Consider the following 230,354-nt stretch of genomic DNA (forward strand, 5'->3'; position numbering starts at 1 on the left):
GGGGGGGGGGGGGGGGGGGGCCGCGCCCCCCGGGGGGGCCGCGCCCACGACCGTGCGGTCACGAAGCGGTGAAGGCGGCCGCGTTCGTGGCCGCGCCTTCGGGGCTAGCCCAGGCCGTTGTGGATCGCGGCCGCGAGTTCGCCGTTGGTGGTGTCACCGCTGAACTCCCAGAAGAACGCGCCGCGCAGGTTCTGCGCCTTGGCCCAGTGCATCTTGGAGGCGACGGTGGCCGGGGTGTCGTAGCTCCACCAGTTGCTGCCGCACTTGGCGTAGGCGGTGCCGGCCACGAGGCCGGTGGTGGGGCAGCTGCTCTTGAGCACCTTGTAGTCCTCGATGCCGGCCTCGTAGGTGCCCGGGGCGGCGCCGGTGGCGGTGCCGCCGGGCGTGTCCTGGGTGACGCCGGTCCAGCCGCGGCCGTAGAAGCCGATGCCGAGGAGGAGCTTGTTCGCCGGTACGCCCTTGGTCTTGAGCTTGGCGATGGCGTCCGAGGAGTTGAAGCCGTCCTTGGGGATGCCGGTGTACGAGGTCAGCGGCGAGTGGGGGGCGGTGGGGCCCTTGGCGTCCCAGGCGCCGAAGAAGTCGTACGTCATCACGTTGTACCAGTCGACGGACGCGGAGGCGCCGCCGTAGTCGGCCGCGTCGATCTTGCCGGCCGAGGAGGCGTCGGCGGTGATCGCCGCGGTGACCAGGTTGTTGCCACCGAACTTGGCGCGGGTGGCCGCGAGCAGCGTCTTGATCGACGCGGCGCCGCTGGTGTCGCAGGTCAGGCCGCACGCGTTGGGGTATTCCCAGTCGAGGTCGATGCCGTCGAACACGTCGGCCCAGCGCGGGTCCTCGACCAGGTTGTAGCAGGACTCGGCGAACGCGGCGGGGTTGGCCGCGGCCTGGCCGAAGCCGCCGGACCAGGTCCAGCCGCCGAAGGACCACAGGACCTTGATGTTGGGGTACTTGGCCTTGAGCTGGCGCAGTTGGTTGAAGTTGCCGCGCAGCGGCTGCTCCCAGTTGTCGGCGACTCCGCTGACGCTTTGATCGGCCGTGAACGCCTTGTCGTAGTCGGCGTAGGAGTCGCCGATGGTGCACTTGCCGCCCTGGACGTTGCCGAAGGCGTAGTTGATGTGGGTGATCTTGGCGGCCGAGCCGGACGTGACGATGTTCTTCACGTTGTAGTTGCGGCCGTAGATGCCCCAGTTGGTGAAGTAGCCGAGCTTGACCGCGTTGCCACCGCCGCCGGGGTTGCCGCCGCCGGTGGTGTGCACGGTGACCGGGGAGCTGGCCGGGCCGGTCTGGTCGGCGTTGTCGCGGGCGACGACGGTGTAGGTGTAGTCGGTGCCCGCGGCGAGGCCGCCGTCGGTGTAGGTGGTCGTGGCGACCGTGGCGACCTTGGTGCCGCCGCGCAGCACGTCGTAGTTCTTGACGCCGTGGTCGTCGGTCGCCGCGGTCCAGGTGAGCGTGGCGCCGTTGTCGCCGACGTTGCTCGCCACGGGCGTTCCGGGTGCCGATGGCGGGTTGTCGCCGGGGTTCGTGGGTCCCCCGTCGCAGGAGGCGCCGTTGATCTTGCAGCCCGTGGGGTTGCCGGGACCGGTGCCGTTGAAGCCGAAGGTCACCGAGGCGCCGGGGGCGACGGTGCCGTTCCAGCCGACGTTCTTGGCGCTGTAGTGGTCGCCGGTGCGCGTGACGGTGGCGTCCCAGGACGAGCCGACGGCGGTGCCGGCGGGGAAGTCCCATTCCAGGGTCCACGAGCTGATCGCGGCGGTGCCGGTGTTCTTGACAGTCCAGCTTCCGCCGAAGCCGGAGCCCCAGTCGGAGGTCTTGACGAACGTTGCGGTGGTGCCGGCGGCCTGTGCGGGGGACGCGAGGCCGACCATCGCCGCGAGGGGAAGCAGCAGGGCGCTCATCATGGCGACGAGAGTGCGTCGGGACAAGGTGGTGCGTTGTTTGGTTCCTGTGCTCAAGGGTGCTCCTCGAGTGGGGCCAGACATGCGGGGACGTGCACCAGCCGGTGGGGAAACGATTCGACCACCACCCCACCGGGGTTCCCGTGAGCGTAGGAAAGGTCTGGACCAGAGGTCAATGGTCTGTACCAAAATGGTCTGGACCAACCACCGCGCCCGGCGCCGAAAACGCCGCACGCGGGCCCCGAAGGACCCGCGTGAGCTGGGGTTTCGACGAACTTGCCGGAATTTTCGGGCAGTTGCTCCGGTACGAAGTCAGCGACGGGCCGGTGCGTACGGCGCGCCGGGAGCCGGCGCGGTGCCGTCCACGGCGGCCCGCCAGCGGTCGTGCAGCCACATCTGGGTGCGCCGTCGGGCGGCCCGCTCGTCCCACTGCACGTCGCGCTCGTAGGTGAGCACGGACAGGTCCCCCGCGAGCACCGCCCACGTGTAGAGCCCGTTGATGTGACGCGCGTTGACCCTCATTCCGCTCACCGAACCCGCCCGACCGGAGGCGGTGGCGATGGTCTCGTCGTGCTGGGCGACCCACTGCACGGTCAGCCCCTCGGCGTGCAGCGGATCGACGTGGTGCCAAAACGCCTCGGCGGCGGCGTGCGCCTCCTCGGTGCCGGGCAGCGGCCCCGGGCGCGGGCCGTCCAGCCGGGTCCAGCCCAGCAGCGTGCCGTCGGCGCGGTCGACCACCACGCTGGCGTGCGCGCCGCCGGGGCGCGGATCACCGGCGGGTTGGTGGCGCAGGACCACGACGGGGCGCTCGTCGTGCCACGCGTAGTCGAGCGCGGTGAGTATCCACGTGCGGGGTATCGACAGTCGGCACTTCGCCAGCAGAGCGGCGACGGCGGTGGTGACGTCGGAGTCCCTGCCGGGGAACAGGGTCATGGTGCGTCCTCGCGGTCGTGCGGGATTCGAACGGGCTCGAAGCGGATCAGGTCGGTGCGGCCGCCTCGCCGCTGGGGCGCGGCGCCGCGAACTCGCGTACCGGATCGGGACCGAGCCGCCGGCAGGCGACCTCGATCACGCCGCGGTGCGCGGGCGCCGCCAGTTTGCCGCACACACGTTCGCCTTCGCCCGTGAGGGTGAGTCGACCGGGCGCGGCACGGGCGGGCGGTGCGGTCGCGGGGCTAACCCGGGGCGGGCCGTGGCGCCGAGGCCGGGCGCGACCGTGGTCCGCGCCCATCGCGATCGGCGCCGAAGGGCCGATCGTCGCGGCGGCGCGCAGGAGAACTCCATGGACGGGACCCTAACGATCGGCGAGCCGGATGAGAACAAGTTCCACGGTTTCCATACGCTCACGTATGGACTTTTGCCCACCGTTGGGCTACCTCGCGTGCGGTTGGTGCTTCCGTTCGTGTGACGCGGGGCACGAACTCGGGGAAGGCCGTGTGTCCTTGGGCTAGTGTCCGGGCAACCCCGCTCGGGAAGGAGCGCGTGTGTCCACCACCGTCGACACCGATCTGCTCGTCGTCGGCGCGGGCCCGACGGGCCTGTACGCCGCCTACTACGCGGGATTTCGGGGCCTGCGCACCGCGCTCGTCGACTCGCTGCCCGAACCCGGCGGGCAGATCTCCGCGATGTACCCGGAGAAGATGATCTACGACGTCGCGGGCTTCCCCGCGATCAAGGGCCAGGACCTGGTCGACGCGCTGGTCGAACAGGCCGCCCCGTTCGAGCCGAACTACCTCCTCGGGCACCGCGCCGAGCAGTTGGCGCAGGACGAGGAGGGCGTCACGATCACCTGCGCGAGCGGCCTGGTGGTGCGCACCAAGGTGGTGTTGATCAGCGGCGGCATCGGTACCTTCAGCCCGCGCCCGCTGCCGGCGGCCGACGCGTTCACCGGCGAGGGTGTGCGCTACTTCGTGCCGCGCCTGGCCGATCTGGCCGGACTCGACGTATTGATCGTGGGCGGCGGCGACTCGGCGTTCGACTGGGCGACCAGCCTGGAGCCGATCGCCAAGTCGATCACCCTGGTCCACCGGCGGGACAAGTTCCGCGCGCACGAGCACACCGTGCGGCGGGTGTTGGCCTCCACCACCGAGGTGATCACCTCCGCCGAGGTCACCGCGCTGCACGGCAACGGGCAGGTGCGGGCGGCGGATGTGGTCGGCAAGCTCGACGGCGCGGTACGCACGCTGCCGGTCCAGGCGGTGGTGGCCGCGCTCGGCTTCGTCGCGGACCTGGGCCCGATGACCCACTGGGGCCTGGAGCAGCGCAAGCGGCACATCGTGGTGAACCAGGCGATGCGCACGAACCTGGAGCGGGTGTTCGCCGCAGGCGACATCGTCGACTACGACGGCAAGGTCAAGCTGATCGCCACCGGCTTCGGCGAGGCGGCCACCGCGGTCAACAACGCGATGACCGTGATCGACCCCTCGGCGCACGTCTTCCCGGGCCACTCCTCCGACGTCCCGTAGGGCGCCGTCGGGCCGCGCCGGCGACCGCACGGTCGACCGCGCCGGTCGGCCCACCGGCGTCGGCGATATCGCCGGCGCCGGGCCTGCGGGTATTGCCGCCCGATGCGGGTTTTCGTACCCCCGCCACCGAAAAGCGGAATTACCACTTGTTGTCGCCACTACGGACTCGATAGGCTCTCGCCGGTACGGATATCGATCCATTGTTGTCGAAGGACGTCATGACGCTCGTGGTGCCGGTCACCGCCTCCACCCCCGGGGTCTCCTCGCGGCGTGTCGAGGCCGTCGCGCCCCTCGGCGCGGCCGTGCACCGCCCACGAACTCCCCTGTGCACGCGCAGGCATGTCGATTTCGGCCGGGTCCACAGCTCGGCCTGTCGAGCCCGCTGACCGCCGCGGACCGGACTGCTCCGCCGCCGGACCCCCCTCGTCGATCCCGCCGATCCCGGTGATCGCGAGGCGTCCGCCCGCCGTTCCACATTCCTCCCCTCGATTCGCCGCGTCCCGCGCCGGCCCGATTTCCGTCGGGTTTCACCCGCCGCGCGCGCGTGAATCGATGGATATCCCCTGCCCGAAATCACGCGCGCCGCCGCGTGAATTCGTCCTGCCCGGAGATATACATGCGCCTTTCGCGATTCGCCGCCGACCCCGCCTCCGCCGCCTTCCGAAGACTGCGCCGCGCCGCCGGCTCCGGCGCCGCCGCGACCGCCGCCCTGGCCCTGGTCGCCGCCTGCAACGGCGCCGGCGGCCCGGCGGCGAGTTCCGCCGAGGTCGGCCCGCCGAAGGCCGGCGGCACGCTCACCTTCGCGCTGGCCGCCGACCCCGTGTGCCTGGACCCGCAGCAGTTCGGCACCAACGCGAGCCTGAACGTGGGCCGCCAACTCGTCGACTCGCTGACCGACCAGGACGGGCGTACCGGCGAGATCAAGCCGTGGCTGGCCACCTCGTGGGAGGTGAACCCGCAGGCCACCGCGTTCACCTTCCACCTGCGCCCGGGGGTGACCTTCGCCGACGGCGCCCCGCTGGACGGCGCGGCGGTCAAGGCCAACCTGGACGCGGTGCTCGCGCTGGGCGCCAAGGCGACCGTGGCGAGCAGCTACCTCGCCGGCTACCGGGGCACCACGGTGCTCGACCCGACCACCGTGCGGATCGAATTCGCCGCGCCCAGCGCCCAGTTCCTCCAGGCCACCTCGACCATGTCGCTGGGCCTGCTCTCCCCCGCCACCCTCGCCAAGACCCCCGAACAGCGCTGCCAGGGCGACCTGGTCGGCTCGGGCCCGTTCACGCTGCGCTCGTACAAGCCGAACCAGAGCGTGGAGTTGGCCAAGCGCGCCGGGTACGGCTGGGGCTCGTCGCTGTTCGCCCACCCGGGCGAGGCGTACCTGGATCGGCTGGTGTTCAAGATCGTGCCCGAGTCCGGGGTGCGCGCCGGCAGCCTGGAGTCCGGTCAGGTGGACGCGATCAGCGACGTACAGCCGCAGGACGAGGCCCGCTTCGCCGCCGGCTACACCGTGTTGACCCGGCCCAACCCGGGCGTGGTCTTCGTCCTCCAGGCCAACGTCTCACGCCCGATCCTGGGCGAGGACGCGGTCCGGCGGGCCATCGCCAAGGCGGTGGACCGGCCCGAGGTGGCGCAGACCGTACTCACCCCGAAGTACAAGGCGGCCACCTCGCCGCTGGCCTCGGTCACGCCCGGCTACGTCGACCTGTCCGCGCAGCTGGGATACGACCCCGAGGGAGCGAAGCGGCTCCTGGAGGAGGCCGGTTGGCGGGCCGGCTCGGACGGCGTCCGGGTCAAGGACGGGCGCCGGCTGAGCGTGGATGTGATCTTCGCGCCGCTGTTCAACGCCAGCCAGTCCGTCCTGGAGCTGGTCCAGCAGCAGTTGCGCCGGGTCGGGGTGGACCTGCGGCTGCGCAAGTTGGCCGCCGGTGAGCAGAACCAGGTGCAAAACGCGGGCGACTACGACTTCGCCTACTACAACGTCACCCGCTCCGACCCGGACATCCTGCGCACCCTGTTCGGCACCAGGACGGTGAACCGGCTTCGGATCCCCTCCGGCGATCTGGACACCGTGCTCGACGACCAGGCGCAAAACCTCGACCCGGCGCAGCGCTTCGCGAAGGTCGCCGAGGCGCAGCGCATCGTCACCGATCGGGCCTATGTGGTGCCGCTGTTCGAGCTGGCGCAGGTGCACGGGCTCGGTCCGAAGGTGCACGGGCTGACCTTCGAGGCGTCCTCGCGCCTGCAGTTCCACGACACGTGGGTGGGCTGATGCGCGGATATCTGCTGCGCCGGCTGCTGCAGGCGGTGGTGGTGTTGTGGGCGGCGTTCACCGTCTCGTTCGTGGTGTTGTATCTGCTGCCCGGGGATTCGTTGTCGATCAAGCTGGGCGGCCTGGAGGGCACCGCGACACAGGCGCAGGTCGACGCGGTGCGCGCCGAGTACGGCCTGGACGATCCGCTGTATGTGCAGTACGCGCACGCCCTGGGTGACGCGCTGGGCGGGGATCTGGGGCGGTCGGCGCAGACGGGGGCGCCGGTGGTGCGCACGATCGCCGACGCGCTGCCGCAGACGTTGGCGCTGACCGGGTGCGCGATGGTGTTGGCGGTGCTCGGTGGTGGGGCGGTGGCGCTGGCGGCCACGTTCACCCGGGTGCGGGCGCTGCGTCAGGTGTTGTTGTCGTTGCCCGCGATCGGGATCTCGATGCCGGGCTTTTGGGTGGGTCTGCTGTTGGTCCAGGTGGTGTCGTTCCAGTGGGGGTTGCTGCCGGCGATGGGCAACGAGGGGTTCGAGAGCCTGGTGCTGCCGGCGATCACGATGGCGCTGCCGGCGGGTGCGATGATCGCGCAGGTGTTGGCGAAGAGCCTGACCACCGCGTTGGCCGAGCCGTATGTGGAGACCGCGCGGGCCAAGGGGGCGGGCCGGGTGCGGATCCATCTGCGGCACGCGCTGCGCAACGCGTCGTTGCCGGCGCTGACGCTGGCGGCGGTGGTGGCGGGGAATCTGCTGATGGAGTCGGTGGTGGTGGAGACGGTGTTCTCCCGGGCCGGGGTGGGCCGGTTGACGGCGGCGGCGGTGGACACCCAGGACCTGGCCGTGGTTCAGGGCGTGGTGTTGCTGGCGGCGGCAGTGTTCGTGGTGGTCGCGCTGGTGGTGGATCTGCTGTATCCGCTGCTGGATCCGCGGGTGGGGAGGACGGCGTGACGACGGCGACCGGATTCGGCGCGCGGGTGGGGCCCGCGGCGCGTGGGCATGCGTGGTTCGTGGTGCGCCGGCCCGGGTTGTTGCTCTCGCTGGTGGTGCTGGCGCTGGTGTTGCTCGCGGCGCTGGTCCCGACGCTGCTCGCGGACGGGGATCCCCTGGTGGGTACGCCGCGCGAGCGGTTGCAGGGGCCGAGCGCGGCGCACCTGTTCGGTACCGATCAGCTCGGGCGGGACCTGTTCACCCGGGTCGTGCACGGCAGTTCGCTCTCGCTGCGGGCGACGGTGGTCGCGGTGGCGGTGGCCCTGGTGGTGGGCGGCGGGCTCGGTCTGGTGGCCGGGTTCGTCGGCGGGTGGTTGGACGCGGTGTTGATGCGCACGGTGGACGTGGTGCAGGCGATTCCGCGGCTGTTGTTGTCGCTGGCGCTGGTGAGCGCGCTGGGTTTCGGCACCACGAAGGTGGCGATCGCGGTGGGGGTGGCCAGTGTCGCGTCCTTCGCCCGGGTGATGCGCGCCGAGGTGTTGCGGGTGCGTTCGTCGGTGTATGTGGAGGCGGCGCGGGCGAGCGGGGTGCGGTCGGGGGCGATCCTGGCGCGGCATGTGTTGCCGAACGCGTCCGGGCCGGTGTTCGTGCTGGCCGCGCTGGAGTTCGGGGTGGCGATCCTGTCCGTGTCGGCGCTGAGTTTCCTGGGGTTCGGCGCGCCGCCGCCGACGCCGGAGTGGGGCGTGTTGATCGCCGACGGGCGCGGGTTCGTGGCCACGGCGTGGTGGTTGACCACATTTCCCGGGCTGGTGATCGCGGCGACGGTGTTGTCGGCGAACCGCGTCTCGCGGGCCCTGGACGGAGAGCGGAGGCGGGAGCGATGAGCGGCGGCTTGGTGCGCGGTGGGCGGGCTCGGCGGGTGGAGGGGGCGGTGGCGGGCGTCGCGGGAGAAGCGGGGGTGGCGGGTGCGCTCGGTGCGTCCGGGGCGCCGGCTGCGCCGGGTGCGCTCGGTGCGGCGGGCGCGTCGGCTGTGGCTGCGTCCGAGGTGCCGTTGCTGGATGTTCGCGGGTTGCGGGTGTCGTATCGCACCTCGCATGGGTCGGTGGACGCGGTGACGGCCGCCGATGTGAGCGTGTTGCCGGGTGAAGTGGTGGCGGTGGTCGGCGAGTCGGGGTCGGGCAAGAGCACCACGGCGCACGCGATCGTGGGGTTGCTGCCGGCGGGCGGACGGGTCGGCGCGGGGCGGGTGTTGTTCGAGGATCGGGACCTGCTGGGGCTGCGCGAGCGGGATCTGCGTGCGGTGCGCGGCCGTTCGATCGGGCTGATCCCGCAGGACCCGATGGTTTCGCTCAATCCGGTGCGGCGGGTCGGCGACCAGGTCGCCGAGGCGCTGATCGTGCACGGGTTGGCGAGCGGGAAGGAGGCCGCCGAGCGGGCGGTGGCCGCGCTCGACGAAGCCGGCCTGCCCGAACCGGCGTTGCGGGCCCGGCAGTTCCCGCACGAGTTGTCCGGGGGCATGTGCCAGCGGGTGTTGATCGCCATCGCGCTGGCGTGCCGGCCGAAGCTGGTGATCGCCGACGAGCCGACCAGTGCGCTCGATGTCACCGTGCAGCGGCGCATCCTGGACCACATCGAGGAGCTGACCCACGCGCACGGCACCGCGATGTTGTTGATCACGCACGATCTGGGGGTGGCGGCCGACCGGGCCCGGCGGGTGGTGGTGATGTCGCGCGGCGAGGTGGTCGAACAGGGACCGGCGGAGCGGGTCCTGACCGATCCGGAACACCCGTACACCCGGGGGTTGATCGCCGCCGCGCCCAGTTTGACCCGGCGGCGGGCCCGGCCGCGTCCGGTCCGCGATCCGGTGCCGCGGACCGAGCCGCTGTTGACCGTGACCGCACTGGTCAAGGAGTTCGCGCTGCCGAGGACCAAGGAGGGGCCGCGCACGGTGCGCGCGGTGGACGACGTCTCGTTCACCGTGCGGCGCGGTGAGACGTTCGCGCTGGTCGGCGAGTCGGGTTCGGGCAAGTCGACCACGGTGCGGATGATCCTGGGCCTGGAGACGCCCACCGAGGGCCGTGTGCTGATCGAGGGCCGGGACGTCACCCGGCCCGGGCGCGGCGAGGCACGGGCGCTGCGCCGGCGTATGCAGTTGGTGTATCAGAACCCGTACGCGTCGCTGGATCCGCGCTTCACCGTGTCCGAGATCGTCGAGGAGCCGTTGCGCGCCTATCGGGTCGGCACCCGGGCGGAGCAGCGGGCCCGGGCGGCGGCGCTGATCGATCAGGTGGCGCTGCCGGCGGACGTGTTGCGCCGCAAACCGGCGGAGTTGTCGGGGGGACAGCGGCAACGGGTGGCGATCGCCCGGGCGTTGGCGCTGGAGCCGGAGCTGGTGGTGTGCGACGAGCCGGTGTCCGCGCTGGACGTGTCCGTTCAGGCGCAGATCCTGGATCTGCTCGCCCGGCTCCGGGAGGAGTTGGGGGTGAGCTATCTGTTCATTTCGCACGATCTGGCCGTGGTGCGGCAGATCGCCGACCGGGTGGGTGTGCTGCGCGCGGGTCGGCTGGTCGAGAAGGGCACCTGCGAGCAGGTGTTGGCGGCGCCGACCCATCCGTATACGCGCGAGTTGATCGCGGCCATTCCGGGGCGGCGGCGCCCGCGACCGCTGGGGGCGGTGTCATGAAGTTCGCGGTGTTCACCCTGGGCGCCAACGCGCCGCATCCGCTCACCGGCGAACAGGCGCCGGCGCACGCGCGGTTGCGGGAGTTGGTGGAGAGCGCGGCGCTGGCGGAGGAGTTGGGGTTCGACGCGTTCGGGGTGGGTGAGCGGCACGGCGAGCCGTTCCTGTCCTCGGCGCCGCCGGTGATCCTGGCGGCGGTGGCGCAACGCACGTCGCGGATCCGGCTGTTGACCACGCTGACGGTAATCAGTGTGCTGGATCCGGTGCGGGTGGCCGAGGACTACGCGACGGTCGACCAGTTGTCCGAGGGCCGGCTGGATCTGATGGTCGGCAAGGGCAACGACCCTCGGCACTTTCCGCTGTTCGGCCTCGACGAGGCGGATCAGTGGGAGTTGCAGGAGGAGAAGTTCGAGTTGTTGCGGCGGTTGTGGAGCGAGGAGAACGTGACGTGGTCGGGGCGTTTTCGCACCCCCCTGCACGAGGTCACCACCCAGCCGCGCCCGTTCCCGCGTGCGGACGGGCGGGCGCCGGTGATCTGGCACGGCAGCGCGACCAGCCGGGCGTCCACGGAGTTGGCCGCGAAGTGGGGGGATCCGCTGTTCACCGCGAACGGGTTCCATCCGATGGCCAAGTACGCGGATCTGATCGACCACTATCGCGAGCGCTGGGCGGCGTACGGGCGTGATCCGGCGGACGCGGTGGTCGGTTCGGGTGCGGGCGGCTGCTATGTGGCGCCGACCTCGCAGGAGGCGTTGGCGCGATATCGGCCGTACTACGACGCGTTCGCGAAGTCGGCGGCGGCGCAGCACAACCGTTCGCCGTTCACGTCGCTGGAGGACAACGTCGCCAACGGCCCCGCGCTGGTGGGCAGTCCGGCGCAGATCGTGGACAAGATCGGTCGCTACCACGCCGCGTACGGACATCAGGTGCAGGCGATCGGGACTGAGGGGCTGGATCGGACGGAACGGCGGGCGGTGTTGGAGCTGTTCGCGGACGAGGTGGCGCCGCAGTTGCGTCGTGCGTTGCCCTCGCGGGTGTGGGAGGGGGCGGGATCGGCGGGTTCGGGAATCGGTGCCGGGGATCGGTGAAGGCCCTTGCGGGGGCGGTCCACAGCGCGAATAATCCGAGCCATGGACGGCTGCGTGTGTCACGCGGGCCCCCGCCCGGTTCTGCCGAGGGCGCGGGTCCTGATCGCCGTTCACCTGTTGATCCGCCGCCACATCGACTTCCTGCGCGTGTGCAGCGCGAGTTGTCGCGCGGTCTGAGTTTCACGCCACCGGTCCGCCCGGATTTCGGGGTGGGGCCGCGCCGTGCCGTGCCGTCTCGACCGTTGCCACACTCAACGACCCGCGCGAGGGAGACCCGTATGTCCACGACATCCCCGAAGGCCGCCGGACCGATCGACTTCCGCACCCACGGGCGCTACCGTGCCCGCCACTCCGGGTCGCCGCTGCCGGGCCTGGAGACGATCCGCCCGCCGATGCAGCGCTTCCGCGGCCGGATCGGCGCCGGGTTCCGCGCCGAGCCGTACCGCTTCCACCTGTATCTGTGCCTGGCCTGCCCGAAGTCGCTGCGGGTGGCGATCACCCGGGATCTGAAGGGCCTGGGCGACGTGGTGGGCACGTCGCTGGTGGACCCGGTCCGCGACGGGCGCGGCTGGGCGTTTCGCGACGGGGACGGCCACGGCCTCGACCCGGTCGGCGGGTTCGCGTTCCTGCGCGAGGCATACGAGGCGACGGAGTACCACTACGACGGGCCGGTGAGCGTGCCGGTGTTGTGGGACCGGTGGAGCGGACGCATCGTCAGCAACCACGCGCCGCACGTGCTGCGCGACCTGGCCACCGCGTTCGGGGGCGGGCCGGATCTGTATCCGGCCGATCGGCGCGAGGAACTGTGCGCGCTGGACACCCTGTTCGAAGAGGACGTCACCGACGCGGCGCAGCGGGCCGGGCGGGCGCCGGCCGGGTCGCGGCGGGCGGAGGCGATGGACACCGTGCTGGCCACCCTGGCGGTGGCCGAACGGCGCCTCGCGGTGCGGCCGTTCCTGCTGGGCGATCGGCTGACCTCGGCGGACGTACACCTGTGGGTCACCCTCGTGCACCTGGACGCGGTGCACAAGCGGCACTTGGACGCCGCGGACGTGCACCGGCTCGCGGCGCACCCGCATCTGTGGGCGTACGCGCGGCGGTTGAACCTGATCCCGGCGTTCCGCGACAACCTGCGTCTGGACCACATCGCCCGAAACCACCGGAGCCACTGTCGTGGCCCGGCGGCTTCGGGGGTCTCGATCGCGCTCAACGACTGGAGCTGAGTCGGCGGGGCGGTGGGGGCCTCGGTTTCGGGCCGGGGCTCACACCGCCACGTCGTCGTGGCGGTGGGTGCCGGCCGCCGGGCCGGGGGCGGGCAGGTTCAGGTGTTCGCGCAGGGTGGTGCCCTCGTATTCGGCGCGGAAGACGCCGCGCTCCTGGAGGATGGGCACCACCTGGTCGACGAAATCGTCGAGGCCGGTCGGGGTCAGGTGCGGTACGAGGATGAAGCCGTCGCTCGCGCCGTCGCGTACGTGCACCTCCATCCGGTCCGCGATGTGCTCGGCGGTGCCGATGAACGTCTGGTGCGCGGCCACCTCGATCACCACCTCGCGCAGGCTCAAGCCGCCCTTGGCCGCCGCGAGTTCGCGCCAGGCGCGGGCGGTCTCCAGCGGGTCGGTGCCGGAGCGGACCCGGCCGCGGCTGATCGAGGCGGCGTCGGCGACGGGGTCGAAGTCCGGGAGCGGCCCGTCGGGGTCCAGGTCGGACAGGTCGCGGCCCCAGACCTGTTCGGCGCTGTGGATCGCGTTGCGTGGGCTGACCTGTTGCCGGCGGATCCAGGCGGCCTTTTCCTGTGCCTCCTCGGTGGTGGCGCCGACGACGGCGGTCACCGCGGGCAGGATCCTGATCTCGTCGGGGCCGCGCCCGTGTCGGGCGGCGCGGCCCTTCATGTCGGCGTAGAAGGCGCGTCCGGCGTCGTAGTGGCCGTGCCGGGAGAAGATCACGTCGGCGTACGCGGCGCCGAACTCGCGGCCGTCCTCGGAGTCGCCGGCCTGGATCAGCACCGGCCTGCCCTGCGGGCCGCGCGGCACGGTGAATCGGCCCTCGATGCCGAAGTGCCGTCCATGGTGCGCGAATCGGCCCGCGTCGGGGGTGGCGAACGTGCCCGTGTCGCGGTCGGCGAGGAGTGCCTCGGGGGCCCAGCTGTCCCACAGGGTGCGGGTGGCCTCGACGAACTCGGCGGCGCGTTCGTAGCGTTCCTCGCGGGGCAGGAAGCCGCCCCGGCGGAAGTTCTCCCCCGTCCAGGCGTCGGGCGAGGTGACCACGTTCCAGGCGGCGCGGCCGGCGCTGAGGTGGTCGAGCGAGGCGATCCTGCGGGCCAGTTCGTACGGCTCGTTGTAGGTGGCGGTGGCGGTCGCGGCCAGGCCGATCCGGTCGGTGACCGCGGCCAGGCCCGCCAGTACGGTGAGTGCGTCGGGGCGTCCGGCGACGTCGAGTTCGAGGATGCGGCCCTGGTGTTCGCGCAGCCGCTGGCCCTCGGCGAGGAAGAAGAAATCGAATCGGCCGCGTTCGGCGGTGCGGGCGAGGTGTTCGAACGAGTCGAAGTCGATCTGGCTGCCCGAGTGCGGGTCGCTCCACACGGTGGTGCTGTTCACGCCCGGGAAGTGCGCGGCGAGGTGGATGCGCGTGCGGTGGCGGGGGTGCTGGGAGTGGGGCATGCGTACCCTCCTCAGGTGTGGGCGTAGCGGTTGGCCGGGCGCGGCAGGTCCAGGTGGCCGCGCAGGGTGTCGGCGGTGTAGGCGGTGCGGGCGAGGCCGTGCTCGCGCAGGATCGGCACCAGGTCCTCGACGATGCGGTCCAGGTCGTACGGCAGCACGCCGGGGAGGAGGGTGAAGCCGTCGACGGCGTTGCCCGTGTACCAGGCGGCGAGGCGGTCGGCGAGGGCGGCGGCGGTGCCGACGAAGGCGAGTCCGTCGGGCACGGGGACGTCCGAGCGCGCGTCCAGCAGGGCGCGTTGCCGGCGGGCCTGGGGTTCGCTTTCGGCCAGGTGCACGGTGATGTCGGCGAGTACGCGCAGTTCGGCGGGGTCGCGGTCGTTGCCCTCGGCGATCGCGTGGGCACGTTCGCGCAACCGTCGGGCCTCGTCCGGGCCGGAGGCGTCGACGAACAGCACGTCGGCGAACCGGGCCGCGATCTCCAGCGTGTCCGGGCCGTCGACGGTGATCCCGATCACCGGCCGGCCCTGGGGCGGGCGGGGGGTGATGGAGGGGCCGCGGACGTCGAAGTAGGTGCCCTCGAAGTCGACGTAGTGCAACTTCTCCCGGTCCAGGAAACGGCTGGTGGCCACGTCGCGGATGATCGCGTCGTCCTCCCAGCTGTCCCACAGCCGGCCGACGACGTCGGTGAACTCGCCCTGCTCGTCCGTGAGTTCGCCGTCGGGGGCGACGGGTTTGCGGCCGAAGTGGCGGGCCTCGGCGGCGGTGCGCGAGGCCTTGGGCCACCACCCGGCCCGGCCCCGGCTGACGTGGTCGAGGGTGGCGATCGCGGTGGAGACGTGGAACGGCTCGGTGTGGGTGGTGGTGGCGGCCGGGATCAGGCCGATCGACGCGGTCGTCGGCGCCACGCGGGCGGCCACGGAGACCGCGTCGAGCCGGCCGGGAAGGCGGGCCGACGGTGGGCCGAGCGAGTCGTCGAGGCGGATGAAGTCGAGCAGGCCGCGTTCGGCGGTGCGGGCGAGCGCGACCCAGTAATTCGGGTCGAACAGGTCGGCGGGGCGGGCGTGCGGCGAGCGCCACGCGGCGGGGTGACGGCCCGCGCCGTCGAGGGCGACGCCGAGGTGGGGGTGGCCGGTGGTCATGCGAACTCCCTGGGGTGAGGGGTGGATCGGACCGGGCCGGTCGGCGGGGCGGGGCGCCGAGCGGCGCGGATCAGGCGACGGCGGCGGGGCGGCGCAGCCGGGCGGAGAACGCGTCGGCGAGTTCCTCCAGCGGCGCCACGCCCTCGGCTTCGATCCCACCGGCGGCGGTGACGAAACGTTCGTGTACGAACCAGCCCTGGGCGACGTGGTCGGCGCCGAGCGAGGTCAACACCGGGCGCAGCGCGTAGTCGAGGGCCAGGACGTGTGCGGGGGTGCCGCCGGTGAGGACCGGAAGGATCTCCTTGCCGCGCAGCGCGAATTGCGGAAGCACGTCGAGGAACGTCTTGAGGACGCCGCTGTAGGCGGCCTTGTAGACGGGGCTGGCGATGACGAGGGCGTCGGCGGCGGCGACCCGGGCGAGGGCCGCGCGCAGGTCGGGGTCGGCGAAGTCGGCGTACAGGAGGGCCTGGGCGGGCAGGTCGCGCACGGCGAGGGTGGACACGTCGTGCCCGTCGGCGGCCAGCCGGGCGGCGACGTGGCGGGCGACGGCGCCGGTGCGGGAGGTCGCGGAGGGGCTGCCCCATACGGTCAGGACGGTTGCCATGGGATTACCTCGGTTCGGGTGGTTCTGGGGTGGGGGGTGCGGGTGGGGGGTGCGGGTGGGGCGCCGGGCCGGGGGCACCGGGTTGTGCGGCGCCGGGGTGGGGCGTGCCGGGGTGGGGGCGGGGGGTGCGCGGTGCGGGTGCGCGGCGGGTGGTCGGGCCGTGGGCGGCCGTCCGTACCCGGGTGGCGACTCGTGCGCCATATCCGTCCGGCGGGGCGTTCGCCGCCGATCGGCCGCTGAAGCGGGGCCGTGGCGGGTCTACGGGTCTACCCGTGTGCCTCGACGGCGCGCCGGGCGTGGCGACGGTGGTGTGCGACGAGTCGATCGGGTGCGCCGATCCGGGACGATCGGGCGCCGGCCGCGCGGCCTCGGCCGCGTGCGCGTACCCCTGCTGCGGTCAGCGACAACAGGCGGCGCTGGTGACGCGCCCGAGGTCGATGTGGAGGCGGGCGGACAGCAGCCAACCGGCGGCGGACCTGACCGCCCCGTCGCTGCGTCGCGCGTGGTGCGCCACCGGGATCCCCTCGCTGGGCCGTGGCGGAATGCCACGGCGAGATGGTCCGGAACCTAACCCGCCGGGCGGTGCTCGGTCAATTGTCCGAAGCCGGCCGCGGTGGTCGGCGTCGGGCATGCGTCGGGTGGCCGGGCGGTGTCGGTGGGGTGCGGGGCGGCGTGTACCGGGCTGGGGGCCCGGGGCCTGCCGCGCCGTGGACCGGGCGCCTGCCCGGCTGCGGACTCGGGGGCTGCCGGGCTGCGGACCCACCGAATCCGATGTGGGGGCCGAGCGGTTCGCGGTCCCGCGGGCGTGGCCCCCTTCAGGTGCGCCGCCAAGTTGGCGACGCCGACCGTGTTCCGCGTCTACGACTACGTGTTCCGGGCACTCGAACTCGTCGCGCTCCCACGGCATTCGGTGATCGTCGAGGGCGCGGCGCGCAGGCGTTCACGGTCGTTCGGCGTTGACAACTCGTCGGACGGCTCCGTAGCGTCGACGTCGTGAGCCCCGACCTCTTCCTCGTGTCGTGCCGCCCCATCGACCTGTGTCGTGTGGCCGGCGGGCTGTGTCGTCCGCGCGGCTGACCTCGCCGCCGCGCTCCTCGGTATGACCGTGCGCCGCCGTTCGCGGTGCCGCCCCGAGGACTCCTGAGCTCCCGCCCGGGTTGCGCACCCGGCCTTGTGGCGCAAGGCCCCTCTCATCCGATTCCCGCCGGATTCCCACCCGATCGAACCGCCGCCACGTGGCGTCCCGTCGTCCGGACGCCGGCGCGCCGGTTCGTGTACTCCTGCTGTGCCCCACGAGGGGAGAGCCATGCCCGACCATCCGTCCGGCCGCCTCCGCCCCGTCGCCGTCTGCATCGTCGGCGCCGGTCCGGGCGGCGCGTCCGTGCTCGAACGCCTGTTGGCCAACGTGCCCGAACTCCTCGGCGACCGACCGCTGCACATACACGTCGTCGACCCCTACCCACCGGGTGCGGGTCGGGTGTGGCGGCGGGCCCAGTCGCCGCTGCTGTGGGCGAATTCGTTGGCCGCCGACATCACCCTGTTCACCGACGAGGCATCCACGATCGAGGGGCCGATCCGGCCGGGACCCTCGCTGGCCGAGTGGGCCGCGGACCGCGCCCGGGAGTTGGACGAGGGTCGCGGTTCCGACGAACTGGCGCCGTTTGCAGTCGAGTTGGCTGCCTGCACGCCGACGTCGTTTCCGTCCCGGCCGTTGCTGAGCGCCTACCTGGCCTGGTTCTTTCGGGCATCGGTGGCGGGGGCGCCGGCGAACGTACGGGTGTTGGTGCACCAGACGGTGGTGGTGGACGTCACCGACGGACCGCGTCGCCAGCGGGTGCACCTGGCCGGGCGCAGGCCGCCGCTCCAGGTGGACGCGGTGATAATGGCCCAGGGTCATCTGGACGTCGAACCCTCGCCGGACGAGCGCGAGCAAATCAGGTTCGCCCGCCGGCACGGGCTTGCCTACATTCCGACGGGCTACACCGCCGACCTCGACCTGGACGCGCTGCGCCCCGGCGAGCCGGTACTGGTGCGCGGGATCGGGTTGGCGTTCGTCGATCTGATGGTGCGGCTCAGCCACGGACGCGGCGGTGCGTTCGAGCGCGACGCGAAGGGTGTGTTGCACTACCGGCCGTCGGGGCGTGAGCCGCTGTTGCTGGCGGCGTCGCGGCGCGGGGTGCCGTACCGGTCCAAGACCGGCTATGCCTGGTCGGGCGAACGGCCGCCGCTCCCCCGGCACTTCACCGTGGCGGCGGCGCGGGAGGCGACGGACCTGTGGCCGTTGATCCTCCGGGAGTTGGCCGGCGCGCACTACCACCGACTGTTCACCGCGCACCGCGAGCGCACCACGATGGACTGGGCCGAGTTCGACGCGGAGTTCGAGGCGGCCGAGGATCCGGACGAGGTGGTCGCCCGCGCGGTGCCGGATCCGGCCGACCGGTTCGACCCGGAGCGGTTGGATCGGCCGGTACAGGGACGTCGGTTCGCCGACGAAGGCACGTTGCAGGATTGGATGTTCGGGCACATCGAGGGCGACTTGGCCCGCCGGCACGATTCCGGGTACAGCCAGGATCTGGCGGTGATACACGCGTTGTTGAGCGTGTACGGGGTGCTGCTGCGGCTCCAGGACGGGGGCGAGGGCGGTGCCCAGTCTTTGGCGCAACTGCCAAGGCTGCTCGGCTTTTTCAGCTATCTGGCCAGTGGTCCACCGGGGCCGCGTCTGGAGGAGATGTTGGCGTTGGCCCGGGCCGGCGTGGTGCGTTTCCTGGGCGAGGATGTGACGATCACCGCCGACGAGGAGGCGGGTGGGTGGTGGGCGTCGAGCCCGACCGTGCCGACGGCGCGGGTGCGGACCCGGGCGCTGGTGGAGGCCCGGTTGCCCGAGCCCTCGCTCGCCCGCACCCGGGACGCGCTGCTGCGCCGGCTGGCCACGCGCGGCGACGCGGCGGCGGATCCGAGCGGGCGACTGGCGACCCGGGCCGGCGACCGCAGGTTGGTCGACGCGCGGGGCGCGGTACACCCGGACCGGTTCGCGGTCGGGCACGGCGTGGCGGGCGGTGCCGGGAGCGCGGGGTTCTCCCGGCCGCGCTTCGACGCACCGTCGTTCCGGGTCAACGATGCCTTGGCCCGGAACGTATTGGATCATGTACGGACCGTCGATCCGACGGCGGAGCGGGCGGTCGACGGCGCCGCCGACCGGACCGGGGCCCGGACCGGGAGGCGACCCGGTGCGCCGAGCGGCGATCGGTTGGAACTCGTGACAGGAGCAAGTCAGTGACCACACAACTCGGTTATGCGAGTCCCGTCGACGTCGACCGCTACGGACCGTACAGCGTGACGAACCCGGAGTATCCGTTCGTCGGTGCGATCGGTGATGCCGAGTTCCCGGCGGAGGCCGGGCGATATCACGTGTACCTGGCGCATGGTTGCCCATGGGCGCACATCGTCGCGATCGTACGACATGCGCGCGGTCTCACCGGGATCGTCGGCGCGTCGTACGTGGACGAGGAACGCGACGCCCGGGGCTGGGCGTTCCGGGAGCGGTTCGGCCCGGATCCGGTGAACGGGTTCACCCTGCTGCGGGAGGCGTACGAGGCGACCGTGCCCGGGTACGCGGGGCACATCTCGGTGCCGACGTTGTGGGATCGCGAGACGCAGCGGATCGTGTCCAACGCCTACGACGTGATCCCGAACGATCTCGCCGTCGCCTTCCCGGAGTTGGTCGGCGAGCAGGCCGCGGACCTGTATCCGGAGGATCTGCGCGAGGCGATCGACATCACCGATACCGACTTCGCCACCGCCGCGCGCAAGGGCGGGCTGTGGACTTCGGAGGAGGGCGAGACGATCCACACCCTGGAGCGCTCGGACGCGCATCTGGCCGACAAGCGCTACCTGTTCGGGGATCGGCTGACCATCTCGGACGTCCGGTTCTGGGTGAAGCTGGTGCGCTTCACCGAGACGTACCGGGCGGCGATCGCCGAGGACGGGCGCACGCTGGTGGACTACCCCCACCTGTGGGGATACGCGCGTGACCTGTACAGCCGGCCGGAGTTCCGGGAGACCACGGATCTCGCGGTGCTGGCGGAGAGCCGGCGGCGGCGATTCCCCGAGTCGCCGGAGTCGCCGACCGCCGCGCAGTGGGCGTCGGCGCACGATCGGGCCGCGTTGGGGTGAGCCGGACGGTGAATGAAGGTGCGTCGAATGGTACGTCGAACTCGCTAGTTCGTGGAGTTCGTCGAGTTCACGGAGTTCGTGGAATTCACGGAGTTCGTGGGGTTCGCCGGGCCGGCTTCGGTCGGGTCGGTGTCGGTCCTGTGGGATCTGCGCACGTCGGGACGCGTGCGTGACGGGGATCCCGAGGTGCGGGACCGGTTCGAGGATGCGTCGCCGGACGGAGGGGGCCGGCGGCGCAGCCCCGTAGGGTCCGGGCGATCCGGTGCGGAGGACCGACGGATCGCCCGGCCGGGGGCAACGGTGGTGGGTGGCAACGAGGTTGGGGAGCAACAAAGGCTGAGAGAACAACGGCCCGGTGGAGTGGCCGAGAGGTTAGGCAGCGGCCTGCAAAGCCGTTCACGCGGGTTCGAATCCCGTCTCCACCTCGTAGTCCCGATGGAGTGGCCGAGAGGCAAGGCAGCGGTCCGCAAAACCGTGTACGCGGGTTCGAATCCCGCCTCCATCTCCGAAGCGGCGCGCGGGCGTCGCGCAGATGTCGATACGTGCCGGCTGCTGCTACACGCCGCGTGCTGCGCTGTGTGGTGCTTGGTGCTTGGCGCGTAGTGCATGGTGCGTCGTTGTGCGAAGGCCGACGGGCCCGAAGGGGTCGGGCGGAAAAGATTCGGGCGCCGGGTGAACCTTGGCCCTCTTCGGGCCGCCCAAACGATGGACGCCGTTCACCCTGAGTCCGGAGAATGTCCCGAACCTGTCCCTTTCCCACTTCGGAGGCTCTGGGTGACATTCCGTCAGCAATCGTCTCGACGACGATCCGCGTCGGGGTCGCGGCGCCGAATCGGTGTCGTGGCCACGACCGTGGCCGGCGCCCTCGCCGGCACCGCGCTCGTCGTCGCGCCCGCTCCGGCCGTCGCGGCGCCGGCCGTGGACGTACTGCTCGCCGAGGTGTACGGCGGTGGCGGCAACACCGGCGCGACCCTGACCAACGACTTCGTCGAGTTGGCCAACAAGGGTTCGGCCGCGGTCGCGGTCGACGGTTGGAGCGTGCAGTACCTCCCGGCCGCGCCCAAGCCGACCTCGGCCTGGCAGGTCACCGCGCTGACCGGCTCGGTGGCGCCGGGCGGCCGGTACCTGATCGGCGAGGCCAAGGGCGCAGGCGGCACCGTCGCGCTGCCCGCCCCGGACGCGGCGGGCTCGATCAACATGTCCGGGACCGCCGGCACCGTCGCCCTGGTCCGCGGCACCACCGCGCTCACCTGCCTGACCGCCGCGGACTGCCTCGCGGACGGCCGGGTCGTGGATGTGGTCGGCTACGGCGACGCGGTGGTCCGCGAGGGCACCCCGACGGCCCCCGCCACGAACTCGACGTCTGTGGCCCGCACTTCGGCGCTCGCGGACACCGACGACAACGGCGCCGACTTCGCGGCGGGCACGCCGACGCCGCTCAACGCGCACGGGCAGGGTCCGACCGACCCCGGCGGCGGCGAGCCGGAGCCGACCAGTGCGCGGATCCACGACATCCAGGGCACCACGCGGGTGTCGCCGAAGAAGGGCGCGCGGGTGACGAGCGTGCCCGGTGTGGTCACCGGTGTTCGCGGTTTCGGTTCCGCGCGCGGCTTTTGGTTCCAGGACACCCAGGCGGACGACGATCCCCGCACGTCCGAGGGGCTGTTCGTGTTCACCGGTTCGGTGACGCCGAAGGTCGCGGTCGGCGACGCGGTGAAGGTGACCGGTCGGGTCGACGAGTTCTACCCTGGCGGCGCGGACATCGGCGGCCAGTCGTTGACCCAACTCGCCGACGCCACCTGGGTGATCGACGCGTCGGGTCAGGCGCTGCCCGCCCCCGTGCTGCTCGACGCGGCCTCCGTACCGAATGCGTACGTGCCCGTCGGGGCGCCGTCGGTCGAGGCGCTGCCGCTGGAGCCGACGAAGTACGCGCTGGACCTGTACGAGTCGCTCGAAGGCCAATTGACGCGCGTAGCCGACTCGCGTGTGGTCGGCCCGAGCAACACGCACGGCGAGTTGTGGGTCACCGTCGAGCCGACACAGAACCCGACCGCGCAGGGCGGCACGCTGTACGCCGGCTACGACGCGCAGAACAGCGGTCGGATCAAGGTCTCCTCGCTGATCCCGTTCTCCCAGGAGCCGTTCCCGCAGGCGAACGTCGGCGACACGCTCTCCGGCGAGACCACGGGCCCGCTCACCTACGACCAGTTCGGCGGGTACACGCTGGCCGCGACGACCCTGGGCAAGGTGGCCAAGGGCACGTTGACGCCGGAGACCACGCGGGATCAGAAGAACTCCGAACTCGCGGTCGCCACCTACAACGTGGAGAACCTTTCCCCCAAGGACCCGCAGGCCAAGTTCGACCGCCTCGCCAAGGGCATCGTCACCAACCTCTCGACGCCCGACGTGGTGGCCCTGGAGGAGATCCAGGACAACAGCGGACCCACCAACGACGGTGTGGTGGCCGCGAATCAGACCCTGGACCAGTTGGTCACGGCGATCAAGGCCGCGGGCGGGCCCGCCTATTCGTGGCGTTCGATCGAGCCGGTCGACGGCAAGGACGGCGGCCAGCCGGGCGGGAACATCCGCACCGCGTTCCTCTTCGACGCTACGCGCGTGGAGTTCGTGGACCGTCCCGGCGGCGGCTCGACCAGCGCGGTGGGTGTGCGCAAGGACTGGCTCGGACGTACCCAACTGACCCAGTCTCCGGGCCGGGTGGCGCCGACGGACGCGGCGTGGGACAGCAGCCGCAAGCCGCTCGCGGGCGAGTTCCGCTTCCGCGGCAAGACCGTGTTCGTGATCGCGAACCACTTCGCCTCCAAGGGCGGCGACCAGGCGCTGGACAGCCGATTCCAGCCGCCGACGCGCGGTTCCGAGGTGCAGCGGGTGGCGCAGGCGAAGGTGCTGCGCGGCTTCGTGGACGAACTGCTCCGCTCAGACCCGCGGGCGAACCTGGTGCTCCTGGGCGACCTGAACGACTTCGCGTTCTCCCCGACGCTCAAGACGCTCACCGACGGCGGGGCGCTGCGCACGATGGTCGACACGCTGCCGGCGAACGAGCGGTGGGGGTACGTGTTCAACGGCAACAGCCAGATGCTCGACCACATTTTGACCAGCCCTCGGCTCAGCCGGTTCGAGTACGACATCGTGCACGTGAACGCGGCGTTCGCGGACCAGGCGAGCGATCACGATCCGCAGGTGCTGCGCGTGCATCCGAGTACGGGCAACGACTTCCTGGACCGGCTGGAGCGGTTGTGGGAGGAGTTGTTCGAGCGTTCGTAGCCGGAACTTCGAGGTGATGGTGCGTCGACTCGCGCCCGGTGTCGGTGGTTTCGGCATCGGGCGCGAGGCGTGTGTGTGGGGGGCGAGGCGGGTGTGTGGGGCGAGGCGTCTGCGTATGCGGGTCGGTGCCTATTCGGGCTGCTCCGGCGCCAGCGCCCGGGCGGCGGCTTCGGCCAGGGCGCAGGCGTCGGCGACGCAGTCGTAGTCGACGTGTTCGGGCAGGTCGGTGTGCAGGTGGTAGTGCGGGATCAGCTTCTGGTCGTCGATGGAGACCAGCGTCGCTGTGGGGTATCCGTGCCGGTTGGGCACCACGCCGTCGGTGGAGCTGCGTGAGCGCAGGCCGGTCAGGACCTTGATGTCGTTGCGGGTGGCGCACTCGGAGAGCAGGTTGTTGAACGGGACGTCGTAGGGCTCCATGCGCAACGGGCCCTCGGCTTCGAGGAGTACGAGGTTTCCGGAGCCGACGGTGTCGACGTTCAGGAACCAGGTGCGTTCGCGGTCCAGGTCGGGGAAGTGTCGGCGGGCGAAGCCGCGGATGCCTTCCTGCAGGGCCTCCTCGGCGCCGGCGGAGACGAGCAACACCCTGACGCCGTCGATGGGTTCGTCGCGCAGTGTGCGGGTGAGGGCGACCAGTACGGCCACCCCGGACAGGTTGTCGTTGGCGCCGGGGACCGCACGGCTGCGGCCGATCTGGGTGAACGCGGCGGTGGACAGGGCGGCGAGGCCGATGCCGGCGCGGCGCAGGCTCTTGGCGCCGGTGGCCGCGCCGAGCGCGATCAGGGCCGGACCGGCGACGACCGGCCACCACAGCGGCGGATTCTCGTTCACCCGGTCGAGCAGGTGCGGGTAGCGGGTGGCGAGCCGGCGTGCGGCTCGTTCGTCGAACACCGCGCCGGTGGGCGCCGCGTCGTGGTGCGCGGTCACCACGAGGGTGCGTGGCGCGTCCGGGTCGCCCACGGAGGCGACCACGTTGTGGGCGCTGCGCCGGCGACCGCCGAGGGCCCTGCGGGCGTATTGGCGCCGGTAGGAGATGTCGTCCGCGATGCCCACGGTGGCGGCGGTCGCGACCGCCGTCGCGGCGAGGCGGGAGCGGCCTGCGAGCAGGCCGGCGGCGGTGGCCAGGGCGGTGAGGGTGCCGATCGGGCGCGCGTAGGAGGTGTACGCCGGCTCCTCCTCGACCGCGGCGTCGGTCGCGCCCAGTGTGCGCAGCAGGTCGGCTATCCGGTGTGCGGCCTCCCGCTCGCCGGGCGAGGTGGGCAGCCGTTCGATCCGGGCCAACGGCTCGATCACGGCGCGCAGTTCGGCTTCGGTGGGCCGGCGTGAGCGGTGCCTTCGGCCGGTGCCGCTCGGGTGCGGATCCATTCCCCCATGGCTCGTCATCCCGCCACGATGCCACGCGGGGTCGGGCGGTGTCCGAGGGGAACGGGCGTTTGTTACCGATGGGTTGTGATGGGGCGAGGGCTTCCGGGGACGGGGGCAGGCGCGCCTTCCACCGACCGGGGGTCAGCTGCTCTGCTTCGAGGCGTCCATGGCTCCGGGCAGTTCGTCGGTCGTGGTCGTCGCCTCGGCCGCCTCGGCCGCCTCGGTCTCCCCGGCAACCGGCGCGGCATTCTTGCGGGTGGCCAGTACCGCCCCGCCCAGGATCAGGACGAACGATGCGCCGATCGCGAGGGTGAACGTCTCGTCCAGGATCAGCACGCCGGCCGCCACCGCGACCGCCGGGTTGACGTACGTGATGACCGTGGCGCGGGCCGCGCCGACCTCGCGGACCAGTTCGAAGAAGATCACCATCGCGATCGCCGTGCACACCAGGGCCAGTACGCCGATCGCCCCGAGCGCCTTGCCGCCCGGCACGTGCGCGGGCCACTGCACGGCGGCGAGCGGTGTGTACACCAGCGCGGTGAAGCCGAGGCAGACCACGGTCATCGGCAGGCTCGGCACGTCCTTGAGCCGGCGCTCGGCCACCAGCGCCGCGCCCGCGTAGCACAGGGCCGTGGCCAATACCTCGACCGCCGCCCAGGGGTCGCCGCCGCCCAGCGTCGGCCCGGCCAATACCGCGACCCCGCCGAACCCGATCGCGAGCCCGGCCCACCGCACCGGCCCCATGCGCTCGGTGCCGCCGGTCAGGTAGACCAGTACCGCCCCGAAGATCGGCACGGACGCGATCAGCAGCCCGGTGGTCGAGCTGGACAGCCGCCGCTCGGCGTCCGAGAGCATCCACCACGGCCCGACGAACTCGGTCACCGCGAAGACGAGCAGCGGCCACTTGTACGGGGCCAGCCCGCGCATCCCCCCGCCGCGCAGCGCGAACGGCAGCAGCAGCAGGGCGCCGAGCCCGGTACGCGCGAACACCAGCACGCCCGGCGACACCTCGTCCACCGCGACCTTGATCAGCAGGTACGGGATCCCCCAGATCACGCACATGCACGCGAACAACAACGCTCCACGACGACTCACGGCCGTGTCCCCTCAATCTCTGGATCGAAGAGGATGATCAACCACACGGGGCCGATCGGTCTAGAACGTTGTTGCACAGCACGCTGTCGCGCAGCACGCTGCTGCGGTAGCCGGCGGGCGTGACGCCGAGTACGCGGCGAAACCACCGGCCCAGATGCGCCTGGTCCGCGAAGCCGACGGCCAGGGCGGCCCCGGCGGGCGTCATCCCGCGGGCCAGGAGCTCCTGGGCGCGGGCGACGCGGTGCTGGGCGAGCCAGGCGTACGGGGGCAGGCCCGCCACGTCGCGGAAGGCGCGCAGGGTCTGGTAGCGGGACAGGCCGATCCCGGCCGCCAGCTCACTCAGCGACGGCGGCTCGACGAGCTGGTCGGCCAGCCGTTCCCGAACGGCGCGGGCCACCCGGGCGGCGTCCGGCGAGGTGCGGCGGCGCGCCTGTTCACGGACCGCGTGTCGGCCGACGAGGGCGCGCAGCACCTCCACGAGCCGGGACTCGCCCTCGAAGGCGTCACCGCCGGTGGTCAGGTGCACGTGTACGGCGACCATCTCGGCGGCGAGCGCCGGGTCGGCGACGATCAGCGACGGGAAGTGCGGCGCGGGGCCGGGCAGGTCCTCGCCGACCAGGGTGGTGGAGGGGTAGAAGACCCGGTAGGCGTACCCCTCGGGGACGCCCGGCCCACCGGTGTGCGTCTCGCCCGGCTCGGCGACAACCACCGCGCCGGGGCCGGAGCGGTGTACGGCGCCTCGGTAGTTGATCTGCTCGATGCCCTCGACGCAGACGCCGATCGCGTACTCCTCGTGCGCGTGGGGGGCGTAGCGGTGCCGCCGGAAGCGGGCGGTCATCAGGTCCAGGGGCGCGTCCTCGACGCCGTGTACGCGAGTCCACACGGCGCGGTCCACGGCGGCGGGGCCGAGGACGTCGCCGCCGCCCCGGCCCGCGCGTCGTGCCCCGGGGTCGGGCTCACCACTCATGTCGGTTCGCTCTCAGATATCCGTGGACGGCCCGTCCGGGCACGATGGGGTCGAACCACTCCTCCGGACCGGGGTCCGACAGGCGCGGCTCGACGGTCTCGGGGTCGTCGGAGGCCGCGTCGCTGAAGGTCACGAAGGCGGCCTCGACGTCGTCGTCGTACAGCCCTTGCCGCTCCAGCAGCGACGCCGCCTGATCCACCAGCAGCCGCAGCGCCATCTCCTCGGCGAAACAGCCGGGCGGCGCCCACTCGGTACCGGCGAGCCGCCCGGTGACGGTGACCGCGGCGACCACGAAGCGGCGGACGAACCCCTCCTCGGTCAGCGGCAACGCGTCGAGGACGAAGAACGAGGCGCCGTCCTCCTCGCGCAGATTGACGAGGTCGGTGAACAGGAGGTCGATCAGCACCCCGACGGAGGCGGCGACGGCGCCCGCCGCGAGTCGGGCCTTCTCCTCCGGCACGTCGGGCTGCGCGGTGTCGGGCTCACACCCGAACGCGTCGAGTCCGAACGCCCGCACCCCCGCGGCCTGCCGCTCGATCCGCAGCCGCTCCTCCGGCATCGGCCGCCGCGCCCGCATGGTCGGATCCTCCGCGGGCGCGTCCGGCCCCTCGGCGGCCAGCAAACTCTCGTACACGAGCTCGTCGTGCAGCTGCACCTCGCTCCGCACCACCCGCCAATCCGCGAGCAACACGCTGGCCTCCAACACCGCGAGCACGATCTGCCGAGCCGTCCGCTCGGCCGCCTCCAGTGTCGGCGCGTCCACCGACAACAACACCCCGGCCCCATCCGACCGTGGCGTGACCCGATGGTCCACCAGATCCACCCCGACCCCGTCCGCCTCCTCGAACCCCTCCACGGCATCGAGCCCGTCACTCAGCAACGCCCCGACCCCGAGCCGCTGGAGTTCATCCAGATCGGGATAGGTCTCGAGGGGCACGACATCGACATTCACCGGATAAGCCACCCGAAGATCTTCCCGGACCCACGCCCCTTCCCCACCCCCGACACCACCGAACAACCACGTGGCGGACCACCCCCCCAAGTGCGATATGGTTTCCGTGTTCGGCCAACCGAACACCGGGACGTGGCGCAGCTTGGTAGCGCACTTGACTGGGGGTCAAGGGGTCGCAGGTTCAAATCCTGTCGTCCCGACGGTGTTCAAGAGGCGCTGATCTAGGCGAAAGCCCAGGTCAGCGCCTCTTGCTGGTTTAGACCATTGGATAGGCCGGTGACGCGCTCCCGGGTCGACGTGGACCAGCTGTGGACCAAATGCGGCTGGAGGAGCCCCTCGGCCGGATTTCCGGCCGAAAGAATTGACTCTTTAGTCGGATTTGCCGCTCGATTCTGGCACGCAGCGTCAGGTTTTCATCACCTTGTGCCTTGGGAAAGGTGCTTCCGCGTAGGCCATTTGACCGCCAGTCAAGTGCGCTACAACCCGCAGCAGCCGCAGATCGGCGTCGGGCAAGGCCCTCCAGGCCACCGATGACCTGTGCCTGACGCGCCGAACTGCCGGATCGACATCAGCGCCCGCGACGCCATGAACTGTGGCCTCCCTTGCGGGGGTGCCCGGCCTCCCTTGGGAGGTGGCAGTCGCAACGGCGTTGATATGTAGGGTCATTCACGTGCCGAGGCGGCACACGAGATGGTACGACGGTCAGCCGGAGCGCACCTCGTACAACGCCGAGTTCGTGCCTGACACCCACGTAAAGGCACAGGTGGACAAGCTCACGGCGGCGACACGCGACGGACCCGTCCGACCCGACCCCGGGCACCGACGAGCGCGGCCGGGGCCGGGTCGCCGGCGGACCGTCACACCACGCCCGGCGCCGGGCCATCACCACATGCCCCGCCCCGCCACCCGCGCTTCTGCGAAACTGGATTCATGCCGACCGACTCCGACGCCAAGAACGCCCAGGAGTCCGCCCGGGCGGATACCCACACAACGCCCCTCCCCCGCGAGCGAAACGTCGCGCGTGCGCTTCGGCGGTTGCGTGGGATCGGGGTCCTTCTACTCGTCCTCGCCCTGCTGTTCGTGCTGCCCTGGTGGACGCTGTTCGGTTCCGGCACCGACTGGCCGCTTCCCGTGTTCGTGACCGGCACCGTCCTCTTCTTCGGCGCCTTGGCGGCCTTTCCGTTTCTGATGTTCACCGGCCACGCGCGGCGCGCGGACCGGGCGGCCCGCGTCGCCGACAGCATGCTCGGGATGGTCTGGGTCCTGTTCACCTGGTCCGTGCTCGGCGGCCTCGTGCATCTCCTGCTCATCGCGTTCGGCACCGGCGGCGCGCACCGGGCCAGGATCGTCGCCCTCGGCGTCGCCGCAGTGACGGCCGGGCTGTTGGCCTGGGGCCACTTCGAAGCGATGCGGGTACCCCGCGTGCGGCGGTTGGACGTTTCCCTTCCCCGGCTCGGCGCGGGCCTGGACGGGGTCCGCGTCGTCGTCCTGGCCGACACGCACTACGGGCCGATAGACCGCACCGTCTGGTCGGCGCGCGTGACCGAGGTGGTCAACCGACTGGACGCCGACATCGTGGTCCACGCCGGCGACATCGCCGATGGCACGCCCGACCAGCGCCGGAGGCAGTCCGCGCCGCTCGGGGTGGTCCGGGCGCGGCTGGCCCGGGTGTACGTCACGGGCAACCACGAGTACCTCGGCCAGGCGCAAGGCTGGCTCGACCGTATGACGGAACTCGGGTGGGAGGCGCTGCACAACCGCCACCTCGTCGTCGAGCGCGCCGGCGACCGTCTCGTTCTCGCCGGTGTGGACGACCTGACCGCCGAGCACTCCGGGCTGACCGGGCACCGCGCGAACCTGAGCGGCGCGCTGGCGGGCGCGGACCCGGAACTGCCGGTCGTGCTCGTCGCGCACCAGCCCAAGTACATCCCTCATGCCGCCGCCGCGGGCATCGACCTCCAGATCTCCGGGCACACTCACGGCGGCCAGATCTGGCCGTTCGGTCTGCTCGTGCGGATCGACCAGCCAGTGGTGCAGGGCCTGAGCCGGCACGGGGAACGAACCCTGCTCTACACGAGCAGGGGCACCGGCTTCTGGGGACCGCCGTTCCGCGTTTTCGCACCCAGCGAGATCACACTGCTCACGCTGCGCTCGGCAGCCGCAGGCTCCTGACGGAAGCGGTGTGGGTGGGGTTCACAGTCGCGGGCGAGGCATCGGTATCCAACTCCGAGGCAGTAAACCGCTCCTCCCCCCTCCCCGGCCACCGCGTACGCCCGGCCCGCCACGTCACCGTGACCCCACACACCCTCCGCATACGCCTCACCGCGGCCGTCGGGCAATCTCCTCGACCACGTCGTCGCCGACCACCCCGGTATCGAGCGCTAGTGGGTCCGCATGGAGTCGAGCATCAGTTGGCCGGCCGTCGTGGTGGCGAGCGCGGTCGGGATGGCAGCGGCCGGAATCCGGTACGGGCCGGCCTTCGTCGGCGTCTGGAGGGAACTGACGGGGGTAACCGAAGAGGACTCCAAGAAGAGCGGAAAGCGCCCGCTCGTAGTCCTCCTGGTGGCAATCCTCTTCACCGCGCTCGCGCTTGCCGCCGCGTGCTCCATGGCGTCGGACGCCTACGGCGGCGACCCGCTCTGGCTCGATCCGGCGGTCGGATTCGCGGCGTGGCTCGGGTTCTCGCTGACGACTCTGGTGCAGCACAACGCATTCGAGCGGAAGCCGACGCGCCTCACCGTGCTCAACACCGCGTATCAGCTGGTCCTCTTCTTGTGCATGTCGCTTGCCGTCGGGCCAGTGCAGTAGCACCCGAAGTCATGCCGGCGCCGGTGGCCTTCGCAGTGTCCTTCGGAGAAGGCCTCAGGAATCGAGCACGGCGGCTACGGCCTCGATCTCGACGAGTTGGTCCTCGCAACCGAGCACGGTGACGCCCATCAGGGTGCTGGGGACGTCGTGGTCGGCGAACATGTCCCGGACCACCTGCCAGGCGGCCACCAGGTCCTCCCGCCGGGTCGATGCGACGAGGACCCGGGTACTTATGACGTCCCGCAGTGACGCACCCGAGGCGGAGAGAGCGGCCTGCATGTTCTCCAGGGCCCTCGCTGCCTGGCCCGCGTAGTCTCCGATCGCCGCCGTGGAGCCGTCATCGTTCAGCGGACACGCCCCGGCAAGGAAGATCAGGCGTGACTCGGCGGGCGCCGTGGCCGCGTAGGCGTACTCGGCGACGTCGGACAGGCAGGCGGAACGGATCAAGGCAATCGCACGAGCCACGGTTGTCGGGGGCTTTCCCATCGGATGTCGAGCGGGGACATCCTGCCGGCGGCCGGTCGGCTTCCGCCTTCCGTTTTTCGCGCCGCCCCACGGCAACGCCACCATTTCCGCTCGGCCTTCCCGTATCGGATGATCACCGACCGGCCCCGGAACTCCAGCAAGAAACACTGTTTCCGGAGATCAACGTAGCCGGCGGCGGCTTCAGGCGCCGTTGTCCGCGAGCAGTGCGGGCAGTGCCGCCGTGACGCTCGCCGGTCCGACCGGAGGTGTGCCTGCGGCGTCGGCGCGCAGGCCGTCCAGCCAGAAGGCGACGGGGCGGCGCCACGCGTCCCGGGCGCCGCCCTCGGTGCCGCCGGTTCGACGGGTGAGTTGGGCGTTGAGCCAGAACAGTACGAACACGTCGTCGGGAGTCGGATCCGGGCGCAGTGAGCCGTCGGCCTGGGCCTCGGCGATGAGCCGGGTCCCGTAGGCGACCGATTCGGCGCAGATCGCGGACAGCCTGCCGCCGTCCTGGTACGCGCGGGCGATCAGGTCGTTGAGTGCTGTGTCGGCAGCCTGGAGGGCGCACATTCCACGACGTCACGGCGGCGCGGACGGAGGGCAGGGCATGGTGCCGGAACCGGAGGCATTGGCCGCCGTCGGGTCTGTGTACCGCCGTCGACGCACGTGCCCTGATCCGTCGGAGGCTATTGCGCGTGTCGCCCGACGGCCTGGTCGCCGCCATCGCATCGGCGGCGGCGTTGCGCTCGGGCGGTTTCGTCTGTGCGTGTTCGCGTTCCGGCGACACGCCTTGTCACATCGCGAAGTGAGTTCAGCTTTCGACGCGGCCTCGGACGGCGAGGGCCTGTGTGATGATCGCCTCGCCGGCCCGGTCTCGGGCGCCGCGCGCGTCGGCCGTCCACGTCGTGGCCGTCGGTTCGAGGGCGGGAGGTTCAAGGGCTCGCGGGTAGCGGCGCGACCCATGACAGTGTCGTCCCACCGCCCGGTCGCCGCTGCACCGTGAAGTCGCCGGACAGGGCGCGGGCGCGTTCGTGCATGTTGTCCAGGCCGCTGTGTCGCGTGGGTTTGTCGGGTATCCCGATCCCGTTGTCGGTGACGCGCAGGTGCAGCGCGTCGGCGACGATTTCCGCCGAGATCTCGACTCGACCGGCGGCTGCGTGTCGGGTGATGTTGGACAGGGCTTCGCGCAGTACGGCGATGGTGTTCTCGGCGACGTCGGCCGGTACGAGGGTGTCCAGCAGGCCGTCCAGGCGCAGGCTCGGGCCGAATCCCAGGGCGGTCGCGGCTCGATCCATCTCGTCGAGGATGCGCGCGCGCAGTCCCGGGCCGCCGGCGCGGTCGCGGACCTTGAGGGAGAAGATCGTCGTGCGGATGACCTTGATCGTCTCGTCGAGGTCGTCGACGGCGCGTTCGACGCGTCGGGACGCCTCGCTGTCGGTGATCAGTCGCGTCGCGCTCTGGAGCATCATGCCGGTGGCGAACAGGCGTTGGATGGCGAGGTCGTGCAGGTCCCTGGCGATCCGGTCGCGGTCCTGATAGACCGTCAGGAGTTCGGTCTCGCGTCGCCGTTCGGCGATCTCCAGGGCGAGGGCGGCGTGGTCGGCGAACCCGGCGACGGTACGCACCACGCTGTCGGCGAATTCCGTGCCGCCGGCGTCGTTCGCCACCTGGAGGATGCCCCGGATGTGTCCGGGGCCGCCGAGCGGCACCATGAAGGTGGGCCCGAGGCCGAGCGAGGCGATCATCGATCCCTCGGCCTGGGGATCCGCTCGGATGTCCGGACTGACGAAGACCTCGCCCGAGCCGTACATCTTCTTGGTGAGGGTCGACTTGGCGGGCAGCACCACGCCCATGACCTGCTCGACCCGGTCTCCGTCCGCGGCGGTGACGACGAGTTCGGCGGCGTCCGGCACCGGCGCGACGACCATGACCAGGTCCGCCGAGGCCATCGAGCGCACGGTTGCGGCGAACGTGCTCAGCACTTCGCGCGGATGGGTGCCGGCCAACAGGCTTCGGGTGAGTTCCGAGCCGGCCGACACCCATTGTTCGCGGTGTCGGGCCTCGGCGTGAAGGCGGGCGTTGTCGATGGCCACGCCCGCCGCGGCGGCCAACGTGCGCAGGAGGGCGTCGTCCTCGTCGGTGAAGTCGGCCCCACCGTGTTTCTCGGTGAGGTAGATGTTGCCGAAGACCTGCTTGCGGGTCCGGATCGGCACGCCGAGGAAGGTCCGCATCGGGGGATGTCCCGGCGGGAAGCCGTGCGCCTTCGGATGGGCGTTGAGATCGCGCAGGCGCAGCGGATGCGGTTCGCGGATGACGAGCCCCGGGATGCCCCGTCCGGAGGGGTGGTCTCCGATGCCCTCGATCGTAGGGTCGTCCATCCCGACGGTCAGGAACCGGGCGAGCTGTTCCTCGTCTCCGATGACGCCCAAGGCGCCGTACTCGACGTCGACGAGTATCACCGCGGACTCCACGATGCGCAGCAGCACGGTTTCGAGGTCGAGGTCGCCGCCGACCGAGAGCACGGCCTCCAGCAGGGTGTGCAGCCGATCCCGGGTCGCCCACGCGCCGTCGACCCCTGGCCGGGACTCGTCCGACCGCGGGTGGTGCGATCGGGGATGTGGCGTCGATGCCTCGGTCATGTCATCCCCTAACTGCCCGTGCTGCCCGAACACGCAGGACACTCCGGGCGGCGCCGGACCGGACGACTCCGCGTCACGCTGACTCGGACCGGCTGTGGCGTCATGGCCAGCCTGTCCAACGAATCGAATCTCAAGCGGCATGGGCCGGTAAATCGCGAAATCCCCGCGCCGGGAACGCCGTCGGGAATGCGCCGGACCGGCCGGCGGGCGCACACCGCACGCGGTGAGGAGCGCGAGCCGATGTGTCGGCGTACTCGCCGGTAGGAGGAACTACGGCCCTGTTGCGGCCCATCCGGTGCCCCGGCCGTCCGCCGATCACGGCCATGCGAAGGCAGGGCTCGCGAACGCCGTGCAGGGAACCACTCGGCACCGACGGGGGCCGAACGGCCCTGCCGGGTGGACGCGGTGGCGGTGAGGCTGTCGATGTCGATCGAGCCGGGGGGCGGGCTCGCCGCCGCCGCCCACGACGTTCGTCGCCCGTATACCGAGACGCTCCGGAGCGCGCCATGACTTTCACCGGCACCATTCCCGACCTCGGCATCCTGGTCGGCTACGACGGTTCCCCTGGTGGTGAACGTGCGCTTGCCTGGGCCGCACGCACCGCCGATGACGCCGACACACCGCTGTACATCGCCATGGCCATCCCGCGGGGAGTCCGAGCTACCGAAGGGACGCGATGTCCTTGCACGAGGCCGCCCGGCACCTGGTGGAGACGGCCGCGGCCCCACGGTGCGCAACACGTATCCGCGCCTGGTCGTGGAAACAATCCTCTCCGACGGGCCGGCCGCTGACGTCATCCTGGAAACCGGTCGCCGTGCCGGCATGATCGTGGTCGGCAGCCGAGGTCGCGGCGGCTTCGTCGGGCTGGTCCTGGGCTCGGTGTCACTGCGTGTGTGCGCGCGTGGACGCTGCCGCTCACCCCGTTCGGGCCCGGCCTGATCCCGCCCGTGATCGACGACGCCCGACAGATCGCCGATGGCGAGCGAACCAGGCTCGACGACATCCTGCGCCCCGTCCGCGCCCGAGCGCGGGACGTCGCGATCGAGTCGGTCGTCAGGACGGGCTCGGCGGCCTCGGAACTGATCGAACTCGCGGCCGGCGCCGCGCTGGTGGTCGTGTCGGCGCACCGCGGGCACGGCACCTTCCCGATGCGGATCGGCCCCACCACGCACGCCGTTCTCCACCACGCGCCCTGCCCGGTCGCGGTGGTTCCGGTCCCCCACGCGAGCCGAGGGGAGGCCGCGCCATCGCGCCGCAGGCGTCCACGGGAGCGGGCTGCCGACCAGTCGGCGACGAGCTCGATGGCGCCTGCCGGCGAACTGACCGCGGGGACGGTCCGAGCAGCCGGCAAGGTCGTGCCCGAGCGGGTGACCATCCCGGGCGACAACGGTGTCGGCACACGTGAACTCGTCGAGATGACCGACGAGGAGAGCTACGCGCACGTCGCGCTTCGGCAGGTGGGACGCGTCTCCATGATCAACGCCTCGGTCCCGTTCATCCTGCCCGTCAACTACCGGCTGGTCGGCGCCGACATCGAGTTCTCGACCTCGGCGGACTCGACGTTGGCGCGCACGTGCGGGCCTGTGCTCTTCGAGGTCGACGAGGTGATCGACATGGCCTCCATCGGCTGGAGCGTGTTCTTCTTCGGCATCGCCGAGCGGTTGAGGCCGTGTGAGGAGACCGGTGCCTCCGTCGCCTGGCCGCTGGACCACGGCGACATCCGCATCCGCATCGGGCCCGAGCGGATCACCGGTCGCCGGGTGCGCCCCGTCATGGCTCCGCGCCGATGAAGGCCGGATCACCCGTCCGGCATCATGTGCGCTCGTTCGCGGTGTTCGCGATCTCGACGATGGTGCTCACGGTGCTCACCTCGCCGATCGGGACTTCGCGATGCGTCCCGACGTCTCGATGGTCCGACCTGGGCCGCCGCAGGCGTACCCGGCCGGGCAGTTACGCCGGCGGCGGGCGCCGAGGAAGCCGAGCCCGCGCCGCACGGGCCGTGGGAAGGTCGGATTCGGCGTTCATGGTGAACATGCCGATCGTGGCTTCCGGTTGGGTCGCGGCCCGCCGGGCGGGGGGGTCGATGCGCCGGACGATGTCGACGGGTCAGAGCAGCCGGCGGTTGCGGTCGACGATGGTGATGCGGGCCCAGCGCGAGCCGAGGCCGAGACGGCTGCGGATCGCGAACGCGGCCAGGGCGATCAGAGCGAGGGCGTAGATCAGGTGGTAGTCGACGAACGGGTTCGTGGACGCGCTGGGGGCTCCGCTGTCGAGGTGCTTGGCCGGCGGCCACTCGGCGAGCCACATCAGGCCCATCATCGCGGTGCCGGCGACGGCGGCCAGGCGCATCCCGATGCCCAGGACCAGCGCGGTGCCGACCGCGAGCAGGCCGAGCATGAACATCCAGTCCGCCCAGCCGGCACCCGCCCAGCCGCGCAGGGTCGAGGCCATCGGGCCGACGTGTACGTGGGACAGGAAGCCCTTGGTGGGTGAGCCGCCGTCGACCCACCCCTTGCCGTTCGCGGTGGCGTACCCGAAGCCGAAGGTCTTGTCGAGGAACGCCCACAGGAATACGAACCCCAACCCGACGCGCAGCCCCGCAAGGGATAGCTCGGCGGGCCGAATTCGCGCGAACACGCCGGCGCCGGCGATTGTGGTCGTGCTCTCGGCCTCACCCGCCGACATGAGCGTCCCGCGCTGCGGACGGTGAGAGCGGGTCTTCGAACGATCCGCGTGCGACGTGGCCATCTCGGTTCCTTCCCCGGTAGAACGACCTCGGGCAGGCGCCCGGGGCTCGGCCCGCCGATGTCGTGCTCGGGCTGCGTCCCACGGTGTCGTGATCCACGCATCGCTCCCAGGGCCGACCGGCCCGAGCAACCAGGGCACCCGGCCGGTTGCCCGGCGTAACGGCCCGACGCTCCCCGAAGGAACAGGGCCGACCGGCTCTGGGCAGCGCGCGCCGACACGCGAAGGCTGATGGCATCCGCACCACCGAGGAGGAAACCATGACTCCGGGACACCCGAACCACGATGTTCCCTACGTGGTCGTCGGCATCGACGGGGATCCGAGAATGAACCGAGCCCCGGTGGTGTGGGCCGCACACGAGGCCGCGTTGCGAGGCACGGCCCTGTATCTCGTCCACGGGTGTGAGGCGGCAGGGAGCACTCTGGCCCCCTACGCGCCGCAGCCCGACCCGGCGCGGGCCGGCGAACAGCGCCGCGCGGTCCGGGAGATCATGGACGCCGCCGAACAGGACGCGCACCGCGAGCGCCCCGGCCTGACGGTCGTCAGGCAGTCGATCGAGGGTCGGGCCGTACCGGTCTTGTTGTCGGCCACGGTCGGCGCGGTCCTGTTGGTGCTCGGAACGCGCACCGAGCCCGGCCGGATGAGGCCGGTGGGCGCGGTCGGCAGGGAATGTTTGCGCTGCGCGCCGTGTCCGGTGGTGACCGTATCGGCGGCCGACGTATCGCACGCACAGCAGGTGAACCGATCCGAGTAGGCCCGCGGGGCCGGCCCGACGGAACGGGAAAGCGTTGCTTCGCCACCTCGCGCGCCGCCGGCCCGGGCCGGTGTGAAAGCCGCCGGACGGAAGCCGGGAGTTCCCCGACGGACCATGCCGCGCGGGGCGTTCGGCCCTGTCGGGTGTGCATCGGCGTGGCCACGCCGACTCCGAGACGAGGAGACGTCATGCGCCGCGAGAATCTGAAGATCGTGATCACCGAGGCGAGGAAGGGCGATTGCGAGGACGCCGCGGGCCGGCTCAGGGCGCGGAGTGCGCCCTCGTCGCGGGAGTCCCCCTGGTGGTGTGCGGGCCCGCCGACAGCGGCGGCCCCCTGCTTCGCGCCGACGTCCTGTGCGGTCCCACCGAACTCGTCGCGGCGTGCCCGGGCGCCCTCTCGCCGATCGGTGCGACGGCGCATCGGGTGGTCGCCCGCGCCGTCCGTACCGCTCTCACCGCCAGGGGAACGGGCCCCTCGGCCGGCATCGAAGTCCGGCTCGTCCTGCGTGACACCACCGTCGTCGCCGACATCACCCTCGACACCGTGCCGAGTCGCGCGACCCACAACCACGTACGGACCGCGGTCCGTACGTCCCTCGCGCCGTTCACCTCGGCCTGGGCGTACACACCGGTCACGCTCCACCGCCGAGCCCCGAACCGCGCGTGGTCGTGACCGGCCCCACAACATGCACGCCGGCCCCTGCGCGGCGGGGCCGGTGGGCGAGCCGCGCATGTGCGTGGGTGTCGTCTACCGCAGGTGCCGCAGGTAGGGGTCGGTGCGGGTGCGCGGCGCCAGGTGGATGCGGGTGTCGACGACGATGACGCCGTCGGGGCGGGCGATCAGCGGATTGAACTCGGCATCGGTGACCTGGGGGTGGTCGTCGGCGAGGTGCGACAGGCGTTGGAGGAGGTCGGCGACGGCGTCGGTGTCGGCGGGGGCGGAACCGCGGTGGCCGTACAGCAGGCGCGATGCCCGGGAGCCGGTGATCAGGGCGGCGGCGTCGAGGTCGGTCAGGGGGGTGAGTCGGGCGCCGTGGTCGTCCAGGACGTCGGTGGTGACGCCGCCGAGGCCGAACATGATCAGTGGGCCGAGGACTTCGTCCTGGGTGACGCCGGCGATGAGTTCGATACCCGGCGGTGCCATCGGCTGGACGACGGCACCGCGCATGGCTGTGCCGAGGTGGTCGGCCATGGTGGTGAACGCGTCGCCGATCTCCTCGTCGCCGAGCAGGCGCAGCCGCACGCCGCCCGCGTCGGTCTTGTGCACCAGGTCCGGTCCGTGGGCCTTGAGCGCGACCCGGCCCTCGTCGCCGAGCGGGCCCAGTTCCCGACCGGCCGCCACGGCTTCCTCGGCGGTGCGGACGTGGCGCCACGGGCTCTGCGGGATGCCGTACGCGGTGAGCACCCGGGCGCACGCCCGGGGCGGCAGCCAGCCGCCTTCGGGGTGTTCGCGCAGGAACTCGCGGATCAGGGTGCGTACCGTCGCCCGGTCGAGGTCGGCCGGTCGACGGACGGTACCGCGGGGGCGGGTGAGCCACATCGTGCGGTCCACGGCGTGCGCGAGCGCGACGGCCGCGGTTCGGGTGTCGTTGTACACCGGGGTGCCGCCGCCGTCGGCGCCGGTCCGCAGTTCGACCGACGCGGCGCGGTCGGGCGCGACCACCACGACGGGGTGCTCACGCACGGAGGGGCCACGCAGGACATCGGCCAGTGGGTCGCCGAGGGCGGTGGGCACGAGGGCCAGCACGACCGCGTCGACGTGGCCCGAGGCCAGGACGCGGTCGACGCACGCGTGGAGTTGCCCGGCGTCGACGACGGCGGTGGTGTCGACGGGATTGCCGCACGCCGCGCCCGGCGGGAGCAGGGCGCGCAGGTCGCTTTCGAGGTCGGCGTCGAAGCTCGGCACGGCCAGTCCCGCGTCGACACACGCGTCGGCGGCGAGTACGCCGGCGCCGCCGGCGTTGCCGACCACCGCGATCGAGGGGCCCTGCGGGAGCGGTTGGGCGTGCAGGAGCGCGGCGGTGGCGATCAGGTCGCCCAGGGACCGGGTCGCGGTGACGCCGGCCTGGGTGAACAGCGCGCCCCGGGCCACGGTCGGGGTGACGGCCGCCGCGGTGTGCGAGCCGGCGGCGCGGCGGCCGGCGGCCGAGCGGCCGGTGTCGACGGTGAGCACCGGCATGCCCCGCCCGACCCGACGCACGATCCGGGAGAACTTGCGCGGGTTGCCGAACGATTCCAGGTGCAGGACGGCCATCGTGGTGCGGTCGTCGGCGGCCCATACCTGGAGCATGTCGTTACCGCTGACGTCGTACTTGTCACCGAGTGACGCGAAGGTCGAGGTGCCGATGCCGAGTCGGTTCAACTGCCCGATCAACGCGATCCCGACCCCGCCGGACTGCACGGCGACCCCGATGCCGCCCGGTAGCGGTGCCAGCGGTGCGAACGTCGCGTTCAACGACGTGTCCGGATCCGTCCGGGCCAGCCCCAGGCAGTTCGGCCCGACCATGCGCATGCCGTGCCGCCGGCAGGAGGCGCGCAGCCGGGTGCCCTGTTCCGCGGTGAGCCCGGACGTCACGACCAGCAGGGCTCGCACGCCCGCGCGCCCACAGTCCTCCGCGAGGTCGGGGACGGCCGCCGCCGGCACCGCGACGATCACCAGGTCGGGGGCTTGCGGCAGGTCGGCCGGGCGCCGATGGGCCCGAATGCCTTCGACCGTGTGCGCGCTCGGATGCAGCACACTGACGGTGCCGCCGAATCCGCCGTCGCACACGTTGCGCAGCAGGGCGCGGCCGACCGAGTCGGCTCGCCGGCCGGCCCCGGCCACGGCGATCGAGCGGGGGCGGAACAGCGGGATCAGGCTCGCCACGTCGGCGATGCCCTCGCGGGCACCCATCGCCTCCAGGTAGGTGTCGTACCCCGGGTTCTCCGCGCCCACGTCCAGGGGGATCACCGAGCGCACGACATCGTCCTCGCGACTGCTGTGCACGGGCAGTCCCATATCGGCGAACACGCGCAACATCTGCCGGTTTCCGGTCAGCGTGTCGGCGACCAGTGCGCGGATGCCGTCTTCGCGGGCGAACGCCACCAGATGTTCGATCAGCAGCGTGCCGACGCCGCGTCCGTGCCACGAGTCGGCGACGGCGAGGGCGAGTTCGGCCTCACCGGATCCTTCGGCCGCACCGGATCCGGCGATGGCGATGTACTCGGCGACGCCGACGATCCGGTCCCCGGAGACCGCGACAAGCGAGCCGCACCCCGGGCGCGCGACCGCGCAGATCCGCCGCGCGGCCTGGGACACGGCGGTGTCGGAGATGCCGAAGAAACGCAGCCGCAGGTCTTCGACGGACATCGCGCGGTGCATGGCCAGGACGGCGTCCTCGTCGCGGGGTTCCGGGCGGCGCACGTGGATGGTGGCCCCGTCGGAGGTCAATACCCAGGTCCCGCCGGTGCTCTCGGTCCGCGTCATGGTCGGCTTCCTTGTCGAGGTGGGTGATTCCGGCTGTGCGGGCGCCCGACCGGGAGGTGCGGGCGGGGGCCGCCGGCCCCTCGCGTCCGGACGTCCCGGGCGTCGCGTCGCCGCGACGACAGTGCTGCGGTCAGTCGACCGGGACGAGCAGGACGGGTGCATGGCAGTGGTGGAGGAGGGCGTGGCTGACCCGGCCCAGGCGGGTGCCGAAGCGGGCGGTGCGGCGGTGGGCGGCCAGGACGACGACGTCGGCTCGGTGCGACGCGGTGATCAGTGCGTGCGCCGCCGTGTCGCGGGGGGTCTCGATGTCCACGTCGACGCCGGGGTGGTCGGGACGCACCTGGGCAATGACGGCCTCCAGCGCGCTGCGTCGCAGCGCGTCGGCGGCGGCGGAATCGCCGGCCGGCACCGGGATGGCCATGGGGAACGGGGGCGGATCCAACCACGCGGTCACCACGCGCAGGCGCGATCCGCGCACCCGGGCCTCCTCGAAGGCCGCTTCGACGGCGGGCAGGCAATCGGACCCGGCGACACCGAGTACGACCGTGCCCTCGTCGCCGTCTCCCGACGCCGCTGTCGCAACTCCCGGGCGAACCACGAGCACCGGACAGATCGTGTACGCGGCGACGGACAGGCTCACCGATCCGAGCAGGAGTTCCGCGACCGGTCCGCGTCCGCGACTGCCGAGCACCATGAGCGTGGCGCCCTCCCCCGCCACGAGCAACCGCTCGATCGTGTTGCCACGTGTCGCGCGCGCCGTCGGTTCGAGCTGCGGGTACAGCTCCCGGACGCGGAACGCGGCGTCCTGCGCGATGCGTTCGGCTTCCTTGCCCGCGTCCTCTGCGGGTATCGCCCATTCGCTGTATTGGACCGGGTCCCACACGGTGACGATCTCCAACGGGAGCCCGCGCAGGGCGGCTTCCCGTGCCGCGTGCTCGACCGCGAGATTCGCCCCTTCGGATCCGTCCACGCCGACGATCACGCGCGGTTCGGTATTGACTGCCATGTGCGTTCTCCTCTGGTCGTGCGGCCCACCATGCCTCCGCCCGCGACCGCGCGGCAGGGCTGACCGGCCCTTCGCCGGTGGGCCGGTCGGCCCTGGAACGCGTCGTGGGCCGGACGCACGCTGGGGGACGGGTCGTGGCGATGTGCCCGGCTGGCGACACCTGTTCCGTGTGCGATTCGCCCGAGGAGAAGCCCGATGACGCTGTCCCCGCCGATCGCGCCGCTCGGGACGGTCGGCGATGTCACCTCCGCCGCCGCGCTGTCGGTTTCCGATGTCCTGCGCGGGCTCGACACGGACGCCGCCTCGGGGTTATCGGACGGGGCGGCGGCGAAGCGGCGCATCCGCTTCGGCCCCGCCCTCGACGACACCGCCCTGGCCGCCGCGGTCGTCGACACCACCGTGTTCGCCCGCGTCGGCCCCGAACACAAGGCCCGTATCGTGCGGGTGCGTCGCAGCAGCGGTACCGGCGGCGGTGTCGCGTTCCTGGGCGACGGCGTCAACGACGCGCTCGCGCTGCACGCCGCCGACGTGGGCATCTCGGTCGAGTCCGCACACGATGTCGCCAAGGACGCGGCCGACGTGATCCTGCTGGAGAAGAACCTCGACGTGCTGGCCGACGGCGTCGCCGAAGGCCGCCGGATCTTCGCCAACACCATCAAGTACGTCCCGATGGGCACCTCCGGCAACTTCGGCAACATGGCCTCCGCCGCCGGCGCGTCGCTGTTCCTGTCCTTCCTGCCGATGCTGCCGTCGCAGATCCTGCTCAACAACCTGCTCTACGACACCGGCCAACTCGCCATCCCCACCGACAACGTCGACGACGAACAACTGCGCCGGCCCTCGCACTGGGACATCGCCTTCATCCGCCGCTTCATGCTGTGCTTCGGCCCGCTCAGCTCGGTGTTCGACTTCGCCACGTTCGCGGTCATGTTGTGGGTCTTCGACTCCGGACCGAGCAGTTCCGCAGCGGTTGGTTCGTCGAATCCCTGGCCACCCAGGCGCTGGTGATCTTCGCGATCCGCACCCGGCGCGTCCCGTTCCTCCGCAGCAGACCCAGCCTGCCGCTGACGCTGGCGACCCTGGGCGTCGTCGCCGTCGGGGTGCTCATCCCCGCCACCCCGTTCGCCCACGCCCTCGGCTTCCGCCCGCTGCCGGCGGCGTTCTTCGCGGCCTCGTGGGCATGGTCGTCGGCTACCTGGCCCTGATCGAAGTAGGGAAACACCTCTTCCACCGCGCAGCGGCGGTCGACCACCCGCACCGGCGAGCCGGCGACGAACTCCGGCACCTGCGTCGCCGCGCCGCGTACTTCAGCACCGGTCTGCGTCGTTCGCCGGCCGCTCCACGGTGACGCCGGCCACCCGCCCCGTCTCCGCGTGACCGGGTGCCCTCCGTTCGCTGCGCCGGGCGGCAAGGCAGGCGAGCAAACGGGGATCGGTGCTCGACGTGGTGTCGGTGTGGGAGCATCTCGCGGACACGAAGCCGGACTTCCCGGGCAGTGATGCGCCGGTGGAGGTGGCTCGTGAGCGCCTGCGACACGCCTTGTCCGAGTTGTTCCGCGACACGAACGCGCCGCCCCGAGTCCTGGCCGCCCCGATCGAGGGACCGCCCGGCGGACGTGGCGATCCTCGACGGGCGACTGCCCGACGGCAGCGGGATCGACGTGTGTCGTGACGTGCGCTCGCGGTTTCCCGAGATCAAGGCGTTGATCCCGACCTCGTACGACGACGAGGAAGCACTGTTCGCAGCGATCCTGGCAGGCGCGTCCGGCTACGTCCTCAAACAGATCAGGGGCCGGGATCTCGTCGCCGCGGTGCGCACTGTCGCGGCCGGGCAATCGTTGCTCGACCCGGCGGTGACCACCCGAGTTCTCGACCGGGTCCGCAGCGGGTCGGTCGCCGATCCGGGGACGGCGGGACCGAGCCATCGAGAGCAGCAGGTCCCGGCACACATCGCGGAGGGTCTGACGAACCGTGAGATTGCCGAGGCCCTGGGTCTCGCGGAGAAGACGGTCAAGAACTACGTCTGGGCCGTGCTCGACAAGCCGGGCGTCGAACGCCGCGTCCAAGCGGCCGTATACGAGACCGAACGACACCACGACCACGACGAGCACCGACCCTGACCCCGCACCCATTCGCCCGCTCACCTCGGCGAGGTCGGCCAGGGAATCGCGAGGACTGTGAGGGCCGGGGAGATGCCACGTCCGCGCTCCGCGACACCGGCCCCGCACCGTGGTGTAGCCCCTCCCGTTGAAAACGAGGACCGATTCGACATGCCCGCGCGAGACCTCCTCCCCGGCATCAGGCAACCACCATATTGTGGCAAGGTAATAATATTTAGAGCGAAAGTTCGACCAATACAGTATTCCGAGAAATATAATCACCCGATCGGGGCGGAACGCGATATTCCTGCCTAGGGTGGTTGTTTGTCGGCCGAGGAATTTCTTCGGCCGCGCAAATCGGAAGGTATTCCCATGCGCTTCATGCGCACTCCCGTCATGTCCCGGACCCTCGTGGTCGCCGCCATCGCCGTGGCCGGCCTGGCGACTCCGACCCTTGCCTCCGCCGCGGCCCTGGTCGACGCGGGCGGCTCCGGGTCCCGCGTCGCCATCGGCATCCTCGGCTTCCCCGGTGGCAACGGTGCCGACGGCGTGGGCACCAATGGCGGCCTCGGCGGCCTGGGCGGCACCGGTGGCGCGGCCGGTGCCAACGGCAACGGCGGTACCGGCGGAACCGGCGGCAACGCCGACGGCAGCGCCAGTGTCGGAGGTGCCGGCGGTACCGGCGGCGCGGGCGGTGCCAACGGCAACGGCGGCAACGGCGGCTTCGGCGGCGCGGCCACCCTCGGCGGGACCGGTGGCAAGGGCGGCGTGGGCGGCGTCGGCGACGCGGGCGCCGGGATCGCCGGCGGCAAGGGCGGCAACGGCGGGGCGTCCACGGCGGGCGGCGGCCACAAGGGCGGCCTCGGTGGCGCCGGCGGGGCAGCCAGTCCGGTCTGTCCCGGCATGCCCGGCGGCAACGGCACCGCCGCCACGTTCGGCGCGGACGGCACCACCGGCGCCACCGGCGCCTCAGGCCATACCACTCTCCCCTGCTGAGGCACCACGCGATCGGCGACCGCCCTCGCGCGGTGAGCGGAATTCGGGCAGGCGCTCCGTCGGGTCTCCCGGCGGAGCGCCTGCCCGTCCGTCGGCACCGTCGGGGAACCGGGCATCGGCCGACCATGACCGTGCGCCCGTCTCCCTCTCCGTCTCACGACGCCGGTATCGGCGTCCTCGGTCCGTGCTCGGGTTCAGTGCTCGAGTTCGGCCAGGGGTTCGGTGCCGTCGATGAAATCTCGGGCGACGTCGGAGAGTCGGCGGTTGTGCGAGCGGGCGTAGCCGCGTAGGGCGGTGAACGCCTGTTCCATGTCGAGGTCGTGGCGTTCGGCGAGTTTGCCTTTGGCCTGTTCGATCACGACGCGGCTGTTCAGTGCCGACTGCAGTTGTTCGTTGACGACGCTGCTGCGGTGAAAGGACCGTTGTTGGAGCAGGCTGATGGTCGCGACGTCGGCGAGGGCTTGGGCGATCCGGGTGTCGACGGGGTCGAAGGGTCCGGGGGTGACGCGGAAGAGATTGAGGGCGCCGATGACTTCGTTGCGCAGGCGCATGGGCAGCGCCTGGACGGCCGCGTAGCCGTTCGAGCGTGCTTCGGCGACGAAGTGTTGCCACCGGTCGGTTTCGGCGGCGAGGTCGGGGACGGACACCGCAGCGCCGGTGCGGTAGCACTCCAGGCAGGGGCCCTCGTCGTTCTGCAATTGGAAGAGTTCGAGCAGACGCACCCGTTCGTCGGAGGCGGCCATCACGCGAAGTTCGCCGTTCGGGTCCGCGAGGAGTACGCCGGCGGCTCCGACGCCAAACATGCCGACGCAACGATCGGTGAGCAGGCGCAGGAAGTCGATGAGGTCGAAGTCGGCGACGAGGTTGTCGGCGAGTTCGACGAACGTCTTGGCAAGGAGTTGTTCATCCATCAGCGTCACCCTCGGTCGAGACTGGTCCCGCGATAGGCGGACGAGTAAGCGCGGTGGGGCCGGCGCTGCCTCGCGGCGGGTCACGGGCCGGCGCGCGACTGCTCCCGAGGTTGAGGCGCGGTCGATGGGCGACCCCACGCGAGCCAGGCGTCGGTTGTGAGCGTAGCCGAACGCCTGGGCTTCGTGGGTGCGGAAGCCGACCACGCCATCCTCGACACGGCGCTCGACCGCGCACTCCTCGCGGGCCTGCCCGTCGAGCCGTACGAGGAACAACTCGGGCCCGACGGCCGGCTCCTGCTCTACACCGGCGGTGTCACAGAGGCGCGCATCCCGAAGCCGAGACCTCCGGACCCGACCGGTTCGTCGACTTCGCGACCGGCCGCATCGCCGATGCCCGCCGGCGCCCGAGACCCTGCGTCGTCCGATCCGCGCGATCCGGGAATATCACCGTCGCCGGAACCGACCTTCGCCGGTATCTCCCGTGAAGCACGAGGCACTCGGCGTGCGCCGGCGACATGTCCGGGACGGCGAACGGCCCTGAAGTACCGGGCCACGCGCACCCGGTGGACGGGTGCGTGGCCGGCGCTTCAGGGCCGGATGTCACGGGATGCCGATCAGGCTGCGGTGACCGCGCGGGGTGCGGGGCGGGTGCCGGGGCCGGATCGGCGGGCCTGGGCGGAGCCGCTGCGGCGTCCGCGTGAGGAGGAGCCGCCGGCGGTGCGGCGGGGGCGGTCCACCGCCGGCGCGGTGATGACGACCGGGATTCCGGAGGGTGCCTGGGCGCCGGTGATCCGGGTCAGTTCGGCCTCGCCGGAGCGGACCTGGGTGGTCTGCGGTGTGATGCCGGCGTCGGACATCAGGCGGGCCATTTGGCGGCGCTCGCCGGGCAGGACCAGGGTGACCACGCTGCCGGACTCGCCGGCGCGGGCGGTGCGGCCGCCGCGGTGCAGGTAGTCCTTGTGGTCGCCGGGCGGGTCGACGTTGACGACCAGGTCGAGGTTGTCCACGTGGATGCCGCGGGCGGCGACGTTCGTGGCGACCAGGACGGTGACGTGGCCGGACTTGAACTGGGTGAGCGTGCGGGTGCGTTCGGGCTGGGACTTGCCGCCGTGCAGCGCGGCGGCGCGGACCCCGCTCTCCAGCAGGTGCGCGGTGAGGCGGTCGACCGCGTGCTTGGTGTCGAGGAACATGATCACCCGGCCGTCGCGGGCGGCGATGTGCGTGGTGGCGGCGTTCTTGTCCGATCCCTGGACGTGCAGCACGTGGTGTTCCATCGTGGTGACCGCGCCGGCGGACGGGTCGACCGAGTGCACGACCGGGTCGTGGAGATACTTGCGCACCAGCAGGTCGACGTTGCGGTCCAGGGTGGCCGAGAACAACATCCGCTGCCCGTCGGGGCGTACCCGGTCCAGGAGTTCGGTGACCTGCGGCATGAAGCCCATGTCCGCCATCTGATCGGCCTCGTCCAGGACCGTGACACCGACCTCGGTCAGCACGCAGGCGCCGCGATCGAGGAGGTCCTTGAGCCGGCCGGGCGTGGCCACGACCACCTCGGCGCCGCCGCGCAGTGCGGTGATCTGGCGGCCGATCGGCGTGCCGCCGGTCACCGTGGCCGTCCGCAGTCGCAGCGAACGGGCGTACGGGGTCAGGGCGTCGGTGACCTGCTGGGCCAGCTCACGGGTGGGCACCAGCACCAGCGCGAGCGGATGCCGGGGTTCGGCGCGCCGGCCGGCGGTACGCGCGAGCAGTGCCAGGCCGAAGGCCAACGTCTTGCCGGATCCGGTCCGGCCCCGGCCCAGCACGTTGCGGCCGACCAGCGAGTTCGGCAGCGTCGCCGCCTGGATCGGGAACGGCTCGGTCACACCCAGGCCGGTCAAGGTCGCCAGCAGTTCGGACGGCATGTCCAACTCGGCGAAGGAGGCCACCGCGGGCAGCGCCGGGGTGGTGGTGACCGGAAGCGCGAATTCCCCCTGCGCCCCGGAGGAACGACGGCCGTAGCCGCCGGAACCGCCCGAACGGGCGTAGCCGCCGGAGCGACCCGAGGAGCCGGAGGTGCCGGAACGTCCGTAGCCGCTGCCGCCGGCGGCCGAGCGGCCGTAGCCGCCGGTGCCGCCGCTACGGCCGCGGGAGGAGGAACCGTACGAAGAGCTGTTGGAGCGGGCGTTCGGGTTCACGGGGAACCTTCCTCGACACGGCACGTACCGCGGAGACCCGGCAGCCGAAAGCCGCGCAAGGCATCACGAGAACGAGCCGAAATGAAAAGCGGAAACGAAGCGGGGCGAAGGAAATTCGCGCGAACACACTTCGAAAGGCGCGGCGTCGTCGGAAAAGACGGCCGGCTCGAACGGACTGCAAGGTCCGGGGGCGGCGGGCGGTGCGCGGTCGAAAGCCGTCGGCCGCCGCCTGCCGGGCGGGGATACTGCGTCGCCTGCCGTCGCCGTGACCTCGGGACGAGGAACGAGCGGCCGGCGGCGGAAACACGAACGCCGTGCGAGGACCCCGCGACCTCACGGTGGCGGGGTCCTCGCACGGAGGCGCCGAAAGGCGTCAGGCGGGAACGATGTTCTCGGCCTGCGGGCCCTTCTGGCCCTGGGTGACGTCGAAGGAGACCTTCTGGCCTTCCTGGAGCTCACGGAAGCCCTGGGCGGCGATGTTCGAGAAGTGGGCGAAGACGTCGGGGCCGCCGCCGTCCTGCTCGATGAAGCCGAAGCCCTTGTCCGCGTTGAACCACTTCACGGTACCGGTGGTCGCCATGTCGTTCTCCTTCATCGGGGGAGCAGTTCCGGAATCCAAGATGTGCGATTCCGCGTCGCCGCAAGGAGCCCATCCGGAGATGACCGGCCAAACAAAAAATGCACCTGCGGATCACGCCCGTCAGGTGCACACAAAGTTCATGGGTACCACAACTGCAACTGGAATCAACGTAGCACGGATACCGACGACTTCGGGTATTCCCGGCGCGGGCCCGCTGCGCCGCGGCACCGGTACGGTGGGAGTTGCTCGGTGGACTGCGGGTGATGTGCCGACGATACTGGGCGCGAGACACGGCAGGGCCGATCCCCGTGAGGTTCGCCTACGACCGTGGGGATCTGAGGCTGTGGTGTCCGTCCGACCGCGTGAGGAACTGTTGGCGGCGGCGTTCGTGGATCTGGCGAACACGCTGGTGCGGGATTTCGACGCCATCAACTTCCTGCACACCCTCGCCGAGCACTGCGTCGAACTGCTCGACGTCGCGGCGGCCGGGGTCATGCTGGCCACCCCCGAGGGCCGGGTCGTGGAGGCCGCGGCCTCGGACGAGCGCACCCGCAATCTGGAATTGGCGAGTATCGAGTGGGACGAAGGGCCGTGCCGCGACTGCTGTCACACCGGCGCCCCGGTCTCCGACGTCGCACTCGACACCGAGATGGCACGCCGACGATGGCCTCGATTCACCCCCCACGCATTGGACATGGGCTTCACCTCCGTCGTCGCGGCCCCGTTGCGCCTGCACGACACCACGATCGGTGCCCTCAACCTCTTCCGAGACCGCTCCGGCCCGCTCGACCCGGCGCACCTGCGCCTGGGGCAGGCGCTGGCGGACACCGCCACCATCGGCGTGCTGCAACACCGCGCCGTGCACGAGCAGATGACCGTGGCGGCCCAGTTGCAGGCCACCCTGGACAGCCGGATCGTGATCGAACAGGCCAACGGGTTCCTGGCACACCATCGCGAGATCGGCGTCGACCGGGCGTTCCGGCTCCTGCGCGCCCATGCCCACGCGCACGGTCTGCGCCTGACCGACGTCGCCCGGGCGATCCTGGACGGCAGCGTGGACCCGTCCTTGATCGGCCCCGGTGCCTGACACACCGCCGGGCGGTGCCACCGCCTCCAGGCCGGGGGATCCGCGATGACATCGGTGTCGCAGCGCGCGATGGCCCGGTACCTGCTCGCCCAACAGACCCGAGCCGGCCCCGCCCTGAGTCCGCTTCCGCTGTCCGAGTGCGCCGAGTCCCTGGGCCTGGACGGACTGGCCTTCCTCCTGGCCCCCGGCGGCCCGCCCCCCGAACTCCTCCAATCCTGCGGCGCTTTGACCGCCCCGTTGGAGGACCTGCAACTCACCCAGGGCCAAGGACCCAGCACCGACGCCGCCCACGGCACGCTCTTCCTCGCCGCCGACCTCCCGGCGATCCCGCCGACGCGCTGGCCCGGCCTGCTCCCCGAGATCATGGACCTGGGCGTGCACGCCATCTTCGCGTTCCCCCTGCGGCTCGGCGTCATCGTCCTGGGCGTCCTCACCGGCCACCGCACCACACCGGGCCCGATGACGCCCGGTCAACTCACCGACGCGTTCGTCCTGGCCGGAGCCCTCGGATCACTCCTCATCGGTGTCGCCGCACAACCCGACTCCCCCACCGCGTTCCTCGCCGAAGGGCAGGAACTGCACTTCGCCGAGGTCCATCAGGCCACCGGCATGCTCAGCGCACAACTGGGCATCACACCCGCCCATGCCCTGATACGCCTGCGGGCCCACGCCTTCGGGCACGACTCACCTCTGCTGGACACCGCCCGCGCCGTCCTCGACCACCGCCTGCACCTGCGCACCGAGGACGACGACGGGCCGACCCGCCCATGACAGGCCACCCGGCCGGCCCACAGCGCAGGACCCGGGTAGGCGCGTTCGGGTCCGACTCGCATCCACCGGAAAAGGGCCGCATGACGTCCATCGAAACGGCCCGAGAGCCGACCGGCTCGAACATCACCGCCCAACCGTCGGCCGCCGTGTGCGATCCGCGGCGGCTGGCCGCGGTCACCGCGAGCGGCCTGCTCGACAGCCCTCCGGAGGAGTTCTTCGACAACCTCGTCCGACTGGCCCTGACGATCACCGGCGCCCGCGCGGCGTTCCTCACGGTCGCGGACACGGAGCGGGTGTTCTGGAAGAGCGCGATCGGCGTCGATCCCGACGCGGCCACCCGCGAGAGCCGCCTCGCGGACAGTCCCTGCCACCTCCTGATCGCCACCCGCGCGCCGTTGATCGCCGAGGACGCCCGCTACGCCCCCCGCGTCGACGGCTTCGAGGTCCTGTCCGCCGCGCGGATCGGAGCCTGGGCCGGCTACCCGGTCCTCTCCGTCGACGGCCATGTCCTCGGCGGCTTCTACGTCGTCGACACCCGACCACGCCCCTTCACCACGGCCCATCTGCAGGCTCTGCAGACCGTGGCCCGCGCGGCCTCCTCCGAGATCGCCCTGCGCCAGGCACTCACCCGGGCCCGCGACGCCGGCCACGCCTCCGCCACCCTCGCCCGAACCCTCCAGGACAACCTCCTGCCGCCACGCCTGCCCACCGTCCCGGGCCTGGACGCCGCCGCGCTGTACCTGGCCGCCGACATCACCGGCACCGACGTCGTCGGGGACTTCTACGACCTCTTCCGCACCGGCGGCAAGAACTGGTGTGCGGTCATGGGCGACGTCTGCGGCAAAGGCATAGAGGCCGCCAAGATCACCGCACTGGCCCACTACACGATCCGCACCGAGGCCACCCAACACGCGGCGCCCGCCAAGATCCTGCACCGTCTGCACGAGGCACTGGTCGAGCAGCGCACCGACGACCGCTTCCTCAGCGCCGTCCTCGCCATCCTGCGCCCGGGCCCCGACGGCATCACCGGCCGCCTCTCCAGCGCCGGTCACCCACCCCCGCTGATTCGGCGCGCCGACGGCACCGTCGAGGAAGTCCACTGCCCCGGCACCCTCTCCGGCACCTTCATCGACGACGTGCGACTGACCGAGACCCACTTCCGCCTCGACCCCGGCGACGCCCTGCTGCTCTACACCGACGGCATCACCGAGGCCCGCGCCGGACGCGGACACCCCCTGTTCGGCGAAGAACGCCTCGCCGAAACCCTCGGCGAAACCCGCGGCCTGGACGCCGCCCGAACCGTGGACCACCTCTCCCACGCGGTCACCGACCACGCCCGAGGCCACGCCTCCGACGACACCGCCCTCATGCTCCTGCGGGCGCCACCCGCAAGCTGACCCCCGTCCCGCACCGATCACACCGCCTGTGTTCACTTTTCGGGCCCTACGCGGTCGTCGTCCGCGGGGTCCCGGCGAAACGGCACGGGCGTGCGGCATCGGGGAGTTCGGTGCGATGCGTCCCTGCCGCACCGGAGTCGACGAGCCGTCGAGGGTGGGGCTCGTCGCCGGCACCGTCCGGACGCGGTCCCCGGCGACGGAATACCTCGGCGGCGGGCCTGTTCAGGGAGGGATTGTGGTACTACGTTGCGTATAGCAGCCCGGGCCCCCGGCGGCGAGACGAACCGTCCGCTCCGAGGAGGCACGTGGTGCACGCGACTACCGGGATCCGTGTCATCGCCATCGGCGCCTGCCCGGTCTTCGGCCGGGTCTGGAGAGACGCGCGCCGGTCGGTACCGTCGCGCCGCTCCCCGCTCCCACCACCAGCGGCGGGCGACAAGTGGACCCATCCCGCTGCGTGCACGCGCCACGGTGCTGCCAACCCGGTGCTCGGTCGCGACCCACGTCGCGAATCCCGTCGGCCGGCCCGTCTCGGCCGGCTTCGCACGTCGTGAGACGCCGGGCCTGCCGCCGCTCGTACGCCGGTCGCTCGTAAGCCAGTCGATGTCCCGAGGAGGTGGCTTCGCGTGACGAAGCCGATCAACCACACACTGTCCAAGCCCGAACCGCAGGTGCAGACCCGGCCCGAGGTCGGCCAGGCGCCCCACGCCGAATCACTCGAACTCGACGTACGCGAGCCGGCCACGCGGATTACGCCCAGGGAGCCGCCCGCGACGCGGGGCAGGACCTCCATCGCCGACGGCGTCGTGGAGAAGATCGCCGGTATGGCCGCCCGGGAGATTCCCGGCATCCACGCGATGGGCGGTGGCTTCGCCCGCACCTACGGCGCGGTGCGCGACCGCGTACCCGGGACCGGCAGGGCCGCGGGCCGCGGCGTCAAGGTGAAGGTCGGGGAGAAGCAGACCGCCGTCGACCTGGCGGTCGTCGTCGACTACGGCATGGACATCGCCGATGTCGCCGCGCAGGTCCGCGCCAACGTCATCGACGCGATCGAGCGCATGACCGGCCTGGAGGTCGTCGAGGTGAACATCTCCGTCCACGACATCCACCTGCCCGACGACGACATCGCGGACGATACGCCCCGCGTGCGGTAACACCCTTCCTTGCCCGACCGGCTCGGTCCTTCGCTCGTTCCGCCGCCACCGCCACACGGAGGCGATCGCCGAGCGCAACCACGAGACCCGCCAAGGCGAATGCATCCCGCCACCCCGAGCTCACACGGCTCGGACGCACGGGCACACGATTCCGCCACCGGCCCGAACCCGGCGGCGGCAGCCGGTACACCACAACCGATCAGGAGCGCACGGTCATGGGCATCATCGCCTGGATCATCCTCGGACTCGTCGCCGGGATCATCGCCAAAATGCTCGTCCCCGGCCGGGACCCCGGCGGATTCGTCGTCACCATCGTCATCGGCATCGTCGGCGCACTGCTCGGCGGCTACCTCGCCGTGCACCTCTTCCACGTCCACGGCACCCAGGGCTTCTTCAACCTCTCCACCTGGGTCAGCGCCATCGCCGGCGCCGCGCTCCTCCTCGTCGGCTACCGCCTGTTCGAAGGGCAGCGCGGCGGCACCGGCCGCCGGACCGGCAGTCGGCGCCCGCACAGGAGCCGGGCTCGCCGATGACCGCATCGTCCGCGTCGGCGACCACGCACGGGACCTGCTCGCTCTCCGATTCCCCGCGAACGGCGTGCCGGAGCGGGCAGCGGGGCAGGCACCTCAGGCCCGGTACCCCCTTCACCGCGTGCGGGCGCTCCACGCGGGATGGCCCGCGGGTCCCCGGGGAGGCCCGCGCCCGGCACCTCTGCCGCGAGATTGTCAACGCGATGGATCACCGCACACGGACGTACCTCGCTCGGTGTCGGGCAACGCGCCCCTGCGATCGTCCGACAATCGAGAGGGATGCCCGGTGCACCCGATCACCGCGATGACAACCGACGCGACCACCGGCCGGCGGCACACGCCGCCCGCCACCCTGCCGACAGCGGGCGCCACGGACGAGACGACCACGGCCGATGCTCGGGTGATGTCGAGAGTTCTCTTCGACCGGTTGAGGGTGTTGCGGGAGGGCACGCACGAGTATCAGTACGTGCGCAACACGCTCATCGAGACGAACATCCCGCTCGTGCGCTACATCGCGGGCCGCTACCGGGCCCGCCACGAGAACATGGAGGAAATGGTCCAAGTCGGCACGATCGGCCTGATCAAGGCCATCGACCGCTTCGACCCGGCCCTGGGCTACGCGTTTCCCACCTTCGCGATCCCCACCATCTCCGGCGAGATCAAGCGCTTCTTTCGCGACACCTCCTGGGCCGTACACGTCCCGCGCCGACTACAGGAACTCCGCCTGGAGTTGGCCAAGGCTCGAGACGCGTTCACCGCCGAGCACGATCGCGAACCCTGCACCGCCGAATTCGCCGAACTCACCGGAAAAGGCATCGGGGAAGTCACCGAGGGACTGACCGCCTCCGCCGGTTTCACCGCGGTATCCCTGGACGCCCTCGCGGGCAACGGCCCGGCCGGCATGTTCAGCATCCGGGCCACGTTTGTGGACCCGGGTTTCGACAGGGTCGAGAACCTGCTCATCCTCAAGCCGGCCATCGCCTCGCTCCCACAGCGCGAGCGCGAGATCGTGTCCATGCGCTTCGGCCAAGAGATGACCCAGGCCCAGATAGGCGAACACCTGGGCCTGTCCCAGATGCACATCTCCCGCTTGCTCACCCGCATTCTCGACAAACTCCGCGCCGAACTCGTCACCGACTGACCCGCGCGGCGACAAGTCCTTCGAGCCGGGACGCACGAAACGCGCAAGCGCTCCGCCGGCGGCGTCGGCCCGTTCGTCGTCCGGCGCCGTTCGCCTCCATTTCGGCTCCCGAGGCACGGCACCGATTCGTATCGCCCACGAGGCACGAGATTTCACCCCGGCTCACCGGCATCAGTCCCAGAGGGCCCGGTTTCGCATGGCCGTTCGGCCCTTCACTCGGCACGCGGTAGGACACGAGCGTGGGAACGAGCGCAGTTCCGGTGACGCACGAGAGGAAAACCGATGACGACGGCAACCCCCGCAGAGCCCGACCTGACGGCGGTCGACGACGCCCACCTGAACCGGGCCATCCGCGAACGCGGTACACACGCCCTGCACGTCACCGGCCCCGGACACGGCGGGCCCTCCGCGCTGGCCGCTTCGTGGCTGGACGGCACGTACAGCGAGCGCTTCCCGGACGTGTCCCGGGACGCGGCCGGCATGCTCACCCTGTTCCGGCGGTTCTCCCAACCCGTCGGCGTGCCCAGCCACATCGCGCCCGGCGTGCCCGGCTCGATCCACGAGGGCGGCGAACTCGGCTACAGCCTCGCGCACGCCTTCGGCGCCGCCTTCGACAACCCGGACCTGGTCGTCGCGTGCGTGATCGGCGACGGCGAGGCGGAGACCGGCCCGCTCGCCGCCTCCTGGCACGGGAACAAGTTCCTCAGCCCGCGCACCGACGGCGCCGTACTGCCGATCCTGCACCTGAACGGCTGGAAGATCGCCAACCCGACACTCCTCGCGCGCATGCCACGTGGGGAGTTGGACGCGCTCCCTCAACTACCTGCTCACCTCCCACGTCTGGCGCCAGGACCAGAACGGCTTCTCGCACCAGGACCCCGGCTTCGTCGACAACGTCATCAACAAACGCCCCGAGGTCGTCCGCGTCTACCTGCCGCCGGACACCAACACCCTGCTGTCCGTAGGCGATCACGTCCTGCGCAGCCGCGGCCTGGTCAACGTGATCGTGGCCGGCAAGACGCCCACCCCCGACTGGCTCACCATGGACGAGGCGATCCTGCACTGCACGCGCGGCGCGGGGGTGTGGGAATGGGCCTCCAACGACGAGGGATACCCCGACGTGGTGTTGGCCTGCGCCGGTGACGTGCCGACCCTGGAGACCCTGGCCGCCGTCGACCTGATCCGCCGTCACCTACCCGAACTGCGCGTGCGCGTGGTCAACGTGGTCGACCTGATGCGACTGCTCCCCGAGAGCGAACACCCGCACGGCATGCCGGACGCGGCATACGACGCGCTGTTCGGCGTCGACGTCCCCGTGATCTTCGCCTACCACGGCTATCCCTGGTTGATCCACCGCCTCGCCTACCGCCGCCGCAACCACGCCCATCTGCACGTACGCGGATACAAGGAATACGGCACCACCACCACGCCGTTCGACATGGTCGTCCTCAACGACATGGACCGCTACCAACGCGTCGTCGACGTCATCGACCGCGTCCCCGGCCTCGGTTCGCGTGCCGCGACGGTACGCCAGACCATGCTCGACGCCCGCACCCGCCACCGCTCCTGGATCCTCGAACACGGTGAGGACATGTCCGAGGTCCGCGACTGGACCTGGTCGGCCGACTCGCCAGGTACCCGCTGACCCGAACCGGGGGCCCGCAAAGGTTCGCGACGCCCGAACCATGCCTTGTCGCCGCCCACTTCGCGAGCCCCGGCCACCCATGCCATGCTGCATGATCCCTCCCCGAGGCCACGTCACACCATGTCCCCTCCGCCGGGACCGGGATCGGGCCGAACGTCCGCCGATACACGGCTCGTTCGGACCGACGTGCAGCCGCCGCCGAACACCTCGCGCCGGGCCAGGCCCGGTGGCCCACGCCGTGGCGAGCCGGGCCTCATTTCACCGTCTCGCGGGTCTCGCGTGCGATCCACACGTCCTCACCGGCGGTGACGACCACGCTGCGCACCCGCGCGCCCGCCGCGCCGATCTCGGCGTCCGCTCGCGCCCGTGCGTTGGCCTCCGGGTCCAACCGCACGTCCAGGAAGCCCAGTTCGGCGACCATGTCGGCGCGCAAGGTGTCGTCGTTCTCACCCACTCCGCCGGTGAATGCCGGCCACCCGCCGATGAACACCTTCGTGGGGGTCCATCCGGATCCGCGACACCGTCTTCGGCAACCTGTACCCGACCGAGAAACGCGGCGGCGCGGACTTCGACGAGGACGACGAGGCGGTGCTGCGCACCCTCGCGGCGGCGGACGGCGTCGCCATCGACAACCTGACCCGCGGGCTGCCCACCGGCGACACCGCGACGACAGCGTGGGTCCGCCGCCGACCCTCACGCGCGACAGCGGCCTGGGCAACATCCCCAAGCGGGTCGAAACCCTCGGTGGCATCTGCTCGTTCGGACCCGCGCCCGACATCGGAGCCGTCCTGGAATGGCGCGTCCCGCTGGGTTGACGGCGGCGAACGCCCGCCGATCCTCGGCTCGGACAACGACTCGGCATCCCGCTCCGGTCACACAGGCTGGGCAGCCGGGCCGCGGCCGGGGCCAGTCGGGCCCGATCCGCCGGGCCCATCGGCCCCTGCGCGGTGCTGCCGGATATGCCGCCATGGACTCAACAGGCGGTCTCTGGCGAGCCGTTGCCGTCGAGAAGGGACGAACTCGGCGCGACGGGCCCGGGCCGAGTCCTTGCGCGTGGGGTCGAATCGATCCCCTCCGCAACGACAGAGGCCGAGGCAGGCGGACACCGCACCGCGACCCGAGGAACCCGATCCCGCACGACCCGCCGAACTGCCGACCAAAGCAACCGAGCCCGTGTCCGGCGGCCGCACGAATGAACCGCCGAGCCGATCCGGCGCCGGCTCGCACACACGGCGTCGTGCGGCGCACGGACCGAGGCGTCGGTCGAGTTGCGTGCGCACGGACGCATCCGGGTCGGCCGACGGTGGCGGCCGACCCCGCCGACATCCGGGATGTCGGTCAGGCCGCGAAGGTGGGATCGGGCAGTCGATCGAGGATGGTGAAGCACGGACACAGACCGGGAACGGCGAACAGGCGCAGCACAAACGGACGCACACAAATCAAACTGAGGCTGCCGCCGTGGGCCAGCAGTCGTTCGTGGGCACGCGCCAGCAGCCTGATGCCGCAGGAGCCGATAAAGGTCACCGGGCGCAGGTCGATCAGCAGCAGCGCCGGCCCGATCGCGGTAAAGCAATCGAGGTGGAACTCGATCTCCGGAGCGTTCGCCGCGTCGATCGCGCCTCGCAACACGATCACCAGGGCATTACCGTGCCGGCGGATTGACAACAGCGGATAGGCACCCGAAACGGACATGGCGATCCCCGATCGTGTCGATGTGCGATGACATCGACGGGGTCCGGGCCGATACGGGAAGCATAAGCACGTGGAACCTATTTCCTACTATTAAAGGCAATCACCGCCATCCGACCGGGTAACGGAGGATACTTGCCAGGCATCCGTCGGCAGACAGCCCACCGTCGAGCCTGCCGGGGCGGTGGCACGAGATGGTCGGCAGGAAGGCAGCCGGCGCCCCCCGGAAACCCGGCCGAAGGCGTTGCGCACATCGGCGGGCGGGTGAGGGGCGTGACGATGAGTGCCATCGAATCGGCATCAGGTTCGGACTGCGGCGGGGCGGTCGCGGCAGGGCGAGATTGTTCGCGGCATGCGGGCCGAAATCCCGCTGGGACGCGCACATCCCCGCGTATCTCGATCGGGCCTCAGTCGGCGAGAAGTTCGGTCCGCAGCCTGGCGAGTGTGCGGGCGAGCAGGCGCGAGACGTGCATCCGGGAGATGCCCAGGCGTTCGCCGATCTGGGACTGGGTGAGTTCCCGGCCGAAGCGCACCGACAGGATGTCGCGGTCGCGCGGTGGGAGAGCCGCGATCAGCGGCTTGAGGTCGTGCAGATTCTCCGCGAGGTCGTAGCCGGGGTCGACGAACGCGGCGCGCGAGGCATTGGCCTCGGCGGGACCGTCGCCGCCGACGGGGGCATCGAGGGAGGCAGCCGTGTAGCCCGCGGCGGCGGTGAGTCCCTCGACGACCTCCTCGACGGCGAGGCCGAGCCTGTTCGCGAGCTCCGCCGGGATGGGTTCGCGGTCGTGTTCGGTGGTGAAGGCGTCGCGGGCCTTGACCGGTTCCAGGCGCAGTTCCTGGAGCCGGCGGGGCACGTGGACGGACCAGGAGGTGTCGCGGAAGAACCGCTTGATCTCCCCCGAGATGGTGGGGACGGCGAAGGTGGGGAACTCGACGTCGAAGGAGGGGTCGAAGCGGTCGATGGCCTTGATCAGGCCGATCGTGCCGACCTGGACCATCTCCTCGGTGGTCTCCGGGCGCGAGCGGAAGCGCCCGGCGACGAACCGCACGAGGGGGATGTTGAGTTCGATCAGGGTGTTGCGCACGTACTGGTACTCGTGCGTGCCCTCCTCCAACACCCCCAGCCGATCGAACAAGACCTTGGACATCGCCCGCGCGTCAGCCGCCGTGAACGCCCACCGGGCCTCGCGCGGGAGTTACGGAGCCCCGCGCGTGCACGCGGTCCTGGTCCGCGGCGGTGCCCGGGTCGGGCGCCGCCGCATCGCGCGGCTGATGCGCGCAGCAGGCCTCGTCGGCGGACATCGCCGACGAGGACGGCGCACCACCGTCCCCGACCCGCACGCCTCCGGCCGCCCCGACCTGATCGGGCGCGACTTCACGCCCGGACCGGCACCGGTGACGCGATGGTGCGGCGACATCACCCACCTGCCCACCGAACAGGGATGGCTGTTCCTCGCCACCGTCATCGACATCGCCACCCGCAAGGTCGTCGGCTGGGCCTCCGCGGACCACCTGCGCACCGAGCCGGTCGCCGACGCGCTGCGCGACGCCGTTCGCAGACAGCGCCCGAACGCCGGAAAGGTGTTCCACTCGGATCGCGGCCGCCAGTACACCAGCCACGAATTCGCCCTGCTCGCAACAGGGTTCGGGATCCGTCTCTCGGTCGGACGCACCGGCCGGTGCCGGGACAACACACTCGCCGAGTCGTTCTTCGCCACCCTCAAGAACGACCTGGGACCGGGCCGGCCCTGGCCGACACGGGCCGCCGCCCGCGCCGAGGTATTCGAGTACATCGAGGCCTGGTACAATATCCGCAGGCTGCACAGCAGCCTCGGCTACCGCACACCCGTCGAATACGAGGCCGCCCTCACGGCGGCCTGAACAACACAACGAGGGTGTCCGTCAAAGCGGAGCAAGCTCACCCGCTCCGCCGCTCGCGGCCGAGGCACGATCGTCGGCCGCGCCGGGTTGTACTGCAGCCGATGCTGCCGCACCGCCTCCCCCAACGCACTCGACAACGTCGCCATGCACCGATGAACCGTCACCCGCCCCCGACCGGCCGCAAGCTGCCGCCGAGCGAACCCCACCAGATGACGACGACCGAGCTCGTCCAACCGGATCACACCGAGATGCGGCACCAGATCGTTGACCACATAGTCCCGATAGCGAGCCAACGTGGTCGGCTTCCACGTCAACGCCTTGGCCTGCAACCACTCCGACAGGTACTCGGCCACCGTCTGATTCGGATCCGCATCGAACCCACCGACCGCCCCCTCCAACAAACGCCGCAACGCCGCCGCAGCAGCCTCGTCACTGTCGAAGCCACCCCGCCGAACCGTCACCCGAGACCCGGACGGCGCAGGCAGATCCACCGCGAACGTCCACGTACCGTGCCCGGGATCAGCCACCAGCCCCGGACAACGAGCACCGATCTGCCTACGCCCTTCATCACGACAACCACACCGACGATGGACACGGCCTTTACAGGCTGAAGAACGCATCGTGATCGCTTCCCAAGAGCGAAGGGGCCCCTACCTCAACCCTGCACGCCCACCCCGCGACCACAACCCGGTACCAACCCATCCCGACCAGCAGATATCTCTTGTCGTGGCGACAAGTGCCCCGGGCCGATGTATCCGCGCGGCGCCATGGCGCGGCATCACACATCGTCAGCTGTCGTGTCGTTGATTCCCAGCAGCCGGCCTAGTTCGCGAGTTCGTCCAGGCGCGCGGCCAGGGTTCCACGCTCGTATAGGTGGGCCCATCGTCGGAGTTCCGTCCGATCGGTGTCCCCCAAGTCCAACTGTTCGGCAATACGCGCGAGACGTCGGTCCACATCGTCGCGGGTGGGACGACTGCGCGCGCCGAGGTATTCGTCCATACGCTCGACCAGAGCTCGGCGCCGGGTTCCCGGGTCCGCGCACCACAGTTGAAAGAGACATCCCGAATGGCGCATGAACGAGCCGACCTTGGTGAGCGTGAAGGGACCGTCCGGGCCGAAGGACTCGGAGGGCAGGGTCGCGCGCCAGCCGCCGCGGTCGAGGGCCTTCGGGCCCGTGGCCAAGGGGTGCTTCTCGCGCATCCATACCTGGGCGCGCTCGGGATCAGTCTGCTCCGACGCCAACGCGGACACGATCTCGACTGTTTCCTGCACCACCGTGCTCAGATCCGGGTCGGCCTCATCGCTCGCCTGCCCGTACGCAAGATGACGTAGCCGACCGCCCGGACCGCCCTCCCACCCGCGCACTATGTAGACCGGCAGGAACACCATCTCCTCGCCGAGACTTTGCGGATCGTCGATCCGGGCAGGCAGGTTGTAGCGGTCGCGTTCGGGGCTCGCGCTCAATCGGGCGAGCGCATCCCGGGCGAACCCGCGCGTGCTCACGAGCAGGGTGAAGCGCTGCCCGTTCCGGCCGGCGTGGGCGGCGTCGAGTCGGTCACCGGACAGCAGGGTCACCGGATCACCCGCGTAGTAGCGCCGAGTCAGCGGCCGCGACCCGAACGCGTCGAAGTACAGCCTGCGCCGATCCTCGCGCGTCACCACATATCGGGTGCCTGCGCGCACCGATCGGCGACCGAGTTCAGTGAGCTCCACCTCGTTCCCGGTGCGGACGACGTGATCGATCGCGACCAGCGGGCGCAGCGCCCGATCCACCAACACCGCGTCGAGGCCGAAGAATCGAGCCAGGCCGTCGACCGTGTTCAGGTGGCCTTCGTCGATGGCACGTTCAAGGTAGTGGTCGATCAGGTCGTACGGCTTCCCCTCGGTCACGGTGGCCCGGATTTCGACGGACCACACGGGGAGCAGTACCGGGAAGACACCGGTGGGCGCGATACCTTCGACGAACGCCGCATGCTCGACCGCGCGCGTCTCCGGGTATGGGATCAGCCACTTCGCTGAGCCCTGCGCCCGAGTTCGGGTACTCAAGCCCGCCTCCAGTCCGTGTCGAAGTCGGCCAATCTTTTCCGCACGTCGAGATACTGCAGGATCTCGCCCCGGTCCACGAGGTGTACGCGTAGCGCTTCCGCGAGCTTGCGAAACGCCGGGTCATCGGCGTTTCCGATGGTCTCGGCGTCGCCGACGAGGACGAGGAGTCGCTTAACCCGGGTGAACGCCACGTTGATCCGGCGCAGTTCCCGCAGAAAACCCACCCTGCCGTTCGGGTTGCTTCGGGTGAAGCCGTACAGGATCACGTCGCGTTCGCCGCCCTGAAACGAGTCGACGGTGCCGACATTGTGTCGGCAGACGTCGAGATCACCGATCAGGCCCGCCAAGGCGCGGGTGATCAGGTCCACTTGCGCGCGGTAGGGCACGATGACAGCCCATTCGGCGCCTCGACGATGGTAGAAACACGCCAATTCGACGAGGAGTTCGGCCTCGGCCGCGTTGCTGGTGCCAGGGACGTTCCCGTCCTCCGCGGTGCCACCCGACTTTTCGTACCGGCGGCGCGGCGGCAGCCGTGCGGTGTCCACGAACACCATGGGAGCGGCGAAGAGCGGGTCCCGATGTTCGCGCCGGGCCGTGGCGGTGTGCAGGTTGCCGCCGTAGAACCTCTCCGAGATGAAGCCGCAGAGCTCGGCCGGCATCCGGCGTTGGAGGGTGAGTTGCACGACGTGACTACGGGGCAGGCCGTCCAAGAGCAGTTCGAGGGCACTCTTCGCGAGCAGGTCCCGCGTCTCCTGGTCGGCGTCCGCGCCCCATTTCTCGACGTCCGTATCCAGGAAGGGCGGGAGTTGGCGCTGGTCGCCGACCAGGATCGCGCGCTTCGCCCGGACCAGGGGTACCAGCACGTCGGTGACTCCGATCTGCCCGGCCTCGTCGACGATCGCAAGATCGAAGTCGAGCTCGGCGAGTTCGGGTCGGGAGGCCACGCCGATACAAGTCGCGGCGATCACGTCCGCGTAACGGATCAGTTCCGGATGCAATTGATCGGTCTCGCCGCTGACTGCCTCGTGCCATTGCTCGCGCAGATGTGCCCGTGCGGCGATCAGCGGCAGGTACGTGTCGAGCCAATTGCGCAGTTCACCGACCCTGCGCCCGCTCGGGTCCGGGTCGGTGGAGTCATAGGGCGGAGCCAGTCCCTCCGCCGGGCCGAGTGCCACGCACGTCTCGCGGGCCGCGATCCGAGCGCCGTTGTGGGCCTCCTGCCACGCCTGCCGGGTGGCCGCGAGCACGGCTGCGGCAGCACGCACCGTCGGGTCGGCCTGGGCCTCGGCGAAGGCGGCGCGTTCGGCGGCATCGAGGTTGGCCCGGAGGCCGGCCACGGCCGCGTCGAGTTCCGCGGCCCGAACGAACAACGCGTCCAGCCGTGCCCGCAACGTGCGGGCTCGGCGCGCGTACAGGCCGCCGAGCACCGGCATGGCCGTGCGCGAGGCAATCTTGTCGTGTTGTCGGATCCGCACCTCGATGTTCCCGTGATGCCGCTGCGCCTGGTCGCCCGCCAGGGCAAGTCGCTCGGTCCACGCATCCGCGGCGGCGCGCGCCGGCCCGCGGACCGCACGGCGTTTGGCGTCGAGGTCCGCACGGGCTCGGGCCGCATGTTCGGTCATCACCGCCAGTTCGTCCACACGCAGCGAGAATTCCTCGGCCCAAGGGGCGACATTCTCGGGATGCGTGCACACGTCCGGCGCGTTCGCGGTGCGGCCGAGGATTTCGCCTCGCAGGTCGGCGATCTGGTGGTCGAGAAGATACGGCCTGCCCTCCGCGGTGACACTGTTCTCATGGCCCACTCGCACGATCACCAGGTCGCGAGGCAGCCGGGCCAGCACGTTGTCCACCGCACGGTGTGTATGCGAGGTGACCAGGATGCGCTGGGGTGGCTCCGCGACGGCGCTGGATCGCACGATCTCGCTGATCGTCCGGGTCTTGCCGGTCCCCGGTGGGCCGAGCACGACGAGCAGGTCGGGTACGGTCAGCGCCTTTTGGTAGGCCGTAAGTTGATCGGCGTCGAGCGGCTCCGCAGGCCATCTCTCGGCCGCCCGGAACGGTTGTACCCGGCGTTCGGTGAGCAGGGGCAGAAGGGCCGGATTGGCTTCCTGGCCGGTCCGCAGCCGGGCGACCGCTTCTCGCTGTTTGCGGTAGACGACATCGGTCGGGGTCGTCTCCAGTTCTCCCTGATGCGCAAGGTCGTCCCACGCGACGGGCTCGTCGAACCGTACGGTCGCGATTTCGTGTCCTCCCTCGGCGACGACCCGGATCACTTGGCCGCGCCGCTCGGACCCGCCGCGTAGTTGGACGAAGGCGCCCTCCTGGGGAGTCCACCCGCCGACAAGATGGAATCGGTACACCGCCCGGGTCCCCCGTCGTCGCTCACCGGTCGCGCTCACGGCACGGTACGGAAACGGCGGGGCGGTCCGCGTCTTCTCGCCGTCGATCCGCTGGGTGGCGTCGATCAACCGGTCGAGGGTTTCCAGTAGACCCGCCGACCGATCCGTCGGGGCGGGCACGCCGTGGGCGGTGGAGTGCGCCGCGAGCAGTCCGGTCCATGCCGCGTCGAGTCGGGGCCAGTACGCGTCGGAGCCGGCAGGTATCTCTCGAGGCTCGTGCACGAGTCGCCAACCCGGCGGACGCACCCGGAGGTAGCGCTCGGCGAGCCGGCTGTGGTCGGCGGGGCGCAGCGGGTGTATCCCGGCGATGGTGTATCCGTCGCGGTACCGGGTGGGGAACAGGCGTACGACGTAGGAGGGTCCGAACAGGAGCATGCTCCTGTCGGTGCTGCCGGACCTGGGTTCGTCGAGGGCGGTCGGCACACCGTCGGTGCGCTCGTTCAGGTAGTCGATCAGCACACCGAGGTCGTCGGGAACGTATGGATTGCTCGCCTGCCGACGCAGTTGTCCGTCCAGCGTCTTTCCCGGGACCAGCGTGACCGCGCCGGGTAGTTCGACGAGGTGGATCGGCATGTGTGCTCCTCTGCTCCTGCGTCGCGGCCAAGCGTGGTCAGGCGAGTTCGGCTCGGACGGCGGCCAGGGCTGCGGCGAACTCCTCGATGTCCGGACGCGATCTCGGGTCGGTTTCAAGGCCCTGCCTCAGCGCTCGACCCAGAGATGCCGGCAGGTCCGGCCGCGGGTTCGACCCGGGTATGGGAGCGGTCGGATGTGGTGCCCGGCCCGTCACCAGGTGGTAGGCGATCGCGGCGAGCCGGTACACGTCCGTGCGCGGTCCCGGAGTGCCCGAGCTGCGGCGCCGGCTCTGCTCGGGGGCCTGGGGTCCGTCCGGTGCTTCGCCCGATCGCGGCTCCCTCGCGGCGAGGCCCAAGTCACGAAGCACGAGTCGGCCGTCGTCGAGCGTGATGACGACGTTCGTGGCGAGCCGGCGATGACCGATCCCTCGACGGTGCAGCGGTGCCAATGTCGCGCAGAGTCCGGTCAGGCCGGTGAGCAGACGTGCGGTCCGCCAGGGGTCCGGCGGCACGGATCGTGCGCCCCACGCCTCGGCGAGTGTTTCGGCGGGGCCGCCGCCGGGGCGGGCCGGCGGCCACCCGAGCACCAGGGTCGACGTTCCGCGTCCACCGGTCACCGCGATCGACGGCGGCAGGCCCGGTAGGGGCCCGAGTTCGTCGATCAGGCGGTACTCGGCGGCGAGTTCGCCCAGTGCGGCGCGCGCTTCGGACCCGTCGGCGGCGGCGTCGACACGGTGCAGCCACACGTATCGCCCTGCTGTGGAACGTTCCTGGCCGCGAATAAGGCTCAGCCCTCGAGCCCGGCGCGAGTGCACCGAGCGAACGGCGCAGAACGTGTCGTGCAGGTGCTCGCTGTGCAGCAGATATCGACGCCCTTCCACCTCGACCTCCGCGCCGCCGTGCCAACCGGCGGACGATCTCGGGGCGGCGGCGTCGCTCGTGGCAACCACGATTCTCGCGGACGCCGGGGAGAGGCGCGGCGTTCGCCCGGGACCGGACGAAGCCCGTACCGATGGCAGCCGGCCGGGACGAAGGGAGGTGCCGAGTAGGTCTTCCAACGCCGGAACGCGCGCCGCGTCGACTCCTTCCGCCCACCGCTCAGCCGACACGGCGGCCAGCGTGCCCAACCCGTCCGAGCGATGGTGTCGGCTGACGATGCCGACGACGTGTCCGGCGATCCATACCGCCGCACCGGACATGCCTTCCCAGGGCGACACCTCGGGATCCGGGTCGCGGTCGGGCGGGGGTACGTGGATCGACAGGGTGCCCTCGCGACGATTCGAGAGCGGGGCGAGTGTGCCGAACGCGTCGCACGAGTCCCGGTACCGGGATCCGTCCCGCGGGTCCTCTCGCAGCTTGAACCAGGGGAAACCCACCATGCGGCATTCGTAGGGGAGTTCGTGCCCATCGAGGCGACCGAATCGCACCGGTGGCCGATTCTCGCCCGGCACGAGCAGTACGGCCACATCCGTCCGTTCGTCCACCCACGCCGGCTCTCCGGCCGACTCACGCGCGCCGGGCCGATCCGCGTCGAAGCGCACCCGCACCGCCGCCGCCCCTGCGATCACGTGAGCTGCCGTCAGCACCCGCCCGGGACCGATCAGATAGCCCGACCCACGCCGAACGCTCCCATTGCCCAAGGTCACGATGATCTCCGCGACCCGTCCGGGGGTGACTCCCGCCTGCACTGCCATCGCGTGGTCAGCGTTCGCCGTGGGCCTGCGTTCCGGAGATCAGCGGTGATGCGTTCGTACCCGCCAGTCTGGGCTGGAGGGTGAGCGAGATCTGTTGAGTGTGCTCGTGGCCCTTGCGCCCCTGGGTGTCACCCTCGACCACCCAGAAGCGCACCTTGGCACCGGCGCCGGCCTCGCGCGTGACCGTGACGGTGGCGCTGATCTCGACCGGCCCCAACTCGAACCGCAGGCGTTCGCCCGCGCCGTATTCCATCGCGTCGGTCAACTCGCGCCGTAGATCACGAATCATCTGCGCCAGCTCGATCATTTCGCATCCCCCTCGATGACGCCGTTGCCGCAGCGCGGGCCCCGGCCCCCAGCCGCCCGCCACAAGTGCATCGAAGAGACTACACATGGTGTCGGCACGAGTGCGCCGGGAAATGGGCAAGTCGTTCTTGGCGTCGGCCAGTTATTCACTCCTGCATCCGAAGCAGGCGCCACTCCTACCTCTGCGATGGGTCCCGCGTATCCGCACCGCCGCGAGCACATGCGTCGAGTCCGCCCGCTGCCGACCACCACGGCGCACCGGCCCGGCCTCGACCAACCACTCGACGAACAGCCCCAACAGCCGGTCCGCGCGGTCCCCTTCGGCAACCCGGTCGCGGAACTCGATCAGGACCGAGTGGTCGAACCCGGGATCGTCCAAGTCCAAGCCGAGCGCCTACTTCCAGCCGATGCGGCACCGCACCGCCTCCGCGGCCTGCCGGTCGGTCAGGTTCTCGGTGAATCGCAGCACCGACACCAACGCCACCCGCGCCGGTGACAGCCCCGGCGCCCGTCTCGCGGGAACCAATCGGCGAAATCCTCGTCGCGGAACACCTCGGACAACCGGTCTCGCACCCACATCGCCGCGGTACCACGAGGGTTCGCCGCCCGCGCGACCTGCAACGTCCGCACCGGAATACCAAGCCCTGAACTCGCTGCCATCGACACCGACGCCCCCTCACCACAGCCCCGTTCCAGGAAAACACCGGTACAGGAACGCGTCACCGTGGCGAATCAGGGCGAAAGATCGCCAACAGCATCCCGAATGTGAGACAGAGCCGTTGGTTTTGCAGTCCCGAGACCGGCACGGGCGTGGTGGTGCCGGAGCCGGCCGCGTGTCGATCGGTTCCGTTGCGGGCGCCCGGTAGTGGCGTCACAACCGGTTTCGACGAGTTGCCGTCGGTGTCGGTGCTGCGGGCCGTCACTCCGCATGGCCCACTGCGCCGCTTCCTCTCATGGCTGATCACGGCTCGAACGGGCCGCGTCCCATCTGGTCGCGGACGGCGACCACCGGGTGGTTGAGGAGGGCTCGGCGTTGCCAGTTGGCGCCGTCGACGACGAGGGTGTGGCCGGAGATGAAGCGGGCGTAGGGGGAGGTGAGGAACGTTGCGGCCCAGCCCAGTTCGCGTAGGCGCCCGGTGCGAAGCGCGGGTTGGAGGGGGTCTTTGGCGCGCGCGTGGTCGACGTTGCTGCGAATGTCGGCGGTCATGTCCTCGTGAGGGAACAGCCCGGGGACAAGGCCGTTGATCTGGATGCCGTAGGGACCCCATTCGACGGCGAGCGTTTCGACCATGTTCTTGACGCCCGCTTTGGCGGCGGCGCTGTGGGCGAAGCCCGGGCCGCCGGTCCAGGCGTAGGAGGCGCCGATGTTGACGATGGATCCGGGGCTGCCGGCCGCGAGGTGGCGGCGGGCGAACTCGCGGGCGCAGAAGTAGGTGCCGTTGAGGGTGATGTCGACGACCGTGCGCCACGCGTTGGGGGACATGTCCTCGGCGGGGATGGGGAAGTTCGCGGCGGCGTTGTTGATCAGGATGTGCGGTAGCCCGAAGTGCTGCTCGGCGGCGTCGAACGCCTCGGCGATCCGTTCCGGGTCGCGGATGTCGCAGGTCGCGGTGGCAACCCGGCCGCCGAGTCCTGCCAGGCCCTCGCGGGCGGCCTTGAGGTGGTCGTCCCTGCGTGAGGCGACGACGATGTCCGCGCCCAGGCGGGCGTACTCGGACGCGATGGCCTTGCCCAGGCCGGTGCCGCCGCCGGTGATGAACACGACGGTGCCCTGGTAGGCGTGCGCGGGGAGGGCGCTGGTGCCGAGGGGGGCGGGCTCGGGCAGGCCGGGATAGCGCCCGTGCGCGGGCAGGCCGTTGGGCTCCGCGGGCGGAGTGGTCGCTGCGTTGTGCGTCATGGCGGGCGGTCAGCTCCCGGTGTAGTGCGGCGGACGGCCTTCGGCGCGGGCGGCGCGAAACTCCGCCAGGTCGTCCGAACGGCTCAGGTACGTTTGGGCGATCAGCTCCTCGGCCATCGAGCTGCGGATCTCCGGCTCCGCGAGGTGCCGGACCACCCGGCGTGCGGTTTTGACGGTCGCGAAGGGTGCCGCGGCGATCTTCTCCGCCATCTCGCGCACCGTCGCGTCGAGCCGGTCGGCCGGCACCACGCGGGAGACGATGCCGTGCGCGTACGCCTCGTTCACGTCCATCGGACGACCGGTCAGCACGAGGTCCGAGGCCACTCCGTGACCGCATATCTGGAACAGGCGGCCGACACCGCCGGTGTCCGGGATCACGCCGTGCGTGGTCTCCGGCAGTACGAATTGCGCGCCCTCGGCGGCCACCCGGATGTCGGCCAGCAGCGCACGCTGGAACGACGCCCCGATCGACCAGCCTTTGCATGCCACCAGGATCGGCGCGTCCAGGTCGAACATCTGCTGGACGCCGCGGTGCCCGCGCGTCATCAGTTCGTGGTGGGTCATGGTGACTTGGCCGCCGCCGATGGCGCCCACGTCCCGGCCGGACGAGAACGACTTGCCCTCGGCACGCCAGATCACCGCCCGCACGTCGGTACGCGACCGCAACTCGGCCAGGATCCGCCACAACAGCTGGTCCATGTCGTCGTCGAACGCGTTGTGCTTGTCCGGGTTGTTGTTGGTGATCGTGGCGATCGGGCCGTCGTACTCAAGCAGCACTTTCTCGGGCACGGATTCGTCTCCAGGGGCCAAGGAGGGGCCGGCACGCCCGGGACGCGGGGCGCGTCGCGGGCGAGGGGGTGCCGGCGTCTGTGCGTTGCATGGGCGTCAGCCCGTCAGTCCGATGCGGTCCATGAGCACCGAACCGGAGTTGAACAGGGCGACGCCGGTGACGCGGTCGGTGAAGACGGGGCCTTGGGTGGATTCGCCGTATACCCACAGCGGCAGGTCGGCGGCCAAGACCCGTTGGAGGTCGTTGTAGGCGGCCTTGCGGCTGGCCGGGTCGGTTGCGGTCCGGCCGGCCCGGAGGGCGCGGTCGGCGTCGGGATTCTTCCAGCCGGCCGGGTTTTGCGGGCTGGTGGAGGAGAACGTGTTCCAGGTGCGGGGCTCGGGGTCGATGACCCAGTCCTGGGTGAGGGTGGCCTGGTAGTCCTTCTGCACGACCACCCGGGTGACGTATGCGGCGATGTCGAGGGATTCGATTTTCAGGGAGACGTGGCGGTACTGGTTGAGGCGGCTTTGCAGGTACTCGGCGACCTTGTCCGACACCGTTGATTTGGGGACGACGAACGTGAACTCGGTTTTGCGTCCCTGGGCGGCGAGTTCGTCGAAGAGCCGCTGTGCCTCGACCTTGTCGAAGGTCGGTTGGGCGGCTGCGGCGTCGAAGAACGGGGAGCCGGTGTTGAAGTAGCCGCGTGCCGGGACGGCGCCGACGCCGAGGGTCCTGGCCATGTCGGCGGGGTCGACGGCGAGGGCGAGGGCGCGGCGGGCCCGGACGTCGTCGAACGGTGCCTTGATGACGTTGAACTGCACGGCTTGGCCGCCGTTTGCACGTACCGGGCGGCTGTTCAGTCCGTTGCCGGCGCGGTCGAGGAGCGCTTCGGCGCCGATGACGATGTCGGCGCCGCGGGCGCGGAGGGTTTTGTACTGCTGCTCGATGTCGGAGACGACCTTGATGCTGACGCGGTCGAGGTAGGGCAGCCTCTTGTCCTTCTGCCAGTAGCCCGGGTTCTTCTCGTAGGTCTGTTCCGAGCCGCGGGTCCAGCGCGTGAGGGTGAACGGTCCGGCTCCCACCGGCCGGGTGCGGTAGACCTCGGGGCCCTTGGCGATCACGGACGGGGCTGCGATGAACGTCAGGTCGGCGGCGACTGTCCGGTCGAAGCTCGGGTTCGGTGCGGGCAGCGAGATCCGCAAGGTGAGGGCGTCGGCCACCGTCAAGGTCAGGCCGGTGGCGGCGGCGCGGTGCTGCGAACGCAGCTCGGGCCTGGCGTGCATCTCCCAGTTGAGGCGCACCGCTTCGGCGTCGAAGACCGTATGGTCGGAGAACGTCACGCCGGGGCGGAGCTTCAACGTCCATGTCGCGCCGCCGTCCGCCGTGGCGAGTGACTCCGCGAGTTGCGTCTTGACGGTGTTGGCCTCCGGGTCCAGGTAGACCAGGGTGTCGTAGAGCGCGGCCATCCGAGCGTTGTCGGCGGGCGCGCCGCCGTAGTTGGCGCCGAACGGGTCCAGGGAGTTCGACTCGCCCGTGGCCAGCATGGTCAGCGTGCCGCCCGCCCGCGGGGTCCCGGTGCCGGCGGTGCCCGACGCCGTGGTTCCGCCGTCCTTGTCACCGCCTCCGCATCCGGTGAGCGCGAGTAGCGAGGCGGCGATCAGTGCCACGGCGGCGGTTCTTGCACGGGCAGGGTTTCCGGCAGCGCGCATGGTAGTCCTCGTGTCGCGATCGGGGAAGGTCGATGGGGAGCGCCTTGCGGGGACACCGCAGCAGCAGTCGACGTGATCCGGGGTTGGTCCGGCCGGTCCGGCGGGGAGATCGAGCAGGTGCGCCGCGAGTACGGGGCGGGCGCGCGGCGGGCGTCGACCGGTCCGGCTCGCGTCGGGGCCCGATCCGTCCCGTTGGAGGTGCTCGGCGCTCGGGGTTCGGCCCGCGTCAGGGCCGGCGTTCAGCGGCGGAAGCGGCGGGCGAAGTGGGCGCGGCGGCGCGCCAGCGCGGCGGTGCGTTCGGCACGGGTGAGCCGCCGTGCTTCGGCCGGGACGACTCGGTCGAGGTTCGCGTGGGGCACCACGGTCGCCACCGGTGTCGGTGCAGAGCGGGCCCAGATCCACCGCCACGACACGTGTCCGGTTGAACGGCCTTCGGTGTCGAGCCAGTTCGGCAGGGCCGGGTCGCGGTGCGCGACGACGATCCGGCAGATTCCGTCGTCGTCGACGTGGATCTCCTGCCCGTTGAGGGCGTTCTGCCGGTTGTGAATGTCGAGGGACTCGAACCACGGCTTGCTGTAGAGCATGACGCTCCAGTAGTCGGCGTCCGGGACTTCGGTCTCGATCAGGAGCGCCTCGTCGGGGGCGAGTTCGTAGATGCCGCCGCCGTAGCGGATGCCGTCCGCGCCGCCGGGCACCGACATCGGCGGGCTGATCACGTTCGCGCCGCCGGTGCGCTCGTAGACGCTGTCCATGAACGGCCCCCAGTACTCCATGGTGGCACGCTGCCAGGTCATGGCCTCGCCCAGTTGGTCCGCCAACCGGGCGGGTGTGAGCCGGGCGGGGGCCTGCCCGGCGGAGCCGATGCGTTCGATCGCGAACTCGCCGACCCGGTCGGTGTCCAGGTCGCACACGTACACCCGGACCGACAGGTAGCGGGCCCGCCGGTCCAACGGCATCCACGGCCCGGAACACCCGCCGGGGCGCACCGCGGACACGACGAGTTCGAACGAGCCGTCCTCGGCGACATCGAGGCGGTCGATGTCGCACTCGGCGAAGACGCCGTACTGCTCCAGCTGCATGTCGCCCTCGACCACCGAGACGATGACGTTCCGTACGCCCGCAAGGTTCCCGGTGACCCGGTAGCCGTAGTCCGCGTCGACCCGGGCACGCAGGTACACATTGTCGACGTTCGGACCGCCCCACTTGACCACGTCGTCGTCGAACCGGTGGAACGTCGGGAATGCCGGATCGCCGTGCTCCACGGCCGACTGCAGCGCATGTATCGCCACCCGGCTCAGGTGCCGGACACCGTCCGCGGGATCCGGGTGGCCGCCGTCGTGTACCGCGCGGCCGAGGTCCGCCAGGTCGGCACAAAACCGCTCCCAGGCGGAAATGCACGTGCCGGCCCGCACCGCGGGTTCGAGGGCCTCGGGCATGGGCCTCCTGCCTTTCCTGTTACTTGTTCCAAGGTGTCGCCTTATATAAGGCGGCGCCTTAGTAAGACATGCCCGGCGTGCGCCGTCAAGGGCCACACCACCTGCGGCACAGCCGCCACCCGGACCCTTCCGCCACCACCGCTACGCTGGGCGAATGCCCCGAGACGCGACCATCACCCGCAACCTCCTCATCGACGCCGCCGAGCAGGTGTTCGCCGAACAGGGCATCGGCGAAGCCAACCTCCGGGACGTCCACCGCCTCGCCGGCCAAAGCAACAAATCCGCACTCCACTACCACTTCGGATCCCGCGACCGGCTCCTCGACGCGGTCATGGAACGCCACCGCGCCTGCGTCGACCCCCTGCGCGTGGCCATCGTGGAACGCCTCCGGGCCGCACAGGACCGGCCCGCGGTCGCCGCCGTCCTCGGCGCCCTCGTCGCCCCACTCGCGGCACAACTCGCAACACCGTCCGGTCGCAACCGGATCCGCATCGTCGACCAGATGCGCCACGACCGCGGCCTGTCGGCGGCCACGCTCATCCCCGAGGACTCACCCGAGGAACTGCACTGGCTCTTCGCCGAACTCAATGACCGCCTTGCCCATCTCCCGCCGAAGGTCAGGGAGTTCCGGGTGCTGTGCTGGTCCGCCATGACGACCACCGCACTCGCGGACTGGGCTCGCGGCAGCAGCGACACCACCGCCCCCCTCGGCTTCACCACCGACGAGCTCGTCGCCAACCTCGTCGCCATCGGCACCGCCGCCCTCACCGCGCCCTTGCCCGTCCCGGTGCCGTCCGCATAACAAGGTGGACAATCAGGGTCTGTAAATCGAACGGCTCTGCTCACCGGATGGATGCTGTCTCGGTGCTGAGCGAGTTCCGTGAACGGATGGCCGAAGGCGACCGTGCGGACCGGTTGCCGGCGATGATGGTGGATCGGCTGGCGGAGGCGGGGCTGGTCAGGCGACGCGGGCGCCGGCGCACCGACTCCACGCAGGTCTTGGCGGCGGTGCGGCCCCTGGACCGGATCGAGTTGGTGGGTGAGACCGTGAGAGCGGCCCTCGAGGAGCTGACCGCCCTCGACGAGAACCGGGTATCCGCCCTGGTCACGGATGAGTGGGCGCGCCGCTATGGCCGCCCGGTGCGTTACGACCGGTTGCCCAGGAAACGAGGGAGCGTGAGCGGTACGCGCTCACGGTCGGGGAGGACGGCATGCGCCTGCCCCGGCTCCTCCTCGCTCCCGCCACCCCGGCCCGGCTTCGGTGGCTGCCCAAGGTCGAGGCGCTGCGGCAGGTCTGGATCCAGCGGTACTGGTGCGACGATCACGGCGACCTGCGCCGGCGCGGACCCAAGCAGACCCGTGACCGGCTCAGCCGTCGCACCGCCCCTCGGAGATCCGCTTCCGCTACGGCCTCGGCCGGAAACCCCGATCCGGCCACCGCCTGCGTGCCGTGGTCGTCGGTGGAGATCGTCTCCCCACACGATGAGCACGCGCGCTTCAGCCACAAACCCGGGAAGGCCGAGTGGGTCGGCTACAAGGACCACCAGACCGAAACCTGTGATGCAGGTCTGTCGAACGTGATAGTGCATGTGGCCACCACGCCGGCACCCGAGCAGGACGTCGACGCCTTGGAGAGGATCCACGCCGACCTCGCGGCACGCGACCTCGCACCCGTCGATCACATGGTCGACGGCGGCTACACCACCCCCACCACCATCCATCGAGCCCGGACCGAGTACGGAGTCGACCTGGTCGGACCGGTTCGCCTCGCCCCCACCTCCCGAGCGCATCCGGGCTTCGACAAGGAGGACTTCCACCCCAACTGGGATGCGAAGACGCCTACTTGCCCAAACGGCGGGACGAGTCCACCCTGGCATCCGACACTCGCCGACGGACACGAGCGACTGTCCGTGCTCTTTCCCCGCGCCGGCTGCCGGGCCTGCGACAACCGCCTGAAATGCCCCGGGAACACCGCCGGCCGCGGTCGGCACATCCTCCTGGCCCAGCCTCTCCAAGAGGTCCAGAACCGGGTGCGGAGGGACCAGCAAACCCAACCCTGGCGCGAGCGATACGCCATCAGGGCCGGATGCGAGGCGACCGTCTCCGAAACCGTGCACGCCACGGCCTCCGCCACTCACGCTACCGAGGAATCGCCAAAACCCACGTCCAACATGTGCTCACCGCCGCCGGAACCAACATCGCTCGCCTACACCAGTACAAGCTGAGACCGACGCCGAACCAGCCCAACGACTCGCTTCACACGTCTCTGCCGGCGACGACCGACGGAACTCGAACCCGCATCGTGGTGTTGATGTCGTCGTGGCCGGCGATGACCTGTGCGACGTGCGGGGGCAGGCCGTTCATGATCGCGTCGGTGATGAACACCCTACCGTTCACACCGCGGTTGTGGTCATGGCCCGGCGCCGGTGACAGCGTCCAGCGCGTAAAGCGTCCCATCGTGTGCACCGACGTAGAGCATCCCGTGCGCTATTGCGAATGAGGAAGACGCGCTACCGGTCGGGTACGTCCACCGTTTGGCGGCCGTCACGACATCCAGCGCGTACACCGTGCCGTCGATGGTGCCTACGTACACCTTCGCATCTGTCACCACGGGCGACGTAGCGGTGCTGCCGGTCGGGTAGACCCACTTTTTGGTGCCGTCGGTGGAGTCGACAACGTGCACCGTGCCGTCCGTAGTACCGACATACACCACCGAATCCGCCACCGTCGGCGACGAAGTAACCGTGCTGCCGGTCGCGTAGGTCCACGTCTTCGTCCCGGTGGCGGCGTCGAAGGCGTACACCGTGCCGTCGGCGACGCCTACGTACACCACCGCGCCGGCCACGGCGGCCGTGCCGCCGCCGTCGGTGTTGGTGCCCGCCTGCAGGACGCGGTAGCGGAACATGCTCCGCGGCGGGTACTTCACCGAGCCGCCGGTCTCGGAGGCCCACCAGGAGGTCTCGGTCGCGCGCAGGGCCGCCGTGACGGGCTTGGCGTAGCCGGGCCACAGGTCGCCGTCGGGCTGGGCGAACTCGTTCTGGCCGAAGTACTCCTTCATGCCCTTGTCCAGGCCGTACAGGTTGCCGTAGTCGTTCTGGATGAGCACGGCGCGCGGATTGACCGCCTTGATCGTGGTGCGCAGTCGGGGGTAGTCCAGAACGGTCCGGCTGTCGCCCGCGGGGCTTGCCTCGTCCATGAACAGCGCGTCGATCCGCGCGCCGTAGCGTTGCATCAGCTCCCGGTAGACGTCGTCGACGAAGGTGTTCCATCGGGGGCGGTCGAAGTCCGCTCCCGGGTTCCAGCGTTGGCCCGGCGGGTGGGGTTGGGTGCCCCAGCCGGTCTTCTGCCGGTCGGCGGCGGTGAATTCCATGCCGTCGCGCGGGTGGGTGTAGAGGTAGACCCGGATGCCCTTGGCCTTGACCGCGGTGATCATGTCGCCGATGAGGTCGCGTTCGACGCGATGGTCGGGCAGGTCCCAGTCGAGCATCGTCCGGCTCGGGTACAGGGCCACCATCCCGGCGTGCCAGGCGGTGAAGACGACGTACTGCACCTTCGTGGCGGCCAGATCGTCGGCGAACCCGTTCGCGTCGAAGGCGTTTGCCAAAGCATTGGAGTCGTGGACGACGACGCCGCCGGGGGTGACTGTGCGGGCGGGCACGTAGTGGACGAACAGGCCGTACTTGTGATCGAGAATGTCGGTCAACCCGTCGTCCGCGTGGGCCCGTTGCGTCGGGAAGGGCCCCACCAGGAGGGCCGTCAGCAGGGACAGCGCGATGAACAGGCGCGTCGTCTTCCGCCTGCCGGATAAGTACACGCTCAGGTTCCTTTCGTGCGGTGGAGGGGCGTGCGGCCGTGGAGGACGCGGACCCGCCGGAGGTGTTCCTCGGGCACGTGCCGCGGGGGGTAGGTTCCCGACCATCAACATGAACACGTTGCCCGGCGCCGTCGATTGGCTCCCTTCGGCCGACCCGGTTGCGAGTGTCGCGGCGCGCATACGCTCGACCAGGACCGACGACGGGTACTACGTCGTGGCGTTCGTCGTCGCCGGCGACCGCGTGAACTCCTCGATCCGACAGCGGTGCGACAAGGAGCTGTTCCGGCTCTGGCGCGGCCTGTCGGAGTCCCTCGAACAGGCCGCGGACTCCCCCGCCGGTGAGCCGTTCGACGAGTGCCCTCTCGGGCCGTCCCGCCGCGCCTTCCCGGGGGCGGCCGGCGGGGCCGAGGAAACGATCTCGCCGTCCGGGATCGTCGACACGGCGCCCATGTCGCGTAGGCGTGCACGGGCCCGATCCGTCGGCTCCGCTACCACGGTTCGTGGTCGTAGATGTCGAGCCCGCCGGTGATGTCCGATCCGTCCACCCAGAACGTACCTGTGTTGCCGTACTTGTCACTCGCGACGATCTTCAGCGGCCAGTACGCCTTCAAGAGGGTTGTCGGCCCGTTCGGGATGTACCACCCGCTGCCGGTGGCGGTGGCGTGTACCCAGGTGAAGCACAGGTATCGCTCGGGGTGCTCCCGGTCGTAGATCGTCGCGTGGTCGCACCACGCGTTCACCGCGGGGAAGTTGACGATCTGCCCCCTGCCGTATCGGTCCTGCGGGGAGTGGTAGGCGGAGTCGTGCGGCTCGCGGTACCAGACATACGCGCCGTAGAAGTTGTCGCGCCCGCCGTCGGGGGTGATGTCGTAGGCGAAGAACCCGTCGTAACCGTCGTCGGTGAAGCAGCGACTCGCCGAGAAGGAGACGAAGTCGTTCTCGTCGGCCTTCAGGCACAGGCGGCCGAGGGATCGGATGTAGGTGCACGGGAAGTCGGTCGGTTCGCACCCGACCGGGGTGCGATGCCGACCGTGTGCGAGCCGTCAGTCGAGCAGATCCCGCCGGGTCGTGCGTGTCACGCGGCGTGTACACCGGTGCTTGCGCCGTTTGTGCTGTCTTTTTCGACACAGGCAGGCGCGAAAAACGTGATCGGACGTCATCTTGCCGCTCTCCTGTCACCGGTCCGCCCCCGATGCGTTCGTACGCCCTGTACCTGTTGCCTTCCTTGTTGTTTTCCTTGCAGGGCAGTCGGCTTTCGATCGATCTCGCCGTGTGGCGATGCATTCCAGGAGTAGCCGCGACCGAGCCGACCTCTTTGCGCGTCACGTGTGATACGAGGTGGAAGATGGACGGTGGAGCGACTCCGGTGCGTTCGGGCCACGAGATGCAAGTGGCCCTGACGGGCGGGATTCTCGAGATGCCTGCGGTGCTCGTGGTGACGGGGCCGGGCATACCGGAAAAGGTGTCCGTGGAATTCCGCAACGGCCGCGAGCACTACGAATACACAGGTGGCGTGGTGGAGTTGGACGGCGTGGACCTGCCGCTCTTCCGGTGGAGCTATTCCACGAGGATCGCCGAATAGCCCCGGGGTGATCGGCTGTTCGAGCTGCCGGGTGTCGCGCCACGCGCGATTTCGCCGCCGACGGGCCCGACGTTCCCGGGTTTGGGCAAGCTGTCGCCCCTAGGCCGCACTCCCCGAAACAGCCCCGTGTCCGGGAGTTCCAAAGACGGCAACTCACGTGTGTACCGGGCGCATGCGCCGGAGTGCAATCGCGAGCCGGTGACTCTCTGCAAGATGGGAGGTACCGTGAGTTGCGAGGGGTTCATTGGGGCTCGCCGAGACGTGGGCCGCTCTCGTCGGCGTCGGCCGACCACGATCGCCCTTCGCGTCCACGAACATCCGGACCATTCCGGGGCCATGGGTGCGCCATGCCGCGTTGCGGCGCATCTCGCCCGCGCATGGCCCCTCTCCACACGGGAGTCCCACATTGCAGTGCACGTCATCCGCCGACGGACACTCGTTCCCCAGCCTCGCGCAACATCTCGAGGCGGCCCGCAACCGTGCCTTCGTCGGAAGGGCTCGGGAGCTGGCCCTGTTCCGCCGCGCGCTCGACGGTGAACCCGGCTCGTTGGCCGTCCTGTTGGTCCATGGACTCGCAGGAGTGGGCAAATCATCCCTCTTAAGGCAGTTCGCCGTGGACGCACGCGCGGCTGGGCGGACCGTGATCGAAGTCAGCGGTCGCGTCGGCTCGTCGCCGGCGGCGTTCGAGATCGCGGCGGCGGAAATGTTCGCCCACGACAACGCCGTACTGCTGGTCGACGACTTCGAACGGTGTCAGGTCCTGGAGGACTGGCTGCGGGACCACTTCCTCCCCCGGTTGCCGGTCGGGGCGCTGACCGTCTTCGCCGGGCGCAGAGCCCCCGCGCCGGTGTGGGAGACCGACCCGGGCTGGGCCGAGGTGGTACGGGTGGTGCGGCTCGAAGACCTGTCGCCCGAGGACGCCGCGGCGCTGTTGGAGTCGCGTGGCGTCCCGCACGGACCGCTGCTCGCGTTCGCCGGCGGCCATCCGCTGGCACTCGCGCTCGCCGCCGAAGTCGCGCTCCAGGCCGCCACGTCCACCGGTGAACCACCAGCGCAGGAGGTGTACGCCAAGTTGGTGGAGCACCTGGTCGGCGACCTGCCGTCCGCGGCTCATCGGCAGGCGTTGGAGGTCTGCTGCCACGCTCGTGCCACGACGGAGGACTTGCTGCGAGCGGCGCTGCCGGGGGAGGACGCGGGGCGCCTTTTCGCCTGGCTCCGTCGGCTGCCGTCGGTGGAGGCGGGGGCCCTGGGCCTTTTCCCGCACGATGTCGTACGCAACGCGGTGGACGCGGACCTGCGATGGCGCGATCCCCAGTGCTACGCCGCCACGCACGGCCGGATCCGCGATCACCTGCTGAAGCGCGCCGTCGAGGCACGTTGCTCGGACCGGATCGCCGCCGTCGCCCCGATCATGTACCTGTACCGGGGTGGCGGCTTCCTGGGTGACCTCATGACGTGGCGGAGCCGAGGCGAGTTCCGCGAGGCAGAGCTACGACAACAGGACCACTCGGCTCTCATACGGATGACGGAGCGGGCGGAGGGGGCACGTTCCGCCGCGATCGTTCGGTACTGGCTCGCCCGTCAACCCGAGGCTTTTCGGGTGTATCGACGATCCGACACGGAGGAAATGGAGGGGTTTTCCGCCTGGTTGACGTTGCGGGATCCGGACGAGGACGAACTGCGCGCGGATCCGGTGGCGGCGGCGGTTTGGACACACGTCCGCGCGGCGGGCAACCTCCTACCGGAAGAGTCCGCGGGGATCGCGCGATTCATGGTCTTGTCCGACCCCGTGCGGCGTCGCTCACCCGTCCTGGACCTGATGTTGTTGAGGATCGCCGCGGAAGTGCTGCTCGTCCGAGGGGCAGCGTGGTCGTTCGTCGCTTCGGCTGATCGCAACCTCTGGGCATCGACAACGGCCCATGGTCCTTTCCACCCGATCGGAAGCGACGTTGCCGTCGAGGGAGACCCCCTTCGGATATTCGCACACGACTGGCGCGCCGAGCCCCTGGAATACGTCCTCGACCACATTGGTCCGCCCCGATCCCTGCGTACGACGGTGGAGTCGGCTGCCTGCGCGTACGAGCGGACCGCCATGGCGCGGCCCGAGTTCGACGATGCCGTCCGTGAGGCGTTGCGGTGTTGGCATCGGCCCGATGCCCTGGCTCGCAACCCCCTGTCGCGAAGCGGGGTGCTCGCCGAGGCGGGGGGTTCCCTTCGGGACGTGCTCGAACGTGCGATGGATACGCTCGGCGGCGACCCGAGGAGCGTGAAGGCACACCGCGCCCTGACCGCGACGTTCGTGGACGGGGCACCGACCCAGGAGGCGGCCGCCCGACGCGTGGAGTTGCCGTTCAGCACCTACCGCAGGCATCTCACCCTGGGGATCCGGTACGTCAGCGAACTCCTCTGGGACCAGGTAATGCGCGGTATGCCCCCAGCCACCTCGGTCGTCACCCGGTTCTGACCTCGGTCCGGGCGAGGATCGGAGGGTGGTGGCACCGCCTTCTCGGGTGGAGTCACCAGCCTCTGCGCCCGGCTCCCCCACCGAACTCGTCGGCCGGGCAGTCGGGTCGGAGCGAACACTGCGGTGAGCAGAACCGAGCAGCAGATGAGCAGAGGATGGTCTGGTCACCTGCGGGCGGCGAATCCGAGACTGATCTCGTTGTGGGGATGGCAACCCATTCCGGTGCGAGAGACAACTCCCCGAAGGATCGACAGCGCGGCAATTCACCGTCCCTTCAAAGGACGCGGCTTCATCGATAAGACCCGGGTGCGGCGAATCACCGAAAACGGCAGGCGACCACACCTGGCGTCCGAGACGACACAGTGCAGTTTCCCGCGCCCGCCGTTCGAATATCGCACGGCGAAATGCACTGCATGTCGTCGACCTTGTCACACCACCGTGGCGTTTCAGGACTCCCGCCGGCCGCGAGAAAACGCCGGCCGTCGGACGGAAATGAGGGTGACGTACGTGATGGATTCCGTCTTTGTCATGCCCGGTACGGTGCCCGCCCCGCGCGGAGGCATCCTGAGCGATTTCCATCAACGCTACGAGACCGTACGTGAGTCCTTGTCCCGGATCGACAAGGCGGCTCGGGAAATGGGGCTGCCCGAGATCAGTCCCCGGCTGATCGAGGACAACGGAACGAGCGACCGGCGCGGTCCCGAGGTGCAGTATCTGGAGATCTACGCGGTCAGCCTCGCGACCCACCACATGCTGGTCGCGGAGGGGGTTCGGCCCGTCGCGATCGTCGGGCAGAGCATCGGGGAGCTGTGGGCGCTGGCCGCGGCCGGGCATCTGGCCGTGGAGGATGCCGCACGTCTGGCCGTGGTCCGGTCCCAGGCGCTGACCCGACAGGGGTGGGGCGGCAAGATGCTCGCGGTCGGGGTCGACGGCCGCCGGGCGCAGGCGCTCGCCGGGTTGCTCGACCATCCCCACCTGGTACTGGCCTGCGAGAACGCGCCTCGGCAGAGCGTACTCAGCGGTCCCGAACCGTTGATCGAGTTCGTGGAGCGGGTGGCGGACACGCTGGGCTGGCCGAGTCTGCGGCTGGACGTCCCACATCCGACACACACGCCGGCGATGGTGCACGCGGCACGGGACCTGCGGGCGAGCGCGCCGCGCGTTCCGTACGGCACCGGGCGTTGGCGGGTGTGCTCCCCCTGGCTGGGCCGGGACGTCGGCGACGACGACCCGGTCGACCTGGTCGCCGGAGCGCTCACCGCGCGGGTCCGGATGTTGCAGACGATCCGTGACCTGCACGCGGCGGGTGTCGACGCCTTCGTGGAGTGCGGCGAATGGCCGGTGGTCACCAAGTTCGTCGAGGCTTCGGTCCCGGGGGTGCGGTGCGTGGTGCCGCTGAGCGAGGGCGATCCGTTCGCGGCGGTGCGGCCGTTGGTCGCCGACTCGTCCCACGGTGGGCTCTTCCGCGAGCGGGTGTCGGCTCCCCTGCCCGGGGGCGATGGCGGCATCACGCGGGTGAGCGCATCCGGTTCGACCGGGTCGGTCGCCACACTTGCCACACTCCCCGTCGCCCTCTCGTCGGCGCCGTCCCCGGCGATGTCTCCGTCCACGCCTCCCGTCGCCCATGTGAACCCCGTTGTCGACCCGGCGCCCACGATCCCGGCGCCCCCGGTGCGCGAGGCGGCACCTGCCGCCACCCCGACCGCCGCCGCGCCCGCCGGGCTCGACTACGAAACGGTCCTGGACGAACTGCGCGTACTCTACGGCGACTTCCTGGGCTATCCGCCGGATCTCCTCGGCGAGGACGACGGACTCGAATCCGAGCTGGGGGTGGAATCGCTCAAGCAGGTGGCCCTCCTCGGGCGGGTCTCCGACCGGTTCGACCTGCCCGACCTGCGAGCGAACACCTCCCTGTTGACGCTCGCCACCCTGCGCCGGATCGCGGAGACCGTGGTCCGGGCCCGGGCGGAAGTCGCCGCACGATGACCGCCACCGACCACCTGCGCGGCAGGGTCGCCCTGGTCACCGGGGCGGCGAGAAGTCTCGGTGCGGACATCGTCCGCCGACTGGCGAGCGACGGCGCCCACGTGATCGTCAACTACTTCCACTCCGTCGAACAGGCCGAGCGCCTTCGGGCGGAGCTGGAACAAGACGGTAGAAGCTGCGAGTTCATTCGTGCATCGGTGGCCAAGACCGGTGAGATCGACCGCATGTTCGACCTGGTGGGCGAACGACACGGTGGACTGGACATCCTGATCAACAACGCCGCCGGTGGGGCATTCCTCCCCCTCCTCGACATCGACGACACCTACTGGCAACGGGCCTGGTCCACCAACGTGATGGCGGCCTACCACTGTTCGCGCCGGGCGGCCGAGTTGATGACGGGACGGGAGAACACGAACATCGTGTGCCTGTCCAGCGTCGGGGCCCACCTGCCGATCCCCGGATACGGCCCCGGCGGTGTCACCAAGGCCGCCCTGGAGTCCCTGGTCCGCTACCTGGCGCTCGAACTCCTCGCCCAGGGAATCCGCGTCAACACCGTGCAACTAGGCACCGTGGCAAGTGAGTTCGTCGACAATCTGGACGACCCTCCGACGGCGCTCGGCGATCCGTCGGAAACGAGCGAACTGATGAGCCGCGCCCTCTCGACACCGGAGGCCGCCACGTTGATCGCCCACCTCCTCCACCCGGACTCCGCCTTCATCACCGGACAGACCATCGTCGCCGACGGCGGCATCGCCATCGGCGGGATGCAGGGCGCCCGCCTGCACAGCAAGCTGGCGAACCGGGTGGGCGTGCCCACCCGGGGCCGACCGAACGCGGGGACGGCAACGCAGACAACGCCCGAGGCGAACAAGCCCACCTCCGAACCACCCCCGGCCGCGCGCCCGGAGCCCGTCGCCGCGACGCCGCCCCCGACGCCGGCGGCCATTCCCACGTCCGACCGCACATCGCGCGCCGACCCCGAAGCAGTCGCGGTGGTCGGCCTCGGCCTGGTCCTGCCCGGCGCCAACTCCACGGAGGAGTTCTGGGATCGGCTGCGCGAGGGCACCCTGATCCGCAGCGAGCCCTCCGCTTTCGACCTGAAGCACTTCTGGGCGCCCACCCGGGAGGACACCGACGCCTTCTACGTCCGCGAGGCCGGCTACGTCCAAACCTTCGTCCCCGACCCCGCATCGATCGTCGAACCGCACGGCAACGTCGACCACCCCGGATGGCCGCGTACCAACCGGTGGTTGCGGCACTGCGCCGTCCGGGCCCTGGCGGGAGTACGCCGACACTCGACGGACCGCTGGTTCGTCGCGACCACCGGCATCCACGACCAGACGGGGCTCGGCCCTCAGGCCGTCGTGCTCGGCGACGAATACCGGCGCATGGTGCGCGAGGCGATTCCCGCCGACCAGGAGGGTGACTGGTTGGCCGAGTTGGCCGATCACGCCATCAACACGCATTACGCCGGTGACGGCGGAAGCCCGCAGGCGTACCTGCCCGCGTCCGTCTCGCGCAACGCGCTGCGCGGACTGATCCCGGACGACGCTCAACACCTGACCCTGGATTCGGCGTGCGCGAGCGGCCTGTTCGCCCTCGACGCGGCGCTCAAGGCGCTGCGCGACGGCTCGTGCGACGTGGCGTTCGCCGGGGGCACCGCGGTGGTGGAGCCGATCGGGTTCACCCTCTTCTGCCGAGCCCAGGGCATCTCGATGAGCGGCAACGTACGCCCGTTCGACCGGGCGGCCGACGGGACCGTGATCGGCGAGGGCGCGGTCATGCTCGCACTCAAGTCGTACGCGCGGGCCGTGGCGGACGGCGACCGGGTGCTCGGTGTGGTGCGCGGCAGCGGCCTGGCGGCCGACGGGCGGGGCAAGGGCATTCACGCCCCGGCCATGCGTGGCCAGGAATCGGCGATCGCCCGGGCCTGGGCCGACGCGGGCGTGGAGGCCGACGACGTGGACTGGATCGTGGCCCACGGCACCGGCACGCCGGTGGGCGACGAAATCGAACTGCGCTCGCTGCTCTCCCGGTTGGGTCCGCGGGAACGGGCGTGCCTGGTGACGTCGAACAAGCAGGTCTTCGGCCACACCGGGGTCCTGGCGGGCCTGGTCTCGGTGGCCCACGCGCTGGTCGCGTTCGAGCGCGAGGCGATTCCCGGGCAGTGCGTGGTCACCGACCCGCACCCCGTGCTGGGCGACGGCTCGCGCCTGACCGTACCGCTCGTGGACGCGCCATGGCCGACGGACCACGCACGACCGCGCGTGGTCGGCGTGTCGGCGTTCGGCCTCGGCGGCGCCGACGCGCACGTGGTGCTCTCCGATCGTGTACCGCAGGCCGCGCCCGCGACTCGGCGCGGCGGGGCGGACATCGCCGATATGGAGGACATGGTCGTCGTCGGCTGGAACGCCCACCTGCCCGGCCTGGATCCCGCCGACGTGCCGGCCTGGCTCACCGGCGGCACCTCGCGGCCGGACGCCGGCTTCGGGCTGCCGTATCCGCTGCCGTCCCCGCGCCAGGTGCGCATTCCACCGCTGACGATGCGGCACATGGACGCCGCGCACCTGATGACGCTTCAGGCCCTCGGTCCGCTTCTGGACCGGCTCGGCGAGCCCGGCACTCTCCTGCGACCCACGACGGCGGTCATCGTCGGATCCTCACTGCCGACCACCCACAACACCCGGGCCGCGCTGCGGGTGCACGCCGCCGAGTGCGCCACCGCGTTCGACATCCTGCCCGACCCCGCACAGGCAGGGCGGTTGAAGGAATACCTCGCGAAGGGGATGGCGGAGGCAGCGGGGGTGATTCCCGGCGACTTGAACGAGGACGACTTCACCGGCGCCGTCTCGTGCATCCTGTCCGGGCGGGCCGCGAACTACTACGACTTCCGGGGCATGGGCACCAGCGTCTACGCGCACCGGGACTCCGCGCACACCGGCGTCGACGTGGCCCTGCGTCAACTCCGGCACCGGGCCTGCGACCTGGCCCTGGTCGGCGCGGTGTGCCTGCGCCCGATCAGCGGCTGGGACCGCCATCTTGCCGGCTTGGTGCCGGACGGCCGATCCATCGCGGAGGGCGCCGCCGTGCTGGCGATCGCCAGGCGCTCCACGGCACACGAACACGACCTTCCGATCCTGGGCGTCCTGTCCACGGCGCTCTCCGGCGACGCCGCCACCGCGACTCCCGCGCACTCGCTGCCCGTGCTTGCCGACGCCGGACACACCTACCTCTCGCTCGACGCCGTGCTGGCGATCCTCGCGGCCGTCGTCACCGGATCCGGCACCGTCGTCGCGCCGGCCGCCCCCGGATCGCCGCCGATCCGATTCACCCCGCCGGCCGGCCCGGAGCGGGTCGTTCCGGCCCGGCAGGTCACGGGGGATCGGGCCGACCGCACTGAGCCGGAGCACCGTACGCCCACCCGGGTCGAGCCGAAAGGGCGCACCAAGCCGGCCCCGGGCGTACCGCGCGCGCACACCACTCCCGGCCCGATCGCACCGAACCGACACGCCACACCACCCGGCCCGGTCGCGCCGGTCGAACAGCGCTCCGAGGCATATCTCGGCCGCCGCCAAACCATCCGCCTCGTCCCCACCACGCCACCCCCCGCGGACGCGGCCACGCCGGCCGTTCCGCCGGGCACGGTCGTCATCACCGACTCCCCCGACCTCGCCGCAGCGGCGACCGGCGGTCCGGACGTCGCGGTGTGGGCGCCGAGGCCGGGTATCGGCGCCACCACCCACGTACCGCCCGAAGACGCGGCCGGCGCCCTGGCCGACCTGCCGTTCGTCCCCCGCCACATCCGGGTCCTGACCCGCCTGCCCCACGATGACGGCGGTCTCGACGGCGACGGCACCGACGACGCCGAGATGGGCCGGATGGAGGATCTGCAAGACCTCACGTTCACCACGGTCCAGGCCGCACTGCCCGCACTGCGCAACGGCGGCTCGCTGGCCGCCGTCCTGCTGGGCGCGATACCGGACGACCTGCCGTCCCCGTCGAGCGCGCTGATCGTCGGTCTCGTCCGCTCGGTGCGCGCCGAGATCCGCCAGTGCGGCGGCGTCGCCCTGCTCACCGACGCACCGGACGCCGCCACCGCCCTGTCCCGGCTGGCGCGGGCGGCCGGCGCCCAGGTGCCCACCCACACGCTCGCCTGCCGCGCGGGCACCTGGCTCACCATGGCGGTCGTCGACGACGACGACGCACCGACCCCGTCGGCGCGGGCCCCACTGCCGCCCGGCGCGGTCGTGGTCGCCTTCGGCGGAGCCCGCGGCATCACCCCCGAGATCATGCACGCGCTCGCCCGCACCGTCGACCGACCCCACGTGTACGTCGTCGGTCGCACCCCACCCCCGGAACCCGGCGAAACACTCCCGCCGCAGGCCGAGTTCATCGTCGCCGGACGCCGCGAACGCCCCGACGCGTCGGTGGGCGAGCTGCGCGCCCTGTACGACAAGGCCCAGGCGCGCCTGGAGGTGGGCCGCACCATGCGCCGGTTGGCCGACCTGTGCGGCGCCGACCGGGTGCACCACCGCGTGTGCGACGTCCTCGACGCCGAACGCACCACCGCCGTCCTGGGTGAGGTCCTGGACCGTCACGGGCACATCGACCTGCTCGTCAACACCGTGCTGGAACTGCGTTCGCGCGCGCTGCACGCCAAGACCCTGGCCGACTTCCGCGCGGTGCGGGCCACCAAGGCGACCGGATACCGCAACCTCAAACGTGCCCTGGCCGGGCATCCGCCCCGCACCTGGGTCAACTTCAGCACCCTCGCGGCACTCGCGCCCGCACCCGGCGACGTCGACTACTGCACCGCGAACGAATACCTCGCGTACGCGAGCGCCCGGGCCCGTCGCCATGCGCCGAACGACCGGCACGAGTTCGCGATCCTGTGGAGCGGCTGGCTCGAAGCCGGCGTGGCCAGCAGTGTCACCATGCGCGAAACGCTCAAACGCAACCGTATGGACGCCTACATCGACAACGCGCTGGGCTGCGCCCAGTTCCTCGCCGCCGTCACCCGGCCCCCGGCCGACGGAGTGACCTTCTTCGTCCGCGAGGACGAGCGCACCCTGCTGCACACACGCGGAATCGCCGCGCACGGCTCACCCGACGGCCTTCGTATGCCCACCCCCGACGTGCCGCCGCCCGCCGTACCGGATCCAGCCGTGCGCACGCCGCTGCTCGACGGCGTCCTCCATCGCGGCACGAAATGGATCGTCCTGACCAAGACCTGGGAGCCCCGCACCCTGGCCGAACGCGACGGCCGTTGGATGCGCCACCACCGGGTCAACGGCGAGTACACGCTGCCCGGCACGTTCACCCTCGAAGCCGCCGCCGGCGCGGCCTCGTTGTTGTGCCCCGATCTCGTGGTCACCGGATTCCGCGACCTGCGCTGCCACACCTCGATCACGGTCGGGCTCACCGGGCCGCGGCGCACCGTCGCGGTCGAGGCCCGGGTCACGAGCCGGCACCGGGACCACGCCGAGGTCGCCGTCCGTATGACGACCCACCGCGTCGGCCGCAACGACCGGGTCCTGCGCTTCAACGACCTGCTGTGCGAGACGAAGGTCAACCTGGCCCGGCGATATCCCACCCTCGCCCCACCCCCGGACTGCTCGGCGCACCACCCCGAACCCGACTTCGCGATGCCCGTCTACACCCCCGACCCGCCGATCTCGCTCACCGGCCCCTTCGCCGGCACCCGCGACCACGCCCGGGGCCCCGACGGGAACAGCGCCTCGTTCGGCTTCGACCACGTCACCTGGGCGCCGGCTCTGTCCGACGCGATCGTGCCCGCCATCCTGCTGGACGCGATGGTGCACCTGCTCCTGCTGCCACCCGCCGGCGAACTCCCGCCCCGGGTCGGCCCGATGGCCGGCCTCGGCGAGGTCGACTTCGGCGGGCCGGGCAACGACTGCCGACTCGGTGCGGCACACCCGACCATCCGGCTGCACTGCGACTTCTCCACCGGGATCCTGACCGCCGCCACCGCCGACGGCCACACGCTCGCCCGGATCGCCTCGGTCAGCGCACACGACCCCGACCACAGCGGCGAACTCGTCCGGCCCCTCGCCGACACCCGCCGATCGATCGATGCGTGACAGCCGATTCCCGAGAGCCGATTCGTGACAGTCGAGGAGACATCGATGTTGTGGCAGGACATCACGATCGCGGGCACCGGCGCCTGGATCCCACCCATCGTCCCCGTACCCGATCCACGCGACGCACCCGTCGTCGAGCCCCGTCCGGCCACGCTCAACGGATTCACCTCGGCCGCCATCGCGACCGATCACACGCCGACGCACATGGCCGCCCGCGCCGGCCTCAAGGCGCTGCGCCACGCCGACGTCGCGCCCGCCGACCTCAGCACGCTCGTGCACGCCAACTTCCAGGACGAGGACCACTACACACCCGGGACCTACCTGCTGCGCGTGCTCGGCGGAGCACACACCGTCGGCTACGAGTTGTGCGCCGCCAGCGACGGCGGGGCCGCCGCGCTGATCGCCGCCGCCGAGCACCTCACCGCCCGGCCCGCCGCGAAGGCTGCGCTGGTCACCGCCGGTGCCCGATTCCCGGAACAACGCTGGGGCGGCGCCCGGGAGATGGGCTACGTGGCCGGCGACACGGGCGCCGCCGCCGTGCTGACCCGAGGCACCGGCTTCGCCCGGCTGTCCGCGACCGCGCAAGCCGTGGAGCCGCGCCTGGAGGTGCTGACCCGGGCCGGGACGGGCCACGCCGGCGGCGGTCGGCCGTTCCCCATCGAGGACAGCGGGCTCATGCCGCACATGGACACGCTGCAACGCGCCACCCGGCGTTGCGTCGAGACCGTCCTCGACGAGACCGACACGAAGCCGGGCGACGTCACGCACGTGGTGGCCATCGCGATCGGGTCGATCGTGCTCGACCTGGTGCTCGCCGGGTCACCGCTGGATCTGCGCTGCGAGGACACCAGTTGGACATTCGGTCGGCACCTCGGCCATGCCGGGCCGTGCGACATCCTGCTCGGCCTCGACCGGCTGTTCCGCTCGGGGACCGCGCGGGCCGGCGACCGCGTCCTGGTGCTCAGCTTCGGGCTCGGCTTCCGCTGGACCACCGCCCTGATCGAGGTCACCCGCGACACCACCCCCGCGGCACCGGCCGCTCGGACACGCCCGGAATGAGGTCGTCCATGCCCACCACCGGTACCACCACCGTCGCGGCGATTCCGCTGGCCCCGCGTGCCCTGCCGCTGCTGGGTCACGCGCTACCGCTGCTGCGCGATCCGCTGGCTTTCATCACATCGCTGTCGGGCTACCGCCAGATGGTCCGCATCCGGCTCGGCCCCAGCTCCGCCGTGATGATCTGTGACCCGGGACTGACCCGGCAGGTCTTCCTCAACGACCGCGTCTTCGACAAGGGCGGCGCCATCTACGACCGCATCCGCGAGGTCATCGGCGACGGCCTGTCCACCTGCGCGTACCCCCTGCACCGGCGTCAGCGCCGACTGTGCCAGCCGTCCTTCCATCCCACCCGACTCACCGGGTACGGCGCGGTGTTCGCCCGCGCGGCCCAGACGAAGGCGGCGACCTGGCGCAACGGCGACGTCGTCGACATCACCCAGGAAATGATGACGCTGACCACACGCGCCACCATGGAGACGATGTTCAGCGGCGCCCTGCCGGAGGAGACCATGCGGCGGGCCCTGACCGACACCTCCACCGTGGTCAGCGCGTTCTTTCGCCGGATGATGACGCCCGCCCTGCTGCGCGGGCTGCCGACCCCCAAGAAGCGACGCTACGACGAGGCCCGACACCGACTGTCGGCCACCATCGAGGAGATCATCGCCGAGCGCCGCGCCGACCCCACCGACCACGCCGACCTGCTCTCCGCGCTGATCGGCGCGGTCGACGAGGAGAGCGAGGGCGGCGAGAAGCAACTCAGCGACACCGAACTGGCCGACGAGGCCTTGACGTTCTTCCTGGGCGGGATGGAGACCACGGCCATCACCCTGGCCTGGGCACTGCACCTGCTCGCCGACAACCCGCACGTACAGCGCCGCCTCCAGACCGAGACCGACGAGGTCCTGGCCGACAACGGCGGCACACTCCACGCCGGACACCTGCCCTCGCTCGGCCTGGCGAGCCGCGTCGTGACCGAGACGCTGCGGCTGTATCCGCCCGCCTGGATGATGACGCGCACCCTCCGCGAGGACGCCGAGCTCGGCGGAGTGCGCTTCAAGGGCGGCAGCACCATCGTGCTCAGCCCCTACCTCCTGCACCGCCGATCCGACCTGTACTCCGAGCCCGACCGGTTCGACCCGGACCGCTGGCTCGGGGCCCAGCCCGACCGGGCCACCTACATCCCCTTCGGTGCCGGCCCCCGCAAGTGCATCGGGGACCAGTTCGCCCTCACCGAGGCCATCCTCGCGCTGACCGCCATCGTCGCCCGCTGGCACCTCGTCCCGGTCGGCGACGAACCCTTCCGCCCCAAGGTGGAGACCAGTCTCAGCTCGCGCGGACTGCACCTGCGCCTCGACGCACGCCGCGCGAGCGACACCGTCACCGCCGAACCGCGCGCGCACGCGACGCGGTCCGCGGCCACCCCGCCCCCCACCACGCCGGGCACCGGCGGTTGCCCCATCGACCACTAGGAGCGATGCCATGAGGCCTCATGTGAAGCCACTGGTCAAGGGGCTTCTGCGGGCCCGCCGCGTCGGCACGTCCGGAGCGGCTCCGGCCGATACCCTGCACGCCCCAACCCGCCCGCACCCGAACGGCTGGTTCTGCCTGGCCTTCTCGGACGAGGTGCGCCCCGGCGCCATCACCACCCGGGCGCTCGCGGGTGCCGAAGTGGTCCTGTACCGCACCACCAAGGGCGTGCTCCGGGCCGTGCACCCGCGCTGCCCGCACCTGGGCGCGCACCTGGGGGTCGGCGGCTCGATCGAGGGCGAGGACATCGTCTGCCCCTTCCACCGCTTCGCGTTCGACCCTGCCGGCACCTGCGTGCGCACCGGCTACGGCCGGCTGCCCCCGAAGGCGTCGCTGACCCCGTACCCGGTGTGCGAGGCCAACGGCTCGATCTACGTGTGGCGGCATGCCCTCGGCCTGCCGCCGCAGTGGCGGGTGCCGGTGTTGCCCATGGACGACCGGCAGCCGTACAGCCACGACACGTTCGACATCGCCGGGCATCCGCAGGACGTCATCGAGAACGCCTTCGACTGGGGCCACCTGCCCGCACTGCACGGTCTTCAAGATCTCGACATCGACGGCAAGCCGATGCCCGGGGAGCCGGTCGCCACGGTCACCGCGACCGCGCGCGGCACCGTCATGCGCGGCTTCCGCCAGTCGTACACGCTCACCGTGATCGGCCTGGCCACCATCGCGGCCCGTACGGTCCTGCCGCGGGGCGCGGGCAACCTCCACGTGATGCTCCACGCGACGCCGACCACTCCCGGGCGCATCCACCTGCGCTTCGGCACGAAGCTGGAACTGGGCCGCGTGCCCGGCCTGCCCGAGAGCATCGCACGCGCGGCCACGATGCCCGTCGCGCGACTGGGCAGCTCGTTGATCCAGCGGCTGGCGAGCCTGGACACCGGAGCCGACCTGCTGATGTGGAACCACCAGGAACACGTCGAACAGCCGAAGCTCGCCAAGGGCGACGGGCCCATCGGCCGATACCGGTTGTGGGCACAGCAGTTCTACGCCGGCGTCGAGGGTGTCCGGATGGAGACCGAGGACCCCGAGGGTATCGACGCGAAGCTCGCGGGCGCGGACCCGAAGCCCGCGGACGGCCTCGTGTCCCCGTAACCGGCCCGGCCGGGACCGAAAGAGAGACGACATGGCAGCGGAGAACGGTACGCCGGAGATCGGGCGACGATTGGCCGTCGTCGGCGCGGGGGTGATGGGGTCGGGCATCGCCGCGCTGGCGATCGGGCACGGGGTCGCGGTGTCGCTCGTCGATCCGGACCGACGCCGACTGGACGAGGCCCCCGCGCGCATCGATCGCATGGTGCGCATGGCCCGACTGATGGACGCGCTGCCGGACGGCGCGGGCACGGGCGTTCTCCTCAGGGCAACCTCCTTCACCGAGGCGACGACGGCCGACGCCTCGGCCCCCGGGGCGGTGATCGAGGCGGTCACCGAGGACGCCGACGCCAAGGCCAAGGTCCTCGCGGAGGTGTCCGCACTGGTCCCTCCGGGCACCCCGATCATCTCCAACACGTCCGCGATCCCGATCGACGAACTGGCCCGGGCGGTGGCCCGCCCGGCGGATCTGATCGGCACGCACTTCATGAACCCACCGCACCTGATCCGCACGGTCGAGGTGATCCGGGGCACGCACACCGGCGAGGTCACCATGCACGCCCTTCGCACCCTGCTCGCCGCGCTGCGGCGGGAGCCGATCGTGGTCGAGGACGCGCCGGGGTTCGTGACCAGTCGCATCCTGCACCCCATGATCAACAGCGCGGTCCGGGTGGTGGCGGCGGGCACCGCGAGCGTCGAGTCGGTGGACCGGCTCATGCAGGGGTGCCTGGGCCACCCGACGGGCCCGCTGCGCACCGCGGATCTGATCGGACTGGACAACCTGGTCGACTCGCTGTGGGTGCTGCACGACCGGACCGGCGACGAGGGATGCCGCCCCTGCGAACTGCTCCTCGAGATGGTGCGCACCGGCCGACTCGGCCGCAAGAGCGGGCACGGCTTCTACCCATACGAGGGAGAACAGGCATGACTGTGTCGTCCGAATCGTTCGAGTCGCCCGATCCGGCGCCGCCGGAGCCCGGCGTCGACCCGGACGGCGTCGAGGCGGAACTGCTGCGCTTCCTGGCCCGGCACACGGGGCGGGCCTGGACCACCGACGCGGACGTCTTCGGCCCCGGGGGCCTGTCTTCGCTCTTCGCCATGGAGCTGGTGGTGTATCTGGAACGGACGTACGACATCGCCATCCGCGGCGCCGATCTGCGGATGGACAACTTTCGCACGGTAGTGCGCATGGCCGAACTCGTCGAACGACTGCGGCAGTCGGTCCCCGGAGGCCCCGGTGCGTGAAACCGTCGGCTCGGCGGCCTCGACCGTCACCGAACTGGTCGGTGACCGGGCGGGCGACTGGGACCGCGCGGGCCGACTCCCCGACGACGTCATCCGCAAACTCGGCGCGGCCGGCCTGCTCACGGTGCAGATTCCAAAGAAGTACGGCGGTTTGGGGTGGTCGAGCACGGACGGCGGCGAGTTCACCGCGCATGTCGGCAGTCTGTGCGGTTCGTTGCGCAGCGTGCTGACCTCGCAGGGCATGGCCGCGTGGACGATCGAACGGATGGGTGATCCGGCGCAGGCGGCGGAGATGTTGCCGCGGTTGGCCTCGGGTGACACGGCGGCGATGGCTTTCAGCGAAGTGCAGGCGGGCAGTGACCTGTCCGCCGTCGCGACCACCGTCGCCGTAGACGGCGACGGCGTGCTGCTCACCGGCCGCAAGAAGTGGGTGACCGCGGCCGACCACGCCGATGTGTTCCTGGTCGTTGCCCGGATGGGTGAAGGCGGAGCCGTGGTTGTGGTGCCCCGGAACACCCCCGGGGTCCGGATCTCCCGGGTGGCCGACCCGCTGGGTTGTCGGGCGGCCGGACACGCGGAAGTCCGGTTCGACCGGGTGCGGTTGCCACTGGAGAGTTTGCTGGGCGGTGGGTGTCAGCCGTTGTCCCTGCTGGTGACGACGGCTCTGGCCTATGGTCGCGTCTCGGTCGCCTGGGGGTGTGTGGGCATTCTGCGGGCCTGTGTGGCGGCGGCCGTCGGACACGCGCTGTCCCGGGAGCAGTTCGGTCGGCCGCTGGCGCAACATCAGTTGGTGGCACGGCACTTGGCCGAGTTGTGGACCGCCGAGCAGGTGGCGACCCGGGTCTGCGAGTACGCGAGTCGTTGCTGGGACGAGCACGCCTCCGACCTGGCCGCGGCCGTCGTACTGGCGAAATACGTCGGGGCGGAGAACGCGGTCAAGGGCGCGGCGGCGGCCGTCCAGGTGCTCGCGTCGGCCGGGGTACAGGACGGTCATGTCGTCGCGCGGGCGTACCGCGACGCCAAGCTCATGGAGATCATCGAGGGCAGCAACGAGATGTGTCAGTTGATGTTGGCCGACCACGTGCTGGGTCGGCGGTGATCCCGATCATGGCCGTCGACGAACCCGGCTCATTGGAACCGGACATGCCGCCCACGCTGGTCAAGTGCCTCGTCTGGGACCTCGACAACACGCTCTGGCACGGCACGTTGCTGGAGGACGAGCACGTCGTCCCGTTCCCGGCGATCCGCGAGGTGATCGCCGGCCTGGACGGGCGCGGCATCCTGCAGTCCGTGTGCAGCCGCAACGATCACGACCCGGCCTGGGCCCGGCTGCGGGCGCTGGGGATGGCCGACTGGTTCGTCGTGCCGGAGATCGGCTGGGGGCGCAAGTCGGAGGGTGTTCGGCGGATCGCCGAGCGGCTGGGGTTCGCGCCCTCCGCCATCGCCTTCATCGACGACCAGCCGGCCGAGCGGGCCGAGGTCGCCCACCAACTTCCGGACGTACGTTGCTACCGGGCAGAGGATGCCGCGACGCTGCTCGATCGGCCCGAGTTCAGCCCGAGGACGGTGACCGTCGACGCGCGCCGGCGCCGGACGATGTACCGGGCCGGGGTTCGGCGCACGGACGAACGCACACGATTCACCGGCTCGCACGACGACTTCCTGCGCTCGCTGGAGATGGTGATGCGCATCGGGCGGGCCACGGAGGAGGAGCTGTCCCGGGTCGAGGAGTTGACGCTGCGCACCAGCCAGATGAACGCGACGGGGGTGCACTACCCCGACGCGACGCTGCGCGCCCTCCTCGACGATGCCCACCACGAGGTTCTGGTCACCACGCTCACCGACCGCTTCGGGCCACACGGCGCGGTGGGCGTGGTGCTGTTGCGGAAGCATCCGCGTGTGTGGCGTCTCAGGCTGCTCGCCACCTCGTGTCGTGTGGTGGCGTTCGGTGCCGGCACGATCATCCTGAACTGGCTGGTCGACCAGGCGGCCCGGGCCGGTGTACACCTGCTGGCGGACTTCCGCGCCACGGACCGCAATCGCATGATGGAGGTCGCCTACCGGTTCGCCGGATTCGACGAGTCGCCGTGCGGGTGTGGGGACGGGGCGGTCGAGCGGGATTTCGCCGAGGGCGTTCAGGTGCTCCACCTGGTGGCCGGGGCGCGGCGTGCTCCCGAGACGCTTCGGCTGATCGCACCGAACCTCACCGAGAGGGCGGTCACCTCCGGCGGACCAGGGTGATGCCGTCGGCCATGGGAAGCATGCAGATGTCCACCCGCCGGTCGTCCCGAATCGTGGCGTTGACCTCCCGGACGCCGACGGTGTCCGGGTCCACGGCGAGGGGATCGACGACCCGACCGAAGAAGAGCGTATTGTCCAGCACCAACAATCCACCCGGCCGCACCAATTGCAGAGCGAGCTCGTAGTATCGCGAGTAATTCGACTTGTCGGCGTCGACGAAAACAAGGCCGAATTCGCCGGACCGGCCCTCGGCGATCAATTCCCGGAGAGTTTCGGTCGCCGCGCCGATACGAACCTCGATGCGTTCGAAAACACCGGCCCGCCGCCAGTATTCAGCGCCGATCTCGGGCCAGCGCGCACTGATGTCGCAGGTGACCAAGCGCCCATGCGAGGGCAGCGCACGGGCCATGCACAGGGTGCTGTACCCGGTGAAGGTACCGATCTCCAGCACCTCCGCGGCACCGGTCGCCGCGACCAGCATCGCGAGGAACTGCCCCTCCTCGGGCATGACCTGCATCGTTTTCCCGGCGGGTAGCTCAGCAGTCGTCCGTCGCAGGTCGCGGAGAATTTCGTCTTCCCTGAGGGAGAACTCCCGGACATATGTAAGAAGTTCCGGTCCGCCGGTAATCTGATCCGCCATACCGAAAACTCTAGATGACGCTCCGGTGATAATTCAATACGCCCTGCACATCCGAGATCGGACACCGTACGCGCTCGGGGCGTCCTTGACGTTGTCGCAACGTCATGGTTTTCACTGATGGCATGCGAATCGGCGAACTCGCCGCGCTCGTCGGTATCACACCGCGGGCCGTGCGGCACTATCACCATCTCGGGTTGCTTCCCGAGCCCGCGCGGCGCGCCAACGGGTATCGCGAGTACGGCCTCGGGGAGGCCGTGCTGCTCGCCCGAATCCGACGGCCGACCGAGCTCGGGCTCGGCCTCGACGAGGTGCGGGACGTCCTCGCGGACGATGCGGGCCGGGAGTTGGTGGAGGTCCTGGAGGAACCGGACGCCGACCTCTCACGTCAGGAGACCGTCATCCGGGAACGGCGCGCCCGGCTCGCCTCGCTCCTGGCCGAGGCGCGGGCCGGCCGGCTCCCCGCCGAGGGGCCGTTGTCCCCGGAACTCACCACGCTGCTGGCCGATCTCGGCGAGCTGCCCGACTCGCCCGTCGCCGCGAAGGACCGGGAGCATCTCGTGCTCTTCGACGTCGCCCTCCCCGAGGAGAAACGGGTCCGGCTGATGGCGGCGCTGGACGGGATGCGGGAGCACGCGGCGCAGGTGTACGGCCTGTTGGATGCCCTCACCGACGCTCCCCCGGACGACCCGCGCGTACCACCGGCCGCTGCGGCGCCGGCGGCCCTGCTGCCCGACGAGGTGGCGGCGGACGACACCGACACCCGGGCCAATGCCGTGGCGGACGCCTTCTTCGCGGATCTGGCCCCCGCCCAGGCGGCCGTCGTCCGAAGCGCGCTCGAACTCGTGAGGAAACGCCGGGAGGGAGCGACATGACCACTGCGAGGACCCCGGTAACCGTGTCCTCGTCGGCTGCTCCCGCCCGGGCGGCGCTCGGGCGGATCGTGCCCGGACCGGTCCTGCGGATCCTGACGCACGAGAGGCGGATCTGGGAAAGCCTGGTCCGCTGGGTCGCCCACCGACCGCACGGCGTCGCCGGCGCCGACGCGGTCTTCACCCACGCCCGCGATCAGGCCCTGACGGTGTACTGCCTCGCCTTCGGGTGCGTCGTCGAGACCGCCGCCGTCTCGTTCCTCCTCTCCGGACTGCCCGTCCTCCACTACGTCCTTCTGGCCCTGGACGTCTACACCGTCCTGTTCGTCCTCGGCGTGCAGGCCGCGGCCGTCACCCGACCGCACGTCCTCGCGGACGGAATCCTGCGCGTTCGGCAGGGCGCCCGAGTCGACATCCGCGTCCCTCTCGACCACGTCGCCGCCGTCCGCCTCGAGGCACGCTTCACCCACGACAAGAAGAGCGGCGAACTGAACCTCCCCGTCGCCTCGCAGACCTCCATCACCCTGGAGCTGACCACGCCGGTGGACGCACCCACGTTCTTGGGCGCATCCCGCCACGTCACCGTGATCAGACTCCACGCCGACGACCCCAAGGCCCTCCACACCGCCGTCACTCGAGCACGAACCCCGGGTACCCCCGTGTCGGTGCCGAAATCCTGAGTCCCGCCGGCCGATCCCCCGGACATGCGGGCCGAGGGGCGAGTGTCGGACGGCCTCGACGGCGACGCCGTTCCCGCGGCGAGCGGTGTCGGCCGAAAGGTCGGCTCGTCCCGCTGGTTCCGTTGCACGTGCACGACCGCGTCTCGGTGCTCGCCGGGGTCCTGCCGAGGACGGCCCCTGGTTCGACATGTCAACGCACCCTGCGTCCACGGGCTTTCGGGGCGGAGCGGTTCCCCATGGGTCGCCCCACCGAACGACCCGGGCGCCGTCGGGACCTCGCCCCTTCAGTGGCTGCGGACACCCTCGTTCATGAGTCGGATGACGTAGTGGCGGCGGGCACCGGGCCGGATACGTCATGTGCCGCAATCGGGATTCGGGGTCGTGCTCCTAGCGTTGCCGTCATCTCCCCCGTCGAGCCCGGGCGATGCTCCCGGCGAAGGAGGCACCGCGGTGAGCGAAGTGCGGAACATCGTGCTGGTCCACGGTGGGTTCGTCGACGGATCCGGTTGGCAGGGCGTCTACGACCACCTGACCGCGGACGGCTACCGGGTGGCCGTGGTGCAGAACACGACCGCGTCGCTGGCCGACGACGTGGTCGCCACCCACCGGGTCCTCGACGAGCTGGACGGACCGGCCCTGTTGGTGGGCCACTCCTATGGCGGCGTCGTAGTCACCGAGGCGGGCAGCCACCCGAACGTCGCAGGGCTCGCCTACATCGCGGCTTTCGCCCCCGACACGGGCGAGTCGGTCGCGTCGCTGACCGCCGACCCGGCGCCCGGTGCGCCCGTCCCACCGATCCTGCCGCCCCGGGACGGGTTCCTGTACCTGGACCGGGACAGGTTCGCCGAGTCGTTCGCCGCCGATCTGCCCGAGACACTCGCGGCGTTCATGGCGGATGCCCAGGTGCCGTGGGGCATCGACGCCCTCGACGGCGCGGTGTCCGAGCCGGCGTGGCGGACCAAGCCGTCGTGGTACCTCGTCGCCACCGACGACCGCATGATCCCGCCGGCCGCCCAACGGGCCATGTCCGAACGCGCCGGATCGGTCGTCACCGAATCCCCGGGGAGCCACGCCGTCTACGTGTCCAACCCCGCGGCCGTGGCGGCGGTCGTGAACCGGGCCGCCCACACGCTGTCCGTCCGCTAGCGCCACCGGCGGGCGACAGCCCCACACCGCCCGTCGGTGACGCAGGACGCCCGCCACGAAGCCCGGGGCACGCCGCACGCCCGGTACGGAGATCGGCACCTCGTACCCCAACTCGTCATCCTGCCGTGTGCCCACGTTCCGCGCCCGTGGTATGCCGATCGGACCGCAGGTACCGTGCAGCCTGTGACACCTGACGATGGTCCCCTCGGCCCGGGAAGCGCACCGCACCATGGCCTCCCGCCGACAACGGTCGGCCGGTTGGTCGGTCGCGAGCAGGAGTTGAAGGTCGTCGAGGAGTTCGTACTCGGGGCCGCATGTGACGGGGACGCCCTCGTGCTCCACGGAGAGGCCGGCGTCGGGAAGACGGTCCTGCTCGACGCCGCGGAACAGGCGGCCGACGCCGGCGGGGTCCCCGTGGTTCGTACCGTCGGCTTCGAGGTCGAAGCGGATCTGGCGTACGCGGCCCTGCTTCGGCTGTTGACCCCGATCCTGCCGCGACTGGACGCGTTGAGCCCGCCGCAGCGGCGCGTCCTGGCGACGGCACTCGGGCTCGACGAGGGACCGCCGCCCGACCGGCTGGCCGTGGCGAACGCGGTGTTGTCCCTCCTCGAACCCTCCGGTGACGACGGCCCACTCCTGGTCGTCGTGGACGATCTCCCCTGGCTGGACCGGATGAGCGCGGTCGTACTCGCCTTCGTCGCGCGACGACTCACCGGCACCAGGACCGGGTTCCTCGGAGCGTTCCGTACCGGTGAGTCGAGCTTCTTCGACGGTGGTGGGCTCGCCGCTCTCGAGGTGGTGCCCCTCGGCCGAACCGCCGCCGCCGACCTGGTCGACCGGCGCTTCCCGACCCTCGCGCCGAGAGTGCGTCGGCAGGTTCTGGACGAGGCCGCCGGAAATCCGCTGGCACTGCTGGAGTTGCCCGTACTCCTGGCCGATCGGCGCGACGCACGAGGACCCACTCCGGCCGTGCCGTTGAGCCGACGGCTGGAACAACTGTTCGCCGCCAGGGTCGATCCGCTCCCGGCCGCGACCAGGCGCGCCCTGTTGCTCGCCGCCCTCGACGCCACCGGTGATCCGGGCGTCCTCGTCGCCGCCTTCGGCCCGAGCGCCATCGACGACCTCGCACCGGCGGAGCGCGCCCGGTTGATCCGGGTCGACCGGCAGCGGCGGCGACTGGCGTTCGGTCACCCACTGATGCGATCCGCGGTCGTCGCGATGTCGACCGAAACCGAGCGGCGCGACCTCCACGCGGCGATCGCCGAGCAGATGGCGGACCAGCCCGACCGGCGTGCCTGGCACCTGGCCCAGGCCGCCGAGGTCGCGGACGAGTCGATCGCGGCACTCCTGGAGCAAACGGCCGATCGCAACCTGGCCCGAGGCGACGCGGTGGGCGCGGTCACCGCCCTGCTGCGCGCGGCCGACCTCACCCCCGTCGGCCGCGAGCGGGGCCGCAGACTGGCCCGCGCCGCGTACGTCGGAGCGGAGATCACCGGGGACATCGGCAGCGTGCCGCGACTGCTGGCCGACGCGCAGCACGCCGACCCGGGCGGCGCCGACGCACTCGCCGCAGCGGTCGCGGCGGCGGCGTACCTGCTCAACGGCGAGGGCGACGTCAACGCGGCACATCGCATGCTCTTCGGGGCGATCGCGATTCGCGACCTGCTGGACGGCGGCGACCACGGCCTGGCCGAGGCCCTGTGGTTCCTCGTCGCCATCTGTGTCTTCGGCGGCCGGGCCGAGTTGTGGCGGTCGATGGACGGCCTGATCGCCCGCTTCGCACCGCCGCCACCGCCGTACCTGACGGTCCTTGCCAAGACCTTCGGCGACCCGGCGCATCGAGCCCTCGCGGTGCTGGACGAACTCGACGACCTGATCGGCGAGTTGAGCCGAGAACCCGATCCGGCACTGGTGACGCGGGTCGCGATCGCCGGCGCCTACCTCGATCGACAACGCGCGTGCCGAGGCCCCCTACAGGCGGTTGTCGACCACGGCCGGGACGGCGGCGCCGTCACCTCGCAGATCCAGGCCGAGGTCCTGCTGGCCAACGACGACTGGTTCGCCGGCCAGTGGGACGAGGCGCTGGAACTGTGCGCGGAAGGGATCCGCCTGTGCGAATTGCACGGCTACCCGTTGTTGAGGTGGCTGTACGTCCATCAGGACGCGCTGGTCGCGGCGGCGCGCGGCCGGACCGAGCACGCGCGGGCCGCGGCCGACGCGATGACCCGCTGGGCGGCGCCGCGCGGAGTGGGACTCCTCCTCGCCTACGGGCACGGCATCGAGGCCCTCTCGTCCCTGGGACACGGGAAGTATCAGGACGCCTTCGCGCACGCCTCCTCGATTACGCCGCCCGGGGAATTGCGACGCTACGTCCCCTACACCCTGTGGACCGCCCTGGACCTCGTCGAGGCGGCGGTACGCGCCGGCCTGCGTACGGAGGCCGCTCGGCACGTCGCGGCGCTGCGGGACCTGCGCGTCCCCGCGCTTTCCTCGCGCCTGGCACTCGTCACCGCGGGAGCAGCCGGCATGGTGGCTCCCGACGGCCGGTTCGCGGAGCACTTCGAAGCGGCGCTCGCCGTGGCCGGAGCGGAGCGGTGGCCCTTCGAACAGGCCCGCATCCAACTGTCCTACGGGCAACGCCTGCGTCACGGGCGATCCGCGGTCGACGCGCGCAGACACCTCGGCAACGCCTTCGACACCTTCCAGCGGCTGAACGCGACGCCGTGGTCCGCCCACGCCGGCAGGGAATTGCGGGCGGCCGGCGGAGTACGGGGGAGGCTCCAGGCCGGTGGCATCGCCTCCTTGACGCCACAGCAGCGGGAGATAACCAAGCTGGCCGCGGCGGGCTTGACGAACAAGCAGATCGCCGAGCGCCTGTTTCTGTCGCCACGCACGGTCGGCACCCACCTCTACCAGATCTATCCCAAGCTCGGCGTGACCACCCGGGCCGGACTGCGAGATGCCCTGGGCACCGGGGAGCCCACCGCGGAGTAGGCCCGCGGCCACCGTCGGGCACCACGACTCGCCGCCGGGGCTCGCTCCCGCTCCTGCGATCCACGTCATTCGACTCAATCGGCGGGATCGTGAAGGGCCTAGTGTCGCGTCCGGCAGCGGCAAACGCTGCCGAACGCGACACCAGCGAGGCGGCACGACCCGGGAGGGGATGCGAATGAACACCGGCGATCGCCTCCGACGGATCTTCGCGGTGCACGGCAGCGCGAGTCACGCGGGAGGCGCGTCGTGAGGACCGGCGTCACCGCACCACCCGAACCGCGTCGAGTACTCCACGGTCGCGACGACGATCTCGCCGTCGTCGGCGCCTTCGTCGACCACACCGCAGGCAGGGCCGGCGGGGCCCTGCTGGTCACCGGGGACGTGGGCGTCGGCAAGAGCGCGCTCCTGCGTACCGCGGCCGAACGAGCCGTCGACGCGGGCGTCCGGGTGCTTCGGGCCGCCGGCGCGCAGTTCGAGGAGGACCTGCGTTTCGCCGGACTCCATCAGCTTCTCCATCCGCTGCTCGACGGGCTCGCCGAGCTTCCCGGTGCGCACCGCGACGCACTCACGGCGGCCCTCGGCTTCGCCTCCGGACCGACCCCCGCCCGGGACGTCGTCACCGACGCCACCATGGTGCTGCTCCGGCGCGCATCGCGAACCCACGCCCTGCTGCTGGCGATCGACGACCTGCCGCTGCTGGATCGAGACAGCGCGGCGGTGCTGCGGGCACTCGATCTCGCCGGGACCCGGATCGGGGTCCTGGCCGTCATGCGCGGCAACCACGGCGCACGGACCGAAGCCGCAACCGCATACGTCCACGAACTCGGGCCGCTGGACGAGCCGGCGGCGGCCTCGCTGTTGACGGAGCGCTTTCCCGCCCTGTCTCCGGCGGTACGCAGGCGCCTCCTGGCCGAGGCTCGCGGCAACCCGCTGACACTCCGCGAGTTGCCGGCCGCACTCGACGAAGCGCAACGGTCGGGAATCGCGCCGCTGCCGGACGTGCTGCCGCTCGGCCGCCGTCTCGGGGCGATCTATTCCGCGCGGTTGGCGGATCTCCCGGCCGCCGGTCTGCAACTGCTGTTGTTGGCGGCCCTGGACGGTACCGGTGATCTGCCGGCTCTGCGGTCGCTGCTGCCGGACCCCGTACCGACGACGGCTCTGCGCAGCGCCCGGGAAGCCGGACTGATCGACCTCGATCACGCCGGCACCCGCCTGACCTTCCGTCATCCGCTGATCCGCTCGGCGGTGATCGAGTCGTCCACCGCCGGCGAGCAGCGCAGAGCCCACGAGAGGCTGGCGCGGCGGAGCGGCCAGGGCGAGGAGCGCCGCATCTGGCACCTCGCGCACGCGGCGGTCGAGCGGGACGAACACGTCGCCGGGCTCCTGGAGCAACTGGCCGACCGGGCACGCGAGGGCGGCGACGTCGCCGGCGCGGTCGCCGCGCTCACCCGGGCGGCCACGCTCAGCCCGGACGGTCGCGACCGGAGCCGCCGTGCCGCGGTCGCCGCCTACCTGGGCACGGGCACCATCGGAAACCTGCTCGACGTCCCGGGCCTCCTGGGGCGGTGCAGGACCTCCGACGACACCGACGACGCATCGTTGGCGACGGCGCTCGCGGCGGCCCACCATCTGCTGCTCGGCGGCATCGGGGATGTCGACTCCGCGTACCGCATGTTGATCGCGGCGGTCGCCGCCGCGCCGAGGCACGCGGACACCCCGAACGACGTCCTTCGGGAGGCCCTGTACACGCTGACGTGGATCGCTTGCCACGGCGCCCGCACGGAACTCTGGGAGCCTCTCGCGGACGTCGTCGCACGTCTGGGACCGACTCCGCGGGTTCCGGAATCGTTGCCGTTGATGACGAGTTGCTTCGGCGATCCGGCACACGCCGCCCTCCCCGCCCTGTCCCGACTCGACCGCGCGGTCGCCGGCCTCGCGGACGCGGACCCGGTCGAGGTGATCCGGATCGGCATGGCCGCCGAGCACGTCGGCCGCCTGAAGCACTGCCGCCCGGCCTTGCGGCGACTGGTGGACGACGATCGCGACGGCGAACAGCTCACGCTCACGATCCACGCGCTGGCTCTGCTGAGCCGACACTGCTACGAGACCGGCGAATGGGATCGACTGGCCCTTCTCGGTGAGCAGGGCTTGCGGTTGGCCGACCGCCACGGCTACCACCTCCTCGCCCAGACCTTTCGCCACCGTCGGGCCCTGCTCGCGGCGACCCGCGGAGACGCCGACCATGCGGAGGACCTCGCCGACGAGATCACCCGCTTCGCGGCGTCCCGGGGGATCCGGCTCCTGCTCGACCTGGCCGCGGAGGTCAGGACGAGGGCGGCGCTCGCCCGCGGCGAGTACGAACAGGCGTTTCAGCGGGCGACCTCGGTCGGCCCGGCCGGTGTCCTTCCGCGCTTTCGGGCATCCGTCCTGTGGTTGATACCTGATCTCGTGGAGTCGGCCGTTCGCTCCGGTCGGCGCGCCGAGGCCGAGGCGCATGTCCAGGCACTGCGCCGGGCCCATGTGCCCGCGATATCCGACCGGTTGGCACTGGTGGCCCAGGGCGCGGCGGCCATGGTCGCCGACGACGACCGGTTCGCGGCGGAGTTCGAACGGGCGGTGGCGCTGCCCGGTGCCGACACCTGGCCGTTCGACGTGGCCCGCATCCGGCTCGTCTACGGCGAACGCCTCCGACGTGCCAAAGCCACGCAGGCCGCCCGTACGCAACTCGACGCCGCACTCACGACGTTCACGCGGCTGGGGGCATCGCCCTGGGCCGAACGCGCACGGAGCGAACTGCGCGCGTCGGGCCTCGCCACACCCGGAGCAGGCGCGTCACCCGACCCGCGCCTGTCCCCCCAGCAGTACGAAATCGCAAGCCTCGCCGCCGCCGGTCTGACGAACAAGCAGATCGCCCAACGGCTGCACCTCTCTCCGCGAACCGTCGGAACCCACCTGTACCAGGTCTTCCCCAAATTGGACATCACCTCCCGCGCCGCACTCCGCGACGCGCTGCGGGGGCGACGGCCGTGACGCGGCGATCTCCCGCCGCCCCAGCCGGCGCGTAATCGCCGGATGCGCACGCCGCCGAACCGGGCGGCACCGACGACGCAGTGGTCCCGGTGGCGTAGCGGACCCGTGTACGCCGACGGGGTGCGTCGGCCTACACGGGTCCTGCCGGGAAGAAGATCCGAGAATCAGCGAGTGTCGTCGGCGGCCTGCTCGATCAGGCGCTCGACGACATCGGGATTGCTGATCATCACGACGTGGGAGGCGCCCCTGACCTCCACGACCCTCTTCGCGCCGGCCCGCTGATACTCGAAGCGTTCCAGGGCCGGCGGGATCGCCTTGTCGGCGCCGGCGACCACTCCGTAGGACGGGATGGTGCGCCACGCGGCGGCGGTGGTCGCGTCGGTGAAGGAGGATGCGCTGAACGGCCGTTGCTCGGCGGCCATCAGTTGGGTCTCCTTCCGCGACAGGTCCGCGGCGAAGACCTCGCGCAGCCGGTCGGGCTGGAGGTAGAGGTCGGTTCCGGTGCTGCCGTCGGCATTGGTGAACGGCACGGGGGTCGTCGCGGGTTGGATGATGCTGCCGGGGTAGCGCTGGATCAGCTCCCCCAACTGTTCGCCGACGTCGGGCACGAACGCGGCGACGTAGACCAGGGCCTTGACGTTCGGGTTGCCCGCCGCCGCGTTGGTGATCACCGCGCCGCCGTAGGAGTGCCCGGCGAGCACGATCGGGCCCTTGATCGACTTCAGGACACTGGCGATGTAGGGGGCGTCGGTGGGCAGGCCGCGCAGCGGGTTGGCTGGGGCGACGACCGGGTAGCCGTCCTTCTGTAGCCGGGAGATGACGCCGTTCCAATTGGAGGCGTCGGCGAAGCCGCCGTGGACCAGGACGATGGTGGGCTTGGGCGGGCGAGGGCCGTGGCGGTCGCCGGCGGCGGCCGAGGCCGAGGGGGCCGAGGTGGCGAACGCGGCGGCACCGGCGAGGGTGAACGCCGCGGCGCCGAGGGCGAACTTCCGGCTTGTGCGTGGGTACTTCACGATGGTGTTCCTCCTGCGAGGGGTGATCGGCAACCGGCCCGGACACGGGTACGCGGTGCTTGCCGCCCTGCGAGGTCGGGGCGGGCGAGATGCGTCGTTCCGGTTCGGTCAGCCGGCGGCGGCCTGCTTGATCAGGTCGGCAACGGCGGCGGGCTGCGAAACGTAGATCGCGTGGCTGCCGCCTACCTCGACGGTCCGGGCGCCGATCCGCTCGGCCATCGCGTGCTGGGCGGGCGGGGGGATCATGCGGTCGTGGCCGGCTACCAGGTACCACGAGGGCTTCGTGCGCCACGCCGGTGAGGAAACCGCGCCGCCGGCCGCGTCCAAGCCCCACGGGACCTGCGAATCGGCCAGGAACTCGGCCTCGGCGGCGGGCAGATCACCGGCGAAGGACTCGGCGAACCGGTCCCGGTCCAGGAGCAGGTAGCCGTCGTCGGGCGGCAGGATGGGCGGTACGGGGGCGCCGGGCGGCGGGTCGGCGATCAGGGTGTTCACCGATTCGCTCTTGTCGGGGGCGAACGCGGCGATGTAGACGAGCGAGGTCACCTTCTCGTGGTTGCCGGCCTCGGTGATCACCACGCCGCCGTACGAGTGGCCGACCAGGGTCACCGGTCCCGGTGCCGCGTCGATGACCTTGTGCGTGGCGGCCACGTCGCCGTCCAGCGAGAGCGTGGGGTGCTGTACCACGGCCACCGGGTAGCCGTCCGCCTTGAGGATGTCGTACACCCCCTGCCATCCCGAGCCGTCCACGAAGCCTCCGTGGACGAGTACGACGCTCGCACGCGGTGCGTTGTCACTCATCGTTTCCTCCTGTGTCCGTCGGGCCGCCTACGACCCATGACCCGAAATGTAGAAACGCCGCAGGCCGCGCCGCCCCCGTCAAATGACTTGGTTGTGCGGGCCGTTGCGTCGGAAACTCGGTGGTTGTCACAGCGCGTGGCGCACGGGCACGGGAACAGTCGCTCGCGCGGTACGGCGCACAGGTTCACGGTCGTCGAATCCGCGCCGACGCGACGCACGGGGGACGGCCGATCGACTTCCGCGGTTGCGGGCGCGAAGGGGTCGACCGGGGGTCTGACGGAGGTGGTCCGAGCCGCGCGGACGGGCGCCGACGGGCCGGCCTTCGTGGACGCGCGAGGGCGGCGGCAGGCATCGGTCCGGGCGGACGGCTTCGACGCGGACGCCTTCGACGGGGACGGGCCGGTGCCCGGGATCGAGGTTCCGCGGGGTGCGCCGGTGGAGATTTCCACGACGCGACCGTTCTCGACCACCGCGAGCGGCACTTCGCCGCACACCGACCGGCGGTCGTGTCATCGACACCACATGGCGGACGTCGAACTCGCGCCCGGCGCGGGCGTCCTGTCGATTTCCGCGATGCTGCGCGCGACACTCACGATGCACACTGCCTGCGCGATCGGCCGCGATGTATATCGGTCGGGATCGCACGGATGTTCGGCACCGCACGCAACGGACTCCAGGAGGTGTCGTCATGGACGACCGCACCGGCGACCACGCCCTGTTCGGTGCCTCGACCGGCGGCCGGACGCCCGACGCGGGCTACGGCGCGGGCGACGGCGCGTTGATCGGCCGCGCGGCCGACCTGGCGCGGCTGGACGTCTTCTTGACCGATGTCGGCCACGGCGGTGGGTCGTTGGTGCTGCTCGGAGAGCCGGGCGTGGGGAAGACGACACTGCTCACGGCGTTCGCCCGGCGGGCCGAGGCGGCCGGGATGCGCGTACCGCACACCGTCGGCGTGCAGTACCGGGCGCGGACCGGATACGGCGCGCTGCGCCGACTGCTGACCTCCGCTCCCGACGTGCGGGCCGGGGTCGCCGGTATGCCCTTCCTCGCCGCGGCGTTGGACCTGGAACGGACCGCCGCTCCCGGGCCGGAGGCGGTCGCCGAAGCCGTGGTGTCGCTGGTCGCGGATCTCTCCCGCGACCGGCCCACCGTGCTCGTGCTGGACGACGCGCAGTGGCTGGACCCGGCCAGTGCCGTGGTACTCACACAGGTGGCACACCGCCTGGTGGGGGTCGGGGCGGGCATGGTGTGTGCGGTCCGAATCGGCGACGAGGGCTTCTTCGACCACGGCGGCCTGCCGCTCCACGAGTTGCGCCCGCTCACCGAGGCCGCGTCCGAGGAACTCCTCTCCCGCCACTTCCCCTCGCTCGCCCCACGAGTGCGCCGACGCCTGATGGCCGACGCCGAGGGCAACCCACTCGCGCTGCTCGAACTCCCGGCCGCCCTCACCGATTCCCAGCGCAACGCCGGCCGGGCCCTGCCGAGCCGCATCCCGCTCGGCTCGCGGCTTCGGTCGACCTTCGCCTCCCGGATCACCGTGCTGCCGGCGGCCACCCGGCATCTGCTGCTCGTGGCGGCGTTGGAGGGCAGCGGCAATCTCCTGGTGGTGCGCCGTGCGGTGGCCGGGCGGTGCGATCTCAAGCACCTCGCGCCCGCGGAGCGAGCCCGCCTCGTTCGCGTCGACGACCTGACCGGACGCCTCGAATTCCGGCACTCGCTCATTCGCTCCACCGTGGTGGACCTGTCCACCAGCGACCAGCGGCGCGGCGTGCACCGCGCGCTCGCCGAGGCGTGGGTCGGGGTGCCCGAGCAGCGTGTCTGGCATCTGGCGCAGGCGGCGGAGGAGCCCGACGAGCGGATCGCCGCGCTGCTGGAGGAGACCGCGGACATCAGCGCCCGCCGCGGCGACGGGCCGGGGTCGGTGGCCGCGCTGGTCCGCGCCGCCGATCTGAGCCCGGCAACGGCCGAGCAGGCTCGGCGGCTGGCCAAGGCCGCGTACGTCGGTGCGAACATCACCGGCGACCTGCACGACGTACCCCGTCTCCTGGAGCATGCGCGCCAGGCCGACCCGAACGCCGACTCGTTGGCCGCCACGGTGGCCGCCGCGATGTATCTGCTCAACAGCCACGGCGATGTCGACACCGCGCACCGCCTGCTGTCCGGCGCCATCGCGCTCCAACCCCAGCCCTACGACCCGGCCGACCCGACCCTGCTCGAAGCCCTGTCGACCCTGCTCATCGTCTGCGTCTACGGGGGCGGACCACGACTGTGGGCGGACTATGACGCGGTACTGGCCAAGTGCGCCTCGGTCCCGGACACCCTCCGCCTGCTGCGGGCCACCTTCGCCGACCCGGCCCGGGCACGCCCGGATGACTGGACCCGGCTCGACGCCGCCGTCGCGGCCCTGGCCGAAACCTCCGATCCGGTCCGCATCGTCCGGATCGGCACCGCCGGGGCCTACGCCGACCGCCTCGGCGCCATGCACGAACCGCTGTTGCGCACCGCGCGGGGTGGATACGGCGGCGAGAACAACTTCCCGGCCATCCAGGCCTCGTTCCTGTGGGGCAGCCACGCCTGGCTCACCGGCCGGTGGGCCGAACTGCGCGACGTGGTCGGCAACGGGCTGGCGCTGTGCGAGGAGTTCCACTACCCGCTGCGGTCGTGGACCGGGGAGTTCGTCCTCGCGTGTGTGTCCGCGGCCTGTGGCGACTACCCCACCGCCCGCGCCCTCGCCGATCGGATGGATCAGTGGGGCGCCTCCCGCCGCGCGCACGCCGTCACCTGCTACGCCGCGCACGCCAAGACGATGCTCGCGCTTTCGCAGGGCGACTTCGAGACGGCCTACCACCACGCGTGCCGGATCTCGCCCGCCGGGACGCTCGCCCCGTTCGTCGGACATGCGCTGTGGACGATCCTGGACACCGTCGAGGCGGCGGTGCGCACCGGCCGGCACGACAAGGCGCGCGATCACGTCGCGGCGGCCCGAACGGCGGGGCTCGACGCGGTCTCGCCGCGCCTGCGCATCGTCCTGCGCGCCTGCGCCGCCCTGGCGACGCGGAACGATCCAAGGGCTCTACGGTGGTTCGACGAGGCCCTGGCCGACGAGGATGCCCAACGGTGGCCCTTCGATCACGCCCGCATCCGGTTGTACTACGGTGAACGGCTGCGTGACGGCGGCGCGCTCACCCCGGCCCGGCCCCACCTGGCCGCGGCCGTGGAGATCTTCGAACGGCTCGGCGCGACACCCTGGGCGCGACGCGCCGAACGGGAACTGCGGGCCTGCGCCCACGATCACCTCGCGGGTCCGCGGGGCGGTGCACTCACCGCTCAGGAGTACCGGGTCGCGAGCCTGGCCGCGACCGGCCTGAGCAACAAGCAGATCGGCGAGCGGCTGTTCCTGTCCCCGCGTACGGTCTCCTCCCACCTTTACCGGGCGTTCCCCAAGCTGGGCGTGACCTCCCGGGCCGGACTGCGCGACGCGCTCGAGGGCACCGCAGTGCCGGGGTAGCCCTGGATTTGCGTCAAATGACGCAAGCGGCCGGGCGGTTCGCGTTCCTAGGGTCGGTACCACGGGCTGGGCCATCGGCGTCATCAGCCCCGCGAGGCTCGGACTCGGGAGGAACGAAACGATGAGCGACAACGCATCGCGTGGGAACGTCGTCCTCGTCCACGGCGGATTCGTGGACGGCGCCGGCTGGCAGGGGGTGTACGAGGCCCTGACCGAGGACGGGTACAACGTGGCCGTCGTGCAGAACCCCACGCTGTCGCTGGACGACGACGTGCTCGTCACCCGGCGGGTGATCGACGCGCAGCAGGGTCCGGTCACGCTGGTCGGTCACTCGTACGGCGGCGCGGTCATCACCGAGGCGGGCAACCACGACAAGGTGACGGCGCTGGTGTACATCGCCGCCTTCGCACCGGACAAGAGCGAGTCGGTGAACACCCTGATCGCCGACCCGCCGCCCGGCGCGCCGGTGCCGCCGATCCTGCCGCCGGTCGACGGCTTCCTGTTCCTGGACCGGGAGAAGTTCCCCGAGTCCTTCGCCGGCGACCTACCGCTCGTCCAAGCCCGGTTCCTGGCCGACTCGCAGGTCCCCTGGGGCCTGGAGGCGCTCGCCGGCGCGGTGGCCACCCCGGCGTGGCGGACGAAGCCGTCCTGGTACCTGATCGCGTCCGAGGATCGGATGATCCCGCCGCCCGCGCAACGCGCCATGGCCGAGCGGATCGGGGCCACGACGGTCGAGGCGGCCGGCAGCCACGCGATCTACGTCTCGCAACCCACCGCCGTCGCCGACCTGATCAAGCGGGCCGCCGACGCCTGATCGCACACATGCGCATCCCCGGCCGCCCGCCGTACCGGTCCGTCGCGGCCGACGCGGCGGGCGCCACACGTCCCCTTCACCAACCCCGACGGCACCACCGGAACCTACCTGTACATCCGGCCGGCCTCCCGTGAACGGGCCCGGTCGGCGTCTCGGTCCGGCTTGTGCGGACGAACCTTCATGACAACGTCGGCGAAAGGCGGGGAACGGGCGGATGAGGGTCTCCATCGTGGGTGGTGGGATCGCCGGGTTGACCTGCGCGCTGAGTCTGCACGCCGCCGGGTTTCGGCCACGGGTGAACGAGGCGGCGCGCACGATCGAGGCGGTGGGAGTGGGGATCAACCTGCTGCCCCACGCCGTTCGCGAGCTCGCCGAGCTCGGCCTGGCCGACGACTTGGCCGCCATCGCGCTGCCCCCGCACCGGTTGGGCTACCACGATCGGGCGGGTGAGCCGGTATGGACGGAGCCGCTCGGACTGGCGGCCGGCTACCGGTGGCCGCAGTACTCCGTACACCGGGGCCGCCTGCACCTGATGTTGTTGACGGCGGTACGCGAGCGCCTGGGGTCGGACTCCGTCCGCACCGGCCTGACGTTCCGAGGCTTCGAGCAAAAGCGGGGCGGTGTTCGGGCCCATTTCCTGGATCGGACGAGCGGCGCGCCGACGGTGGAGGACGCCGACGTGCTGGTCGGCTCCGACGGCATCGACTCGGTGGTCCGCGCCCGGCTCCACCCCGACGAGGGCGCCGCGCGCTGGAACGGCGTGCACATGTGGCGCGCGGTCGCCCGGTGTCCGCACCTCCTCGACGGCCGTTCGATCGTGGTGGCCGGCGGCACCCCCGGGGCGAAATTCGTCGCCTATCCGATCGAGGACCCGGCCGCCCCGGGCGGCGAGGCGCTGCTGAACTGGGTGCTGGAGGTACGGCACGGACGATCCGCCGAACCCCCGGACCGCTCGCACCGTCGCGTCCCGGCGGCGGAGGCTCGCGCCGGCCTGGCCGACTGGAGCCTGCCGTGGATCGACCCGACCACGCTGGTCGAAAGTTCCCCAACGATCCTCGAGTACCCGATGCTCGACCGCGACCCCCTGCCGCGCTGGAGTTTCGGACGCGTCACGCTGCTCGGCGACGCCGCACACCCGATGTTCCCGATGGGCATGAACGGCGGCTCCCAGTCCATCGTCGACGCCCGCGTCCTCGCCTGGTGCCTGGCCCGCGACCACGACCCCGCGGCCGCGCTGGACCGCTACGACCGCATGCGCCGACCGGCGGTCAACACGATCGTCCTGGCCAACCGAAACCTGGGACCGGAAGAGATCATCGCGCGCGCCGCGGAGCACGGCGGCCCCCTCCCCGCCGGCCGCGCGGATCGGATCGCCGACACGTACAAGGAACTCGCCGGCGCCACGGTCACACAGGTCAACACCCACCCGTCATGGACGATCCCGCACCACGCCCCGAACCCGACCGGCCCGGAAACAAGCGCATCCTCCACTACGAAGGCCGCCGAACTCCCCACCCCGGCACCGGGAACGAGGACGTAGGCAACCGGCCCGCGAAACCGGTCGTCGAAACGGGGAACGACCGGGGCGGCACCGCCGAATCCCGGTCGGGCGCAGCAGGCCCACGCAGCACCGGACTCGTTTCCTTGTCCGACGGCAGGCCCGGCAGCCGCTCTCGGCGGCCCTGGGCGAGCAGGTCGTGGATGCCCACGCAGGGCGCGCCCTTTCGGGATGGGTACGCAGACCGCAGACCTCCGTAACGGCCGACTGCCCGCGACACGCTCGGCACGACCCGCCACCGTCGGGTCCGGATCCGACCCGGGACCCGACGACGAACGGGCATCCGCCGGCGCATGCCGCCGAACCCCCAACCCCCACCCGGCCCTTCGCCCACGCCTCCATGACCGGCGGAGACATTGCCTTCAAGAGCACTCCGCCGAGGCCACAGGACCGTCCGTTCGACTTCCGCCGATGGGCAACAATCCCTCCTGATCGGACCCGGATGGGTAACGCACCTCTGGTCGCAGGATGCTCACAGTCCTCTCACGGACTGGCTGTCATAGGACATCGAAAATCCCCATGACAACCAGACAGAAACGCGTTCATCCCAAGGCCACTGCACCACCGGGCATAGCCAGAACGCCCTTTCGAGTACTGGGGGTCAAGGGGTCGCAGGTTCAAATCCTGTCGTCCCGACGGTGTTCAAGAGGCGCCGATCAGGGCAAAAGCCCAGGTCGGCGCCTCTTGTAGGTTTAGACCACTTACCGGTTGGCGGGACGCCTCCAAACCGTCTTGGGGACCATTTGGGGACCAGCCAGGGTTCAAATGCACCTGAAGCGCCTCCGAAGCACTGGTCACCAACCGCAGTTCAGGGTGCAAATACCGCTGCGTCGTCGACAGTGAGCCGTACCCGGCGATCTTCCGCAGCACGTGCACCGGGACCCCCGCGTCGGCCATCCACGTCAGGCCGGTGTGACGCAGCCCATGCCGCACCGGGAACTCGTAACCGAGTGCGGCGACAACCTCGTCCCAGTGCGTCCCATCCCGCAGAATCGCCGTCGTGATCCGCCCACCACGCGGGCCGGTGAACAACCGCGTCATCGGATCGGGATCAGGCTCGGCGAGCGCAACCCGGCGAAGCACCAGCGGGCGGACCTGGGGGATGATCGGCACCCATCTTCGACGCTTGCCCTTGGTCCCCTTGTCCACCAGACCGCCCGGCGAGGTCGTGGTCTGCCGACACAGGTCCCACATCCACGTCTTCGTGTCGATGTCCCTGATCCGCACCCCCGACACCTCACCGATACGCGCCGCCGTGCACCCGGCGAACCGCGCCGCGTCGCCCCACCCCCCATGGCAACCGTGCGAGCGGACCACCAGGGCCTTCGCCAACGCCCCCGCCCCGCGCGTGGTCAACGTGTCCTCGGCACTACACCGCACCGGCAGCATCAGCTGGACGAACTCCACCCGCTCGCGCGGCTACACGCGGGTCGCCGCGTACGCGCAGTCCAAGCTCGCGCTCACCATCTTCGCGCGCGCTTTCGCGGAGTACGGCCGAAGCAGGGCCACGTCCGTGGGCGTGCACCCCGGCGTCGTGTCCACCCGACTCCCGCCCTACTACGGCACCATCGGCCGCCCCGCGACGGAGGGCGCCGCAAGTCGTCACCCACCTGTGCTCGCCGGCCACCGCGATCGAACCGGGGGCCTATTGCGACCGCCTCGCCGTCACCGAACCGGGCCCCAAGGTCGGTGAGAGCCGCACCATGGGGCGCTTGTGGAAGCTCGGCACGCACCTGACCGGACAGTCGTGAACGCCACACACGTCGCTTGCCCCGGAGCGCTTTGGCGGACACCGAACGCCGGACCCGGCCAAGGCCCGACGGGGCGCGGACGATATCCCGAGCCCGGTGTTCCCCTCGACGGTTGAGCATCACGGTGTGGCGGGTAGGCCGACCCGCCCGCCACACCGTGCAGCGCCAACGCAAGAGCGAGGATCGACCGCCCTCGCCTGTGTGCGCGCTCGTCGGAAAGGCACTGCGCGCGGCGCACCCGCCGTGGGAGACGATCGACCGCGTCGTCCTGCACGTGGGCGACCACGAGGTCAACCGGCGGATTCGCCGGCACTTCCACGTACGACGGGACCAACTCGTCGACGTGGGCGCCTCGTTCGACCACCCCACGGGCGTCGGACTGCTGATCGGTCTCAAGGACGTTCTGGAGCGTGACCCGGAACCGGGGACGCGAGTGCTTCTGATCTCATTCGACTCCGATCACCACGGATCCGCCGGTGTCCTGGAGGTGTAGGGGCAACCTCCAACCTCGAAGCTCAACCTCCGCCGGCCTGATCACGGGCGGGCCGGCCGCCGGTCCGGATCCGTCGCCGACTCGGGCTCCGGTACCTCGTCGGCTTGGCCGAGGACGCGCGGAAGGAACGCGTACAGGCCGATACGAGCGGCGCCAAGATCACGTCAGGGCCGGTCTCCGACGGGTCGTGGGGGCCGACGCTGGGACCTCCGTTCGACCCAGTCCCGGAGAAAACCATGAACACGTCCGCCACTTCCAGCCGCCCCCGCGAGAAACGCGAGGACGGGGTCGAGCCCGAGGACGGCGATCGGCATCGGCTGACCGTCGTGGGCGGCCTGGCCGCGCTCTCGCTCGACGCGATGGCGTCGGTCGCCTACGGCCCCGAGGCGATCGTCCTGGTCCTGGCCCTCGCGGGCGGCGCCGGACTCGGCTTCACCCTCCCCGTCACCCTGGTCATCGCGGGCCTGCTGTTGGTCCTGACCATGTCCTACCGGCACGTGATCGCCGCGTTCCCCGACGGGGGCGGCGCCTACGGCGTCGCCAAGAAGCACCTCGGCCGACGCGCATCCCTGGTCGCCGCCGCCTCTCTGATCGTCGACTACGTGCTCAACGTCGCCGTCTCGGTCGCCGCCGGCGTCGCCGCGTTGACCTCCGCGGTACCCGGACTGCATCCGTACACCCTGTGGTTGTGCCTGGGCGTCCTGGCCCTGATCACCGCGATCAACCTCGGCGGCATCGCCTACAGCGCGAAGATGTTCATCATCCCCACCGTCGTGTATGTGCTCGCCATCCTCACCGTCGTGGTGGTCGGCCTTCTCCGCGGCGGCCCCGCCGCCGCTCCTCTCGCGCAACCCGTCGACAGCGGTGCACTGCACACCGTCGGCATCCTGCTGCTCCTCAAGGCCTTCGCCAACGGCTGCGCGGCGCTGACCGGGGTCGAGGCGATCGCCAACGCCGTCCCCTCGTTCAAGGCCCCGCGTGCCCGTCGCGCCCAACACGCCGAGATCGCGCTGGGCGTGCTGCTGGGCGTGATGCTCATCGGGATCGCCGGGCTCATCCAGAAGTACTCCGTCAAGCCCGCCGACGGCGTCACCGTTTTGGCCCAGATCACCAACGCCTCACTTGGCCACGGCATCGGCTTCTATGTCGTACAGTTCGCCACCGTGCTCCTGCTGGCGCTCGCCGCGAACACCTCCTTCGGCGGCATGCCGGTGCTCGCCGACCTGCTCGCCAAGGACGACTTCCTCCCGCACATATTCGGCATACGCAACCGCCGTCGGGTCTACCGGGCCAGTGTCGCGCTGCTGGCGGTGACCTCGGCGATCCTGCTGATCGCCTCCCGTGGCGACATGAACGTCCTGGTTCCACTGTTTGCCATCGGCGTCTTCGTCGGCTTCACCCTCTCCCAGGTCGGCATGGTCAAACACTGGTGGCTCCTGCGCCCGACCGGTTGGCACGGCAAACTCGCCCTCAACGCCTTCGGCGCGCTCCTCACCGCCACCGCCGCGATCGTGGTCACCGCCGCCAAGTTCACCGAGGGCGCCTGGCTCATTGCCCTGGTCATCCCGTGCCTGGTCGGGGCATTCGACTCCACCCACCGGATCTACGACCGTCTGGCCAAACCCCTCGTGGCCGGCCGCCCGTAGGCCCGCAGAACCTACGATGTCCGGACGAGTCTCGGCACAGCTTCAGGTGGCACCGCCCCCACCTGTCGCGACCTTGACGCCGCGTCGCCGCGACCATCCTCGGGGACGGACGTACCCTGGCAATGCACCGCGCGGTTGGTACCGATATCGGTGTCGAGCCAACGCGGCGACCGGCTTCGGCAAATCGGCGAACGACTCCGTGGAGGTGCCCGGTAACGCCTCGATATCCGCGTCGGGACCAAGCAGCCCTGATCGCGGCCGTGCCGGCCCCGGTGGCGGTCGCCGGAGCCCTGGCACCGTTCCGGGAGCGTTTCGCCGGCGCGAACGTGGCTCTGTGCATGGTGGTAGTCGTGGCCGCGGTGGCCGCGAACGGCCATCGACTCGCCGGCGCACTGGCTGCCCTGTCGTGCACCGTTTGGTTCGACTTCTTCTTCACGAAGCCATACGAAAGCTTCACCATCACCCGCTCGGCCGATGTTCAGATGGCGGTTCTGCTGCTCTTGGTCGGGCTCGTGGTCTCGGAGATCGCGGCCCGCGCCCGACGACTCCAAGTCGTCGCCATCACCGACGCCGACCACCTCGCCCGCATTCGCGACACCGCCGAGGCCGCACGCTCCTCCACATCGCCGGCGCCCGACCCTCCCTCCAAACCCGCCTGGTCGCGGTCACCCTCGCCGACCAGGCGGGCAGCGCCTTCGAGCACGCCGCGCACTGAACCCGGTTCGGCGGTAGATCACTTGCATGCGGGCGACTTCCCACGCTCGGCCGCTGTCGGTGATCCGGACCGAGGCGGCAGGGGCCGTGGCAGGACCACCGCGACGTCCACCGGACGCGAGCCGTTTGCCGCGCGGGCTCCGGATGCCGGCGCGAGGTGAACGGTCGGCCCGGCGGCCCGGCCGCAACCGCCGCCGGGCGGACGACCCACCCGGGCGGTACTCCGCCCATCGGGGACGCACTCCCGCCCACACCAAAGCCGCGGCTGCCAGGGCCAGGACGCCCTCGGCCGGCCCGCGGCCGGTCAGGCCGTCGAGGCCGGCCTTCGTCGCGGAGTCCATATGCGCGCGGTCGATCGCCGTCACCGCGCTCAGCGCCTTGGTGAGATGCTCGAAGGACCGGTTGGAGCCGTTCTCCTGATAGCTGGTTGTGAAATCGGCGGCGCTACGCATGTCCCCCCGCAACCATCGCCCGCATCTGCCGGTCGTAGGCGTCCCGGTGCCGGGCGACACCCTCCACGGCCGCTGCTCGTTCCCGAACCCGGCCAACTGCTCTCTGCCGCCCCGATATTCCCCCACATGGCCCGGACCCGAGGTAGCGCAACGGCCGCACCAGGACGCCAGTACGCGCCCCATACGCCTCATCCTCGATCCCGAACGCACCCTTGACGGCAACCGGCTGGTTTCGACGCCAGGATCGATGTGGTGGCGACCCGGTCCGCGAAACTTCGAACGAAATAGCAAAGGTGTCCTATAGGACTGACTGACCGGGTTCTCCATGATCGGCCCCATCCCAATCTTGATGCGATCCGAACACCTCGCCCGCCCGGCCGTGTCGAACGCTCATGGCAAAATCAGCGCGTGCACATCGAGGTACTGGGCCCATTCGCGGTTCGCACGACCGACGGCGGCTTGGTCGACGTGCCGGGAGCACGGCTGCGCGCTCTGCTGATCGCCCTCGCGCTCCGCCCGGGTCACGCGGTTCCAAAGGCTGCACTCGTCGACTGGATCTGGGGGGAACGCCCGCCGGCCGACGCGACGAACGCTCTCCATCGCCTGGTCTCCCGGCTGCGCAAGGCACTGCCGGGCGGCGTGATCGAGGGGAAGACGGACGGCTACCGGTTGACCGTGGAGCCCGATGCCGTCGATGCCGTGCGCTTCGAACGCCTCGTCGTCGCGGGCCGGGCCCGCACCGAGGACGCCTTCCGGCGGGTGCGGCTGCTGCGCGAGGCCCTCGAGCTGTGGCGCGGTACGGCGATGCAGGATGTCGGTCTGCACGACAGCTCCGCGTTCGACGCCGCGGTCCTCCGGCTCGACGGGTTACGCCTGTCCGCCACCGAGGATCGATTCGAAGCGGAGGTCACCCTAGGGCGCGGCACGGAGCTGATCACCGAGCTGACCGACCTGGTGACCGCGTACCCGCTCCGGGAACGGCTCGCCGTCGCGCTGATGCGCGCCCTTGCGGCAGCCGGTTGCGAGAGCGAGGCGCTGCTGGTGTACCAGCGCACGAGGGAAGCCCTGGCCGGCACGCTGGGCGTCGACCCATCCCCGGAGCTGGCGGCGGTGCACGTCGCGGTATTGCGGGGCGAGCTGGGGCGGCGGGAGGAGAGCCGCAGGACCAACCTGCGCGCCGAGTTGACTACTTTCGTCGGTAGGAACGCCGATGTCGCGGCGGTCCGCGAGCTCCTCGCCGAGCACCGGCTCACCACCGTGATCGGGCCGGGCGGCGCGGGGAAGACCAGGCTGGCCACGGAGACCGCGCGCACGCTGCTCGGCGACCTGCCGGACGGGGTCTGGCTGGTGGAGCTCGCCGCCATCGGCGCGGACGGTGACATCGCACAGTCGACGCTCGCCGGATTGGGCCTGCGGGACGCCCTGCTCGGCGGGGCCCCGAACGCGGAACCGACGGACCGACTCATCACGGCGATCCGCGAGCGGGAGACGCTGCTGATCCTGGACAACTGCGAGCATGTGATCGAGTCCGCGGCGGTGTTCGCCCACCGGATGCTCGGGGAGTGCCGGCGGCTGCGGATCCTGGCCACGAGCCGCGAGCCCCTCGGCATCACCGGGGAAGCCCTATGGCCGGTCGAGCCGCTGGCCCTGCCGGAGGCGGATGCGGGTCCGGCCGACATCGAGTCCTCACCCGCCGTGCAACTGCTGCGGGACCGGGCCCGGGCCGTGCGGCGGAATCTCGCGGTCGACGCACCCACGCTGGCGACCATGGCGCGGGTCTGCCGGGCGCTGGACGGGATGCCGCTGGCGATCGAACTGGCCGCGGCCCGATTGCGCACGATGCCCATCGACCAGCTCGCGAATCGGCTCGACGACCGGTTCCGCCTGCTGATCGACGGCAGCCGAACCGCACTCCCGCGGCACAAGACGCTGCGCGGGGTGATCGACTGGAGCTGGCAGCTGCTCACCGACGCCGAGCGGATGGTCCTGCGCAGGCTCGCGGTGTTCGCCGACGGGGCGAGCCTGGAGGCGGCCGAGCAGGTCTGCGCGGGCGCCGGTGTCGAGCGGGAGCAGGTGCTGGAATTGCTCACCGCGCTGACCGAGAAGTCGCTGCTGCTCCCCGAGGGCGGCGGCACCCCGCGCTACCGGATGATCGGCACGATAAAGGAGTACGCCGGGCACCGGCTCGCGGAGGCGGGGGAATCGGAGCACACGCGCCACGCACACCTGGCGTACTTCACCGAACTCACCGAGACCGCGGAGCCCCATCTGCGCCGCGCCGAGCAGTTGGACTGGCTGGCCACGCTCGGGGCCGAGCACGAGAACATAGGTTCCGCGATGCGCGGCGCACTCGCGGCGGGTGAGGCGCAGGCGGCAATGCGGCTCGCGGCGGGTGCCGGCTGGTACTGGTGGCTCAGTGGGCACAAGACCGAGGGGATGGAGTTACTCACCACGGCCGGCAGGATGCCCGGCGACGCGGCCGATGACGTCAGGGCCACCGTGTACGCCCTGGTCGTGTTGTTCGTGAGTTCCGGACGGGGCGACGAACACCAGGCCGCGGAGTGGATCCATATGGCATACCGGTTCAGCGTGCGCAGCCGGTGCCGCCATCCGCTGATGGGGTTCGTCGCCCCGCTGGAACGCATGTTGCGGGTACCCGACGCGTTCCTGACCGCGTTCGAACCGCTGCTGGACGACGAGGACCCCTGGGTGCGCGCGCTGGCCCGGCTGCACATGGGCAAGATGCGCATCATGCTCGGCCACGACGGGCGGGACGCGGACGCGTACCTGGAGACGGCGCTGGCCGAGTTTTTGGTGCTCGGCGAGCGATTCGGGATCTCCTTCGCCCTGAGCGAGCTGGCCGACCGGATCGCCGTGCGCGGCGAGTTCGCCGGTGCGTGCGAGCGCTACGAGCAGGCGATCGCGGTCGTCACCGAGATCGGTGACATCGAGGACGTCATCCGGATGCGGTCGCGGCAGGCCCAGTTGTACTGGCTGCGGGGCGACGAGGACGCCGCCGCGGCCGCCATTGCCGAGGCGCAGCGGTGCGCGGAGCGGGTCACCTGGCCGGACGCGCTGGCCGAGCTGGCCCTGTCGAAGGCGGAACTCGCCCGGTGGAGCGGGGACGCCGAGGAAGCGTACCGGCAACTCGCGGTCGCGACGGACGTATTGGGCGAAGAGGCGAAACAGGCGAGCGCGCGGGCGGTGTCCCACGACCTGCTCGGCTACCTCGCCGAGGATCTCGACCAGGTCCGGGCGCACCGCGCGGCGGCCTGCGCGGCGGCTGCCGAGGCGGGACACGCGCCGCTGATCGCGCAGGTACTCGTCGGGGTCGCGGACCTGGCTCTGCGCCGTGACAAGCCCGAGCAGGCCGCGTGGCTGCTCGCGGCGAGCGCCGGCGTGTGCGGGTTGTTGGACCGCTCCCGCCCGGACGTGGCGCGGATCGAGCAGGCCGCGCGCCGCAGCCTCGGCGACGCGCGGTTCGCAGAGGCGACTCGGGAGAGAGCGCGGTCCGACTGGGCTTGGTTGGTCGAGGTCGCGCTCGCTTCTTGAGCGTGGCGACCGACCACACATAGCCGAGGAGGGCGAGCCCGAGGCACCAGGCGATGCCCGCGAGCACGTCGCCGCGGTCATTGCGCCAGCTTGTGGTTGATGACCTCGAAGACTTCGGCCACGGGTGCGGGCATGTTCATTTCGTGGTGCGTGGCGCGCACGTCGTGTACCTCGATGGAGCCGAGGATGTACGGCCGCCACATGGGCGCGTACACCTCATCCTTGAGCGTTGCGCTGAAGAACAGCACATCGCCGCGGTAGACCGGGGATTCGAAGTCCATCATGCGGGTCGTATTGTTGGCCAGTACCTTCGACATGGTGTCCAGGAAGTGTTGTTGGTTGTCGGTACCTATGTACTGGCCGAAAAACTCTTCGAGTTCGTCCCGGTAGTTCGACGGTGTCTTGCCGGCGTGGATCTCGGTGAACCCGTGCCCGCCCGGGTGAGAATCCAGGATGGCCGCGAGGGCGATCCGGTGCCCGCGGCGGTCGAGCAATTCGGCGACGGCCTGCACGAGTGTGCCGCCGTAGGACCAGCCGATGAGGTGGAAGGGCCCTTCCGGTTGGATCTTCAGCATCTCGGTGACGTAGTCCTCGACCATTTCCTCCACGGACCCCGCGAGCTTGTCCACGCCGTCGGAACCGCGGGACTGCAGGGCGTAGGCCGGCCGCTCCCGCACGTGCGTCACGAAGCTGAAGTAGGCCCAGCCCAGGCCGCCTCCCCCGTGGAAGAACCACAGGGGCTCTTTTCCCGTGCCGGGATCGGTGTTCAACGGCAGCACGACTGCGAAAGGGTCGGCGTTGTCCAGGGGAATGCCGCCGATGAGCACCAGCGAGGCCAACTCGGCGACCGTGGGATATTTGATGATCGTCCTGAGCGGTATGTCCACGTCGAACTGCTTGCGGATGCGCGCACTGAGTCGAGTGGCCAGGAGCGAGTGTCCGCCGAGCGTGAAGAAGTCGTCGTGGATACCGACCTTTTCCCTCCCGAGCAACTCGCCGAAGAGGGCGCACAGCTTCTCTTCGTTGATGTCGCGTGGCCCTTGGCCGACGGCGGTGTCCGTGTTCTCGGACGGCAGTGCTCGTCGGTCGAGCTTCCCGTTCGGCGTCAGCGGGATCTCGGACATCGCAATGACCGCGGAAGGCACCATGTAGTCCGGGAGACGCCCACGCAGGTACTCGGACAGTTCGGCGAGCAGCGGGCCGGTCGGCACGTCGCTCGCCGGAGCACCGGCATCGGCCGGCACGGCACGAGATTGGGGCACCACATAGCCCACGATGCGCTTGTCGCCGTCCTCGTTCTCCCGCACCACGACCGCCGCCTGCGCCACCCCGGGATGTCCGGCCAGCACATACTCGATCTCCCCCAACTCGATCCGAAAGCCCCGGATCTTCACCTGGAGATCGGTACGCGCGATGTATTCGAGCCGACCGTTTCGGTTCCACCGCGCCAGGTCCCCGGTGCGATACATCCGCGCACCGGCTGGACCGAACGGGCACGCCACGAACCGCTCCGCGGTCAACTCCGGTCGGCCCTGGTATCCGCGGGCCACTCCGGCTCCGGCGATGTAGAGCTCGCCCTGCACTCCGCGCGGAACCGGGCGCAACCACGAATCGAGCAAGTACACCCGGGTGTTCCCGACCGGAGATCCGATCGACACACCCGCCCCGGCCTTCACCTTCACAGGTGCCATGGTCGACCACGTCGTCGTCTCCGTCGGGCCGTACCAGTTGCCTACTTCGGCGGCCTGATCCGCGAGCGCCTCGGCCAGCCGAACCGGCACCGCCTCCGCGCCGGTGATGATCCGCAGACCCTTCGCCGCGGTCGGCTCGTGCGTGAGCAACATCTGCCAGAACGCGGGCGTGGCCTGCACCACGGTGACCCCGTGCCGACGGATGAATGCCACCATGGCGGACGGATCGGTGACGGTGTCCTTCCGGGCCATCACCATGGTCGCGCCGGAGACGAACGGCAGGTACAGCTCGGTGTTCGCCATGTCGAACGACACCGTCGTGCTGAACAACATGCGGTCTGCGGACGACAGCGGGAACCGCCGCTGCGTCGTGGCGATGAAGTTCGCCACCGCGCCGCGCGGGATCGCCACGCCCTTCGGGGTCCCCGTCGACCCCGATGTGTAGATCACGTACTGGATGTTCTCGGGCCGCACAACCACATCGGGCGCCGAGTCCGGATAGCCGGTGCAGTCCACGCCGGCCAGCTTGTCCGTATCGATCACCAGCATCGGATCCGCCTGATCGAGGATGTCGTCGATCCGGGAACGCGGGTGGTCCGGGTCCACCGGAACATAGGCTCCGCCGGCCTTCAGCACCGCCAGCAGTGCGACCATCAGGTTCACCGTCCGGGGCAGGCAGACCGCGACCAGCGACTCGGCCCGCACGCCGCGCTCGACCAGCCAGTGCGCCAGCCGGTTCGACCGGACGTCCAGTTCGCGGTAGGTGAGCGTCTCGTCCTCGCCGATCACGGCGAGGGCCTGCGGAGTTGCCTGCACCTGCCGGTGGATCGCCGCCAACAACCCCTGTTCCAGGGTCGGTTCGGCGGTGTCGTTGACTCCGACGAGCAGTTGCTCCCGCTCGCCCGCGACCAGCACGTCGATGTCCCCGACGCGCACGCTCGGATCGGCCACCACCTGCTCCAGAACCCGCGCGAATCGAGTACCCATGGCCTCGATCGTGTCCCGGTCGAACAGCCGGGTCGCGTACTGGATGTCGGCCTGCAGCGTCCCCGTCGCGTCCATGGTCATGCTGAAGAACAGGTCGACCTGGGCCTGCGACGGGATGGCCTGTTGGAATTCCACCTCGAGTCCGGGGAGGTCGAGGCTGGGCTTCTCGTAGTTCTGCCAGCCACACATCACCTGGAACAGCGGCCGGTACGCGCTGGAGCGGTCGGGGTTGATCGCCTCGACCAGCACGTCGAACGGTAGGTCCTGGTGCTCGTAGGCCGCCAGTGCCTTGTTCCGCACCCGTGTGAGCACCTCGCCGAAGGCCGGGTCACCGGAGAGGTCTACCCGCAGCACCAGGTTGTTGACGAAGCAGCCGATCATGGGGTTCAGCGCCTCTTCCGTCCGCCCGGCGATCGGCATGGCGATCGGCAAATCCTCGCCACCACCGAGCTTGCACAGCAGCACCGCCAACGCCGCCTGCACAAGCATCGACATGCTGGTGCCCCGCTCGGCCGCCAGTTTCTCCAGTCCGGCCGCCACTTCCGGTTTCACCACGAAGCCGAGCGTGTCGCCCTCCGTGTCCGCGTCCAAGGACCGCGGTCGATCCAGCGGCAGGTTCAGTGGCTGCGGTGCCCCGTCCAACTCGTCGCGCCAGTACTCGACCTGCGCGGCGGCGAGAGAGTCGGGGTCGTTCACGTCACCCAGTAACTCGCGCTGCCACAGCGTGTAGTCCTTGTACTGCACGGGCAACGGCTCCCACTGCGGCGCCCGACCGGCCAGGCGGGCGGTGTACGCCGCGACCAGGTCCCGGGCCAGCGGCGCGCCGGAGCTGCCGTCCGTGGCGATGTGATGGATCACCACGACCAGCACGTGCTCTTCCGATGAGCAGCGGAACAGAGCTGTCCGCATGGGGATTTCGACCGCCAAGTCGAAGCAGTGCGCGATGGCCCCGTCGACCGCGCCGGACACGTTCTCGGGCGCCACCTCGACGACGGGCATCCGCGCCTGCGCGAACGCCTCCGCCACTGGCAGGATCCGTTGGTGGGACTCACCGTCGTCGTCGGTCACATAGACCGTGCGCAGGATCTCGTGCCGGTCGACCAAGTCGCGGATGGCCACGGCGAGGGCAACCTCGTCCAGCCGTCCGGTCAGCCGGAACGCCGCCGACATGTTCCAGGTCGCGCCTCCCTCGAGTTGGTGCAGAAACAAGGTCCGGCGTTGTGCGTAGGACAGCGGAATCATTGCCTTACTCCTCTACGGTCATCCTGCGCAGTCGGGGACGACCGTGAGGGGTCGGTTCCTCCGACCACGGTGCGAGCGCGGCCACCGTCGGCAGGTCGAAGATCTTGCGGATGGGAATCTCGATTCCCATTTCGTCGCGGGCGCGGCTGATCAGCCGCACGACGAGCAGGGAATGTCCGCCGAGCGCGAAGAAACTGTCGTCGATGCCGACCGAGTCCACGCCGAGTACCTCGGCGAAGAGCTTGGTCATGGCCTCCTCCCGCGGGTTGCGGGGCGCACGGTAGGCGGTGCCGGTGTATTCCGGCTCGGGCAACGCGGTCCGGTCCAGCTTGCCGTTGGGCATCAGCGGCAGCCGATCCAGGAGGACGAACGCGGCCGGTACCATGAACTCGGGCAGTTGCTCGGCCGCGAACCGGCGGATCTCCTCGACGGCGATCCCACCCGACGGCACCACGTACGCAACGAGTCGCCTGGCAATGCCGGTCCCCCGGACGATGACGGCGACCTGCGCAACGTCGGGGTGCGCGGCAAGCGCGGCCTCGATCTCGGCGGGTTCGATCCGGAAGCCGCGCACCTTGACCTGCGCGTCCCCGCGGCCCACGTACTCCAGTTGCCCCTCGCCGTTCCAGCGGGCCAGGTCCCCGGTGCGATACATCCGCGACCCGGACGGACCGAACGGGTCCGCGACGAAACGCTCGGCGGTCGGCGCGCCGCGGTCGTAATAGCCGCGACCCACGTTCCCACCGACGTACAACTCGCCGACCGCGCCCGGCGGCACCGGAGCCAGGCCGGGACCGAGAAGGTAGGTCCGCATGTTCCCCAGCGGCATGCCGATGGGCGCGCTGCCCGTCCAGTCCTGCTTGTCGCCGGAGACGGTGTAGGTGGTGGCGTAGAACGACTCGCTCTGCCCGTAGGCGTTGACGACCCGTACACCCGGGAAGGCCCGCCGTGTCCGCTCGACGAGGGACGAGGGCAGCGCCTCGCCGGCGAAGACGACCGTCTCCACGGCGGTGCGGCCGGAGATCTCGTCGAAGAGTCCGGCGAAGGCGGACGGCACGGTGGAGATCACGCTGCCGCTCCAACCCTTCCGGTCGCTCAGGGCCATCACGTCCTCGACGACTTCGACGATGCCGCCGCTCGCGAGGGTCGTGAAGATCTCGAACGCCGAGACGTCGAAGTTGATCGACGTGCCCGCCAGGAGCCGCTTGCCCGGCTCCATGCCCACGCGGGGGGCCAGGCGCAATACCCCGTTGACCACGTTCGCATGGGTGATGGCCACGCCTTTGGGCTTGCCCGTGGAGCCGGAGGTGTACATTACATACGCCAACTGCTCTGCGTGGATCGGCAGTTGGAGGCCAGTGTCGGGTCCGGACAGGTCGAGCTCGTCGACGAGGACATCCGGGGCGTCGTGCTCGGGCAGCACCGCGACCGTCGTGGAATGGGCCAAGACCAGATGCGGCCGTGCCTCCTCGAAGATTGCCGCGAGGCGGTGGCCGGGGTATCTGGGGTCGACCGGCAGGTACGCGCCGCCCGCCTTCAGCACCGCCAACAGGGCGATCACCAGGTCGGCCGACCGGGGCAGCGACACCGCCACCACCGACTCCGGGGCCACGCCGCGGCGGACCAGTTCGCGTGCCAGCCGGTCGGCCCGGGCGTTCATCTCGCGGTACGTCAGCGACTTGCCCCCGGCGACCACGGCGACCTCGACCGGAGTCCGCACCACCTGCGCCTCGACGAGCCCGGCGATCGTCACGTCCGGCGTGGGGACCGCCGTGTGGTTGAACTCCGTGAGCAATCGGTCGCGTTCCGCCGACTCCAGGATGTCGACTCGTGCGACCTTCAGCTCGGGGGTGGCCGCCAACTGCCGCAGGACGCGGACGAGGCGGGCCGCGCAGAGTTCCACCGCGTCCCGGTCGAAGACGCCCAGCGAGAACTGAAGGGTGAGCCGGAGGTGCGGGTCGACGGCCGCCATCAGGGTCAGCGGATAGTTGGTCGCCGTGGACGGGCGCAGGCCGGTGAAGGCGATGCCGTCCGCGGCCTCGGTGGCGGCGTCCAGGCCATCCCGGTCGATCGGGTAGGACTCGAAGACGACCAGCGTGTCGAAGAGGGTCTGCAGGCCGACGGTCTGCTGGATCTCCGTGAGCCCGTAGTGGTGGTGCTCCTGAAGGGCGGTCTGCCGGCTCTGCAGCCGAGTGAGGATCTCGGAGAGGGTGTCGCCGGGTGCGTACTCCAACCGTACCGGCAGGGTGTTGATGAACATCCCCACCATCGACTCGACGCCCGTCATCTCGGCCGGACGTCCCGAGACGGTGGCACCGAACACCACGTCCCGGCGGCCGGTGAGCTGAGCCAACAACAGCCCCCAGGCACCCTGGACCAGCGTGTTGACGGTGACGCCCGACTCGGCCGCGCGCCTGACCAGTTCGCGCGCCTCGTCGAGCGGCAGTACGACGTCGACCTGGTCGACGCCCCGCGCACCCACACCTTCGGAGCCGGGAGCAAGCAGGGTCGGCTCCTCGAACCCCTCGAGTTCGACACCCCACACCCGTGCCGACTCCTCGTCGTCCTGCCGGGCGCGCCAGGCCAGGAACTCGCCGAAATCGCGGATCCCGGGCAACCCGGCCGGGTCGCCGTCGGATGCGTAGAGCAGCAGCAGGTCCCGCATCAGCAACGGTGTGGACCAGCCGTCGAGCAACACGTGGTGAGCGGTCAGCACGAGTTCGGCCCCGCCGGACTCGAGAGCGACGAACGCGAACCGGATCAGCGGTGCCGTGCCCACGTCGAAGTGCGTGGCCCGGTCCTGGGCGAGGAACCGCTCGAACGCCTCGGTGCGCTCCTCCTCGCCGCGCCCGGTCAGATCGAGGTACTGCCACGGCAGGGACACCGTCTCCGGCACCACCTGCACCACATCGCCGGCCGCCCGGTTGACGAACGCCGCACGGAGGCCGGCGTAACGCCCCAACAGCGCCTGCCCGGCCCGGCGCATGCGCTCCGGGTCGACCGCGCCGGACAGGTGGAACGCCAGTTGCATGTGATAGGCGTCGAACGAGGGTCCGGCCAGCATCGTGTGGAACAACATGCCGGACTGCACCGGGGTCACCGGCCATACCTGGGTGAGCTTGCCGAACCGGGTCTCCCAGGTGTCGATCTCCTCCTGGCCGACCTCGACCAGCGGCGCGTCCGTCGGTGTCAGTCCGCCGGCGTCGGGTGAGACCGCGTGCCGAGCCAGTGCGGTCAGTGCCTCGACCCACAGCCCGGCCAGTTCGGTCACCTCCTCGCGGGAGAGCACACCGGTCGGGAAGGTGAACCACGCGGTCAACTCCTCACCGCCGAGGGTGTTGACGGCCACCGCGTTGATCTCCAGCGCCGACAACACCGGCATGTCCGCGTCCGGAACGGCAATCAGGTCCTGCACGGTGGTATCCGGTGCCCAGCCCAGGTCCCGCAGTTCCGCGGGAATGTCCGCGCCGGTGGTCCGGCCGAGGTAGTTGAAGCCGATCTGCGGTTCCCGCTCGGCGGCCAGTACGGCGGCGGTCTCCGGATTCAGCCGGCGCAGCAGACCGAAACCGATCCCGCTGTCCGGAACGGCCCGCACCTGCTCCTTGACCGCCTTGATCGCCCGTCCCGCGGCCGGGCCACCGGCGAACGCGTCGGCCACGTCGACGCCCGCCAGATCCAGCCGCACCGGGAACATCGCGGTGAACCACCCGATCGTGCCCGACAGATCCGCCCCGGGTACCACCTGCTCCTCCCGACCGTGCCCCTCCAACCGGACCAGAACCGAGGACCCCGTCACGCCGCGCGTCTTTCGGAAACGTGCCAACGCCAACGCCAACGCCGCCAGCAAAGCGTCGTCCGCACTGCCCCGGAAGACCGAGGGCACCGTGTTCAACACGGTTTGCGTGATATCCGCCGGCACCCGAACGCGCACGGTGTCCGCGGTGGCAGCGACATCGCGCACCGGGTCCAACGTCCGCGCTCCAAGTACCGGCTCGTCTCCACACAACATCCGCTGCCACAGCGGCAGTTCCGCCGCCCGTCGCGGTTTGACCGCCTCCTCGACCAGAGCATGCGCCCACCGGCGCAACGAAGTACCCGCCTCGGCCCGTACCGTGCCGTGGCCGTCCCGGACCTGTTGCCAGGCGGAGATCAGGTCCGGGAGCAGGATCCGCCAGGACACCCCGTCGACGACCAGGTGGTGTAGCACGATCAACAACCGACCCGCGCCCGAGGAGGTGAGCCACACGAACTGCGCCATCACACCCGCGTCCGGATCCAACCGCCCCGCCGCCGCGTCCAACTCGGCGAGCACACCGGTGTCGTCGTAGGGGGCTTCCCGCACCAGTGCGCCCGCATGCACGCTACCGGGCGGTCCGATCCACAGGCCCGACTGCGCCCGAACCAGTCGGGAACGCAACACGTCGTGCCCGTCCAGCACGGCCTGCACAGTCGCGACCAGTTCCGCACGGTCGATGCCCTCGGGCAGGGTCAGCATCGCGGACATGCAGAACCGGCCGATACCACCACCAGGCGCGAGAACGTGCGCGGCGGTCGGCGGCAGCGGAGCCCAGCCGATGCCGCCACCCGGCAGCTCGGCCAACGTCACGCGTGGCTCTTCTCCCCGTCCCTCGACCAGTTCCGCGAGCCGGGCGACGGTGCGGTGCTCGAAGATGTCCCGTGTGCCGACCACGATGCCGCGCTTCTTGGCCCGCGCGACGACCTGGATGGAGCGGATGCTGTCCCCGCCGCCGGTGAAGAAGTCGTCGTCGATGCCGACCTGTCGGGCGTCGAGCACGTCGGCGTACACCTCGGCCAACACCCGTTCCGCGGCACTGCGCGGTGCTCGGTAGCCGGCGCCGGAGAACTCCGGCTCGGGCAGTGCGGCCCGATCCAGCTTTCCGGTCGCGGTCAACGGCAGACGCTCCAGCACCACGAGCAAGGCGGGCACCATGTAGTCCGGCAACCGCTTGGCCGCGAACCGCCGCAGATCCGTCACGAAAACGCCGGGGCGCGCGTCGGCAGCGTCGCTTCCTGCATCCGCCGGCACCACGTAGCCGACGAGCCGCGTGTTGCCGGCGGGGTCCACGCATGCCGTGACCGCGGCCTGGCCGATCGCGGGATGCCGAGCGAGGACCGTCTCGATCTCGGTCGGCTCGACACGAATGCCGTTGACCTTTATTTGGGTGTCGGCGCGTCCCGCGTAATTCAGTCGGCCCTTGTGGTCCCAGCGGGCCAGGTCACCGGTTCGGTACATACGTGCACCGGCCGGACCGAACGGGCAGGCGACGAATCGCTCCGCGGTCGCCCCGCCGCTTCGGTGATATCCACGGGCAAGCAATCCGGCGACGTACAGTTCGCCGACCACACCGGGCGAAACCGGCGTCAGCTCCGGTCCCAGAATGTAGGCACGCATGTTGGCGAGCGGCTGTCCGACCGGTATCGCTCCGGTTCCGGCCCACTGCTGTGGAAGCGTGAAGGTGGAGGCATAGAAGCTTTCGGTCTGCCCGTACGCGTTGACGACACGGACATCGGGGAACCTGTGGTGGACCCTGCGCACGAGATCGGCCGAGAGCGCTTCACCGGCGAACACGATGGTTTCCACGTCGAGTCGAAGACTGCCCGGATCCTCGGTGGCGATCTGATCGAGGAGGGCTGAGAACACCGCGGGCACGGCACTGATGGTGCTGCCCGCCCATCTGTCGCGTTCGGCGAGTTCGAGCACGTCGCGGACGACTTCGACGCAGGCGCCGGCGGAGAGCGCGGTGAATATCTCGAACACGGAGACGTCGAAGTTCACCGAGGTCGCGGCGAGCATCCGCGAGCCCGGCCCGACGTGCGTGATCCGCCGCAGATCCCGCACACCGTTGACCACGCAGGCGTGGGTGACGGCAACGCCTTTGGGAGTCCCGGTCGATCCGGACGTGAACATCACATAGGCCGGATTGTCCGCGCCGATACGGACATCCGGGGCCGGCGGCACGGGTCCGTCGAGGTTCAGGTCGTCCAGGTGGAGCACCGGTGCTCGGCGCTTGGCCACGGCGGCCGTTTCGTAATCGGTCAGCAGCAGAGCCGGATCGGCCGCGTCGAGCAGGAGATCGACTCGTGCCGCCGGGTACCCGGGATCGATCGGCAGGTACGCACCGCCCGCCTTGAGCACGCCCAGCAGCGCGACCACCAGGTCCGCGGATCGTGGCAACGCCACGGCTACCAGCGCATCCGGCCGCACACCATGCGCGTGCAACACCGCGGCCAATCGGTCTGCGCGAGCGTTCAACTCCCGATACGACAACGTGGTTTGCCCACAGACGACCGCTGTCGCGTCCGGTGTCCGTATCACTTGAGCGGTGACGAGTTCCGCCACCGTCGCCTCTCGCACCGGTACGGTCGTCTCGTTCAGCCGTGTCAGCCGAACCCGTTCGGCGTCGGTGAGCACGTCCACTCCGCCGAGACGCTTCCCCGGATCGGCGACCACCTGCCGCAACACGCGAAGATAGCGGTCGACGAAACTCTCGGCCGTAGAGTGCTCGAATAGTTCCGTCGCGTACTCCAACCGCGCGTACGCGCCTTTGGACGGGTTCGGGACGATGTTGAAGAACAGGTCGAACTTGGCGGTCCCGGTGCTCACCGGAAGCGGGGTGACCCGCAGTCCCGGCATGTCGATCTCGGACCACGCGGACTGCCAGGCCAGCATCACCTGGAACAGCGGTTGGTACGAGGTAGTGCGGCCCGGAGCGAGCAGTTCCACCAGCCGCTCGAAGGGAACGTCCTGGTTGTCGTACGCGGCAAGAGCCCTCTCGCGCACCTGCGCCAACAAGTCGCGGAAGGACGGGTTCTCGGACAGGTCGGCGCGCAACACCCAGGTGTTGGCGAAGAACCCGATCAGCTCGTCGAGTTGTTCATCGGCACGTCCCTCGATCGGACTGCCGATGGTCAGGTCGTTGCCGGCGCCCAGGTGATGCAGGAGCACCGCCAGCGCGGCCTGGGCGAGCATCGGCGCCGTGGCGCCGTTATCCGCGGCCAGCTTCCCGATCCGCGCGAGCAGTTCCGGCTCCAGCTGGAAGTCGACATGACCGCCGCAGTGCGCGGCCGACGTCGGACGCGGCCGGTCCAGCGGCAATTGCACCGGCTGCGGTGCACCGGACAATTCCTCTCGCCAGTGATCCAGTTGCACCGCGGTGATACTCTCCGGGTCCCCTTCGTCGCCCAACAGCTGTCGCTGCCACAGCGTGTAGTCCTTGTACTGCACCACGAGCGGCGTCCACCCCGGCGGTCTTCCCTGGCGACGCGCCGCGTACGCCGCCAGCAGATCCCGCAGGAACGGCGCCATCGACGCTCCGTCCGCGGCTATGTGGTGGAACACGAACACCAGCACGTGCTCCTGCGGGCGGACCCGGAAAACGGTGGTTCGCAGCGGGAGTTCCGTGCCCAGGTCGAATCCCTCACACACGTTCTCACGCGTCGCGGCGTCCACCGCTTCCGCAGCCGTGTCAACCACCCGGAACGGCACGGTCGCCTCCTGCGCCGGCAGGATCCGCTGCTCCGGCGTGCCGTCCTCGTTCTCGACGACCAGGGTGCGCAGGCTCTCGTGCCGGGTGACCACGTCCGTCACCGCGACGGCCAGGGCCGCCGTGTCCAGTGGCCCTTCCAGGCGTAGCACGAACGGAATGTTGTAGGTCGCAGAGGGGCCTTCCAGCCGGTGCAGGAACCACAGGCGCCGCTGGGCGAAGGACAACGGGATCATCGACGCTTCTCCTATGTGGTCGTGGGGCGCAGCGAGGGGTGGTGGTACGCGGCGGCTCCCCGAGCCGAACCGCCGACTGTGCATCGGTCGGATCACCGAGCTCGACGCGGAGCTCGTAGACCTCGATCCGAAATTCGGACCGCACCATGTCATCGACCCCGCCGTCCCGGTTCCACCACACGGGATCGCCGTAGTGGTGGAACGGGCTCACGGCGCGCCGTGAGGTCACGCGACGGACCGCTCCGCGGTCCGTCGGGCCGGCGCAACCGGGAACGCCTCCGCCGGGACGGTACGAAGTCCGCGCCGGCCACCCTCTTCCGCCACGTCGGCTCGGTCGGGCGCCGGCACTTCGAGGGCGCCGATCGGCGCCGTCGAGTCGACGAACACTTGCTCAAGCACCCAAACGAACCGGGCCGCGATCACCTGGATCGCGTCGCGGTGACAGGTGTCGCCCTCGCCCCATCCGGGCCGAGCATCGAGAAAACCGATCCCGCAACGTCCTCGAAGCCGATGCCGTCGGGCACGACTTTGCCGCCATATGTCCTGCCCAGCCCACAAACTGCAAGTGCCGAACATGTCATGACGTCACTGTCCTCACGCCGTCTGACACCGATCTGTCACGCCTGTGACACGGCCAGGGATATGTCAGCGTCTGGTCCGGACAGCTCTGTTTGGCGACCATCCGCAGGACACGGACGACCGCCGGCACGTGCCGGAACGGCGTTCCGTCGCCGACCTGTCCGGGATGACCACGCGGGCGGTCATGACCCACCATCCGTCGTGCGCGGGGGCACCGGAGCGTGCGGATCGCGGCAGACGGCGAACTCGCCCTTCGTTTCCGAGCCTTGACGATCATCGGTCAGTGGATGTGCCGCCTTCTCCGGCTCGTGCCGCAGCCGCCTCCACTGCCTGGGCGTACACGTCGCACCGCATCGCGGTCAGGCAGCCGGTGGGTCAGGGGTGCAGTAGGACCTTGATCGTGCCGTCCTGCTTCTTCTGGAACCGTTCGTACGCCTGCGGCGCTTCGGCGAGCGGGATGCGGTGGGTGGCGAAGTCCTCGGTGCCCAGCGGGTCGTCGTCCTCCAGCAGCGGCAGGATCTCGGGCACCCATCGGTGGACGTTGGCCTGGCCCATGCGCAGTTGGAGCTGCTTGTCGAACATGGTGAGCAGCGGGAGGGGGTCGGCCATCCCGCCGTACACGCCGGCGAGCGAGATGGTGCCGCCGCGGCGGACCATGTCGATCGCGGTGTACAGGGCACCGAGTCGGTCCACGCCCGCCTTGCGCATCATCTTCTCGGCGATCGTGTCCGGCAGCAGGCCCGTGATCTGCTGGGCGAGTTTGCCCACCGGTGCGCCGTGCGCCTCCATGCCGACCGCGTCGATCACCGCGTCCGGGCCGCGGCCGTCGGTGAGGTCGCGGATCGTGTCGGAGATGTCGTGTTGGGCCGTGAGGTCGAACGCCTCGACGCCGCGCTCCCGGGCCCGGGCCACGCGCTCGGGCACCAGGTCGACGCCGAACACCCGTTCCGCGCCCCGATGCAGCGCGATGCGACACGCCATGTCGCCGATGGGGCCCAGTCCGAGCACGGCGACGGTGCCGCCGCGGGGCACGGCGGCGTACTCGACCGCCTGCCACGCGGTCGGCAGCACGTCCGAGAGGTAGACGTAGCGGTCGTCCGGCGGGCCCTGGGCGACTTTGATCGGCAGTTTGTTGCCGAAGGGGACCCGCAGATACTCGGCCTGGCCGCCGGGGACCTGTCCGTAGAGCTTGGTGTAGCCGAACAGCGCCCCGCCCATGCCCTGTTCACGCACTCGCGAGGTCTCGCATTGCGAGTGCAAGCCCTCTGCGCACATGTAGCACACCCCGCACGAGACGTTGAACGGGATCACCACTCGATCGCCGGGTCGTACGTGGGTGACCTCGGCACCGACCTCCTCGACGACGCCCATCGGTTCGTGGCCCAGGATGTCGCCCTCGCTCAGGAACGGGCCGAGGACCTCGTAGAGGTGCAGGTCCGAGCCGCAGATCCCGGAGGAGGTGACCTTGACGATCACATCGTCCGGATCCTTCAGCGTCGGGTCCGGGACGGTGTCCACGCGTACGTCGCGCCTGCCGTGCCAGGTGAGTGCCTTCATCGTGATCATCTCCAGAAGCGACTGCTCGATGCGCCGGCCGGCCCCGGCGGAGCCGCCGTGCGCCGGGAGGCCACGACCGTGGCCGGTCGGGAACGGGGGACGTCCCTACCCCTCCGGCTGACCGGTCGACGCGCGATCAAACACCGAAGGGTTGGACCGAGTGGATGTGGGGGTGGTCCTCACGCCGTGAGCAGTCGCGCCGCCGTGTGGTTCCAGGTATGCGGCAAGGGTCGGCCGGGGTCGAGGAGGCCGGGGACGGCGAGATCGAGGTTCGTGGTGCGGCGCAGCACCGTGTCCAGCAGCGCGGTCACGGTGAACAGCACCAGGTTGCGTCCGGGGCAGGCGGCGGGTCCGGCGCTGAAGGGCACGATGCCTCGGGCGGGGTCCGCGCGACCGTCGAGCCACACGTCCGGGGCGAAGCGGTCGGCGAAGTCCAGTGTCCGCGCGTCGCGGTGGAAGAAGGAGCTGACCACGGCGACGGCGGCGCCCACGGGGGCCAACGGGTCCCGGCGGGTGGCGTCACGCAGGATCACCAGCGTGGTCGGCCACAGGCGCAGGGACTCCAGGACGCAGGCGCGCAGGTGGCTCGCCTCGGCGATACCGGCCGGGTCCTCCACGTCCCGGAAAGCCTGGTCGTCGCGGGCCCGCTCGGCGTGCTCGGGATGCGCGGCGAGCAGGGTCAGCGTGTTGAAGGCCGCGATCGCCGCCGCGTCGTAGGCGAACAGCCAATGGGGCGCCGACGTCCGGTCGCAGAGCCGCCGCTTGCGGAGCCGGGTCATCAGGGAGGCGGAGTACAGGCGGAAAGCCAGGTGCCGATCGGCACCTGTACGAGCAGCGGGTGCACGGGGTGCCCCAAGGGCACCCCGTGCAACGTGTCCCGGACGGTGCCCTGCGGCAGTCGACCCACCGCCGTGCGCATCCACGCCGCAGGACGGTCCAGGCTCCGAGCCTGCTCCGGGCGACGTACCGCAGTCATGATCCTCATGGGATGCCGCTTCCCACGAACCGCTCCGACATGCCGGCGGGGCACGGCGCGCGACCGACACGATTCCGCGCCCACCCGCGCGTCGCCACGGACGGAGCGGCGACACCCCGATGCGGTCGGCGCGGCAGGTAGACCGTGGTCCCCATCGGGCATCGCCCAGTCCACGTCACCCTCGACCGACGCCGAACGGGTTCACGTACGGCCGAAGCGCGCTACCAGCGGTACCAGCGGCCCCGACCACCGCCCGTGCCGGCGGAGCGGAAGACGAAGCCAAGGAGCCACACGACCAGGACGGCGATCGCGACCCACCACAGCACCTTGAGCGCGAATCCCGCGCCGAAGAGGATCAAAGCCAGGAGCAGAACGATCAGAAGGGGAATCATGGTTTGTACCTCCATGTGGCGCGTGCCCGGGAGCCCCGAAAGCATTCCTGTATGAACCGTTGCTATTCCGCCGTGCCCGTCTTGTTCATTCCAGCTTCCTGTGGGTGGCCCGGATGTTCGATACAGCCTCTGTTGAGACTCGGGCTTTCGACTGAATGCCGGTCAAGCGTGTGCTCGCCATCCGCAGCGGCAAACCACCGGGCAGTCCCTCGCGTGTGACCAGCGGCTCTGTGGGTAGGCAACCGGCGTGACGCCGCCGTGCAAAAGGAAAAGTCGCGCCATCCCCCGGGACGATATGCATTCGTGATCGGTGACGGCAGGCCGAGAGCCACTCGGCGGTGAAGCAGGGAATCGGCCCCGAAGATCGCTCGGTCGCTCGGTCGCTCCGGGAACTCGAACGAACACCGTCCGGAAAGGAGCCCCGCATGTCGGACGATATCCGCGGCGACGACGTGTACCAGCCGGCCAACGCCGATATCGACAACGGTCCCGATGACGAACTCGATCTGGAGAACGCGGTCGACGAACCCGACCTCGACGAACTCTTGGATGCGGGCTACTCGCCGCCGGAACGACCCTTCGGCGTCGAAGAGTTCGGTACGACAACCCGGGAGCAGACGACGGGTGAATCGTTGGATCGGCGGCTGACCCGGGAACGGCCGGACGTCGAGCCGGAGCCCGGCGACGGCATCGGCGACCTGCCGGGTGCCACCGGGGAGGTCGTCGACGGCCAAGCCGGAGGGCCACGAACGGGTCGTCTCACGCAGGACGGCAACCCGAATCGGGACCACGTCGCCCTCGCCGAGGACGTGGGAATCGACGGCGGTGCGGCCTCGGCGGAAGAGGCGGCCGTGCACACCGTCCCGGACGACCCGGACGAGGCGTAGCCCGCCCGCAAGGCGCATGCCCGTCCGTGCGGGTTTCAGGCGCGCCGACGATGGCGGAAGCTGTGGACGACGTGGGTCAGGTGGCGGCAAGCATGCCTGCGTGCAGGAGCGGCCTCCACGGCCGCGCGCCCGCCCCCCCCAGATCCCGGGCCGGGGCGGCGGGAGGTTCCGATCCCCGGAACGGAGGATCAGCCATGCACCCCGTGGACTCCACCGGCCTCAACCTCCTCCTCAAACTGCGTGAACGCGCAGGCACCGAAGGCGAAACGCTGGAATTGCACGGCGTCAGTGAGCGGGTGCAATTCGTGCTCGACCTCACCGGCACGCGCAACCTGTTCGCCCTGCGACCGAATACCAGAGCGGCGTGCTACGAGGCGTATATCGCGCACTGAAACGTCGCGCGGTAGTCGGTGCTGCCGCCGATGCCGTGTGCGGTCTTCGTCGGGACGAGTTCGGGATGAGGCTGCCGACACACGAGGGCTCAGGGGCGAGCGGGGTGTGATCGTGCTGCTCGCGCGGCGGACGGGCTATCCGTGCCGGTGGGGGTCCCCGTTCGGAGCGGTTGCCCGTACGAAGGCGGCGATGTCCGGGATGGCCGGGGTGTAGCCGTTGGAGGTGTCCACCGTGAGCGTGGGAACGTCGAGCGAGATGGGTACGAAGGACTCCAGGGAGTGCTCTCCGGCCGCGATCGCGTCGAGCAGGTCCCGGTCGCCGTGCGCGGCTCGGTGTGCGTTCTCCTCGACGCGCCGGACGATGCGATCGTGCGCGATCGCGGCAGGCGTGACGCAGCGGATGACGCGGATGTGGGCGACGTTGGTCAACGGCTCCAGGTTCGGGCGCCAGAGTCGGTCCTGGAAGGCGGCCTCGGCGACGGTCGTCACTCCGGCTCGGAGGAGCACCTTCAGTACGCCGAAGAACGCGTCCAGCGTCGGGCGGTTGAGCGGATCGTCGCCGCCGCTCCGGTGGCCGGGGGTGGACATGACCAGGCCCTGCTTGATCTCGTCTCGGATGATCGCGGGGCACCCGAGTTCCTGGGCGAGGGCGTGGGCCAAGGTGGTCTTGCCGGTGCCGGGGCCGCCGCTCACGACGGCCAGGCTCGGTGAGGTCATCGCGTTCTCGCAAGTCGGCATCGTGGGCCGCCCATTCGTATCGGTTGTCGATCAGCAGGCGGACAGGGGTTCTCGGTGAGCCCGAAGGTGATGAACGCAGCCGAACTCGCGTCCAAGAACATTACCGACGGAGTCGAGCTCGGTTCGGTCGGATGAGGATGAGAATGAGGATGAGGATGACGTAAACGGCGCCGGTGAAGGCCACGGCATGGTCGACCGGTTCCAGGCGGATCTCGTTCTCGGCCTGTTGCCACGGCAGCGTGCCCGTGTCGATCCGCCCGGCGGCGACCGCCCTGGTCGTCGTGACCACGACGGCGACTCCGTCGGCGTTGGAGAGTCCCGACCCGGGCGTACCCGAAAGCGTCGGGCCGGTAGCCGGCGATCTGCCGGTGTCGGGTTCGTTCGGCGCCGCTCGTGACCGACCCGAGATCACCGCCCTCACCGCACTCCCCGTCCCGACGACCACACCCCCGGCCGCGACGGTGACAGGCACACCAGTGGCCACGGGTCGAGATGGGGAAACCGGCCGCGTCGGCGCTTGTGCGTCTGTGGCGGCAACGATCCGGTGGCGCCTTTCGTACGCGAGAGAGACGGTGGAAACGGGGCGGAAAGACAGGAGACCCCGGTGAGCACGAGCCCAAGGAACTCATCGCGCCGGCCGGCGCGGTGAGCACGGAATGCGACGGTTTGCGTCGCGGCACACGCGGACACGGCCGCGTTTCAGGGCGCCACGGTGCCGGAAACGGGCGACGCCTCGAAAGCCGTTGTTCGTTCGGAGCGCCGACGCGAAGCGGCGAAAGCCGCACGCCGATGGACATGGCCGACGCCGACGCCCCGGGCACACGCCTGTGTCGGCGCCCGAAAGGATGATCAGCGATGACCAATCACACAAGCACGCGACATCACAACCCACCATCCACCGCCGCAAGCGGATGGACGGTGTTCGCAGCGGTCATGATGATCGTCGGCGGGGTGTTGGCGGTATTCCAGGGGATCGCCGCCATCGCGAAAGACGACGTCATCCTCAGGACCCACAACTACACGTTCGGCTTCAGCGTCGCGGGTTGGGGCTGGATCCACCTGATCCTCGGGATCGTGGTCGCTCTCGCCGGCCTCGCGTTGTTCGCCAATGCGCTCTGGGCGCGCATGCTGGGCGTGTTGCTGGCGGGGCTGAGCATGCTCGCCAACTTCACCTGGCTGCCGCACTATCCGCTGTGGTCGACGATCCTCATCGCCATCGACATCGCCGTCATCTGGGCACTGTGCACGGGACCGGCCAGGGATCGGTATTGACGTTCGTGGCGACGCCGAGGCGGCAGGAGCCCGCGGCCCGACACCGGTCATCTGCCGTCTCCATCACACGAAGCCCGTGACGAGCGTCTTCGGCACGATCGGAAGACACCGTCACCCGGTCGGATGCGGTTCGACCGCCGCACGCCGACTCTTCCGTGGGCATCGGTCGGGCGGAGCAAGCCGGGAGGCACATCATGGGCCGGTACGCAACGGCCGCGTCACGGCGAGCGCACGTCGATGGAGGCGGGGCCGCACGCCTTTTGGCGCGTCTGGCATTGCTCGCCGTCGTCGGCGTGGTGGTCGTCCTCGTGGTCGCACTGCGCGAGGCCGGGTTCCTGATCGTGGGCGCGGCGTTTCTCGGCCTGGTGGCCTGCGCCGTCGGTCTGTGGTGGTTCCTCGCGCACCGGGGCGCGCTCCGGCTGGTCGGCGCACTGGTCGCGGTGTGCGCGCCGGTGGCCGTCCTCGTGCTCTTCGCCTTCAACAACCTGTGGCTCGACGCTCTGATCCTGGGCGCGTGTTGGGCCGCTACCCTGGCGTGCGCCCGGGCGGCCCTGCGCAGGTCGGACCCGGATCGTGTGCAACAGGCCGCGGCCGCGCTCCGGCCCGCGAGGCCGTTCCTGATCATGAACCCGAAGTCCGGGGGAGGCAAGGTCGACCGCTTCGGCCTCGTCGAACGGGCCGAGGAACTCGGCGCGCGGGTCGTTCTCCTGGACCCCTCCGCTCCCGCGGACGTCGCCGAACTGGCCCGGGAAGCCGTCGTCGAAGGCGCGGATTTGCTGGGCGTGGCCGGTGGTGACGGCACCCAGGCGCTGGTGGCAGCGGTCGCCGCCGAACACGACCTGCCCTTCCTCGTCGTCGCGGCCGGAACTCGCAACCACTTCGCGATGGACCTCGGGCTCGACCGCGCCGACCCGAGCCGGTGCCTGGACGCTCTCACCGATGGCGAGGAGTTGCGCGTCGACCTGGGCGACGTCGCGGGTCGCGCCTTCGTCAACACGGTGTCCTTCGGTGCGTACGCCGACGTCGTGCAGCGCCCCGAGTATCGCGACGACAAGACCGCGACGGCGCTCGGCCTCCTGCCGGACCTGTTGGTCGGTGATGGTGGCGTACGGCTCGACGCGCGCGTCGACGACACCGTCCTGACCGCGCAACAGGCCCTGCTGATCAGCAACAATCGGTACAACTCCCCCAGTGAGATGGCCGGCACCGGCCGACGCCCGCGCCTGGACGATGGCGAACTCGGCGTGCTGGGCATCCACGTCCGGGGCGCGGTCCGGGCCGCCGACCTGGTCGTACGCGGTGATCGCTCCGAGGCGTTGACCGTGACGAGCGCCCGCCGCGTCGAGGTCACCTCCGAGGCCGCCGAGATCCCCGTCGCGGTCGACGGCGAGGCGCTCCGAATGTGTACACCGGTCGTGTGCACCCTGCGTCCGGCCGCGCTGCGCGTTCTCGTCCCGCGCGATCGGCCGGGCGTTCCCCGACCCAGCCGCCCCGTGGACTGGCGTCGCGTACTCGCCTTGGCCCTCGCTCGCGACACGGCCTCGGGAGGCAATCGGGCACCGCACCGCCCCCAGGCTCCGCCGCGCACGGGTCCGGTCGACGAAGGCCCCGCCCGGCGGACACGGGCCCGTGAACGACGATACGTCGTTGCGGTGTCACTCTCGGTTGTGCACCCCGAGTTCCCCTATGCTCGCTTCGCCACGTATAACCCTTGATCACCGGAGGGCGGGACGGCGGAGAACAACCGCGAGCGGCTCATCAGGACGCTGACGTTTTGGTTGCGTCCGGCTTTCCTGCTGCGAGTCGTCAACCGGTTCCAAAGGATCGCGGGTTTCGATCGCTCCATGGCTCTGGCCTCCAGCGCACTGACCGCGCTGATCCCGCTCACGGTAATGAGCGGCACGTTCTTCGGCAGTGACGCCGCGGATCGCATCATCAATCGTTACGGGCTCACGGACGGCGGCGCCGATGCCGTCCGATCGCTGTTCTCCACCGAGACCACGACGACCGGCGTCGGCATCTTCGGAACAATGTTTCTGGCCATCTCGGCGCTGAGCTTCTCCCGAACCATGCAGCGGCTGTTCGAACAGACCTGGGAATTGAAGCCGCTCGGAGTTCGCAACACACGCAACGATTTGTGGTGGATCTGCATGCTCAGCTTCTACACCGCAGTCATCGGGTGGCTCTACGTGGTCCTGGGCGAGGCGCCCCTGGGACTGGCAGCCGCCGTCTGCGAGGTGCCGCTGACCACGGCGTTCCTCGTCTGGAGCGGCTGGATCATCTCCGCGAAGCGGCTCGCCCCGGCAACCCTGCTTCCGTTCGCCGTCGCCGCGGCCGTGCTGACCGCGGCCTACTCGGTGCTCGCCACCGTCTACCTGCCGCATCTGTTCGATTCCTACGCTTCCCGCCACGGCGCGGCCGGCGCGGTCTTCGGGATGGCCACGCTCCTCTTCGGTGCCATGCTCATCCTCGTCGTCTCGGCCGCACTCGGACGGGAGGTACGAGACGAACTCGTCCGCATTCGCCAGGGCCGACGCCCGTCCCCGGACGATGTCCGGCACCAGTGGGACGACATTGTCGAGCAGACACGATCACGTTGGCGTGCCATCCGCGGACATCACCCCACCGAGCACTCCCCGTGACGATCACGCGAACCGCTCGCACTCGTGTCGAGGGCGAGGTTTGCCCGCACACCGCAGCAGCGGCACCGGCGGCGACCGAGTGGTGACGGGGGCGCCCCACCGCAGGCGCGACGGTCATCGATCCCCCGCCGGCGAGGCGCCCCGGTCCACGTAGTCGGTCGAGCGCCCCCGCGAAGAGTCGGGCGTGGCTGCCTCGTCCTCGGCGTTGCAACGGAACAGTTCCGCAGCGGCACGGTGCCCACCGCCCGGGTGGAGACGGCCGGGCCGCGGGTTGCCGCACGCCCTCGCGAGAGCGAGTTCTACTGCCCAAAAATACCCCCGGGGGTACTCGTGGTACGCTCGAAATATACCCCCGGGGGTAAATCTCAGCCGAAAGGAGCAACCGCGTGTTCTTCATCGACACCATCGAGACCGAGGGCCTGGGCAACCGCAGCTACCTGGCGGGCGGTGCGCGCAGTGCGGTGGTGGTGGACCCGCCACGCGACGTCGACCGGGTCCTGACGGCGGCTGCGGCGCGGGGCGTGCGGATCTCGCACGTGGCGGAGACCCACGTCCACAACGACTACGTGAGCGGCGGCCTGGACCTCGCGCGCCTGACCGGCGCCGTCTACCTCGTGCCCACCGACGCCCAGGTCGCGTTCGCCCGCACTCCCGTCGCCGACGGCGACACCGTCGAAGTCGACGACGGCGTCACCTTGCGGGCGATGGCCACCCCCGGCCACACCCCCCACCACACGTCCTACATCCTCGAGGAGCGGGGTACGGTGGCGGCGGTGTTCACGGGCGGGTCGCTGCTGATCGGCTCGGTGGGCCGCCCCGACCTGGTCGAGCCTCGACTGACCGAGGCGCTGGCGCGCGCCCAGCACGCTTCCGCCCACCGGCTCGCGGCCCAACTCCCCGACGAGACGCCGGTCCTGCCCACGCACGGCTTCGGCAGTTTCTGCTCCTCCTCCCAATCCGAGGGCGACGCCACCACCATCGGCAAGGAAAAGAGCGGCAACGACGCCCTGGTCAAGGACGTCGACTCCTTCGTCGCCGAATTGCTCGTCGGTCTGGAGGACGTGCCCGCCTACTACACCCACATGGGCCCGGCCAACGCCGAGGGCCCTGCGCCGGTGGACCTGACCTCGCCGCCGGTGGCCGATCCCTCCGACATCGCCACACGTCTGGCAGCCGGGGAATGGGTGGTGGATCTGCGCAACCGGATCACGTTCGCCGAGGGCCACCTCGCGGGATCCTTCAACTTCGAGGCCGAGGGGAAGATCGCCACCTACCTCGCCTGGATGATCCCCTGGGGCAAGCCCGTCACCCTCCTCGCCGAATCCCCCGCACAGCTCGCTGCCGCCCAGCGCGAACTGGTCCGCGTCGGCATCGACCGCCCGGCCGCCGCCGCCACCGGTGGCCCCCGCGACTGGATACCCGACGGGGCGAGTCCGCGTTCCTTCCCCCGCGCCACCTTCGCCGACCTCGCCGCCCACGACCCCCGCCCCGACGTCGTACTCGACGTGCGCCGCGACTCCGAACGCGCCAAGGGCTGGATCACGGGCTCCGCGCACATCCCCATCCACCGGCTCCACCGGCGCCTGAACGAGGTCCCGCCCGGCACGGTGTGGGTGCACTGCGCCGGCGGGATGCGCGCGGCCATCGCGGCCTCCCTCCTGGACGCCGCCGGACGCGACGTCGTCGCCGTCGACGACACCTTCGACGCCGCCACGGAAGCCGGCCTCCCCCTCACCACCGGCACCGGCACCGGCACCGGCACCGGCACCGGCACCGGTCGCTGAACCGCCCACAGCCCCACCCCCGAAACTGGAAGGACGACGGAATGTTCCTCTTCCGTCGCGGCATGGCCCGCGTCACTCCCATTAAGGCCCACGAGCGCATCACGTCCGGTGACGCCGCGCTCTTGGACGTACGCGAGCGGGCCGAATGGAACGCCGGGCACGCCCCCGGCGCCGTCCACGTCGCGCTCTCCCGCCTCCTCACCGGCCAGGACCTGCCCCCGGCCGCGAAGGGCCGCCCGTTGGTGGTGATCTGCCGCTCGGGTCACCGCTCCCGGCAGGCCGCCAGGCTCCTCGCCGGGCGCGGGGCCGACGCCGTCGACGTCAAGGGCGGCATGAACGCCTGGGCATCGGCCGCACTGCCGGTCGTGGACGAGCACGGAAGCAGCGGCCGGATAGCGTGAGTGCCCTCCTCCTCGCCCTCGCCGCCGGGGCCGTCGTCGGCCTGGCCCTCGGCGCGCTCGGAGGCGGCGGCAGCGTCCTGGCCGTCCCCGCCCTGATCTACCTCCTCGGCTTCACCCCGGCCGCGGCCACCACCGCCTCGCTGATCATCGTCACCGCCACCTCCGCGACCGCCCTCTACACCCACGCGACCTGCGGCAACGTCCGCTGGAAGACCGGCACCCTGTTCGCGGCCGCCGGCATCGGGCCCGCCATCGCCGCCGGCCTCCTGGCCGCCCGCCTGCCCGAAGCCGCCCTGACCGCGGCCTTCGCCGCGATAGCCGCCCTCGCCGCCGCGGCCATGCTCAAACCCCCCGCCACCGACCCGCCGTCGCAACCCGTCCGCCCCGCCAGGGCGGCCGGCGCCGGGGCCGGACTCGGCACGGTCACCGGCTTCCTCGGCGTCGGCGGCGGCTTCCTCGCCGTCCCCGCACTCGTCTCCGTCCTGGGACTGCGCATGCGGGCCGCCGTGGGCACCAGCCTCCTGGTCATCACCGTCAACTCCCTCGCCGCGCTCACCGCCCGCGTCGGCACCCCCACATCCCTGCACTGGGCGGTCATCGCTCCCTTCACCGGCGCCGCGATCCTCGGAGCCTGGGACGGCAAGCGCCTCGCCGGGAAAGTCTCCGGCCCCGCTCTCCAGCGCGTCTTCGCCGTCGTGCTCCTGGCCGTCGCCGCCCTCATGCTCGCCGACGCCCTCCACTGACACCCCGCCACGACCACACCGCAAGCACCCCTGGGGCATCGCGCTGCCCATATCCAGGCACCATCCGAAAAGAAGGACGGATCCCGCATCATGACCAACCCCCGCACCCTGGACACCGACCAGGCCGGCAGCCCGCCTGCACGAACTCATCGTCCTTGACGTCCGCACCCCCGACGAATACGCCGGCGGCCACCTCCCCGGTGCCCTCACCGCCCTCCGCGATCACCGGCGCTCCGAACACTGATACCCCCTGGGGTACCATGAGGGAGAGCACACAAGGCCAGGAGGCACACCGGTGAAAGTCGATGACGACGCAGTCAACGCAGTCCTCAACCGCCTGCGGCGCGCCCAGGGGCAACTCGCCGGCGTCATCGCCATGATCGAAGCCGGCCGCGACTGCAAGGACGTCGTCACCCAACTCGCCGCCGTCTCCAAGGCCCTGGACCGCGCGGGCTTCAAAATCGTCGCCAGCGGCATGCGCCAGTGCATGAACAACGCCGACGAAAACCAGGCCCCCATGACCGAGGAAGAACTCGAAAAGCTCTTCCTCGCCCTCGCCTGACAACCATCACCAGGTCCACGAGGCCGTGCGAGCCGATCGGCTCGACGACCACCGGTACGGTCTGTCGGCCTGCCTTGGCACACTGCCGCCATGGAACACGCGCTCTGGGACGCGCTGTCGCGTCCGAACCATGCCGGGATCCCGTATATCGCCCTCCTCGTAGGCGACGAAGGCGAACCCGACAACACACGGGTCCGCATCGGCGCCCCCGAAGCGGGTCCGTCCGTCACGCTCACGCGCCTCAACGACTTCGTCGTCGCCGAGATCCGCGCCGGCGACGGCGTCCCGCTCACCGCGGACCAGGAAAGGCTGCTCGCCGCAGCGGAGTGGCACCACGGATGGAGCTCGGTCGTGCCGGTCCGGGAACCTGTCCGGTCGCTGTCCTGGCGGTGGTACAGCAACGCCCAGGTGCGCGGCGCGCGCGGACGTGCGGTCGTCGAAGCCCTCCGCGACGTCCTCCGCCTGCCTCCGGACGACGTGGTGATCCGCGGCGCGGACGACGACGGCCCGACCGAGCTCTACTCCGTGAAGAACTTCGGCGACCGTCCGAGCGCCGTCGGCAGCGCGCCGGTGTGCACCGAGTGGGACGACCTACAGCGCCGCCTCGACTGGGTACTGACCACGCTCGCCGTCGACTCGGCGGTCGTCATGGCCGGCCCGGACGGCGAGGTCGTGCAGTTCATGACCGGCCCGCACGGGGGTTCCCTCTACACCAGCGTCATGGACCCCGAACTCGACGCCGCCGAGCTGCCCGACGCGTCGAACCCGGGCTCCGAACGAGCCCGGCGCATGTTCGCGAGCGGCTGGCGGCCGCAAGAGTGCGCGCCCGGAATCGCGGAATGGACCCTCGGCGTACCGATCGTGCACTGGGGCGCCGGCACCGTCCCCGCCCAAGCCGTCGCCGCCGCACGCGCCCTGGGCATCCCCTCCCCGACCGCCCTGACCGTCCGCGCGTTCCGCAACGGCCCCCACACCGACCCCGCGTACGTACCCACCGAACTGGGCCTACGCGAAGACGTGTCATAACCGGGTTGAAGAACGAGTACTCGGCACCGGTCGGCTCGAAGTCGGCTGCAGCGCCTCGGCCACTCGGCGAACGCCACGAGGTCTGTGACGTCGGTGAACAGGTCGACGTCATCCGAGTGCGGCACGCAACGAGCGTGGTCAGGCGCCGGCTTCCTTGTGGGCGACGGCGAAGACGCGGCGGAATGTGAAGACCGTGCCGTATGGTCGGGCGGGGTATGCCTCGCCGAGGCGGGCACGGTAGGAGGCGAGGAACTCGCCGGCGGCTTCGGGGTCGTCCGCCAGCGCGTTCAGCACCGGACGCATGCCCGTTCCGTTGATCCAGCCCTGGAACGGATCCTCGCCCTGCAGAACGTGGGCGTAGCTGGTCTCCCAAGCGTTGACGGTGAAACCCAGCGGGGCGAGGTGGTCCACGTACTCGGCGGGGTCGTAGACCTCGAACGTGTGCCGCACCACCGCGCCGAGGCGGTCGCGCCAGCGCCGGCTCGTGCACAGTTCGCGGAACACGGCGTGGCTGGGTGAGGCCGCGTTGTCCGGGACTTGAAAGGCGAACACGCCCCCCGGAGAGAGTGTCCGTGTCCAGCCGGCGAAGTGGTCGGGTTGGTTCGGTACCCATTGGATCGCGGCGTTCGAGATGACGAGGTCGAAGCGCTCGGCCGGGGACCAGGTGTCGATGTCGGCATGGGCGAAGTCGATGTGTCCGCCACCCGCGGTCTCCCCGGCATGTGCCGCCGCCTCGTCCAGCCCTGCGACGGAGTTGTCGAGTCCGGTGATGTGTGCGTCGGGCCAACGCTCTGCCAGCACGGCCGTCAGTTCGCCGCTCCCGCAGCCGAGATCGACGATGCGCGCGGGGCCGGTGGGCAACTCCGGGATGTGGGCGAGCAGATCGTGGAACGGGCGGGTTCGTGGGCCGGAGCGACGCAGGTGCCGCTGCGGGTCCCAGGTGGTGGTGGCGTGCATGGTGCCTCCGGATCGGGGCCGGGCCCCGTGAACTCCGCTCGGGTCGCGGAGAGTTCGGCGACCCGCCGGTCTCTGCGGCGAGGAGTACGGGACCACGTGGTCGTGTGGCCGGGTCCAAAGCATGACGACTCGGACGAGGCGAGCAGAGCCGGGCCGGGCCGGGCCAACCCGAGCCGAGCCGGACGATCAAGCCTCGTCGATTTGTTCTGACTTGAGGGCATTCAAGGCGGAATCATACACCGATAGTCAGCATGATGTCGCTCATACAGGATTATCACGATTCGATCCACACGTTCCGCTACTGTGTAGTTGCTCGGCGTGGCGGCACGATCGGACGCGACGCGTCCGCGCTCGGTCCCCAGCCCCTTCGGCACCTCGAGAACGAGGCGCGTCTCGGCCGTGCATCCCTCATGCCCGAATCACGAGTGCAACCCCTGCCGGCAGCACGGTCCCACGACTGCTCGGCCGTCGTACCTGAGGAGCCAAATGACCACCAGTACCGAGCCGTTCGACGGGCCGTCGGTCGGGCGGTATCGCAGCGACACCGTCGTGTTCCCCGCACACGGATACGACGAACGTGTCGATACGGACCTTCGTGTGCTGGTCGACTGGCTGCAGGACGACGTCAGCCGGCCCCACCCGGATCTCAAACGCCCCGGCCCGCTGTGCCCGTTCGTGCCGGCCGCTCTGAACGCCGGCACCCTGCGCTTCGAGTTCCGCTACCAAGTCACCGGGGATGATCCGGGCGAACTTCGCGACGTGCTCGCGGATCGGCTGCGACGCTTCCCCCCGCCTGCCGCCGGCGCGCACAAGACGTCGCTCGAATGTCTCATCGTGGCCCTGCCCGATCTCGCCGAGGAGAACTGGACCGCGCTGGACGAGGCACACACCGACCTCAAGGATCTGGCCGTGGATCACGGCCTGATGATCGGCCAGTTTCACCCCGACTGCGACGAACGTTCGGTGCGCAACCACGTGTTGCGTGCGTCCCGGTCCCCCGTCCCGTTGCTCGCCGCACGGCACATGGCGCCCCACGACATCCTCTTTCTGCACGACTGCCCGCGCTGGTTCGACGCCTACCACAAGCAGTTCTCGGCGCAGTTCGTGGACGGACGAGTGAACGATCCTCTGATGCTCGGCCTCTTCGCGGCCGCCAAGCGCCGGTACCGACAGCGAGAGGCATCCTGATGCGCGCCGACGATGTCGAGAGTGCGGTGGCCGTGCGGGCCCTGCTGTACGGCCACTTGGTCTCACGAGCCCTGTGCAGTGTCACCGGGCTGGGCATTCCCGACCTGATGACGTCCGGCCCGCGGCCGGTCGCCGAACTCGCGGAGCTCACCGGTGCCCATGAGCCGAGCCTGCGGCAGGTGATGATCGCGCTGACCGCGTTCGACGTTTTCGAGGAACTCCCGGACGGCCGCTTCGCACTCGCCCGCCTCGGTGCGGCCCTGAGTACCGGCGCGCCCGGAAGCGCCCGGGCGAGCGCCTTGATGGCAGACAGGGTGACCGGCAGCGCCTGGCACGGAATCCCGCACACCGTACGCACCGGAATCCCCGCCTTCGAGAGCCGGTTCGGTGCCGAGTTCTTCGACTACCTGGAGAAGCAGCCCGGTCTGCGCGAACTGTTCGACCGTTCCCAAAGTGCCGACCTCGATCTGGAGATCGACGCCATCGAGCGCGCCCACGACTTCTCCGAGACGGGAATCCTGGTCGACGTCGGGGGCGGGAACGGCGAACTCATGGCCCGTCTGCTGAGCGTCCACCCGCAACTGCGCGGCGTGCTCGTCGACCGTCCGGCCGCCGTGGCCGACGCCCGGACGCGGCTGGACCAGGCGGGCCTGGCCGAACGCACCGACGTCCGGGCAGGCGACTTCTTCGCCGCCGTCCCCTCGGGCGGCGATGTGTACTTGCTGCGGGAAATCCTGCACGACTGGGACGACAATCGGTGCGTCACGCTGCTGCGCGCGTGTCGTCGGGCCATGTCCTCGCACAGCCGCCTCGTCCTGATCGAACTCGCCACGGACGGCGCCGCCACGGATGCGGACGCGAAGATGGCCGCGCTCATGTCGCTGTACATGTTGTCCGTACTCCCGGGAAGGGAACGCACCACGGACGAGTTCGAAGCGCTCCTCGCGGCTGCCGAACTGCGCCTCGACGCCGTCCACCACCTGACGGGCCGAAAAGTCCTCATCGAGGCGTCTCCGGAACGCTCCACCGCCGTCGGCCCGCCGGTCGACCGGAAGGTGGTGATCCGGAAGGACCTCGCGGAGCAGCCGTCATGCACTCGTTGACCCGGATGCGGTCCACGGCGGCGGACCCGACGGCGGTGCCCGGGATCAGGCGCGTCGCGGTCGTCGGCGCGGGGATCGCCGGCCTGGTGGCGGCCTACGAACTGGAGGCACTGGGACACCGCGTGACGGTCCTGGAGGGCAGCGAGCGGATCGGCGGTCGCATCTACACGCACAGGTTCGGTGCAGAGGCGGACGCTCCGCACGTCGAACTCGGCGCAATGCGCATCCCGTCCACCCACGAACTGACCATGCGCTATGTGGACAAGCTCGGTTTGCGGTCCGCGCTGCGCCCGTTCCGCACCATGTTGAGCGACGAGCACAACTACCTGATCACCGGGCGTGGGTTCGTGCAGGTGAAGCATGCTTCGGGAGCGCTCCTGGCGGATCTGCGCCGCGACGTGCCCACGATGTCCTGCACGCCGGCCGCCATGCTGTTCGGGGCCTGGCTGGCGGCGGTCATCCGGGCGATCGGTCCGGCCAGGCTGCGCGAGAACCTGGCGTGCGAACTGACCACGCTCCTCGGGCTCGCCGACCGTCTGGACCTGTCACCCCACATCCACGGTGCGCAAGCCGACCGGATCGACCTCGGGGCCGTCTTCCGGGCTCACCCCGAACTGCGCACGGGATGCAGCCCATGGCTGCACGGATTCCTCGACGACCTCCTGCTGGAGACCGGCCCCGGGCTGATGTACCTGGCCGGCGGCATGAGCCGACTCACCGACCGGCTCGTCGACCGCATCCGAGGGCCCGTCCTGCTCGGACGCGAAGTGGTCGGTCTGCACGCCGGCGAGGACCACGTCCGCCTCGGGTTGCGACACGGCCGGCTCGACCTGATGCAACGGTATCCGGCGGCACTGTGCACACTGCCCTTCTCCGTACTGCGCGACATACCTCTGACCGGCCTCGACCGCGACAAGCGGAACGTGATCGACAGCGTCACCTACGAATCGGCGACGAAGATCGGGCTGCACTGCCGGAAGGCGTTCTGGGAACGGAGCGGAATCCGCGGCGGAGCATCGGCCACAGGCGGGCGCACCCGGCAGACGTACTACCCACCCCAGGAGGGCGATCCGGCCAAGGGAGCGGCCCTGCTGGCCTCTTACGCGATCGCCGAGGACGGCAACCTTCTCGGCGCCTTCCCTCCCGAGGCACGGCACGCCGCCGTCATCGACGAACTTGCCCTCCTGCACCCGGAATTGAAGGAATCCGATGCCGTGCTCGGCGCAGCCGGCATCGCCTGGGGCACCCACCGGTGGAGCAAGGGGTGTACCTCGCATCACTGGGGTTGGGGCGATGACGCCGACCGCCGCGCCCGGGAGAGGCGGCGGGCCGCGCGTCCCCAGGGGCGGCTGTTCTTCGCGGGAGAGCACTGCTCGTCCACTCCGGCCTGGATCAACGGTGCCATCGAGTCCGCGCTCGGCGCGGTGACCGCCATCGACGCAGCGCTGCGGGAGTCCCCCTGAGCATCTTCGACGTACCTCGCCTGCATTTCGCCGGCACCGCGGTCACCCGCCTTCCCACCGGACCGCGCAGCGGGCTGTACGACCTCTCCCGCAACCGCGCCGTGACCTCCCAGGGGGTGCCGTTCCCGCTGGACCGTCCGCCCCGGGAGTACCACGACCATCTCGACGGACTCGGCCGGCGCTACGAACCGGACGGCCGGATCACCGCGGACGGGCGGTTCGGCACGGTCAAGGGGTGGAACTTCGGCGCCAATGGCCACTTTTGGGTGGACGCCCGGGTCAGCGGCTGGGAACGCGCGCCGGGTGACGTGGACACCTCCGACCCGGTGGTGGGCCGACACGTCGACATGTGGGGCCACTACAACGACTACCTGGCGACCACGTTCAACCGCGCCCGCGTCTTCGACGTCGATCCGGCGTCCGACTGGACCACGACGGTGATGGTCGGCCGGTTCGGCTTCGGCAGGCAGGGCCGCTCACACGAGGTCGGCTACATGGCCATGGGCGCGGTGACCGGCTTCCAACCCCCGCGCTGGCAGAACTCGCACCACATCCTCGACGTCGGCGACCACCCGCTGGCCGATCGGTTCCGACGCTCGGTGGTCCACCAGTTCGCCGTCGACGGCGCCCTCGGTTTGAACTGGTTTCCGGAGGCGGACGGCTCCGAGGCCGCACGGCTGCTCCGTACGCGCATCACGGACGAGGGCGCGGCGGGTCTCGTCGTACGGTTCGCGCTCACCAACATGGCCACCCCGACGGTCCACGACGCGCCGGACGTGTGGCAGGTGCGCGGCACCATCGCACCATGGCATCGCGAGGAGGAACGGACCTGCCCGGCCGGGCGGTTCCTCAGTGCCCGCCGTCCCCGCCGGAGCGGCGCACCGCCCCTGCTCCACAACGTCGCGGTGCGAGTGGGCGCGGAATACACCACCTTCGACCTCGTCACGGCCATTCCCGTCACCGCCCGGAGTGCCCGCCGGGGGCCCGGCCCCCTCCACGAACTCGGTCCGCGCCTCGATGTCGGGGACCTGCAGCTGCGCACGCGCGACTCGGGGCGACTGGTGGCCACCGTGCCGCGCGACGCCTATCTCGCGGACACCGACCGCACCGGCGGTCTCGTCACGGTTCCCACGCACCACGATCCGAGCGCCTGCCCGGCGGGAGATGCCGGCCCCGACGAGCCGCTGGTCCTCGTGGGCGCGCCGCGTGGACGCGAGCCCTCGGTGCTGCTGACCGAGGAGGAGATCGTGGTGCGGATCGACGATTCCGCCCTTTTCGTCGAACCGCCGGATGCGGATTCCCGCGACGACGGTGTCGCCGAGGTGGACGTCCGCACCTACCACCTCGGGCGCCCGGCGCCGGCGAGGGTGCACGTGACCCAGTTCTTCAACCCACGCGCGCTGCCCGGCGATCCCTGGGCCGGCAGCGGCGAACGCCGGTGCGGCGACGTGCGGATCGTGGACGTCCGTCCCGGCGGGACACGGGCCGACGACGACAAGTGGGACGAGTCCTGCACGCTGGAGACCGATGACGAAGGACGCGGACGGCTCGCCCTGCGGTGGGCGTCGGCGGGCAGCACGCGGTTGCTTGTGCTGCCGACCGGGGACGAGCCGCCCTGCGATCCCGCCGAGGCCGGGTCCGCCGCCCGCGCGTACGACAACGACGATCGCCTGGGGTACTGGCCGGCCGTGTGTGCCGTGGACGTTCGTGTGCTTCCCGACACGCGGCACCTCGACGACATTCCTCGGGACCAGGTAACGCCCCAGGTGCTCTACCGCGAGGTGTTCGCACCCTACGAACACCTGTACTCGTTCATGGGCGACGAGGTCTTCAGCCTGTCCGACGCATGCCGAGTGGCCTCGCACGCACGGCTCATCTGGCTGATGTGCGACCCCCGCCACAGGGACAAGACGTTCTACATGCCCCCCACCCGCGACATGACCGGACCGCAGACGCGGCTCCTGCTGGCCTACCTGCGGCAGGAGGAAGCGAGCCGGCGGCCACCGCCTCGACTGGTTCCCCGTCGGGCACGCAGCGGTGCCATCACCACGCGTGCCCGGCTCGGCGAGGCGCTCCGAGAGGCCGCCGCGGTCGAACTCGCCGTCATGATGCAGTACTTGTACGCCGCCTGGTCCATCCCCCTGCACGGCGCGGGTCGGGAGCTGGTGCGGCGCGGGGAATGGACCGAGGAGCAACTCCGCCTCGCGTGTGGGGAGGGCTCGGAGACCCTCGACAACGGCGTGCGAGGTGGTTTGATGAACGTGGCCCGGGAGGAGATGATGCACTTCCTGGTGATCAACAACATCATCACCGCCATGGGCATGGCCTTCCACCTGCCGCGGATCGACTTCGGGACCGTCAACAGCCGGCTGCGCCTACCCCTGGATCTGTGCCTGGAAGGGTTTGGGCTGGGCAGCGTACAGCGGTTCATCGCCCTGGAACGGCCGCACGGCTCCGGGCGGGACCTCGCGGAGGACCGGCTGCCGGGCCGCGACGAAGGACCGTCCTACGCCTACGAGTCGCTCAGCGATCTGTACGAGGCGATCCGCGAGGGCATCAAGACCGTGCCGGACCTCTTCCTCGTCGAACGAGGACGCGGCGGCGGGGAACACCACCTGTTCATGCGCGCGTCGGTCAACGCGGCCCACCCCGACTACCAGTTGGAGGTGGACGATGTCGCGAGCGCGCTGTTCGCCCTCGACTTCGTCACCGAACACGGCGAGGGCAACGTCCTCGACAGCGTCCAACACGACGAGGAGTCACATTTCGCGACCTTCACCCGGATCTCGGACCTGCTCATGGCAGAGCACCAAAAACACGGCCACCCGCGCGACGGCGGCCGACGGCGACCACCCTGGAGCCCCGCCTACCCGGTGCTCCGCAACCCCTCGCTGCACGCCGGGAACCCGGCCCGACAGCAGGTGACCGCGCCGGAGGCGCGCGCCGCACTGATGGTGTTCAACCGCTGCTACTTCCTGATGAACCAGCTCATGGTTCAGCACTTCAGCGGCACGCCGGACGCCGGCCTGCGCCGCTCGCCGCTCATGAACGCGGCGATCGACGTCATGGCGGGGATGATGAGGCCACTCGCCGAGCACCTGGTGACGCTTCCATCCGGCCAACCGGGGCGTACCGCAGGCCCTTCGTTCGAACTGGAGGCACGACCGGAGTTCATCGCCAGGCCGGATGTGGCGCTGCGGTCGATCAGCCGCACATTCGCTCATCTCGCCGACGCGGCGGCCCGGTTGCCCGGCCTTCCGGCACGGGTTCCGGAACTGATGTGCTTCTACGCCGACTACTTCCATGCGCCTGACCCGGTCGGCCCGTGAGACCCACCACTCGGCGCCGGCCGGGTCGGCAAGCGCGGGAGGCTCAACGGCGAACCGCGCGCAGATACCAGGCTGGGCCGCTGACCCTGCCCTTGTTGTCGACGGGTGCCCGATCCCTGTCGATCGTTGCGCCCAACTGCCTGAACCGGTCGATCTGTTCATCGGTGAGGGAGTCCCGGACAAGGCCCGTGGAAAGGGTCGTGGAACGGATCTCCCGGACGTCCCACAAGACGCCGACGGTAGTGCGCAAATTCGATTCGCTCACTCCCATGGGATGCCGGGCGGCGGCGGACGAACCCTCTGCCCAGCACACCAGATGCAGTTGTGCCTCCGGCTCGGTGACCCGGTGCAGTTCCGCGATGTACCGGTGTCGGTCTTCATCGCCGAGGCAGTGATACAGCGCGCTGTCCAGCACGGTGGCGAAACGCCGCCCGTCCAGTCCGGTGAGGCTGGTGGCGTCCGCTTGCACGAAGTCGACCCGGACCCCGGCGGCGGCGGCGCGTTCGCGCGCACTCTCGAGTGCGGTGGCCGAACAGTCGATCCCCGTCACCCGAAGGCCGCGACCCGCGAGCATGATCGCGTTGTCCCCCAACCCGCAGCCGGCATCCAAAACCTCGTCGCGAAACGCGACTTCTCGAACCAACTCGAGGACCATCGGCTGCGGTTCGCCCAGGTCCCAAGGGATGACGGGGAAGGCCACCTCCCCACCCGCCGCGAGCGGCTCACCCCGGTAGACGGCGTCGAAATCGATCGTGTCCTTGTCAAGGACTGGAGTCGGCTCTTCTGGCACCGCGATCCCCTTTCGTTGATTTACCACTCACCGGCCGCGCGGCATCCGCGATCGGTTCCGAACCGGGGCTGCTCGACTCAGGACGACCCGAACCGCAGCAGGACGATCGGCGGGCGCATCCGACGCACCAGCGGCAACCGGCCCGCGCGCGGCACGACATGCCGAAAGACGAAACCGCGCCCCGGTGGCATCGGCAGGTCACGGACCTCGCTGATGCCGGGGTGCGCCGTGCGCAACTTCTCGTGCTCGCCCGAGTCCATCGCCCAGTACATGGGCGGCTTCAAGCGGCTGCCCGGAGCACGCTGTCCGGACCTGGCGCGATCCCGGACCCAACGAGGCACGGCATCGAAGACCATGCTCCCTCCGGGGAAGCGCTCCGCACAGGCCGCCAGCAACTCCCGTACCTCGGCAGGCCGCAGGTACATCAGCAACCCCTGCGCCGTGATCATCACCTCGGAGGAGCCGGCTGCTTCCTCCAGCCACCGAGGCTCCCGGACGTCGCAGACCACGGTGCGCTGCCGCTCCGCGGACGGCAGGAACTTGCCGCGCAGGGCCGTCGGCTCCGCGAGGTCGACAGTGATCCAGCGCACATGGCCGTTGTCCACCCGCCAGAACTGCGTTTCCAAACCCTCGCCGAGCGCGACCACAGTGCCGTTCGGATGCCGGTCCAGGAAATCCCGCACGGCCGCGTCATAGCAACGAGCGCGCAACGCCACAGTCTGTGCAAGCCAGGGCGAGGCCACCCCGAACCGCTCCTGCCAGGGATAGTCGATCGAGCGCACGAGCTCGACCGCGAGCGGATCCGCCAGGACGGCGTCCGGGCGCCGGGCTTCGGTGGCACGGTGATAGAGGGCCCAAAGGGCGGTCTCCGGAATCTCCGTCAGCTGTGCGGTGAAGCTATCCGTCATGCCGATTCCACCCTCGTCTGCGTCACAGCCTGTACGGCAACCATCACACACAGTACCAAGGTGGTAATCCCCCGTGACACACGATCGCCGACCCGTGCGCCGGCATCCTTGTCGTTGCCGGCGGCGGCTTCGAGACCCTTGGTGAGCACCTGGCTCATGGTGTTGAGGCCGCTCATGTCGCGGAACAGGTTCGCGGTCGTGGTGGCCTGCGCCGCGTGCAGGGCGGCCGGGTCGGGCATCGCCACCAGCGGCGTGAACTTGGCCTGCGAAACCCCCATGCCGGCCGCCGTGGTGTCGACGTTCTGTGCGCGCGACGCGGTGGAGACCGGCGCGATGTCGGCCGGTGTGATCTGGAGCGGCGAGTCCTTCCGGTTCCAGAACCGGGTGAGGTCGCCACAGGCCCCGCGCACGGCGAGGCGGGTGACGTACGACCTGGCGCCATCCGGCACGAACAGGGCCCCGAAGCGATCGCGCATCACAACGCCTTTTCGTCCGAATCGAAGACCATCCCGGCCGACGCGGGCCACGGACCGCCGCTTTCGTTATGGCGAACGGACATCGCCGAGGCGACCTCGCCGGCGGCGGCGCGGCGGGCGCCGAATCCGACCGGGAACGGAGGTCCGGGGCGCCTGGGGTGCGCCGGCGTGGAGCAGATTGCCTGTTCTTTGGAGATCGTAAAATCTGTCGTGTCTGGAGTAGACATCACGTAGTGGCGTGGCTATGGTTTCTCTCGTAGCGCAGAGAGACCGAAGGGCCCGGAGGGAACGAACTGCCGGGCAGTCGTACAGGTTTTCGTAGTACGCAGGACGGTTCGGCGGTGGAGTTCCGAAGCCACGGTTGAAGGACAGGGCGACGGGACTGACGGCCGGGCCGGGTGGCTCGCAGTATCAGGGGCCACCGCAGGCAGTGCAGTGGTCAACGCAGTGGCAGTACCGGTAAGTGCAAGTCGCAGCATCCGGCAGTGGAGGTTGAGCAGTACCTCGGTGAAGGCGTCGGCTGCGGGCGCGCGCACCGGGAGGTTCGGCAGTGGGGTTCCAAGCCAAAGCAGGACGCAGGATGGGCGACGGGGCCGGCTGTCGAACGGTGGCGCTGCGAGAGGCCACCGGAGGTTCGCATCACCGGTAGTACGCAGTAGAGCAGGTCAAGCAGTCGATATTCGAGGGAAGAACGGAGGAGCCGAGCACCATCGGGATCGCCCGGGCGCAAGTCTTGGGCCCGGGTACCGCAGGACATCGATAGTGAGGTGGTCTCCGGTCGAGCAACCGCGATCCCCGCGCCCCCGACGGCAGTTCGGTCGGGCCCGCGGAAACATGAAGCCGGCGCAGTATCACGGCCGGCAGGTGGTGTAGCAGTTCCTTCGGGGCCCTGGTGCCGTACGGCACCGGGGCCCCTCTATGCGTTCCGGGCGCTCCCCGGGATCGGACGACGGGTCCGCCGCCCCGTCGCCGACGTCGCGCGGCAGGCCCCCGGGCGGCAGGCGTACACGTCGAGCGCAGCGGCCGAAGCGGCCCTTGGCCTGCCGGGCCCGGAGGGAACGACGAGGCGCGTCGACGGGATACGGGACCGGCAGTTTCCACATCCGACGATGCCGGAAAATCTGTCGTGCATGGAGTAGACATCAGAGGAGTCGATGGCTATGTTTTCTGTCGTAACCAAGCGAATCAGTGAGGCGCGACGGAGACGAACCGGCGCGCGTTGTTGAGGGTTCGACAGCAGAGTCCCGGGGCCGTTCGTTGTTGGGCAGGGGTTCCGGAGACTGGTTGTCGGGCCGAGGAGAAACCGAAGGCGGCCCACGGGGTCGCCACGCAGGACAGGCAGTACACGTTGCACAACGCAGGACAGGAGAGGAAGGAGCGAACGCCATCCGGATCGCCCGCTCGGCACGGTGAGACTTCGGCCGAGTGGGATCCGTGGAGACGCCGATACGAAAGGTCGTCCGCGGTCACGCAATTGCGATCCCCGCACCCCCACCCGTTGGGAAGCGTGCGGAACGGATAGGCCGGCACCTCGGTGTCGGTGGATGGTGTGGATTTCTTTCGGGGCCCTGGTGCCGTACGGCACCAGGGCCCCTCGACGCGTTCCCCGAACAGCTCCCACGGATGTGAACTCCAGAGAGGCGCCGATGGCACCCGAATCCGGCTCGACCCCGACCGGCACCGACAGGCTCGACGACGACGACTACCCCGCCTACACCATGGGCCGCGCGGCCGAACTGATCGGCGCCTCGCAGGGCTTCCTGCGCGCGATCGGCGACTACGGTCTGATCACCCCGCTGCGCTCCGAGGGCGGCCACCGCCGCTACTCCCGCTATCAACTGCGCATCGCCCAACGCGCCCGCGAACTCGTCGACCAGGGCACCGCCATCGACGCCGCCTGCCGCATCGTCATCCTCGAGGACCAACTCGAGGAGGCCCTGCGCCTGAACGCCGAACTGCGCGACGCCAACGAGAACCGGCCGCACGAGAGCCCCTGACCCCCCGAGAACGCCCGGCGCGGATCGACGCCGCCACCGAAACCGCCGGGCTCGATTCCCCCCGGGGACCCACCGGAGTCCTCGTCACGAGCGGCACCCCACCCGGATCGCGGCGGAGCCCGCGACCGGGACCCCCACCGGGGCCGAGGGCCCATTCGACGACAGGAGGCAGGCGATGGAACGAGACCCGGGGGACATGGCCGCCCTGGCGAAGCGGCTGGCCGCGGCGGCGGAGCAGCTTCTCCTGGTCGTCAAGGGCATGGACGACCTCGGCTGGTCGACCGACTCGTACAGCAGATCGCACCTGCGCGACATCGCGGACTGCCTCGCCGGCACCGCCACGCGCATCACCGCCCTCCACGGCCCTTCCGGAACCCGCGACAACGCGACCGGACACGCACACTGACGAACCCGACGACACCCGCCGCGGCGCGAGGGTGTCGGCGTGGCCCCCTCTCGGACGGCCGGCGTCTCCGGGGTGGTGGATGGCGCTCGGCCGGCTGCGGGGGTCTGAGTCGGCTATGGGCGTCGGATGAGCAGGGCGGTGTCGATGACCTCGGCGACGAGGGTGGCGCCGCGGCTGTTCGGAAGGTCCGGGTAGTCGACGCTGAACTGTGCCCGGGTGAGGCTGTCGCCGAGGCATACGATGCGTGTCGTCACGGCGTTTTTGGGTCGGGTGCCCCGGTATGTTCGCCCGGGTGGGTGTCGGTTCGAGAGTGGTGCTCGGTACCGAGGCCGGCGGTGATGGTCAGGATGGACGTCGGCTCGGCCATGTCGACGACGTGCCAGGCGCCGGCCGGGTTGATGGTGGCCTCACCCGGCCGCAGCCGCACGCGCTCGCGTACCCCGTCCATGTCGCGGATGACCGTCGCCGATCCGCTCAGGCAGACGACCAGTTCGTCGCCGGCGGGGTGGCACTCCCAGTGGTCGCCGGGGCCGTCGCCGTCGAAGATCATCACCATCCGGCCTTCGGCGCCGTCCGCCGCGACCGCGGCGCCGTATGCCCGAAGCACCTCCGGCTTCCAGGCGAAGCCCTCGATGGGCTTGGCGCGCGATCCCAGCCCGAGGTGCACGGGGGTGGTCCGCAGGTCGACGGCGTCGTGTTCGTCGTTGAGGAGTCTCATGCCGACGATAGTGCCGCGCCGGCGATCGGGTGGTCTTGAACGAAAGGGAACAGCGGCCCGGGCGGTCGGCGGCTATCCGGTCGCGAGGAGGACTTCGCCGCGACGCCAGGCTGTGGGTGATCGGCCCGTGAACTCGTTCCAGTCCCGGACGAGATGGGCCTGGTCGGCGTAGCCGGACACGGTCGCCACGTCGGCCCATGGGAGCGGGGCTCGCGACGTCGCCAGTTCGTGCGCGTGCTCGAAGCGCAGGACTCGGGCGAACATCTTCGGCGACAGCCCCAGTTCGTCGCGAAACCGGTCGGTGAGGTAGCGGCGGCTCCAGCCGAGTTCCGCGGCGACCGCCCCGACCTGGACGCGGCCCCGGGTGGCGACGAGCCGGCGCCACGCCTCGGCCACCTCGGGGCGCGCCCGGTGTGCCCGGTCGCCGCCGGCGCCGCGTTCGACGGCTCGAAGGAGCAGTTCGTCCAGCGCGGTGAACCGCGTCGCCCATGTCGCCGCCGTTCGCAGCCGCTCGACCAACTCGATGCCGAGCGAGCCGAGAAGTTCGTCGAGGGGGACGAGGTGGTGGGCGAGTCCGGCGGCGGGCATGCCGTAGACGGCCCGGGCGCCGAGTGGTGTCAGCGCGATCTGTACACCCTGCTGCCGTCCGTCGTGATGGATCGCGACGGAGCGGCTGCGCAGACCGCAGGCCACGCTGTCGTATCGGATGATCGGCGACCCGTCGTCGACGCCCGTCGCCACTTCCAGGGGGTCCGACAGGCTGATCACCGTGGTGAGCACGCGTCCCGGCGGGCCGCAGTGCACTCCCTCCGGGAACCCGCGGAGGTCGAAACCGACGTACGAGTCGACGTACGGCCGCAGGGCGGCCGTCGGTCGTGCCCCGGTCCCGGCGGTCGTACGATCCTCCACATTCGTCAGTGTACGAGCGGGCGGGCCCGGCAAGATCACCACCCGAATCGCGGAATCGACCGACCGGCCGCCCCGCGGCCTTCGACCGCGGATCAGTCGGCCAAGCCGAGTACGCGCGCCGCGTTGTCCTTGAGGATGAGCGGGCGTACTTCCTCCTTGATGTCGAGCTTCCCGAAGTCGGCGAGCCGGCGTTCCGGGGTGATGACCGGGTAGTCGGAGCCGAACATGACCTTGTTGCGGAGGAGGGTGTTGGCGGCGCGGACGAGCTGGGGCGGGAAGTACTTCGGGGACCGGCCGGACGGGTCGATGTGCACGTTGGCCCTGTGGGTGGCGATGGAGATGGCTTCGTCCTGCCAGGGGACCGACGGGTGGGCCATCACGATGGTGAGGTCGGGGAAGTCCGCGGCGACATCGTCGAGGAGCATGGGGTTCGAGTACCGCGGTTTGATGCCCCGACCACCGGGGAGTCCGGCGCCGATGCCGGTCTGGCCGGTTGCGCGCCACCGATCCCGCCCGATACGAACGCCTGACGACCACCGACCACCGACGTCGAGGACGGCAACGCATGAGCCGCCCTGCCCGGTACCGGAGCAAGGTCGTCCGTCGCCCGGAAGGCAGCACTTGCCCCCCTCCCCGCCGACCTCGCCGCCCGAAACCGGGCCGCGGATGGGCGGGCGCGTGCATGTGGGTGATCGGGCCGGCCCCCCGGGCTCCGCCCGGTCAGTCCCCGCGCAGGGTCGCGCGGCCGACGCGGCGCAGCCGGGCGGCGCGGTGGCGTCGGCCGTTCTCGGCGCGGTCCAGGGACAGCGTGGCGCGCCGCCCGCGCAGGGTGAGCGTCATCAGGTGGTTGCCGAACCACGGCCCGCCCAGCTTCGTCCACTCGACCGGCAGCGGCGTCAGCCGCGCGTGGGCGGCCAGGGCGCGCCCGATGCGGGTCGCCGTACGTCCCCACCCGAACCGGAAGCCGATCCGGATCGCCGGCGGGACCGAGTTGTGCACGGGCGAGCAGGTCAACTGGTAGACCCGGGCCGCGCCACCGGCGGCGTCGCCCGCCCGCGGCCCCTCCCCCGAGCCGAGCCAGTGCGCCTCCGCCGCGTACACATGGTGCACGTCCCCCGACAACACGCACACCGTGGCCGGCGCCGGCCCGCCCGCCCGAGGCCCGTGCAGCGCGATCCGCCCGATCAGCGCGGACAGCGCATCGAACGATTCGCGAAACGCCGCCCAGTGCTCCAGGTCGCCCGCCCGCCGCAACCACTCGCTCCAGCGCGCGAGGCGGGGCCCGCGAGCGCCCGCGCACAGCGCCTCGTTCCACGACTCCAGGTCGTGGATGCCCGACGGCAGCAGCCACGGCAGCGACGTGCCGATCAGCAGGTGGTCGTACCCGCCCTCGTCCGCCTGCTCGGTGATCCAGGCCAACTCGTCCGCGCCGATCATCGCCCGTCGGTCGGTGGTCAGCACCCGGCCGGCGCGCGAGTCGATCATCAGCAGCCGGGTCCGACCGAAGTCGCGCCGGAAGCTCCACCGCGTGCTCGTCTTGCCCTCGGCCTCCGCGTCGGCGCGCAGCGCGAACTCGTGCAGCAGCGGCCCCACATCCTCGCCCGGCGCCGCCGCGCGGACCGCCGCGAGCACCTCGTTGCGCGCCAGCGCGGCCGGATCGAGGTTGCCGACGTGCTGGTAGATCCAGTACGACGCGAGCGCGCCCGCGATCCGCTCGGACCACCAGTCGGTCGCGGCCATGTCGACGCGCCACGCGTGCGAGGTGTTCCAGTCGTCGATCACGTCGTGGTCGTCGAAGATCATCGCGCTGGGCACGGTCGACAGCAGCCAACGGATCTGCGGATCGGACCACGACTCGTGATAGAGCAGCGTGTACTCCTCGAAGTCGGCGATCTGGCCGCCCGGGGGTTCGTCCAGGTCGCGCCGCCGGGCCAGCCGGTTCTGCATCGCGCGCGAGGTCTCGTCCGCGTACACCTGATCGCCGAGCAGCAGCAGCGCGTCCGGCAGCGGTTCGTCGGGCGAGCGCATCAGCCGGCGGGCGAGCGTGTCCAGCGCGTCCGGATCGAGCCGGCGCTCCTCGCCGGCCTCGGTGCTGGGCGGGCTCGACCAGCGGCAGGACCCGAACACGAGGTTCAGGTCGCGCTCCTCGTCGTCGGCCGAGGGGGTGCGCAGCACGCTCGGCGGATAATTCGAGCGCTCGTCCGGCCAGCACGTCCGCTCGTCCAGCAACACCCGGTATTCCCGCGATCGCCCCGGCGTCAGTCCCTCGACCACCACCAGCACGTAGTGGTGGCCGAACACCGTCCACGTGGCCGCACTGGCCACGCCGTCCTCGCACGCCACGGTCACCACACAGGGTGAGTCGGTCTCCACCCACACCGTGGCACTCGTGCAATCCACGTGCCGCAACACGGGCCCGAGCAACAACTCGGCCATCGTCCCCGGCCTCCCACCTCGCCGACACCCTCGATCCCCAGTGCCTGCCCGCCCCGCCCGACCGCAATACCCCCACGCCGCACCAACCCTTCGGGCCGGTACGCGCCGAGCACCGCCGCGGCCCGGGCGGGCGCCGCCCCCGGACCGCCGGGCTACCGCCAAAGTTGAGGGCCGGTTCCACCCTGCGTTCGACGATCGGGGAGGTGGCCGGGTCCGGCTTCGGCTCAGGGTCCCGGAACGGATCCGACTCGGACCTCGGGTCCCCGACCGTCCGACTCTTGCGAGAACGGGGAATTCTCATGGCGAAAAAGCGCATCGTGTGGGCGTCGGTGGCCGTTGCGGCCGGACTGCTGGTCATGGGCGGCGGGACGCCGGCTCAGGCCGCCCGTGTGATGTCGGGCGGCGTCGGGGCCTACGGGACGAGGTCGTAGGTGTACTTGGCGGTGAAGTCGAGGGTCAGGCGCGGGGTGCCGCCCGGGGCGTTCGGGCCCAGGGGGGTGACGATCGGGTCGTCGATGCGGTGGCCGAGGAGGTCGGCGGAGGCTGTCATGGGTGGGGCGTAGGAGCGGCCGTGGTGGTGCATCCAGCCTTCCCAGAGCCGGTCCACGTTGCAGTGGTGCAGGTAGAAGATCGGGTCGTTCGGGGACGAAGCCGGGCCCATGTCGCCGCCCACCCAGCGGTGTACCTGGTTGTGCAGTCCGGTTCCGATGAATCCTTCGAGCCGGTTGCGGAATCCCTTCGACCCGGCGTCCCAGGGGGCGAAGTCGTAGGTGGCGAGGTCGGGATCGCCGCCGAGCATGGGCAGCGTGTTGAAGGCGGCGCCCACGTCGAGGGCGGTCGGGAGGGTGGTCGACGAGGCGGTGCCCTGCGGGGGAAGCTTTCCCAGGCCCCGGCGCAGGCCCCGGTTCGCCTGGACGAGTCGAAGGGAGCTGTCGGTTTCCACGCGGACCCGGAAACTCTTCGGGTCGGCGGCCTTGAAGACGAACGGCCCCGTGGAGATCGGACTGCCCGGACCGCCCATCCACTTCTCCGTCCAGATCGGTTGGCTCGCCGGGCCGGGCAGGGAGCCGTCGATGGACCAGTCCCAGTACGGGAGGGCGAAGCCGGGGTCGTTCAGGACCCGCTGCAGGTTGGCCTCCAGGTAGGCCAGCATGACGCGGTGCCACGGCAGGAACACCGGCCCGCGATGGGCGCCGTTGCGGACCATCCAGTCCCCGGTCGGCGGCACGGGGGTGGTCATGGCCCGGTGGTGCCAGATCACGAAGAGGTCGTATGTACGGACCGGCGCGGCGGGGCCGGGGATCCCGAACGCGGTCGTCTGCAGCGTCGTGTTCTCCTGTTTGAGGAGGTTGACGCCGCGGATGTACGCGTCGCGGGCGGACAGATCGGTGATGACGTTTCTGCGTACGATCGCCATCTCAGCCACCTCTGGGGTGATCCGGCCCGTGGCCGTGCTCGTGGTGGTGGTGCTCATGGTCCTGCCCCTCGTGCCCCTCGGGCCCCTCGGGCGCGCCTCCGCCGCCGGGCGGGAATTCGTCCGGGAAGTACTGGATGAGGGCCTTCACCGTGTCGACGGCGGACAGGAATTGGTACGCCGGCAGCGCGTGGCAGTGCACCTCCCCGTTGTTCGACACCATCAGGTGGGCGGTGACCGGCCGGTCGTCCACGGTGATCTCGTAACTGGTCCTGACCACGATCCAGTGGCCCTCGAATTCGTCCTCGCGAACGCTCTCCATCGAGCCCGGCATCAAGTCCGGCACGGGCAGATCCGCGATGTACTGTGCGAGGACGGCCGGTTCGGCGGTTGCTTCGATGTCCTGATGAGTCATCAGATCTTCTCCCAAAGCACACAAAACGCGCTGTCGCCTCATGTCCAGGAGACGCTCATCCGCCACTCGCTGCAACTCCTGCCGGCCGGGGCGGGCCGGCGCCGTCGCCCGCCGCGGGCCGCGGGCCGCGGCCGGGGTGTCCCGGCGGCTGGACACGGGCCCGGTGCGGCGGGGGGGTTCGAGCCGGCGATTCCGGGTGTCCGACGCGGTGTCGGCCGGTCGTTTCGTCATCGGGTGTCGTCTTGGCACGGGAAAGCCCCATGCGGCTCGGGGGTGATCTACGCTGCCGCCGACGGGTGCTCGGGAGCGGCACTGGGTGCGGCCGACGGGCAAGTGTGGACGACATTCGGGGGTACGGCGTGGTGGCGTGGAAGAGGGCGCGGGGCGGCGTGGTCGGGTTGGCGGTGATGGCGATGGTGGCCACCGTGTTCACCGGATCCGCGCGGGCTTCGGCGGACGAGGCGGACCGATCCGGGGGTCGGCATCAGGAGACGCGGCGGGCGATCGAGGCCGCCGTACGGGCCGGGGTTCCCGGGGTCACCGCCCAGGCGCGCGACGGCCGAGGAGTCTGGCGGGCGGCATCGGGAGTGGGCGACCTGAGGACGGGTGCGCCGCGCGGCCGGGACGATCGGTTCCGGGTCGGCAACGTCACCGACACGTTCGTGGCGACCGTGCTGCTCCAGCTGGAGGCGGAGGGGCGGCTGGGCCTCGACGACACCGTCGAGCGCCATCTGCCCGGCGTCGTCCGGGGCAACGGCAACGACGGACGGGCAATCACCGTACGGCAGTTGCTCAACCACACCAGCGGGCTGTTCGATTACGCCCTCGACCCGGAGTACGGAGCCACCTATCTCGCGGGCGACGGCTTCCTGCGGCACCGGTACGACACGCTGACCCCCGAGATGCGCGTACGCGTGGCGCTCTCCCACCAGGCGCCGTTCGGGCCCGGTGTCCGGCACTCGTTCTCCAACACCAACGACGTCCTGGCCGCGCTGATCGTGGAGCGCGTCGCCGGCAGGCGGTACGAGGACGAGGTGCACGATCGCATCATCGAACCCCTCGGGCTCGGGGCGACGTCCAACCCGGGCAACCGGGTCCGCCTGCCCCGGCCGAGCAGCCGCGGCTACGCCAAGCTCTTCGCGGCGCAGCCGGATCGCATCGACGACGTCACCGAGACGAACGGATCCCAGACCTGGGGCAACGGCGACATGATCTCCGACGCGGACGATCTGAACCGGTTCTACGCGGCCCTGATCCGCGGAAGGTTGTTGCCGCCACGGCAGTTGGCGGAGCTGAAGACGACCGTCGACAACCCCGATTTTCCGGGCGCGTCCTACGGCCTCGGCATCGAGCGGTTCACGCTGGGCTGCGGCGTCACGCTGTGGTACCACGACGGCGGCGCGCCGGGGTCGATCACCATGGTCGCGCTGACCGAGGACGGCCGGCATCAGCTCGCGTTCAACTACAACGGCAGTTGGGCGGCGGAGACCATCCTGCCCATCGTGAACGGCGAGTTCTGCCCGACGCCCGCGGACACGCCGTCGGACACGCCTTCCGGCACACGCTGAGGCGAGCATCGGGACGGGTGGCGCGACGCGGCGGCGCCCGTCCCGCGCCGCTCCCGCCCGTACCTCCGATGGCGCGGTGATGGCGCCAACCGTGGCGACAGGTCGACCGGATCGCGCCGGGCGCGGCGGTCCGGGCGGTGCCGTCGGCCGTGCCGACCACCGCGCCTCCACCTGGGCAAAGGGCTCGCGCCCCGGTATCGGGCCAGGTAGGCGCCGTGCGGCGCAATCGCTGTGCCATGATGGGGCCCATGGAACTACGGGAGTATGTCGAGGCGCTGCGCGACGAGCTGGTCGCAGCCTCCGCGGCCGGAGATGCCGAGACCCGCGCGGTGGCCGAGCGGCTCGTCGCCCCGCTGGAGTCGGCCGTCCGGCTCACGTTGCTCAAGGTTCTGTCGGCGGCGGCCGACGAGATCACCCGGGACCTGGCACCCGGCTCGGTGGACCTGCGCCTGCGCGGGATGGATCCCAGCTTCGTGGTGACCCCGCCCTCGGGCGATGACGGCCCCGCCCGAGACGCCCCGGAGGAGACCGACGACCCGGTGAGCGACTGGTCGACCGGCGAGTTCGGTGGCACCAGGGGTGGCGCCACGGCCCGGATCAACTTCCGGCCGCCGCAGGAGATGAAGGACGAGATCGAGAAGGCGGCGAGCCGACAGGGCGTCTCGGTCAACACGTGGATGGTCCGCGCCTCCGCCGCGGCGCTGTCCAACAGCAAGCGGTCCCATCGCGGCAAGCAGCAGTTCAACGGCTGGGTGCAGTAGCCGCCCCGTGCGCGGCGGGCCGCCCGGTGCGGTGGCCGGCCGTACGGTCGCCGGCCGGTCGCGCCGGGCCACGCCGGCCGTCGTGCCCGGGCACGACGGCCCGAGCCCGGCCGTACGGTGCGCCCGTCAGGCCCGGTGGATCGTGATGTCCCCGTAGGAGGTGTGCGCCCGCACCTCGATCCCCTCCCCGAGCGACTTGGCGACCTCCTCCAGGGTGTTGTTCACGCGTCCGTATCCGGTGTTCAGGTCCAGCTTCGCCGGGCTGTCCCCACCGATGCCGATCTCCAGGTCGCCGGACCCGGTCTTGAGCACGAGCGAGCCGCGGGTGACCTCCGTGACCCGGATGTTGCCGTTGGCGGTCTTGGCCTCGGTCGTGCCCCCCGAGGCGTGGCCGATGGTGATGTCACCGTTGGAGGTGCGCGCGCGCACGTCGCCGGTCACCCGGCCGATCTCGATGTCGCCGTTGGAGTTCTTGGCGTCGATCGCGCCGTCGACCTCCGTCAGTCGGATCCGCCCGGTGGCGGTGGCGACCTCGGCGTCACCGTCGACCCGGCCCACGCCGATGTGACCCGCCGTGCGCAGGTTCAACCGGCCGACGTGCTCGAGGCGAATGTCCGCGGTGGACGTCTTGTATGTGCAATCCCCGAGGCGTCCGGAGCCGCGCAGGTCCGCCATCGCCGCCTCGCCACGCACACGCGAGCCCGTGGGCAGCACGATCGACACGTCCACCGAGCGGGACTTCCGAGAGAAGTCCACCACCACGGGCACCCCGTGCTTGGGCCCCTTGATCAGCAGTACGCCGTTGCTGTATTCGACGCGGATCTGGTCGGCCGCCTTGACGTCCGAGGCGTCCTTCTCGTCGGTCGGCCGTACCTCGACGACGGTGTCGGTGCGATCCTCGGCGGTGATCTCCACGTCACCGACACCGAGTTCGAACTCGACGGAGATCGGCTTGGGGGTCTCGAAAACAGGCATGGTTTTCCTTCCTCGTCATTTCCGGCGGGTGTCGCGGGTGTCCCCCGTGGTGGGACGGCCAGGGTGTCGGCCCGGTCGGCTCAGCGCGCCCAGGCGGTGTAGCGCTGCCGGGCCCGTTTGCCGCGCCGGTTCGCGGCGCCGGGTATGTGCTCGTGCCGCACCGCGGCGGAGAGGACCTGCTCCAACCAGTCCTGCACCGAATGCCCTTCGCGGCCGGCGGCCTGCTCGACGGACTCCTTCAGGTGCCGGGAAACGCGCACGTCGACGCGTGCCGTGGCACCGTCCGCACCGGCCTCGGGCGCACTCTCCGGCGCACGTGGCAGCACGGCGAAGTACGGTTCGCCCTCGCGGAGCCGAAGCTCGACCGCGCCCGGGGCGAAGTCGCGATTGATCTCGTCCGCGGCGGCGGCCAGTGCGTCGAACAACATGCGTCGGATCACGGGCTCGAGCAGTCGTGCCTCCGGCACGACCGCGTCCCCACTGTCGGTCCGGGCGAGCGCGGCAAACTCGCGCCCGAACCTGTCTACGAACGGGCTCACATCCATGACGTCATCATGGCGCAACTATTGCGCCAACACAAGTCGCTGTGACCCGGATGGCGCCATCGGCGCCACGCCGGCTGGGCCCGGACGGGTATCCGGGCAGGTCACGGGGCCTGGGCGACACCCGTACGTCATCGCGAGCCGAACGCCTCGCCCGGGTCACGGTATCCGGATCGACACCTCGCCGAGTCGGTCGTAGTGCCCGGATGGCGCCCACCCGGTCACGAGCCGGCCCCCACGCCGCGCTTGACCCGATCCAATACATCCCGCAGATCCGCCAGCAGCATGTCCTCCTCGGCCCTGAGGTAGAAGTGCCCGCCGGGAAAGACCCGGATCCGAAATCCGGCGTTCGTCGTATCCGCCCAGCGGCGCATCAGTTCCGGGCTCACCTCGGAATCGTGGTCGCCCGTGTAGCCGTACACCGGACAGTCGAGCGGAGGCCGGTCGCCGGCGGGATAGTCGTCCACCATCCGGTAGTCCGCGCGGACGGCGGGGAGCAGGATCTCCCGCAGGTCGGGATCCGCGAACACCGGGGCACGGCTCTCGTCGAAGCGCACCACGTCCGCGATGATCTCCTCGTCCGTGCCGAAGTGGCGCCGCAGGCCTTCCAGCGCGTGCGACGGACGTCTGCCCGACACGCACAACGCGGCCGGCGGGCACCCGCGCTTGTGCAGGCGCAGTGCCACTTCGTGCGCCACCGAGGCCCCCATGCTGTGGCCGAACAACACCAGCCGATACCGCGTCAATCCGACGAGGGCATCGACGATGTCGTCGGCGAGGGCCTCCAACCCGGACGGGAACGGATCGCCGATCCGGTCCTCGCGGCCCGGATACCGGATGGCGAGCAGGCCGACATCCGAAGGCAGCCCCCGTGCCCAGGTGCGGTACGCGTTGGACCAGCCGCCGGCGTGGGGGAAGCAGACGAGCTTGGTTCCGCACCCGTCGTCGTCACGAAAGCGGCGGAGCCACCGCTCTTCCACCGGACTCGTCATTGTCGGGATTCCTCTCAGAGGGCCTTGCCATCCTTCGTCCGCCTGCGCAGAGCCGGCCGGCTCGACCGGGTGAGGTCTCCCCACATGTCCGACAGGCCGATGATGGTGCGCGCCGCGAACAGTGTGCGGATGGACACCTCGAGGTTCAGCTCCGCCCGGATCAGGCCGACCAGCCGGATCGCCCGCAGCGAGTTCCCACCGAGGTCGAAGAAGTCCTGGTCGATACCCACGCGGTCCAGTTCGAGCACGTCGGCGAACAGCGCGGCCAGGACCCGCTCGGTCCGGTTGCGCGGGCCCCGGTGGGAGCCGCCGTCGAACTCGGGCTTCGGCAGGGACGCCCGGTCCACCCGACCGCCCGCGGTCAGCGGCAGGCGTTCGAGGAGCACGAAGGCCGACGGCACCACGGACTCCGCCAGCCGCTCGGCGGCGAACCGGCGCAGTTCCTCGCCCGACGGGCCCGAAGAGCCGGCCTCCGAGGTGTCCGAGGAGCCCGAAGTGCCGGAGAGCACTGCGGAGTTCGTGGCACCCTCTCCTGCACCGCCGACCGGGACCACATAGGCCACCAGACGCGGCTGCCCCGACTCGTCCGCCCGGCCGACCACCACCGCCTGTGCCACGCCGGGGTGTTCGGACAGCACCTCCTCGGCCTCGGCCGGCTCGACCCGGACATCGCGCACGTCGAACCGGGCATCGGCCGCGCCGACGTACTCCAGCCCGCCGTCGCTTCCCCACCGCACCAGGTCCCCGGTCCGGTACATCCGACCGCCGGCCGGGTCGAACGGGCAGGGCACGAAGCGCTCCGCGGTCTGCCCGGGACGCCCGGGACGGCCGCGCGTCACACCGGGGCCGGCCACGTACAGCTCACCGGTCACCCCGACGGGGACCGGCGCCAGGCCGGGGCCCAGGACGTACACGGCGGTGTTGTCCATCGGGCCGCCGATCGAGCCCGCGTGGTGTGCCGCCCCGTCGTCGACCGAGCGGTCGCACGCGGCGAGTACGGTCGCCTCCGTCGGACCGTGGCCATGCACGATCGTCAGATCGGGGCAGGCCTCGCGTACCCGGCGCAGCGCGGCCGAGGACACCCGGTCGCCGCCGGTCCACACCTCGCGCAACCCGGCCAGGCGTTCGGGGTGTTGCGCCGCGATCGCCGAGAAGAGGCCGGCGGACAACCACGCCGCCGTGATCGACGTCGACGCGGCTAGCGCGTCCACCGCCGACTCCGCCGGCCCGGCCACCAGCACGCGGCCGCCGTTCAACAGCGGCACCCACAGTTCCAGGGCGAGCGCGTCGGCGGTGATCGGCGAGTGCCACAGCACGGTGCCTCGGCCGCCCTCGTGCCACCGGCGGTCCAGGACCAGGCGCTCCATGTTTCGGTGCGTCACCGCGACACCGGCGGCCTTGCCGTCCGGTCCGGAACCGTACATCACGGCCAACAGGTTGTCCGGTTGCGACGGGACGGGCGTCTTCGGCGCGTCGTCGCCGGTGTCGACGGCGGTCTCCGGGCGCACGTCGTCGAACAGGATCACCGCGACGTCCCGGGCGACGGCTGCCCCCTCGGCGGTCGCCGCGTCGGTGAGCAGCACCCGCACCGAGGAGTCGCGCACCACCGGCACGATGCGCTCCGCCCGGGACGTGGGGTCGATCGGGAGGTACGCTCCGCCCGCCTTCACCACCCCGAGCAGCGCGACGGCCAGGTCCACCGACCGGGGCAGCGCCACCGCCACGACCGTCTCCGGACCGACGCCCCGCCCGCGCAGCGTCTCGGCCAGGCGGCCGGATCGTGCGTGCAACTCGCGGTACGTGAGCGCCGATTCGCCGAACTGCACCGCGACGTCGTCGGGGGCCTGCGCCACCCGGCGGGCGAACAGTTCCGGGACCGTGGACCCCGGCAGGGGCACGGTCGTGTCGTTCGGCGCGGTCAGCACCCGGTCGCGTGTGTCGCCGCCGAGCACGTCCAGCGCGCCGACGCGCAGCTGTGGATCGGCCGTCACCGCATGGATGTATTCGATCAACTCGGCGCCGATGAAGCGCAGTTCGGCGCCGGTGTACAGGCCGGCGGGGGCGTCGAGGCGCACGAACAGGTCGCTGTCGGCGCTGCCGTCGGTGTAGACGCCGATGGACAGCTCGTCGAAGACCCCGTTCGTTCCGCCGAGGTAGCGCGCCGAGTGGTCGGCGAAGTGCAGTTGCTCCGCGAATTCGACGATGTTCAAGACCGCGCCGAAACTGCCGCGTCCGCTCAGGACGGTGCCGCTCGCACGCTGGATCTCCGAGTAGTGGCAGGCGGTTTGCCCGAAGATCTCGTAGGTCTCGTCCACGACCGCGTCGGCGATGTCGGCGAAAGTCGCGCCCAGCGGCACCTTCACCCGCATCGGCACCACGTTCACCGCCAGGCCGGGTGTGCGGCTCGCGTCGCCGGTCCGATTGGCCACGGCCAGCGAGAGCAGGAACTCCGGTCGGTCGCACCGGTGTCGGAAGTACACCGCCGAGGCCGCGGTCAGCAGCGACGACATCCACACGCCCATGGACTCGGCGGCGGCGATCCACCCGTCGGCCTCGGCGCGCGGCACGGTCAGCGTTCGACTGACCATGCCGATGGAGTCGGCCAACTGCGCCCAGCGGTCCACCCGGCTCATCGGCTCGGCGAGCGCGGCCCGCGCCGCGTCGGACAGCGGCACGCGCGGCACCTGCGCGGGCGCCGGCGCCTCGGCGAGGTAGTCGCGCCAGAACCCGGTGTCCTCGGCGAACTTCGGGGACTCCTGGTATCGCGCGGCGTCGGCGGCGAACGACTCGACATCCCACGGGTGTTCCGGCTCCGGTACGGCCGTGCCCCGGGCCAGCGCGGTGTACACCTCGGCGAGGCGCCGCGAGAGCAGGCCGCCCGCGCCGTACCCGTCCGAGACGAGGTGGTGGTAGGCGATCACCACGAGGGAGCGGGCGGGCCCGAGCCGGACCACGCCGAGCCGGAGCAGCAGATCGCGCTCCAGGTCGAACGGCTGCTTCATCATGTCGGCCAGCGCCTCGCGCGCGGCCTGCTCGGGATCCGGCTCGGCGCCGACGTCCAGGAAGAACGGCTGCCAGTCGGTCGATTCCCGGGGCACCAGGAGCAGATTGCCCTCGCCGTCGTCGACGAAATCGATCCGCAGCACTTCCGCTTCCGCCAGCACGTGCCGGAATGCGGATTCCATGACCGCCGTATCGATTTCACCGTCCACGTCCCACATGCTCAGCGCATGGTTGAGCATGTCCGGAGACATTTTCTGGGCCAGCCACAATCCTTTATGCGCCGACGACGCACCGAACGAACGCACAGGGATCATCCCCTCGGCAAACAGGCCAGGAACCTGAATGAATTCGCAGATCACCTCCACCTTCACGGAGGTGTGATCGGCCGGTCAAGACAACGGGTGCCGGAACGGGCCGGGCCGCGTCGAATCCGCGGTGTCCCGCCGGCGGGACACCCCCGGCGGGCGAGATCCCGTCCGTGACAGCAGGAGTACGCCGGACCCGCGCCCGCTTCGCGGCGTGGCGTCGCCACGCCGCGCGTACCCTTTCACGGTGGCGACGCTACGCCGCGCGCCCGCCCATCGACGACAGGATGTGCGCCGCGACCTGTCGCGGCGACGGGTGCCGCAGCGCCAGGTTGGCCCTGAGTTTGAGGCCGGTCGTCGCGGCGAGGCGTTTGCTCAGTTCCACCGAGAGCAGCGAGTCGAAGCCGAGCTCCCTGAACTCCCGGTCCGGGTCGACCGTCGTACCCGAGGCGTGCCCGAGCACCACGGCGACCCTGGTCAGGACGTGGTCCAGGACGAATGCCGCCGCTTCGTCGGCGGACAGAGTGGGCAGCACGTCCGCGAGCGCGACGGCCTGCTCCTCGTCCGAGGGGGCCTCGGTCGCGGGCAGCTCCGCCGTCGGCGCGGTGTGCGCGGAGTTGAGCCAGTAGCGCTGCCGCTGGAAGGCGTACGTGGGCAGGTCGACCCGGCGGCGCGCGCCGAACAGGGCGTCCCAGTCCACCGTGCCGCCGCGGGTGTGGAGGTGGGCCAGCGAGCCGAGCACAGCCTCCGCCTCGCCCCGGTCTCGGCGGGACGAGGACAGGACCACCGCGTCGTCCACGTCCTCGACGATCTCCTGGACGGGGACGGTCAATACGGGGTGCGGGCTCATCTCGATGAAGGTCCGGAATCCGTCGTCGACCGATCGCCGGATCGAGGATTCGAAGCGAACCTTCTCCCGAAGATTGGTGTACCAGTATTCGCCGTTCAGTTTCGCGGTGTCGATCGTCTCGCCGTACAGCGTCGAGTAGAAGGGCAGTGTCGAGGTTATCGGCTCCAGATCGGCGAGGGGTGCGATCACCTGTTCGCGGACTCGGGTCACCTGGTGGGAATGCGAGGCGTAGTCGACCGATATCCGCCGCGCCTGGGCGCCTTCCGCCTTCATCTTCTCGACGAATTCGTCGAGCGCGTCCGGTTCCCCGGAAACCACCACCGAGCGGGGTCCGTTGACTACGGCGATGCTCACCCGGTCCTGCCACGGGGTCAGCCGGGCCGCGACGAGATCCGCGGATTCCGCCACCGAGGCCATCCCGCCGTGACCGATCAGGTCCACCAGGGCCTTGCTGCGCAGTGCCACCACCTTGGCGGCGTCGCGCAACGACAGCGCGCCGCACACGTGGGCGGCGGCGATCTCACCCTGACTGTGCCCGACCACCGCGGCCGGCTCCACGCCCCAGGACCGCCACAGCGCCGCCATGGACACCATCACCGAGAACAGCGTCGGCTGGACCACGTCCACCCGGTCCAGCGTCGGCGCCCCGGGCGCGCCGCGCACCACGTCGAGCAGCGACCAGTCGGTCCACTCGGCCAGCGCCGCCCCACACTCGTCGAGGGTGCGCGCGAACACCGGGAAGGCGTCGTAGAGTTGCCGACCCATGCCGACCCACTGGGATCCCTGCCCGGGGAACATGAAGACGACCCCGCCGAGGTTCCCGGCGACACCGCGCACCACCTCGGCCGACTCGGTACCGTCGCGCAACGCCGCGAGCGCGGCGAGCAGTTCGTCCCGGTCGTGGCCCAGGACGACCGCACGATGGTCGAACCGCGACCGGCTCGACACCAGCGACCAGCCGAGATCGGCGACGTCCGCGTCCGGGTCGGCGGCGACGAACTCGTGCAGTCGGCCCGCCTGTCGCTCCACGGCCGCGGCGCTCTTGCCCGACAACACCCACGGCACCAACCCGCCGACGACGCCCGCGGCCGGGCCGGGCCGCTCGTCCTCCGGCTCCGGTACCTCCTCCAGGATCACGTGCGCGTTGGTCCCGCTGACGCCGAACGACGACACCGCGGCCCGCCGGGGGCCGCCCGCCCGGGGCCATTCGCGCCCCTCCGCCAGCAGTTCGATCGCGCCGGAGGACCAGTCGACGTGCCGTGAGGGGGTGTCCACGTGCAGCGTCCTGGGCAGGTAGCCGTGCCGCAGGGCCATCACCATCTTGATCACCCCGGCCACCCCGGCGGCGGCCTGCGCGTGCCCGATGTTGGACTTCATCGAGCCGAGGCGCAGCGGCCGGCCCTCGGCCCGGTCCCGCCCGTACGTCGCGAACAGCGCGCCCGCCTCGATCGGGTCCCCCAGCACGGTGCCCGTGCCGTGTGCCTCGACCGCGTCCACGTCGGCGGCCTCCACCCCGGCGTTGGCCAGCGCCTGCCGGATCACCCGCTCCTGGGCGCGGCCGTTGGGCGCGGTCAGCCCGTTGCTGGCCCCGTCCTGGTTGACCGCGGAGCCGCGCACGACGGCGAGCACCGGGTGGCCGTTGCGGCGGGCGTCGGACAACCGCTCCAGGAGCAGGACACCCGCGCCCTCCGCCCAGCCGGTCCCGTCGGCGGTGTCCGCGAACGACTTGCACCGGCCGTCTGCCGACAGGCCGCGCTGCCGGGAGAACTCCACGAAGATCGCGGGCGTGGCCATCACCGACACCCCGCCCGCCAGCGCCAGCGAGCACTCCCCCGAGCGCAACGACTGGATGGCCAGGTGCAGGGCCACCAGCGACGACGAGCACGCCGTGTCCACGGACACCGCCGCCCCGGTCAGCCCCAGTTCGTACGCCACCCGGCCGGACGCCACGCTCAGCGCGCTTCCGTGCAGCAGGTAGCCCTCCAGCTCGCCCGCGCTGCCCTCCAGGAAGCGCAGTCCGTACTCGGACGAGGCCACCCCGGTGAATACGCCGATGTCGCTGCCGCGCACGTCGGCGGGCACGATGCCGGCCCGCTCCAGGACCTCCCACGAGGTCTGTAGCAGCAGGCGCTGCTGCGGGTCGATCGCCAACGCCTCGCGCGGGCTGATCCCGAAGAACTCCGGATCGAAGTCGGCGGCGTCGGCGAGGAATCCGCCGTGCCGTACGTAGGAGCTGCCGAGCGTGTCGGGGTCCTCGTCGTACAGGTCCCGCCAGCCCCGGTCCGCCGGGAACTCGTCGATCGCGTCGACCCCGTCGCGGACCATGTCCCACAGCTGCTCGGGCGAGGACACCCCTCCGGGGTAGCGGCAGGCCATCGCCACCACGGCGATCGGTTCGACCCTGGCGGCCTTGAGCGCGTCGTTTTCCTGGCGCAGCCGGTCGCGCTCCTCCAGGAGGGTGCGGAGCGCCTGGGCGACCCGGTCCCCGCCGGCCGCCGGCCGTTCCGCGGCGTTGTTCGCGGAGGTGTTCATGGTCACTTGCCCTTCTCGGCCAGAGCCAGGTCGACGAGTGCTTCCAGGTCCAGCGCCGCCAGTTCGTCCGCGTCGGCGTCGGCGTCGGCGTCGGCGTCGGGCGATCCGGCGTCGGGTTGCGACGGCGCGGCGGCGCACGCCAGGATCTGCTCCAGCAGGCCCGCGTCGCGCAGTCGGTCGATCGGGATGCCGCGCAGCACCTCGCGGATCCGCGCGTCGTCGTCCCCGTCCGCACTCGTGCGCTCCGCGGGGCGCAGCAGGTCGAAGACGTGCTGCCCCAGCTCGCGGGGGGTCGGGTAGCTGAAGACGAGGGTGGATGCCAGGCGCAGCCCGGTCGAGGAGGCCAGGCGGTTGCACAGTTCGACCGAGGTGAGCGAGTCGAAGCCGAGGTGGGTGAACGCCTGGTCGGCGTCGACGGTCGTGCCGGCGGGGTGTCCGAGGACGACGGCGACCTGGTCGCGGACCCAGTCGAGCACGGCCGCCTCTCCCTCGCTCTCGGACAGCCCGGCCAGGCGGGCGGGCAGGCCGAGGGAGCCGGCGCCGGCGGCGGTGCTCGCGCGGGTGCGGGCGGGGCGGCCGGCGGTGACGAGGTCGCGCAGGAGCAGCGGGAGGTCGTCGGCGGCCCGGCTGCGCAGCGCGGTGAGGTCCAGTCGGGCCGGGATCAGGACGGGCTTGTCGATCGTGCACGCGGCGTCGAACAGGCCCAGTGCCTCGGCGCCGGGCATCTCGGCGATGCCGAGGCGGCGGATGCGCCGCAGGTCGACCTCGTCCAGGTTCTCGGTCATCCCGCTGCGCTGTTCCCACCAGCCCCAGCACAGGGACGTGCCGACCCGGCCGGACGCCCTGCGCTGCGCCGCGAGGCCGTCCAGGAAGCCGTTCGCGGCGGCGTAGTTGGCCTGGCCGCCGGTGCCGAGCGTGCCGGCGAGCGCGGAGAAGAGCACGAACGCGGACAGGGTGTGTTCGCGCGTCAGTTCGTGCAGGTTGATCGCACCGCCGGCCTTGGCCCGCAGGGCGCGGTCCAGGCTCTGTGCGGTCTGCGCTTCGAGAGTGCCGTCGGCGAGTACGCCCGCCGCGTGCACGACGGCGGTCAGCGGGTATCCGGGCGGCATCTCGGCGAGCAGGTCCGCTACGGCGGCCCGGTCCGCGACGTCGCAGGCCGTGACCCGGACGAGGGCGCCGGCCGCCTCCAGGTCCGCGACGAGTTCGGCGGCGCCGTCGGCAGCCGGGCCCCGCCGGCTCGCCAAGACCAGGCTGCGTACGCCGTGTTCGGCGACGAGGTGGCGTGCCACGAGCGAGCCGACGCCGCCGGTGGCGCCGGTGACCAGGACGGTTCCGCCGCCGAAGCCGCTGCCCATGTCGAAGATGATCTTGCCGATGTGTCGGCCCTGGCTCATCTCACGAAACGCCCCGCGCGCGTCGCGGATGTTGCGTACGGCGATCGGGTTCAGCTGCACGCGCCCGTCGGCGAACAGTTCCATGACCGCGCGGAACACCTCGTGGATGACCTCGGGGCCGGCCTCGTAGAGGTCGAACGCCGCGTAGTCGACGCCCGGTTGCCCGGCCGCCACGTGGTGCGGATCGCGGATGTCGGTCTTGCCCATCTCGACGAAGCTGCCGCCCTCGGGCAGCAGGCGCAGTGAGGCGTCGACGAAGTCGTGTGCCAGGGAGTTGAGCACGACGTCCACGCCGCGACCTCCGGAGGAGGCCAGGAAGGTGTCGGCGAACTCCAGGCTCCGCGACGAGGCCAGGTGCGCGTCGTCGAGCCCGAGGGCGCGCAGGGTGGGCCACTTGGCCGGACTCGCGGTGCCGTAGATCTCGGCGCCGACGTGCTTGGCCAGTTGTACGGCGGCCATCCCGACGCCGCCGGCCGCGGCGTGGATCAGGATCCGTTGGCCCTTTTCGAGATTGGTCACGTGGAACAGGGCGTAGTAGGCGGTGAGATAGGCGCCCGGTACGGATGCCGCCTCGGTGTAGGTCCACCCGTCGGGGATGGGCATGAGCAGGCGGTGGTCCGCCACCGCGATGCGGCCGAAGGCGCCGGAGAAGATGCCCATCACCCGGTCGCCCGGGGCGAGTTCGGTGACGTCGTCGGCCACCTCCAGGACGGTTCCGGCGCCCTCGCCGCCGATTCCGGCGTCCAGGGCGGTGCGCTCGACCAGTCCCAGGGCGATCGTGACGTCGCGGAAGTTGAGGCCGGCGGCCTGCACGGCGATCCGGACCTGACCGCTCGTCAGCGGCGCCTCCACCTCGGGGCAGGGAATCCAGGTCAGGTTCTCCAACGTGCCCTTGGTGGGGATGCCCAGCCGATACGCGCCGACCGCGGGCGGCTCGATCCGGTTGTCCGCGGGGGCGGCGGCGGTCAGGCGCGGCACCAGGTAGGCGTCGCCGCGCAGGGCCAGTTGCTCCTCGTCGAGGGTGAGCGCTTCGCGGATGCGGGGCCATGCGGCGGCCACGTCCTCGACGTCCACCAGTCGGAACCTGCCCGGGTGTTCGGTCTGGGCGGACCGGATCAGGCCCCAGACGGACGCGCCGGGCAGGCTGTCCACCCGCTCCCCGCCGCCGGTGTCCACGGCCAGCCGGGTGAGCACGACCAGCGTGGATTCGGTGAGCGTGTCCTCGGCGAGGAACCGTTGCACGCACTCCAGGACGCGGGTGTCCGTGTCGGCGACGGCGGCGAACAGGTCGGTCTCGGACGCGGCGACGTCGTCCGGGCACAGCACGATGTGTCGCGGCGCCTCCCCCGCGAGGAGTTCGTCGAGGCTCGCGTGGAACACGACGTCCTCGTCCGCCGGTTCGCCGAGTCGGGTGGGCGAGCCGAGCACGGCCCACCGCCCGGGGGGTGTCGCCGGCTCGACCGCGCGAACCGGGCGCCAGGCGAGTTCGTACAACGACCGCTCGCCGCGCGCCGCGCGCAGGTGTTCGGCGCTCGCCGGTCGGAACGTCAGCGCCCCGACGTGCGCGACCGGGCGGCCCCGCTCGTCGGCGATCGCCACCGACACGGCCCGGTCGCCGGCCGCCGGGTCGGCGGCCGGCGAGAGGCGGATCCGCACGGTCGAACCGCACTGCGCGAACCGCTCCACCCCGGACCACGAGAAGGGCATCCAGCCCTGGTCGGCGCCGATCTCGACGACCCCGCCGGCGACCACCGCGTGCAGCGCGGCATCCAACAGCGCCGGATGCAGGGCGAACCCGGCGGCCGAGCCGTCGTCATCCGTCGGCAGCGTGGCCGTGGCGAACAGGTCGTCGCCGAGCCGCCACACCTCGCGCAGCCCGCGGAACACCGGCCCGTAGTCGAAGCCCGCGTCCGCGAAGGAGTCGTACAGGGCACCGATGTCGACCTGTTCCGCCCCGGCCGGCGGCCACGCGACCGGCGCGGCCGCGTGCTCGGCTCGCGCGCCGCCCGGTGCCAGGCTCCCCGTCGCGTGCCGGGTCCACCCGCCGGCGGCGCGGTCCTCGTCGTCGTCGGGGCCGGAGTACACGTCCAGCGTGCGGCGTCCGCTCTCGTCCGCCGCACCGACCACGACCCGGATTCGCACCTCGCCCGTGTCGGGGACGATCAGGGGTACCTCCAGGGAGAGTTCCCCGATCGTGGTGCATCCGACGAAGTCGCCCACCCACAGGGCCAGATCCAGGTACGCGGTCGCCGGTACCACGACCGCGCCGAACACCGCATGGTCGGCGAGCCATTCGTGGGTGCGCAGCGACCATCGGTCGGTGAACACCACCTCGTCGGTACCGGGGTGCTCCACCACCGCGCCGAGCAGTGGGTGTTCGGCGGCCGAGAGACCGGCGGAGGCCACGTCCGCCGTGCCGGTCCCGGCCCGGAAGTCCAGCCAGTAGCGCCGCCGTTGGAACGCGTACGTCGGCAGGTCCACCGGCCGCCGTGCGGCGCCGAGCAGGGCCGCCCAGTCCACGGCGCCGCCGCGGACGTGCAGTTGGGCCAGCGAGCCGATCAGGGTGGACACCGGCCCGCGGTTGCGCCGCGACGCCGACAGGGCCACCGCGTCGGTCACGCCGACGGCGGCGAACGCCTCCTTGGCGATGCTCGTGAGGGCCGAACCCGGGCCCATTTCGTAGAAGACGCTCGTGCCGGCCGCCCGGGCGTTCTCCACGGCGGTGAAGAAACGAACGGGTTCGCGGACGTGCCGTACCCAGTGCGCGACGGACGTCAGTTCCTCCACCGTGCTCTCGCGGCCCGTCCTGGTCGAGACGATCGGGATCGCCAGGCGTCCCGTCGGGAGTTCGCCGATCGACGCGGCGAACTCGTCCAGGATCGGATCCATCAGCGGCGAGTGGAACGCGTGGTCGACGTCGAGCAGTTTGGCCGAACCGCCCTCGGCGACCAGCCGGTCCCGCAGTTCGACGACCTGCTCGCGGGCGCCGGAGACCACCACCGATTCCGGGCCGTTGACGGCCGCGATGCCGAGGTGGTCGTATCCGTCGAGCAGCGCGTCCACGGCGTCCTCCGAGGCGCGTACCGCCAGCATGGCGCCGCGCTCGGTGACCGTCTGCATGAGCCGGCCGCGCGCGGCCACGAGCCTGGTCGCGCCGTCCAGGTCCAGAACGCCGGACACGTGCGCGGCGGCGATCTCGCCGACGGAGTGGCCGATCAGGTGGTTCGGCTCCCCGCAGAACCCGGTCAGCAGCCGGTACAGCGCGACCTGGAGCGCGAACAGCGCGGGTTGCGCCACGTCGGTGCGCTGCGCTCGGGCCTCCTCGGGCGCCTCGGCGAGCAGCAGGGCCTTCAGCGCGAAGGGAAGGTGGGTGTCGAAGCGCGCGCAGACCTCGTCGAGGCTGCGTGCGAAGACCGGGAATGTGTCGTACAACTCCCGGGCCACACCGGCCCATGGAGAGCCCTGCCCCGGGAACATGAAGACCGTACCGCCGAGTTCACCGACTACGCCGCGCACCAATCGCGCGGAATCGGCGCCCTCGCCCAGCGCCGTCAGACCGCTCAGCAACTCGTCCCGGTCCCGGCCCAGCACCACCGCGCGGTGCTCGAACCGTGACCGGCTCGCCACCAACGACCGGGCGATGTCCAGGACATGCGCGTCCGGTTCGGCGTCCGCGAACTCGCGCAACCGCTCCGCCTGGGCCCGCAGCGCCGCCTCGGAGCGTGCGGACACCACCCACGGGATCACCTCGACGAGGTGATCCGCGCTCTCCGGCGCCCCCTCCTCGGACGCGACCTCCTCGGGCGCCTCCTCCAGGATCACGTGCGCATTGGTGCCGCTGGCCCCGAAGGCGGACACGGCCGCCCGCCGGGGTCGTCCGGGGGCGCTCGGCCAGGGCCTCGCCTCGGTGAGCAGTTCCACCGCCCCGGCCGACCAGTCCACGTGCGTCGACGGCCGATCCACGTGCAGTGTCCTGGGCATGAGCCCGTGCCGCATCGCCATGATCATCTTGATCATGCCGCCGACGCCCGCCGCCGCCTGCGTGTGGCTGATGTTCGACTTCAACGAGCCCAGCCACAACGGGTTCTCGGGGTCGCGGTCGCGGCCGTAGGTGGCCAGCAGTGCCTGTGCCTCGATCGGATCGCCCAGCGTGGTGCCGGTCCCGTGCGCCTCCATCACGTCCACGTCGCCCGCCTGCACCCGGGCGTTCGCCAACGCGGCTCGGATCACCCGCTGCTGGGCGGGACCGTTCGGCGCGGTCAGCCCGTTGGATGCACCGTCCTGGTTGATCGCCGAGCCCCGGATCACCGCCAGGATCCGCCGCCCGTTGCGTCGCGCGTCGGACAGCCGCTCCAACACCAGCACCCCGACGCCCTCGGCGAATCCGGTGCCGTCGGCGGCGTCCGCGAACGCCTTGCATCGGCCGTCCACGGCCAGTCCGCGCTGGCGCGCCATCTCCCGGAACACCTGTGTGGTCCCCATCACGGTGACGCCCCCGGCCAGGGCCAGCCCGCACTCGCCCTGCCGCAGCGACTGCACCGCCTGGTGCACCGCCACCAGGGACGACGAGCACGCGGTGTCGGTGGATATCGCCGGACCCTCCAGGCCCAGCGCGTACGCCACCCGCCCGGACGCCACGCTCAGCAGCGAACCGGTCTGCCCGTAGCCGGAGATGACCTCGGGGGTGGAGAAGTGGTTGCCGTAGCCGAAGTAGGCCAGACCGGCGAACACGCCGGTGGCGCTGCCGCGCAGGGTGTGCGGGTCGATGCCGGCCCGTTCCAGCGACTCCCACGCGGACTCCAGCAACAACCGGTGCTGCGGGTCGGCGGCCAACGCCTCGCGCGGGTTGATCCCGAAGAACTCCGCGTCGAAGTCGCCCGCGTCGTACAGGAATCCGCCCGCGCGCGTGTTGCAGGTGTTCGGCCGGTCCGGATCCGGGTTGTAGAGCCGGTCCAGGTCCCAGTGACGGTCGTCGGGGAAGTCCGACACCGCGTCCCGACCCTCCCGCACCAGGTCCCACAACGTCTCGGGCGAGTTCACCCCGCCCGGGTAGCGGCAGGCGATGCCCACGACGGCGACGGGCTCGGCGGCGGCCTCCGTCAGCTCGTTCAGACGCCGACGGGTGTCGAGCAGTTCGATCGACGTCCGCTTGAGGTAGTCGAGCACATCGGCGTTGTTGTCGTTTGTCATCGCTCTCCCCTAGCCGAGCTCTTTGTCCAGCAGCGAAAGCAGTTCGCCGGCCGATGCCGCACTGATCCGGTCGGCGATCCCGATCGGCGCTCCGTCGCCGGCCAGGGCCCGTGCGCGGCCCTGCAGTTCGCCGAGCAGCGTGGTGATGGTGGCCTTGTCCGCCGCGGCGAGGTCGCGGAACGCGTCCTCCAGCCGGGCCCCCAATCCCTCGATTTCCTGGGTCAGGCGATCGGTCGGGGACAACGGGTCGGCGACGGAGTCGGGGTTGATGCCCGCGTACAGGAATCCCGCGAGGGCGGCCGGGTTCGGGTAGTCGAACGCGAGCGTGGCGGACAACTTCAGCCCGGTCACCGCCGTCAGCCTGTTCCGCAACTCCAGCGCCATGAGCGAGTCGACCCCGAGGTCCTTGAACGCCGAGGCGGGGCCGACCCGCGCGGCGTCGGCAAGGCCGAGCACACTCGCGGTCTGCGTGCGCACGGCGTCGAGCAGCAGCGCCTGCGCGTCGGCCGCGGGCAGCGAGGCGATCCGCTGCGCGAGTGCGATGTCGGCGGTCTCCGCAGCGACAGGGCTCGAACCACCGGGACCGGCGGGCTCCGCGACCAGCGCGCGCAGGAGCGGCGACAACACCTGCCCGGCACTCGGCGCGCCCGGCGCCGGCAGGCCCAACCGCACCGGCACCAGCACCGGCTCGTCCCGCGCGATCGCCGCGTCGAACAGCGCCAGTCCCTCGTGTGTGGCCATCGGCCGCACCCCCTGTCGGCGCAGGCGCGCGATGTCCGACTCGCCGATGTCCGCTCCCGCCTCGGTGCGTTGCGCCCAGTAGCCCCAGCACAGCGAGCCGGCCGCGAGCCCCTGGGCCCGACGGGCCTCGGCCAGGCCGTTCAGGAACGCGTTCGCCGCCGCGTAGTTGGCCTGCCCCGCCGTACCGAGCACGCCCGCGATCGAGGAGAACAACACGAACGCGGACAGGTCCAGGTGCCTGGTCAGTTCGTGCAGATACCAGGCGCCGCGCACCTTCGGCGCGAGGACCGTGTCCACCCGCTCCTCGGTCAGCGATTCGACGACCCCGTCGGCCAGCACGGCCGCGCAGTGGATCACCGCCGTCAACGGGTGCTCCGCCGGCACGCCGGCGATCAGCGCCGCGACGGATTCGCGGCTCGTGACGTCGCAGGCGACGATCTCGACCTCGGCTCCCGCCTCGATCAACTCCTGCCGCAGTGCGGCGGCGGCCGGAGCCGTCGGCCCGCGCCTGCCGGCCAGCAACAACCGGCGCACCCCGTGCCGCTGCACGAGGTGCCGGGCCAACGTCGCGCCCAGGCCGCCGACCCCGCCCGTGATCAGCACCGTCCCGGAGCCCAGGCCGCGGGCCCGGTGCTCGGCGGAAAGGGCCGGCACGTGGACCAGTTGCGGGGTGGTCACCACGCCCGCCCGGATCCTGAGCTGGGCTTCCCCGGTCTCGGCCACCGCCGGCACGCGCGCCCACGAGTCGGGGCGGTCGTCCGTGTCCACGAGTGTGAAGCGGCCCGGGTTCTCGGTCTGCGCGGTGCGTACGAATCCCCAGATCGCGGCCGCGACGGGGTCGGTGTGGTCGGCCGGGCCGTCGGCGAGCGCATCCCGCGTCACGATGACCAAACGCGAGTCGGCGAACCGGTCCTCGGCGAGCCAGCGTTGGGTCCACCGCAGCACTCGGTGCAGGTTGCTCTCGACCAGGGCAGGGGTGTTGCCGACGCCCGCGTCGGTACGCTCGACGGTGGTCACCACGATCGGGGGAATCGGTCCTTCGGAGGCGGCGAGTTCGTCGAGGTCGGCGACGAGGGACCCGCGCGCCCCAAGGGACGCGGTGAGTTCGTCGGGCGGCCCCGCCACGGCGAACCGGCCCGCGGCCGGCCCGGACGGGGCCGTGAGCGGGACCCAGTCCACCCGGAACAGCGAGTCGCTTCGGTCGAAGCCCAGTTCGGTCAGTTCCGCGACGTCGACGGGTCGCAGCGTCAGCGACTCGACACCGCCGACGGGGGCTCCGTGGCGGTCCGCGACGGCCACGGACCGGGCGCCCTCGCCGGTGGGTGCCAGCCGTACGCGCAGCATGGTGGGCGCGGCGGAGGTCAGCCGGATGCCCGTCCAGCGATGCGGCAGCCGGCCCTCGTCGCCGTCCCCCGGGCCGATCGGCAGCAGCGCGGCGTGCAGCAGCGCCGGGTGGATCCGGAACCGGCCCGGGTCCGCACCGTCGGCTGCGGGCAACTCGACTTCGGCGAAGAGGACTTCACCGCTGCGCCAGACCCGCTTCAGGCCGCGGTACAGCGGCCCGTGGTCGAACCCGAGCGCGGCCGATCCGGCGTACGCGTCCTCGACGGACACCTCGACCGCGCCCGGCGGCGGCCACGCCGCGAGGTCGGGCTCGCGCCGGCCGGCTCCGGTGTCGCCTCCGACGGACCCGACGGCGTTGCGTGTCCACTCGGGCTCGCCCGGGCCCTTGGAGTGCACGGCGAGCATGCGCTTGCCGTCGATCACCACGCGGATCTCCCGCTCGGCCGTGCGGGACAACACCAGCGGTGTCTCCAGGGTGAGTTCGTCGACGACGTCGCAACCCACCTTGTGCGCCGCCCACGCCGCCAATTCGACCAGCGCCGTTCCCGGCACCAGTACCGCGCCGTGCACCACGTGGTCGGCCAGCCACGGCCGGCGACGCACGGACAACCGCCCGCTGCCCACCAGTCCGCCGCGTTCGCCGTCGTCGGGCAGGTCGATCACGGCGTCGAGCAGGGGGTGGTCCGAGCTGCTCGCGGAGGCACCCTCCACGGGCAGGTCCAGCCAGTAGCGCTCCCGTTGGAAGGCGTACGTGGGCAACTCGACCGCAGGCCCGTCGCCGCCCGGGAACACCGCCTCCCACGACACCGGAACGCCCGCCACGAACGCCTCGGCCATCGACCGGTACAACCGGGCCGGGCCTCCGTCGCCGCGGCGCAGCGAGCCCACCACCACCCCGCCGGCGCCGGGGGTGTTGTCGAGCATGTCGCGGATGTTGATCGTGAGCAGCGGGTGCGGACTCATCTCGATGAACGCGCCGTGCTCGGTGTCGAGGAGGCTGCGCATGGCGGCCTCGAACTGCACCGGCTCGCGCATGTTGCGGAACCAGTAGGCGCCGTCCAGTCCCGCCGTGTCGAGCGGCCCACCCGTGACCGTCGAGTGGAAGGCCACCGGCGAGGACACGGAGGTGACCCGGCCCAGGAGGTCCCGTAGCGGCCCCTCGAACCGGTCCACCAGGGGCGAGTGCCCGGGTACGCTCGCCGGGATCCACCGGGCGCGGGCGCCCTCGGCCTCGCAGAGTGCGACCACCTCCCGGACCGCCGCGGCCTCGCCCGCGATGGTGGTCGAGTAGGGGCCGTTGATGCCGGCGATCACCACTCCGGGGCCGACCCGCTCCAGCATTTCCCGGACCCGCTGTTCGGGCAGCACGATCCCGGCCATCCCGCCGTCCTGGTCGGCGGTGGCCAGCAGTTGCGAGCGCAGGGCCACGATCCTGGCCGCCTCCCGGAGGGTCAGCGCGCCGGCCGCGCAGGCGGCGGCGATCTCGCCCTGGGAGTGCCCGATCACCGCGTCGGGAATCACCCCGAAGGAACGCCACACCCGCGCCAGCGACACCATCACCGCGAACAACACGGGTTGCACGACCTCGATGCGCTCCAGGTCCGCGCCTTCCGGCTCGCCGCGCACGGTGTCGATCAGCGACCAGGGCACCCACGGCGCGAGGGCCTGGGCACACTCGTTCATCCGCTCGGCGAAGACCGGGGAGGTGTCGAGGAGTTCCCGGCCCATGCCGACCCACTGGGAGCCCTGGCCGGGGAAGACGAACACCGTCTTGCCGAGGGGCTCGACGGTGCCGGAGACCACGCCGGGCGGATTCCTGGTCGTACCGACGTCGGTGCCCAGGCGGGCGAGAAGTTCGTCGCGGTCGGCGCCGATCACCACCCGGCGGTGCTCGAACAACGACCGTGTCGTCACCAGCGCACGGCCCGCGGCCGCGAGCGGCAGGTCGGGGTCGGCGGCCAGGCGGTCCCGCAACCGCAGCGTCTGCTCCCGCAGTGCCTCGGCCGAGCGTGCCGACACCACCCACGGCACCGCCCCGGGACGCGGTTCCTGAACCGGCGCGGTCGCCGGCTCCGCCGCCTCGGGTGCCTCGGGCTCCTCGGGTGCCTCTTCGAGCACGACGTGCGCGTTCGTACCGCTGATCCCGAAGGACGACACGCCGGCGCGCCGGGGCCGTCCGGGCGTGGCGGGCCATTCCCGGGCCTCGGTCAGCAGTTCCACCGCGCCGGACGACCAGTCGACGTGCGGGGTCGGCCGGTCCACGTGCAGCGTCTTCGGCAACACCCCGTGGCGCATTGCCATGATCATCTTGATCATGCCGCCGACGCCCGCCGCGGCCTGCGTGTGGCCGATGTTCGACTTGAGCGAGCCGAGCCACAGCGGGCCGGCGGCGCCGCGGCCCTGTCCGTAGGTGGCGAGCAGCGCCTCCGCCTCGATGGGGTCGCCCAACCGGGTGCCGGTTCCGTGCGCCTCCACCGCGTCCACGTCGGCGGGCGAGAGCCCGGCGTCGGCCACGGCGGCGCGGATGACCCGCCGCTGCGCCAGTTCGTTCGGCGCGGTCAGCCCGTTGGAGGCCCCGTCCTGATTGATCGCCGAGCCCCGGATCACCGCCAGGACGCGCCGGCCGTTGCGCCGCGCGTCCGCCAGCCGCTCCAGGACGAGCACGCCCGCGCCCTCGCCCCAGCCGGTGCCGTCGGCCGTCTCGGCGAAGGACTTGCACCGCCCGTCGGCGGCCAGGCCGCGCTGCCGGGCTGCCTCCACCAACATCCCGGGGCTCGGCAGCGCCGACACCCCGCCGGCCAGCGCCAACGTGCACTCCCCCGCGCGCAGGGACCGCACGGCCTGGTGTACGGCGACGAGCGACGCCGAGCACGCGGTGTCGATCGAGATCGCCGGTCCCTCCAGGCCCAGTACGTACGCCACCCGGCCCGAGGCCACACTGGTGTACGTCCCGGTCATCGAGTGGCCCTCCACCTCGGCGGCGGCCCCGCCGCCCATCCGCGGGCCGTAGTCGACCGCGTAGATCCCGGTGAACACCCCGGTCGCCGAACCGCGCAGGCCCAACGGGTCGATCCCGGCCCGCTCCAGCGCCTCCCATGACGTCTCCAGGATCACCCGCTGCTGCGGATCCATCGCCGGCGCCTCGCGGGGGCTGATCCCGAAGAACGCCGCGTCGAACTCGGCGAGATCGGGGAGGAATCCGCCCGAGCGGGTGTACGTCCTGCCCTGCGCCGCGGGGTCCGGGTCGTACAGCGCCTCCAGGTCCCAGCCGCGGTCCGTCGGGAAGTCGCCCACCGCGTCGACCCCGCCGGAGACCACGTCCCACAACCCTTCGGGGGAGTTCGCCCCTCCCGGGAAACGACACCCCATGCCCACCACCGCGACCGGCTCGCGAGCGGACTCCTCCAACGCGCGCACCCGCTCACGCAACTCCTGCGCGTCGCCGACGGCACGGCGCAGGTAGGACCGGAGCTTGTCGACTTCCTCCACGGGAACTCCCCCAACGGTTACTCGGACGAACGGGTGGCGCTACACGTATCCGCGGTCGATCAATGCGTACAATTCGTCGTCGCTGCGGCTCGCCGAAGGTGTCTCCGGCACCGGGGTCGGGGCCGCTGCCGAGGTCGGCGTCGGCAGCGATTCCGGTGCCGTTTCCGGGACTTCGGGGGCTGTCGGTCCGAGCAGGGTGAAGATGTGCCGGGCGAGCGCCTGTGGGGTCGGGTAGGTGAACGCGACGGTGGCGGGCAGTCGTACACCGGCCGCCGTCGTGAGCCGGTTGCGCAGCCGTACCGCCATCGAGGACTCGAAGCCCAGGGCCTTGAAGGTCTCGGTCGACCTCGCGGCGAGTTCGGCGCCGGTGACGGGCGCGTCGGGCGTGCTCAGCAGCGCGGCCGTCTCGGCGCACACGAGCTTGCGCACCGCGGATTCCGAATCGAGCTCCCTCGTACGGGGGTTCGCATCCGCCGGGGTGGTGTCGGCGGGTGGTGTCAGCCAGTACCGCCGCCGCTGGAACGGGTAGGTCGGCAGGGCGATCCGGCGCGGCCGGGCCGCGGCGAAGCAGGCCGTCCAGTCCACCGGCACGCCGCGCACGTACAGTTCGGCCGACGCCGCCAGGACCCGGCCCATGCTCCCGTCGTCCCGGTGCAGGGTGCCCGACAACACCGGCGAGGCGGCCAGCGCGTCGGCGGTCTCGGCCATCGCCACCGCGAGTACCGGATGCGGGCTGACCTCCACGAACACGCTGCCGCGCACGCGCATCAGGTCTTCGATCACCTCGCCGAATCGCACCTTCGAGCGCAGGTTGTCGTACCAGTACGCGCCGTCGAGCCCGCGGGTGTCGAGCGGGCCGCCGGTGACCGTGGAGTGGAACGCCGCGGCCGACGCCCTGGGCGTGATGCCCTCGGCGGCGGCGAGCACGCGGTCCCGGATACGTTCGACCTGGTGCGAGTGCGACGCGTATTCGATCCTGACCCGGCGTACCCGGACACCGTCGCCGGCCGCCATCGCGGCGAACTCCGCCAGTGCCTCCAGGTCGCCGGAGATCACCACCGAGCCCGGCCCGTTGACCGCGCCCACGGACAACCGCCCGGCCCACGGCCGCAACCGCTGCTCGACCCAGTCCAGGGGCGCGAACACCGCGTTCAGCCCGCCCAGTCCGGCCAGTTCGGTCAGTGCCGTGCTGCGCAGCGCGACCACGCGGGCCGCGTCGTCGAGGGAGAGCGCGCCCGACGCGCAGGCCGCGGCGATCTCCCCCTGGGAGTGCCCCACCACCACGTCGGGGACCACGCCCAGCGAGTGCCAGACCCGGGCCAGGGACACCATCATCGCGAACAGCGCGGGCTGCACCACGTCGTCGCCGCGCTCCAGCAGCGCCGCCGAGTCCATCCCCGTGACCACGTCCGGCAACGACCAGTCCAGCCACGGTTCCAGGGCCCGCGCGCACTCGTCGATCGAGCGGGCGAAAACCTCCGACTCCGCGTACAACCGCCTGCCCATACCCGCCCACTGCGACCCCTGGCCGGGGAAGACGAAGACGATCGGGCCGGGCGGGTTCGCCGCGACCCCGCGCAGCACGCGGGCCGAATCGCCGCCCCCCGCAAGGAGATCGAGCCCGGTCAGGGCCTCCTCGCGGCCGGCGCCCAGGACCACCGCCCGGTGGGCGAAGGATGCTCGGGTGGAGACCAGCGAGTGGCCCACGTCGGCCGCCGACGGTGTCGCGTCCGCGCTCAGCCGGTCCCGCAGCCGTGCCGCCTGCTCGCGCAGGGCGGGCTCGGTGCGCGCCGACAGCACCCAGGGCATCGTCCCCGCGTCGACGACCCCGGGGCGACCCTGCTCCTCCGGTGCCTGTTCGAGGATCACGTGCGCGTTCGTCCCGCCCAGGCCGAACGCCGACACCCCCGCTCGTCGCGGCCGGTCGGCCGGGCTCGGCCAGGGCCGGGCGGCGCCCGGGACGTCGAAGTGCTCGTGGAAGTTCGTGATGGCGGGGTTGGGCGTTCGGAAGTTCGGGTGTGGCACCAATCGCGCACGGTCCAGGCACAGTGCGGCCTTGACGAAACCGACGATGCCGGCGGCCGGTTCCAGGTGCCCGACGTTGGCCTTGGCCGAGCCGATCACCAGGGGGCGATCCCGCCCGGTCGCCCGGAACACCTCGCGCAGCCCGGCCGCCTCGGCCGGATCGCCGACGCGGGTCCCGGTGCCGTGCGCCTCGACGTAGTCGACGGTGTCGAACGGCACGCCGGACCGCTCCAGCGCGGTGCGGATCGCCGCCGCCTGCCCGGCCGGGCTGGGATCGGGCATCCGGCTGGTCGCACCGCCGCTGCCCACCCCCCAGCCGCGCACCACCGCGTAGATGTGATCGCCGTCGGCCACGGCCAGGTCGAGCCGCTTGAGCAGGACGAAGGCCCCGCCCTCGCCCCGGACGAAGCCACCGGCGCGTTCGTCGAACGGGAAGCAGCGGCCCTCGGGCGACAACGCGCCCAGGTTCGCCAGGCCCAGGCCCGCCTCCGGGTCGGCGATCAGGTGTACACCGCCCGCGAGCGCCAGATCGACCGCGCCGGCGCGGATCCGGTCGCACGCGAGGGCCAACGACACGAGGGAGGAGGACTGGCCCGAGTCCGCGCACAGGCTCATCCCGCGCACGTCGAACAGGGTCGAGATCCGGTTCGCGATCCACGCGCCGCCGGTCCCGAGCGCGGCGTAGTGGTCGTCCCGGTCCCCGCCGGACAGCTTGCGCAGCACCTCGTAGCCGGAGGGCGCGCTGCCGACCACGACGTCGATCTCCCGGCCGGCCAGCGCGGCCGCCGGCATCCGGGCGTCCTCGACGGCCTCCCAGGCCAGTTCCAGGCCGAGCCGCTGCACGGGGTCCATCGCGGTGGCCTCCGCCGCGTCCGTGCCGAAGAACTCCGCGTCGAACCCGTCGATGGCGTCGAGGAAGGAACCCGCGTTGACCGTGGCGGCGTCCGGGTGGGTCGAGCGCCGCACGTCGGCGGCCCGCCGCTCGGGGAAGGTCCCGATGGTGGACCCGCCGTCGACCAGCAGGCGCCAGAACTCCTCCGGACCGCGCACCCCGGGGAAGCGGCACGACATCCCGACGACGGCAATATCGGTGGCTGCGCCACTCATACGAATTCCTTCCGATTCCCTCGCCGGCCGGCGCCCGCGGGCCGCCCCGCCTTCACCGCCGTTTGCCGTCACCGCCGTCACCGCCGGGTGGTCAACAGCTTCAGCAGCTCGTCCGGCGCGTTCATGAAGTCGTGGTGGCCGCCCTCGACGACCCGGATCTCGACCGAATCCGCGTACCGATGCCATCCCTCCAGTTGGTCCGGCGTCACGTCGGGGTCGTCGCGCCAGTGCAGGACGACGATGGGACAGCCCAGCCGAACCGGTTCGACCCTGCGGTAGGCGCGCGCGGCTGCGAGGTCCTCGAGCAGCACGCTCATCCCCACCTCGACCATGTCCGGCCGCGGCTCGATGCCCCGCCCGCGCACCACCGACACCAATTCGGCACGCAGTTCGGCCTCGGTCATGGTGAGCATGCGATCGCTCGCGGCGTCGTGCGGCGCGGGTTGGCCGGACACGAACAGGCAGTCCGGCCCCGGCAGATCCAGTTCGGCGAGCCGGACCACGGTCTCGAACGCGGGCAGCGCGCCCGCGCAGTGCCCGAAGAATGCGAACGGCCGGTCCAGGCGCGCCGCCAGCGGTTCCACCAGGGCGGCGGCCAGATCCTCGTAGGTGCCGTAGTGCGGTTCGGCCAGCCGGCTCTCCCGGCCGGGGAACTGCACGGGGCAGACCTCGACGTCGTCGATCGTGGCCGGCCAGGCGCTGAACGCGGAGGCGCCGGAGCCGGAGTAGGGGAAGCAGAACAGCCGGGCCGGGTGGTCGCCGGCCGGTGGCCGGACGAACCACGGCGACGAGGCGGGGGCGCTGCCGGATGTCATGGCGTCGTTCGTTTCTGGGCGACGATGGGGAGGTGGGTCATCCCGGCGATGAAGTACGACCGCAGGTGTTGCGGCTCGCCGTCGAGTTCGATCGAGCCGAAGCGGCCGAGCAGTTCCTCGAAGAAGATGCGCAGCGTCTGCCGGGCCAGCGGGCCGCCGATGCAGTAGTGCGGTCCGAACCCGAACGCGACGTGGCGGTTCTCGCGCCGGGTGACGTCGAATTGGTGCGGGTCGGTGAACTGCGACTCGTCCCGGTTGGCCGAGCCGATCCACGCGACGACCGCGCCGCGGGCGGGGATCGTACCGCCGCCGATCTCGGTGTCGTCGACCGCGTAGCGCATGAAGTTGCACGCGGCCGAGGTCCAGCGCAGTCCCTCCTCGACCAGGGACGGCACGAGCGAGGGGTCGGCCTGGACCTTGGCGAACTGCTCGGGCCGCTCGATCAGCGCGTGCACCGTGCCCGAAACGGTGTGCGGCGTGGTCACGTTGGCGCCGAGCAGGATGCTGTAGCCGTCGAGCGCGATCTCCTCGTCGGTCAGCGGCGCGTCGCCCGCTCGCACGGTCATGAGGTGGTCGAGCAGGCTGCCGTCCTCGCCTCCGGCGGCCCGCCGCCGTTTGACCCATTCGGTGACATAGGTGACGAGTTCGTGGTGGGAGATGGCCAGCGTCGCGGCCTCGCTGCCGTGCTTGAAGTGCGGGTCCGAGGGCGCGGTGACCATCGCGGTCAGCTGTACCAGCTCGTCCCAGTCCCGCTCGGGGATCCCGAGCAGCGGTCCCGCGACGATCATCGGAAGCCGGTGCGCCTTCTCGGCGAGGTCGAACGTGCCGCCGTCGAGGGCCGGTTCGAGAAAGCGCACGATCGCCTCCCGGATCCGGTCCTGCCACGAGGCCACCGCGCGCGCGGTGAGCCGCGCGCCGATCGCCCGGCGCACCTGGGTGTGCCGCGGCGGGTCGGTGGAGGTCATCAGCTTGCCCGCCGCGACGTCGTCCTCCCCGAGATGGGTGACCACCGTGCCGCGCTCGGAGGTGAACCTGCGGTGGTCGCCGAGTACGGCGCAGACGTCGTCGTAGCGGGTCACCGACCAGAACTCGCGGCCATCCGGCAGGACTTGGTGGTGCAGCGGGGCCTCGGCGCGCATCACGTCCCAGATCGGGTGCGGATCGCCCGAGGTGTACAGGTCCAGGTCGAACAGGTCGACACGGTCGAGGTCGATCTCGCGTGCGGCACCCGGCGTCAACCTCACGTTCGCGCCCTTTCCTGTTCGATCAGTTCGGCGACCCGGGCCGGCGTCTGGGCCAGGTAGAACCCGCGCACGGAGAGGGCGACGCCGTAGTCCTGGGCCACCCGATCGATGATCTTGATCCCGATCAGCGAATTGCCGCCGATCGCGAAGAAGTCGTCGTCCGGCCCGACCTCGCGTCCCGGGAGGAATTCCCCCCACAGCGCCGCAATTTCCGGTACGAGGGCGGTCGGCGCACCCGTCGGCGCCGCCTGCCCCTCCGATGTCTCGTCCTGTTCGCCTCGTTCGTGGATACGCGGCAACGATTCCATGGCCGGCCTCTCCTTCCTTCGCCGAACGGATCGGGAATGCGCCGGCGAACCGGCATGACAACGCCATCCGCAGGCGTTGTGCCCGCTGTTCGATGATTGGTTCGTGCCGGGGGCTCCGGGACCCCGAGGTGAAAGCGACCGCCTGTGCACGCCGACCGAAGAGCGTTACGGTGGGCGGCTGTCGGGGCAAACTCGCGTCGCCAACATAAATCGCCGGGGAAACCCGGTGCAAGGGACGGTGGTCCGCGCACACCGACGGACGCCGATGTCCCGCCGACAGGACAGTAATACGACACCGGCCGGCCAGGGACGCCACGGCCTCGACGAATGCCGTGGATCGCCCGGGCATTGATTCCGGCGCCGTCCGGTTTTTCGGCGGCAGCTGCCCATCGCCTCGAAATCGGTACCGAATTCCCGCGCGGTATCGACACGCGGACGCGCCATATCGCGATCGAGGTCCGTCAAGGTTTCGGGGTCCGGTCGGACGGTCCGAACAACCGTGGCAAAATCGGTGGGTGCAGATCGGGATGCTGGGTCCTTTCGAGGTTCGCACGGACGCCGGCGGTACGGCCGACGTGCCGGGCGCGCGGCTGCGCGCATTGCTGATCGCCCTCGCACTGAGAGCGGGCCACCCGGTTCCCAAGGCCGTGCTCGTGGACTGGATCTGGGGCGAACACCCGCCCGTCGACGCGACGAACGCACTGCAACGCCTGGTGTCCCGGCTGCGCAAGGTGCTGCCCGACGGGGTGATCGAGGGCCGGCCGGACGGTTACCGGCTGATCGTGGAACCCGACGCCGTCGACGCGGTGCGGTTCGAACGCCTCGTGGCCGCGGGCCGCCTGCGCACCGAGGACGCCTCCCGACGGGTGCGCCTGCTGCGCGAAGCCCTCGACCTGTGGCGCGGGGCGGCCATGCAGGACGTCGGTCTGGCGGACAGCGCCGCGTTCGACGCCGCGATCGTGCGCCTGGAAGGCTTACGCCTGACCGCCACCGAGGAGCGGTTCGACGCGGAGGTCACCCTCGGGCGCGGCGCCGAGGTGGTCACGGAGCTGACCGACCTGGTGGCCACACATCCGATGCGGGAACGGTTCGCCACCGCGCTGATGCGCGCCCTGGTCGCGACCGGTCGCGACAGCGACGCGCTGCTGGTGTATCAGCGCACCAGGGAGGCCCTGGCCGACGCGCTGGGCGTGGACCCATCTCCGGAGCTGGCCGCGTTGCATGGCGCGCTGCTGCGGGGCGAGTTGGGTCGACGGGAGGAGAACCGCAGGAGCAACCTGCGCGCCGAGTTGACGACCTTCGTCGGGCGCGACGCCGACACCGCCGCGGTTCGCGAACTCGTCGCCGAGCACCGGCTCACCACGGTGATCGGGCCGGCGGGGGCGGGCAAGACCAGGTTGGCCACGGAGACCGCCCGCACCCTGCTCGACGACCTGCCGGACGGGGCCTGGCTGGTGGAACTGGCCGCCATCGGCACCGACGGCGACGTGGCCCGCGCCACCCTCTCCGGCCTCGGTCTGCGTGACGCGCTGCTCGGCGCGGCGCCGAGCGTGGAGCCGACGGACCGGCTGATCGCCGCGATCCGCGAGCGGGAGGCGCTGCTGATCCTGGACAACTGCGAGCACGTGATCGAGTCCGCGGCGGTGTTCGCCCACCGGGTGCTCGGGGAGTGCCGGCGGCTGCGGATCCTGGCCACGAGCCGCGAGCCCCTCGGCATCACCGGGGAGGCGCTGTGGCTGGTCGAGCCGCTGGCCCTGCCGGACGCGGACGCGAGCCCCGACGAGATCGAGGCCGCGCCCGCCGTCCGGCTGCTGCGCGACCGAGCCGGGGCGGTGCGCCGGGACCTGTGGATCGAGGCCCCCGCGCCGGAGACGATGGCGCGCGTGTGCCGGGCGTTGGACGGGATGCCGCTGGCGATCGAACTGGCCGCGGCCCGGTTGCGCACCATGTCCATCTATCAGCTCGCCAACCGACTCGACGACCGGTTCCGTCTGCTGACCAGTGGCAGCCGGACCGCACTGCCTCGACACCGGACACTGCGCGCGGCCGTCGACTGGAGCTGGGAACTGCTCACCCACGTCGAGCGAGTGGTCCTGCGTCGGCTCTCGGTGTTCGCCGGTGGGGCAAGCCTGGAGGCGGCCGAACGGGTCTGCGCCGGCGACGCGGTCGAGCCGGAGCAGGTCCTCGAACTGCTCACCGCGCTGACCGAGAAGTCGCTGCTGCTCGCCGAGGGCGACCGCACCCAGCGTTACCGCATGATCGGCACGATCAAGGAGTATTCCCGGCACCGGCTCGCCGAGGCGGGGGAATCGGACCGGGCGCGCCACGCGCACCTGGCCTGGTTCACCGAACTCGCCGAGACCGCGGAGCCGCATCTGCGCCGCGCCGAACAGTTGGAATGGCTCGCCACGCTGGAGACCGAGCACGACAACATCAGCGCGGCGATGCGTGGCGCACTGGCGGCAGGCGAGGCGCAGGCGGCGATGCGACTGGCCGCGGGCACGGGTTGGTACTGGTGGCTCAGCGGCCACCGGACCGAGGGCATCGAGCTGATCATCGCGGCCACCCGCACGCCGGGCGAGGTGACCGACGAGACCCGGGCCATGGTGTACGCGCTGGTCGTGCTGTTCGTCAGTTCCGGGCGCGGCGACGAGCACCAGGCGGCGGTGTGGATCCGCGAGGCGCACCGGTTCAGCCTGCGCAGCCGACGCCGCTACCCGCTGCTCGGACTCGTCGCCGCGCTGGAGCGCCTGTTGCAGGCGCCCGACGCGTTCCTGCCCGCGTTCGAGCCGCTGCTCGACAACGAGGACCCGTGGGTACGCGCGCTTGCCCGGCTGCACCTGGGCAAGATGCGGATCATGCTCGGCCAGGGCGGGCGGGACGCGGACGCGTATCTGGAGATGGCGCTGGCCGAATTCCGGGAGATCGGCGAGCGGTTCGGGATCTCGTTCGCCCAGACGGAGTTGGCGGATCGCATCGCCGTGCGCGGCGAGTTCGCCGGCGCGTGCGAGCACTACGAGCAGGCGATCGCGGTGGTCACCGAGGTGGGTGCCCTGGAGGACGTGATCCGGATGCGCTCGCGGCAGGCGCAGTTGTACTGGTTGCTGGGCGACGAGGAGGCCGGCGCGGCCGCCCTGGCCGAGGCGGAGCGGCACGCGAAGCGGGTCACCTGGCCGGACGCGCTGGCCGAGTTGGCCTTCGCGCGTGCGGAACTCGCCCGGTGGAGCGGCGATACCGGGGAAGCGCATCGGCAACTCGGCGTCGCGACGGCCATGTTGGGCGAGGAGGCGCAGCAGGCGAACGTGCGGGCGGCCACGCACGACCTGCTCGGCTATCTCGCCGAGGACGTGGGCGAGGCGCGGGAGCACCGGGCGGCGGCCTGCCGGGCGGCGACCGAGGCGGGTCACGCGCCGGTGATCGCGCAGGTGCTCGTCGGGGTCGCGGACCTGGCGCTGCGTCGCGACGATCCGGTGCAGGCCGCGCGGTTGCTCGCGGCGAGCGCGGACGTACGCGGGTTGCCGGACCGCTCCCATCCGGACGCGGCGCGGATCGAGCAGAACGCGCGACGCCGCCTCGGCGACGGGGGTTTCGCCGAGGCGGCTCGGGAAGGGACTCAAACGCACTGGTCCCGGCTTGTCGCGGTCACGCTCGCTTCTTGAAGGTGGACACCGCCCACACGTACCCCACGAGAGCGAGCCCGATGCACCAGGCGATGCCCGCGAGCGCGTCGCCGGTCGACGGGTCGCCCGCCAACAACCCGCGCAGCGTCTCGATGATCGGGGTGAAGGGCTGGTATTCGGCGAACTGGCGCACTCCGGCGCCCATCGTGTCCGCGGGCACGATGGCGCTGCTCAGAAACGGGAGCATGATCAGCGGCACGGTGGCCAGGCCCGCCGATTCCGCCGACTTCGCGGCCAGCCCCAACGCCACGGTGAGCCAGCTGGCCGCGACGGTGAGCAGGACGACGAAGCCGAGCACGCCGAGCCAGTCGAGGGCGCTCGCGTCCGGGTCGAACCCCATCGCGAAGGCCACCGCGATGATCGCCGTGCAGGCCACCAGACAGCGCACCGTGGTGACGATGACCTGTCCGGTCAGCACGGCGCCGCGGGAGATGTCCATCGCCTTGAAGCGGTTGATGATGCCCTTGGTCATGTCGTCGTTGACGGCCGTCGCGGTGGACCCGAGCCCGTAGCTGACGGCCATCACGAGCATGCCCGGCGTCGCGTAGTCGATGTAGCTCTCGCCGACCTCGAAGGCACCGCCGAGCACCTTGACGAACATCAGCAGCAGCACGATGGGGAACAGGATCGCGTTGAACAGCACGAGGGGGTTGCGCATGGTGTGCTTGAGGTTGCGGCGCAACATGATCGTCGAGTCGGCCCACGCCGTGGCGACATTGCTCACGACGCGACCGCCTCCTCGCTCGGGTGCCCGGTCAGGGCGAGGAAGACGTCGTCGAGGTCCGGGGTGTGCACGGAGAACTCCTGTGCGTTGATCGAGTACTCGTCGAGCCGGTCCAGCAGGGCCCGCAGCGACTTCGACTGGCCGTCGCTGGGCACCCGCAGGAGCAGTTCCTGGTCGTCTCTCGTGCCGCCGCGCAACACGCGTGCCGCCGCATCGAGTTCGTCGAGGTCGGTGAAGCGGAGCCGGACGTGGGTGCCGGGGACCTGACGCTTGAGTTCGTCGGGGGTGCCCTCGGCGACCAACCTGCCCTGATCCAGGACCACGACCTGATCGGAGAGGTGGTCGGCTTCGTCGAGGTATTGGGTGGTGAGGAGAATGGTGGTGCCGTCGGCCACCAACTCGCGCACGATCCCCCACATCGTGCGCCTGCTCCGCGGGTCCAGGCCCGTCGTCGGCTCGTCCAGGAAGATGATCCGCGGGTCGCCGACCAGTGTCATCGCCAGGTCCAGCTTGCGAGTCATACCGCCCGAGTAGGTCGAGATGCGCTTGTCCGCCGCCTCGACCAGGTCGAAGCGCTCCAGCAGTCGTTCGACCACCCGTTCCCCGGAGCGCACCCGCTTGAGGTCCGCCATCAGCTGCAGGTTCTCCCGGCCCGACAACAGCTCGTCCACCGCGGCGAACTGGCCGGTGACCCCGATGGCCGCGCGTACCTGCCTGGTCGCGGTCAGCACGTCGTGCCCGGCGACGTGCACCGTTCCGGCATCGGCCTTCAGCAACGTCGCCAGCACGTTCACCGTCGTCGTCTTGCCCGCCCCGTTCGGGCCGAGCATGGAGAACACCGATCCCTCGGCGACCTCGAAGTCGATGCCGTCGAGCACCACCCGGTCGCCATATGCCTTGCGCAGCCCGGAAACTGCGATCGCCGAACTTCTCATGCATCCACCATTTCCACGGTGACTGTCACCCGACTGTCACACCCCTGACACGGCCGCTGCCATGGCATTTCGTCGTATCGCCCCGGGTCGGGACGCCGCCCCCGGGCAGGCGGCGGCTCGTCACCTCGCGGTGTCGCGGGCGGACTGCGCCTCGATCAGATCCAGGATCTCCCGGGCGTGATCGACCAGATACATGTGATCGCCCGGAAACTCGGCGTATTCGAACGTGCTCGTGGTGGCGTCCCGCCACTCCCGGGCCTGGTCCGCGCTGACCAGGCCGTCGGAGCCGCCGCGAATCGAACAAATCGGCACCGACACCGGGTCGTCGGTGCTGGGCAGGTAGTTCTCGTGCATCTCGCAGTCGGCCTGCAACACGGGCAGGATCAGCTCGCGCATCTCCGGATGATCCAGTGCCTCGTGCCGAAACCCGGCGAACTCCTCCACCCGGGCCAGGAACTCCTCGTCCGGAAGGCCCGTCGCCCGCCGCTCGCGCTGGGTCCAGGGACCGGGCGAGCCACTGACGATCAGCCGTTCGACGGGCACGTCGCGCGTACTGAGCAGATGCACCAACTCGTACGCGAGCACCGCGCCCAGGCTGTGCCCGAACAACACGGTCCGCGTCCCGCGGCCGAGGTTCGCGACGATCTCGTCGACCGAGTTCTTGGCCGCCTCGACGACATTGCGATACGGCGTCTCCAGGATCCGCCGCTCCCGGCCGGGCAGTTCGACCGAGAGCAGGCGCCACCGGTCGCCGGCCGGTGCCCGCCACGGGTGGAAGAACGACGGTCCCGCGCCGGCGAACGGCACGCACAGCAGCGCGGTTTGCCCTCGATCCGGCGTGGACATGCCGGGTGTGCTCACCCCGACCAACCCCAATCCTGCGTTCGATGGTTCATGGAAAACCCGCGACCCGGCGACCGGGGACGACCCGGCGACCGGCGGCCCCGCTACGGCCGTTCGATGGCCGATTGTTCCGCGTCCGCGAGTTTGCGGACGATGACCTCCATGACCTCGGCCACGGGTGCGGGCATGTTCATCTCGTGGTGCGTGGCGCGCACGTCGTGCACCTCGATGTCGCCCAGGACCAGCGGTCGCCACATGTGCGCGTACAGATCGTCCTTGAGTGTCGCGCTGAAGAACACCACGTCGCCGCGGTAGACCGGCGATTGGAAGGTCATGATGTGCCGGGTGTTATTGGCCAACACCTTCGACATGGTGTCCAGGAAGTCCTGTTGGTTGTCGGTGCCGATGTACTGGCCGAAGAACTCCTCGAGTTCGTCCCGGTAGTCCTCCAGCGTCTTGCCGGCGTGGATCTCCGAGAACCCTTCGCCGCCCGGCTGGGAGTCGAGGATCGCCACCAGGCCGACCTTGTGCCCGCGCCGGTCGAGCCCCTCCGCGACGGCCTGCACGACGGTGCCGCCGTAGGACCAGCCGATCAGGTAGAACGGGCCCTCCGGCTGGATCTTCAACATCTCGGCGATGTAGTCGTCGACCATCTCCTCGACGGAGCCCGCGAGCGCGTCCACGCCGTTGGAGCCGCGCGATTGCAGGGCGTAGGCCGGGCGGTCCGGCACGTGCATGACGAAGCTGAAGTAGGCCCAGCCCAGGCCACCTCCCCCGTGGAAGAACCACAGGGGTTCCTTGCCCGTGCCGGGGTCGTTGTTCAGCGGCAGCACGACCCCGAACGGGTCGACATTGTCGCCCACGGGGATGCCGCCGATGAGCACGAGCGAGGCCAACTCGGCCACCGTCGGGAACTTGATGATCGTCCTGAGGGGCACGTCGACGTGGAACATGGCGCGGATGCGCACGCTGAGCCGGGTGGCCATCAGCGAGTGGCCGCCGAGGGCGAAGAAGTCCTCGTGGATGCCGACGTTCTCCCGGCCGAGCAACTCGCCGAACAGCGCGCACAGCTTCTCTTCGGTGACGTCGCGGGGTCCTTCGCCGACCGCGGCGCTCGTCTGCTCCGCCGGCAGCGCCCGCCGGTCGAGCTTGCCGTTGGGCGTCAGCGGGATCCGCGAGAGCGCGATCACCGAGGCAGGCACCATGTACTCGGGCAGGCGCCCGCGCAGGTACTCGGTCAGTTCGGCGAGCAGCGCGACCGTCGCCTCGTCGTCGTACACGCGCGGCCCCTCGCCCGCCGGGGTACCGGAATCGCCCGGCGCGCCGACGGTGGAGGCGGGCACCACGTAACCCACGATCTGCCGGTCGTCCTCCCGGTCCTCGCGGACCACCACCGCCGCCTGCGCCACCGCGGGGTGCCCGGCCAGCGCGTGCTCGATCTCCCCCAACTCGATCCGGTAGCCCCGGATCTTCACCTGGTGGTCGGTACGGGCGATGTATTCCAGCAGGCCGTCGCGGTTCCACCGCGCCAGGTCCCCGGTGCGGTACATCCGCGCGCCGGCCGGGCCGAACGGGCAGGGCACGAACCGCTCCGCGGTCAGGTCGGGCCGGCCCTGGTAGCCGCGCGCCATACCGGTGCCGGCGATGTACAACTCGCCCTGCACGCCGCGCGGGACCGGGCGCAGCCGCGCGTCGAGCAGGTACACCTGCGTGTTCCCGACCGGAGTCCCGATCGCGACCCCCGCCCCGGCCTTCACCGGCGCCATGGTCGACCACGTCGTGGTCTCGGTGGGGCCGTACCAGTTGCCCACCTCGACGGCCTGGTCCGCCAGCGTCTCGGCCAGCCGTACCGGCACCGCCTCCGCGCCGGTGATGATCCGCAGGCCCTGCGCGGCGTTCGGCTCGTGGGTCAGCACCATCTGCCAGAAGGCGGGGGTGGCCTGCACCACGGTGACCCCGTGCCGGCGCAGGAACGCCACCATCCTCGACGGTTCGGTGACCGTGTCCCTCGTCGCCATCACCATCGTCGCGCCGCAAACGAACGGAAGGTACAGCTCGGTGTTGGCCATGTCGAACGACACCGTCGTGCTGAACAACATGCGGTCGTCGGGCGACAGCGGGAACCGTCGCCGCGTCGCGGCCACGAAGTTGGCCAGCGCCCCGCGCGAAATCGCCACCCCCTTCGGGGTTCCGGTCGAGCCCGACGTGTAGATCACGTACTGGGTGTTGTCCGGCCGTACGACCACCTCCGGCGCCGAGTCCGGGTATCCGGAACAATCCGCGCCGGCCAAGGTGTCGGCGTCGAGCACCAGGAGCGGATCCGCCTGCCCGAGGACGTGGTCGATCCGCGAGCGCGGGTGGTCCGGGTCGACCGGGACGTAGGCTCCGCCGGCCTTGAGCACCGCGAGGATCGCCACCATCAGGTTCACCGTGCGCGGCAGGCACACCGCGACCAGCGACTCGGCCCGCACGCCGCGCTCGACCAGCCAGTGCGCCAGCCGGTTCGACCGGACGTCCAGTTCCCGGTAAGTGAGCGTCTCCTCCTCGCCGATCACGGCGAGAGCCTGCGGCGTGGCCTCCACCTGCCGGTCGATCGCCGCCAACAGGCCCTGCTCCAGGGTCGGTTCCGCGGTGTCGTTGACCTCGACGAGCAGTTGCTCCCGCTCCCCCTCGACCAGCACGTCGATGTCCCCGACGCGCACGCCCGGATCGGCCACCACCTGCTCCAGGATCCGGACGAAGCGGGCGGCCATGTCCTCGACCGTGCCCCGGTCGAACAGCTTGCCCGAGTACTGGATGTCGCCGTGCAGCCGACCGGCCTCGTCCATGCCCATGCTGAAGAACAGGTCGACCATCGTCTTCTGGGTGAGCGCCTGCTGGAACTCCACTCTCAGTCCCGGCAGTTCAAAGCTGGGCCGGGCGTAGTTCTGCCAGCCGCACATCACCTGGAACAGCGGCCGGTACTCGGCCGAGCGGTCGGGGTTGAGCGTCTCCACCAGCACATCGAACGGCACGTCCTGCTGCTCGTAGGCGGACAGCGCCTTGTTCCGCGTCCGGGTGAGCAGGTCGACGAAGGACGGGTCGCCCGAGAGGTCGATCCGCAGCACCAGGTTGTTGACGAAGCAACCGATCAGGTCCGCGAGCGCGTCGTCGGTGCGGCCGGCGATCGGGGTGGCGATCGGTACGTCGTCGCCGGCGCCGAGCCGGCTCAGCAAAACCGCCACCGCGGACTGCACGACCATCGCCATGGTCGTGCCGCGCTCGGCGGCCAGCTTCTCCAGTCCGGCCGACACCTCCCGGGTCGTCGCGAGGGCGACCGCGTTGCCGGCGGTGTCCGTCTCCACCGACCGGGGGCGATCCAGCGGCAGGTTCAACGGCTCCGGTACACCTTCGAGTTCGTCGCGCCAGTACTCGATCTGCGTGGCGACCAGGCTGTCCGGGTCGTCCACGTCGCCGAGGACCTCGCGCTGCCACAGCGTGTAGTCCTTGTACTGCACGGGCAGCGGCTCCCACTCCGGTGCCCGACCGTCGCGGCGCGCGGTGTAGGCCACGCCCAGGTCCCGGGCCAGCGGCGCGCCCGAGCTGCCGTCGGTGGCGATGTGGTGGATCACCACGGCCAGCACGTGGTCCTCGGGCGAGCAGCGGAACAGGCTTGCCCGAAAGGGGATTTCGGTGGCCAGGTCGAACCCGTGCGCGACCGCCTCGTCGACCGCGCCGGCCACGTCCTCGGCCGCGAGCTCGACCACCGGCATCCGCGCCTGCGCAAGTGCCTCCGCCAAGGGCAGGATCCGCTGATGCGGCTCACCGCCCTCGTCGGTCACGTACGTGGTGCGCAGGACCTCGTGCCGCTCGACCACGTCCCGGACCGCCGCGGCGAGGGCGTCCCGGTCCAGCGCTCCGGTCAGTCGGAACGCCGCCGCCATGTTCCAGGTCTCCCCACCCTCCAGCTGGTGCAGGAACCAGTAGCGACGCTGTGCGAATGACAGCGGAATCATTGCCTCACTCCTCTACGGTCATCTTGCGCAAACCGGGGCGGCGGGGAGCCGTCGGTTCCTCCGACCACGGTGCGAGCGCGGCCACTGTCGGCAAGTCGAAGATCTTGCGGATGGGTATCTCGATCCCAAGGTCGGCGCGGGCCCGGCTGATCAGCCGGGTGGCGAGCAGGGAGTGCCCGCCGAGCGCGAAGAAGTTGTCGTCGATGCCGACCCGGTCGATGCCGAGCACCTCGGCAAACAGTCGGACCAGGGTCTCCTCGCGGGCATTGCGCGGCGCCCGATAGGCGGCCCCGCCGATCTCCGGCTCGGGCAGCGCGGCCCGGTCCAGCTTGCCGTTGGGCATCAGCGGCAGCCGGTCCAGGAACACCAGTGCCGACGGCACCATGTACTCGGGCAGTCGCTCGGCGAGGAATCCTCGAACGGTGTCGGCGTCGGCCTCGCCCGACGACACCAGGTACGCGACGAGCCGCGTACCGACGCCGGTGCCCCGGGTGAGCACGGCGGCGCGGGCGATGTCGGGGTGCGCGGTGAGCGCGGCCTCGACCTCGGCGGGCTCGATCCGGAAGCCGCGCAGCTTGACCTGCGCGTCCCCCCGCCCCACGTAACGGAGTTCGCCCTCGGCGTTCCAGCGGGCCAGGTCCCCGGTGCGGTACATGCGCGAGCCGGCCGGGCCGAACGGATCGGCGAGGAAGCGCTCCGCGGTCGATCCGGTGTTGCCGTGGTAGCCGCGTCCCACGTTCCCGCCGACGTACAACTCGCCGACCGCGCCCGGCGGCACCGGCGCGAGGTCGGGGCCGAGGAGGTAGGCCCGCATGTTGCCGAGCGGGGTGCCGACGGGCGCGCTGCCCGCCCAGTCCCGGGTGTCGCCGGAGACGGTACTGGTGGTGGCGTAGAACGTCTCGCTCTGCCCGTACGCGTTGACGATCCGAACGCCGGGGAAGGCCTCGCGCGTCTTGTCGACGAGCGACGGCGGCAGGGCCTCGCCGGCGAAGACCACCGTCTCCACCTCGACCCGGTCGCGGACGCGGTCGACGAGTTCGGCGAAGGCCGACGGCACGGTGGACACCACCGCGCCGCTCCAGCTCTTCCCCTCGTCCAGGACCAGGACGTCGCGGACCACGTCGACGACGCCGCCGGCGGCGAGAGTGGTGAAGATCTCGAACGCCGAGACGTCGAAGTTGATCGACGTGCCGGCGAGCATGCGCTTGCCGGACTCCATGCCCACCCGTGAGGCGAGCCGCAGTACGCCGTTGACCACGTTGGAGTGGGTGATCGCGACGCCCTTGGGCTTGCCGGTGGATCCGGAGGTGTACAGCACATACGCCAACTGCTCGGCGTACGGCGGCCGCTCGATGGCGACGCGCGCGGTGGTCGGGTCGAGCGCGTCGAGGAGCACGTCCGGGGCGTCGTGCTCCGGCAGCGCGGCGACAGTCGCGGAGTGGGTCAGCACCAGGTGCGGGCGTGCCTCCTCCAGGATGGCCCGCAGGCGTTGGCTTGGGTACTTGGGGTCGACCGGCAGATACGCGCCGCCGGCCTTCAGGACCGCGAGCAGGGCGACCACCAGGTCGGCCGAGCGCGGCAGCGACACCGCCACGGGCGACTCCGGACGCACCCCGAGTTCGACCAGTTCGCGCGCCAGCCGATCGACCCGGGCGTCCAGCTCGCGATACGTGAGCGATTCGCCCTCGGCGACCACGGCGACCGCGTCCGGGGTGCGCGCCGCCTGGGCCTCGACCAGTTCGGTGATGCTCATGTCCGGGGTCGGCACGGCCGTGTCGTTGAACGCGACGAGCAGGCGCTCGCGTTCCGCCGGATCCAGCGTCTCGACCCGAGCGACCGTGCGTGCCGGTTCGGCCACGAGTTGCCGCAGGATGCGCAGGAAGCGGGCCGCGATCGCCTCCACCGCGGCCCGGTCGAAGGCGCCCGGCGCGTACTGGAGGATGAACTCCAGGTGCGGGTCGGCGGCCACCATCAGGGCCAGCGGGTAGTGGGTGCCGTTGTTCGGGCGCAGGCCGGTGAAGGTGATCCCGTCCGCGGCGGCGCCGGCGGCGGTCAGGCCCTCGCGGTCGATGGGATACGACTCGAAGACCACCAGGGTGTCGAACAGGGACGGCAGGCCGACGGCCTGTTGGATCTCGGTGAGCCCGTGGTGGTGGTGCTCCATCAGGTCGGCCTGTCGGCTCTGCAACGCGGCCAGGACCTCGGCGAGGGTGTCGCCGGGGGCGTGGCGCACGCGGACGGGGACGGTGTTGATGAACATCCCGACCATCGACTCGACGCCCGCCACCGCGGGCGGGCGCCCGGAGACGGTGGCGCCGAAGACCACGTCCCGGCGGTTGGTGAGTCGGCCGAGCAGCAGCGCCCAGGCGCCCTGCACCAGGTTGTTGACGGTGATGCCCATCGCGGCGGCCCGACGGCTCAACGCGCGCGCCTCATCGACCGGGAGGGCGATCTCCAACTGGTCGAGACCGCCCTCGCCCACGCCGGCGGAGCCGGGCGCGAGCAGGGTCGGCTCCTCGACCCCGTCGAGTTCGACCGCCCATGCCCGTGCCGTCTCGTCCTCGTCCCGGCGGGCCCGCCAGGCCAGGAACTCGCCGTAGCTGCGGCTCTCGGGCAGGCCGGCGGGATCGCCTCCGGAGGCGTAGAGCAGGAGCAGGTCGCGCATCAACAACGGCATTGACCAGCCGTCGAACAGCACGTGGTGGGCGGTCATCACGAACTCCGCCCGCCCGGACTCCAGGGTGACCAGGGCCAGTCGCATCAGGGGAGGGGTGCGCACGTCGAAGTGGGCGGCCCGGTCCCGGACGAGGAATCGCTCGAACGTCTCGGTCCGCTCCGCCTCGCCGACCGAGGTCAGGTCGAGGTGTGTCCAGGGCACGGTCACCCCGCGCGCCGGCACCGCCTGTACGAGAGCGCCGTCGGCCCGCTCGACGAACGCCGCGCGCAGGTTGGTGTGCCGCTCCAACAGTGCCTGGCCGGCCCGATGCATGCGTTCCGGGTCGACCTCGCCGGAGAGCTGGAAGACCAGCTGCACGTGGTAGGCGTCGAAGGACGTGCCGGCCAGCATGCTGTGGAACAACATCCCCGATTGCGCGGGGGTGGTCGGCCAGATCTCGGCCAGCCGGCCGAGCCGGGCCTCCCAGCCGTCGATCTCCTCCTGACGCACCTCGACCAGCGGCGCGTCGGTCGGGGTCAACCCGCCCGCGTCGGGGGTCGCGGCGTGCCGGGCCAGCGCGGTCGATGCCTCGACCCACGCCTCGGCCAGCTCGGTCACGTCCTCGCGGGAGAGCACACCGGTGGGGAAGGCGAAGTGGGCGGTCAACTCGTCGCCGGCGGCGGTGGGCGTGGCCACCACGTCGATCTCCAGGGCCGAGAGCACCGGCATGTCCGCGTTTGGTGCGGCGATCAGGTCCGGGTGCGTGGTGTCCGGCGCCCAGCCCAGGCCGCGCAGCTCCGCGGGGATGTCCGTGCCGGAGGCGCGGCCGAGGTAGTTGAACCCGATCTGCGGCTCCCGCTCTGCGGCCAGTGCGCCGGCGGTGTCCTGGTTGAGCCGGCGCAGCAGTCCGTAGCCGATGCCGTTGTCGGGCACCGCGCGCAGCTGCTCCTTGACCGCTTTGATCGCCAGGCCGGCGGCCGGGCCGCCGGCGAACGCGTCCGCCACATCGATCCCGGCCAGGTCGAGCCGTACCGGGAACGAGGAGGTGAACCATCCGATCGTGCCCGACAGGTCGGCGCCGGGGATCACGTGCTCCTCCCGGCCATGCCGCTCCATCCGCACCAGCGCCGAGGACTCGTTCCCGCCTCGGGTACGACGCCGCCGCGTCAGCGCCAGCGCGAGCGCGGCCAGCAGCCCGTCTTCGGCCCCGCCACGGAACACCGCCGGGACGGTGGTCAGCAGGGCCTCGGTGACGTCGGCCGGCACCCGGACCCGCACCGTGTCCACGGTGGCCGCGACATCGCGGGTGCGGTCGAGTTCCCGGGCACCGAGCACGGGCTCGTCGCCGCTCACGATCCGCTGCCACACGGGCAGTTCCGCCACGCGCGCCGCGTCGGCGGCCTCCTCGGCCAGGGCATGCGTCCACCGGCGCAGCGAGGTTCCCACCGGCGCCGGTTCGGGGGCGCGGCCGGCGTGGATCCGTTGCCACGCGCAGATCAGGTCCGGTACCAGGATCCGCCACGACACCCCGTCGATCACCAGGTGGTGCAGCACGATCAACAACCGGCCCGCACCGGGGTCGGCGGCGAACCACACGAACTGCGCCACGACACCCGCGTCCGGATCCAACCGCCCCGCGGCCGCGTCCAGTTCGGCGGTGACGTCGGCATCGCCGCTGGGCACCTCCCGCAGCAGCGCGCCGGCGTCCACGCTGCCGGGCGGCTCGATCCACAGACCCGGCCGGAGCCGGTCGAGCCGCGAGCGCAACACGTCGTGCCGGTCCAGCACGGCCTGGAGCGCGCCGAGAAGTTCGGCGCGGTCGATGCGCTCGGGCAGGGTCAGCATCGCCGACATCGAGAACCGCCCGATGCCACCACCGAGTGCGAGAACGTGCGCCGCCATCGGCGTCAGCGGGACCGGGCCGACGCCGCCACCCGGCAACTCGGGCAGGATCGGCTCCTGTTCGGCGTCCCGCCCCGCGACCGACTCGGCGAGCCGGGCGACCGTGCGGTGCTCGAAGATCTCCCGGACGCCGACCGTGATGCCCCGGGCCTTGGCCCGGGCCACCACCTGGACCGAGCGGATACTGTCGCCGCCCAGCGCGAAGTAGTCGTCGCCGATCCCGACGCTCTCCAGACCGAGCACTTCGGCGAACACGGCGCACAGGATCTCCTCGCGCCGATTCCGCGGCGCCCGGCCGGTCGACACCTGTGCGTAGTCCGGCGCCGGCAGCGCCCGCCGGTCGAGTTTCCCGTTCGGCGTCAGCGGGATCGCGGAGAGCGGGACGATGGCGGCGGGCACCATGTAGTCGGGCAGCCTGGCGCGCAGGTGCTCGCGCAGGTCGGCGAGCAGGACAGCGTTCCGGGACGGCGCCGTGGCCTCGGCCTCGGCCTCGGTCGGCGCGATGTCCGACCCGGAGTCGGGTTCCGAGTCCGGCTCGGGGTTCGGCTCGGGTTCCGGAACCACATAGGCGACCAGCCGCTTGTCGTCCCCGTCCTCGCGCACCACGGCCACCACCTGCGTCACGCCGGGGTGTGCCGCCAATACATGCTCGATCTCGCCGAGTTCGATCCGGAATCCGCGGACCTTGACCTGGAAGTCGGTCCGACCGACGTAGTGCAGCCGTCCCTCCCGGCCCCAGCGCACGAGGTCCCCGGTGCGATACATCCGGGCGCCGGCGGGGCCGAACGGACACGCGACGAATCGTCCGACGGTCAGGTCGGGTCGCCCGTGATATCCGCGGGCCAGGCCGTCGCCGGCGATGTACAACTCGCCGTCGACCCCGCGCGGGACCGGCCGCAGCCGCGAATCCAGCACGTAGACCCGGGTATTGCCGATGGGTGTGCCGATCGCCGGGGCACCGGATCCGGGCGCGACGGTCGCGCTCGTCGACCAGATCGTCGTCTCGGTCGGGCCGTACACGTTGAGCACGTCGACGGCCCGGTCGGCCAACGTCTCGGCCAACCGCTGCGGCAGCGCCTCGCCGCCGACCAGGACCCGCAGGCCCGTCGCGGCGGTCGGCTCGTGGGTCAGCACCATCTGCCAGAACGCGGGCGTCGCCTGTACGACGGTGACCCCGTGCCGGCCGATCGTCGCCACGGCGGCGGCCGGATCGGACACGGTGTCCTTGTTCGCGAGCACCACCGCCGCACCGGAGATCAGCGGCAGATACAGCTCCAGCGCCGCGATGTCGAACGAGATCGTCGTCACCGCCAGCAGGCGATCCGCGGGCGACAGCGGGACCCGCCGACTCATCGTGGCCAGGAAGTTCGTCAGCGCGCCGCGCGGGACCGCCACACCCTTCGGGTTACCGGTCGAGCCGGAGGTGTAGATGACATACACGGTGTTGTCCGGCGACACGCGCACGGTCGGCGCCGAGTCCGGGCCCGTGGACAGATCCATGTCGGCCCATGTCCCGGTGTCGAGCACGAGCACAGGGCGGGAGTCCGCCAGGATGTGGTCGATCCGGGAACCCGGGTGCTCCGGGTCGATCGGGATGTAGGCGGCGCCGGCCTTCTGCACCGCGAGCAGTGCGACCACGAGGTCCGCGGAGCGGGGCAGGCGGACGGCGACCGGCGACTCCGGCCGCACCCCGCGCTCGATCAGCCGGTGCGCCAGCCGGTTGGCCCGGGTGTCCAGCTCCCGGTAGGTCAGCGATTGTTCCTCGCCGATGACGGCGAGCGCGTCGGGGGTGTCGCGCGCGTGCCGTGCCACCGTGTCCACGAGGTCGGCGGCGGGGATCGGCTCGACCGTGTCGTTCGCCGTGCGCAGCAGCCACGTCCGCTCGTGCTCACCGAGCACGTCGAGGTCACCGACACCCACGCCCGGATCGGCGACCACCAGTTCCAGGATGCGTACGAACCGCTCGACGATGTCGGCCGCCGTGGCCCGATCGAACAGTTCGGTCGCGTACTCGAGTCGCCCGTGCGCACGTCCGGTGGCGTCCGGGACCACGTTCAGGAACAGATCGACCTTGGCTGTGTCGGTGCCCACCGGCACGGGGGTGACCCGCAGACCCGGTATCTCGATCGGCGGCCACACGAACTGCCAGGCCAGCATCACCTGGAACAGCGGCTGGTACGCGGTGGAGCGCTCCAGGTCGAGCAGTTCCACCAACCGCTCGAACGGCACGTCCTGGTTGTCGTAGGCGGCCAGGGACTTGTCCCGTACCTGTTCGAGCAGTTCGCCGAACGAGGGGTTGCGGGACAGGTCGGCCCGCAACACCCAGGTGTTGACGAAGAACCCGATCAGATCGGCCAGGGCATCGTCGGTGCGCCCCTCGATCGGGCTGCCGATCGTCACGTCGTCACCGCCGCCGAGGGTGCGCAGCAGCACCGCCAACGCCGCCTGGGCCACCATCGGCGCCGTGGCGCCGCGGTCCGCGGCCAGTTTCCCGAGCCGGGTGAGCAGCTCGGGTTCCAACTCGAAGGAGACATGACCGCCGTCGTGGCCGGCCACCGTCGGCCGGGGCCGGTCGAGCGGCAGCTGCAACGGCTGCGGCACGTCGGCCAATTCACCTCGCCAGTAGTCGAGTTGCGTGGCGGCGAGGCTGTTCGGGTCGGCCTCGTCGCCGAGCAACTGCTGCTGCCACAGCGTGTAGTCCTTGTACTGCACCGGAAGTGGGGTCCACCGCGGCGCGCTCCCCTGCCGCCGGGCCGTGTACGCCGACACCAGATCCCGGAGGAACGGCGCCATCGACGATCCGTCGGCCGCGATGTGGTGGAACACGAACACCAGGACGTGCTCCTGCGGGGCGACCCGCAGGAGGGTCACCCGCAGGGGCAGGTCGGTGTGCAGTTCGAACCCCTCGCAGGCGACCTCCCGCGTCACGGCCTCGACCGCGTCCGCCGCCACGTCGACCACCCGGAATCGCGGAATGGCCTCCTCCGGGACCAGGATCCGCTGCTCCGGCGTCCCGTCGGCGTCCTCCACGATCAGGGTGCGCAGGCTCTCGTGCCGAGTGACGATGTCCGCCACCGCCGCGGCCAGGGCCGCCGTGTCCAGTGGCCCGTCCAGGCGGAGCACGAACGGAATGTTGTAGGTCGCGGACGAGCCTTCCAGACGGTGGAGGAACCACAGCCGACGCTGGGCGAAGGACAACGGGATCATCGACGCTTCTCCTATGTGGTCATCGGGCGCAGCTGCGGGCGGCTGGAGGCGGTCGATGCGCCGAGGCTCTCCGCCAGCTTGGCGACGGTGGGATTGCGGAATACCGTCGTGACTTTCACGTCCACGTCGAGTTCGTTGCGGATGCGACCGGTCAGCCGGGTGGCCAGCAGCGAGTGCCCGCCGTGCTCGAAGAAGTCGACGTCGATGCCGATCTCCTCCACACCGAGCAGTTCGGCGAACAACCGGCAGAGCACTTCCTCCCTCGGGTTGCGCGGCCCGCGTCCGACGGCGACCTCGGTCTGCTCGGGCGCGGGCAGGGCCTTGCGGTCGAGCTTTCCGCTCGCGTTCGTGGGGAACTCGGCGAGTGGGACGATGGCCGAGGGCACCATGTACTCCGGCAGCCGTTCCCGGGCCAGGTCGGTCAGCGCGGCGAGGTCGAGGTCGGCCGCCTGCGCGGTGCCCGGGTCCTTGCCCGGGACGACGTAGGCGACCAGCCGCTGGTCGCCGGCGCGCTCTTCGCGCACCACGACCACCGCGTGGTCGACGTCGGGGTGTGCGGTCAGCGCCGCCTCGATCTCGCCGAGTTCGATCCGGAAGCCGCGGACCTTGACCTGGAAGTCGGTGCGGCCGAGGTATTCGACCTGGCTGTCCTCGTTCCAGCGGACCAGGTCGCCGGTGCGGTACATCCGGCTTCCCGGGGCGCCGTACGGGCAGGCGACGAACCGGTGCGCGGTCAGGTCGGTGCGGCCGAGGTAGCCCCGGGCGAGGCCGGCGCCGGCCAGGTACAGCTCCCCCGCGACGCCGGGCGCGACCGGGCGCAGCGCCGCGTCCAGCACGTACACCTGCGTGTTCCACACCGGCGCGCCGATCGGGACCCGCTCCGCGCCGGGTACGTGTTGCCAGGCGGTGACCTCGACGGCCGCCTCGGTGGGCCCGTAGAGGTTGTGCACCCCGCAGTCGGGCAGCAGGTCGACCGTCTTGTTCGCGAGCGTGGCCGGGAACGCCTCGCCGGCGACCTCGATCCAGCGCAGGCTCGTGCACGCCGCGGCCGAGGGTTCGGCGACGAACGCCTCCAGGAGGGAGGGCACGAAGTCGGCGCCGGTCACCTTCTCGCGCCGGATCAGCTCGGCCAGGTAGGCCGGGTCCCGGCGCCCGTCGGGCCGGGCGATCACCACGGCGGCGCCGACCTGGAGGGGGGCGAACAGTTCGGGTACCGACACGTCGAAGCTCGCCGAGGTACTGAGCAGCACCCGGTCCCGTTCGTCGACGTCGAAGTGCGCCAGGCCCCACTTCAGCCGGTTCATGATCGACCGGTGCGACACCTGTACGCCCTTGGGGCCGCCGGTGGATCCGGAGGTGTAGATGACGTAGGCGGCGTTGTCGGGCGACAGCGTGCGCTCGGGGTCGACCACCGGGTATCCGGAGACGTCCGGGAGCGTCCCGTCGAGCACCAGGAGCGGCTTCGCGCTGTCCAGTACGTGGCGCACCCGGTCCTCGGGCAGGTCGGTGTCCACGGGGAGGTAGGCCGCACCGGCCTTGACCACGGCGTAGATCGCCACCATCAGGTCCACCGACCGGGGGATCCGCACCGCGACGGTGCGCTCGGGGCCCGCGCCCTGGACGATCAGCCAGTGCGCCAGTCGATTGGCGCGCCGGTTGAACTCGCCGTAGGTCAGCGTCTCCCGGTCGCCGATCAGCGCGATCCGGTCGGGCTCCCGCGCCACCTGGGCCTCGAACGCGCCCGGCAGGGTGTCGGGGGCCACCGGGTGCGCCGTGTCGTTGACCCGGCGCACCAGCCGGTCCCGCTCGTCCGCCGCCAGCACGTCGACGGCGCCGATCGGCACGGTCGGGTCGGCCAGCACCTGCTCCAGCACCCGCACGAGCCGGGCGGCGACCTCCTCGGCCGCGGCGCGGTCGTAGAGGTGGTTCTGGTAGTCGAGGGACAGGCGCAGGTAGGGGTCGGAGGCGTTGAGCGTGAGCGGGTAGTGCGAGCCCGCGAACGGCCGGATGGCGTCGATGGAGAAGCCCGCGGAGGTGTTCGCCTCGATCATGCCCTCGCGGTCGATCGGGTAGGACTGGAAGACCACGATGGTGTCGAACAGGGCGGGCAGTCCGACCCCGCGCTGGATGTCGGCCAGCCCGTAGTGGTTGTGGTCGAGCAGCGCGGTCTGCCGCCGCTGCAACTCGGTGACCACGTCGGCGACACGCTGGTCGGGTGGGCACGGGACCCGGATCGGCAGGGTGTTGATGAACAGGCCGACCATCTCGTCGGAGCCGAGCAGGTCCGCCGGGCGACCGTTGACGGCGGCGCCGAAGACCACATCCTGCTGTCCGGTGAGCTTCGCGAGCAGGATCGCCCACGCGGCCTGGAGGAGCGTGTTCAGCGTGACCCCGAGTTCGGCGGCGCGGCGGGCCAGTTCGCGGCCCTTGTCGATCGACAGCGGTACCTCGATCCGGCCCAGGGCCGACGCCGTCTCGCGCAACGCGGTGCTCGGGGCCACCAGGGTCGGCCGGTCGAATCCGGCCAGCTCCGCGGCCCACGCGGCGGCCGACGCCTCCCGGTCCTGCGCCGCCAGCCAGGCCAGGTAATCGCCGTAGCCGCGGACCGGCGTCATCTCGTGGGTGCCGGAGTAGAGCCGGATCAGGTCCGTGATCACCGACGGCGACGACCAGCCGTCGAACAGCGCGTGGTGCGCGGTGATCACCAGCTTGGCCCGCTTCGGCCCGCAGGTGAGCAGGGCCAGGCGCAGCAGCGGCGGCCGGACGGGATCGAGTTGGTCGACCCGGTCCGCGGCGAGGAACCGGTCCAGCTCGGCGTCCTGTTCGACCTCGTCGCGGTCGGTCAGGTCGATGTGCCGCCAGGGGATGTCGACGTGTTCCGGCACGACCTGGATCGGCTCGCCGCCGGCTCCGGTCAGGAACGCGGAGCGCAGGTTCGGGTAGCGGGAGAGCAGTGCCTGCCCGGCCGCCCGGGTGCGCTCCGGGTCCACGTGTCCGGACAGGTGCAGCACGAACTGCATGTGGTAGACGTCGAAGGAGCCGTCGGCAAGCGCCGCCTGGAACAGGATGCCGGACTGCGACGGGGGCATCGGCCACACCTCGGCCAGCCGGCCGTAGCGCTCCTCCCAGGTCTCGATCTCGTCCTGTCCCACCGTGACCAGCGGGTTGTCCGACGGCGTCAGGCCGCCGATCGCCGGCTGCGCGGCGTGTGCGGCCATCCCGCGCAACATCTCCACCCACGACTCGGCCAGTTCGCCGACGCGTTCGCGGGTGAGCAGGCCGGTGGGGAACATGAGGGCGGCCTGCAGTCGGGTGCCGTCGGGAGTGTCGGTGGCGACCGCGCTGACCTCCAGGGCGGACAGCGCGGGCAGGTCCGGGTCGGGTGTCGGGACCAGTTCGGCGGACCAGGACGACGCCGGTCCCCACCCCTGCGAGCGCAGGTGTTCGGGCACGTCGGCGTCGGAGATCCGGCCGAGGTAGTTGAACCCGATCTGCGGCACCGGGAGTTCGGCCAGTTGTTCGGCGGTCTCCGGGTTGAGGTGACGCAGCAGGGCGAATCCCACGCCCTTGTCGGGGATGGCGCGCAGTTGCTCCTTGACCAGCTTGATCGCCCGCGCGACGGCGGGACCGCCGGCCGACACCTCGGCCGGGTCCACGCCCCGCACGTCGACCCGGGCCGGATACATGCTGGTGAACCAGCCGACGGTGCGCGACAGGTCGGCGCCGGGGACGACGTCCTCCTCGCGGCCGTGTCCCTCCAACCGGACCAGGGTGGAGTGCTCCGTGCCCTGCCACCGGTTGACCGCCAGGGCGAGCGCGGCGAGCAGTACATCGGTCCCGGTGCCCTTGAAGGCCGCGGGGAGCGTGGTCAGCACCGCCTCGGTGACGTCGGCGGGCACCTGCACCCGCACGCTGTCGAGCGTGGCCATCACATCCACCGCGGGGTCGAACGCGCGGGTGCCCAGCGGGGGGTTCGGCGCCTCCAACATGTCGCGCCAGAACTCCAGCTCGGCTTCCCGCTTCGGGCTCAGTGCCTCGTCCGCCAGGGCCGACGCCCAGCGGCGGGCCGAGGTGCCGACGGCGGGTAGTTCGGGCGTGCGGCCGGAGCGGACCTGCTGCCACGCCTCGGCGAGGTCGGCCATCAGGATCCGCCAGGACACGCCGTCCACCACGAGGTGGTGCAGCACCACGAGCAGTCGGCCGGCGCCCGACTCGGCGGCGAACCAGACGAAGTCCGCCATGGTCCCGGCTTCCGGGTCCAGGCGTGCGGTCGCCTCGTCCAGTTCCGTCCGCGCCAGGTCGAGCAGCTTCGGCTCGTCCCACCGGCCGTCGCACGGGACCCGGCGGATCAGCTCCGCCGCCCGCACCGCGCCCTGCGGGCGGACCACGAGGGAGGATTCGTCGTGCTCGCGCACCAGTTGCGCGCGCAGCAGGTCGTGCCGGTCGAGTACCGCGTCCAGCGTCGCCGCCAGGCCGCTCTCGTCGATGCCGGCGGGCAGTTCCAGGGCGATCGACATGGCGAACCGGTCGATGCCGCCGCCGTGTTCGAACACCTGCCGGGCCACCGGCTGCAACGGCATCGGGCCGACGCCGCCGCCCTCGTGCTCCGCGAGCGCCGGGATCGTGTCCCGTCGTGCGGTGGCCACCTCGGCGAGTCGGGCCGCCGTACGGCACTCGAAGATCTCCCGCGTGGTCAGCTCCAGGCCCCGGGCCCGGGTCCGGGCCACCACCTGGATCGAGCGCAGGCTGTCCCCGCCGACGGCGAAGAAGTCGTCGTCGACGCCGACCCGCTCCACGCCGAGCACGTCCGCGTATGCCGCGGCGACGATCGCCTCGGCCTCGGTGCGCGGTTCCCGGTAGGTCTCGCCGACGAACTCCGGTTCGGGCAGCGCCGAGCGGTCCAGTTTGCCGGTCGGTCCCAGCGGCATCCGGCCGAGCACCACGAAGGCCGACGGCACCATGTAGTCGGGCAGCCGGGCCGCGACGAACCTGCGCAGTTCGGCGGCCGAGGCACCGGACTGTACGTCCACGTCGCCGATCCCGCCGGCGCCGTCGTCGCCGACACGTTCGCCTTCGGTGTGCACGACGTAGGCGACCAGTCGCCGGCCGCCGCCGGGCACCTCGCGGGCGACCACCACCGCCTCGCCGATCCCGGGGTGCGCCGCACAGGCCGCCTCGACCTCGGCGGTCTCGATCCGAAAGCCGCGCACCTTCACCTGGCCGTCGCCGCGCCCCAGGCATTCCAGCTGCCCGTGCGCGTTCCACCGGGCCAGGTCGCCGGTGCGGTACATCCGCTCGCCGGCCGGACCGAACGGGTTGGCCACGAACCGCTCGGCGGTCAGGCCCGCACGGCCGTGGTAGCCGCGCCCGAGGCAGGTGCCCACCACGTACAACTCGCCGACCGCGCCCTGTGGCACCGGGGCCAGTCCCGGGCCGAGCACGTAGGCGCGCATGTTGCCCAGCGGGGTGCCGATCGGCGCGACCTCGCCGTCCGTCCACTCCTCGGATCCGTCGAGGGAGAACGTGGTGGCGTAGAAACTCTCGCTCTGCCCATAGGAGTTGACGACCTGCACGCCGGGCAGCGCCTCGCGCACCTGCCGCACCAGTCGGGCCGGGAGGATGTCGCCCGCGAAGACGACCGTGCGCACGTCGGTGGTCTTCTCCAGGTGGCCGACCAATTCGCCGAGCACCGAGGGAACCGCGCTGATCACGTGGCCGGACCAGCCGGGCCGTTCGGCCAGGGCCAGCGCGTTGGGCACCACCTCGGCCGTGCCGCCGGTGGACAGGGTGGTCAGCAGTTCGAAGACCGAGACGTCGAAGTTCACCGAGGTGCCGGCCAACATCCGCCATCCGGGCGGCGCCTCCAGCACGCGGACCAGCTCCCGCACGCCGTTGACCACGTTGCGGTGGGTGATCGCGGCGCCCTTGGGCTTGCCGGTGGAGCCGGAGGTGTACATCACGTACGCCAGGTGGTCCGGCGCCAACGGCGAGGTCCGGCGCGCGTCGTCCGGCGCCCCCACGGGCGTGTCCCACTCCGCGCGCCGGTCCAGCTCCACGGCCCGGATGTCGTTGGCCGGCATGTCCGACCACGTCCGCGTGTCGGTGACCGCGAATCGCGGACCGGCCTCGGCGAGCACCGTTTGCGCCCGTCCGCCCAGATACTGCGGATCCATCGGCACGTATCCGGCACCGGACTTGAGGATCCCCAGCAGGCCGACCACCAGGTCCTCGGTGCGCGGCAGGGCCAGCACCACCAGGTCCTCGGGCCCGGCGCCGCGCCGGATCAGCTCCCACGCGACGGCGTTGGCCCGATCGTCCAGTTCGCGATAGGTCAGCGTGCGCTCGTCGCACACGATCGCCGGGGCGTCCGGTGTCGTCGCCACCTGGGTTTCGAACAGCTGCGGGACGGTCAGCTCGGTCGGGGCCGTGGCGGTGTCGTTGAACGTGCCGAGCAGCCGCTCCCGCTCGGCCTCGTCCAGCACGTCGATCCCGCCGATCCGGCGCTCCGCGTCGGCGGCGAGTCGGCCCAGCACGCGCACGAACCGCCCCGCGAGGGTTTCGACAGTGTCCCGGTCGAACAGGTCGGTGCGGTACTCCAGTCGGCACTGCGCCCCGCCCGAGGCGTCGGGGAGCAGGTCGAAGAACAGGTCGAACTTGGCGGTTCGGGTCTCCAGCCGCTCGGCGCGCACCTCCAGGCCGGGAATGGTCAGCGCCGGCACCGGCGGCTGCCAGGAGAGCATCACCTGGAAGAACGGGTTGTAGGCGGTGGACCGGTCCGGGTTGAGCAGTTCCACCAGCCGCTCGAACGGCATGTCCTGGTTGTCGTAGGCGGCCAGAGCCCGATCCCGCACCCGCCCCAGCAGTTCGCCGAAGGTCGGGTTGCCGGAGAGGTCGACGCGCAGCACCCAGGTGTTGACGAAAAAGCCGACCAGGTCCCGCAGTTCCTCGTCGGTGCGGCCCGCGATCGGGGCGCCGATGGGCACGTCGTCACCGCAGCCGAGGTGGTGCAGCAGCACCGCGAGCGCGGAGTGCATGACCATCGAGACCGTGGTGTCCGCCTGCGCGGCCAGCTTCTCCACGGAGCGGAGCAGGTCGGGGTCGATGGCGAATCCGACCGCGTCGCCGCGGGCGCTCATCATCCTCGGCCGCGGCCGGTCCGTGGGCAGCGCCAGCGGCTGTGCCATGTCGGCCAACCCCTCGCGCCAGTAGGCGAGTTGGCGGGCCGCCAGGCTTTCCGGGTCGGATTCGTCGCCGAGCACGTCGCGCTGCCACAGCGTGTAGTCCGCGTACTGCACCGGCAGCGCCTCCCACACCGGTGCCGCACCTGCGCGGCGTGCCGCGAAGGCCGTGGTCAGGTCGCGGAACAGCGGCCCGAACGATTCCCCGTCCACGGCAATGTGGTGCGCCACCACCACCAGCGTGTGCTCGCGCGGTCCGCACCGCACCAGCTCGGCCCGGATCGGCACGTCGGCCGCCAGGTCGAAGCACTTCGTGGCCACCGCGTCGACCGCCGCCGCCCGCCCCTCCTCGGCGACCTCGACGACCGGCAGCCGAAACGGCTCGTGGTCGGCGGGCAGCACCACCTGGTGGGGGACCCCGTCGTCGTCCTCGACGATCACCGTGCGCAGGACCTCGTGCCTGTCGACGACATCGCGAAGCGCCGACTCCAGTGCGGCCACGTCCAGTTCACCGGTCAGCCGCAGCGCGAACGCGCCGTTGTAGGTCGGCGAGGGGCCTTCGAAGCGGTCCACGAACCACAGCCGACGCTGCGCGAACGACAACGGAATCATTGTGTCTCCCAATCGGCAGAACTACACAGAGGCAATCCGCCACTCAGTTCTGATCGAGCACCGTCAAGAGGTCGGCGTTGTAGAAGTCGTCGAGGGAGCACGCACCCGAGACCGTGGAGAAGTAGCGGTCGATCAGGTCCTGGTGGCCGACGAGTTTGCGCAACATCTCCGTGCGCCCCTCGGGCTTGAGCTCGGCCACGTTGAGCACGCCCTGGTAGAGGTTGAGGAAGTTGTTGTTCAGGTCGTTCTCGTAACGCCGCAACGCCCGCTTGAGCACGGCGTCGTCGTGCAGGCCGTCACCGATGTGGTCGACGAGCGTCTGGGCCTGGATGAAGGCGTCGGTGATCCCGCGCGCGGTGATCGAATCCTTGTGGTGCACCGCGTCGCCCAGCAGGACCCACCCGGGCCCGTAGGCCTTGCGGAAGTAGTTCTCCTGGTGCCCCGTGCCGTACATCTGCTCCACGCGCTTGCCCGCTGCCATCCGCTCGAACAGCACGGGGTTGGTGGTGCGGACGGCCTCCAGGTAGGCGGGCTCCACCGCGGTGCGGACGGTGGGGAACTCGTCCTGCGGGAAGTAGGTCATGATCAGCGTGAGGTCGTCGTTGGTCGGGATCGCGGCGATCCAGCGCCCCGGCCGCTCGAACAGCTCGAAGCTCGACGGCACGTCGGCCCAGTAGCTGTAGTAGACGCAGGTCGCCCGCGGGTGCTCGACGACGTTTTGCGCGCCGACCTTGCGGGCCACCAGCGAGCGCATGCCGTCCGCGCCGATCACCAGCCGGGCCCGGTCCGTCGCCTCGGTGCCCTCGGGCGTGGTGTACCGCACCCCGACCACCCGATCGTCTTCGAAGATCAGGTCGGTGACCGCGCAGGACTCCCGGAAGTCCACACCCGACGCCACTGCTCCGCGCGCCAGGATCGGGTCGAGCACGAACCGCCTGGGCGCGTAGGTCGTCCGGTATCCGTCGACCGGTAGCGAGAAACCGTCCAGTCGCACCCCGGGCCCGTCGTAGCTCTCGTGGTTGATCGGCGGGCAACCCGCGGCGCGGAGGTCGTCGAGCAGCCCCCAGCGACCGAGCAGCGCCACTCCCGGCTGGTGGATGTAATGCGAGGACAGCGTGTCCAGGGGGAATCGTGCCTTCTCCAGGAGCAGGACTCGATATCCCTGACGCGCGAACAACATGGCCGCTGGCGAACCCGCGCAACGGGCACCGATGACAATGACGTCGTACATGGTGCCTCTCTCACTTGGTGGTTATCTGGATCCCGAAGCGGCCGCAGCCGGAAAGTCGTCGTGGCCGCCGGAACGACCGGTCGACGCTATGAGGTCGTCGCGCCCATGGATTCGATGTACGCGGAAATCGACGACACCGTCGGATTGAGGAACAATTGGTCCATCGGAACCTCGACGTCCAGTTCCTCGATGAACGCACCCTGGATACCGGCCATAATCACGGATTGGCCGCCGAGGGTGAAGAAATTGTCGTCGACGGAAATGTCGTCGCGCCGGAGTTCCCGACGCCAGATGGACAGCACTCTTTCGGCAATCATCACAGGTCCTCTCGGTTGTCATCAAGGTCCGTCGACTATGCCGGGGTGACGCTGTCGGCGAAGTTCCTCCGGAACTCCTCGACCAGCGCCGGGCGATCCACCTTCCCGTGCGGACTCAGTGGAATCCGCGCGGTGTTGACGAACCGGGCCGGAACCATGTTTCGCGGCAACGTCGCCAGAAGACCGGCGCGCACGTCCTCCTCGGCGAGGTCGTCACCGATCGGGACGAGGAACGCGATCAGCTCGACGTCGCCCGAGTCGGTGTGCGCAACCGCCACGGCGGCCTGCCGGACGCCGGGCAACCGGCCGAGCGCACGCTCGATGTCGGTGGGGTCGATGCGCATCCCGCGCACCTTGACCTGCGCGTCCATCCGGCCGGCGATGACCAGATCGCCGTTCGAGTCGACGTGGCCGCGGTCGCCCGTGCGGTACACCCGGTGCGGTTCGCCGTCCACCTCGATCGTGGTGAACCGTTCGGATTCGGGTCCGGTGCCGTTGAGGTAGCCCGCACCGACACTGGTGCCGGCGATCAGGATCTCGCCGTATTCGCCCGCCGCGACGCCCCGCATGTGCTCGTCGACGATGTGCAGGTCGGTGTTGTACGCCGGTCTGCCGACGGGGGCGATGTCGTGTTCACCCGGCCGGTAGTCGGCCAGGTCGTAGGACGAGGCGACGTCGGTGCACTCGGCGACCCCGTACTGGTGCAGGAGGGTGCAGGTATTGCCCTCGCGTCGCATCCAGTGCGCGAGCCGCTCCACGTGCAGCGGCTCGCCGCCGAAGATCACGTAGTCCAGCCGGGTCAGCGCGTCGCCCTTGCGCGCCGTCTCCCAGTCCACCAGCAGATACAGCGTGCTGGAGGCGCAGTGCACGACCCGGATCCCGTGTCGGTTCAGCAGCCGATAGGCCATGGCGGCGTCGAAGTTACGGCTCGCCAACAGGTGTTGGGTGGCGCCGCAGAACAGCGGCATCATCAGGCTGCGTTGCGACAGGTCGAACCCGAACGCGCTGACCACGAGGTTGTCCGACCCGGAGTTCAGGCCGAATTCGAGCATCAGCCAGTTCAACAGGTTGAACCAGCCCTCGTGCCGCACCGCGGTCAGCTTCGGCGTACCGGTGGACCCGGACGTGAAGACGGCGTAGCACACGTCGTCCCCGGTGACCGCGACGTCGGGGGCGGTGCCGGCGAGCCCGGCGAGGTAGTCGGCCAGCTCATCGAAGACGACCACCTCGGCGGGCGCCGACTCGACCTGGGCGAACGTCGCCGGGGAGGCCACGATCATGGCGAGATCGGGGACCTGGCCCAGCAGCAGTCGCAGTCGCGCCTCCGGGTAGGCCGGGTCGAGCGGGACGTAGGCCGCGCCCGCCTTCAGCGTGCCGAGGAGGGCGACGAGCAGGTCGATCGAGTAGTCGAGGCACAGACCGACCTTCGCGCCCCGGCCGTGTCCGCGCGCGAGCAGCAGGCGGGCGAACCGGTTGGCGTGCGCGTCCAGTTCGGCGTACGTCACCTCTCGGTCGGCCCAGCGCACGGCGACGGCGTCGGGGGCGGTTCGCGCGTGCGCCTCGAATTGCCGGTGCACGACGGGATTCGGTGGCAGGGCGACCCGCTTTCCCCGCAGGATCACCGGTCCGCCGCCATGGCCTCCCGCAGGCTCTTCGGGCGCAGGTCGGTCCAGTTCCGCTCGACGTATTCCAGGCATTCGGCCCGGCTCGCCTCGCCGAAGACCACCCGCCAGCCCTCCGGCACGTCGGCGAACACCGGCCACAGGGAGTGCTGTTCCTCGGCGTTGACCAGGACCTGGAAACGGCCGTCCTCGTCGTCGAAGGGGTTCGTGCTCACGGGCACCGTCCTTAATCGTCACGTCACAACTGGGAATCGAAGAATGCCGCGACCGAGTCACCCCAGGCGATCACGGGGCGACGCGGTGGGCAATTCGGCCGAGGCGCACACCATTTCACAACCCTCGCCCATCGCCGGGCGACTCGATATCGCTCGTCGCGGAGCCGGGACATGGGTTCGTCGTTCGGCGACGTCCCGTCGACGGGACACCCGGCATCCACCGGCCGCACCGCGGTTCCGAGGCCACACCGTAGGACCCGACCGCCCACGTCACAATGGCGACGGGCGCGCCGAACATTGGCTGCGGGAGCGCCGACCTCCCGGGCGTGCGTCGGACCTGTACCCCGCCGAGTTCTGTGCCACCATGACCGGGCATCGGCCCGTCGACGGGTCTGCTCGAATTCGGGTTCTGCCAATCTCCTCCCCGGAGGCGATCGAGAGCGCGCAGTCGATTACGGGTCTGCGCGGTCGGCCCGCCGAGGCCCGATCCCCCGGGTGGGGAAGTGCCGGAAAAGCCGCACCCCGACCGCCGACGTACGGTTCGCCGTCACCCGGAGGTCCTCGGGATGTTGCGCGCGATACCGCGATACGACGACAGAAAGCTCATCGACGAACCTACGGCTGGTGATCCATGGTCTTGAAGTCGGAATCCGAGTACGAGTACGCGACCGAATTGCACGACGACACACGGCGGTCGTTGTTGCGCCACATGCTCGTGGCGAGAGGCCTCGACGAGGAGGCGCATCGGCTCCAGAAGCAGGGCGGGCTCATCCTGTGGGCTTCGGGGCAGGGGCACGAGGCCGCGCAGGTGGGCTCCGCGCTCGCCGTGGGCCCGGAGGCGACGGTCTTTCCCACCTACCGCGAGCACGCCATCGCGCTGCTTCGGGGCGTGGCGCCGGACGAGTTGCTGGCGCAGTGGGCCGGCCGCACGTTCTGCGGCTGGGATCCGTATCGGTTGCGGTTCTTCCCCTACACGCTGGTCCTGGCCGCTCAGACCCTGCACGGGGTCGGCTATTCGATCGGGCAACGCCTGCAGGGGCGCGAGGACTTCGTCGTCGTGTACGTGGGCGACGGGGCCACCAGCGAGGGCGACATGTCGGAGGCGCTGAACCTGGCCGCCGTGGAGTCGGCGTCCGTGTTGTTCGTGTGCCAGAACAACGGCTGGGCCATCTCGAAGCCGGCCGAGGAGCAGATGCGCACCTCGGTGGCCGAGCGGGCCCGGGGTTTCGGGATCGAGTCGGTCCGGATCTCGGGTCGGGATCCGGAAACCGTGTTCTCGGCCTGCTCGCGGGCCGCCGCCCACATTCGTGGCGAACGCGCGCCCTATCTGGTCGAGATCCAGGTCGGCCGCATCCGCGGCCACACGACCACCGACTCGCAGGAGGTCTACCGCACCCGCGACGACATCGCGCGCAGCGTGGCCGCGGATCCGGTGACCTCGTACGCGGCCCGGCTGAGCGGCCTGGGCGTGGTGGACGCCGCGTGGCTCGAGGGTGTCGAGACCGAGGTACGGGAGATGCGCGAACGGTTGATGAAGGAGTACGCGTGACGAGCACCGTCGAGACGAGCACCGTGCGGACCCCCACCTTCGCGGAGTCGATCAACGCGACCCTCGCCGACCTGCTCGAACACGAGCCGGGCCTGCTGCTTCTCGGCGAGGACATCGGCCGCCTCGGCGGCGTGTTCCGGGTGACCCGGGGTCTGCGCGAGCGCTTCGGCGCGGAGCGGGTACGCGACTCGCTGCTGGCCGAGTCCACCATCGTGGGCCAGGCCGTCGGCATGACGATGAGCGGTCTCGTGCCGATCTGCGAGATCCAGTTCGACGGGTTCACCTATCCCGCGGTCAACCAGCTGGTGACCCAGGCGTCGCGGATCGGCTACCGGTGGAACGGGCAGGTGAGTCCGAGTCTGGTGGTGCGTATCCCGACCGGCGGGGGCTTCCGGGGCGTCGAGCACCACAGCGAGTCCAACGAGGCGCTGTTCGCCCGCTACCCGGGTATCTCGGTGGCGTGCCCGTCCACCGGCGAGGACGCCGACCAGGTGTTGCGCCACGCGGTGACGCTCGGCTCGCCCGTGGTGGTGTACGAGCCGATCCGGCTGTACTGGCGGCGGGACACACCCGTGCGCGACCCCGAGCCGGCGCGGTCGCCGACCGCGGCCCGGATCGTCCGGCGCGGCACGGACCTGACGATCGCCACGTTCGGCGCGATCACCCACGAGGTGCTGGAGGCGGCGCACGACCTCGCCCCCGATGTCGACGTCGAGGTGGTGGACCTGCGCTGGGTCGCCCCGCTCGACATGGACACGGTGCTGGAGTCGGTCACCCGTACCGGCCGGTTGCTGATCGTGCACGAAGGGTCGAAGGACGTCGGCATCGGCGCCGAGATCGCCGCAGAGGTGGCCGAGCGCGGCTTCGACACGCTCCGGGGCCCGATCCGCCGGCTGGCCCCCGAACGCCGCATCTATCCCCCGGCGAACTTCGAGAGCGAATACCTGATCGGTGTGCAGGAGATCAAGGACGAGGTGCTGGTGATGACGAAGTGAGCGACTCCTCCGAGGACATGCCGGTTCCCGGCTTCGGCCACGGTCTCGGCGAGGCCCTGTTGATCGAGTGGGTCGCCGGTGTCGGCGACCGGGTCGAGCGCGGCGACGTGATCGCGGTCGTGGAGACCGACAAGGCCAGTACCGAGATCGAGGCGGAACGCGGCGGACGGATCACGGCCCACGCCGCGACGGTGGGCACGATCCTCAAGTCCGGCGAGGTGCTGTACCGGTTGGCGGCCGAGTAGTTCCCTCCGGGGACGGAGAACGGAGAAGGACATGAGCGACATCGAGAGCCGGATCGCGGACACCATGCTGGCCAAACTGCGCGAGCGCGACCCGGGGTTGGGTCCCGACGACCTCGCCCGCCCGGTCGCCGACCTCGACCTCGACTCCCTCGACCTGGTCGAGCTGCACCAGCAGTTGGAGAGCGAGCTCCAGGTCAAGGGCGATCTGAAGGAGACCGCGGGCTTCGCCTTCCTGGACGATTTCACCACCTATTTCGTGAAGTTGGCGAACCGGGGATGAGCGCGGGCATCGTCGACATCGCCACCGCCAAGCCGGGCCGAACGATCGACAACGACCACTTCACGTCGATCGGCCTCACCGACGAGTGGATCCGGCGCCGCAGCGGCATCGCGTCCCGCTCCTGGCTGCCGGACGAGACCTCGTTGGCGGAGGTGGCGGCGGAGGCCTGCGCACCGATCGTGACCGCGATGGCGGACTCCTCCGAGATCGGCGCCCTGATCGTGGTCAGCACCTCGTCGCCGCAGCGCGTGCCCGGGATCGCGCAGAAGGTCGCGCAACTCGTCGGACTGGGGTCCTCGGTGCTGACGTTCGACATGAACGCGGCCTGTTGCGGCTTCGTCTACGGTCTGGTCACCGGGCTCTCGTTGTGCGACGCGGGATCGGCGCGGTCGGTCCTGCTGTGCTCGGTGGAGGCCATGTCCCGGATGGTGGACCGGACCGACCGGCAGACGGCGTGCATCTTCGCCGACGGCGCCGCGGCCGTACTGCTCGCGGACCGCCCGGAGTTCGAGGGATTTCGCCAGGTGGCCGGCTGCGACGGCGCCCAGGAGGCGCTGATGCGCGAACTCGACGGCGGCGGCATCCACCTGGACGGGATGCAGGTGTACGACCGCGCCGTGCGCCGGATGACGGAGTCGGCGCAGTACCTGTTCGACCACGGCCCCGCGCCGACCGTCGTGGTCGGCCACCAGGCGAACGGCCGCATCCTGGAGCAGGTCCGCAACTTCACCACCCATCTCGGCGTGCCGTTCGTGAATCGGATCGAGCACTCCGGGAACACGTCGTCCGCGACGATCCCGCTGGCCTTCGCCGAGGAACTGACGGCCGGATCCCTGCCCCCCGCGGGCCGACTCGGAGCGGTGGCCTACGGCGCGGGCGAGGCATGGGGTGGGGTGTCGGTGGGCTACCGGGTGGGCCTCTAAGAGCTTCGGGACTTCGTGAACACAGTCGATCACAGGAGGTTGTCATCTACTCGCCAGATGCCTGGGTCCTGCGCTCCGGTGCGATGACCGGTGCGCACGACGGCAGTCCCGGGAGCGCGTTGCAACGCGATCGGTTCGCCTTCGGCCCGCTGGAGGAGGGTGAGGCGCTGGTGGAGCCGATCCTGTGCTCCTGGGAGGCCAACATGGACCACGCGCTGACCCGTTCACCGATCGACGTGTGCAGCAGTCGTGGCGAGGACGCGGTGGTCCTGGGCAACCTGGGCGTGGTGCGCGTGCTCGACGTGAACGCCGCCGGCCGGGACGTGCGGGTCCGCGAAGGGGACCTGTGCCTGCTCATGCCGTTCGGCAAGCTCGACCGCTTCGGCTACGCCGAACTGGCCTACGCCTACGACTGCCCCCACACCATCGGCCTGCTGGCCAAGCGCACGAAGATGGACGCCCGGCTGCTGCTGCCCATCCCGGACGGCACGGCCTACTCGCTGCCGCAATGGACCACGTACGGGCGGTACTTCACCGCGTGGGACAACTGGCAGAAGGCGTACGGGTGTTGGCGCACCCAGGTGATCGACGACGACCCCGCGAACCATCTGGTCTTCGGCTGGGGCGGCGGCGTGGCATTCGCCGAACTGATGCTGGCCAAGCGGGCCGGGTTCCGGGTGGCGATGACGGCGGGCTCGGACGATCGGATCGCCTTCCTGCGCGAGAACGGCATCACCCCGGTGGATCGCCGCCGGTTCCCCGCCCTCTCGCTGCCCACCCGCGCGGAACGCACGGACCGCGAGCGGCATCAGCGACGGCGCACGTCGGTCCGGGAGTTCCTGGAGCTGGTCAACGAACTCAGCGACGGCCATGGGGTCGCGATCTTCGTGGACAACATCGGCGAACCCCTGTACGACATCACCCTGACCGCGCTGGCCCGCGAGGGGGTCGTCACCACGTGCGGCTGGAAGGCGGGGATGCGCCTGTCGCACCTGCGTGGCGCGGAGAGCATCGGCCGGCACCTCCTCATCAACACGCACGTCTGGCGCCTGCCGGACTCGCCGGGCATCCGTGACTTCCAGGAGGCCGAGGGCTGGATCGCGCCGAAGGGGTCCGACGTGATCTACGACTTCGACCGGGTCCCGGAGTTGGCCGACGACTACGCGAACGCCCGGATCGGGTCGTACTTCCCGATGTACCGCGTGAACCCGCTCTGACCGGTTGGAGACGCAGTGATATCAGGGGGAACCGACGTGGCACACACCGGCATGGACGCGGACGTGGTGATCGCGGGCGCCGGGCCGACGGGCTTGATGCTCGCCTGCGAACTGCGGCTGGCGGGCGTCGACGTGGCGGTGGTCGAGCGGCGCGCGGACCGCACGGGCGAGGCGCGCGCCGGCGGGATGCACTCCCGCACCCTGGAGGTGCTGGACCAGCGCGGAGTGCTGGACCGGTTCCTGGCGCTCGGCGAACTCCAGTCGGTGGGCCACTTCTCCGGCATCTGGCTGGACTTCGACGAGTCCGAGTCCCGGCACCCCCTCCCGCTGATGATCACGCAGTCCACCATCGAGCGGCTGCTGGAGGAGTGGGCGGCGGAACTCGGCGTGCGGGTACGGCGATCGGCCGAGGTGACCGGGCTGCGTCAGGACGAGTCCGGGGTGACCGTCGAGCTGGGTGGCGACGAACCGGCAACGCTGCGCGCCCGCTGGCTGGTGGGCTGCGACGGCGGGCGCAGCACGGTGCGCAAGCTGGCCGGCATCGACTTCCCCGGCACGCCGGCCACCATGACCGCGCTGATCGGCGACGTCGAACTCCCCGATCTGGACGAGGAGTACATCTGGGCACGGCGTCGCCCGGACGGCGAGTTCTCGGTGATCGGCTTCGAGCCGGGCTGGTACCGGGTGATCACGTCCGCGTACGACCGGGTCGCGGATCGCGACGAACCGGCGACGTTCGAGCAGCTCCGGGACTCGCTGATCAGGCTCGCGGGCACCGACTACGGCATGCGCAACCCCCGGTGGATCTCCCGGTTCGGCGACGCCGCGCGGCAGGCGGCCCGCTACCGGGTCGGCCGGGTGCTGCTCGCGGGAGACGCGGCGCACATCCACTTCCCCGCCGGTGGGCAGGGACTGAACGTGGGCGTACAGGACGCGGTCAACCTCGGCTGGAAACTCGCCTCGGTGGTGCTCGGCCGGGCGCCGGAGCAGCTGTTGGACACCTACCACGACGAACGCCACCCGGTCGCGGAACGGGTGCTGCACAACACCCGGGCGCAGTCGGCCCTGACCCGCCCGGGGCCGCAAACGGACGCGCTGCGCGACGTGTTCGGGTCGCTCATCGTGTTCGATGACGTCAACCGGCATCTGTGCGCCATGCTCACGGCGCTGGACATCCGGTACCCGATCGACGGGGACCACGCGCTGGTGGGCCGGCGGGTCCCCGACGCCGATCTCAAGACGTCCGAGGGCCTCGGCCGGATCCACGAGTTGTTGCACGCCGCCCGCCCGGTCCTGCTCGATCTGCGGGGCAACGCGGAGTTGGCGGAGATGGTTCGGGACTGGTCGGATCGGGTCGACCTGGTCGAGGCCCGGAGCGGGGACGAGTACTGGCCCGTCCCGCCCGGCAGCGAGGTCGCCGCCCCGGCCGCGCTGCTGATCCGCCCCGACGGCCACGTCGCCTGGGGGGCCGACCCGGACGCCGACCCGGACACCCGGGCCCTGCGCCAGGCCCTCACCACCTGGTTCGGCCCGCCGCGCCAACCCTGACGCCCACCGCCGAGGCGGGGCCCGGGGCAAAGCCCCCCCCGGCCCCCCCCGCGGGCCGGGGAGGCACCCCCCGACCCCGGGGGGTGGGGGAGAG

Annotated in this window: 156 protein-coding genes, 3 tRNA genes and 6 pseudogenes; 85 read left to right on the forward strand and 80 right to left on the reverse strand. The window is 71.0% G+C overall.

Annotated features, from left to right (window positions below; translation table 11 throughout):
- Positions 1–104: 104 nt before the first annotated feature.
- The 3 genes from ACWGR4_RS22030 to ACWGR4_RS22040 form a co-directional block, all read right to left on the reverse strand.
- Positions 105–1,898 (reverse strand): glycosyl hydrolase family 18 protein, encoded by a 1,794-nt coding sequence (locus ACWGR4_RS22030; RefSeq protein ID WP_452131041.1) that lies wholly within the window; start codon positions 1,896–1,898, stop codon positions 105–107.
- A gap of 309 nt (positions 1,899–2,207) precedes the next feature.
- Positions 2,208–2,828, reverse strand: coding sequence for a hypothetical protein (locus ACWGR4_RS22035; protein WP_379997349.1), 621 nt, complete (start codon positions 2,826–2,828; stop codon positions 2,208–2,210).
- A 46-nt stretch (positions 2,829–2,874) separates the two neighbouring features.
- Positions 2,875–3,003 carry a hypothetical protein gene (locus ACWGR4_RS22040; RefSeq protein ID WP_379997351.1) on the reverse strand — a complete coding sequence of 43 codons (129 nt, stop codon included), beginning with the start codon at positions 3,001–3,003 and terminating at the stop codon, positions 2,875–2,877.
- Between the two features lie 376 nt (positions 3,004–3,379).
- Here ACWGR4_RS22040 and ACWGR4_RS22045 point away from each other — a divergent pair, with 376 nt between their 5' ends.
- The 7 genes from ACWGR4_RS22045 to ACWGR4_RS22075 all read left to right on the forward strand — a co-directional run bounded on the left by ACWGR4_RS22045 (position 3,380) and on the right by ACWGR4_RS22075 (position 12,531).
- On the forward strand, positions 3,380–4,360 hold the full coding sequence (locus tag ACWGR4_RS22045) for an NAD(P)/FAD-dependent oxidoreductase (protein ID WP_379997353.1): 981 nt from the start codon (positions 3,380–3,382) through the stop codon (positions 4,358–4,360).
- Between the two features lie 616 nt (positions 4,361–4,976).
- Entirely contained in the window at positions 4,977–6,629 is a 1,653-nt protein-coding gene (locus ACWGR4_RS22050; RefSeq protein ID WP_379997355.1) for an ABC transporter substrate-binding protein, read from the forward strand.
- On the forward strand, positions 6,629–7,561 hold the full coding sequence (locus tag ACWGR4_RS22055; RefSeq protein WP_452131040.1) for an ABC transporter permease: 933 nt from the start codon (positions 6,629–6,631) through the stop codon (positions 7,559–7,561). The genes ACWGR4_RS22050 and ACWGR4_RS22055 overlap by 1 nt, the downstream gene beginning before the upstream one ends.
- Positions 7,558–8,424 carry an ABC transporter permease gene (locus ACWGR4_RS22060; protein ID WP_379997359.1) on the forward strand — a complete coding sequence of 289 codons (867 nt, stop codon included), beginning with the start codon at positions 7,558–7,560 and terminating at the stop codon, positions 8,422–8,424. The genes ACWGR4_RS22055 and ACWGR4_RS22060 overlap by 4 nt, the downstream gene beginning before the upstream one ends.
- Positions 8,421–10,223, forward strand: a complete 1,803-nt coding sequence (locus ACWGR4_RS22065) for a dipeptide ABC transporter ATP-binding protein (protein ID WP_452131039.1) — start codon at positions 8,421–8,423, stop codon at positions 10,221–10,223. The genes ACWGR4_RS22060 and ACWGR4_RS22065 overlap by 4 nt, the downstream gene beginning before the upstream one ends.
- Positions 10,220–11,308 carry an LLM class flavin-dependent oxidoreductase gene (locus tag ACWGR4_RS22070; protein WP_452131038.1) on the forward strand — a complete coding sequence of 363 codons (1,089 nt, stop codon included), beginning with the start codon at positions 10,220–10,222 and terminating at the stop codon, positions 11,306–11,308. The genes ACWGR4_RS22065 and ACWGR4_RS22070 overlap by 4 nt, the downstream gene beginning before the upstream one ends.
- Before the next feature lie 278 nt (positions 11,309–11,586).
- Positions 11,587–12,531, forward strand: a complete 945-nt coding sequence (locus tag ACWGR4_RS22075; RefSeq protein WP_379997365.1) for a glutathione S-transferase C-terminal domain-containing protein — start codon at positions 11,587–11,589, stop codon at positions 12,529–12,531.
- A gap of 39 nt (positions 12,532–12,570) precedes the next feature.
- Here the strand turns inward: ACWGR4_RS22075 and ACWGR4_RS22080 are convergent, their stop codons facing one another.
- The 3 genes from ACWGR4_RS22080 to ssuE all read right to left on the reverse strand — a co-directional run bounded on the left by ACWGR4_RS22080 (position 12,571) and on the right by ssuE (position 15,708).
- A complete protein-coding gene (locus ACWGR4_RS22080; RefSeq protein WP_452131037.1) occupies positions 12,571–13,965 on the reverse strand; it encodes an NtaA/DmoA family FMN-dependent monooxygenase in 1,395 nt (464 codons plus the stop codon).
- Positions 13,966–13,976: 11 nt separating this feature from the next.
- A complete protein-coding gene (locus ACWGR4_RS22085; RefSeq protein ID WP_452131036.1) occupies positions 13,977–15,104 on the reverse strand; it encodes an LLM class flavin-dependent oxidoreductase in 1,128 nt (375 codons plus the stop codon).
- Between the two features lie 70 nt (positions 15,105–15,174).
- Positions 15,175–15,708, reverse strand: coding sequence for an NADPH-dependent FMN reductase (gene ssuE, locus ACWGR4_RS22090; RefSeq protein ID WP_379997371.1), 534 nt, complete (start codon positions 15,706–15,708; stop codon positions 15,175–15,177).
- Between the two features lie 832 nt (positions 15,709–16,540).
- Here ssuE and ACWGR4_RS22095 point away from each other — a divergent pair.
- From ACWGR4_RS22095 to ACWGR4_RS22120, 6 genes are all read left to right on the forward strand, one after another.
- Positions 16,541–16,705, forward strand: a complete 165-nt coding sequence (locus ACWGR4_RS22095; protein ID WP_452131035.1) for a hypothetical protein — start codon at positions 16,541–16,543, stop codon at positions 16,703–16,705.
- A 309-nt stretch (positions 16,706–17,014) separates the two neighbouring features.
- Positions 17,015–18,985, forward strand: coding sequence for an FAD/NAD(P)-binding protein (locus tag ACWGR4_RS22100; RefSeq protein ID WP_452131034.1), 1,971 nt, complete (start codon positions 17,015–17,017; stop codon positions 18,983–18,985).
- On the forward strand, positions 18,982–19,881 hold the full coding sequence (locus ACWGR4_RS22105; protein WP_452131033.1) for a glutathione S-transferase C-terminal domain-containing protein: 900 nt from the start codon (positions 18,982–18,984) through the stop codon (positions 19,879–19,881). The genes ACWGR4_RS22100 and ACWGR4_RS22105 overlap by 4 nt, the downstream gene beginning before the upstream one ends.
- Positions 19,882–20,235: 354 nt before the next feature.
- A tRNA-Cys gene (locus tag ACWGR4_RS22110) sits at positions 20,236–20,306 on the forward strand.
- A gap of 9 nt (positions 20,307–20,315) precedes the next feature.
- Positions 20,316–20,386 (forward strand) — tRNA-Cys (locus tag ACWGR4_RS22115).
- A gap of 335 nt (positions 20,387–20,721) precedes the next feature.
- On the forward strand, positions 20,722–23,163 hold the full coding sequence (locus tag ACWGR4_RS22120) for an endonuclease/exonuclease/phosphatase family protein (protein WP_452131032.1): 2,442 nt from the start codon (positions 20,722–20,724) through the stop codon (positions 23,161–23,163).
- A 129-nt stretch (positions 23,164–23,292) separates the two neighbouring features.
- Here the strand turns inward: ACWGR4_RS22120 and ACWGR4_RS22125 are convergent, their stop codons facing one another.
- From ACWGR4_RS22125 to ACWGR4_RS22140, 4 genes are all read right to left on the reverse strand, one after another.
- Positions 23,293–24,543, reverse strand: coding sequence for a M28 family peptidase (locus ACWGR4_RS22125; RefSeq protein ID WP_452131031.1), 1,251 nt, complete (start codon positions 24,541–24,543; stop codon positions 23,293–23,295).
- A gap of 123 nt (positions 24,544–24,666) precedes the next feature.
- The gene (locus tag ACWGR4_RS22130; protein ID WP_452131030.1) at positions 24,667–25,620 is read right to left on the reverse strand and encodes a DMT family transporter; all 954 of its coding nucleotides are present in this window, start codon (positions 25,618–25,620) and stop codon (positions 24,667–24,669) included.
- A gap of 37 nt (positions 25,621–25,657) precedes the next feature.
- Positions 25,658–26,458, reverse strand: coding sequence for a helix-turn-helix domain-containing protein (locus ACWGR4_RS22135; RefSeq protein WP_379998655.1), 801 nt, complete (start codon positions 26,456–26,458; stop codon positions 25,658–25,660).
- A 118-nt stretch (positions 26,459–26,576) separates the two neighbouring features.
- Positions 26,577–27,524 carry a hypothetical protein gene (locus tag ACWGR4_RS22140; RefSeq protein ID WP_379997385.1) on the reverse strand — a complete coding sequence of 316 codons (948 nt, stop codon included), beginning with the start codon at positions 27,522–27,524 and terminating at the stop codon, positions 26,577–26,579.
- A 141-nt stretch (positions 27,525–27,665) separates the two neighbouring features.
- On the opposite strand from ACWGR4_RS22140, the gene ACWGR4_RS22145 reads away from it, so the two are divergent.
- The 3 genes from ACWGR4_RS22145 to ACWGR4_RS22155 all read left to right on the forward strand — a co-directional run bounded on the left by ACWGR4_RS22145 (position 27,666) and on the right by ACWGR4_RS22155 (position 30,347).
- Positions 27,666–27,739: transfer RNA gene (locus ACWGR4_RS22145), tRNA-Pro, on the forward strand.
- A gap of 730 nt (positions 27,740–28,469) precedes the next feature.
- A complete protein-coding gene (locus ACWGR4_RS22150) occupies positions 28,470–29,711 on the forward strand; it encodes a metallophosphoesterase (RefSeq protein ID WP_452131029.1) in 1,242 nt (413 codons plus the stop codon).
- Between the two features lie 222 nt (positions 29,712–29,933).
- Entirely contained in the window at positions 29,934–30,347 is a 414-nt protein-coding gene (locus ACWGR4_RS22155; RefSeq protein ID WP_452131028.1) for a DUF1761 domain-containing protein, read from the forward strand.
- A gap of 54 nt (positions 30,348–30,401) precedes the next feature.
- Here the strand turns inward: ACWGR4_RS22155 and ACWGR4_RS22160 are convergent, their stop codons facing one another.
- The 3 genes from ACWGR4_RS22160 to ACWGR4_RS22170 form a co-directional block, all read right to left on the reverse strand.
- Positions 30,402–30,812, reverse strand: coding sequence for a RidA family protein (locus ACWGR4_RS22160; RefSeq protein ID WP_452131027.1), 411 nt, complete (start codon positions 30,810–30,812; stop codon positions 30,402–30,404).
- Positions 30,813–31,013: 201 nt separating this feature from the next.
- Positions 31,014–31,382: an SbtR family transcriptional regulator gene (locus ACWGR4_RS22165; protein ID WP_452131026.1), complete on the reverse strand. Its 369-nt coding sequence runs from the start codon at positions 31,380–31,382 to the stop codon at positions 31,014–31,016.
- Positions 31,383–31,744: 362 nt separating this feature from the next.
- Positions 31,745–33,451, reverse strand: coding sequence for a GAF domain-containing protein (locus ACWGR4_RS22170; protein ID WP_452131025.1), 1,707 nt, complete (start codon positions 33,449–33,451; stop codon positions 31,745–31,747).
- Positions 33,452–33,957: 506 nt separating this feature from the next.
- On the opposite strand from ACWGR4_RS22170, the gene ACWGR4_RS22175 reads away from it, so the two are divergent.
- From ACWGR4_RS22175 to ACWGR4_RS22185, 3 genes are read left to right on the forward strand one after another with little or no spacing between them, the layout of a single operon-like run.
- Entirely contained in the window at positions 33,958–34,242 is a 285-nt protein-coding gene (locus tag ACWGR4_RS22175) for a universal stress protein (protein WP_452134230.1), read from the forward strand.
- Entirely contained in the window at positions 34,208–34,390 is a 183-nt protein-coding gene (locus ACWGR4_RS22180) for a universal stress protein (RefSeq protein ID WP_452134231.1), read from the forward strand. The genes ACWGR4_RS22175 and ACWGR4_RS22180 overlap by 35 nt, the downstream gene beginning before the upstream one ends.
- The gene (locus ACWGR4_RS22185; RefSeq protein WP_452131022.1) at positions 34,345–35,241 is read left to right on the forward strand and encodes a pyridoxamine 5'-phosphate oxidase family protein; all 897 of its coding nucleotides are present in this window, start codon (positions 34,345–34,347) and stop codon (positions 35,239–35,241) included. Before ACWGR4_RS22180 ends, ACWGR4_RS22185 begins: the two co-directional genes overlap by 46 nt.
- Before the next feature lie 316 nt (positions 35,242–35,557).
- On the opposite strand, the gene ACWGR4_RS22190 is transcribed toward ACWGR4_RS22185, so the two are convergent.
- Positions 35,558–36,199: a hypothetical protein gene (locus ACWGR4_RS22190; RefSeq protein ID WP_452131021.1), complete on the reverse strand. Its 642-nt coding sequence runs from the start codon at positions 36,197–36,199 to the stop codon at positions 35,558–35,560.
- A 257-nt stretch (positions 36,200–36,456) separates the two neighbouring features.
- On the opposite strand from ACWGR4_RS22190, the gene ACWGR4_RS22195 reads away from it, so the two are divergent.
- Together ACWGR4_RS22195 and ACWGR4_RS22200 are read left to right on the forward strand one after the other, a co-directional pair.
- Positions 36,457–36,951 (forward strand): universal stress protein, encoded by a 495-nt coding sequence (locus tag ACWGR4_RS22195; protein WP_452131020.1) that lies wholly within the window; start codon positions 36,457–36,459, stop codon positions 36,949–36,951.
- Between the two features lie 238 nt (positions 36,952–37,189).
- Positions 37,190–37,624 carry a hypothetical protein gene (locus tag ACWGR4_RS22200; RefSeq protein ID WP_452131019.1) on the forward strand — a complete coding sequence of 145 codons (435 nt, stop codon included), beginning with the start codon at positions 37,190–37,192 and terminating at the stop codon, positions 37,622–37,624.
- A gap of 75 nt (positions 37,625–37,699) precedes the next feature.
- On the opposite strand, the gene ACWGR4_RS22205 is transcribed toward ACWGR4_RS22200, so the two are convergent.
- Both ACWGR4_RS22205 and ACWGR4_RS22210 read right to left on the reverse strand, forming a co-directional pair.
- Positions 37,700–40,417 carry a bifunctional acetate--CoA ligase family protein/GNAT family N-acetyltransferase gene (locus tag ACWGR4_RS22205; protein ID WP_452131018.1) on the reverse strand — a complete coding sequence of 906 codons (2,718 nt, stop codon included), beginning with the start codon at positions 40,415–40,417 and terminating at the stop codon, positions 37,700–37,702.
- Positions 40,418–40,547: 130 nt separating this feature from the next.
- Positions 40,548–41,423 carry a universal stress protein gene (locus ACWGR4_RS22210; RefSeq protein WP_452131017.1) on the reverse strand — a complete coding sequence of 292 codons (876 nt, stop codon included), beginning with the start codon at positions 41,421–41,423 and terminating at the stop codon, positions 40,548–40,550.
- Positions 41,424–41,618: 195 nt separating this feature from the next.
- Between ACWGR4_RS22210 and ACWGR4_RS22215 the strand changes: the two are divergent.
- The 3 genes and pseudogenes from ACWGR4_RS22215 to ACWGR4_RS22225 all read left to right on the forward strand — a co-directional run bounded on the left by ACWGR4_RS22215 (position 41,619) and on the right by ACWGR4_RS22225 (position 44,517).
- Positions 41,619–42,628 (forward strand): annotated as a pseudogene (locus ACWGR4_RS22215) (HAD-IC family P-type ATPase).
- A 410-nt stretch (positions 42,629–43,038) separates the two neighbouring features.
- A complete protein-coding gene (locus tag ACWGR4_RS22220) occupies positions 43,039–43,542 on the forward strand; it encodes a LuxR C-terminal-related transcriptional regulator (protein WP_452131016.1) in 504 nt (167 codons plus the stop codon).
- A gap of 360 nt (positions 43,543–43,902) precedes the next feature.
- Entirely contained in the window at positions 43,903–44,517 is a 615-nt protein-coding gene (locus ACWGR4_RS22225; RefSeq protein WP_452131015.1) for a hypothetical protein, read from the forward strand.
- Positions 44,518–44,711: 194 nt separating this feature from the next.
- Here ACWGR4_RS22225 and ACWGR4_RS22230 read toward each other — a convergent pair whose 3' ends face one another.
- The 3 genes from ACWGR4_RS22230 to ACWGR4_RS22240 form a co-directional block, all read right to left on the reverse strand.
- Entirely contained in the window at positions 44,712–45,428 is a 717-nt protein-coding gene (locus ACWGR4_RS22230) for a GAF and ANTAR domain-containing protein (RefSeq protein WP_452134109.1), read from the reverse strand.
- Between the two features lie 614 nt (positions 45,429–46,042).
- On the reverse strand, positions 46,043–47,602 hold the full coding sequence (locus ACWGR4_RS22235) for a DEAD/DEAH box helicase (protein WP_452134108.1): 1,560 nt from the start codon (positions 47,600–47,602) through the stop codon (positions 46,043–46,045).
- A 373-nt stretch (positions 47,603–47,975) separates the two neighbouring features.
- The gene (locus ACWGR4_RS22240; protein ID WP_452128391.1) at positions 47,976–48,182 is read right to left on the reverse strand and encodes a cold-shock protein; all 207 of its coding nucleotides are present in this window, start codon (positions 48,180–48,182) and stop codon (positions 47,976–47,978) included.
- A gap of 343 nt (positions 48,183–48,525) precedes the next feature.
- On the opposite strand from ACWGR4_RS22240, the gene ACWGR4_RS22245 reads away from it, so the two are divergent.
- From ACWGR4_RS22245 to ACWGR4_RS22275, 7 genes and pseudogenes are all read left to right on the forward strand, one after another.
- On the forward strand, positions 48,526–49,269 hold the full coding sequence (locus tag ACWGR4_RS22245) for a GAF and ANTAR domain-containing protein (protein ID WP_452128392.1): 744 nt from the start codon (positions 48,526–48,528) through the stop codon (positions 49,267–49,269).
- A gap of 45 nt (positions 49,270–49,314) precedes the next feature.
- Positions 49,315–50,040, forward strand: coding sequence for an ANTAR domain-containing protein (locus ACWGR4_RS22250; RefSeq protein ID WP_452128393.1), 726 nt, complete (start codon positions 49,315–49,317; stop codon positions 50,038–50,040).
- An 80-nt stretch (positions 50,041–50,120) separates the two neighbouring features.
- The gene (locus tag ACWGR4_RS22255; RefSeq protein WP_452128394.1) at positions 50,121–51,437 is read left to right on the forward strand and encodes a PP2C family protein-serine/threonine phosphatase; all 1,317 of its coding nucleotides are present in this window, start codon (positions 50,121–50,123) and stop codon (positions 51,435–51,437) included.
- A gap of 749 nt (positions 51,438–52,186) precedes the next feature.
- Positions 52,187–52,591 (forward strand): Asp23/Gls24 family envelope stress response protein, encoded by a 405-nt coding sequence (locus tag ACWGR4_RS22260; protein WP_452128469.1) that lies wholly within the window; start codon positions 52,187–52,189, stop codon positions 52,589–52,591.
- 215 nt (positions 52,592–52,806) lie between these two features.
- Positions 52,807–53,124: a GlsB/YeaQ/YmgE family stress response membrane protein gene (locus tag ACWGR4_RS22265; protein WP_452128395.1), complete on the forward strand. Its 318-nt coding sequence runs from the start codon at positions 52,807–52,809 to the stop codon at positions 53,122–53,124.
- 292 nt (positions 53,125–53,416) lie between these two features.
- Positions 53,417–54,262 carry a SigB/SigF/SigG family RNA polymerase sigma factor gene (locus ACWGR4_RS22270; RefSeq protein WP_452128470.1) on the forward strand — a complete coding sequence of 282 codons (846 nt, stop codon included), beginning with the start codon at positions 53,417–53,419 and terminating at the stop codon, positions 54,260–54,262.
- A gap of 333 nt (positions 54,263–54,595) precedes the next feature.
- Positions 54,596–55,907: pseudogene (locus ACWGR4_RS22275) on the forward strand (phosphoketolase family protein); the annotation flags it as partial.
- 253 nt (positions 55,908–56,160) lie between these two features.
- On the opposite strand, the gene ACWGR4_RS22280 reads toward ACWGR4_RS22275, so the two are convergent.
- Entirely contained in the window at positions 56,161–56,361 is a 201-nt protein-coding gene (locus tag ACWGR4_RS22280) for a hypothetical protein (RefSeq protein WP_452128471.1), read from the reverse strand.
- A gap of 220 nt (positions 56,362–56,581) precedes the next feature.
- Between ACWGR4_RS22280 and ACWGR4_RS22285 the strand changes: the two genes are divergently transcribed.
- A complete protein-coding gene (locus ACWGR4_RS22285; RefSeq protein ID WP_452128396.1) occupies positions 56,582–56,722 on the forward strand; it encodes a hypothetical protein in 141 nt (46 codons plus the stop codon).
- Positions 56,723–57,245: 523 nt separating this feature from the next.
- On the opposite strand, the gene ACWGR4_RS22290 is transcribed toward ACWGR4_RS22285, so the two are convergent.
- On the reverse strand, positions 57,246–57,599 hold the full coding sequence (locus ACWGR4_RS22290) for an STAS domain-containing protein (RefSeq protein WP_452128397.1): 354 nt from the start codon (positions 57,597–57,599) through the stop codon (positions 57,246–57,248).
- Between the two features lie 404 nt (positions 57,600–58,003).
- Positions 58,004–58,744, reverse strand: coding sequence for a SigB/SigF/SigG family RNA polymerase sigma factor (locus ACWGR4_RS22295; RefSeq protein ID WP_452128398.1), 741 nt, complete (start codon positions 58,742–58,744; stop codon positions 58,004–58,006).
- Between ACWGR4_RS22295 and ACWGR4_RS22300 the strand changes: the two genes are divergently transcribed.
- Positions 58,653–59,477, forward strand: a complete 825-nt coding sequence (locus ACWGR4_RS22300; protein ID WP_452128399.1) for an IS3 family transposase — start codon at positions 58,653–58,655, stop codon at positions 59,475–59,477. The genes ACWGR4_RS22295 and ACWGR4_RS22300 overlap by 92 nt on opposite strands.
- Here the strand turns inward: ACWGR4_RS22300 and ACWGR4_RS22305 are convergent.
- The 11 genes from ACWGR4_RS22305 to ACWGR4_RS22355 all read right to left on the reverse strand — a co-directional run bounded on the left by ACWGR4_RS22305 (position 59,432) and on the right by ACWGR4_RS22355 (position 72,305).
- Positions 59,432–59,968, reverse strand: a complete 537-nt coding sequence (locus tag ACWGR4_RS22305) for a tyrosine-type recombinase/integrase (protein ID WP_452128400.1) — start codon at positions 59,966–59,968, stop codon at positions 59,432–59,434. The genes ACWGR4_RS22300 and ACWGR4_RS22305 overlap by 46 nt on opposite strands.
- Positions 59,969–60,299: 331 nt before the next feature.
- Entirely contained in the window at positions 60,300–61,523 is a 1,224-nt protein-coding gene (locus tag ACWGR4_RS22310; RefSeq protein ID WP_452128401.1) for a hypothetical protein, read from the reverse strand.
- On the reverse strand, positions 61,520–64,495 hold the full coding sequence (locus ACWGR4_RS22315; RefSeq protein ID WP_452128402.1) for a DEAD/DEAH box helicase: 2,976 nt from the start codon (positions 64,493–64,495) through the stop codon (positions 61,520–61,522). Before ACWGR4_RS22315 ends, ACWGR4_RS22310 begins: the two co-directional genes overlap by 4 nt.
- 37 nt (positions 64,496–64,532) lie before the next feature.
- Positions 64,533–66,188, reverse strand: a complete 1,656-nt coding sequence (locus ACWGR4_RS22320; protein WP_452128403.1) for a trypsin-like peptidase domain-containing protein — start codon at positions 66,186–66,188, stop codon at positions 64,533–64,535.
- Positions 66,189–66,195: 7 nt separating this feature from the next.
- Complete coding sequence (locus ACWGR4_RS22325) at positions 66,196–66,495, reverse strand: trypco2 family protein (RefSeq protein ID WP_452128404.1); 300 nt, start codon at positions 66,493–66,495, stop codon at positions 66,196–66,198.
- A gap of 141 nt (positions 66,496–66,636) precedes the next feature.
- Positions 66,637–66,879 (reverse strand): hypothetical protein, encoded by a 243-nt coding sequence (locus tag ACWGR4_RS22330; RefSeq protein ID WP_452128405.1) that lies wholly within the window; start codon positions 66,877–66,879, stop codon positions 66,637–66,639.
- A 9-nt stretch (positions 66,880–66,888) separates the two neighbouring features.
- Positions 66,889–67,020 carry a hypothetical protein gene (locus tag ACWGR4_RS22335; protein ID WP_452128406.1) on the reverse strand — a complete coding sequence of 44 codons (132 nt, stop codon included), beginning with the start codon at positions 67,018–67,020 and terminating at the stop codon, positions 66,889–66,891.
- 435 nt (positions 67,021–67,455) lie between these two features.
- Positions 67,456–68,391: an SDR family oxidoreductase gene (locus tag ACWGR4_RS22340; RefSeq protein ID WP_452128407.1), complete on the reverse strand. Its 936-nt coding sequence runs from the start codon at positions 68,389–68,391 to the stop codon at positions 67,456–67,458.
- A gap of 9 nt (positions 68,392–68,400) precedes the next feature.
- Entirely contained in the window at positions 68,401–69,180 is a 780-nt protein-coding gene (locus tag ACWGR4_RS22345) for an enoyl-CoA hydratase/isomerase family protein (RefSeq protein WP_452128408.1), read from the reverse strand.
- Positions 69,181–69,276: 96 nt separating this feature from the next.
- Positions 69,277–70,827 carry an ABC transporter substrate-binding protein gene (locus ACWGR4_RS22350; protein WP_452128409.1) on the reverse strand — a complete coding sequence of 517 codons (1,551 nt, stop codon included), beginning with the start codon at positions 70,825–70,827 and terminating at the stop codon, positions 69,277–69,279.
- 281 nt (positions 70,828–71,108) lie between these two features.
- Complete coding sequence (locus tag ACWGR4_RS22355) at positions 71,109–72,305, reverse strand: DUF1214 domain-containing protein (protein WP_452128410.1); 1,197 nt, start codon at positions 72,303–72,305, stop codon at positions 71,109–71,111.
- Between the two features lie 154 nt (positions 72,306–72,459).
- Between ACWGR4_RS22355 and ACWGR4_RS22360 the strand changes: the two genes are divergently transcribed.
- Both ACWGR4_RS22360 and ACWGR4_RS22365 read left to right on the forward strand, forming a co-directional pair.
- Entirely contained in the window at positions 72,460–73,107 is a 648-nt protein-coding gene (locus ACWGR4_RS22360; RefSeq protein ID WP_452128411.1) for a TetR/AcrR family transcriptional regulator, read from the forward strand.
- A 409-nt stretch (positions 73,108–73,516) separates the two neighbouring features.
- Positions 73,517–74,530 (forward strand): transposase, encoded by a 1,014-nt coding sequence (locus ACWGR4_RS22365; protein WP_452128412.1) that lies wholly within the window; start codon positions 73,517–73,519, stop codon positions 74,528–74,530.
- Between the two features lie 31 nt (positions 74,531–74,561).
- Here the strand turns inward: ACWGR4_RS22365 and ACWGR4_RS22370 are convergent, their stop codons facing one another.
- The 3 genes from ACWGR4_RS22370 to ACWGR4_RS22380 form a co-directional block, all read right to left on the reverse strand.
- Positions 74,562–74,702, reverse strand: a complete 141-nt coding sequence (locus tag ACWGR4_RS22370) for a hypothetical protein (protein WP_452128413.1) — start codon at positions 74,700–74,702, stop codon at positions 74,562–74,564.
- Positions 74,703–74,715: 13 nt separating this feature from the next.
- Entirely contained in the window at positions 74,716–76,119 is a 1,404-nt protein-coding gene (locus ACWGR4_RS22375) for an outer membrane protein assembly factor BamB family protein (RefSeq protein ID WP_452128414.1), read from the reverse strand.
- Positions 76,120–76,607: 488 nt separating this feature from the next.
- Positions 76,608–76,859 (reverse strand): hypothetical protein, encoded by a 252-nt coding sequence (locus ACWGR4_RS22380; protein WP_452128415.1) that lies wholly within the window; start codon positions 76,857–76,859, stop codon positions 76,608–76,610.
- Between the two features lie 644 nt (positions 76,860–77,503).
- Here ACWGR4_RS22380 and ACWGR4_RS22385 point away from each other — a divergent pair.
- From ACWGR4_RS22385 to ACWGR4_RS22435, 11 genes are all read left to right on the forward strand, one after another.
- Positions 77,504–77,701 carry a DUF5988 family protein gene (locus ACWGR4_RS22385; RefSeq protein ID WP_379998667.1) on the forward strand — a complete coding sequence of 66 codons (198 nt, stop codon included), beginning with the start codon at positions 77,504–77,506 and terminating at the stop codon, positions 77,699–77,701.
- Positions 77,702–78,314: 613 nt separating this feature from the next.
- On the forward strand, positions 78,315–80,165 hold the full coding sequence (locus ACWGR4_RS22390; RefSeq protein ID WP_452128416.1) for an ATP-binding protein: 1,851 nt from the start codon (positions 78,315–78,317) through the stop codon (positions 80,163–80,165).
- Between the two features lie 510 nt (positions 80,166–80,675).
- Positions 80,676–82,151, forward strand: coding sequence for an acyltransferase domain-containing protein (locus ACWGR4_RS22395; RefSeq protein ID WP_452128417.1), 1,476 nt, complete (start codon positions 80,676–80,678; stop codon positions 82,149–82,151).
- On the forward strand, positions 82,148–88,252 hold the full coding sequence (locus ACWGR4_RS22400) for an SDR family oxidoreductase (RefSeq protein ID WP_452128418.1): 6,105 nt from the start codon (positions 82,148–82,150) through the stop codon (positions 88,250–88,252). Before ACWGR4_RS22395 ends, ACWGR4_RS22400 begins: the two co-directional genes overlap by 4 nt.
- A gap of 45 nt (positions 88,253–88,297) precedes the next feature.
- Complete coding sequence (locus ACWGR4_RS22405; protein ID WP_452128419.1) at positions 88,298–89,311, forward strand: 3-oxoacyl-[acyl-carrier-protein] synthase III C-terminal domain-containing protein; 1,014 nt, start codon at positions 88,298–88,300, stop codon at positions 89,309–89,311.
- Positions 89,312–89,319: 8 nt separating this feature from the next.
- Complete coding sequence (locus tag ACWGR4_RS22410) at positions 89,320–90,780, forward strand: cytochrome P450 (RefSeq protein WP_452128420.1); 1,461 nt, start codon at positions 89,320–89,322, stop codon at positions 90,778–90,780.
- A 10-nt stretch (positions 90,781–90,790) separates the two neighbouring features.
- Positions 90,791–91,936, forward strand: a complete 1,146-nt coding sequence (locus ACWGR4_RS22415) for a Rieske 2Fe-2S domain-containing protein (protein ID WP_379997586.1) — start codon at positions 90,791–90,793, stop codon at positions 91,934–91,936.
- A 31-nt stretch (positions 91,937–91,967) separates the two neighbouring features.
- The gene (locus ACWGR4_RS22420; RefSeq protein ID WP_452128421.1) at positions 91,968–92,861 is read left to right on the forward strand and encodes a 3-hydroxyacyl-CoA dehydrogenase family protein; all 894 of its coding nucleotides are present in this window, start codon (positions 91,968–91,970) and stop codon (positions 92,859–92,861) included.
- Complete coding sequence (locus ACWGR4_RS22425) at positions 92,858–93,178, forward strand: acyl carrier protein (RefSeq protein WP_452128422.1); 321 nt, start codon at positions 92,858–92,860, stop codon at positions 93,176–93,178. The genes ACWGR4_RS22420 and ACWGR4_RS22425 overlap by 4 nt, the downstream gene beginning before the upstream one ends.
- Positions 93,171–94,277 carry an acyl-CoA dehydrogenase family protein gene (locus tag ACWGR4_RS22430; RefSeq protein WP_452128423.1) on the forward strand — a complete coding sequence of 369 codons (1,107 nt, stop codon included), beginning with the start codon at positions 93,171–93,173 and terminating at the stop codon, positions 94,275–94,277. Before ACWGR4_RS22425 ends, ACWGR4_RS22430 begins: the two co-directional genes overlap by 8 nt.
- Positions 94,278–94,285: 8 nt before the next feature.
- A complete protein-coding gene (locus ACWGR4_RS22435) occupies positions 94,286–95,419 on the forward strand; it encodes an HAD-IIIC family phosphatase (RefSeq protein ID WP_452128424.1) in 1,134 nt (377 codons plus the stop codon).
- Here the strand turns inward: ACWGR4_RS22435 and ACWGR4_RS22440 are convergent.
- Positions 95,397–96,059, reverse strand: a complete 663-nt coding sequence (locus tag ACWGR4_RS22440; RefSeq protein ID WP_452128425.1) for an O-methyltransferase — start codon at positions 96,057–96,059, stop codon at positions 95,397–95,399. The genes ACWGR4_RS22435 and ACWGR4_RS22440 overlap by 23 nt on opposite strands.
- 122 nt (positions 96,060–96,181) lie before the next feature.
- Here ACWGR4_RS22440 and ACWGR4_RS22445 point away from each other — a divergent pair, with 122 nt between their 5' ends.
- From ACWGR4_RS22445 to ACWGR4_RS22465, 5 genes are all read left to right on the forward strand, one after another.
- Positions 96,182–96,931: a MerR family transcriptional regulator gene (locus ACWGR4_RS22445; RefSeq protein ID WP_452128426.1), complete on the forward strand. Its 750-nt coding sequence runs from the start codon at positions 96,182–96,184 to the stop codon at positions 96,929–96,931.
- Positions 96,928–97,608: a hypothetical protein gene (locus ACWGR4_RS22450; protein ID WP_452128427.1), complete on the forward strand. Its 681-nt coding sequence runs from the start codon at positions 96,928–96,930 to the stop codon at positions 97,606–97,608. The genes ACWGR4_RS22445 and ACWGR4_RS22450 overlap by 4 nt, the downstream gene beginning before the upstream one ends.
- 450 nt (positions 97,609–98,058) lie before the next feature.
- The gene (locus ACWGR4_RS22455; protein WP_452128428.1) at positions 98,059–98,754 is read left to right on the forward strand and encodes an alpha/beta fold hydrolase; all 696 of its coding nucleotides are present in this window, start codon (positions 98,059–98,061) and stop codon (positions 98,752–98,754) included.
- A 258-nt stretch (positions 98,755–99,012) separates the two neighbouring features.
- Positions 99,013–101,748, forward strand: coding sequence for an AAA family ATPase (locus ACWGR4_RS22460; RefSeq protein WP_452128429.1), 2,736 nt, complete (start codon positions 99,013–99,015; stop codon positions 101,746–101,748).
- A gap of 246 nt (positions 101,749–101,994) precedes the next feature.
- Positions 101,995–104,778 (forward strand): ATP-binding protein, encoded by a 2,784-nt coding sequence (locus ACWGR4_RS22465; RefSeq protein WP_452128430.1) that lies wholly within the window; start codon positions 101,995–101,997, stop codon positions 104,776–104,778.
- Positions 104,779–104,942: 164 nt separating this feature from the next.
- On the opposite strand, the gene ACWGR4_RS22470 is transcribed toward ACWGR4_RS22465, so the two are convergent.
- Both ACWGR4_RS22470 and ACWGR4_RS22475 read right to left on the reverse strand, forming a co-directional pair.
- Positions 104,943–105,791 (reverse strand): alpha/beta fold hydrolase, encoded by an 849-nt coding sequence (locus tag ACWGR4_RS22470; protein WP_452128431.1) that lies wholly within the window; start codon positions 105,789–105,791, stop codon positions 104,943–104,945.
- Positions 105,792–105,899: 108 nt separating this feature from the next.
- Positions 105,900–106,592 carry an alpha/beta fold hydrolase gene (locus ACWGR4_RS22475; RefSeq protein ID WP_452128432.1) on the reverse strand — a complete coding sequence of 231 codons (693 nt, stop codon included), beginning with the start codon at positions 106,590–106,592 and terminating at the stop codon, positions 105,900–105,902.
- A gap of 688 nt (positions 106,593–107,280) precedes the next feature.
- Here ACWGR4_RS22475 and ACWGR4_RS22480 point away from each other — a divergent pair.
- The 3 genes from ACWGR4_RS22480 to ACWGR4_RS22490 all read left to right on the forward strand — a co-directional run bounded on the left by ACWGR4_RS22480 (position 107,281) and on the right by ACWGR4_RS22490 (position 112,454).
- Positions 107,281–110,100 (forward strand): AAA family ATPase, encoded by a 2,820-nt coding sequence (locus ACWGR4_RS22480; RefSeq protein ID WP_452128433.1) that lies wholly within the window; start codon positions 107,281–107,283, stop codon positions 110,098–110,100.
- 121 nt (positions 110,101–110,221) lie between these two features.
- A complete protein-coding gene (locus ACWGR4_RS22485; RefSeq protein WP_452128434.1) occupies positions 110,222–110,914 on the forward strand; it encodes an alpha/beta fold hydrolase in 693 nt (230 codons plus the stop codon).
- 214 nt (positions 110,915–111,128) lie between these two features.
- Positions 111,129–112,454 (forward strand): FAD-dependent monooxygenase, encoded by a 1,326-nt coding sequence (locus tag ACWGR4_RS22490; protein ID WP_452128435.1) that lies wholly within the window; start codon positions 111,129–111,131, stop codon positions 112,452–112,454.
- Between the two features lie 660 nt (positions 112,455–113,114).
- Here the strand turns inward: ACWGR4_RS22490 and ACWGR4_RS22495 are convergent.
- Positions 113,115–113,879 (reverse strand): tyrosine-type recombinase/integrase, encoded by a 765-nt coding sequence (locus ACWGR4_RS22495; protein ID WP_452128436.1) that lies wholly within the window; start codon positions 113,877–113,879, stop codon positions 113,115–113,117.
- Positions 113,880–114,335: 456 nt separating this feature from the next.
- Between ACWGR4_RS22495 and ACWGR4_RS22500 the strand changes: the two genes are divergently transcribed.
- The 4 genes and pseudogenes from ACWGR4_RS22500 to ACWGR4_RS22515 all read left to right on the forward strand — a co-directional run bounded on the left by ACWGR4_RS22500 (position 114,336) and on the right by ACWGR4_RS22515 (position 121,080).
- Positions 114,336–114,716, forward strand: coding sequence for a hypothetical protein (locus tag ACWGR4_RS22500; protein ID WP_452128437.1), 381 nt, complete (start codon positions 114,336–114,338; stop codon positions 114,714–114,716).
- Between the two features lie 236 nt (positions 114,717–114,952).
- Positions 114,953–116,356 (forward strand): annotated as a pseudogene (locus ACWGR4_RS22505) (APC family permease); the annotation flags it as partial.
- 266 nt (positions 116,357–116,622) lie between these two features.
- Positions 116,623–117,237 (forward strand): DUF4118 domain-containing protein, encoded by a 615-nt coding sequence (locus ACWGR4_RS22510; RefSeq protein ID WP_452128438.1) that lies wholly within the window; start codon positions 116,623–116,625, stop codon positions 117,235–117,237.
- Positions 117,238–117,936: 699 nt separating this feature from the next.
- Positions 117,937–121,080 carry a BTAD domain-containing putative transcriptional regulator gene (locus ACWGR4_RS22515; protein WP_452128439.1) on the forward strand — a complete coding sequence of 1,048 codons (3,144 nt, stop codon included), beginning with the start codon at positions 117,937–117,939 and terminating at the stop codon, positions 121,078–121,080.
- Between the two features lie 77 nt (positions 121,081–121,157).
- Here ACWGR4_RS22515 and ACWGR4_RS22520 read toward each other — a convergent pair whose 3' ends face one another.
- The 6 genes from ACWGR4_RS22520 to ACWGR4_RS22545 all read right to left on the reverse strand — a co-directional run bounded on the left by ACWGR4_RS22520 (position 121,158) and on the right by ACWGR4_RS22545 (position 136,245).
- Positions 121,158–125,000, reverse strand: coding sequence for a non-ribosomal peptide synthetase (locus ACWGR4_RS22520; protein WP_452128440.1), 3,843 nt, complete (start codon positions 124,998–125,000; stop codon positions 121,158–121,160).
- A 4-nt stretch (positions 125,001–125,004) separates the two neighbouring features.
- Entirely contained in the window at positions 125,005–132,741 is a 7,737-nt protein-coding gene (locus ACWGR4_RS22525; protein WP_452128441.1) for an amino acid adenylation domain-containing protein, read from the reverse strand.
- A 954-nt stretch (positions 132,742–133,695) separates the two neighbouring features.
- Positions 133,696–134,877, reverse strand: coding sequence for a zinc-dependent alcohol dehydrogenase (locus ACWGR4_RS22530; RefSeq protein ID WP_452128472.1), 1,182 nt, complete (start codon positions 134,875–134,877; stop codon positions 133,696–133,698).
- A 179-nt stretch (positions 134,878–135,056) separates the two neighbouring features.
- Complete coding sequence (locus ACWGR4_RS22535) at positions 135,057–135,656, reverse strand: cytochrome P450 (RefSeq protein WP_452128442.1); 600 nt, start codon at positions 135,654–135,656, stop codon at positions 135,057–135,059.
- Positions 135,656–135,853: a hypothetical protein gene (locus ACWGR4_RS22540; RefSeq protein ID WP_452128443.1), complete on the reverse strand. Its 198-nt coding sequence runs from the start codon at positions 135,851–135,853 to the stop codon at positions 135,656–135,658. Before ACWGR4_RS22540 ends, ACWGR4_RS22535 begins: the two co-directional genes overlap by 1 nt.
- 221 nt (positions 135,854–136,074) lie before the next feature.
- Positions 136,075–136,245: a hydrophobic protein gene (locus ACWGR4_RS22545; RefSeq protein WP_379997680.1), complete on the reverse strand. Its 171-nt coding sequence runs from the start codon at positions 136,243–136,245 to the stop codon at positions 136,075–136,077.
- 425 nt (positions 136,246–136,670) lie between these two features.
- Here ACWGR4_RS22545 and ACWGR4_RS22550 point away from each other — a divergent pair, with 425 nt between their 5' ends.
- On the forward strand, positions 136,671–137,132 hold the full coding sequence (locus ACWGR4_RS22550; protein ID WP_452128444.1) for a DUF5709 domain-containing protein: 462 nt from the start codon (positions 136,671–136,673) through the stop codon (positions 137,130–137,132).
- Between the two features lie 194 nt (positions 137,133–137,326).
- Positions 137,327–137,524, forward strand: coding sequence for an STAS domain-containing protein (locus ACWGR4_RS22555; protein WP_452128445.1), 198 nt, complete (start codon positions 137,327–137,329; stop codon positions 137,522–137,524).
- A 135-nt stretch (positions 137,525–137,659) separates the two neighbouring features.
- Here the strand turns inward: ACWGR4_RS22555 and ACWGR4_RS22560 are convergent, their stop codons facing one another.
- Together ACWGR4_RS22560 and ACWGR4_RS22565 are read right to left on the reverse strand one after the other, a co-directional pair.
- Complete coding sequence (locus tag ACWGR4_RS22560) at positions 137,660–138,262, reverse strand: AAA family ATPase (protein ID WP_452128446.1); 603 nt, start codon at positions 138,260–138,262, stop codon at positions 137,660–137,662.
- Positions 138,263–138,362: 100 nt separating this feature from the next.
- Positions 138,363–138,551 (reverse strand): hypothetical protein, encoded by a 189-nt coding sequence (locus tag ACWGR4_RS22565; RefSeq protein WP_452128447.1) that lies wholly within the window; start codon positions 138,549–138,551, stop codon positions 138,363–138,365.
- Between the two features lie 566 nt (positions 138,552–139,117).
- Here ACWGR4_RS22565 and ACWGR4_RS22570 point away from each other — a divergent pair.
- The 9 genes from ACWGR4_RS22570 (at position 139,118) to ACWGR4_RS22610 (ending at position 146,692) form a co-directional block, all read left to right on the forward strand.
- A complete protein-coding gene (locus ACWGR4_RS22570) occupies positions 139,118–139,534 on the forward strand; it encodes a DUF7144 family membrane protein (RefSeq protein ID WP_379997688.1) in 417 nt (138 codons plus the stop codon).
- A 194-nt stretch (positions 139,535–139,728) separates the two neighbouring features.
- The gene (locus ACWGR4_RS22575; protein WP_452128448.1) at positions 139,729–141,249 is read left to right on the forward strand and encodes a diacylglycerol/lipid kinase family protein; all 1,521 of its coding nucleotides are present in this window, start codon (positions 139,729–139,731) and stop codon (positions 141,247–141,249) included.
- A 129-nt stretch (positions 141,250–141,378) separates the two neighbouring features.
- Positions 141,379–142,176, forward strand: a complete 798-nt coding sequence (locus tag ACWGR4_RS22580; protein ID WP_452128449.1) for a hypothetical protein — start codon at positions 141,379–141,381, stop codon at positions 142,174–142,176.
- A gap of 386 nt (positions 142,177–142,562) precedes the next feature.
- Entirely contained in the window at positions 142,563–143,960 is a 1,398-nt protein-coding gene (locus ACWGR4_RS22585; protein WP_452128450.1) for a rhodanese-like domain-containing protein, read from the forward strand.
- A gap of 41 nt (positions 143,961–144,001) precedes the next feature.
- Positions 144,002–144,361: a rhodanese-like domain-containing protein gene (locus ACWGR4_RS22590; RefSeq protein WP_452128451.1), complete on the forward strand. Its 360-nt coding sequence runs from the start codon at positions 144,002–144,004 to the stop codon at positions 144,359–144,361.
- Positions 144,358–145,104, forward strand: coding sequence for a sulfite exporter TauE/SafE family protein (locus ACWGR4_RS22595; RefSeq protein WP_379997698.1), 747 nt, complete (start codon positions 144,358–144,360; stop codon positions 145,102–145,104). Before ACWGR4_RS22590 ends, ACWGR4_RS22595 begins: the two co-directional genes overlap by 4 nt.
- A 148-nt stretch (positions 145,105–145,252) precedes the next feature.
- Complete coding sequence (locus tag ACWGR4_RS22600) at positions 145,253–145,348, forward strand: rhodanese-like domain-containing protein (protein ID WP_452128473.1); 96 nt, start codon at positions 145,253–145,255, stop codon at positions 145,346–145,348.
- Between the two features lie 51 nt (positions 145,349–145,399).
- Positions 145,400–145,666 (forward strand): metal-sensitive transcriptional regulator, encoded by a 267-nt coding sequence (locus ACWGR4_RS22605; protein WP_369478443.1) that lies wholly within the window; start codon positions 145,400–145,402, stop codon positions 145,664–145,666.
- A gap of 90 nt (positions 145,667–145,756) precedes the next feature.
- The gene (locus tag ACWGR4_RS22610) at positions 145,757–146,692 is read left to right on the forward strand and encodes a TY-Chap domain-containing protein (RefSeq protein ID WP_452128452.1); all 936 of its coding nucleotides are present in this window, start codon (positions 145,757–145,759) and stop codon (positions 146,690–146,692) included.
- Positions 146,693–146,830: 138 nt separating this feature from the next.
- Here ACWGR4_RS22610 and ACWGR4_RS22615 read toward each other — a convergent pair whose 3' ends face one another.
- Positions 146,831–147,649, reverse strand: coding sequence for a methyltransferase domain-containing protein (locus tag ACWGR4_RS22615; protein ID WP_452128453.1), 819 nt, complete (start codon positions 147,647–147,649; stop codon positions 146,831–146,833).
- 486 nt (positions 147,650–148,135) lie between these two features.
- On the opposite strand from ACWGR4_RS22615, the gene ACWGR4_RS22620 reads away from it, so the two are divergent.
- From ACWGR4_RS22620 to ACWGR4_RS22635, 4 genes are all read left to right on the forward strand, one after another.
- Positions 148,136–148,837, forward strand: coding sequence for a DUF6875 domain-containing protein (locus ACWGR4_RS22620; protein WP_452128454.1), 702 nt, complete (start codon positions 148,136–148,138; stop codon positions 148,835–148,837).
- Positions 148,837–149,940 carry a methyltransferase gene (locus ACWGR4_RS22625; protein ID WP_452128455.1) on the forward strand — a complete coding sequence of 368 codons (1,104 nt, stop codon included), beginning with the start codon at positions 148,837–148,839 and terminating at the stop codon, positions 149,938–149,940. Before ACWGR4_RS22620 ends, ACWGR4_RS22625 begins: the two co-directional genes overlap by 1 nt.
- Positions 149,928–151,403 carry a flavin monoamine oxidase family protein gene (locus ACWGR4_RS22630; RefSeq protein WP_452128456.1) on the forward strand — a complete coding sequence of 492 codons (1,476 nt, stop codon included), beginning with the start codon at positions 149,928–149,930 and terminating at the stop codon, positions 151,401–151,403. The genes ACWGR4_RS22625 and ACWGR4_RS22630 overlap by 13 nt, the downstream gene beginning before the upstream one ends.
- Before the next feature lie 101 nt (positions 151,404–151,504).
- A complete protein-coding gene (locus tag ACWGR4_RS22635; protein WP_452128457.1) occupies positions 151,505–154,732 on the forward strand; it encodes a ferritin-like domain-containing protein in 3,228 nt (1,075 codons plus the stop codon).
- Positions 154,733–154,775: 43 nt separating this feature from the next.
- Here ACWGR4_RS22635 and ACWGR4_RS22640 read toward each other — a convergent pair whose 3' ends face one another.
- The 3 genes from ACWGR4_RS22640 to ACWGR4_RS22650 all read right to left on the reverse strand — a co-directional run bounded on the left by ACWGR4_RS22640 (position 154,776) and on the right by ACWGR4_RS22650 (position 156,906).
- The gene (locus tag ACWGR4_RS22640; protein WP_379997714.1) at positions 154,776–155,522 is read right to left on the reverse strand and encodes a class I SAM-dependent methyltransferase; all 747 of its coding nucleotides are present in this window, start codon (positions 155,520–155,522) and stop codon (positions 154,776–154,778) included.
- A gap of 77 nt (positions 155,523–155,599) precedes the next feature.
- Positions 155,600–156,430 carry a class I SAM-dependent methyltransferase gene (locus ACWGR4_RS22645; protein WP_379997716.1) on the reverse strand — a complete coding sequence of 277 codons (831 nt, stop codon included), beginning with the start codon at positions 156,428–156,430 and terminating at the stop codon, positions 155,600–155,602.
- Positions 156,427–156,906 (reverse strand): hypothetical protein, encoded by a 480-nt coding sequence (locus ACWGR4_RS22650; protein ID WP_452128458.1) that lies wholly within the window; start codon positions 156,904–156,906, stop codon positions 156,427–156,429. The genes ACWGR4_RS22645 and ACWGR4_RS22650 overlap by 4 nt, the downstream gene beginning before the upstream one ends.
- Positions 156,907–158,552: 1,646 nt before the next feature.
- On the opposite strand from ACWGR4_RS22650, the gene ACWGR4_RS22655 reads away from it, so the two are divergent.
- Both ACWGR4_RS22655 and ACWGR4_RS22660 read left to right on the forward strand, forming a co-directional pair.
- Positions 158,553–158,903 carry a MerR family transcriptional regulator gene (locus ACWGR4_RS22655; RefSeq protein ID WP_452128459.1) on the forward strand — a complete coding sequence of 117 codons (351 nt, stop codon included), beginning with the start codon at positions 158,553–158,555 and terminating at the stop codon, positions 158,901–158,903.
- 175 nt (positions 158,904–159,078) lie between these two features.
- Positions 159,079–159,309: a hypothetical protein gene (locus ACWGR4_RS22660; protein WP_379997720.1), complete on the forward strand. Its 231-nt coding sequence runs from the start codon at positions 159,079–159,081 to the stop codon at positions 159,307–159,309.
- A 170-nt stretch (positions 159,310–159,479) separates the two neighbouring features.
- Here the strand turns inward: ACWGR4_RS22660 and ACWGR4_RS22665 are convergent.
- The 7 genes and pseudogenes from ACWGR4_RS22665 to ACWGR4_RS22695 all read right to left on the reverse strand — a co-directional run.
- Positions 159,480–159,563, reverse strand: a pseudogene (locus tag ACWGR4_RS22665) (SGNH/GDSL hydrolase family protein); the annotation flags it as partial.
- Positions 159,560–160,027 (reverse strand): cupin domain-containing protein, encoded by a 468-nt coding sequence (locus ACWGR4_RS22670; RefSeq protein WP_452128460.1) that lies wholly within the window; start codon positions 160,025–160,027, stop codon positions 159,560–159,562. The gene ACWGR4_RS22670 and the pseudogene ACWGR4_RS22665, both read right to left, overlap by 4 nt.
- A 72-nt stretch (positions 160,028–160,099) precedes the next feature.
- On the reverse strand, positions 160,100–160,936 hold the full coding sequence (locus ACWGR4_RS22675; RefSeq protein WP_452128461.1) for a helix-turn-helix domain-containing protein: 837 nt from the start codon (positions 160,934–160,936) through the stop codon (positions 160,100–160,102).
- Positions 160,937–161,028: 92 nt separating this feature from the next.
- A pseudogene (locus ACWGR4_RS22680) lies at positions 161,029–161,430 on the reverse strand (amidohydrolase family protein); the annotation flags it as partial.
- 226 nt (positions 161,431–161,656) lie between these two features.
- The gene (locus ACWGR4_RS22685) at positions 161,657–163,372 is read right to left on the reverse strand and encodes an alkaline phosphatase D family protein (protein ID WP_452128462.1); all 1,716 of its coding nucleotides are present in this window, start codon (positions 163,370–163,372) and stop codon (positions 161,657–161,659) included.
- A 412-nt stretch (positions 163,373–163,784) separates the two neighbouring features.
- Complete coding sequence (locus ACWGR4_RS22690; protein WP_379997730.1) at positions 163,785–164,846, reverse strand: tyrosinase family protein; 1,062 nt, start codon at positions 164,844–164,846, stop codon at positions 163,785–163,787.
- Positions 164,791–165,201 (reverse strand): hypothetical protein, encoded by a 411-nt coding sequence (locus ACWGR4_RS22695; RefSeq protein ID WP_452128463.1) that lies wholly within the window; start codon positions 165,199–165,201, stop codon positions 164,791–164,793. The genes ACWGR4_RS22690 and ACWGR4_RS22695 overlap by 56 nt, the downstream gene beginning before the upstream one ends.
- Positions 165,202–165,563: 362 nt before the next feature.
- Between ACWGR4_RS22695 and ACWGR4_RS22700 the strand changes: the two genes are divergently transcribed.
- Both ACWGR4_RS22700 and ACWGR4_RS22705 read left to right on the forward strand, forming a co-directional pair.
- Positions 165,564–166,769: a serine hydrolase domain-containing protein gene (locus ACWGR4_RS22700; protein ID WP_379997734.1), complete on the forward strand. Its 1,206-nt coding sequence runs from the start codon at positions 165,564–165,566 to the stop codon at positions 166,767–166,769.
- Between the two features lie 248 nt (positions 166,770–167,017).
- Positions 167,018–167,530, forward strand: coding sequence for a hypothetical protein (locus ACWGR4_RS22705; protein WP_379997736.1), 513 nt, complete (start codon positions 167,018–167,020; stop codon positions 167,528–167,530).
- A gap of 126 nt (positions 167,531–167,656) precedes the next feature.
- Here the strand turns inward: ACWGR4_RS22705 and ACWGR4_RS22710 are convergent, their stop codons facing one another.
- The 11 genes and pseudogenes from ACWGR4_RS22710 to ACWGR4_RS22760 form a co-directional block, all read right to left on the reverse strand.
- Positions 167,657–168,505: a DUF4097 family beta strand repeat-containing protein gene (locus ACWGR4_RS22710; RefSeq protein WP_452128464.1), complete on the reverse strand. Its 849-nt coding sequence runs from the start codon at positions 168,503–168,505 to the stop codon at positions 167,657–167,659.
- 80 nt (positions 168,506–168,585) lie between these two features.
- Positions 168,586–169,050 (reverse strand): hypothetical protein, encoded by a 465-nt coding sequence (locus tag ACWGR4_RS22715; protein ID WP_452128465.1) that lies wholly within the window; start codon positions 169,048–169,050, stop codon positions 168,586–168,588.
- A gap of 218 nt (positions 169,051–169,268) precedes the next feature.
- Complete coding sequence (locus ACWGR4_RS22720) at positions 169,269–170,039, reverse strand: thioesterase II family protein (protein WP_379997742.1); 771 nt, start codon at positions 170,037–170,039, stop codon at positions 169,269–169,271.
- Between the two features lie 14 nt (positions 170,040–170,053).
- A complete protein-coding gene (locus ACWGR4_RS22725) occupies positions 170,054–173,356 on the reverse strand; it encodes a non-ribosomal peptide synthetase (RefSeq protein WP_452128466.1) in 3,303 nt (1,100 codons plus the stop codon).
- 247 nt (positions 173,357–173,603) lie between these two features.
- Positions 173,604–176,729 (reverse strand): type I polyketide synthase, encoded by a 3,126-nt coding sequence (locus ACWGR4_RS22730; protein ID WP_452128467.1) that lies wholly within the window; start codon positions 176,727–176,729, stop codon positions 173,604–173,606.
- Between the two features lie 2 nt (positions 176,730–176,731).
- Complete coding sequence (locus ACWGR4_RS22735) at positions 176,732–183,313, reverse strand: type I polyketide synthase (RefSeq protein WP_452134232.1); 6,582 nt, start codon at positions 183,311–183,313, stop codon at positions 176,732–176,734.
- A gap of 9 nt (positions 183,314–183,322) precedes the next feature.
- Positions 183,323–188,872, reverse strand: a pseudogene (locus ACWGR4_RS22740) (SDR family NAD(P)-dependent oxidoreductase); the annotation flags it as partial.
- A 54-nt stretch (positions 188,873–188,926) separates the two neighbouring features.
- Positions 188,927–192,019: a type I polyketide synthase gene (locus tag ACWGR4_RS22745; RefSeq protein WP_452130700.1), complete on the reverse strand. Its 3,093-nt coding sequence runs from the start codon at positions 192,017–192,019 to the stop codon at positions 188,927–188,929.
- 77 nt (positions 192,020–192,096) lie between these two features.
- Positions 192,097–192,834 (reverse strand): thioesterase II family protein, encoded by a 738-nt coding sequence (locus ACWGR4_RS22750; protein ID WP_452130701.1) that lies wholly within the window; start codon positions 192,832–192,834, stop codon positions 192,097–192,099.
- On the reverse strand, positions 192,831–194,078 hold the full coding sequence (locus ACWGR4_RS22755; RefSeq protein ID WP_379997756.1) for a cytochrome P450: 1,248 nt from the start codon (positions 194,076–194,078) through the stop codon (positions 192,831–192,833). The genes ACWGR4_RS22750 and ACWGR4_RS22755 overlap by 4 nt, the downstream gene beginning before the upstream one ends.
- A complete protein-coding gene (locus tag ACWGR4_RS22760) occupies positions 194,075–194,386 on the reverse strand; it encodes a phosphopantetheine-binding protein (RefSeq protein WP_379997758.1) in 312 nt (103 codons plus the stop codon). The genes ACWGR4_RS22755 and ACWGR4_RS22760 overlap by 4 nt, the downstream gene beginning before the upstream one ends.
- A gap of 515 nt (positions 194,387–194,901) precedes the next feature.
- Here ACWGR4_RS22760 and ACWGR4_RS22765 point away from each other — a divergent pair.
- Complete coding sequence (locus ACWGR4_RS22765) at positions 194,902–198,045, forward strand: BTAD domain-containing putative transcriptional regulator (protein ID WP_452130702.1); 3,144 nt, start codon at positions 194,902–194,904, stop codon at positions 198,043–198,045.
- On the opposite strand, the gene ACWGR4_RS22770 is transcribed toward ACWGR4_RS22765, so the two are convergent.
- The 10 genes from ACWGR4_RS22770 to ACWGR4_RS22815 form a co-directional block, all read right to left on the reverse strand.
- On the reverse strand, positions 198,029–198,790 hold the full coding sequence (locus ACWGR4_RS22770) for an ABC transporter permease (RefSeq protein WP_379997762.1): 762 nt from the start codon (positions 198,788–198,790) through the stop codon (positions 198,029–198,031). The genes ACWGR4_RS22765 and ACWGR4_RS22770 overlap by 17 nt on opposite strands.
- Positions 198,787–199,725 carry an ATP-binding cassette domain-containing protein gene (locus ACWGR4_RS22775; RefSeq protein WP_452130703.1) on the reverse strand — a complete coding sequence of 313 codons (939 nt, stop codon included), beginning with the start codon at positions 199,723–199,725 and terminating at the stop codon, positions 198,787–198,789. Before ACWGR4_RS22775 ends, ACWGR4_RS22770 begins: the two co-directional genes overlap by 4 nt.
- Before the next feature lie 120 nt (positions 199,726–199,845).
- Complete coding sequence (locus ACWGR4_RS22780; protein WP_379998669.1) at positions 199,846–200,571, reverse strand: thioesterase II family protein; 726 nt, start codon at positions 200,569–200,571, stop codon at positions 199,846–199,848.
- Between the two features lie 101 nt (positions 200,572–200,672).
- Positions 200,673–204,563, reverse strand: coding sequence for a non-ribosomal peptide synthetase (locus ACWGR4_RS22785; protein WP_452130704.1), 3,891 nt, complete (start codon positions 204,561–204,563; stop codon positions 200,673–200,675).
- A 4-nt stretch (positions 204,564–204,567) separates the two neighbouring features.
- Complete coding sequence (locus ACWGR4_RS22790; protein WP_452130705.1) at positions 204,568–212,328, reverse strand: amino acid adenylation domain-containing protein; 7,761 nt, start codon at positions 212,326–212,328, stop codon at positions 204,568–204,570.
- Positions 212,329–212,339: 11 nt separating this feature from the next.
- Positions 212,340–220,118 carry an amino acid adenylation domain-containing protein gene (locus tag ACWGR4_RS22795; RefSeq protein WP_452130706.1) on the reverse strand — a complete coding sequence of 2,593 codons (7,779 nt, stop codon included), beginning with the start codon at positions 220,116–220,118 and terminating at the stop codon, positions 212,340–212,342.
- A gap of 43 nt (positions 220,119–220,161) precedes the next feature.
- Positions 220,162–221,349: an NAD(P)/FAD-dependent oxidoreductase gene (locus tag ACWGR4_RS22800; protein ID WP_379997772.1), complete on the reverse strand. Its 1,188-nt coding sequence runs from the start codon at positions 221,347–221,349 to the stop codon at positions 220,162–220,164.
- Between the two features lie 86 nt (positions 221,350–221,435).
- Positions 221,436–221,666 carry an acyl carrier protein gene (locus ACWGR4_RS22805; protein WP_379997774.1) on the reverse strand — a complete coding sequence of 77 codons (231 nt, stop codon included), beginning with the start codon at positions 221,664–221,666 and terminating at the stop codon, positions 221,436–221,438.
- 35 nt (positions 221,667–221,701) lie between these two features.
- On the reverse strand, positions 221,702–223,243 hold the full coding sequence (locus ACWGR4_RS22810; protein ID WP_452130707.1) for an amino acid adenylation domain-containing protein: 1,542 nt from the start codon (positions 223,241–223,243) through the stop codon (positions 221,702–221,704).
- A 41-nt stretch (positions 223,244–223,284) separates the two neighbouring features.
- Positions 223,285–223,503 (reverse strand): MbtH family protein, encoded by a 219-nt coding sequence (locus tag ACWGR4_RS22815; protein ID WP_379997778.1) that lies wholly within the window; start codon positions 223,501–223,503, stop codon positions 223,285–223,287.
- Between the two features lie 631 nt (positions 223,504–224,134).
- Here ACWGR4_RS22815 and ACWGR4_RS22820 point away from each other — a divergent pair.
- The 7 genes from ACWGR4_RS22820 (at position 224,135) to ACWGR4_RS22850 (ending at position 230,260) form a co-directional block, all read left to right on the forward strand.
- Entirely contained in the window at positions 224,135–225,052 is a 918-nt protein-coding gene (locus tag ACWGR4_RS22820; RefSeq protein WP_452130708.1) for a thiamine pyrophosphate-dependent dehydrogenase E1 component subunit alpha, read from the forward strand.
- Positions 225,049–226,047 (forward strand): alpha-ketoacid dehydrogenase subunit beta, encoded by a 999-nt coding sequence (locus tag ACWGR4_RS22825; protein WP_379997782.1) that lies wholly within the window; start codon positions 225,049–225,051, stop codon positions 226,045–226,047. Before ACWGR4_RS22820 ends, ACWGR4_RS22825 begins: the two co-directional genes overlap by 4 nt.
- On the forward strand, positions 226,044–226,292 hold the full coding sequence (locus ACWGR4_RS22830) for a biotin/lipoyl-containing protein (protein WP_379997784.1): 249 nt from the start codon (positions 226,044–226,046) through the stop codon (positions 226,290–226,292). Before ACWGR4_RS22825 ends, ACWGR4_RS22830 begins: the two co-directional genes overlap by 4 nt.
- A 31-nt stretch (positions 226,293–226,323) precedes the next feature.
- Positions 226,324–226,572 carry a hypothetical protein gene (locus ACWGR4_RS22835; protein WP_379997786.1) on the forward strand — a complete coding sequence of 83 codons (249 nt, stop codon included), beginning with the start codon at positions 226,324–226,326 and terminating at the stop codon, positions 226,570–226,572.
- Entirely contained in the window at positions 226,569–227,495 is a 927-nt protein-coding gene (locus ACWGR4_RS22840) for a ketoacyl-ACP synthase III (RefSeq protein ID WP_452130709.1), read from the forward strand. The genes ACWGR4_RS22835 and ACWGR4_RS22840 overlap by 4 nt, the downstream gene beginning before the upstream one ends.
- Before the next feature lie 83 nt (positions 227,496–227,578).
- Positions 227,579–228,712 (forward strand): MDR/zinc-dependent alcohol dehydrogenase-like family protein, encoded by a 1,134-nt coding sequence (locus ACWGR4_RS22845; protein WP_078978313.1) that lies wholly within the window; start codon positions 227,579–227,581, stop codon positions 228,710–228,712.
- 36 nt (positions 228,713–228,748) lie between these two features.
- Complete coding sequence (locus ACWGR4_RS22850; protein ID WP_452134233.1) at positions 228,749–230,260, forward strand: FAD-dependent monooxygenase; 1,512 nt, start codon at positions 228,749–228,751, stop codon at positions 230,258–230,260.
- The last annotated feature ends 94 nt before the right edge of the window (positions 230,261–230,354 follow it).

The organism is Embleya sp. NPDC055664 (assembly GCF_053618075.1).

Excerpts from the sequence above, each read along its gene's own strand:
- ACWGR4_RS22415 (WP_379997586.1), top strand. The coding sequence starts at position 90,791 with ATGAGGCCTCATGTGAAGCCACTGGTCAAGGGGCTTCTGCGGGCCCGC.
- ACWGR4_RS22340 (WP_452128407.1), bottom strand. The coding sequence starts at position 68,391 with ATGACGCACAACGCAGCGACCACTCCGCCCGCGGAGCCCAACGGCCTG.
- ACWGR4_RS22690 (WP_379997730.1), bottom strand. The coding sequence starts at position 164,846 with ATGAGCACCACCACCACGAGCACGGCCACGGGCCGGATCACCCCAGAG.
- ACWGR4_RS22155 (WP_452131028.1), top strand. The coding sequence starts at position 29,934 with ATGGAGTCGAGCATCAGTTGGCCGGCCGTCGTGGTGGCGAGCGCGGTC.
- ACWGR4_RS22165 (WP_452131026.1), bottom strand. The coding sequence starts at position 31,382 with ATGTGCGCCCTCCAGGCTGCCGACACAGCACTCAACGACCTGATCGCC.
- ACWGR4_RS22315 (WP_452128402.1), bottom strand. The coding sequence starts at position 64,495 with ATGCCGATCCACCTCGTCGAACTACCCGGCGCGGTCACGCTGGTCCCG.
- ACWGR4_RS22560 (WP_452128446.1), bottom strand. The coding sequence starts at position 138,262 with ATGCCGACTTGCGAGAACGCGATGACCTCACCGAGCCTGGCCGTCGTG.
- ACWGR4_RS22210 (WP_452131017.1), bottom strand. The coding sequence starts at position 41,423 with ATGGCAGTCAATACCGAACCGCGCGTGATCGTCGGCGTGGACGGATCC.
- ACWGR4_RS22590 (WP_452128451.1), top strand. The coding sequence starts at position 144,002 with ATGTTCCTCTTCCGTCGCGGCATGGCCCGCGTCACTCCCATTAAGGCC.
- ACWGR4_RS22735 (WP_452134232.1), bottom strand. The coding sequence starts at position 183,313 with ATGACAAACGACAACAACGCCGATGTGCTCGACTACCTCAAGCGGACG.
- ACWGR4_RS22190 (WP_452131021.1), bottom strand. The coding sequence starts at position 36,199 with ATGGCCACGTCGCACGCGGATCGTTCGAAGACCCGCTCTCACCGTCCG.
- ACWGR4_RS22150 (WP_452131029.1), top strand. The coding sequence starts at position 28,470 with ATGCCGACCGACTCCGACGCCAAGAACGCCCAGGAGTCCGCCCGGGCG.
- ACWGR4_RS22685 (WP_452128462.1), bottom strand. The coding sequence starts at position 163,372 with ATGGCCGAGTTGTTGCTCGGGCCCGTGTTGCGGCACGTGGATTGCACG.
- ACWGR4_RS22580 (WP_452128449.1), top strand. The coding sequence starts at position 141,379 with ATGGCTCTGGCCTCCAGCGCACTGACCGCGCTGATCCCGCTCACGGTA.
- ACWGR4_RS22725 (WP_452128466.1), bottom strand. The coding sequence starts at position 173,356 with ATGATCCCTGTGCGTTCGTTCGGTGCGTCGTCGGCGCATAAAGGATTG.
- ACWGR4_RS22555 (WP_452128445.1), top strand. The coding sequence starts at position 137,327 with ATGCACCCCGTGGACTCCACCGGCCTCAACCTCCTCCTCAAACTGCGT.
- ACWGR4_RS22820 (WP_452130708.1), top strand. The coding sequence starts at position 224,135 with ATGGTCTTGAAGTCGGAATCCGAGTACGAGTACGCGACCGAATTGCAC.
- ACWGR4_RS22450 (WP_452128427.1), top strand. The coding sequence starts at position 96,928 with ATGACCACTGCGAGGACCCCGGTAACCGTGTCCTCGTCGGCTGCTCCC.
- ACWGR4_RS22230 (WP_452134109.1), bottom strand. The coding sequence starts at position 45,428 with ATGGATGAACAACTCCTTGCCAAGACGTTCGTCGAACTCGCCGACAAC.
- ACWGR4_RS22075 (WP_379997365.1), top strand. The coding sequence starts at position 11,587 with ATGTCCACGACATCCCCGAAGGCCGCCGGACCGATCGACTTCCGCACC.
- ACWGR4_RS22655 (WP_452128459.1), top strand. The coding sequence starts at position 158,553 with ATGGCACCCGAATCCGGCTCGACCCCGACCGGCACCGACAGGCTCGAC.
- ACWGR4_RS22760 (WP_379997758.1), bottom strand. The coding sequence starts at position 194,386 with ATGGAATCGTTGCCGCGTATCCACGAACGAGGCGAACAGGACGAGACA.
- ACWGR4_RS22545 (WP_379997680.1), bottom strand. The coding sequence starts at position 136,245 with ATGATTCCCCTTCTGATCGTTCTGCTCCTGGCTTTGATCCTCTTCGGC.
- ACWGR4_RS22730 (WP_452128467.1), bottom strand. The coding sequence starts at position 176,729 with ATGAACACCTCCGCGAACAACGCCGCGGAACGGCCGGCGGCCGGCGGG.
- ACWGR4_RS22845 (WP_078978313.1), top strand. The coding sequence starts at position 227,579 with ATGACCGGTGCGCACGACGGCAGTCCCGGGAGCGCGTTGCAACGCGAT.
- ACWGR4_RS22625 (WP_452128455.1), top strand. The coding sequence starts at position 148,837 with ATGCGCGCCGACGATGTCGAGAGTGCGGTGGCCGTGCGGGCCCTGCTG.
- ACWGR4_RS22290 (WP_452128397.1), bottom strand. The coding sequence starts at position 57,599 with ATGTCCGTTTCGGGTGCCTATCCGCTGTTGTCAATCCGCCGGCACGGT.
- ACWGR4_RS22720 (WP_379997742.1), bottom strand. The coding sequence starts at position 170,039 with ATGACGAGTCCGGTGGAAGAGCGGTGGCTCCGCCGCTTTCGTGACGAC.
- ACWGR4_RS22575 (WP_452128448.1), top strand. The coding sequence starts at position 139,729 with ATGGGCCGGTACGCAACGGCCGCGTCACGGCGAGCGCACGTCGATGGA.
- ACWGR4_RS22070 (WP_452131038.1), top strand. The coding sequence starts at position 10,220 with ATGAAGTTCGCGGTGTTCACCCTGGGCGCCAACGCGCCGCATCCGCTC.
- ACWGR4_RS22100 (WP_452131034.1), top strand. The coding sequence starts at position 17,015 with ATGCCCGACCATCCGTCCGGCCGCCTCCGCCCCGTCGCCGTCTGCATC.
- ACWGR4_RS22695 (WP_452128463.1), bottom strand. The coding sequence starts at position 165,201 with ATGACTCATCAGGACATCGAAGCAACCGCCGAACCGGCCGTCCTCGCA.
- ACWGR4_RS22840 (WP_452130709.1), top strand. The coding sequence starts at position 226,569 with ATGAGCGCGGGCATCGTCGACATCGCCACCGCCAAGCCGGGCCGAACG.
- ACWGR4_RS22630 (WP_452128456.1), top strand. The coding sequence starts at position 149,928 with ATGCACTCGTTGACCCGGATGCGGTCCACGGCGGCGGACCCGACGGCG.
- ACWGR4_RS22475 (WP_452128432.1), bottom strand. The coding sequence starts at position 106,592 with ATGAGTGACAACGCACCGCGTGCGAGCGTCGTACTCGTCCACGGAGGC.
- ACWGR4_RS22645 (WP_379997716.1), bottom strand. The coding sequence starts at position 156,430 with ATGACGGATAGCTTCACCGCACAGCTGACGGAGATTCCGGAGACCGCC.
- ACWGR4_RS22055 (WP_452131040.1), top strand. The coding sequence starts at position 6,629 with ATGCGCGGATATCTGCTGCGCCGGCTGCTGCAGGCGGTGGTGGTGTTG.
- ACWGR4_RS22225 (WP_452131015.1), top strand. The coding sequence starts at position 43,903 with ATGCGCACTCCCGTCATGTCCCGGACCCTCGTGGTCGCCGCCATCGCC.
- ACWGR4_RS22835 (WP_379997786.1), top strand. The coding sequence starts at position 226,324 with ATGAGCGACATCGAGAGCCGGATCGCGGACACCATGCTGGCCAAACTG.
- ACWGR4_RS22785 (WP_452130704.1), bottom strand. The coding sequence starts at position 204,563 with ATGATTCCGCTGTCATTCGCACAGCGTCGCTACTGGTTCCTGCACCAG.
- ACWGR4_RS22295 (WP_452128398.1), bottom strand. The coding sequence starts at position 58,744 with ATGTCCAAGGTCTTGTTCGATCGGCTGGGGGTGTTGGAGGAGGGCACG.
- ACWGR4_RS22795 (WP_452130706.1), bottom strand. The coding sequence starts at position 220,118 with ATGATTCCGTTGTCGTTCGCGCAGCGTCGGCTGTGGTTCGTGGACCGC.
- ACWGR4_RS22805 (WP_379997774.1), bottom strand. The coding sequence starts at position 221,666 with ATGATTGCCGAAAGAGTGCTGTCCATCTGGCGTCGGGAACTCCGGCGC.
- ACWGR4_RS22050 (WP_379997355.1), top strand. The coding sequence starts at position 4,977 with ATGCGCCTTTCGCGATTCGCCGCCGACCCCGCCTCCGCCGCCTTCCGA.
- ACWGR4_RS22385 (WP_379998667.1), top strand. The coding sequence starts at position 77,504 with ATGCAAGTGGCCCTGACGGGCGGGATTCTCGAGATGCCTGCGGTGCTC.
- ACWGR4_RS22405 (WP_452128419.1), top strand. The coding sequence starts at position 88,298 with ATGTTGTGGCAGGACATCACGATCGCGGGCACCGGCGCCTGGATCCCA.
- ACWGR4_RS22250 (WP_452128393.1), top strand. The coding sequence starts at position 49,315 with ATGACATCGGTGTCGCAGCGCGCGATGGCCCGGTACCTGCTCGCCCAA.
- ACWGR4_RS22570 (WP_379997688.1), top strand. The coding sequence starts at position 139,118 with ATGACCAATCACACAAGCACGCGACATCACAACCCACCATCCACCGCC.
- ACWGR4_RS22775 (WP_452130703.1), bottom strand. The coding sequence starts at position 199,725 with ATGAGAAGTTCGGCGATCGCAGTTTCCGGGCTGCGCAAGGCATATGGC.
- ACWGR4_RS22750 (WP_452130701.1), bottom strand. The coding sequence starts at position 192,834 with ATGACATCCGGCAGCGCCCCCGCCTCGTCGCCGTGGTTCGTCCGGCCA.
- ACWGR4_RS22030 (WP_452131041.1), bottom strand. The coding sequence starts at position 1,898 with ATGATGAGCGCCCTGCTGCTTCCCCTCGCGGCGATGGTCGGCCTCGCG.
- ACWGR4_RS22080 (WP_452131037.1), bottom strand. The coding sequence starts at position 13,965 with ATGCCCCACTCCCAGCACCCCCGCCACCGCACGCGCATCCACCTCGCC.
- ACWGR4_RS22195 (WP_452131020.1), top strand. The coding sequence starts at position 36,457 with ATGACTCCGGGACACCCGAACCACGATGTTCCCTACGTGGTCGTCGGC.
- ACWGR4_RS22440 (WP_452128425.1), bottom strand. The coding sequence starts at position 96,059 with ATGGCGGATCAGATTACCGGCGGACCGGAACTTCTTACATATGTCCGG.
- ACWGR4_RS22365 (WP_452128412.1), top strand. The coding sequence starts at position 73,517 with ATGCGCCTGCCCCGGCTCCTCCTCGCTCCCGCCACCCCGGCCCGGCTT.
- ACWGR4_RS22525 (WP_452128441.1), bottom strand. The coding sequence starts at position 132,741 with ATGATCCCGTTGTCCTTCGCCCAGCGGCGCCTGTGGTTCCTGCACCGG.
- ACWGR4_RS22520 (WP_452128440.1), bottom strand. The coding sequence starts at position 125,000 with ATGATTCCGCTGTCCTACGCACAACGCCGGACCTTGTTTCTGCACCAA.
- ACWGR4_RS22550 (WP_452128444.1), top strand. The coding sequence starts at position 136,671 with ATGTCGGACGATATCCGCGGCGACGACGTGTACCAGCCGGCCAACGCC.
- ACWGR4_RS22175 (WP_452134230.1), top strand. The coding sequence starts at position 33,958 with ATGACTTTCACCGGCACCATTCCCGACCTCGGCATCCTGGTCGGCTAC.
- ACWGR4_RS22085 (WP_452131036.1), bottom strand. The coding sequence starts at position 15,104 with ATGACCACCGGCCACCCCCACCTCGGCGTCGCCCTCGACGGCGCGGGC.
- ACWGR4_RS22670 (WP_452128460.1), bottom strand. The coding sequence starts at position 160,027 with ATGAGACTCCTCAACGACGAACACGACGCCGTCGACCTGCGGACCACC.
- ACWGR4_RS22650 (WP_452128458.1), bottom strand. The coding sequence starts at position 156,906 with ATGCGCGATCGCTTCGGGGCCCTGTTCGTGCCGGATGGCGCCAGGTCG.
- ACWGR4_RS22745 (WP_452130700.1), bottom strand. The coding sequence starts at position 192,019 with ATGAGTGGCGCAGCCACCGATATTGCCGTCGTCGGGATGTCGTGCCGC.
- ACWGR4_RS22710 (WP_452128464.1), bottom strand. The coding sequence starts at position 168,505 with ATGCCTGTTTTCGAGACCCCCAAGCCGATCTCCGTCGAGTTCGAACTC.
- ACWGR4_RS22125 (WP_452131031.1), bottom strand. The coding sequence starts at position 24,543 with ATGACGAGCCATGGGGGAATGGATCCGCACCCGAGCGGCACCGGCCGA.
- ACWGR4_RS22320 (WP_452128403.1), bottom strand. The coding sequence starts at position 66,188 with ATGGCAGTGCAGGCGGGAGTCACCCCCGGACGGGTCGCGGAGATCATC.
- ACWGR4_RS22240 (WP_452128391.1), bottom strand. The coding sequence starts at position 48,182 with ATGGCGACCACCGGTACCGTGAAGTGGTTCAACGCGGACAAGGGCTTC.
- ACWGR4_RS22395 (WP_452128417.1), top strand. The coding sequence starts at position 80,676 with ATGGATTCCGTCTTTGTCATGCCCGGTACGGTGCCCGCCCCGCGCGGA.
- ACWGR4_RS22355 (WP_452128410.1), bottom strand. The coding sequence starts at position 72,305 with ATGCCCGAGGCCCTCGAACCCGCGGTGCGGGCCGGCACGTGCATTTCC.
- ACWGR4_RS22035 (WP_379997349.1), bottom strand. The coding sequence starts at position 2,828 with ATGACCCTGTTCCCCGGCAGGGACTCCGACGTCACCACCGCCGTCGCC.
- ACWGR4_RS22540 (WP_452128443.1), bottom strand. The coding sequence starts at position 135,853 with ATGACTGCGGTACGTCGCCCGGAGCAGGCTCGGAGCCTGGACCGTCCT.
- ACWGR4_RS22620 (WP_452128454.1), top strand. The coding sequence starts at position 148,136 with ATGACCACCAGTACCGAGCCGTTCGACGGGCCGTCGGTCGGGCGGTAT.
- ACWGR4_RS22445 (WP_452128426.1), top strand. The coding sequence starts at position 96,182 with ATGCGAATCGGCGAACTCGCCGCGCTCGTCGGTATCACACCGCGGGCC.
- ACWGR4_RS22780 (WP_379998669.1), bottom strand. The coding sequence starts at position 200,571 with ATGTCCACGCCGGATCGAGGGCAAACCGCGCTGCTGTGCGTGCCGTTC.
- ACWGR4_RS22485 (WP_452128434.1), top strand. The coding sequence starts at position 110,222 with ATGAGCGACAACGCATCGCGTGGGAACGTCGTCCTCGTCCACGGCGGA.
- ACWGR4_RS22435 (WP_452128424.1), top strand. The coding sequence starts at position 94,286 with ATGGCCGTCGACGAACCCGGCTCATTGGAACCGGACATGCCGCCCACG.
- ACWGR4_RS22715 (WP_452128465.1), bottom strand. The coding sequence starts at position 169,050 with ATGGATGTGAGCCCGTTCGTAGACAGGTTCGGGCGCGAGTTTGCCGCG.
- ACWGR4_RS22535 (WP_452128442.1), bottom strand. The coding sequence starts at position 135,656 with ATGACCCGGCTCCGCAAGCGGCGGCTCTGCGACCGGACGTCGGCGCCC.
- ACWGR4_RS22325 (WP_452128404.1), bottom strand. The coding sequence starts at position 66,495 with ATGATCGAGCTGGCGCAGATGATTCGTGATCTACGGCGCGAGTTGACC.
- ACWGR4_RS22790 (WP_452130705.1), bottom strand. The coding sequence starts at position 212,328 with ATGATCCCGTTGTCCTTCGCCCAGCGTCGGCTGTGGTTCCTCCACCGT.
- ACWGR4_RS22705 (WP_379997736.1), top strand. The coding sequence starts at position 167,018 with ATGGAACTACGGGAGTATGTCGAGGCGCTGCGCGACGAGCTGGTCGCA.
- ACWGR4_RS22255 (WP_452128394.1), top strand. The coding sequence starts at position 50,121 with ATGACGTCCATCGAAACGGCCCGAGAGCCGACCGGCTCGAACATCACC.
- ACWGR4_RS22170 (WP_452131025.1), bottom strand. The coding sequence starts at position 33,451 with ATGACCGAGGCATCGACGCCACATCCCCGATCGCACCACCCGCGGTCG.
- ssuE (WP_379997371.1), bottom strand. The coding sequence starts at position 15,708 with ATGGCAACCGTCCTGACCGTATGGGGCAGCCCCTCCGCGACCTCCCGC.
- ACWGR4_RS22800 (WP_379997772.1), bottom strand. The coding sequence starts at position 221,349 with ATGTACGACGTCATTGTCATCGGTGCCCGTTGCGCGGGTTCGCCAGCG.
- ACWGR4_RS22530 (WP_452128472.1), bottom strand. The coding sequence starts at position 134,877 with ATGAAGGCACTCACCTGGCACGGCAGGCGCGACGTACGCGTGGACACC.
- ACWGR4_RS22610 (WP_452128452.1), top strand. The coding sequence starts at position 145,757 with ATGGAACACGCGCTCTGGGACGCGCTGTCGCGTCCGAACCATGCCGGG.
- ACWGR4_RS22425 (WP_452128422.1), top strand. The coding sequence starts at position 92,858 with ATGACTGTGTCGTCCGAATCGTTCGAGTCGCCCGATCCGGCGCCGCCG.
- ACWGR4_RS22360 (WP_452128411.1), top strand. The coding sequence starts at position 72,460 with ATGCCCCGAGACGCGACCATCACCCGCAACCTCCTCATCGACGCCGCC.
- ACWGR4_RS22410 (WP_452128420.1), top strand. The coding sequence starts at position 89,320 with ATGCCCACCACCGGTACCACCACCGTCGCGGCGATTCCGCTGGCCCCG.
- ACWGR4_RS22065 (WP_452131039.1), top strand. The coding sequence starts at position 8,421 with ATGAGCGGCGGCTTGGTGCGCGGTGGGCGGGCTCGGCGGGTGGAGGGG.
- ACWGR4_RS22420 (WP_452128421.1), top strand. The coding sequence starts at position 91,968 with ATGGCAGCGGAGAACGGTACGCCGGAGATCGGGCGACGATTGGCCGTC.
- ACWGR4_RS22615 (WP_452128453.1), bottom strand. The coding sequence starts at position 147,649 with ATGCACGCCACCACCACCTGGGACCCGCAGCGGCACCTGCGTCGCTCC.
- ACWGR4_RS22660 (WP_379997720.1), top strand. The coding sequence starts at position 159,079 with ATGGAACGAGACCCGGGGGACATGGCCGCCCTGGCGAAGCGGCTGGCC.
- ACWGR4_RS22205 (WP_452131018.1), bottom strand. The coding sequence starts at position 40,417 with ATGACGCGGACCGAGAGCACCGGCGGGACCTGGGTATTGACCTCCGAC.
- ACWGR4_RS22135 (WP_379998655.1), bottom strand. The coding sequence starts at position 26,458 with ATGACCGCCCGCTTCCGGCGGCACCGCTACGCCCCCCACGCGCACGAG.
- ACWGR4_RS22400 (WP_452128418.1), top strand. The coding sequence starts at position 82,148 with ATGACCGCCACCGACCACCTGCGCGGCAGGGTCGCCCTGGTCACCGGG.
- ACWGR4_RS22490 (WP_452128435.1), top strand. The coding sequence starts at position 111,129 with ATGAGGGTCTCCATCGTGGGTGGTGGGATCGCCGGGTTGACCTGCGCG.
- ACWGR4_RS22300 (WP_452128399.1), top strand. The coding sequence starts at position 58,653 with ATGTTGAGTTCGATCAGGGTGTTGCGCACGTACTGGTACTCGTGCGTG.
- ACWGR4_RS22480 (WP_452128433.1), top strand. The coding sequence starts at position 107,281 with ATGGACGACCGCACCGGCGACCACGCCCTGTTCGGTGCCTCGACCGGC.
- ACWGR4_RS22265 (WP_452128395.1), top strand. The coding sequence starts at position 52,807 with ATGGGCATCATCGCCTGGATCATCCTCGGACTCGTCGCCGGGATCATC.